209 protein-coding genes, 3 tRNA genes and 2 pseudogenes (2 of these 214 cut by a window edge) are annotated in these 227,361 nt (G+C 65.9%); 107 read left to right on the top strand and 107 right to left on the bottom strand.

Features of this window, described 5'->3' with window-relative positions; genetic code table 11:
* Positions 1-1,410: the 5' portion of a peptidylprolyl isomerase gene (locus tag AC6RIC_RS14930; protein ID WP_499732917.1), read on the bottom strand. Its footprint begins 504 nt before the window's first position; only the first 1,410 of its 1,914 coding nucleotides appear in the window; the start codon lies at positions 1,408-1,410; its stop codon lies beyond the left edge, outside the window.
* A 188-nt stretch (positions 1,411-1,598) separates the two neighbouring features.
* On the opposite strand from AC6RIC_RS14930, the gene tpiA reads away from it, so the two are divergent.
* The 7 genes from tpiA (at position 1,599) to AC6RIC_RS14895 (ending at position 8,182) form a co-directional block, all read left to right on the top strand.
* Entirely contained in the window at positions 1,599-2,363 is a 765-nt protein-coding gene (gene tpiA, locus AC6RIC_RS14925) for a triose-phosphate isomerase (RefSeq protein WP_499732916.1), read from the top strand.
* Between the two features lie 144 nt (positions 2,364-2,507).
* Complete coding sequence (secG, locus tag AC6RIC_RS14920; RefSeq protein WP_499736609.1) at positions 2,508-2,921, top strand: preprotein translocase subunit SecG; 414 nt, start codon at positions 2,508-2,510, stop codon at positions 2,919-2,921.
* A 154-nt stretch (positions 2,922-3,075) separates the two neighbouring features.
* Positions 3,076-4,704 (top strand): CTP synthase, encoded by a 1,629-nt coding sequence (pyrG, locus tag AC6RIC_RS14915; protein WP_454656990.1) that lies wholly within the window; start codon positions 3,076-3,078, stop codon positions 4,702-4,704.
* A 331-nt stretch (positions 4,705-5,035) separates the two neighbouring features.
* A complete protein-coding gene (locus tag AC6RIC_RS14910; RefSeq protein ID WP_454656989.1) occupies positions 5,036-5,437 on the top strand; it encodes a DUF350 domain-containing protein in 402 nt (133 codons plus the stop codon).
* 7 nt (positions 5,438-5,444) lie between these two features.
* A complete protein-coding gene (locus tag AC6RIC_RS14905) occupies positions 5,445-6,059 on the top strand; it encodes a DUF1190 domain-containing protein (protein WP_499732915.1) in 615 nt (204 codons plus the stop codon).
* Between the two features lies 1 nt (position 6,060).
* Positions 6,061-7,230, top strand: a complete 1,170-nt coding sequence (locus AC6RIC_RS14900) for a glutathionylspermidine synthase family protein (protein WP_499732914.1) — start codon at positions 6,061-6,063, stop codon at positions 7,228-7,230.
* A gap of 70 nt (positions 7,231-7,300) precedes the next feature.
* Positions 7,301-8,182, top strand: a complete 882-nt coding sequence (locus tag AC6RIC_RS14895) for a VOC family protein (RefSeq protein ID WP_499732913.1) — start codon at positions 7,301-7,303, stop codon at positions 8,180-8,182.
* A 190-nt stretch (positions 8,183-8,372) separates the two neighbouring features.
* On the opposite strand, the gene mdoH is transcribed toward AC6RIC_RS14895, so the two are convergent.
* Entirely contained in the window at positions 8,373-10,523 is a 2,151-nt protein-coding gene (gene mdoH / locus AC6RIC_RS14890; RefSeq protein ID WP_499736608.1) for a glucans biosynthesis glucosyltransferase MdoH, read from the bottom strand.
* 20 nt (positions 10,524-10,543) lie between these two features.
* Positions 10,544-12,103, bottom strand: a complete 1,560-nt coding sequence (locus AC6RIC_RS14885) for an OpgD/OpgG family glucan biosynthesis protein (protein ID WP_499732912.1) — start codon at positions 12,101-12,103, stop codon at positions 10,544-10,546.
* A gap of 308 nt (positions 12,104-12,411) precedes the next feature.
* On the opposite strand from AC6RIC_RS14885, the gene glmU reads away from it, so the two are divergent.
* Together glmU and glmS are read left to right on the top strand one after the other, a co-directional pair.
* Positions 12,412-13,779 (top strand): bifunctional UDP-N-acetylglucosamine diphosphorylase/glucosamine-1-phosphate N-acetyltransferase GlmU, encoded by a 1,368-nt coding sequence (gene glmU / locus AC6RIC_RS14880; RefSeq protein WP_499736607.1) that lies wholly within the window; start codon positions 12,412-12,414, stop codon positions 13,777-13,779.
* A gap of 120 nt (positions 13,780-13,899) precedes the next feature.
* Positions 13,900-15,726, top strand: coding sequence for a glutamine--fructose-6-phosphate transaminase (isomerizing) (glmS, locus tag AC6RIC_RS14875; RefSeq protein WP_499732911.1), 1,827 nt, complete (start codon positions 13,900-13,902; stop codon positions 15,724-15,726).
* Between the two features lie 185 nt (positions 15,727-15,911).
* Here glmS and AC6RIC_RS14870 read toward each other — a convergent pair whose 3' ends face one another.
* On the bottom strand, positions 15,912-16,298 hold the full coding sequence (locus AC6RIC_RS14870) for a YbaN family protein (RefSeq protein WP_454656983.1): 387 nt from the start codon (positions 16,296-16,298) through the stop codon (positions 15,912-15,914).
* A 128-nt stretch (positions 16,299-16,426) separates the two neighbouring features.
* Here AC6RIC_RS14870 and AC6RIC_RS14865 point away from each other — a divergent pair, with 128 nt between their 5' ends.
* The gene (locus AC6RIC_RS14865; RefSeq protein WP_499732910.1) at positions 16,427-17,143 is read left to right on the top strand and encodes a DUF502 domain-containing protein; all 717 of its coding nucleotides are present in this window, start codon (positions 16,427-16,429) and stop codon (positions 17,141-17,143) included.
* Here AC6RIC_RS14865 and AC6RIC_RS14860 read toward each other — a convergent pair.
* On the bottom strand, positions 17,133-17,966 hold the full coding sequence (locus AC6RIC_RS14860; RefSeq protein ID WP_499732909.1) for an AraC family transcriptional regulator: 834 nt from the start codon (positions 17,964-17,966) through the stop codon (positions 17,133-17,135). The two genes, AC6RIC_RS14865 and AC6RIC_RS14860, sit on opposite strands and share 11 nt — an antisense overlap.
* A gap of 120 nt (positions 17,967-18,086) precedes the next feature.
* Between AC6RIC_RS14860 and AC6RIC_RS14855 the strand changes: the two genes are divergently transcribed.
* Positions 18,087-18,635, top strand: a complete 549-nt coding sequence (locus tag AC6RIC_RS14855) for a hypothetical protein (RefSeq protein ID WP_499732908.1) — start codon at positions 18,087-18,089, stop codon at positions 18,633-18,635.
* Between the two features lie 6 nt (positions 18,636-18,641).
* Here AC6RIC_RS14855 and recG read toward each other — a convergent pair whose 3' ends face one another.
* On the bottom strand, positions 18,642-20,741 hold the full coding sequence (recG, locus tag AC6RIC_RS14850) for an ATP-dependent DNA helicase RecG (protein WP_499732907.1): 2,100 nt from the start codon (positions 20,739-20,741) through the stop codon (positions 18,642-18,644).
* A 156-nt stretch (positions 20,742-20,897) separates the two neighbouring features.
* Here recG and AC6RIC_RS14845 point away from each other — a divergent pair, with 156 nt between their 5' ends.
* Together AC6RIC_RS14845 and mfd are read left to right on the top strand one after the other, a co-directional pair.
* On the top strand, positions 20,898-21,194 hold the full coding sequence (locus AC6RIC_RS14845; protein ID WP_499732906.1) for an FAD assembly factor SdhE: 297 nt from the start codon (positions 20,898-20,900) through the stop codon (positions 21,192-21,194).
* Between the two features lie 180 nt (positions 21,195-21,374).
* Positions 21,375-24,923: a transcription-repair coupling factor gene (mfd, locus tag AC6RIC_RS14840; RefSeq protein ID WP_499732905.1), complete on the top strand. Its 3,549-nt coding sequence runs from the start codon at positions 21,375-21,377 to the stop codon at positions 24,921-24,923.
* Positions 24,924-25,091: 168 nt separating this feature from the next.
* Here mfd and pcaG read toward each other — a convergent pair whose 3' ends face one another.
* The 10 genes from pcaG to AC6RIC_RS14790 all read right to left on the bottom strand — a co-directional run bounded on the left by pcaG (position 25,092) and on the right by AC6RIC_RS14790 (position 33,844).
* Positions 25,092-25,808 (bottom strand): protocatechuate 3,4-dioxygenase subunit alpha, encoded by a 717-nt coding sequence (pcaG, locus tag AC6RIC_RS14835; RefSeq protein ID WP_499732904.1) that lies wholly within the window; start codon positions 25,806-25,808, stop codon positions 25,092-25,094.
* The gene (gene pcaH, locus AC6RIC_RS14830; protein WP_499732903.1) at positions 25,792-26,511 is read right to left on the bottom strand and encodes a protocatechuate 3,4-dioxygenase subunit beta; all 720 of its coding nucleotides are present in this window, start codon (positions 26,509-26,511) and stop codon (positions 25,792-25,794) included. The genes pcaG and pcaH overlap by 17 nt, the downstream gene beginning before the upstream one ends.
* Positions 26,512-26,524: 13 nt before the next feature.
* Complete coding sequence (locus AC6RIC_RS14825) at positions 26,525-28,432, bottom strand: bifunctional sugar phosphate isomerase/epimerase/4-hydroxyphenylpyruvate dioxygenase family protein (protein ID WP_499732902.1); 1,908 nt, start codon at positions 28,430-28,432, stop codon at positions 26,525-26,527.
* Positions 28,433-28,446: 14 nt separating this feature from the next.
* Positions 28,447-29,277, bottom strand: coding sequence for a shikimate dehydrogenase family protein (locus tag AC6RIC_RS14820; RefSeq protein ID WP_499732901.1), 831 nt, complete (start codon positions 29,275-29,277; stop codon positions 28,447-28,449).
* Positions 29,274-30,338: a Gfo/Idh/MocA family protein gene (locus AC6RIC_RS14815; protein ID WP_499732900.1), complete on the bottom strand. Its 1,065-nt coding sequence runs from the start codon at positions 30,336-30,338 to the stop codon at positions 29,274-29,276. Before AC6RIC_RS14815 ends, AC6RIC_RS14820 begins: the two co-directional genes overlap by 4 nt.
* Before the next feature lie 11 nt (positions 30,339-30,349).
* Entirely contained in the window at positions 30,350-30,799 is a 450-nt protein-coding gene (gene aroQ / locus AC6RIC_RS14810) for a type II 3-dehydroquinate dehydratase (RefSeq protein WP_499732899.1), read from the bottom strand.
* A gap of 44 nt (positions 30,800-30,843) precedes the next feature.
* Entirely contained in the window at positions 30,844-31,575 is a 732-nt protein-coding gene (locus AC6RIC_RS14805; protein WP_499736606.1) for an amino acid ABC transporter ATP-binding protein, read from the bottom strand.
* A 68-nt stretch (positions 31,576-31,643) separates the two neighbouring features.
* Positions 31,644-32,477 (bottom strand): transporter substrate-binding domain-containing protein, encoded by an 834-nt coding sequence (locus tag AC6RIC_RS14800; protein WP_454656971.1) that lies wholly within the window; start codon positions 32,475-32,477, stop codon positions 31,644-31,646.
* A gap of 49 nt (positions 32,478-32,526) precedes the next feature.
* The gene (locus AC6RIC_RS14795) at positions 32,527-33,168 is read right to left on the bottom strand and encodes an amino acid ABC transporter permease (RefSeq protein ID WP_454656970.1); all 642 of its coding nucleotides are present in this window, start codon (positions 33,166-33,168) and stop codon (positions 32,527-32,529) included.
* A gap of 7 nt (positions 33,169-33,175) precedes the next feature.
* Entirely contained in the window at positions 33,176-33,844 is a 669-nt protein-coding gene (locus AC6RIC_RS14790; RefSeq protein WP_499732898.1) for an amino acid ABC transporter permease, read from the bottom strand.
* Positions 33,845-34,170: 326 nt separating this feature from the next.
* Here AC6RIC_RS14790 and AC6RIC_RS14785 point away from each other — a divergent pair, with 326 nt between their 5' ends.
* Positions 34,171-34,836, top strand: a complete 666-nt coding sequence (locus AC6RIC_RS14785; protein ID WP_454656968.1) for a TetR/AcrR family transcriptional regulator — start codon at positions 34,171-34,173, stop codon at positions 34,834-34,836.
* A 35-nt stretch (positions 34,837-34,871) separates the two neighbouring features.
* On the opposite strand, the gene aroQ (AC6RIC_RS14780) is transcribed toward AC6RIC_RS14785, so the two are convergent.
* Positions 34,872-35,339, bottom strand: a complete 468-nt coding sequence (aroQ, locus tag AC6RIC_RS14780) for a type II 3-dehydroquinate dehydratase (protein WP_499732897.1) — start codon at positions 35,337-35,339, stop codon at positions 34,872-34,874.
* Between the two features lie 180 nt (positions 35,340-35,519).
* Between aroQ (AC6RIC_RS14780) and AC6RIC_RS14775 the strand changes: the two genes are divergently transcribed.
* Together AC6RIC_RS14775 and AC6RIC_RS14770 are read left to right on the top strand one after the other, a co-directional pair.
* Entirely contained in the window at positions 35,520-36,212 is a 693-nt protein-coding gene (locus AC6RIC_RS14775) for a GntR family transcriptional regulator (RefSeq protein ID WP_499732896.1), read from the top strand.
* 283 nt (positions 36,213-36,495) lie between these two features.
* A complete protein-coding gene (locus AC6RIC_RS14770; protein WP_499732895.1) occupies positions 36,496-37,278 on the top strand; it encodes a helix-turn-helix transcriptional regulator in 783 nt (260 codons plus the stop codon).
* Between the two features lie 126 nt (positions 37,279-37,404).
* Here the strand turns inward: AC6RIC_RS14770 and maiA are convergent, their stop codons facing one another.
* The 14 genes from maiA to AC6RIC_RS14700 form a co-directional block, all read right to left on the bottom strand.
* Entirely contained in the window at positions 37,405-38,037 is a 633-nt protein-coding gene (gene maiA / locus AC6RIC_RS14765) for a maleylacetoacetate isomerase (RefSeq protein ID WP_499732894.1), read from the bottom strand.
* A 14-nt stretch (positions 38,038-38,051) separates the two neighbouring features.
* The gene (locus AC6RIC_RS14760; RefSeq protein WP_499732893.1) at positions 38,052-38,822 is read right to left on the bottom strand and encodes an SDR family NAD(P)-dependent oxidoreductase; all 771 of its coding nucleotides are present in this window, start codon (positions 38,820-38,822) and stop codon (positions 38,052-38,054) included.
* A gap of 13 nt (positions 38,823-38,835) precedes the next feature.
* Positions 38,836-39,666, bottom strand: coding sequence for an SDR family NAD(P)-dependent oxidoreductase (locus AC6RIC_RS14755; RefSeq protein ID WP_499732892.1), 831 nt, complete (start codon positions 39,664-39,666; stop codon positions 38,836-38,838).
* Positions 39,667-39,690: 24 nt separating this feature from the next.
* Complete coding sequence (locus AC6RIC_RS14750) at positions 39,691-40,311, bottom strand: glutathione S-transferase family protein (protein WP_499732891.1); 621 nt, start codon at positions 40,309-40,311, stop codon at positions 39,691-39,693.
* A 13-nt stretch (positions 40,312-40,324) separates the two neighbouring features.
* Positions 40,325-42,022, bottom strand: coding sequence for an FAD-dependent oxidoreductase (locus AC6RIC_RS14745; RefSeq protein WP_499732890.1), 1,698 nt, complete (start codon positions 42,020-42,022; stop codon positions 40,325-40,327).
* 10 nt (positions 42,023-42,032) lie between these two features.
* Positions 42,033-42,776 carry an SDR family NAD(P)-dependent oxidoreductase gene (locus AC6RIC_RS14740; protein ID WP_499732889.1) on the bottom strand — a complete coding sequence of 248 codons (744 nt, stop codon included), beginning with the start codon at positions 42,774-42,776 and terminating at the stop codon, positions 42,033-42,035.
* Positions 42,777-42,807: 31 nt separating this feature from the next.
* Positions 42,808-43,521 (bottom strand): ABC transporter ATP-binding protein, encoded by a 714-nt coding sequence (locus AC6RIC_RS14735; protein WP_499732888.1) that lies wholly within the window; start codon positions 43,519-43,521, stop codon positions 42,808-42,810.
* On the bottom strand, positions 43,514-44,299 hold the full coding sequence (locus AC6RIC_RS14730) for an ABC transporter ATP-binding protein (protein ID WP_499732887.1): 786 nt from the start codon (positions 44,297-44,299) through the stop codon (positions 43,514-43,516). Before AC6RIC_RS14730 ends, AC6RIC_RS14735 begins: the two co-directional genes overlap by 8 nt.
* Entirely contained in the window at positions 44,289-45,272 is a 984-nt protein-coding gene (locus AC6RIC_RS14725; protein WP_499732886.1) for a branched-chain amino acid ABC transporter permease, read from the bottom strand. Before AC6RIC_RS14725 ends, AC6RIC_RS14730 begins: the two co-directional genes overlap by 11 nt.
* A 5-nt stretch (positions 45,273-45,277) precedes the next feature.
* Positions 45,278-46,180 (bottom strand): branched-chain amino acid ABC transporter permease, encoded by a 903-nt coding sequence (locus tag AC6RIC_RS14720; protein ID WP_257732842.1) that lies wholly within the window; start codon positions 46,178-46,180, stop codon positions 45,278-45,280.
* A 93-nt stretch (positions 46,181-46,273) separates the two neighbouring features.
* The gene (locus AC6RIC_RS14715) at positions 46,274-47,482 is read right to left on the bottom strand and encodes an ABC transporter substrate-binding protein (RefSeq protein ID WP_310089868.1); all 1,209 of its coding nucleotides are present in this window, start codon (positions 47,480-47,482) and stop codon (positions 46,274-46,276) included.
* Between the two features lie 127 nt (positions 47,483-47,609).
* Complete coding sequence (locus AC6RIC_RS14710; protein WP_499732885.1) at positions 47,610-48,350, bottom strand: GntR family transcriptional regulator; 741 nt, start codon at positions 48,348-48,350, stop codon at positions 47,610-47,612.
* An 86-nt stretch (positions 48,351-48,436) separates the two neighbouring features.
* Positions 48,437-49,801, bottom strand: a complete 1,365-nt coding sequence (gene fahA, locus AC6RIC_RS14705) for a fumarylacetoacetase (protein WP_454656953.1) — start codon at positions 49,799-49,801, stop codon at positions 48,437-48,439.
* Positions 49,802-49,900: 99 nt separating this feature from the next.
* Complete coding sequence (locus tag AC6RIC_RS14700) at positions 49,901-50,335, bottom strand: MarR family winged helix-turn-helix transcriptional regulator (protein WP_499732884.1); 435 nt, start codon at positions 50,333-50,335, stop codon at positions 49,901-49,903.
* Positions 50,336-50,440: 105 nt separating this feature from the next.
* Here AC6RIC_RS14700 and hmgA point away from each other — a divergent pair, with 105 nt between their 5' ends.
* Positions 50,441-51,793 carry a homogentisate 1,2-dioxygenase gene (gene hmgA / locus AC6RIC_RS14695; protein WP_499732883.1) on the top strand — a complete coding sequence of 451 codons (1,353 nt, stop codon included), beginning with the start codon at positions 50,441-50,443 and terminating at the stop codon, positions 51,791-51,793.
* Between the two features lie 263 nt (positions 51,794-52,056).
* Here the strand turns inward: hmgA and AC6RIC_RS14690 are convergent, their stop codons facing one another.
* The 7 genes from AC6RIC_RS14690 to AC6RIC_RS14660 all read right to left on the bottom strand — a co-directional run bounded on the left by AC6RIC_RS14690 (position 52,057) and on the right by AC6RIC_RS14660 (position 59,515).
* The gene (locus tag AC6RIC_RS14690) at positions 52,057-52,860 is read right to left on the bottom strand and encodes an MBL fold metallo-hydrolase (protein ID WP_454656951.1); all 804 of its coding nucleotides are present in this window, start codon (positions 52,858-52,860) and stop codon (positions 52,057-52,059) included.
* 9 nt (positions 52,861-52,869) lie between these two features.
* Positions 52,870-53,670 carry a TatD family hydrolase gene (locus tag AC6RIC_RS14685; protein ID WP_499732882.1) on the bottom strand — a complete coding sequence of 267 codons (801 nt, stop codon included), beginning with the start codon at positions 53,668-53,670 and terminating at the stop codon, positions 52,870-52,872.
* A gap of 206 nt (positions 53,671-53,876) precedes the next feature.
* The gene (gene metG / locus AC6RIC_RS14680; RefSeq protein ID WP_499732881.1) at positions 53,877-55,436 is read right to left on the bottom strand and encodes a methionine--tRNA ligase; all 1,560 of its coding nucleotides are present in this window, start codon (positions 55,434-55,436) and stop codon (positions 53,877-53,879) included.
* 21 nt (positions 55,437-55,457) lie between these two features.
* On the bottom strand, positions 55,458-56,528 hold the full coding sequence (locus AC6RIC_RS14675) for a DNA polymerase III subunit delta' (protein WP_499732880.1): 1,071 nt from the start codon (positions 56,526-56,528) through the stop codon (positions 55,458-55,460).
* The gene (gene tmk, locus AC6RIC_RS14670; RefSeq protein WP_499732879.1) at positions 56,528-57,178 is read right to left on the bottom strand and encodes a dTMP kinase; all 651 of its coding nucleotides are present in this window, start codon (positions 57,176-57,178) and stop codon (positions 56,528-56,530) included. Before tmk ends, AC6RIC_RS14675 begins: the two co-directional genes overlap by 1 nt.
* 9 nt (positions 57,179-57,187) lie before the next feature.
* A complete protein-coding gene (locus AC6RIC_RS14665; protein WP_499732878.1) occupies positions 57,188-58,408 on the bottom strand; it encodes a D-alanyl-D-alanine carboxypeptidase family protein in 1,221 nt (406 codons plus the stop codon).
* Positions 58,409-58,453: 45 nt separating this feature from the next.
* Positions 58,454-59,515, bottom strand: coding sequence for a septal ring lytic transglycosylase RlpA family protein (locus AC6RIC_RS14660; RefSeq protein WP_499732877.1), 1,062 nt, complete (start codon positions 59,513-59,515; stop codon positions 58,454-58,456).
* A gap of 472 nt (positions 59,516-59,987) precedes the next feature.
* Between AC6RIC_RS14660 and AC6RIC_RS14655 the strand changes: the two genes are divergently transcribed.
* A tRNA-Ser gene (locus tag AC6RIC_RS14655) sits at positions 59,988-60,077 on the top strand.
* A 232-nt stretch (positions 60,078-60,309) separates the two neighbouring features.
* Here AC6RIC_RS14655 and AC6RIC_RS14650 read toward each other — a convergent pair.
* Entirely contained in the window at positions 60,310-61,215 is a 906-nt protein-coding gene (locus tag AC6RIC_RS14650) for a GNAT family N-acetyltransferase (protein ID WP_499732876.1), read from the bottom strand.
* Between the two features lie 204 nt (positions 61,216-61,419).
* On the opposite strand from AC6RIC_RS14650, the gene argE reads away from it, so the two are divergent.
* From argE to AC6RIC_RS14620, 6 genes are all read left to right on the top strand, one after another.
* The gene (gene argE / locus AC6RIC_RS14645) at positions 61,420-62,553 is read left to right on the top strand and encodes an acetylornithine deacetylase (RefSeq protein WP_499732875.1); all 1,134 of its coding nucleotides are present in this window, start codon (positions 61,420-61,422) and stop codon (positions 62,551-62,553) included.
* A 24-nt stretch (positions 62,554-62,577) separates the two neighbouring features.
* Positions 62,578-63,501 carry a 2-hydroxyacid dehydrogenase gene (locus AC6RIC_RS14640; RefSeq protein ID WP_499732874.1) on the top strand — a complete coding sequence of 308 codons (924 nt, stop codon included), beginning with the start codon at positions 62,578-62,580 and terminating at the stop codon, positions 63,499-63,501.
* A gap of 30 nt (positions 63,502-63,531) precedes the next feature.
* Entirely contained in the window at positions 63,532-63,885 is a 354-nt protein-coding gene (locus tag AC6RIC_RS14635; RefSeq protein WP_499732873.1) for a cupin domain-containing protein, read from the top strand.
* Between the two features lie 133 nt (positions 63,886-64,018).
* The gene (locus AC6RIC_RS14630; RefSeq protein ID WP_499732872.1) at positions 64,019-65,482 is read left to right on the top strand and encodes an aldehyde dehydrogenase family protein; all 1,464 of its coding nucleotides are present in this window, start codon (positions 64,019-64,021) and stop codon (positions 65,480-65,482) included.
* An 11-nt stretch (positions 65,483-65,493) separates the two neighbouring features.
* Positions 65,494-66,537, top strand: a complete 1,044-nt coding sequence (locus AC6RIC_RS14625) for a tartrate dehydrogenase (RefSeq protein WP_499732871.1) — start codon at positions 65,494-65,496, stop codon at positions 66,535-66,537.
* A 14-nt stretch (positions 66,538-66,551) separates the two neighbouring features.
* The gene (locus AC6RIC_RS14620) at positions 66,552-68,015 is read left to right on the top strand and encodes an NAD-dependent succinate-semialdehyde dehydrogenase (RefSeq protein ID WP_499732870.1); all 1,464 of its coding nucleotides are present in this window, start codon (positions 66,552-66,554) and stop codon (positions 68,013-68,015) included.
* Between the two features lie 66 nt (positions 68,016-68,081).
* On the opposite strand, the gene AC6RIC_RS14615 is transcribed toward AC6RIC_RS14620, so the two are convergent.
* Together AC6RIC_RS14615 and AC6RIC_RS14610 are read right to left on the bottom strand one after the other, a co-directional pair.
* The gene (locus tag AC6RIC_RS14615; RefSeq protein WP_499732869.1) at positions 68,082-69,359 is read right to left on the bottom strand and encodes an NAD(P)/FAD-dependent oxidoreductase; all 1,278 of its coding nucleotides are present in this window, start codon (positions 69,357-69,359) and stop codon (positions 68,082-68,084) included.
* An 11-nt stretch (positions 69,360-69,370) separates the two neighbouring features.
* On the bottom strand, positions 69,371-70,039 hold the full coding sequence (locus AC6RIC_RS14610) for a haloacid dehalogenase type II (protein WP_499732868.1): 669 nt from the start codon (positions 70,037-70,039) through the stop codon (positions 69,371-69,373).
* 321 nt (positions 70,040-70,360) lie between these two features.
* Here AC6RIC_RS14610 and AC6RIC_RS14605 point away from each other — a divergent pair, with 321 nt between their 5' ends.
* The 7 genes from AC6RIC_RS14605 (at position 70,361) to AC6RIC_RS14575 (ending at position 78,858) form a co-directional block, all read left to right on the top strand.
* Positions 70,361-71,212, top strand: coding sequence for a GNAT family N-acetyltransferase (locus AC6RIC_RS14605; RefSeq protein WP_499732867.1), 852 nt, complete (start codon positions 70,361-70,363; stop codon positions 71,210-71,212).
* A 14-nt stretch (positions 71,213-71,226) separates the two neighbouring features.
* Positions 71,227-72,603, top strand: a complete 1,377-nt coding sequence (locus tag AC6RIC_RS14600; protein ID WP_499732866.1) for an aspartate aminotransferase family protein — start codon at positions 71,227-71,229, stop codon at positions 72,601-72,603.
* Between the two features lie 293 nt (positions 72,604-72,896).
* Complete coding sequence (locus AC6RIC_RS14595; protein ID WP_499732865.1) at positions 72,897-73,613, top strand: HAD-IA family hydrolase; 717 nt, start codon at positions 72,897-72,899, stop codon at positions 73,611-73,613.
* A gap of 65 nt (positions 73,614-73,678) precedes the next feature.
* Positions 73,679-75,292: an ABC transporter substrate-binding protein gene (locus AC6RIC_RS14590; protein ID WP_499732864.1), complete on the top strand. Its 1,614-nt coding sequence runs from the start codon at positions 73,679-73,681 to the stop codon at positions 75,290-75,292.
* An 88-nt stretch (positions 75,293-75,380) separates the two neighbouring features.
* Complete coding sequence (locus AC6RIC_RS14585) at positions 75,381-76,331, top strand: ABC transporter permease (RefSeq protein ID WP_499732863.1); 951 nt, start codon at positions 75,381-75,383, stop codon at positions 76,329-76,331.
* A 2-nt stretch (positions 76,332-76,333) separates the two neighbouring features.
* Positions 76,334-77,191, top strand: a complete 858-nt coding sequence (locus tag AC6RIC_RS14580) for an ABC transporter permease (RefSeq protein ID WP_454656929.1) — start codon at positions 76,334-76,336, stop codon at positions 77,189-77,191.
* Positions 77,191-78,858 carry an ABC transporter ATP-binding protein gene (locus AC6RIC_RS14575; RefSeq protein WP_499732862.1) on the top strand — a complete coding sequence of 556 codons (1,668 nt, stop codon included), beginning with the start codon at positions 77,191-77,193 and terminating at the stop codon, positions 78,856-78,858. Before AC6RIC_RS14580 ends, AC6RIC_RS14575 begins: the two co-directional genes overlap by 1 nt.
* Positions 78,859-78,865: 7 nt before the next feature.
* Here AC6RIC_RS14575 and AC6RIC_RS14570 read toward each other — a convergent pair whose 3' ends face one another.
* Positions 78,866-79,354, bottom strand: a complete 489-nt coding sequence (locus AC6RIC_RS14570; RefSeq protein WP_499732861.1) for an Lrp/AsnC family transcriptional regulator — start codon at positions 79,352-79,354, stop codon at positions 78,866-78,868.
* Between the two features lie 218 nt (positions 79,355-79,572).
* Between AC6RIC_RS14570 and AC6RIC_RS14565 the strand changes: the two genes are divergently transcribed.
* The 6 genes and pseudogenes from AC6RIC_RS14565 (at position 79,573) to AC6RIC_RS14540 (ending at position 82,838) form a co-directional block, all read left to right on the top strand.
* Positions 79,573-80,898, top strand: coding sequence for an NAD(P)/FAD-dependent oxidoreductase (locus tag AC6RIC_RS14565; protein WP_499732860.1), 1,326 nt, complete (start codon positions 79,573-79,575; stop codon positions 80,896-80,898).
* A gap of 86 nt (positions 80,899-80,984) precedes the next feature.
* Positions 80,985-81,107, top strand: a pseudogene (locus AC6RIC_RS14560) (transporter substrate-binding domain-containing protein); the annotation flags it as partial.
* Between the two features lie 61 nt (positions 81,108-81,168).
* A complete protein-coding gene (locus AC6RIC_RS14555) occupies positions 81,169-81,411 on the top strand; it encodes a type 2 periplasmic-binding domain-containing protein (protein ID WP_499736671.1) in 243 nt (80 codons plus the stop codon).
* A 27-nt stretch (positions 81,412-81,438) separates the two neighbouring features.
* Positions 81,439-81,543: pseudogene (locus AC6RIC_RS14550) on the top strand (amino acid ABC transporter substrate-binding protein); the annotation flags it as partial.
* A gap of 41 nt (positions 81,544-81,584) precedes the next feature.
* Positions 81,585-81,851: a hypothetical protein gene (locus AC6RIC_RS14545; protein WP_454656924.1), complete on the top strand. Its 267-nt coding sequence runs from the start codon at positions 81,585-81,587 to the stop codon at positions 81,849-81,851.
* 87 nt (positions 81,852-81,938) lie between these two features.
* On the top strand, positions 81,939-82,838 hold the full coding sequence (locus tag AC6RIC_RS14540; protein ID WP_499732859.1) for a LysR family transcriptional regulator: 900 nt from the start codon (positions 81,939-81,941) through the stop codon (positions 82,836-82,838).
* A gap of 10 nt (positions 82,839-82,848) precedes the next feature.
* On the opposite strand, the gene AC6RIC_RS14535 is transcribed toward AC6RIC_RS14540, so the two are convergent.
* From AC6RIC_RS14535 to AC6RIC_RS14520, 4 genes are read right to left on the bottom strand one after another with little or no spacing between them, the layout of a single operon-like run.
* A complete protein-coding gene (locus AC6RIC_RS14535) occupies positions 82,849-84,231 on the bottom strand; it encodes an FAD/NAD(P)-dependent oxidoreductase (protein WP_499732858.1) in 1,383 nt (460 codons plus the stop codon).
* Positions 84,228-84,545 (bottom strand): (2Fe-2S)-binding protein, encoded by a 318-nt coding sequence (locus AC6RIC_RS14530; protein ID WP_499732857.1) that lies wholly within the window; start codon positions 84,543-84,545, stop codon positions 84,228-84,230. The genes AC6RIC_RS14535 and AC6RIC_RS14530 overlap by 4 nt, the downstream gene beginning before the upstream one ends.
* The gene (locus AC6RIC_RS14525; RefSeq protein WP_499732856.1) at positions 84,542-86,530 is read right to left on the bottom strand and encodes a hydantoinase B/oxoprolinase family protein; all 1,989 of its coding nucleotides are present in this window, start codon (positions 86,528-86,530) and stop codon (positions 84,542-84,544) included. The genes AC6RIC_RS14530 and AC6RIC_RS14525 overlap by 4 nt, the downstream gene beginning before the upstream one ends.
* 5 nt (positions 86,531-86,535) lie before the next feature.
* Entirely contained in the window at positions 86,536-88,599 is a 2,064-nt protein-coding gene (locus AC6RIC_RS14520; protein WP_499732855.1) for a hydantoinase/oxoprolinase family protein, read from the bottom strand.
* Positions 88,600-88,783: 184 nt separating this feature from the next.
* Here AC6RIC_RS14520 and AC6RIC_RS14515 point away from each other — a divergent pair, with 184 nt between their 5' ends.
* Positions 88,784-89,926: an NAD(P)/FAD-dependent oxidoreductase gene (locus tag AC6RIC_RS14515; RefSeq protein ID WP_499736605.1), complete on the top strand. Its 1,143-nt coding sequence runs from the start codon at positions 88,784-88,786 to the stop codon at positions 89,924-89,926.
* A gap of 13 nt (positions 89,927-89,939) precedes the next feature.
* On the opposite strand, the gene AC6RIC_RS14510 is transcribed toward AC6RIC_RS14515, so the two are convergent.
* On the bottom strand, positions 89,940-91,994 hold the full coding sequence (locus tag AC6RIC_RS14510; RefSeq protein WP_499732854.1) for an oxidoreductase: 2,055 nt from the start codon (positions 91,992-91,994) through the stop codon (positions 89,940-89,942).
* Positions 91,995-92,152: 158 nt separating this feature from the next.
* On the opposite strand from AC6RIC_RS14510, the gene AC6RIC_RS14505 reads away from it, so the two are divergent.
* The 4 genes from AC6RIC_RS14505 to AC6RIC_RS14490 all read left to right on the top strand — a co-directional run bounded on the left by AC6RIC_RS14505 (position 92,153) and on the right by AC6RIC_RS14490 (position 96,092).
* Positions 92,153-93,166, top strand: a complete 1,014-nt coding sequence (locus AC6RIC_RS14505) for a LysR substrate-binding domain-containing protein (RefSeq protein WP_499732853.1) — start codon at positions 92,153-92,155, stop codon at positions 93,164-93,166.
* A gap of 108 nt (positions 93,167-93,274) precedes the next feature.
* Positions 93,275-94,297, top strand: a complete 1,023-nt coding sequence (locus AC6RIC_RS14500; protein ID WP_499732852.1) for an ABC transporter substrate-binding protein — start codon at positions 93,275-93,277, stop codon at positions 94,295-94,297.
* A 47-nt stretch (positions 94,298-94,344) separates the two neighbouring features.
* Positions 94,345-95,334 carry a FecCD family ABC transporter permease gene (locus AC6RIC_RS14495; protein ID WP_499736604.1) on the top strand — a complete coding sequence of 330 codons (990 nt, stop codon included), beginning with the start codon at positions 94,345-94,347 and terminating at the stop codon, positions 95,332-95,334.
* Entirely contained in the window at positions 95,331-96,092 is a 762-nt protein-coding gene (locus AC6RIC_RS14490; RefSeq protein WP_499732851.1) for an ABC transporter ATP-binding protein, read from the top strand. The genes AC6RIC_RS14495 and AC6RIC_RS14490 overlap by 4 nt, the downstream gene beginning before the upstream one ends.
* A 292-nt stretch (positions 96,093-96,384) precedes the next feature.
* On the opposite strand, the gene AC6RIC_RS14485 is transcribed toward AC6RIC_RS14490, so the two are convergent.
* Positions 96,385-97,857, bottom strand: coding sequence for a YeeE/YedE family protein (locus AC6RIC_RS14485; RefSeq protein WP_499736603.1), 1,473 nt, complete (start codon positions 97,855-97,857; stop codon positions 96,385-96,387).
* Positions 97,805-98,506: an ABC transporter substrate-binding protein gene (locus AC6RIC_RS14480; protein WP_499732850.1), complete on the bottom strand. Its 702-nt coding sequence runs from the start codon at positions 98,504-98,506 to the stop codon at positions 97,805-97,807. The genes AC6RIC_RS14485 and AC6RIC_RS14480 overlap by 53 nt, the downstream gene beginning before the upstream one ends.
* A 576-nt stretch (positions 98,507-99,082) precedes the next feature.
* On the opposite strand from AC6RIC_RS14480, the gene AC6RIC_RS14475 reads away from it, so the two are divergent.
* Both AC6RIC_RS14475 and AC6RIC_RS14470 read left to right on the top strand, forming a co-directional pair.
* Complete coding sequence (locus AC6RIC_RS14475; RefSeq protein ID WP_499732849.1) at positions 99,083-100,186, top strand: LLM class flavin-dependent oxidoreductase; 1,104 nt, start codon at positions 99,083-99,085, stop codon at positions 100,184-100,186.
* A gap of 69 nt (positions 100,187-100,255) precedes the next feature.
* Positions 100,256-101,569 (top strand): NtaA/DmoA family FMN-dependent monooxygenase, encoded by a 1,314-nt coding sequence (locus AC6RIC_RS14470; RefSeq protein WP_499732848.1) that lies wholly within the window; start codon positions 100,256-100,258, stop codon positions 101,567-101,569.
* Between the two features lie 168 nt (positions 101,570-101,737).
* Here the strand turns inward: AC6RIC_RS14470 and AC6RIC_RS14465 are convergent, their stop codons facing one another.
* Complete coding sequence (locus tag AC6RIC_RS14465; RefSeq protein WP_499732847.1) at positions 101,738-102,046, bottom strand: hypothetical protein; 309 nt, start codon at positions 102,044-102,046, stop codon at positions 101,738-101,740.
* A gap of 14 nt (positions 102,047-102,060) precedes the next feature.
* Here AC6RIC_RS14465 and AC6RIC_RS14460 point away from each other — a divergent pair, with 14 nt between their 5' ends.
* The 4 genes from AC6RIC_RS14460 to AC6RIC_RS14445 are packed head-to-tail and all read left to right on the top strand — an operon-like array spanning position 102,061 to position 107,210.
* Entirely contained in the window at positions 102,061-103,734 is a 1,674-nt protein-coding gene (locus AC6RIC_RS14460; protein WP_499732846.1) for an ABC transporter substrate-binding protein, read from the top strand.
* A complete protein-coding gene (locus tag AC6RIC_RS14455; protein ID WP_499732845.1) occupies positions 103,715-104,665 on the top strand; it encodes an ABC transporter permease in 951 nt (316 codons plus the stop codon). The genes AC6RIC_RS14460 and AC6RIC_RS14455 overlap by 20 nt, the downstream gene beginning before the upstream one ends.
* Positions 104,662-105,531, top strand: coding sequence for an ABC transporter permease (locus AC6RIC_RS14450; RefSeq protein WP_499732844.1), 870 nt, complete (start codon positions 104,662-104,664; stop codon positions 105,529-105,531). Before AC6RIC_RS14455 ends, AC6RIC_RS14450 begins: the two co-directional genes overlap by 4 nt.
* Positions 105,528-107,210 carry a dipeptide ABC transporter ATP-binding protein gene (locus AC6RIC_RS14445; protein ID WP_499732843.1) on the top strand — a complete coding sequence of 561 codons (1,683 nt, stop codon included), beginning with the start codon at positions 105,528-105,530 and terminating at the stop codon, positions 107,208-107,210. The genes AC6RIC_RS14450 and AC6RIC_RS14445 overlap by 4 nt, the downstream gene beginning before the upstream one ends.
* A 441-nt stretch (positions 107,211-107,651) precedes the next feature.
* On the opposite strand, the gene AC6RIC_RS14440 is transcribed toward AC6RIC_RS14445, so the two are convergent.
* Positions 107,652-108,212 carry a hypothetical protein gene (locus AC6RIC_RS14440; RefSeq protein ID WP_499732842.1) on the bottom strand — a complete coding sequence of 187 codons (561 nt, stop codon included), beginning with the start codon at positions 108,210-108,212 and terminating at the stop codon, positions 107,652-107,654.
* Between the two features lie 318 nt (positions 108,213-108,530).
* On the opposite strand from AC6RIC_RS14440, the gene AC6RIC_RS14435 reads away from it, so the two are divergent.
* The 3 genes from AC6RIC_RS14435 (at position 108,531) to AC6RIC_RS14425 (ending at position 111,740) form a co-directional block, all read left to right on the top strand.
* Entirely contained in the window at positions 108,531-110,318 is a 1,788-nt protein-coding gene (locus AC6RIC_RS14435) for a peptide ABC transporter substrate-binding protein (RefSeq protein WP_499732841.1), read from the top strand.
* Positions 110,319-110,545: 227 nt separating this feature from the next.
* A complete protein-coding gene (locus tag AC6RIC_RS14430; protein WP_499732840.1) occupies positions 110,546-111,520 on the top strand; it encodes a Bug family tripartite tricarboxylate transporter substrate binding protein in 975 nt (324 codons plus the stop codon).
* A gap of 73 nt (positions 111,521-111,593) precedes the next feature.
* Positions 111,594-111,740: a hypothetical protein gene (locus AC6RIC_RS14425; protein ID WP_499732839.1), complete on the top strand. Its 147-nt coding sequence runs from the start codon at positions 111,594-111,596 to the stop codon at positions 111,738-111,740.
* Between the two features lie 19 nt (positions 111,741-111,759).
* Here the strand turns inward: AC6RIC_RS14425 and AC6RIC_RS14420 are convergent, their stop codons facing one another.
* Positions 111,760-112,335, bottom strand: a complete 576-nt coding sequence (locus AC6RIC_RS14420) for a regulatory protein RecX (RefSeq protein WP_499732838.1) — start codon at positions 112,333-112,335, stop codon at positions 111,760-111,762.
* Between the two features lies 1 nt (position 112,336).
* A complete protein-coding gene (arfB, locus tag AC6RIC_RS14415; protein ID WP_499732837.1) occupies positions 112,337-112,756 on the bottom strand; it encodes an alternative ribosome rescue aminoacyl-tRNA hydrolase ArfB in 420 nt (139 codons plus the stop codon).
* A 37-nt stretch (positions 112,757-112,793) separates the two neighbouring features.
* On the opposite strand from arfB, the gene mazG reads away from it, so the two are divergent.
* Positions 112,794-113,630, top strand: coding sequence for a nucleoside triphosphate pyrophosphohydrolase (gene mazG, locus AC6RIC_RS14410; protein WP_499732836.1), 837 nt, complete (start codon positions 112,794-112,796; stop codon positions 113,628-113,630).
* 12 nt (positions 113,631-113,642) lie between these two features.
* Here mazG and hflX read toward each other — a convergent pair whose 3' ends face one another.
* From hflX to dusB, 7 genes are all read right to left on the bottom strand, one after another.
* A complete protein-coding gene (gene hflX / locus AC6RIC_RS14405) occupies positions 113,643-114,971 on the bottom strand; it encodes a GTPase HflX (RefSeq protein WP_499736602.1) in 1,329 nt (442 codons plus the stop codon).
* Positions 114,972-115,044: 73 nt separating this feature from the next.
* Positions 115,045-115,293, bottom strand: coding sequence for an RNA chaperone Hfq (gene hfq, locus AC6RIC_RS14400; RefSeq protein ID WP_038365847.1), 249 nt, complete (start codon positions 115,291-115,293; stop codon positions 115,045-115,047).
* 419 nt (positions 115,294-115,712) lie between these two features.
* Positions 115,713-117,080 (bottom strand): nitrogen assimilation response regulator NtrX, encoded by a 1,368-nt coding sequence (ntrX, locus tag AC6RIC_RS14395; protein WP_499732835.1) that lies wholly within the window; start codon positions 117,078-117,080, stop codon positions 115,713-115,715.
* On the bottom strand, positions 117,077-119,341 hold the full coding sequence (locus tag AC6RIC_RS14390) for a sensor histidine kinase NtrY-like (RefSeq protein WP_454656898.1): 2,265 nt from the start codon (positions 119,339-119,341) through the stop codon (positions 117,077-117,079). The genes ntrX and AC6RIC_RS14390 overlap by 4 nt, the downstream gene beginning before the upstream one ends.
* Positions 119,342-119,489: 148 nt before the next feature.
* Positions 119,490-120,941, bottom strand: coding sequence for a nitrogen regulation protein NR(I) (gene ntrC / locus AC6RIC_RS14385; RefSeq protein ID WP_499732834.1), 1,452 nt, complete (start codon positions 120,939-120,941; stop codon positions 119,490-119,492).
* 16 nt (positions 120,942-120,957) lie between these two features.
* Positions 120,958-122,010: a two-component system sensor histidine kinase NtrB gene (locus AC6RIC_RS14380; protein ID WP_499736601.1), complete on the bottom strand. Its 1,053-nt coding sequence runs from the start codon at positions 122,008-122,010 to the stop codon at positions 120,958-120,960.
* A gap of 108 nt (positions 122,011-122,118) precedes the next feature.
* On the bottom strand, positions 122,119-123,060 hold the full coding sequence (gene dusB, locus AC6RIC_RS14375) for a tRNA dihydrouridine synthase DusB (protein ID WP_499736600.1): 942 nt from the start codon (positions 123,058-123,060) through the stop codon (positions 122,119-122,121).
* Between the two features lie 226 nt (positions 123,061-123,286).
* On the opposite strand from dusB, the gene AC6RIC_RS14370 reads away from it, so the two are divergent.
* Together AC6RIC_RS14370 and AC6RIC_RS14365 are read left to right on the top strand one after the other, a co-directional pair.
* Complete coding sequence (locus AC6RIC_RS14370; RefSeq protein WP_499732833.1) at positions 123,287-124,492, top strand: bifunctional 2-C-methyl-D-erythritol 4-phosphate cytidylyltransferase/2-C-methyl-D-erythritol 2,4-cyclodiphosphate synthase; 1,206 nt, start codon at positions 123,287-123,289, stop codon at positions 124,490-124,492.
* Positions 124,493-124,494: 2 nt separating this feature from the next.
* A complete protein-coding gene (locus AC6RIC_RS14365) occupies positions 124,495-124,983 on the top strand; it encodes a CinA family protein (protein WP_454656894.1) in 489 nt (162 codons plus the stop codon).
* A gap of 6 nt (positions 124,984-124,989) precedes the next feature.
* Here AC6RIC_RS14365 and AC6RIC_RS14360 read toward each other — a convergent pair whose 3' ends face one another.
* The 11 genes from AC6RIC_RS14360 to AC6RIC_RS14310 form a co-directional block, all read right to left on the bottom strand.
* On the bottom strand, positions 124,990-127,101 hold the full coding sequence (locus AC6RIC_RS14360) for a fused MFS/spermidine synthase (protein WP_499732832.1): 2,112 nt from the start codon (positions 127,099-127,101) through the stop codon (positions 124,990-124,992).
* 42 nt (positions 127,102-127,143) lie between these two features.
* The gene (locus AC6RIC_RS14355) at positions 127,144-127,620 is read right to left on the bottom strand and encodes a type II toxin-antitoxin system RatA family toxin (RefSeq protein ID WP_499732831.1); all 477 of its coding nucleotides are present in this window, start codon (positions 127,618-127,620) and stop codon (positions 127,144-127,146) included.
* Positions 127,621-127,635: 15 nt separating this feature from the next.
* On the bottom strand, positions 127,636-128,649 hold the full coding sequence (gene lipA / locus AC6RIC_RS14350) for a lipoyl synthase (protein WP_454656891.1): 1,014 nt from the start codon (positions 128,647-128,649) through the stop codon (positions 127,636-127,638).
* Positions 128,650-128,749: 100 nt separating this feature from the next.
* Positions 128,750-129,028: a GlsB/YeaQ/YmgE family stress response membrane protein gene (locus tag AC6RIC_RS14345; protein WP_454656890.1), complete on the bottom strand. Its 279-nt coding sequence runs from the start codon at positions 129,026-129,028 to the stop codon at positions 128,750-128,752.
* An 80-nt stretch (positions 129,029-129,108) separates the two neighbouring features.
* Entirely contained in the window at positions 129,109-129,447 is a 339-nt protein-coding gene (locus AC6RIC_RS14340) for a GlsB/YeaQ/YmgE family stress response membrane protein (protein ID WP_499732830.1), read from the bottom strand.
* Positions 129,448-129,694: 247 nt separating this feature from the next.
* Complete coding sequence (gene lpdA, locus AC6RIC_RS14335) at positions 129,695-131,134, bottom strand: dihydrolipoyl dehydrogenase (RefSeq protein WP_499732829.1); 1,440 nt, start codon at positions 131,132-131,134, stop codon at positions 129,695-129,697.
* 30 nt (positions 131,135-131,164) lie between these two features.
* Positions 131,165-131,473 (bottom strand): TfoX/Sxy family protein, encoded by a 309-nt coding sequence (locus AC6RIC_RS14330; protein ID WP_499732828.1) that lies wholly within the window; start codon positions 131,471-131,473, stop codon positions 131,165-131,167.
* Positions 131,474-131,514: 41 nt separating this feature from the next.
* Positions 131,515-132,852 (bottom strand): pyruvate dehydrogenase complex dihydrolipoamide acetyltransferase, encoded by a 1,338-nt coding sequence (locus AC6RIC_RS14325; RefSeq protein ID WP_499732827.1) that lies wholly within the window; start codon positions 132,850-132,852, stop codon positions 131,515-131,517.
* A 14-nt stretch (positions 132,853-132,866) separates the two neighbouring features.
* Positions 132,867-134,267: a pyruvate dehydrogenase complex E1 component subunit beta gene (locus tag AC6RIC_RS14320; protein ID WP_499732826.1), complete on the bottom strand. Its 1,401-nt coding sequence runs from the start codon at positions 134,265-134,267 to the stop codon at positions 132,867-132,869.
* 59 nt (positions 134,268-134,326) lie between these two features.
* Entirely contained in the window at positions 134,327-135,424 is a 1,098-nt protein-coding gene (gene pdhA / locus AC6RIC_RS14315; RefSeq protein ID WP_454656884.1) for a pyruvate dehydrogenase (acetyl-transferring) E1 component subunit alpha, read from the bottom strand.
* Positions 135,425-135,708: 284 nt separating this feature from the next.
* The gene (locus tag AC6RIC_RS14310) at positions 135,709-135,987 is read right to left on the bottom strand and encodes an FtsB family cell division protein (RefSeq protein WP_454656883.1); all 279 of its coding nucleotides are present in this window, start codon (positions 135,985-135,987) and stop codon (positions 135,709-135,711) included.
* A gap of 344 nt (positions 135,988-136,331) precedes the next feature.
* Here AC6RIC_RS14310 and AC6RIC_RS14305 point away from each other — a divergent pair, with 344 nt between their 5' ends.
* From AC6RIC_RS14305 to AC6RIC_RS14275, 7 genes are all read left to right on the top strand, one after another.
* Positions 136,332-137,678 carry a tyrosine-type recombinase/integrase gene (locus AC6RIC_RS14305; RefSeq protein ID WP_499732825.1) on the top strand — a complete coding sequence of 449 codons (1,347 nt, stop codon included), beginning with the start codon at positions 136,332-136,334 and terminating at the stop codon, positions 137,676-137,678.
* Between the two features lie 250 nt (positions 137,679-137,928).
* Positions 137,929-138,135 carry a helix-turn-helix transcriptional regulator gene (locus tag AC6RIC_RS14300; protein ID WP_499732824.1) on the top strand — a complete coding sequence of 69 codons (207 nt, stop codon included), beginning with the start codon at positions 137,929-137,931 and terminating at the stop codon, positions 138,133-138,135.
* Positions 138,135-138,320 carry a hypothetical protein gene (locus tag AC6RIC_RS14295; RefSeq protein ID WP_499732823.1) on the top strand — a complete coding sequence of 62 codons (186 nt, stop codon included), beginning with the start codon at positions 138,135-138,137 and terminating at the stop codon, positions 138,318-138,320. The genes AC6RIC_RS14300 and AC6RIC_RS14295 overlap by 1 nt, the downstream gene beginning before the upstream one ends.
* Positions 138,321-138,539: 219 nt before the next feature.
* Complete coding sequence (locus AC6RIC_RS14290; protein WP_499732822.1) at positions 138,540-141,068, top strand: phage/plasmid primase, P4 family; 2,529 nt, start codon at positions 138,540-138,542, stop codon at positions 141,066-141,068.
* Between the two features lie 527 nt (positions 141,069-141,595).
* Positions 141,596-142,021, top strand: coding sequence for a hypothetical protein (locus AC6RIC_RS14285; RefSeq protein ID WP_499732821.1), 426 nt, complete (start codon positions 141,596-141,598; stop codon positions 142,019-142,021).
* Positions 142,022-142,103: 82 nt separating this feature from the next.
* A complete protein-coding gene (locus AC6RIC_RS14280; RefSeq protein WP_499732820.1) occupies positions 142,104-143,732 on the top strand; it encodes a terminase large subunit domain-containing protein in 1,629 nt (542 codons plus the stop codon).
* On the top strand, positions 143,729-144,022 hold the full coding sequence (locus AC6RIC_RS14275; RefSeq protein WP_499732819.1) for a hypothetical protein: 294 nt from the start codon (positions 143,729-143,731) through the stop codon (positions 144,020-144,022). The genes AC6RIC_RS14280 and AC6RIC_RS14275 overlap by 4 nt, the downstream gene beginning before the upstream one ends.
* Here the strand turns inward: AC6RIC_RS14275 and AC6RIC_RS14270 are convergent.
* Complete coding sequence (locus AC6RIC_RS14270) at positions 144,019-144,231, bottom strand: hypothetical protein (protein ID WP_499732818.1); 213 nt, start codon at positions 144,229-144,231, stop codon at positions 144,019-144,021. The genes AC6RIC_RS14275 and AC6RIC_RS14270 overlap by 4 nt on opposite strands.
* Before the next feature lie 232 nt (positions 144,232-144,463).
* On the opposite strand from AC6RIC_RS14270, the gene AC6RIC_RS14265 reads away from it, so the two are divergent.
* The 5 genes from AC6RIC_RS14265 (at position 144,464) to AC6RIC_RS14245 (ending at position 147,752) form a co-directional block, all read left to right on the top strand.
* Complete coding sequence (locus AC6RIC_RS14265; RefSeq protein ID WP_499732817.1) at positions 144,464-144,712, top strand: hypothetical protein; 249 nt, start codon at positions 144,464-144,466, stop codon at positions 144,710-144,712.
* A gap of 1 nt (position 144,713) precedes the next feature.
* The gene (locus tag AC6RIC_RS14260) at positions 144,714-145,214 is read left to right on the top strand and encodes a hypothetical protein (RefSeq protein ID WP_499732816.1); all 501 of its coding nucleotides are present in this window, start codon (positions 144,714-144,716) and stop codon (positions 145,212-145,214) included.
* On the top strand, positions 145,211-145,735 hold the full coding sequence (locus AC6RIC_RS14255; RefSeq protein ID WP_499732815.1) for a hypothetical protein: 525 nt from the start codon (positions 145,211-145,213) through the stop codon (positions 145,733-145,735). The genes AC6RIC_RS14260 and AC6RIC_RS14255 overlap by 4 nt, the downstream gene beginning before the upstream one ends.
* Before the next feature lie 158 nt (positions 145,736-145,893).
* Entirely contained in the window at positions 145,894-146,652 is a 759-nt protein-coding gene (locus AC6RIC_RS14250; protein WP_499732814.1) for an SDR family oxidoreductase, read from the top strand.
* A 179-nt stretch (positions 146,653-146,831) separates the two neighbouring features.
* Positions 146,832-147,752 (top strand): DUF4238 domain-containing protein, encoded by a 921-nt coding sequence (locus tag AC6RIC_RS14245; protein ID WP_499732813.1) that lies wholly within the window; start codon positions 146,832-146,834, stop codon positions 147,750-147,752.
* 76 nt (positions 147,753-147,828) lie between these two features.
* Here the strand turns inward: AC6RIC_RS14245 and AC6RIC_RS14240 are convergent, their stop codons facing one another.
* From AC6RIC_RS14240 to AC6RIC_RS14225, 4 genes are all read right to left on the bottom strand, one after another.
* On the bottom strand, positions 147,829-147,996 hold the full coding sequence (locus tag AC6RIC_RS14240) for a hypothetical protein (protein ID WP_499732812.1): 168 nt from the start codon (positions 147,994-147,996) through the stop codon (positions 147,829-147,831).
* The gene (locus AC6RIC_RS14235) at positions 147,996-148,736 is read right to left on the bottom strand and encodes an SOS response-associated peptidase (RefSeq protein WP_499732811.1); all 741 of its coding nucleotides are present in this window, start codon (positions 148,734-148,736) and stop codon (positions 147,996-147,998) included. Before AC6RIC_RS14235 ends, AC6RIC_RS14240 begins: the two co-directional genes overlap by 1 nt.
* A 10-nt stretch (positions 148,737-148,746) precedes the next feature.
* Positions 148,747-148,965 (bottom strand): hypothetical protein, encoded by a 219-nt coding sequence (locus AC6RIC_RS14230; protein ID WP_499732810.1) that lies wholly within the window; start codon positions 148,963-148,965, stop codon positions 148,747-148,749.
* 335 nt (positions 148,966-149,300) lie between these two features.
* Complete coding sequence (locus AC6RIC_RS14225) at positions 149,301-149,555, bottom strand: hypothetical protein (RefSeq protein WP_499732809.1); 255 nt, start codon at positions 149,553-149,555, stop codon at positions 149,301-149,303.
* Between the two features lie 57 nt (positions 149,556-149,612).
* On the opposite strand from AC6RIC_RS14225, the gene AC6RIC_RS14220 reads away from it, so the two are divergent.
* The gene (locus AC6RIC_RS14220) at positions 149,613-149,855 is read left to right on the top strand and encodes a hypothetical protein (protein ID WP_499732808.1); all 243 of its coding nucleotides are present in this window, start codon (positions 149,613-149,615) and stop codon (positions 149,853-149,855) included.
* 173 nt (positions 149,856-150,028) lie between these two features.
* Here AC6RIC_RS14220 and AC6RIC_RS14215 read toward each other — a convergent pair whose 3' ends face one another.
* Entirely contained in the window at positions 150,029-151,720 is a 1,692-nt protein-coding gene (locus AC6RIC_RS14215) for a P-loop NTPase fold protein (RefSeq protein WP_499732807.1), read from the bottom strand.
* A 468-nt stretch (positions 151,721-152,188) separates the two neighbouring features.
* Here AC6RIC_RS14215 and AC6RIC_RS14210 point away from each other — a divergent pair, with 468 nt between their 5' ends.
* Positions 152,189-152,515: a hypothetical protein gene (locus AC6RIC_RS14210; protein WP_499732806.1), complete on the top strand. Its 327-nt coding sequence runs from the start codon at positions 152,189-152,191 to the stop codon at positions 152,513-152,515.
* Positions 152,516-152,527: 12 nt separating this feature from the next.
* Positions 152,528-153,238 (top strand): hypothetical protein, encoded by a 711-nt coding sequence (locus AC6RIC_RS14205; protein WP_499732805.1) that lies wholly within the window; start codon positions 152,528-152,530, stop codon positions 153,236-153,238.
* Positions 153,239-153,268: 30 nt separating this feature from the next.
* On the opposite strand, the gene AC6RIC_RS14200 is transcribed toward AC6RIC_RS14205, so the two are convergent.
* The 3 genes from AC6RIC_RS14200 to AC6RIC_RS14190 form a co-directional block, all read right to left on the bottom strand.
* Positions 153,269-153,712 carry a hypothetical protein gene (locus AC6RIC_RS14200; protein WP_499732804.1) on the bottom strand — a complete coding sequence of 148 codons (444 nt, stop codon included), beginning with the start codon at positions 153,710-153,712 and terminating at the stop codon, positions 153,269-153,271.
* Positions 153,713-153,973: 261 nt separating this feature from the next.
* Positions 153,974-154,048: transfer RNA gene (locus tag AC6RIC_RS14195), tRNA-Lys, on the bottom strand.
* A gap of 88 nt (positions 154,049-154,136) precedes the next feature.
* Positions 154,137-154,412: a hypothetical protein gene (locus AC6RIC_RS14190; RefSeq protein ID WP_499732803.1), complete on the bottom strand. Its 276-nt coding sequence runs from the start codon at positions 154,410-154,412 to the stop codon at positions 154,137-154,139.
* 263 nt (positions 154,413-154,675) lie between these two features.
* Between AC6RIC_RS14190 and AC6RIC_RS14185 the strand changes: the two genes are divergently transcribed.
* The gene (locus AC6RIC_RS14185) at positions 154,676-154,843 is read left to right on the top strand and encodes a hypothetical protein (RefSeq protein WP_454656880.1); all 168 of its coding nucleotides are present in this window, start codon (positions 154,676-154,678) and stop codon (positions 154,841-154,843) included.
* Positions 154,844-154,864: 21 nt separating this feature from the next.
* On the opposite strand, the gene AC6RIC_RS14180 is transcribed toward AC6RIC_RS14185, so the two are convergent.
* A complete protein-coding gene (locus tag AC6RIC_RS14180; protein ID WP_499732802.1) occupies positions 154,865-155,068 on the bottom strand; it encodes a hypothetical protein in 204 nt (67 codons plus the stop codon).
* A 292-nt stretch (positions 155,069-155,360) separates the two neighbouring features.
* Here AC6RIC_RS14180 and AC6RIC_RS14175 point away from each other — a divergent pair, with 292 nt between their 5' ends.
* Complete coding sequence (locus AC6RIC_RS14175; protein WP_499732801.1) at positions 155,361-155,891, top strand: PRC-barrel domain-containing protein; 531 nt, start codon at positions 155,361-155,363, stop codon at positions 155,889-155,891.
* A gap of 99 nt (positions 155,892-155,990) precedes the next feature.
* On the opposite strand, the gene AC6RIC_RS14170 is transcribed toward AC6RIC_RS14175, so the two are convergent.
* Entirely contained in the window at positions 155,991-157,601 is a 1,611-nt protein-coding gene (locus AC6RIC_RS14170; RefSeq protein WP_499732800.1) for an NAD(P)H-hydrate dehydratase, read from the bottom strand.
* A 198-nt stretch (positions 157,602-157,799) separates the two neighbouring features.
* Between AC6RIC_RS14170 and AC6RIC_RS14165 the strand changes: the two genes are divergently transcribed.
* From AC6RIC_RS14165 to AC6RIC_RS14155, 3 genes are all read left to right on the top strand, one after another.
* Positions 157,800-158,138 (top strand): P-II family nitrogen regulator, encoded by a 339-nt coding sequence (locus AC6RIC_RS14165; protein WP_265059502.1) that lies wholly within the window; start codon positions 157,800-157,802, stop codon positions 158,136-158,138.
* A 98-nt stretch (positions 158,139-158,236) separates the two neighbouring features.
* Positions 158,237-159,646: a type I glutamate--ammonia ligase gene (gene glnA / locus AC6RIC_RS14160; RefSeq protein WP_499732799.1), complete on the top strand. Its 1,410-nt coding sequence runs from the start codon at positions 158,237-158,239 to the stop codon at positions 159,644-159,646.
* Between the two features lie 174 nt (positions 159,647-159,820).
* A complete protein-coding gene (locus tag AC6RIC_RS14155) occupies positions 159,821-160,939 on the top strand; it encodes a glycosyltransferase family 4 protein (RefSeq protein ID WP_499732798.1) in 1,119 nt (372 codons plus the stop codon).
* 9 nt (positions 160,940-160,948) lie between these two features.
* Here the strand turns inward: AC6RIC_RS14155 and AC6RIC_RS14150 are convergent, their stop codons facing one another.
* Together AC6RIC_RS14150 and AC6RIC_RS14145 are read right to left on the bottom strand one after the other, a co-directional pair.
* Positions 160,949-162,340 (bottom strand): hypothetical protein, encoded by a 1,392-nt coding sequence (locus AC6RIC_RS14150; protein WP_499732797.1) that lies wholly within the window; start codon positions 162,338-162,340, stop codon positions 160,949-160,951.
* A gap of 266 nt (positions 162,341-162,606) precedes the next feature.
* On the bottom strand, positions 162,607-162,873 hold the full coding sequence (locus AC6RIC_RS14145; protein WP_454656873.1) for a hypothetical protein: 267 nt from the start codon (positions 162,871-162,873) through the stop codon (positions 162,607-162,609).
* 210 nt (positions 162,874-163,083) lie between these two features.
* Here AC6RIC_RS14145 and parE point away from each other — a divergent pair, with 210 nt between their 5' ends.
* From parE to AC6RIC_RS14130, 3 genes are all read left to right on the top strand, one after another.
* Entirely contained in the window at positions 163,084-165,165 is a 2,082-nt protein-coding gene (gene parE / locus AC6RIC_RS14140) for a DNA topoisomerase IV subunit B (protein WP_499736599.1), read from the top strand.
* Between the two features lie 156 nt (positions 165,166-165,321).
* Positions 165,322-166,263, top strand: a complete 942-nt coding sequence (locus AC6RIC_RS14135) for a LysR family transcriptional regulator (RefSeq protein WP_499732796.1) — start codon at positions 165,322-165,324, stop codon at positions 166,261-166,263.
* A gap of 101 nt (positions 166,264-166,364) precedes the next feature.
* On the top strand, positions 166,365-166,625 hold the full coding sequence (locus AC6RIC_RS14130) for a hypothetical protein (RefSeq protein WP_454656871.1): 261 nt from the start codon (positions 166,365-166,367) through the stop codon (positions 166,623-166,625).
* A gap of 6 nt (positions 166,626-166,631) precedes the next feature.
* On the opposite strand, the gene AC6RIC_RS14125 is transcribed toward AC6RIC_RS14130, so the two are convergent.
* Positions 166,632-167,327: an alpha/beta fold hydrolase gene (locus AC6RIC_RS14125; RefSeq protein WP_499732795.1), complete on the bottom strand. Its 696-nt coding sequence runs from the start codon at positions 167,325-167,327 to the stop codon at positions 166,632-166,634.
* Between the two features lie 162 nt (positions 167,328-167,489).
* Between AC6RIC_RS14125 and AC6RIC_RS14120 the strand changes: the two genes are divergently transcribed.
* Both AC6RIC_RS14120 and AC6RIC_RS14115 read left to right on the top strand, forming a co-directional pair.
* Entirely contained in the window at positions 167,490-168,965 is a 1,476-nt protein-coding gene (locus tag AC6RIC_RS14120; protein ID WP_499732794.1) for a DEAD/DEAH box helicase, read from the top strand.
* Positions 168,966-169,150: 185 nt separating this feature from the next.
* The gene (locus AC6RIC_RS14115) at positions 169,151-170,209 is read left to right on the top strand and encodes a GGDEF domain-containing protein (RefSeq protein WP_488849247.1); all 1,059 of its coding nucleotides are present in this window, start codon (positions 169,151-169,153) and stop codon (positions 170,207-170,209) included.
* 18 nt (positions 170,210-170,227) lie between these two features.
* On the opposite strand, the gene AC6RIC_RS14110 is transcribed toward AC6RIC_RS14115, so the two are convergent.
* Positions 170,228-170,617, bottom strand: coding sequence for a HesB/IscA family protein (locus tag AC6RIC_RS14110; protein ID WP_499732793.1), 390 nt, complete (start codon positions 170,615-170,617; stop codon positions 170,228-170,230).
* A 232-nt stretch (positions 170,618-170,849) separates the two neighbouring features.
* On the opposite strand from AC6RIC_RS14110, the gene AC6RIC_RS14105 reads away from it, so the two are divergent.
* Together AC6RIC_RS14105 and AC6RIC_RS14100 are read left to right on the top strand one after the other, a co-directional pair.
* Positions 170,850-171,917, top strand: a complete 1,068-nt coding sequence (locus tag AC6RIC_RS14105) for a malate/lactate/ureidoglycolate dehydrogenase (protein ID WP_499732792.1) — start codon at positions 170,850-170,852, stop codon at positions 171,915-171,917.
* Positions 171,918-171,921: 4 nt separating this feature from the next.
* Positions 171,922-172,281, top strand: coding sequence for an MmcQ/YjbR family DNA-binding protein (locus AC6RIC_RS14100; RefSeq protein ID WP_454656865.1), 360 nt, complete (start codon positions 171,922-171,924; stop codon positions 172,279-172,281).
* Between the two features lie 184 nt (positions 172,282-172,465).
* Here AC6RIC_RS14100 and AC6RIC_RS14095 read toward each other — a convergent pair whose 3' ends face one another.
* From AC6RIC_RS14095 to AC6RIC_RS14055, 9 genes are all read right to left on the bottom strand, one after another.
* A complete protein-coding gene (locus tag AC6RIC_RS14095; RefSeq protein ID WP_499732791.1) occupies positions 172,466-173,353 on the bottom strand; it encodes a PhzF family phenazine biosynthesis protein in 888 nt (295 codons plus the stop codon).
* Positions 173,354-173,463: 110 nt separating this feature from the next.
* Complete coding sequence (locus tag AC6RIC_RS14090) at positions 173,464-174,366, bottom strand: protein-L-isoaspartate O-methyltransferase family protein (RefSeq protein ID WP_499732790.1); 903 nt, start codon at positions 174,364-174,366, stop codon at positions 173,464-173,466.
* Between the two features lie 15 nt (positions 174,367-174,381).
* Entirely contained in the window at positions 174,382-174,765 is a 384-nt protein-coding gene (locus tag AC6RIC_RS14085; protein ID WP_454656862.1) for an SUF system Fe-S cluster assembly protein, read from the bottom strand.
* 15 nt (positions 174,766-174,780) lie between these two features.
* On the bottom strand, positions 174,781-176,019 hold the full coding sequence (locus AC6RIC_RS14080; protein ID WP_499732789.1) for a cysteine desulfurase: 1,239 nt from the start codon (positions 176,017-176,019) through the stop codon (positions 174,781-174,783).
* A gap of 4 nt (positions 176,020-176,023) precedes the next feature.
* Positions 176,024-176,233 (bottom strand): tautomerase family protein, encoded by a 210-nt coding sequence (locus AC6RIC_RS14075; protein WP_291668402.1) that lies wholly within the window; start codon positions 176,231-176,233, stop codon positions 176,024-176,026.
* Positions 176,233-177,582 carry a Fe-S cluster assembly protein SufD gene (gene sufD, locus AC6RIC_RS14070; protein ID WP_499732788.1) on the bottom strand — a complete coding sequence of 450 codons (1,350 nt, stop codon included), beginning with the start codon at positions 177,580-177,582 and terminating at the stop codon, positions 176,233-176,235. Before sufD ends, AC6RIC_RS14075 begins: the two co-directional genes overlap by 1 nt.
* Positions 177,582-178,334, bottom strand: coding sequence for a Fe-S cluster assembly ATPase SufC (sufC, locus tag AC6RIC_RS14065; protein ID WP_499732787.1), 753 nt, complete (start codon positions 178,332-178,334; stop codon positions 177,582-177,584). The genes sufD and sufC overlap by 1 nt, the downstream gene beginning before the upstream one ends.
* Positions 178,335-178,482: 148 nt before the next feature.
* Entirely contained in the window at positions 178,483-179,955 is a 1,473-nt protein-coding gene (gene sufB, locus AC6RIC_RS14060; protein ID WP_257734811.1) for a Fe-S cluster assembly protein SufB, read from the bottom strand.
* A gap of 60 nt (positions 179,956-180,015) precedes the next feature.
* Positions 180,016-181,221: a cysteine desulfurase family protein gene (locus tag AC6RIC_RS14055; protein WP_499736598.1), complete on the bottom strand. Its 1,206-nt coding sequence runs from the start codon at positions 181,219-181,221 to the stop codon at positions 180,016-180,018.
* 290 nt (positions 181,222-181,511) lie between these two features.
* On the opposite strand from AC6RIC_RS14055, the gene AC6RIC_RS14050 reads away from it, so the two are divergent.
* Both AC6RIC_RS14050 and tyrS read left to right on the top strand, forming a co-directional pair.
* Positions 181,512-182,183, top strand: coding sequence for an alpha/beta hydrolase (locus AC6RIC_RS14050; protein ID WP_454656857.1), 672 nt, complete (start codon positions 181,512-181,514; stop codon positions 182,181-182,183).
* A 146-nt stretch (positions 182,184-182,329) separates the two neighbouring features.
* Positions 182,330-183,583, top strand: a complete 1,254-nt coding sequence (gene tyrS, locus AC6RIC_RS14045; protein WP_499732786.1) for a tyrosine--tRNA ligase — start codon at positions 182,330-182,332, stop codon at positions 183,581-183,583.
* Positions 183,584-183,733: 150 nt separating this feature from the next.
* On the opposite strand, the gene AC6RIC_RS14040 is transcribed toward tyrS, so the two are convergent.
* A complete protein-coding gene (locus AC6RIC_RS14040; protein WP_499732785.1) occupies positions 183,734-187,171 on the bottom strand; it encodes a hypothetical protein in 3,438 nt (1,145 codons plus the stop codon).
* Positions 187,172-187,402: 231 nt separating this feature from the next.
* Between AC6RIC_RS14040 and AC6RIC_RS14035 the strand changes: the two genes are divergently transcribed.
* Positions 187,403-187,867 (top strand): peroxiredoxin, encoded by a 465-nt coding sequence (locus tag AC6RIC_RS14035; protein ID WP_499732784.1) that lies wholly within the window; start codon positions 187,403-187,405, stop codon positions 187,865-187,867.
* 104 nt (positions 187,868-187,971) lie between these two features.
* Entirely contained in the window at positions 187,972-189,285 is a 1,314-nt protein-coding gene (locus tag AC6RIC_RS14030) for a M23 family metallopeptidase (RefSeq protein WP_499732783.1), read from the top strand.
* A 75-nt stretch (positions 189,286-189,360) separates the two neighbouring features.
* On the opposite strand, the gene prfB is transcribed toward AC6RIC_RS14030, so the two are convergent.
* The 3 genes from prfB to AC6RIC_RS14015 form a co-directional block, all read right to left on the bottom strand.
* Positions 189,361-190,489 (bottom strand): peptide chain release factor 2 gene (gene prfB, locus AC6RIC_RS14025; RefSeq protein WP_499732782.1). Its coding sequence is split into 2 segments (ribosomal slippage): positions 189,361-190,419 and positions 190,421-190,489, totalling 1,128 coding nucleotides; the frame shifts between segments, so codons are not numbered across the junction.
* A gap of 167 nt (positions 190,490-190,656) precedes the next feature.
* Positions 190,657-193,107 (bottom strand): penicillin-binding protein 1A, encoded by a 2,451-nt coding sequence (locus tag AC6RIC_RS14020; protein WP_499732781.1) that lies wholly within the window; start codon positions 193,105-193,107, stop codon positions 190,657-190,659.
* A 348-nt stretch (positions 193,108-193,455) separates the two neighbouring features.
* A complete protein-coding gene (locus AC6RIC_RS14015; protein ID WP_499732780.1) occupies positions 193,456-194,685 on the bottom strand; it encodes an N-acetylmuramoyl-L-alanine amidase in 1,230 nt (409 codons plus the stop codon).
* A 689-nt stretch (positions 194,686-195,374) separates the two neighbouring features.
* Between AC6RIC_RS14015 and AC6RIC_RS14010 the strand changes: the two genes are divergently transcribed.
* Positions 195,375-198,125 carry an Rne/Rng family ribonuclease gene (locus tag AC6RIC_RS14010; protein ID WP_499732779.1) on the top strand — a complete coding sequence of 917 codons (2,751 nt, stop codon included), beginning with the start codon at positions 195,375-195,377 and terminating at the stop codon, positions 198,123-198,125.
* 259 nt (positions 198,126-198,384) lie between these two features.
* Positions 198,385-198,708, top strand: coding sequence for a hypothetical protein (locus tag AC6RIC_RS14005; RefSeq protein ID WP_499732778.1), 324 nt, complete (start codon positions 198,385-198,387; stop codon positions 198,706-198,708).
* A gap of 43 nt (positions 198,709-198,751) precedes the next feature.
* Here the strand turns inward: AC6RIC_RS14005 and AC6RIC_RS14000 are convergent, their stop codons facing one another.
* Together AC6RIC_RS14000 and AC6RIC_RS13995 are read right to left on the bottom strand one after the other, a co-directional pair.
* On the bottom strand, positions 198,752-201,061 hold the full coding sequence (locus tag AC6RIC_RS14000; RefSeq protein WP_499732777.1) for a mechanosensitive ion channel family protein: 2,310 nt from the start codon (positions 201,059-201,061) through the stop codon (positions 198,752-198,754).
* An 88-nt stretch (positions 201,062-201,149) separates the two neighbouring features.
* Entirely contained in the window at positions 201,150-202,340 is a 1,191-nt protein-coding gene (locus AC6RIC_RS13995) for a pyridoxal phosphate-dependent aminotransferase (protein ID WP_499732776.1), read from the bottom strand.
* A gap of 185 nt (positions 202,341-202,525) precedes the next feature.
* On the opposite strand from AC6RIC_RS13995, the gene AC6RIC_RS13990 reads away from it, so the two are divergent.
* From AC6RIC_RS13990 to accC, 4 genes are all read left to right on the top strand, one after another.
* Entirely contained in the window at positions 202,526-203,332 is an 807-nt protein-coding gene (locus AC6RIC_RS13990) for a DsbA family protein (protein ID WP_454656845.1), read from the top strand.
* A gap of 120 nt (positions 203,333-203,452) precedes the next feature.
* Positions 203,453-203,908 carry a type II 3-dehydroquinate dehydratase gene (gene aroQ / locus AC6RIC_RS13985; protein WP_454656844.1) on the top strand — a complete coding sequence of 152 codons (456 nt, stop codon included), beginning with the start codon at positions 203,453-203,455 and terminating at the stop codon, positions 203,906-203,908.
* Between the two features lie 73 nt (positions 203,909-203,981).
* Complete coding sequence (gene accB / locus AC6RIC_RS13980; RefSeq protein ID WP_499732775.1) at positions 203,982-204,446, top strand: acetyl-CoA carboxylase biotin carboxyl carrier protein; 465 nt, start codon at positions 203,982-203,984, stop codon at positions 204,444-204,446.
* Positions 204,447-204,481: 35 nt separating this feature from the next.
* Positions 204,482-205,843, top strand: coding sequence for an acetyl-CoA carboxylase biotin carboxylase subunit (gene accC / locus AC6RIC_RS13975; RefSeq protein ID WP_499732774.1), 1,362 nt, complete (start codon positions 204,482-204,484; stop codon positions 205,841-205,843).
* Between the two features lie 231 nt (positions 205,844-206,074).
* Here accC and AC6RIC_RS13970 read toward each other — a convergent pair whose 3' ends face one another.
* On the bottom strand, positions 206,075-207,187 hold the full coding sequence (locus AC6RIC_RS13970; protein ID WP_499732773.1) for a M20 family metallopeptidase: 1,113 nt from the start codon (positions 207,185-207,187) through the stop codon (positions 206,075-206,077).
* A 242-nt stretch (positions 207,188-207,429) separates the two neighbouring features.
* On the opposite strand from AC6RIC_RS13970, the gene AC6RIC_RS13965 reads away from it, so the two are divergent.
* Positions 207,430-207,503 (top strand) — tRNA-Gln (locus AC6RIC_RS13965).
* A 359-nt stretch (positions 207,504-207,862) separates the two neighbouring features.
* Here the strand turns inward: AC6RIC_RS13965 and AC6RIC_RS13960 are convergent.
* Together AC6RIC_RS13960 and AC6RIC_RS13955 are read right to left on the bottom strand one after the other, a co-directional pair.
* Entirely contained in the window at positions 207,863-208,567 is a 705-nt protein-coding gene (locus tag AC6RIC_RS13960) for a M48 family metallopeptidase (protein ID WP_499732772.1), read from the bottom strand.
* Positions 208,568-208,569: 2 nt separating this feature from the next.
* A complete protein-coding gene (locus AC6RIC_RS13955) occupies positions 208,570-209,118 on the bottom strand; it encodes a hypothetical protein (protein WP_499732771.1) in 549 nt (182 codons plus the stop codon).
* A gap of 154 nt (positions 209,119-209,272) precedes the next feature.
* On the opposite strand from AC6RIC_RS13955, the gene AC6RIC_RS13950 reads away from it, so the two are divergent.
* From AC6RIC_RS13950 to AC6RIC_RS13920, 7 genes are all read left to right on the top strand, one after another.
* A complete protein-coding gene (locus AC6RIC_RS13950) occupies positions 209,273-210,829 on the top strand; it encodes an ISL3 family transposase (protein ID WP_499732770.1) in 1,557 nt (518 codons plus the stop codon).
* A 133-nt stretch (positions 210,830-210,962) separates the two neighbouring features.
* Positions 210,963-212,462, top strand: a complete 1,500-nt coding sequence (gene istA / locus AC6RIC_RS13945) for an IS21 family transposase (RefSeq protein WP_499732769.1) — start codon at positions 210,963-210,965, stop codon at positions 212,460-212,462.
* Positions 212,462-213,190, top strand: a complete 729-nt coding sequence (gene istB / locus AC6RIC_RS13940) for an IS21-like element helper ATPase IstB (protein ID WP_499732768.1) — start codon at positions 212,462-212,464, stop codon at positions 213,188-213,190. Before istA ends, istB begins: the two co-directional genes overlap by 1 nt.
* A 183-nt stretch (positions 213,191-213,373) precedes the next feature.
* The gene (locus AC6RIC_RS13935; RefSeq protein WP_499732767.1) at positions 213,374-213,730 is read left to right on the top strand and encodes a hypothetical protein; all 357 of its coding nucleotides are present in this window, start codon (positions 213,374-213,376) and stop codon (positions 213,728-213,730) included.
* A 36-nt stretch (positions 213,731-213,766) separates the two neighbouring features.
* Entirely contained in the window at positions 213,767-214,015 is a 249-nt protein-coding gene (locus AC6RIC_RS13930; RefSeq protein WP_499732766.1) for a hypothetical protein, read from the top strand.
* Positions 213,957-214,175 (top strand): hypothetical protein, encoded by a 219-nt coding sequence (locus AC6RIC_RS13925; protein ID WP_499732765.1) that lies wholly within the window; start codon positions 213,957-213,959, stop codon positions 214,173-214,175. Before AC6RIC_RS13930 ends, AC6RIC_RS13925 begins: the two co-directional genes overlap by 59 nt.
* A gap of 714 nt (positions 214,176-214,889) precedes the next feature.
* The gene (locus tag AC6RIC_RS13920; RefSeq protein WP_499732764.1) at positions 214,890-215,504 is read left to right on the top strand and encodes a hypothetical protein; all 615 of its coding nucleotides are present in this window, start codon (positions 214,890-214,892) and stop codon (positions 215,502-215,504) included.
* A 227-nt stretch (positions 215,505-215,731) separates the two neighbouring features.
* On the opposite strand, the gene AC6RIC_RS13915 is transcribed toward AC6RIC_RS13920, so the two are convergent.
* Positions 215,732-216,613, bottom strand: coding sequence for a TetR/AcrR family transcriptional regulator (locus AC6RIC_RS13915; RefSeq protein WP_499732763.1), 882 nt, complete (start codon positions 216,611-216,613; stop codon positions 215,732-215,734).
* Here AC6RIC_RS13915 and AC6RIC_RS13910 point away from each other — a divergent pair.
* The 5 genes from AC6RIC_RS13910 to AC6RIC_RS13890 all read left to right on the top strand — a co-directional run bounded on the left by AC6RIC_RS13910 (position 216,549) and on the right by AC6RIC_RS13890 (position 222,830).
* Positions 216,549-217,697 carry an efflux RND transporter periplasmic adaptor subunit gene (locus AC6RIC_RS13910; protein ID WP_499732762.1) on the top strand — a complete coding sequence of 383 codons (1,149 nt, stop codon included), beginning with the start codon at positions 216,549-216,551 and terminating at the stop codon, positions 217,695-217,697. The two genes, AC6RIC_RS13915 and AC6RIC_RS13910, sit on opposite strands and share 65 nt — an antisense overlap.
* A gap of 4 nt (positions 217,698-217,701) precedes the next feature.
* Positions 217,702-220,833, top strand: coding sequence for an efflux RND transporter permease subunit (locus tag AC6RIC_RS13905; RefSeq protein WP_454656821.1), 3,132 nt, complete (start codon positions 217,702-217,704; stop codon positions 220,831-220,833).
* Between the two features lie 60 nt (positions 220,834-220,893).
* Positions 220,894-221,160 (top strand): hypothetical protein, encoded by a 267-nt coding sequence (locus AC6RIC_RS13900; protein WP_454656820.1) that lies wholly within the window; start codon positions 220,894-220,896, stop codon positions 221,158-221,160.
* A 17-nt stretch (positions 221,161-221,177) separates the two neighbouring features.
* A complete protein-coding gene (locus AC6RIC_RS13895) occupies positions 221,178-221,462 on the top strand; it encodes a hypothetical protein (protein ID WP_499732761.1) in 285 nt (94 codons plus the stop codon).
* Positions 221,463-221,663: 201 nt separating this feature from the next.
* The gene (locus AC6RIC_RS13890; RefSeq protein WP_499732760.1) at positions 221,664-222,830 is read left to right on the top strand and encodes a Gfo/Idh/MocA family protein; all 1,167 of its coding nucleotides are present in this window, start codon (positions 221,664-221,666) and stop codon (positions 222,828-222,830) included.
* Between the two features lie 201 nt (positions 222,831-223,031).
* Here AC6RIC_RS13890 and glpK read toward each other — a convergent pair whose 3' ends face one another.
* Complete coding sequence (gene glpK, locus AC6RIC_RS13885; protein ID WP_499732759.1) at positions 223,032-224,534, bottom strand: glycerol kinase GlpK; 1,503 nt, start codon at positions 224,532-224,534, stop codon at positions 223,032-223,034.
* 257 nt (positions 224,535-224,791) lie between these two features.
* On the opposite strand from glpK, the gene AC6RIC_RS13880 reads away from it, so the two are divergent.
* Genes AC6RIC_RS13880 through AC6RIC_RS13870 form a run of 3 tightly spaced genes read left to right on the top strand, consistent with a single transcriptional unit; the run spans position 224,792 to position 226,888 of the window.
* Positions 224,792-225,871 carry a Ppx/GppA phosphatase family protein gene (locus AC6RIC_RS13880; RefSeq protein WP_499732758.1) on the top strand — a complete coding sequence of 360 codons (1,080 nt, stop codon included), beginning with the start codon at positions 224,792-224,794 and terminating at the stop codon, positions 225,869-225,871.
* Between the two features lie 10 nt (positions 225,872-225,881).
* Positions 225,882-226,616, top strand: coding sequence for an RlmE family RNA methyltransferase (locus AC6RIC_RS13875; RefSeq protein ID WP_499732757.1), 735 nt, complete (start codon positions 225,882-225,884; stop codon positions 226,614-226,616).
* A 17-nt stretch (positions 226,617-226,633) separates the two neighbouring features.
* Entirely contained in the window at positions 226,634-226,888 is a 255-nt protein-coding gene (locus AC6RIC_RS13870) for a hypothetical protein (RefSeq protein ID WP_499732756.1), read from the top strand.
* A gap of 7 nt (positions 226,889-226,895) precedes the next feature.
* Here the strand turns inward: AC6RIC_RS13870 and AC6RIC_RS13865 are convergent, their stop codons facing one another.
* Positions 226,896-227,361: the 3' portion of a hypothetical protein gene (locus tag AC6RIC_RS13865; RefSeq protein WP_499732755.1), read on the bottom strand. It continues 155 nt past the right edge of the window; only the last 466 of its 621 coding nucleotides appear in the window; the start codon falls outside the window, past its right edge; its stop codon occupies positions 226,896-226,898.

Genomic DNA, 227,361 nt, shown 5'->3' with positions numbered 1-227,361 from the left:
GAACCAGACATAGCCGGAATTGCGGGGTAGGCGGATCGCCTCGTTGTCGACGCCGATATCGGAGCGGAAGATCGCCTGCAGCGTCGAATCGCCGCCCGGCAGAGCCTCCTCGCGCGAGCCGTCGGGCCTACCGAGACCGGCATTCATCGGGCCGGCCGTGCGCAGCGTCAGATTGAGCTCCTTGGCGATCTCGGCGAGCGGCCTGGCCGCGGCGCGCTGATCCTCGACCTTGTCGTGCAGCTCGGTGACCTGGGCGGCGGCGCGGCTCGTCGCCAGATACTGCTTCACCTCGGCCGCGACCTCCTCGAACGGGCGCACATGCGCGCTGTCGACCTTGGTGACGCGCAGCAGCACCGTACCGAACGCGCCCGTGACCGGGGCGCTGACAGCGCCTTCCTCGAGCGCGAAGGCGGCATCGCGCACGGCAGGGTCGATCATCTGCTCGCGGGTGAAGGTGCCGAGCGTCAGGCTGTTGAAGGCGACGTTCCGCTCGGTCGCGATCTCGTCGAAGGTCTCGCCGCCGTCGATCTTGGCCTTGGCGGCTTGCGCTTCCTCGGCGTTCGGGAACGGAATCTGCTGGACGGTGCGCAGCTCGGCGGCGGTGAAGCGCTGGGCCTTGGTCGCCTCGTAGCGCGCCTTGGCCTCGTCGTCGGTGACCTTGGCGGGGTCGGCCAGCGTCTCGGCCGTAATCGAGAGAATGGCGGCCGTGCGGAATTCCGGGGCGCGGAACGCGATCTTGCGATCGTTGAAGAAGCTCTTGAGCTGGTCCTCGGTCGGGGCGGCGATCTCGCCGGCCGCGCTCGCCGGCATGCGAGCGAAGGTGATCGAGCGCTTCTCGTTGCGCAGGCGGTTGCCGACCTCCTGCAGGGCGAGCGGGGCGGCGAGGCCGCCGACGACCATCTCCGAAAGCTGCTGGCGCAGGATCGTCGAGCGCTGGAGCGCGACATAGCTCTGCTCGGTATAGCCGTTCGAGCGCAGCAATTCGTTGAACCGGGCCGAGGAGAACTGGCCGGAGGCGTCACGGAAGACCTGGTCGTCGAAGATCAGGTTGCGGATGGTCTCGTCGGAGACCGCGAGCCGCATGCCCTGCGCCGTCTGGTCGAGCGTCGCCTCGGTCAGCAGGCGCGACAGCACCTGGCGGTCGAGACCGAGCGCGCGCGCCATCTCGGGCGAGATCTGCCGGCGCTGCTGGCGGATCAGGTTCTGGATCTCGTTCTGATAGGCGGTGCGCATCTGCTCGAGGCCGATCTCGGTCTTGCCGACCTTGGCCACCTCGTTTCGGCCATAGCCGCGGAAGATGTCGCCGACGCCCCAGATGGCGAAGGAAATGATGAGGAAGCCGAACATGATGGCGATCACGATCTTCCCGAGGAGACCCTGACCCGCCTTGCGGATGCCCTGCATCATCATCGAAGCTGTCTTTCCCTGAACCTGTCCGTGGCGCGGAAACGGGTCCGCGCGCGTATTTGCCGGCGCTGCTTATAGGAACCGGCGGCGAAAGCCGCAATCGCCGTCGCAATTCCGATGCGGCTTCGCACGCGATTGCGGCGCCGGCCCGGCATTGCTAGAGCCGGGGAAAGGATTTCAGGAGGATCGACGTGACGCGCAGCATCAAGCCGCTGGTGGCGGGCAACTGGAAGATGAACGGCCTCAAGGCCGACCTCGCCATCGCGGCCGAGGTCGCCAAGGGCTATGACGCCGCGCTGAAGCCGGCTGTCGATCTCGCGATCTGCCCGCCTTCCAGCCTGCTCTTCGCTGCCACCGCTGCGCTGATCGGCTCGCGCATCGCGACCGGCGGGCAGGATTGCAGCACGCAGGCCTCCGGCGCCTTCACCGGCGAGGTCTCCGCCGCGATGCTGGCTGACGCCGGTGCGAGCTTCTGCATCGTCGGCCATTCCGAGCGCCGCACGCTCCATGGTGAGACCAACGCGACCGTCAAGGCCAAGGCCGAGGCCGCGCAGAAGGCGCTGCTGGTGCCGATCGTCTGCGTCGGCGAGACCAGGGACGAGCGCGAGGCCGGCAAGGCGCTCGCCGTCGTGAAGAAACAGCTCCGCGGCTCGGTGCCGGATGGCGCCACCGCGGCGACGCTCGTCGTCGCCTATGAGCCGGTCTGGGCGATCGGCACGGGGCTCACGCCGACCGCCGCCGATGTCGCCGAGATGCATGAGGCGATCCGCGCCGAACTCGGCCGTCTCCTCGGCAAGCAGGCCGCTTCCGGCGTCCGTCTGCTCTATGGCGGCTCGGTCAAGCCCTCGAACGCCGCCGAACTGATGAATGTCGCCCATGTCGACGGCGCGCTCGTCGGCGGCGCCAGCCTCAAGGCCGAGGAATTCCTGGCGATCGCCCGGGCCTGCGCCGGCTGAACACTCCCGCGTGAATAGGCCGGCACGCAGGGGTGGCGCTGCCGGTCCACGCATGTTATGTGCCGCGCCGAATTCGCCTCGATCTTCGAGGAGGAGCGGGTGGCCCTTGGCGGCGGCCCGCGCCATGCCCATTTTCGTGAGACCATGCAGAACGTTCTCATCGTCATCCACCTGATCATCGTCGTCGCGCTCGTCGGCGTCGTGCTGTTGCAGCGCTCCGAAGGCGGCGGCCTCGGCATGGGTTCGGGCGGCGGAGGCGGCGTCGGGGGCTTCATGACCGGCCGCGGCCAGGCCAATGCCCTGACCCGGGCGACGGCGATCCTTGCCGGCCTGTTCTTCCTGACCTCGATCGTGCTCGCGGTGATGGCCAATACCGGCCGCACGCAGCGCTCGATCATCGACGGCGCGCCTGCGACCTCGGCTCCGGCTACCCCCGGCGCGCCGGCTGGCCCGAGCGCCCCGAATGCCGGCGGCGTGCTCGATCAGCTGCGCCAGTTGCAGAACCAGAATCAGGGCGGTGCACAGCCGCCGACGCCGCCAGCGGCGCCGCAGCAGTAAGACAGGGTACGGGCCGGGAAACCGGCCCTTCTCTTTTGAGTTGGGAGAGGCCGGGCGACCGGCCTTCTCTTTTGTGGACAAGCGCGCAGGGCAAGGCGGGACTGCTCAGAACGCGCTTAGCGAATCGAACCCGTGGCGATAGAGGTGACCTCCCATGACGCGGTATGTTTTCATCACCGGCGGCGTGGTGTCTTCGCTTGGCAAAGGCCTGGCGGCGGCGGCTCTCGCAGCCCTTCTCCAGGCGCGCGGCCATACGGTCCGCCTGCGCAAGCTCGACCCCTACCTGAACGTCGATCCGGGCACGATGAGCCCGTATCAGCACGGTGAGGTCTTCGTCACCGACGACGGCGCCGAGACCGATCTCGACCTCGGCCATTACGAGCGCTTCACCGGCCGGCCCTGCAACAAGGGCGACAACATCACCACCGGCCGCATCTACATGGACATCCTGACCAAGGAGCGCCGGGGGGACTATCTCGGCGCGACGATCCAGGTCGTCCCGCATGTCACCAATGCCATCAAGGAATTCATCCTGACCGGCAACGAGGGCTATGACTTCACGCTGGTCGAGATCGGCGGCACGGTCGGCGACATCGAGAGCCTGCCCTTCCTGGAAGCTATCCGCCAGACCAACCAGCAGCTCCCGCGCGGCCAGTGCATCTTCGTGCACCTGACGCTGCTGCCCTATATCCCGACCGCCGGCGAATTGAAGACCAAGCCGACCCAGCATTCGGTCGCCGAATTGCGCTCGATCGGCATCCAGCCCGACATCCTGCTCTGCCGCACCGACCGCGAGATTCCGCGCGAGGAGCGCCGCAAGCTCGCACTGTTCTGCAATGTCCGCGAGACCGCGGTGATCGAGGCCCGCGACGTCGCCTCGATCTACGACGTGCCGCTCTCCTACCACGCCGAGGGGCTCGACACCGAGGTGCTCGCCGCCTTCGGCATGGACGCCAAGCCCGAGCCCGACGTCACCAACTGGAAGCGCATCTCCGACCGGGTGAAGAACCCCGAGGGCGAGGTCACCATCGCCGTCGTCGGCAAATATACCGGCATGAAGGACGCCTATAAGTCCCTCATCGAGGCGCTGACCCATGGCGGCATCGCCAACAATGTGAAGGTCAATCTCGACTGGATCGAGTCGGAGGTCTTCGAGAAGGAGGACCCGGCGCCCTTCCTCGAGCATGTCCACGGCATCCTCGTGCCCGGCGGCTTCGGCCATCGCGGCGCCGAGGGCAAGATCAAGGCGGCGACCTTCGCGCGCAACCGCAAGGTGCCGTATTTCGGCATCTGCTTCGGCATGCAGATGGCGGTGATCGAGGCGGCGCGTTCGCTCGCCGGCATCGAGAACGCCAACTCGACCGAGTTCGGCCCGACCTCGGAGCCGGTCGTCGGCCTGATGACCGAGTGGATGCGCGGCAACGAGCTGGAAGAGCGCGCGGCCGGCGGCAATCTCGGCGGCACCATGCGGCTCGGCGCCTATGCCTCGACGCTCGCGGCAGGCTCGAAGATCGCCGAGATCTACGGCTCGACCGAGATCTCCGAGCGCCATCGCCACCGCTACGAGGTGAACATGGGCTACCGCGAGCAGCTGGAGGCCAAGGGCCTGCGCTTTGCCGGGCTCTCGCCCGACGGCCTGCTGCCCGAGACGGTCGAATATCCCGACCATCCCTGGTTCATCGGCGTGCAGTACCATCCCGAGCTGAAGTCGCGCCCCTTCGAGCCGCACCCGCTCTTCGCCAGCTTCATCGAGGCGGCGAAGGCCCAGAGCCGCCTGGTCTGACACAAGAGGTTGTCTGGCAGTTTCGGGCGCTTTCCCGCTCGGAGCCGCCCTTGTCATTCCGGGGCTTCGCGTAAGCGAAGAACCCGAAACCCACGACCGGGCGAGCCGTTTGCAGCCGAACACATGATGTCTCACCCAGTCGTGGGTTCCGGGTTCGCGCCTGCGGCGCGCCCCGGAATGACAATCGTGTGGCGCGAAGCCGCACCGACCAAGTATCCGGCGCATCCTCTCTTTGAATGACGGCTTGTGCCGTTCTCCTGTTACCCTGAGAATAGGCTGCCTCGTCGACCTGTGGTCGGCGCGGCGGCACAGGGCAGGGGGGCAGAGCGGCATGACGATCTCGATGGCGGGCCTGCCCGCGTTCCTTCTGTACTTCATCGTTGGCGCGGCCCTGATCGCCGCCTTCGTCGCGGTCTACCTACGGATGACCGCCCATGACGAGATCGCCCTGATCCGCGGCGGCAATCTCTCGGCGGCGGTCGCGCTCGGCGGCAACACGGTCGGCTTCTCGCTGCCGCTGGAACAGGCGATCTCGCAGGCCAGCAGCATTCCCGACTGCGTGCTCTGGGCGGCTGCGGCGATGATCATCCAGTTCGCGGCCTATGGTCTGGCGCGGCTGCTGATACCGGAGCTGTCGCGCAAGATCGAGGAGGACCGCTTGCCTTCGGCCGTCATGCTCGCCGTGATCGCCGTCGTCTCCGGGACGCTGGCCGCGGCCAGCATGACGGAATGAGGCGGCCATGAAGCGCTCCTCCCAGATCGGGCTCGCGGCCGCCGGCGTCCTCCTCGTCGCCACCGTCTGGTCGATGACATCAGAGGATACGCAGGAGAATCTCGTCTATAACAGCCTGAGCGATTGCCGGGCGGCCGGGCAGCTGACTGCCCAGCAATGCGAGACGGCCTTTTCGGAAGCGACCGCCGCGCGGCTCAAGGACGCACCGAAATTCCAGAGCCAGACCGCCTGCGAGGCGCAATACGGCGCCAATGGCTGCAGCTCCGCGACGATCGGCGGTGCGCAATACTTCATCCCGGCGCTCGCGGGCTTCATGCTGGCGCGCGGCCTCTCAGGCGGGCAGGCGCAGCCTCTGATGCCGCCGACCGCCGCCGCTTGCCCGCCGGGCTCGACCCAGCCCGAATGCCAGCAGGCGCGCTCGTCCTCGTCCAGCTCGTCGGGCGGCTACTATGGCGGCAGTAGTAGCAGCCGCTCGCGCGCCTATTCGACGACGTCCGGCCGCAGCATCACCGCAGCTTTCTCGCCCGGCGCCCGCAGCGGAAGCACAGCAGCGACCAGCACGGCCTCGCGTGGCGGCTTCGGCTCGATCGCGCGCTCCTTCTCCTCGCATTCCTCGTCCTGAGATGCGTCGCGTCACGCTGCCGCCACGCCCGGACTGGGTCGAGCAGGTCGAGCGCCTGGGCTTCGCCTTCCACACCATCGACGGCGAGACCTATTGGGACGAGAGCGCGGCGATCGCCTTCACGCTGGAGGAGATCGAGCGCGATATCGAGGCACCGACCGAGGCGATCGAGCAGCTCTGCTTCGCCTTCATCGACAAGGCGCTCGACCACGAGGAGATTCTGACCAAGCTCGCGATCCCAGCCGAGCACTGGGACTATATCCGCAGTAGCTGGCAACGCGGCGAGCGCAATCTCTATGGCAGGCTCGACCTCGCCTATGACGGGCGCGGGCCCGCGAAGCTGCTCGAATACAATGCCGACACCCCGACCGCCCTGTTCGAATCGAGCGTCGTGCAGTGGGACTGGCTGGAGCAGGCGATGGCGCGCGGCGCGATCCCGCGCGGCAGCGACCAGTTCAACTCGCTGCACGAGCGCCTGATCGCGGCCTTTCAGGGCCTGCGCGAACCCTCGCCCTATCGCCTGCACCTGACCTGCGTGCAGGGCAGCCCCGAGGACAAGGGCACGGTCGACTACCTCGCCGATTGCGCCGTGCAGGCCGGGCTCGACGCCCGCTTCACCTATATCGAGGAGCTCGGCCTGCTCACCGACGGGCGCTTCTGCGATGGCGCCAACCAGCCGATCGAGACCCTGTTCAAGCTCTACCCCTGGGAATGGATGTTCCGGGAGAGCTACGGCAAGGCGCTTGCCGGTTCGGGCTGCCAGTTCATCGAGCCGCCCTGGAAGGCGATCCTGTCCAACAAGGGGCTGCTCGCCTGTCTCTGGGAGATGGAGCCCGGCCACCCCAACCTGTTGCCGGCCTTCTTCGAGGGTGATCCGCGCTGCGCCACGCTCTCGGCCCGGCAGGTCCGCAAGCCGCTTTATTCGCGCGAAGGCGCCAATGTCACGCTCATGGAGCGCGGCCGCGTGCTCGACAGCGACGACGGGCCCTATGGCGCCGAGGGCCATGTCCTGCAGGATGCCGCGACCAACCTGTTTTCCGCCGACGGCAACTATGCCGTGCTCGGCTCCTGGCTCGTCGCCTCGCAGGCCTGCGGGCTCTGTGTCCGCGAGGATGCCTCGCCGATCACCAAGAATACCTCGCGCTTCCTGCCGCACTATATCGAGCCCTGAACGCGCAACATCACCTCGCCCTGATCTGTGGTAGCCTTGGTTTCCGATACGCCTGTCGACGGAGCCTGCCATGCCTGCAAACGCCTCAACGCCCCGCGGTCTCGACCATCTCGTCATCGGCGTCCGCGATCTCGACGCCGCCTGGCACCTCTACGAGAAGCTCGGCTTCCGCGTCGGTGCCCGCAACCGTCACCCCTGGGGCACCGAGAACCGGATCGTGCAGTTTCCCGGCTCCTTCCTGGAGCTGGTGACGATCGCCGACGACACCGCGATCCCGCCGCATGGCGAGCGACGCTTCTCCTTCGGCGCCTTCGTGCGCGACGCGCTGGCGGGGCAGGGCGAGGGGCTTTCCATGCTGGTGCTGGAGAGCACCGACGCCAAGGCCGATGCCGCCGCCTTCAAGACGCAGGGCATCGGCGATTTCGAGCCCTTCTTCTTCGAACGCCGGGCGCGGCGCCCGGATGGCAGCGATGTCCGCGTTGCCTTCGAGCTGGCCTTCGCCGCCGATTCGCGCGCGCCGGAATGCGGCTTCTTCGTCTGCCAGCAATTCGAGCCGCAGAATTTCTGGAATCCGGAGTTCCAGCATCATCCCAACGGTGCGACGGCGCTCTCTGCCGTGGTGATGCTGGCCGAGGAGCCCGCCGTCCACCGCGCCTTCCTGACGGCCTTCAGCGGCGGCGCAGAGGTGCTGGAGGGCAACGAGGATTACGTGCTTGCGCTCCCGCGCGGGCGTATCGACGTGCTCGATCCCGAAGCGGCGCAGGGCGCCTATCATGTCGAGCCGGATACGACACCGGCCCGCTTCCTCGGCTTCTGCGTCTCGGTGCCCGATCTCGAAGCCGTGGCCGCGCGCCTGACCGAGAATGAAGTGTCGTTCCAGCGCGGCGAGGAGCGCCTCTTCGTGCCGGCCGAAGAGGCGTTCGGCTGCATGGTGGCGTTCGAGCAGGGGTAAGGCTGCGGCAGTTCGCCCGGCACCACCTCTGTCATTCCGGGGCGCGCCGTGGGCGCGAACCCGGAACCCACGACTGGGCAGGACATCCAGGACCCGATTGCAGCCGGCTCACCCCGTCGTGGGTTCCGGGTTCTTCGCTGCGCGAAGCCCCGGAATGACAGGCGTGATTCCAGGCCGGAACGACCCGTTCTCAGCCCTTCGCCTCGACCGGCGGCAGCGAGGCGAGCAGCCCGATCAGGGCGCGGTCATGCAGCACGACCATGCGCTCCTTCGGCTTCAGCCAGATCGCGGCGTCGTCGACCGTCTCGGCATCGACGAGCTTGGCCTGCGCCACGGCGCGGTCGGGCTCGATCTCGCCGCGCCGCCGCGACTGGCCGTAGGGCAGCATCAGCTCGTGCGCGTGACGCAGATCGGCATCGGCGTGGAGCGCCTTGATGCCGTCGGCCTCGTCGTAGCCAGCCTTCTCGAACTCGGCCTGCAACTCGTTGGCACGCGTCGCGATCGCGGGCGGGGCGCCTTCCTCCGGCGTCATCAGGAGCTTGTGGCGCTTGAGCCAGAGCCCGATCGCGAGCTGCCCCGAGGCCCAGGAGAGCGGGATCGCCAGCACGAGGCCGACGATCGTCGGGGACATCCAGGCGAAAAGCGAGGTCGCGATCATGAAGGCCGACAGGCCGGTCACGATGCCGAGCACGGTATGGGTCCGGTGCCGGCGAATGATGTCCTTCAGCGGGATCGAGCCGTCGTCGCGCCGCTGCGGGTTCCAGCCGGTGTCGCGGCCGAGCAGGATCTGGAAGACCGAGCCGGACTGGATCAGCATCATGATCGGCGCGAAGAAGGCCGAGAACAGAACCTCGATCAGCGCCGAGACGATCAGGCGGATCGAGCCGCCGCCGGCCTGCCTGAGCTTGGTGTTGAACAGCGTCAGCAGGAGGCCGAACAGCTTCGGCGCCAAGAGGATCGCCATGGTGATCGCGAACAGGCGCAAGGCGCGCTCGGGGTCGAAGCGCGGCCAGACCGGGAAGAGCGTGAACTCCTGCGTGAAGTATTCAGGCCGCGCGTAGTTGACCTGCAGCACGATCAGGATGCCGACCACGAGCTGCATCAGCCAGAGCGGCGAGGCGAGATAGCCCATGATGCCGGTGGCGAAATGCTGGCGCGTCGGCATGACGAAGCCCTTGGCGCCCATGATCCGCGAATGCTGGAGGTTGCCCTGGCACCAGCGCCGGTCACGCACGGAGATGTCGATCAGCGAGGGCGGGCTTTCCTCGTAGGAGCCCGTCAGGTCCGGCAGCATGTAGACCGACCAGCCGGCGCGGCGGATCAAGGCCGCCTCGACGAAGTCGTGGCTGAGCACATGGCCGCCGAAGGGCGGCTTGCCCTTCAGGTCCGGCAGGCCGCAATGGTCGGCGAAGGCCCGCGTCCTGATGATCGCGTTATGGCCCCAGTAGTTGCCGTCGCGACCGGACCACATGGCGAGCCCGGTCGCGATGACCGGTCCGTAGACCCGCGCCGCGAATTGCTGGAGGCGGGCGAAGAAGGTGTTGCGGTTGATGATCAGCGGCAGCGACTGGATGATGCCGGCATCGGGATCGTTCTCCATCGCGGCGGCAAGCCGCACGATGCAGGTGCCGGTCATCAGGCTGTCCGCGTCGAGCACGACCATATGCTCGTAGAGCCCGCCCCAGCGCGTCACGAAATCGGCGATATTGCCGGCCTTGCGATGATGGTTCTTCGGCCGGTGGCGATAGTAGACACGGCTGTTCGGCCCGAGCCGCTCACGCAGCGCCAGGAAGGCGCGCTCCTCAGCCACCCAGACATCCGGGTTGGTGGTGTCGGAGACGATGAAATAGTCGAAATGATCGCCGAGCCCGGTTGCCTCGACCGATTCACGGATCGCCGCCACGGCCGCGAAGATGCGCGCCGAGGATTCGTTGTAGATCGGCATCACCACGACGGTGCGGTGCTTCAGCGTCTCCGCGCGATCCGCCCGGCCGGCGCCGAACAGGACGCCGAAGAAGCCCAGCAGCGCGCTGGTGAAGGCGAGCGCGATCCAGGAGAAGTTGATCGTGAACAGCACGAGCAAGGCGTACTGCAGCGAGGTCGTGCGGCTGACCGACACGACATTGTACATTTCCCAGGCGCCATAGGCGGTGAGCGCGAGCCCGCCGCCGAAGACGAAGAGGCGCTTCAGCCAGGGTGTCTTCCAGTTGCGCGGATCGGCCGGCGCGCGGCGGTCCGAAGCGTTCCAGCTGCGGAACGACTGCACCGGCATGATCAGCGGCTCTTCCGGCGGCGTCGCCGGCTCGCGGGCCACGCTGTAGCTGCGCTGTTCCGTTTCCATGGCGTCGCGGCGGGCTGCCGTTACCAGGTCCATCGATTCAACCAAGTCTCAGAGACGGGCTGACCGCCCGATTGCAGGACGAGCCGGAGCTCGGACAGATTGTCGTTGCCGGGATCGACCTCGAAGCCGACCCGCATCAGCTTGCGCTCCGGATAAGGCCACAGGCGGACATTGTGGACCGCGCCGGGCTGGGCCGTGATCGTCGCCCGCGTCGAGGCGACGAGGGCGGCGTCGGCGAGCCGGTCGCCGGTGAACTCGACGATGAAGCGCCGACGGCGCCCCTGCGAACCCTTGCCCTGCCGCGAGCGGGTGGCGAGCGCCAATGGCGGACGCTCGGGCGGCTGCCAGCACCAGGCCTGGCGGTAGCTCAGAGAGGTCTCGCTGCCGGCCGCCAGCGGCTGCTTCGGCCGCCAATAGGTGATGATGTTCTTGTTGACCTCGGAATCGCTGGGTATCTCGATCAACTGAACCGAGCCCGCACTCCAATCCCCAAGCGGCTCGTTCCAGACGCTGGGCCTGAGCTCGAAGCGCTGGTCGTCATCCTGGAAGGCGGCGGGATCGCGCTCGCGCTGGACGAGGCCGAAACCCCTCGGGTTCTCATCGACGAAGGAGGAGACTTGCAGGGTGGCAGGATTGTTGACCGGCCGGTAGATCCATTCGCCACCGCCCGACTGCATCTGCACGCCGGACACCTCGCCGATCGAGGAGCGGATGTCGTCGAAGACGCGCCGGCTTTGCGGACCGGAGAGGAAGGTCGCGCTCGTGCAGCCGAAGCCGACATGCTCCAGCGCCTGGCGCGCGAACAGCGTCATCTCGACATCGACGAAGGTGACGTCTCCGGGGCGCAGCGTCATCCGCACGGCGCCGGCGACGCTCTCCGAATCGAGCAGGCCGTGGATGACCAGCGAACCCACGGCAGGGCTCGGCCGCTCGATCCAGAACGCCCGGAAGAAGGGCAGTTCCTCGCCGCGTGTCTCGCCGGGCCGCAAGATCAGGGCGCGCGCCATCGCGCCGAAGTTCTGGCCGCGCGCCAGGGCGCGGAAGAAGGTGCCGCCCTGGAAGACGGCGACCTCGAAGGGCCGCTCCAGCCCGGCAGCGATTCGCATGCCCGAGAATTGCAGGTCGGCATTGGTCGGCGGTGGCGCGACCCGTCCGTAGTCGAACTTGCTGCGGTCGAAGCCGATGCGGCGCACCGTGCCGTCCTCGATCGTGAACAGGCTCACCGGATTGGAGAAGACGAAGCCGCGATGCAGCGGCTCGACCGTGAAGCCGCGATTCTCGCCGGCCCAGACCGTGCCGCCCGGTTGCATCCGGATGCCCGCATACTGATCGGCGGGCAGGGCGGCGTAGCCTTCCGGAAGGTCGTTGATGGCCAGCGGGATCAGCGGGCGCTGGGCCAGCGCCCTGGCGGCATCGACCACGAGCGCCGGGTCGAAACGCTGCCCGTCGACGAGAGAGGGAATGTTGAAGGAAGCCGCGCCCGTCGGGGCCTGTGCCGCGGCCGGGCCGGCCAGCGAGAGCAGCGCTGCGCCGCCAGCGGCGCCTTCCAGAAACTGCCTACGATTCAAGGGTTTCGACATGGGATCCAAACTACGCGGGCGACGCCCTCGCCCCTCGCGCTTCTAGAGCATTTCCAGTTCGCCTGAAAAGCCTTTCCGATCGGGAAGATGCACGCCTTTCGAATGGTGCGATCTATTGAAATCGAGCCGGGGTCAACCCGGCATGAGGGCCGTCCGGAAAAGGCGTCTTTCGCTGCGATTGAACTTTGGCAAAAGGTTCACGGATCGGCTATCCACGGCACCTGCAACGCAAGCATGCGTAAATTCGACTCTGATGCGCGGGCGATGATCCAACCATGCCTGCAAGGGAAACGAGAAACATGACCGAAATGCAGCCGGCCCGATCCTGCCTCGCGATCGTCCTGGCCGCCGGGGAGGGCACCCGCATGAAGTCGCGGGGACCGAAGGTGCTCCACGCGGTCGCTGGCCGTTCGCTGCTCGGCCATGCGCTGGCGGCGGTTTCGAAGGCTGGCGCAGATGCCGTCGCCGTCGTGATTTCCTCGGAACGCCCCGAAGTCGGTGAAGCGGCGCGCAAGCAGATTCCGCATGCGCAGATCGCGATCCAGCACGAGCGCCTGGGCACCGCCCATGCCGCGCTCGCCGCGAAGGCCGCCATAGCGGCCGGCCATGACGACGTCATCATCGCCTTTGGCGACACGCCGCTCGTGCGTCCCGAGACCTTTGCGGCCCTTCGCCGCGGCTTGAGAGAGGGCGCTGCCGTCGTCGCGCTCGGCTTCGAAGCCAAGGACCCGACGGGCTATGGCCGCTTTGTCGAGAAGGACGGTCATCTCGAGGCGATCGTCGAACACAAGGATGCCACCCCGGAGCAGCGCGCCATCACGCTCTGCAATGCCGGGCTGATGGCGCTCTCCGGCGAGCACGCCCTCTCGATCCTGGAAGCGATCGGCAGCCACAACGCCCAGGGCGAATTCTATCTCACCGATGCGGTCGAGGTCGCGCGCAAGCGCGGGCTCGACGCCATCGCGCTGCGGGCGCCCGAAAGCGAGGTCCAGGGCGTCAACGACCGCGTCCAGCTCGCCGCCGTGGAAGCGGATTTCCAACGTCGCAAGCGCCTCGCCGTGATGCTCGGCGGCGCGACGCTGATCGCGCCGGAGACGGTCTTCTTCAGCTATGACACGCAGATCGGCCGCGATGTCGTGATCGAGCCGAATGTCGTGTTCGGGCCAGGCGTGCGTGTCGATGACGGCGCGGTGATCCACGCCTTCTCGCATCTCGAGGGCGCCACGGTCGGGGCGGAGGCCAGCGTCGGCCCCTATGGCCGCCTGCGGCCGGGCGCGAGGCTCGCCGAGAAGGCCAAGGTCGGCAATTTCGTCGAGGTGAAGGAGGCCGATATCGGCCCGGGCGCCAAGGTCAGCCACCTCACCTATATCGGCGATGCCTCGATCGGCGCGGCTGCGAATATCGGCGCCGGCACAGTCACCTGCAATTATGACGGCTTCAACAAGGCGAAGACGACGATCGGCGCCAATGCCTTCGTCGGCTCGAACTCCTCGCTGGTGGCCCCGGTGACGATCGGCGAGGGCGCCTATGTCGGGTCCGGCTCGGTCATCACCAGCGACGTTGCGCCCGACGCGCTCGCCATCGGCCGCGGCCGCCAGGTCGAGAAGGAAGGCTGGGCGACCGCCTTCCGCGTCGCCGCTGCTGCCAGGAAAGCAGTCAAGAAAGCGGCCGAATAGTCTGAAATTGGAGCGGATCGGGCCATCCGCTGTTCACAGTTCGTCATGTAGATTGATTGGGCAGGCGCGCCGATCGCGGCTATGCGCTTTGCCGACAGCAATGGCTTGAGGGGTTCGTCCATGTGCGGCATCGTCGGGATTCTGGGCAAGGAAGCAGTGGCGACGCAGGTCGTCGAGGCCCTGCGGCGGCTTGAATATCGCGGCTACGATTCCGCCGGTGTCGCGACACTGGAAGCTGGCCAGCTCACCCGCCGCCGTGCCGAGGGCAAGCTCAAGAATCTCGAGATCCGCCTCTCGAACGAGCCGCTCGAAGGCTTGGTCGGCATCGGCCACACCCGCTGGGCGACCCATGGCAAGCCCAACGAGACCAATGCCCATCCGCATGCGACGCCGAAGCTCGCGGTCGTCCATAACGGCATCATCGAGAATTTCCGCGAGCTGCGCACCGAGCTTCAGGCCGACGGCTACGTCTTCGAGACGGAGACAGACAGCGAGATCGTCGCCCATCTCGTCACCCGCGAGCTCGATCGCGGCAAGTCCCCGGCAGATGCGGTCGCAGCGAGCCTCCCGCTCCTGCACGGCGCCTTCGCGCTAGCCTTCCTGTTCCAGGGAGAGGAAGACCTGCTGATCGGTGCCCGCAAGGGCTCGCCGCTGGCGGTCGGCATCGGCGACGGCGAGATGTATCTCGGCTCGGACGCACTGGCGCTCGCGCCCTTCACCAACCTCATCGCCTATCTCGATGAGGGTGATTGGGTCGTGCTCCACCGCCGTGGCGCGACTTTCTACGACAAGACCAACAAGCAGGTGAAGCGCCGCTCCCAGCGCGTCGCCGCCGGCGCCTTCCTGGTCGAGAAGGGCAATCATCGCCACTTCATGGCCAAGGAGATCTACGAGCAGCCCGAGGTCGTCGGCCACACGCTGACGCAGTATCTCGACATGGCCAATGGCAAGGTACGTCTGCCCTTCGGCGACCAGATCGACTGGAAGGGCCTGTCGCGCCTGACGATCAGCGCCTGCGGCACCTCCTATTATGCCGGCCTTATCGCGAAATACTGGTTCGAGAAGCTGGCGCGCCTGCCGGTCGAGATCGATGTCGCCTCAGAGTTCCGCTATCGCGAGGCGCCGCTGCCGGACCACGGCCTGGCGCTCTTCGTCTCGCAGTCCGGCGAAACCGCCGACACTCTGGCCGGGCTGCGCTATGCCCGCCAGAACGGGCAGGTCATCCTTTCGGTCGTCAACGTGCCGACCTCGACGATCGCGCGCGAGAGCGATGCCGTCGCGCCGACCCTTGCCGGCCCGGAGATCGGCGTCGCCTCGACCAAGGCCTTCGTCTGCCAGCTCGCGGTTTTCGCCTCGCTCGCGCTTGCCGCAGCCCGCGCCCGCGGCACGCTCTCAGCCGAGGACGAGGCCCGTCATGTACAGAATCTGATCGCGCTGCCGGGGTTGATGGCCCGCGCGCTGCAGCTCGAGCCGCAGATCGAGCAGCTCGCGCAGAAGCTCTCGCGCGCCAAGGACGTGCTCTATCTCGGCCGTGGCACCAGCTTCCCGCTGGCGCTGGAAGGCGCGTTGAAGCTCAAGGAAATCAGCTACATCCACGCCGAAGGTTATCCGGCGGGCGAGCTGAAGCACGGCCCGATCGCGCTGATCGACCAGGACATGCCGGTCATCGTCGTCGCGCCTCATGACGCGCTGTTCGAGAAGACCGCCTCCAACATGCAGGAGGTCGCGGCGCGCGGCGGCCGGATCATCCTCGTCACCGACGCGAAGGGCGCCGCCGAATGCGGCATCGAGCCGGAGGCGACGATCATCATGCCGGATATGGACCCGACCTTCGCGCCGGTCGTCTACGCCCTGCCGATCCAGATGATCGCCTATCAGACGGCGGTTTTCATGGGCAAGGACGTCGACCAGCCGCGCAACCTGGCGAAATCCGTCACGGTGGAGTGAGGCGAGGCCTCAACAACACTCCTTAGTCCGAAAACACGCGGGTCATCCCGGACAAGCGGCGAAGCCGCGCTGATCCGGGATCCATGCCTGAGCCTCCATCGGAAGCGTTCCGGCATGGGTCCCGGGTCTTCGCTTCGCTACGCCCGGGATGACGCGGTGGTGGTCTTGAGAGCGACTTGCTTGGCTCAGGCCTCGGGCCGGCTCGCCACGTAGAGGCCCGCACCAACCAGACACAGCGCCGCCGTCGCGACAGCGATCGGTGGCGCACTCGTTTGCGTCAGCAGGATAAGGCTCAGCGCCATCGAGCCGCAGGCGAGATATTTCGCGCGCCGGGCGATGGCGCCGGTCTGGCGCCAGCGCAGGACATGCGGCCCGAGTTTCGGATGGCCGATCAGCCAGACCTCGAATCGCGGCGAGGATTGCGAGAAGCACCAGGCCGCGGCGATCAGGAAGATCGTGCCGGGCATCAGCGGCAGGATGAGCCCGATGACCCCGAGCGCCGTGCACACCCAGCCCACAGTAAACAGCAGCGGCCGCGACCATCGGCGTCGCGGCTGATCGGGCTCGGTCACGGCCTCATCCTTGCTTGTCCTAAATGCGGGGCTGGCCGATAACGCTCCCTCGCTTATCGTGTCATATCACGGCGCAATGTCGCGTCCGCAAGCGGGAGCGAGGTCGCACCGGTGGGGTGAGGAAACGAATGACAGCCGGCCCGCCCGACCCGCGCCTGATCCTGACGACGGAAATCCTGCGCCCGACCTGGGGTGCGCGGCTGCGCCGCTATTTCCTGACCGGGCTCGTCATCGCCGCACCGCTCGCCATCACGGCCTCGGTGACCTGGTGGTTCATCAATTTCATCGACGGGCTGGTGAAGCCCCTCATCCCGAATTCCTACCTGCCCGATGCCTATCTGCCCTATCCGATTCCGGGATTCGGGCTCGTGATCGCGCTGGTCGGGCTGACATTGCTCGGCTTCCTCACCGCCAATCTCGTCGGGCGCTCGCTCCTGAATGCCGGCGAAGCGATCCTCGACCGCATGCCGGTGGTGCGCAGCCTCTACAAGGGCGTGAAGCAGGTCTTCGAGACGATCTTCTCGCAGTCGGGCACCTCGTTCCGCAAGGTCGGCATGGTGCAGTTCCCGCAGCCGGGCATGTGGTCGATCGTCTTCATCGCGCAGGACGCGGCGCCCGAGATCGCCGGGCGCCTGCCGGATGGAGACGAGCAGATCGGCGTCTTCCTGCCCTGCACGCCGAACCCGACCACCGGCTTCTTCTTCTACCTGCCGCGGCGCGAGGTCGTCGAACTCTCGATCTCGGTCGAGGACGGCGCCAAGCTGATCATGTCGGCCGGGCTGATCCGGCCCGGCGAACAGAACGGCAAGCCGAAGCTCGAAACGAAGCCGCCGGTCAGCGCTTGAGCGGCACCCAGATCTCGACGGTGCCGTTGCCGGTCGTGCCGTCGAAGCGCTCATCCATGCGCTCCAGCGTGACGCCCATCGCGGGCTCGCGTCCGGATTTCGGGAACCAGTCCTGCCAGATCGCCTTGTAGGTCTGGGCGATGCCGGTGATGTGGCCCTTATGCTCGAACACCGCGCAGAGCTGCTCCGGCACGCTCAGCCGCGCGAACTCGTCGGTGAGATCCCCGAAGGAAGAGACCTCGGCCCCGGCGATATAGTCGAAGGCGCCGCTATCGTCGCAATTATAGCTCGCGCCATAGGCGACATGGCCGCGCTGGCCGGGGATATGGCCGAAATACTGAGCGATCTTCTGCCAGAGCAGCGGGATACCTTGCGTCTTGTCCATCGAGAAATGGCCGCTGAACCCGGCGATCAGCAGGGGCTTGCCGGTGACGATGCGCGGCTCGGCGATGGGGGCGGGGGTGATGTCATGCATGTTCAGCGACTCCACGAGGGCGAGCGATGAGAGGTCGCGCCGGGCGCGCAATTCTTCCGGCGTGAGGCCGAACTGCTCGCGAAAGGCGCGGGTGAAGGCTTCGTGGGAGCCATAGCCCCAGTCGAGCGCGACCGAGAGGATGTCGGGCGCACCATCGGCGAGCTGGCGCGCCGCCTCCGACAGTCGGCGCTCGCGCACATAGCGCATCACCGAACGACCGGTCGCCGCGCCGAAGGCCCGGCTGAGATGGAAGCGCGAGACGCCGCTGACCTCGGCGATCTCGTCGAGCGTGAGTTCAGCGGTGAAACGGCTCTCGATGCACCAGATGGCTGCCTTGACCGGGTCCATGTTCTCTCCACGAAGTGGCGGCACCATGGCGCAGGCAAGACCGCCGCGCTTGATCAGGATTGCTGCAAATCCAGCATCACGGTTCACAGATTTTTTCTACCGACGACATAGGCTTTCGGGATGACGAGGCAATCTTACGAAGCTTGGCTCAACGCCTCGAACATCACCGCCTTGCTGCTCGTCGGGCTGGTCGAGGTTGCTGCGGTGCTGACAGCCGGGCTTTGGCAGTTAGCTACCCAAATGCCATGGAGCGCTGGAAGCTGTGCGTATCTGATCGGCATGTGGCCGGACAGGGGTGCGCTTACGGACTTGCTGTCGAGAGCCGACGATGCGTCACAGGCTGCCCTTTGCACGGTGGGGCTTTTCCCAAGAATTTCCTGCGTTTTGGCTCTGCCTATCGGCCTGATCTGGATGACGACGTACTGGGTAATTAGGGTGAGTCAGACAGGTTCTCCTTTCGTGCTGGGCGACGATCTCATTCGATTGTTCTTCATCGCCGTTTGTGTCGGCAAATTTGCAACCGGGCCATATTCAGCTTTGATTTCCGGGGACATCAGCTTGGGTGTGCTGATCGCAGTTTATCTTCTTGCTTCCCTAGTGCAGGTGTTCGTTGTTTTCTTGTTCCAGAGGAGGTTGAACGAGTTGGTGTTCATCTCCCTGCGAGATTGAAGTACTTTAGCCTGCCCGCAGCAGCCGGATCGCGACGTCACGCTCGAACAGATAGAGCAGCACGCGGATCGCCTGACCGCGCGGCGTCTCCAGATGCGGATCGCGCTCGATCAGTAATCGTGCATCGTCGCGCGCCGCCGCCAGCAGGTCGCCATCGATCTCCGGCCGGGCGATGCGCCAGTCCGGCGAGCCGGACTGCTTCGTGCCGAGCACTTCGCCCTCGCCGCGCAGCCGCAGGTCTTCCTCGGCGATGCGGAAACCGTCCTCGGTCTCCCGCATGATGGTGAGCCGCGCCTCGGCGACCGGGCCGAGCGGCCCCTTGTAGAGCAGCAGGCAGGTCGAGGCGGCTTGCCCACGCCCGATGCGCCCACGCAGCTGATGAAGCTGGGCGAGGCCGAAGCGCTCGGCATGCTCGATCACCATGACGCTGGCATTGGGCACGTCGACACCGACCTCGATCACCGTGGTCGAGACGAGGATGCGGGTTTCGCCGGCGACGAAGGCGGCCATGGCGGCGTCCTTGTCACGGCCGGGCATCTGGCCGTGCAGCAAGCCGACCTTGTCGCCGAAGATTTCGCGTAGTGCCTCGTAGCGCTCCTGCGCGGCGGCGACGTCGAGCGTGTCGGATTCCTGCACGAGGGGGCAGACCCAATAGGCCTGCGCACCGCTCTCGACCGCACGGCCGATGGCCCCGACGACCTCGTCATAACGCTCGGAGGAGACGGCGCGGGTGACGATCGGCTTCCGGCCCGCCGGCTTCTCGGAGAGGATCGAGATATCCATGTCGCCGAACCAGGTCAGCGAGAGCGTCCGGGGGATCGGCGTCGCGGTCATCACCAGCACGTCCACCGCCTCGCCCTTGGAGCCGAGCAGCAGGCGCTGGTGCACGCCGAAGCGGTGCTGCTCGTCGACCACGGCGAGCGCCAGATCACGGAAGGCGACGCCCTCCTGGAACAGCGCATGGGTACCGACGGCGATATCGATCGAGCCATCCGCCAGTCCGGCGAGCACCTGCTTGCGTCCGGCGCCCTTCTCGCGCCCGGTCAGCAGCGCGAGCTTCAAGCCGGCCTTCTCGGCCAGCGGCGCCAAGCGCTCGGCATGCTGGCGGGCGAGGATTTCGGTTGGCGCCATCAGGACGGATTGCCGTCCCGCCTCGGCGGCCGCCGCCATCGCCATCAGCGCGACCACGGTCTTGCCGGAACCGACATCGCCCTGGAGCAGGCGCAGCATCTTCTCCGGCTTGGCCATGTCGGAATGGATGTCGGCGATCGCCTTGCGCTGGCCCTCGGTCAGCTCGAAGGGCAGGGCGGACTGGATGCGGAAACGCACGCCCCCGTCGCCGGTGGTGGCACGGCCTGCGATCTTCTTCTGTTGGCGGCGGACAAGCGCGAGCGCGATCTGGCTCGCCAGCAATTCGTCATAGCCGATGCGACGGCGCGCGACCGTATCGCCCTCGGCGGCCTTCCGGTCGACCGGGTGATGCAGGGCCTCGATCGCTGCGTGGAAGGTTGGAAAGTCGCTCCTGGCGAGGAAGGCCGGGTCCTGCCATTCCGGCATCTCCGGACAGCGCTCGGCCGCCGCCTGCACGGTCCGCATCATCATGCGCTGGCCGATGCCTTCGGTCAGCGGATAGACCGGTTCGAAGGCGGGCAGGGTCGCCGCGAGCTTGGGGTCGAGGATGCGTTCGGGATGCACCATCTGGCGCATGCCCTCCCAGAGTTCGAGCTTGCCCGAGATCAGGCGGTAGGCGCCGATCGGCAGGGTCTGAGCGAGATGCCGGGAATCGGCATGGAAGAAGACGAGCGTGACGTCGCCGGTCTCGTCCTCGACGATGATGCGATAAGGCGCCTTCTTGCCGGCTGGCGCCGGGCGATGCTCGCTGACGCGGGCCGTGAAGGTCGCGACATCGCCGACGGGTGTATCCGCGATCGAGGGGCTCGGCCTACGGTCGACCGCGCCGGTCGGGAGCTGGAATAGCAGGTCGACGACGCGCGCCGGCCTCGTCTCGTCGCCGAGAAACTTGTCCAGCACCTTGCCGAGCTTGGGCCCGACACCGGAGAGCGTCGTGACGGGGGCGAAGAGCGGATCGAGGATCGAGGGGCGCAAGACGTCTCGGCAATTGTCAGGAGCGCGAAGATCGCGGCCGCTTCGCCGCTGACTTCGCCGGGTTGCGTCGCTATATAGCCTGCTCAGGCAGGCTCCGCGACGGGGCCGGCCCTATGATCATTGCGCCATCCCCCAAGGTTTTTGCCCGAGGTTCTCATGTCCGGCTCGACCCGCTCCAGCGCCGATCTCGACCCGCGCCGCCGCAAGATCCTGTTCCGTGCCTGGCATCGCGGCATGCGCGAGATGGACCTGATCATGGGCCGCTTCGCCGATGAGGCCATCGCCGGCTTCAGCGATGCCGAGCTCGACGAGTTCGAGCGGCTGATCGAGGTGCTGGACCGGGACCTGCTGAGCTGGGTGACCGGGGAGGCGCCCGTGCCATCGAATTACGACACGGACCTGTTCCGCAAGCTCAAGGCCTTCCACCATCACGACAAGCCGATTCATGTGTGAGGGCTCGGCCGGCCTCCACCGTTGTCATTCCGGGGCTTCGCGCAGCGAAGAACCCGGAACCCACGACCGGGTGAGCCGCTTGCAAACGAACACCGCAGTCGCACCCAGTCGTGGGTTCCGGGTTCGCGCCTGCGGCGCGCCCCGGAATGACAAGCGATAGTCAAAAACTGAAGCGTACCGATGAGCATTCCTCCTCCCAGCCAGATCGCCAAGCCCCAGCTCGACCGCCTGCTCGATGCGCTCAACCGCGGCGACAAGCCGACGTTGGCCGGTGTGCCGGATGGCTTCGACGCCGTCGTGCTGGCCGACCTGACCCGCGCGCGCGCCAAGAAGGCGGAAGGCGCAGCGCTGCTCGTCTTCATCGCCCGCGATGGCCAGCGCCTGCAGGTGCTTGAGAATGCGCTGCAATTCGTCGCGCCGGATCTCGAGGTGATGAGCTTCCCGGCCTGGGACTGTCAACCCTATGACCGTGTCTCGCCGGCGCCTGCCATCGTCGCGCACCGGATGACGACGCTGTCGCGCCTCGCCAAGACCAAGTCGGGCGAGCGGCCGCGCCTGCTGCTGACCACCGTCAACGCCGCGCTCCAGCGCGTGCCTGCTTTCGGCAAGGTCGCCTCGGAGAGCTTCTCGGCCGCACCCGGCAACGTGGTCGATACCGAGCAACTGGCGCGCTGGCTCGACATCAACGGATATCTACGGACCTCGACCGTGCGCGAGACCGGCGAATTCGCCGTGCGCGGCGGCATCGTCGACCTGTTCCCGCCGGGCATGCCGGCGCCGATCCGGCTCGACTTCTTCGGCGACACGCTGGAATCGATCCGCACCTTCGATCCGGAGACGCAGCGCACCACCGGGCAATTGCGCGGGCTCGATCTCGTGCCGATGTCCGAAGCGCAGATGACGAGCGAGAGCATCCGCCGCTTCCGCCAGTCCTATATCGCGACTTTCGGCACGCCCGGCCGCGACGACACCCTCTATGAAGCCGTCAGCGAAGGCCGCCGCCCGGCCGGCCTGGAGCATTGGCTGCCGCTGCTGGCGGAGAAGCTCGACACGCTCTTCACCTATCTGCCCGACGTGCCGCTGGTGCTCGACCATCAGGCCGAAGATGCGGTCGGCGAGCGCATCAGCCTGATCAAGGACTATTACGACGCCCGCAAGGCGGCGCTGGAGCAGGGCGGGGGCGGCGGCATTCCCTACAAGCCGTTGCCGCCGGACGCGCTCTATCTCTCGCCGGCCGACTGGCGCGCGGTGATGGATATCTCGGGCGTCGCCAGCCTGACGCCGTTCCAGTTGCCCGATAGCGAGGGCAAGCTGATTCTCGATCTCGGCGGCAAGCAGGGCCGCAGCTTCGCGGCCGAGCGTACCGCCGATGCCGGCGGCGTCTTCGATGCTGCGGTCGCCCATGTGAAGGCGCTGGAGGCGGACGGCAAGCGCGTCATCCTCGCCGCCTGGTCGGAGGGCTCGCGTGAGCGGCTGGCGCATGTGCTGGCCGATCACGGCCTCAAGAGCACGCAACTGACCGGCTCGCTGCGGGCCGCCTTCGACCTCAAGCCCGGCACGATCGCGCTCGCGGTCTGGGGCTTCGAGACCGGCTTCGAGGCCGGGCGGCTCGCGGTGATCGGCGAGCAGGATATCCTTGGCGACCGCCTCGTCCGTCCGCGCCGCAAGACCAAGCGCCCGCAGGACTTCATCGCCGAATTGTCCTCGCTCGCGCCGGGCGACCTCGTCGTCCATGTCGATCACGGCATCGGCCGCTTCATCGGCCTGCAGACGATCACGGCGGCAGGCGCGCCGCATGACTGCCTCGAAATCCATTATGCCGGCGATTCCAAGCTCTTCCTGCCGGTCGAGAACATCGAGCTTCTGTCCCGCTACGGCTCCGAGGATACCGAAGTCCAGCTCGACCGGCTCGGCGGCGGCGGCTGGCAGGCGCGCAAGGCCAAGCTCAAGCAGCGCATCCGCGAGATGGCCGGCAAGCTCATCCAGATCGCGGCGGCCCGCGCGCTCAAGGATGCGCCGCGCCTCATCCCGCCCGCCGGCGTCTATGACGAGTTCTGCGCCCGCTTCCCCTACGAGGAAACCGAGGACCAGCAGAACACCATCGACGCCGTGCTGGACGATCTCGCGGCCGGGCGCCCGATGGACAGGCTGGTCTGCGGCGATGTCGGCTTCGGCAAGACCGAGGTCGCGCTGCGTGCCGCCTTCGCCGCGGCACTGAACGGCAAGCAGGTCGCGGTCGTGGTGCCGACGACGCTGCTCGCGCGCCAGCATTACCGCAACTTCGCCGATCGCTTTGCCGGCTTGCCGGTTCATGTCGGACAGGCCTCGCGCTTCGTCGGCTCGGCCGATCTCAAGGCGGTGAAGCAGGGCGCCCGCGACGGCACCATGGATATCGTCGTTGGCACGCATGCGCTGCTCGGCAAGGGCGTCGACTTCAAGGATCTCGGCCTCGTCATCGTCGATGAGGAGCAGCATTTCGGCGTTGCCCATAAGGAGAAGCTGAAGGAATTGCGCGCCGAGGTGCATATGCTGACGCTCTCGGCGACCCCGATCCCGCGCACGCTCCAGCTCGCCATGACCGGGGTGCGCGAGCTCTCGATCATCGCGACGCCGCCAGTCGATCGCCTGGCTGTGCGCACCTTCGTCACGCCCTTCGATCCGCTGATCGTACGCGAGGCGCTGCTGCGCGAGCGCTACCGGGGTGGGCGCTCCTTCTATGTCGTGCCGCGCATCGAGGACATCGCCGACGTCAAGGACTTCCTCGACAAGCAGGTGCCTGAGTGCAAGGTCGGCATCGCCCATGGCCAGATGGCGGCGGGCACGCTGGAAGACGTGATGACGGCCTTCTACGAGGGCCAGTACGACATCCTGCTCTCGACCACGATCGTCGAGTCGGGCCTCGATATCCCGACCGCCAACACGCTGATCGTCCACCGCGCCGACATGTTCGGCCTCGCTCAGCTCTACCAGTTGCGCGGTCGCGTTGGCCGTTCGAAGACCCGCGCCTATGCGCTCTTCACCGTGCCGGCCAACCGCAAGCTGACCGAGCAGGCCGAGAAGCGCCTCAAGGTGCTGCAATCGCTCGACACGTTGGGCGCCGGCTTCCAGCTCGCCAGCCACGACCTCGATATCCGTGGCGCCGGCAACCTGCTCGGCGACGAACAGTCCGGCCATATCAAGGAGGTCGGCTACGAACTCTACCAGCAGATGCTGGAAGAGGCCGTGGCGGCGCTCAAGGCCGGCATCGAGTTCGAGACAGAGACGCAATGGTCACCGGCGATCCAGGTTGGCGCGCCCGTCATGATTCCCGAGCACTATGTTGCCGACCTGACGCTGAGGCTGACGCTCTACAAGCGGCTCTCGACCATGGACGACGATGCCGAATTGCAGTCCTTCGGCGCCGAATTGGTCGACCGCTTCGGCCCGCTGCCGGAGGAGGTCAACCAGCTCCTGGAGATCGTCGCGATCAAGGCGCTCTGCAAGCGCGCCAATGTCGAGAAGGTCGAGGCCGGGCCGAAGGGCATCATTGTCGCCTTCCGCAACAATGAGTTCGCGAATCCGGAAGGGCTGGTTTCCTATGTCGCGAAGATCGGCACGCTGGCGAAGGTCCGCCCTGACATGCGCGTCGTCTTCATCGACGATTTCGACACTGTCGAGCAGCGTCTCAAGGCGACGCGCCGGCTGCTGACCGATCTCGCGCGGATCGCGGAACGGAAGAAGGCGGCCTGAGCGGGCGGCGAACTTCTCCCGTCATAGAAATCCCTCGCGGGTCATCCCGGACAAGCGGCGAAGCCGCGCCGATCCGGGATCCATGCCGGAGCCTGTCGAATAGAGGTTCCGGAATGGATTCCGGGTTCTCCCTTCGGTCGCCCGGGATGACCCGCGTTGGGTCATTCTCTAAAGGTCGAAGAACACCGTCTCGTTCTCGCCGGCGAGGTTGATGTCGAGCCACCATGTCCCGTCCGGCTTGTGCTGGGCGATCAGGGTGTGGCGGCGCGCCTCGGGCACGAGCGCGAGGATCGGGTCGGTCTCGTTGCCCTCGCCATCGGCGAAATAGAGCCGCGTCGGCAACCGCTTCAGCAAGCCGCGGCCGAAGACCGAGAGCGCGATATGCGGCGCCTGAAGGCTGTTGCCGGGGCCGGGCACGCGGCCGGGTCGGATCGTGCGGAAACGGTAGACGCCGTCCTTGTCGGTCGAGGCGCGACCGAACCCGACGAAATGCCGGTCGAGCGCCACATCCGCGCGGTCGTCGTCCGGGCTGGCATAGCGACCCTTGGCGTTGGCCTGCCAGATCTCGATCATCGCGTCTTCGATCGGCTTGCCGTCGGCATCGTAGACGCAGCCGGCGAGCGCGATGACCTCGCCCTCGGGTTGACCCGAGACATTCGAGCCCGAGAGCAGGAAATGCCCCGGCGGCATCAGGTCGGGGCGGGCGCCCATCTCGGAACGACCAACGAGATCGGCGCCGCCCTTCCAGGGCAGGCCGTAATGGAAATAGGGGCCGACCGTCTGCCACGGCGTCTGGCCGAAGATCGACGGGTCCTGGCTGTCCTGCCGCGGCGCGGCGTTGCGGGATTCCAGATCCCCGCCGGAAGAGTCAGTGATCGTCGTCATGGTCGTCCTCGAACGGCGTCTGGTCGCGGCCCTTGAGCACGATGTCGAAGACATAGCCCAGCGCCCAGTTCGGCTCGGTGGTGCCGATGTCGAAGCGCGAGACCATGCGCTGGCGATAGGGCATCGGCACGGCATTCGCGATCGGGTCGATCTCGATCAGCGGATCGTCGGGGAAATACATCTGCGTGACCAGCCGCGTCGCGAAAGCGGGGCCCAGCAGCGAGAGATGGATATGGGCCGGGCGCCAGGCGTTCTTGTGGTTGCCCCAGGGATAGGCGCCGGGCCGGATCGTGACATAGCGATAGCGGCCCTGCTCGTCGGTGATCACCCGGCCGACGCCGGTGAAATTCGGATCGAGCGGCGCCGGCCAGTCGTCCTTGGCGTGGATATAGCGGCCGGCGGCGTTCGCCTGCCAGATCTCGACGACGGTGTTCGGCACCGGCCTTCCGTCCTCGTCGAGCACGCGGCCGGTCACGACGATGCGCTGACCCTGCGGCTCCGCCTTGTGCTGGGTGGTGAGGTCGGCCATCGCCGGGCCCATCAGACGCGACCAGTCGGTCGGCCCGGTCACCTCGGTCAGTGTCTGCGGGATCACGATGGGCGCCTGCCGCGGGCCGCGCGCCACAGTCGAACGGTAATCCGGGGAGAGCGAGGCCGGCTGTCCGGCATCGAGCCCCGCATAGGGAAGGATCAGGCTGCTCATGCGGCTTCTCTCCTCAGCCATGGCTCGGTGCGGGGACGCTGATCGGGCGCGCGAGCCTTGATTGCGCGGTGAGCCGGATGCCGGCATTGGCGGCGCCATATCCGGCATAACCGTCGCGCTGGACGATCTCGAAGAACAGCCCGCCATCCAGCGTCTGGGTATAGGCCTGCCGGAACGCGCCGCCGGCATCGCTGTCATAGAGGATGTTCAGCGCCTTCATCGCGTCGATCTCCTCGCCCGTCAGGTCGGAGCGGGCTTCGAGGTCGTCATAGTAGTTCTCGGGGATGGGTAGCATGGCGACACCATTGGCAACCAGCCGCTTGACGGTCGCGGCGATGTCGTCGGTCGCGAAAGCGATATGCTGCACGCCGGAGCCGAAGAAATCGGTGATGAAGCGGGCCGAGAGTGTGCGGTGGCTCTGCGAGCCGTTGAGGATGAGCCTGAGGCCATGGCCGTTCCTGCCATCTAGGCCGCTCTCGATCACCTGGCTCTGGACCACGCCGCCGGGATCGAGCACGGCCTGGCTCGGCGTCTTCCGCGTCTCGAACAGCGAGGAGTAGAACAGCAGCCAGGTCAGCATCTCCTCGTATTGCATGCTCTGCGAGACATGGTCGACGCCGGTCAGCCCGGCATGATCAGAGGCTTCACCGGTCGCCTCGAAATCGACCTCCGCCCAGCGGCCGAGCGCCGAGGTGTGGTCGAGGAAATAGAGCAGGCTGCCGCCGAGCCCGCGCACGGCCGGAATGTCGAGTTCGCCCGGCCCGACAGCGCCGGCATGCGGCACATCGAGCAATGCGGTAGCGCGCGCGATCGCGGCCTGCGCATCCGGCACGCGCAAGGCCAGCGCGCAAACCGAGGTGCCGTGCGTGATCTGATAGCTATGGGCGAAGCCGTCGGCCTCGCTGTTCAGGACGATGCGGATATCGCCCTGTTTCCAGAGATCGACATCCTTGGAGCGATGCGCGCCGGCGCGTGCGAAACCGAGCGCCCGCAGCAGCCGCTCGAAACCCGGCCGCTCGGCCTCCGACACCGCGAACTCGATGAATTCGACCGCCTCGACCGGAGCCGGCGGCGGCATCGGCACGGCGCCGGGCACCGACTTGCCGACCTGTCGCGCGGTCTCATCGAGCAGCCAGATCAGCGAGCGATGACCATCGAGCGCGACGGAACGGGCCGAGCCGGCGCGGAAGCGATCGTTGAAGATTTCCAGCGAGAGCACGCCGTCATAGCCCGTCGCGGCCAGCGCGCGCATGAAGCCGGAGAGGTTCAGGTCGCCCTGTCCCGGCAGGCAGCGCCAGTGCCGGCTCCAGGAGAGCGGGTCCATCTGCAGCAGCGGCGCATCGGCCATCTGCACCATCGCGATCCTGTCGCGCGGAATCGTGCCGATCGCCGCGAGGTCGAGCCCGCGCGCCAGGATATGGAAGGAATCCAGCACGATCCCGACCTCCGGCCGGTTGGCGCGGCGCACGATCTCCCAGGCGTCGCGATAGTCGAAGACATGCCGCCCCCAGGCCAGCGCCTCGTAGCCGACACGCAGGCCGCGGCGCCCCGCACGCTCGCCCAACTCGGCGAAATCGGCGGCGAGCCGGTCGATGCCGGGCAGGGCTTCCGGCGAAACGCTGGAGCAGACGAAGAGCAGGTCCGTGCCCAATTCCTGCAAGAGATCAAACTTGCGCTCGGCCCGGTCGAAGACGCGCTGGCGGCGCCCTTCCGGCATGCCCTCGAAATCGCGGAAGGGCTGGCAGGTCACGATGGTCAGGTCGAGATCGGCACAGATGTGCCGGACTTCCGTCGGCGAGCCGGGGAAGGCGATCAGATCGTTCTCGAAAATCTCGACAGCCTTGAAGCCGGCGGCGGCGATGGCCTCGAGCTTTTCCTGGAGCGTGCCGGAGACGCAGACGGTGGCGATCGATGGAATCACGGGAGTGCCTCCTCTCAGGCCAGCTTGGCGACAGCGCGCAAATCCTCGGCCGTGGTCGAGGGCAGGCCGAAGAATTCCAGATAGGCGGGAATCTGCTCGAACAGCATGTCGGTACCGACCTGCACGGCGCAGCCGTGTGCGCGGGCCGCAGCCAGGAAGGGCGTGATCTCCTGCGCCATCACGACCTCGCCGACGAAGGCGGAAGCGGGCAGGCGGGAGATGTCGACCGGCAGCGGATCGTCCGGCTTCATGCCGAGCGGCGTGGCGTTGACAACGAGGTCGAAGCCATCGGGGTCGTTCGAGCCGGTAGCGACGCGAAGGGCAGGGTAGTGCGCCGTCAATCGCTGGCTGAGTTCTTCGGCTGCGGATGCCTGCCTGTCGAACAGGCCCAGCTCTGCCACACCGGCCTTCGCCAGCGAGGCGGCGATTGCCGAGCCGACGCCACCCGCGCCGACGACGAGCGCGCGGGCGCCATCTAACTTATGGCCCTTGCGCAGGACGCCGCGCACGAAGCCCTCGCCGTCGAACATGTCGCCACTGAGCCGGCCATCGGCTTCGAGCTTCACGGCATTGCAGGCGCCGGCGATCGCGGCGGTCGGCGAGAGCCTGTCGACGAGGCCGGTCGTGGTGACCTTGTGCGGCATCGTCACCAGCGCGCCATGGGCGTTGGACAGGCGGAAGAACAGCTTGAGGAAATCGGGATAATCCTCGCCGCGGCAGCCCATCGGCACGACGACGGCATCGATCCCCTCCCGCTGGAAATAGGGATTGTAGATCATCGGCGCCTTGAAGCTCTCGGTCGGGTAGCCGAGATGGCCGATCAATCGCGTCGTACCCTTGATCATGCGCCAGCCCTCGCAGACGCCGGCTCGGGGGCGATCTCGACCGGAGCGCCGCTGCGCGCCGCCCGCTTCACCGCCTCGATGACGGCGAGCGTCGCCAGGCCTTCGCGGCCGGAGACGAGCGGAGCTTCCTCGCCACGGATCACCGCACAGAAATGCCGGACCTGCGCCTGCAACGGGTCTTCGGGCACGAAGGGAATGCGTTCGCGCCTGAGAGGCTCCCACCAGCCACGCTTATCGCTATGGCTCCAGAGTTCGAGCGCAGGGATCGTCAGCGAACCATGCGTCCCGCCGATCTGGTAGCAGGACTGGTCCTGACGCGGATAGGCGGGGTTCTCGCCGGTGGTCAGCTCCCAGCTCCAGGGCGAAACTACGGTGTCGGAGGCGCTGACCGTGCCGAGCGCGCCATTGGCGAAGCGCAGGATCGCGACGGCCGTCTCCTCGGCCGGATTGCCGCGCACGGCGTTGGAACTCAGCGCCTGCACGCCGGTAATCTCACCGCAGAGATAGCGGAACAGGTCGATATCGTGGATCAGGTTGATCAGGATCGGGCCGGCGCCCTCCTGCCGGCGCCAGTCGACGTCGAAATAATCGTCCGGCTTCACCAGCCAGAACTGGCCGTTGAGTGTCAGGACACGGCCGAGCCGGCCGGCATCGATCGCCTCGCGCGCCTTCCGGATCATCGGGTTGTGGCGGCGGTGGTGGCCGACGAGCAGCGGCACGCCCGCCGCCTCGGCGGCATGGACCAGCTTGCGGGCGCTGTCGACGCTGTCGGCCAGCGGCTTCTCGACCAGCATGGGGACGCCGGCCGCAACCAGCTCAAGTCCGTTGGCGACATGAAGCTGGTTAGGGGTCGCGACGATGACGCCGTCCGGCTTCTCCGGGGCGGGGAGGGCGTCGAAACCCGGATACCAGGCGACGCCGATCTCCTCGGCAAAGGCCTTGCCCGTCGGAGCGGGATCGATGATCGCCGAGAGGCTGGCGCCGGGCTCGGCCCGGACATGGACGGCGTGGCGCTTGCCGATCAGGCCCGCTCCCATCACCGCGATCTTCACCGGAGCCATCGGGTTGGTCCTCACGTGGCCGCGTCGTCGATGAGCTTGGCGATGCGCCGCAAGCCGAGCTGGTACCCTTGCGTGCCGAAGCCGGCGATGACGCCGTCCGAACGCAGGGAGACATAGGAGTGATGGCGGAAGGCCTCGCGCTTATGCACCTGCGAGATATGGCACTCGATCACCGGCCCCTCGAAGGTGTTGAGCGCGTCGAGCAGCGCGACCGAGGTATGCGTGAAGGCGGCGGGGTTGATGACGATGCCGGCGCCGTCCTCGCGCGCCTCGTGAATCCAGTCGATCAGTTCGTATTCGCGGTTGGACTGGTGAAAGCGCAGTTCCAGCTTCAGCTCCTCGGCGAGCTTGCGGCAGTCGCGCTCGACATCGGCCAGCGTCTCGTGCCCGTAGATATGCGGTTGGCGCTTGCCGAGCAGGTTCAGGTTCGGGCCGTTCAGGACATAGACGAGGCGTGACATCGTTCGCATTCCGTTGAGGTGCCCGGCGGGGCCGGACGGGTGTTTCAGTGCTTGCGCAGGATTTCGCCGAGGAATTGCCGGGTCCGCTCATGGCGGGGATTCTGGAAGAACGCTTCGGGCGGGGCCTCTTCGACGATGGCGCCGGAGGCCATGAAGATGACGCGGTTCGCCACCTGCCGGGCGAAGCCCATCTCATGAGTGACGCAGATCATGGTCATGCCCTCCTCGGCGAGCGCGATCATGGTGTCGAGCACCTCCTTGACCATCTCGGGATCGAGGGCCGACGTCGGCTCGTCGAAGAGCATGACCTTCGGCTTCATGCAGAGCGCGCGGGCAATCGCGACGCGCTGCTGCTGGCCGCCCGAAAGCTGCGCTGGATACTTCTCGGCCTGTTCGAGGATTTTCACGCGGCCGAGCAGTTGGCGGGCGGTGGCCTCGGCTTCCGCCTTGCTGGCGCCGAGCGAGCGCATCGGCGCCAGCATGCAGTTCTCCAGCACGGTCATGTGTGGGAACAGGTTGAAATGCTGGAAGACCATGCCGACCTCGCGGCGCACCGCGTCGATGGTCTTCGCGTCGTCGCCGAGCCTCGTGCCGCCGACCCGGATCTCGCCCTTCTGGTAGCTCTCCAGATGGTTGATGCAGCGGATCAGCGTCGACTTGCCGGAGCCCGACGGCCCGCAAAGCACGATGCGCTCGCCTTTGCGGACCGACAGGTTGATGTCGGTCAGGGCCTGGAACTCGCCATACCATTTCTCGACATGCATCATGGCGATCATGGCGTCCGCCGAGGCGGCGTTCTGGACGGCTGGCTGGTTCATGACCCTGACCTCGTCTCGTCGCGCGCTCAGCCCGCGGTGAAGGTGATGCCTTCGAGGCTCTCCGGGAACTTGTGCACCGGCACCTTCATCCACTTGTCGTAGACCTTCTGCAGCTCGCCATTGGCCTTGATCTTGTCGATGAAGCTGTTGATCGCGGCGTTGATCTCCTTCTCGCCGAGGCGGGTGCAGGCGCCGTTGTAGAGGTTCTGGAATTCGAGCTTGTTCTCGAACTCGCCGGGGCGGCCCTGCTCGATGCGCTGCATGTAGAAGATGTTGCCGCCGAGCGCCTGAACCTGGCCGGAGACCAGCGCCTGGATCGAGGGCGCATCGCCGTCATAGCGGCGGATGGTGGTGTTGGCCGGGGCGTTCTTGGTCACCTGCGTGTCCTGCGCCGCGCCCTTGGCGACGCCGATCGTGTAGCGGCCCATATCCTCGTTGGTGGTGATCTTGTCCTTCTTCGGGCCGATCAGCACGATGGTATTGGCGACATAGGGCTTGGAGAACTGCACGGCCTTGGCGCGCTCGGGCAGCATCGCCATGGTCGCGAACAGCACGTCGACGCGGCCGGTGGTCAGGGCCGGAATGCGGTTATTGACCTCGAGCGGCACGAACTCCACCTGCACGCCGAGTTCCTTGGCGAAAAGCGTCGCGATATCGGCGTCGAGGCCCTCCTGCTTGCCGGCCGAGTTGACGAAGCCCCACGGGGGATTATCGCCCTGGATGCCGACGACGATCTTGCCCTTGGCCTTGATCTCGGCCGGGGTGACGGCGAAGGCAGGGGTGCTCAGTACGGCCGGCATAGCCAGCGCGGCAGCGCCGGCGACGAGCAGGCTGCGGCGGGTGGTTTTCATCTTCGTCATGTTTCTCTCCCTCTTCGTGTTTGGTTGGTTCAGGCGGTGAACGGGGTGGTCAGCGCGCGGCGATGGCCATGCGGCGCTCGAGATGCGAGCCGTAGAGCGAGAGCGGCCAGCACAGCAGGAAATAGAGGATGCCGACGATCCCGAAGACGAGGAGCGGCTGGAAGATCTGGTTGGAGACGATGTTCCCGGCCCGCGTCAGCTCGGTGAAGCCGACGATCGCGGCGAGCGAGGTGCCCTTGATCAGCTGGACCAGGAAGCCGATCGTCGCCGGCAGCGAGATACGGATCGCCTGCGGCAGGATCACGTCGCGCATCCGCGAGGTATAGGACAGGCTCAGCGCCTTGGCGGCCTCGGTCTGGCCCTTCGGTACGGCCTCGATCGAGCCGCGCCAGATCTCGCCGAGATAGGCGCTGGCATGGAGCGTGAAGCCGATCGCGACCGCGACCCATGCATCGAGCTTCAGCCCGACCAGCGCGAGGCCGTAATAGACCACGAAAAGTTGCATCAGGAGCGGCGTGCCCTGGAACAGCGCGATATAGCCTGCCGTGATGCGCTCCATCAGCGGCCGCTCGGAGACCCGCATCAGCGCGATCGCGAGCCCGAACACGCCGCCGCCGACGAAGCCGACCAGCGAGAGCAGCACGGTCCATTTCAGGCCGGTGAGCAGGAAGAGGAATTCGTTCGTTCCCATCGCGCCCTCACTTCACCGGATAGCTGAAGTAGCGGGTCGAGATCGCCGCAAAGAAGCGCATCATCACCCAGGAGATCACGAGGTAGAACAGCGTGATCGTGCCGTAGACCTCGAAGGAGCGGAAACTGTCGGATTCGATCCGCTGCGCCACCGAGGTCAGCTCATAGGCCGAGATCGCCGAGGCGATGGAAGTCGTCAGCGTCAGCAAGACGAACTGGCTGGTAAGCGAGGGGAAGATCGCCCTGAGCGCCGGCTTCAGCACAATCAGGCGGAAGACCTGGGCCTTGTGCAGGCCGAGCGCGAGGCCGGCCTCGATCTGGCCCTTGCCGATCGACTGGACGCCGCCGCGGATGATCTCGATGGCATAGGCGCCGCCATTGATGCCGAGCGCGATGATCGCGGTCGGCGTCGGGTCGAGCCTGAGGCCCGCCAGCGGCAAGGCGAAATAGATGAAGAAGATCTGGACCAGGAACGGCGTGTTGCGGATGATCTCGACGAAGGCCTTCACGAGCCAGCGCACCGGAGCGATCCTGGAGTCGCGCAGGATCACGCCACCGATGCCGATGACGATGGCCAGCGCCATGCCGCTGATCGCGAGCAGGAAGGTGCCGAGGCAGCCCATCAGCAGGGCTGGCATCCCGTCGATCACCGGCGTGAAATCGAGCTTGTAGTTCATGGCGCTCCCTAGATCATCGCGCGCCCCAAGGGGCGCGAGAACGATGATCTATCTCCTTGGTGTTGCATCGGATTCATCCGAAAAGTGGAAGCCACCTTTCGGTCCGATGCAGTCTCGGTCGACCTTCTCAAAGGGGTCGATCCGGTTCCCGTCCGCAGTCGCGACACCTCTTTTCGGGTGCCTTTGTCTTCTGGCTCGCCGGCTTGCGCTCTGCCGACGACATGTTAAATGTACCGGATAGTTCATTTGGTCAAGCGCAATGTACCGCCTTGTCCATTTCGATGCGTTCGCCCGGGCTTCCGGGTTGGTTCTCTTGTGGGTGAAGCATGAGCAAGGCAGCGTCGGTGCCGAAGGCAACGGGCCGCAAGCCGGCGTCCTGGACGCAGGACCCGGAAGGCGTCCGCCGCAACATCCTGACTGTCGCGAAGGAGGAATTCGTCGAGAACGGCCTGAGCGGCGCGCGCGTCGACGAGATCGCGGCGCGGACCGCGACCAGCAAGCGGATGATCTACTACTATTTCGGGGACAAGGAGGGGCTTTACCGCGCCGTCCTCGAGGAGATGTACGAGCGCATCCGCGGCTTCGAGCGCAGCCTCGACCTCGCCAGCCTGCCGCCGGTGGAAGCGATGACGCTGCTGGCCGGCTTCACCTTCGACTACCACGCCGAGAATCCGGATTTCGTGCGGCTCGTCATGGTCGAGAACATCCACCACGCACGCCATCTCGCGACTTCCGACCGGATCGCGACGCTCAACCTCTCGGCCATCGACATGATCCGCGAGGCCTATGAGCGCGGCGTGGCGGCCGGGCTGTTCCGGCCGGGCATCGAGGCGCTGGACATCCATCTGACGATCAGCGCGCTGGCCTTCTACAACGTCTCCAACCGCGCCAGCATCCGCCAGGTCTTTGGCCATGACATGGGTGCGCCCGAGGCGCTGGTGCGCCGCCGCGCCGCCGCGATCGACACGGTGCTGCGCATGCTGCGCGCCTGAAGCCTTGAGGGGCAGGGCAGGCGAAGGCATCGCCGTCAGCTCCGCGCCGCGACGAGGCCTGCCATCGCCTGGATGGCGAGTTCGTAGCCGGCTGCTCCCAGGCCGATGATGATGCCGGTCGCGGTCCGCGAGACCAGAGAGTTGTGATAAATGCTCTCGCGTGCATGCACATTCGAGATGTGCAATTCGATCTTCGGGCCATCGAACATCTTGAGCGCATCGAGCAGCGCGACGGACGTGAAGGTGTAGCCGGCCGGGTTGATGATGATCCCACAGGCCTCCTGCCGCGCCTGATGCACGCTCTCAACCAGCTCGCCCTCGAAATTGGTCTGGCGGAAGTCGACCGCGAAACCGAGCGAAACCGCCTTCGCCACGCAGCGCTCCCTGATCTCGGCGAGCGTGGTCGAGCCGTAGATATGCGGCTCGCGCTGCCCGAGCAGGTTCAGGTTGGGGCCGTTCAGGATGAAAATCCGGCGTGATGCCGCAGCTTCCGTGTCCGCCATGACATCCTCCCAGGCGAAGCTCTGATGGCCTCGTTCGCAGCTCGTGAGCGGAACGTGATGCAAGATGAAAGGCAGATCAACTGATAATTTATCGATCATCAGTTGATTTATGTGAGCATGAGAGCCAGGCTTGCGGGCAGCCTCGCTTCCTGACAGGAACGCGCGAGGGCAGGGAGCAGCATGACGGACGCGGCATTCGAGATCGGCGGCGAAGAGATCCCGGTTCTCTCGACCGGCGAGCAGGCCTATGAGCGCATCAAGCACGACATCGTCTTCGGCGTGCTCCAGCCCGGCCAGCGCCTACCGCTCGATCGGCTGAAATCCGTCTACGGCGTCGGCATCAGCACCTTGCGCGAGATCCTGAACCGGCTGGCGCCGGAGGGGCTCGTCGTCGCGGAGGGGCAGCGCGGCTTCCAGGTTGCGCCCTGTTCGGCGACGGACCTTAGGGAGCTCGCCGACCTGCGCCTGCTGATCGAGAGCCATGCGCTGGCGCAGTCCTTCGAGGTCGGCGATGTCGAGTGGGAAGGGCGCGTCGTCGCCGCCCATCACAAGCTAGCCCGAATGGAGCAGCGCCTGCTCGCGGGTGACGAGTCCGGCACGCAGGCCTGGAAGCGCTACGATTTCGAGTTCCATCAGGCGCTGGTCTCGGCCTGCGGCTCGAAGGCGCTGCTCGATCTCCATGCCGGCATCTACGACCGTTACCTGCGCTACCAGATGGTCTTCTTCATCTTCTGGGGCCCGACCTCGACCGAGGACCACAAGGCCCTGCTCGACTGTGCGATGCGCAGGGACGCGGCCGGGGCGCAAAAGCTGCTGCACGGCCATATCCATGGCTGCATCGATGTCGCGCTGGAGCGTGGTCTGGTCGGCTGAAGGCGTCTTGATTGGGAGATCATCCCATTCTGGAACCACCCTTGTCATTCCGGGGCGTGCCGCAGGCGCGAACCCGGAATGACAATCGTAGGGCACGAAGCCGCCATGAGCCTTATCGACGGAACAGGTCCATCATGCGGGTAGGGCGCCGCCCTTGGAAAGCCGGCCTCGTCTCGCCCGAAAGTTTGCATGCGAAGTTGGATACTGTTAACGCTGTGAGCCTGAAACGGCCTCCGCCGCCGGCTGCACGCCGGGCTGAAAGAGGGGCCGGCGGGAGGTTTGAATGCAGCTTGTGGCCATCCAGCAGGCCTTGGCCGCGCGCAGTATCCTGGCGACCATGCCGCGCGTGATCGAAAGCGTCGGCCGCTCCGATTTTTCCAGCGGCCTGTTCGACATCGCGCGCCGGTTCACCGGCACCGAGATTGTGACCGCCTTCGTCGCTGCGCCTGACGGCGAGGTGCATACGCTGCTGGCCGAGAACCACTACAATTCCGGTCAGCCGGCGCTCGAGATCGCCCGCCGCTACGTCTCCCGCCACTGGCGCGCCGACCCGGCCAATGCGATCGCGCTCGACGAGAGCGACGCGGCCGATTGCTGGGGCGTGCGGATGAAGGCGGGTGACATCGAAAGCTCGGCCTATCGCAGCGAATGCTATCTCTCGGTCGGGCTGTCGGAGCGCTTTTCGCTCCTGCAGCGCCGCGAGGCCGGCACATTGCGATTCAGCATCTACCGCCGCCGCAAGGAAAGCTTCAGCGAGGCGGAAATCGGCAATCTGGTCGAGAGCGCGCCGCTCCTGATGGCGGCGCTCTGGCGGCATTACGAGGTGACGAAGCCGGCTGGCGGCCGCAGCGCGGCCAAGGACTTCCACGCCCGGCTGGAGAAGGCTGCACCCGGCCTCTCGAAGCGCGAACGGGATGTCTGTGCGCTCGTCGCGGCCGGCTTGACCTCGGAAGGCATCGCGCTCGAACTCGGCGTCGGCATCAACACCGTGCTGACCTATCGCAAGCGCGCCTATGCAAGGCTCGGCATCTCCTCGCAGAACGAGTTGATGCGCATCCTGATGTGAGGTTCGGCGCCTTCCGTCATGGCGAGCGCAGCGAAGCAATCCAGAAGGACTGGGTTGAGCCGCTCAGCCCAGTCCTTCTGGATTGCCTCGTCGGCTTCGCCGCCTCGCAATGACGGAGAGGCTGCTTCAGACCGCGTCCGGCTGCTGGTCGGGCCGCGCCGCGATGAAGGCGGGCAGGGTGGCGCAATGCGCGTCGATCGCGACGAGCTTCGGATAGGGCGATAGATCGATCCCGTAGCGTCGCGCGCTGCCGATCTGCGGCACGAGGCAGATATCGGCCAAGGTCGGTGCACCGCCGAAGCAGAATGGACCGGGCTGGTCCTGGATCAGCGTTTCGCAGGCGCTCAGGCCTTCGTTCATTGCAACAGCGAGCCAGTCCTGCACGTCGGCTTCCGAAAAGCCCTTGGCGCGCAGGCGCTTCTGGATCTTCGGGTTCTGGAAGGGGTGGGTTTCGCAGGCGATGACCAGCGCGAAAGCCTCGACGCGGGCGCGTACCGCATTATCAGCCGGAAAGAGCGGCGGCTGCGGCACCTCGCGATCGAGCCAGCCGATGATCGCGAGCGATTGCGTCAGCACGGTGCCGTCGTCGAGTTCCAGTGACGGAATCAGCTGCTGCGGATTGAGCGCCGCATAGGCCGGCTCGTTCTGGGCGCCGTCGCGCAGGTTATGGATCACGCTCTGCGGCGTCACGCCCTTGAGATTGAAGGCGATGCGCGTGCGCCAGGCGGCGGAAGAACGGAAATAGCCGTGCAGGATCATGTCGGTCTCCCCAGTCAGGCCATCCGGTAGCCGCCATTGACGTCGATCGTCGCGCCGGTGATGTAAGATGCCTGCTCGGAGAGCAGGAAGGACACGGCCCCGGCAATGTCCTCCGGCGTCCCGAGCCGGCCGAGCGGCACGGCCTGCGCCAGCGCATCCATCGAGCCCGGCGCGGCCGAGCGCGGCGTCGCCGCGGTGAGCATCGGCGCGTCGATCACGCCCGGTGCGACGCAATTCACGGTGATGCCGAGCGAGGCGAGCTCGCGCGCCATCGCCTTTGTGAAGCCGAGGATCGCGGATTTCGACGAGATATAGCTGGCCGAGCCGCGATAGCCGCCAAGCTCCGCCGCGACCGAACTGGTCGTGGTGACGCGCCCGCCTTCGACCGGCCGCGCCCGGCGGCGGCGCGCATAGGCGCGGATACTCAGGAAGACGCCTCGGGTGTTGACGGCATGGGTCTTCTCCCAGTCGTCCAGCGTCATGTCGAAGATGGTCGGCCGCTCGCCATCGGCCGCCATCAGCAGCACGCCGGCATTGCAGACCAATCCGGTGACGGGGCCATGCGCCGCCTCGACAGCATCGAACAGCGCCTCGACGGAAGCTTCGTCGGAGACATCGACCGCCCAGCCGCTATGGCCGGAACCGGGCAGGGCGGCCGCGACCGCTGCCGCCGGCTCTTTCGTGAGGTCGCAGACCGCGACGCGCCAGCCATCGGCCGCGAGCTTATAGGCGATGGCCGCGCCGATGCCGCGGCCGGCGCCGGTGACGAGGGCGAGCTTGCTCATGTCGGTCTCCGGGTCATTCGCTGTAGACGCCCTGCGCGAGCAGGGCCTTGGACGAGAAATCGCGGCCATGGCCACGCGTGAAGAAGCCGGCCGAGACGCCGCCATCGGCCATGATCAGCGCGCCGTTGACGTAGCTCGCGAGGTCCGAGAGCAGGAAGAGGCAGACCGAGGCGACCTCCGAGGGCTGGGCCAATCGCCCGAGCGGCGTGCGGTCCTCCATCACGCCGACGACGAAGCTCTCCGGGATGCCGCGGCGGATCATCGGGGTGTCGGTCGCGCTCGGGCCGATGCAGTTCACGCGGACGCCATGCGAGCCCCATTCGACCGCGAGATCGCGCGTCAGCCCGACGACGCCGGCCTTCGAGGCGCAGTAATGCGCCCGGCCGGACTGGCCGCCGAGCGAGGAGACCGAGCCGATCGTGACGATGGCGCCGCGCCCGCGCGCCACCATGCGCCGGCCCGCCGCCTGGCAGGAATAGAAGGTGCCGGAGAGATTGACGCCGATCACGGCCTCCCAGCTCTCGGCGGCAAGTTCGGTCGCCGGGGCAGGGCGGGAGATGCCGGCCGCCGTGATCAATCCGTCGAGCGGACCGAGATCGCGCTCGATCGCCTCGACGGCCGTCTCGGTCGCGGTCGGGCTGCGCACGTCGAAGCTCGCCACGACGGCACGGGCACCGAGCGCCGCGATTTCGCGGACGGTGTCAGTCGCGCCCTGCTCGTTCGCATCGGCGATCGCGACGGCGGCGCCCTCTCGCGCCAGCGCCAGCGCGCATTCCCGCCCGATGCCGGAGGCGCCACCGGTGATCAGGACGGTCCGGCCGGCAAGTCCGAGATTCGCAGCCATCGCCACCTCCCGCTCGCCCTGGCCTCAGCCCAGCTTCTGGCCGCCGAAGGCGGGGCGCTTGGTGACCTCAGCAAACCAGGCTGCCGCCTGCGGCCGGCCCTCGCGCCAGTTCAGGTCTGCGAAGCGCAGGTCGAGATAGGAGAGGGCACAGTAGAAGGTGATCGTGCCGATATCGACGCGCTCGCCGAAGCCGGCGGCCTTGCCCTCGATCAGGTCGAGCGTGGCATGGACCTTGGCGAGCTGGCCGTCGGTCCAGCGCTGCCAGCGCTGCTCCTCGCTGCGCAGCAGGCCCTCGTAGCGGGCAGCCAGCGCGGCATCGAGCAGGCCGTCGCCGTAGCTCTGCTCGGTCAGGGCGTTCCAGCGCGCCTTGGACTCCACCGGGAACAGCGAGCCGCCGCCGAGCCCATCGAGATATTCGCAGATGACGCGGCTGTCGGCGATCGTCGTGCCGTCGTCGAGCAGCAGCGTCGGCACCTGCCCGAGCGGGTTGGTCTTGATGATGTTCTGCTCGCGTGCGAGCGGCCCGCCGGATTTGTATTCCTGCGAGACGTCGAGCATCTCGATCCGATCGAGCAGGCCAAGCTCGGCGGCGGCGATCCGGACCTTGAGGACGAAGGGCGAGGTGGCGGACTGGTAGAGTTTCATCGGAATGCCTCTCTTAGCGCGGCAGGCGGTCGGGCTCGGTCGCGAGCGCGCGCCCGGCGATGAAGCCGAAGGTGAGCGCGGGGCCGAGCGTGATACCGGCGCCGGGATAGGCGCCAGCCATGATCGAGTTCATGTCGTTGCCGCAGGCATAGAGCCCGGCGACCGGTCCTCCGTCGCGGCCGAGCACGCGGGCCTGCGGATCGCAGGTCAGGCCGGTCGCGGTGCCGATATCGCCGGGCCAGACCTTCACGGCATAGAAGGGCGCGGTCTCGATCGGCCCGAGGCAGGCATTGGGCTTGTGGTTGGGGTCGCCGAGATAGCGATTGTACTCACTCGAGCCCTTGCCGAAGGCGGCATCCGTGCCGGAATGCGCCGCGGCGTTCATGCCGGCCACTGCCTCGGCCAGCGTCTCGGCCGGCACGCCGATGCGTCCAGCCAGCGCGACGACGCTCTCGCCTTCGAACAGATAGCCGGCTTCGACGAAGGCCTTCGGCGTCTTCAGGCCGGGATGAACAAGGCCGAGCCCATATTTGCGCAGGAAATCGCTGTCGCAAACGAGAAAGGCGGGCACGGCTCCGCTCGCATGCATCGCCTCTACGAAGCCATGATAGGAGGTCGCCTCGTTGACGAAGCGGCGGCCCTGGCCGTCGACCGCGATCAGGCCGGGCTTGGCGCGGTCGAGGATCAGGTGCGGGAACTGCACCTCGCTGCCATCAGGCTTCTTCAACACGGAGACCGGCGTCCAGAAGGCCGGGCCGATATTGTCGTCGCGCAGAGCGCCGCCGGCTGCGAGGCCGAGATTGATGCCGTCGCCGGTATCGGTCTTCGGCGCCATCGAGCGATGCGCCCCGGCATGCGGCATGTGCTCGCCCCGCATCACGGCATTGGCCGGAAAGCCGCCGCTCGCCAGCACGACGCCGCGTCGCGCGCCGATGCGACGCTCACCCTGCGGCCCCTTGACGGTGAGGCCGATGACGGCGCCGTCCTTCACGATCAGCGAACCGGCTGGGGTCTGGGTGCGGATGTCGATGCCCGCCTGCCGCGCCGATTTCAGCAGGCGCCCGGCCAGCGCATTGCCCATCAGCAGCCGCGCCCCGCGTGGGTGGCGCAGGCGGTCGAGCCCATACTGGATGAGCAGCTTGGCGCTGTGCTTGAAATTCGCGAGGTTGCGGAAGCGACCGACCAGCGCGTCGATATCCTTGCGGTTGACCATCATGCCGCCGAGCACGGTGAATTCCCTCAGCGGCGGGCGCAGCAGGGCGAAATCGGCGCCGAGTTCGTTGCCGTCATAGGGCGCAGGATCGATAGTCCGGCCGCCCCTGGAGGCACCGGGCTGTTCGGGCTGGTAGTCCGGCGAATAAGCGCGCGCCTCGAATTTCAGGGCCGTCTCGCGCTCGAAGAAGCGGACCATTTCCGGGCCGTTATCGAGAAAGGCGCGCATCATGTCCGGCCGCAGGCGGTTCCCAAGCACGGCTTCGAGATAGGTCATTGCCGCGTCGCGGGTGTCGGCATGGCCGGCCTTGGCGGCATGCAGGTTTTCCGGCACCCACATCGCGCCGCCCGAGACGGCGGTGCTGCCGCCGATATACTCGCTCTTCTCGATCAACAGCACGTCGAGCCCGGCCTTGGCGGCGGTGATCGCCGCCGACATCCCGCCGGCGCCCGAGCCGACCACGACGACGTCGCGGATTTCGTCGAAGCTCTCGCTCATCGCCATGTCCTCAGCCGCCCATGCCACCGCCGAGCGACTTGCCGCCGTCGACGAGCAGGACCTGGCCGTAGATGAAATGGGTGCGCGGCGAGGCGAGGAAGGCGACGGCGTTGGCGATGTCCTCGGGCGCCGCGAGCGCTCCCGTCGGCTGCTGGGCGAGCAAGGCGGCGCGCGCCTCCTCCGATTGCTTCGCCACCATCTCGGTCGCGACGCCCCCAGGCGCCACCGCATTGACGGCGATGCCACGCGGCAGAAGCTCCATCGCCATCGCCCGGGTCAGGCCGACAACGGCGGCCTTCGAGGCGACGTAATGCGCGTGGTTGCGGGCGCCCAAAAAGGTGCGGGAGGCGATGTTGACGATGCGCCCGCCCTTTTCCATCCGCCGCGCCACCGCCTGCGAGAGCAGGAAGAGGGCGGTGACATTCACATCCATCATCCGGCCGAAATCGCTCGCCGCGAGGTCGAAGAACGGCTTGTTCTCGAAGATGCCGGCGTTGTTGATGAGCGCCTGCGCCACCGGCAACCGCTCCGCCAGCGCGGCAAGACCCGCATGGTCGGCGAGATCGACCGGCTCGAAGAAGACGCTGTGACCCTGCGCCTCAAGCTGCTTCACCAGCGCGGCCGCGATTTCCGCCTCGCGGTCGAGGATACCGACCGCAAAGCCGTCGGCGCAGAGCCGCTCGACGATGGCCCGGCCGATCCCGCGAGCGCCGCCCGTGACGAGGGCGATGGGTTTATCCTGCGGCGTAGCCATGAGCCGGTTCCTGTCCGTGTCGCGTCTCGGCTCAGCCGCCGAGATAGGTGCGGCGGACGCTGTCGTCCTGCCGCAGTTTTGCGGATGCCCCTTCGAGGGCCATCTCGCCGTTCTCGAGGATGTAGGCATAGGTCGAGCAGCCCAATGCGATCGCCGCATTCTGCTCGACGAGGAGGATGGTGAGCCCGTCCTTGTTCAGCCGCTCGATGATCGCGAAGATCTGCTGCACAAGCACCGGCGAGAGGCCGAGCGAGGGTTCGTCGAGCAGGAGAAGGCGCGGGCCCGCCATAAGCGCCCGGCCGATCAGGAGCATCTGCTGCTCGCCCCCCGAGAGCGTGCCAGCCTTCTGCTGGAGACGCTCCTGCAGCTTCGGAAAATATTCGAAGACGCGTTCGAGATCGCGCTTGATGCCGGCGGCGTCATTGCGGCGATAGGCGCCCATGTCGAGGTTCTCGCGCACGCTCATGTCGCGGAAGACCTCGCGCCCCTCCGGCACCTGCAGCACGCCGGCTGAGACGACCTTGTGCGAGGGCCAGGACTGGATCTCCTCGCCGGCGAAGCGGATGCGCCCCTTCGTCACCGGCACGAGCCGCGAGACGGTGTTCAGCGTCGTGCTCTTGCCGGCGCCGTTCGAGCCGAGCAGGGCGACGATCGCGCCCTCCGGCACCTTGAGTGAGACCTCCGAGAGCGCCTGAATGCGGCCATAGGCGGCCGAGATGCCGTCGATTTCGAGCAGATCAGCCATGTGCGGCCTCCTGGGCTGCATCACGGCCGAGATAGGCTTCGATCACGGCGGGATGCGCGCGCACCTCGGCAGCGGTGCCCTCGGCGATCTTGGTGCCGAAGCTCAGCACCGTGATCCTGTCGGAGATCGACATGACCAATTGCATGACGTGCTCGACGAGGAGGATCGTCAGGCCGTCGCGCTCGCGCAATTCGCAGAGCAGGCGGTCGAGCGCCGCGATCTCGCGGTTGCGCAGGCCGGCGGCCGGCTCATCGAGCAGAAGGAGCTTGGGGCGGATGGCAAGCGCGCGGGCGATCTCGACCATCTTCTGGTGACCGAAATCGAGATTGCGTGCCTTGGTCTGGGCGTAGGAGGTCAGCCCCGTGCGCTCCAGCAACTGCTCAACATGCTCGACGATGCCGCGCGGGCGGGCACTGATCGCATCGCGCCAGGAGCGGCCGGCATGGACATGGGCGCCGATCAGCACGTTCTCGAAGACCGTGAGTTCGCCGAAGAGCTCGAGGTTCTGGAAGCTGCGGGCGATGCCGAGGCCCGCCATCTCGCGGGCGGGCATGCGGGTGATGTCGCGCCCGTCATAGGTGATGCGCCCGGCGCTCGGCGTATAGAAGCGCGAGATGCAGTTGAAGGTCGTCGACTTACCGGCGCCGTTGGGACCGATCAGGGCGTGGATCGAGCCCTTGGCCACGGCCATGTCGAGCCCGCCGACCGCGGTGAGCCCGCCGAATCGGATGGTCAGCCCCTCGACGTTCAGGAAGGGAGCGGCGCTCTCAGCGACCATGGCGCGCCTCCCGGATACGGTCGCCGATGAAGGCGAAGAGGCCGCGCGGCGCATACATCATGAACAGGATCAGGATTGCGCCGTAGATGATCTCCTGATATTGCGGCGCCTGGCGCAGCACCTCCGAGATCAGCCCGAAGACGATCGCCCCGCCGATGGCGCCCGCGATCGAGCCGAGGCCGCCGACGACGACCATGGTGAGCACGAGGATCGTGGTCTGGAAGCCGAGGCTGTCCGGGTGGATGAAGGTCTGGAACAGGCCGAACATGCCGCCGGCAAAGCCTGCGATCGCGGCCGAGAGCCCGAAGGAGACGATGCGGGCGCGGCGCACGTCGATGCCCATCGCCATCGCCGCGACCTCCGACTCCCGTACCGCCCGGAAGGAACGGCCGAGCCGCGAGCGCGAGATCGCGACCGTGAGCCCGATCATCACCAAGCAGAAGAACAGCACGAACGGATAGGCCTGCTTGTCGCTGAGGATCTCGATCGGGCCGAAGCGGGCCGGGCTGATGCGCAGGCCGTTCGGGCCGTTGGTGACGCTGTCCCAGTTGGCGAAGACCCATTGCATCGCCTCGCCGAAGGCGAAGGTGGCGAGCGCGAGATAGATGTCACGCATCCTGAGCGCCAAGGCCCCGATGAACAGGCCGACCGCCCCGGCGACCAGCGCGCCGAACAGCATGGCGACGGGGTAGGGCAGGTCGACCGCGCGATTGGCGAGCGCGCTCGCATAGATGCCGATGCCGTAGAACGCGGCATGGGCCATCGAGAACTGCCCGGTCTCACCGATGACGATGTGCAGGCCGAGGCAGAGCACCACGAAGACCAGCAGCAAGTTGGCGATGTAGACGACATAGCCGGAGGTGAAGACGGGGAGCGCGACGGCGACGATCACGGCCGCCACAAGCCCGATCAGGGCGGAGCCGGAGAGCGCGCGCCTTGTTGGCACTGGTGATGCGAGAGGAGGCGACGACACGGGCTTTAGACCTTCTTGATCGTCAGCTTCCCGCCGAACAGGCCCTGCGGACGCAGGACGAGCACGATCAGGATGGCGAGGAAGGGGGCGAGCACGATGGCGCGCGACGAGATGAACAGCCCGACCATGTTCTCGACGATGCCGATGACGAATCCGCCGACCACGGCGCCGGGCAGGCTGGAGAACCCGCCGACGATCGCCGCCGCGAAGGCGAGCATGACGATCGAACCCATATCCGCGGTCATCAGGATCTTCGGCGAGATCAGCAGCGCCGCGATGGCGGAGATGACGCCCGACAGGCCCCAGATCAGCATGTGGCAGCGGCGCAGGTCGACGCCGACGAGTTGGGCGGCCTTGGGGTTCATGCCGACGGCGCGCATGGCCCGGCCGGTCTTGGTGTAGTTGAACATCCAGAAGAAGGCGGCCATCACCGTCACCGCCGTGCCGAAGATCGCGAGATCGAGCATCGTCACGGAGGCCTGGCCGATCATGATGGAATCGGTCGGCACCAGCGCCGGGAAGGAGCGCGGCGTATCGCCGAAGCCGGTGCGGCGCACGAGGCCCTTCAGCACATAGGACAGGCCAAGCGTTGCGATGACGAGGTAGACGAGGTCCTTGGCCGATTTCGCGACCTGATCGAGCACGAAGCGGCGGAACAGCGCCATGGCGAGAAAGGCCACGACCAGCGTCGCCGGCAGCACGACCCAGATCGGCATCTTCTGGAAGACGAAGAGGTAGAGCGCGACATAGCCCGCCGCCATGAAGACCTCGCCCTGGGCGAAGTTCGGCACGTCCGAGGTCTTGAAGATCACCACGATGGCGAGCGCCAACAGGGCATAGACGCTGCCGGAGACGAGGCCCGAGGCGATGCCTTGCTGCAGGAAGATCAGCGCGAGTTGCAGGTCCATGTCCGGCCCGATGCTCAGGTCAGGGAAGGGCGGCGGCGCTTAAGGCCGCCGCCCGGTCTCATGAGGGAGGGCCGAACGGCCCGCCCGTGGCGATCACTTCGCCTGGTAGGTCCAGCGGCTGGTGAAGACGCCCGGCAGCGGGGCCATCGTCGTGCCGTCATACTTGATGAAGATCGTCGAGCGGTTGGCGGCGCGCTGCTCCGGGCCGAACTGCATGCGGCCGGCCATGACGCCCGAGTCGAAATCCTGCGTCTTCAGCGCGGCGAGCACCTTCTCGCGGGTCGGGTTCGGGCCGGCATCCTGCAGCGCCTTGACCAGCGACATCGCCGGGGGGATGCCATAGGGCATGTAGGTCTGCGGATGGTCGGGCTTGGCCGCGAGCTCCGGATAGGCCGCCTTGTACATGTCGTAGATCGGCTTCAGCTTGGCGCCGCCGGGGGAGTCGATCATGACCTCCTGGGTGTAGAAGTTCTTGAGCGCGTCCTTGCCGACATTCTCGGCGAGCTGGTTGAGGCTGGCCGTGCCGGTGACCGAGAGGATGATCGGCTTGTTGAAGCCCATCTCGGCCGCCTTCTTGATCAGCAGCGCCGCCGGGCGGGCATAGGTGACCAGCAGGATCGCATCCGGATTGGCGGCGCGGACCTTCAGGAAGGGCGCGGTGACGTCGTTGATGCCGGGATTGATCGACTCGACCGAAAGCTTCACGCCGTTGACCTCGGCGTCCTTCTTCGAGCCCTCGAGGTTCCAGGCGCCATAGGCGTCGTCATGGTTGATATAGGCGACGTTCTTGGCGCCGAATTGCTTGGCCGCGAACTCGACCATCGCGCCGCCGACGGCGTATTGCGAGATCGAATAGGCGCCGAAGATATAGTCGGTCGGCGGGAACAGCGCGCCATCGCCCGATGCGTTCAGCATCAGATAGGGCACCTTGTTGCGGACGACGTAGTCCTTGGCGGCGACGACGGCGGCCGAGCACGAGCCGCCATTGAGCATGAACACGTTTTCCTGCTCGACCAGCTTCTTCACCGCTGCAACCAAGTCATTGGCATTGCAGCGATCGTCCTCGACGACATACTCGATCTTGCGGCCGTGAATGCCGCCTTCCTTGTTGATCTTGTCGTAGTACATCTTGGCGGCGTTCACGACGTCGAAGCCATAGGCCATGTTCGGGCCCGACAGCGGGCCGAAGATGCCGATCTTGATCGCCTTGTCGGTGATACCCGGTTCCTGGGCGCCGGCGGCGGCCCCGATCAGCAGGCTGGCGGCCAGCGTCAGGCCGGCTGCGGTCTTGTTCACGCTCATCGTCTCTCTCCCTGGTCGTCGGTTTATTGTGTCGTTGAGGTCGTCAGCTCATGGCGGCCCGATCCTGAGGGGATCATAGCGGGCCGGTTGCAGGTATCTGTCACAACGGCGTGGGACATCGCGGCGGCTAACCTTCCGAGCCATGCAGCGGCGCCAGCGAGGGCGCGTCATGGGCAGGGTAGGAGAGCTCGCGGAAGATGTGGAAGGTGCGCATGATGTGCTTGCGCATCGCCTGCTCGGCCCGGTCGCCGTCGCGCGCCAGCAAGGCCTGCAGGATGGTCTCGTGATCCTCGTTGCTGAGCCGGAACTCGGCCGGCGAGGTCATCCGGGCGACCGAGCCGTTGAAGTAGAACCGGCCTGAACGCAGGATCGCGTCGCGCAGCTTCTCGTTGCGAGCGGCGTTGACGATGATTCCGTGGAACTCGCGGTTGGTCTCGACGCGGGTCCTGTCGTCGGCCGGATCGCTGGCGATGCGGCGGGCATGGACGGCCGCGACCGCCGCGATCTCGTCATCGGTCGCCCGTTCGGCGGCAAGCCGCGCGGCATAGCCCTCCAGCGCCGCACGGACTTCCGAGTTTTCGCTCGCCTCGACCGCGGTGATCTCGCGCACGGCCCAGCCGCGGCGGCGCGGCACGATCAACTGCTCGACGGCCAACCGTTGCAGGGCCTCGCGCACCGGTGTGCGGCTGACGGCGAGCGCGGCCGCGATATCGGCCTCGATCAGCGGCTCGTTCGGGCGCATTTCCCCGGAGAGGATGGCGTTGCGCAAGGTCTCATAGACATCGCCGGAGCGCCGCCGGCCGAGCGCGCCCTTCTCGGCGTCTCCCGGCGGCTGGTCCGAAGCGGCGAGTGTGAAGCGCTTCTGCATGCGATCCCCGAAGGCAGCGACAACCCGATGATGCCGAAGCCATAGCGCGTCCGCTGTCACCAGAGCAGGGGACAACGGCGGCGGTTTCAGCCGCGCGCCGGCAGCACCTCGGCCCGGCATTCACCGAAGCCGATCGAGGCGAAGCCCTCGCGCCGGGCGCTGGCGCGCATCAGGATCGCGTCGCCATCGACGAGATAGGTCCGGCTTTCGCCATTGGACAGCGCGATCGGCTCGCGGCCGCCGCGCGTGATCTCCATCAGGCTGCCAAAGGAGCCGGGGTCGCGGCCGGAGATCGTGCCGGAGCCGAAGAGATCGCCCGGTTCGAGGTTGCAGCCGTTCGAACTGTGATGCGCGACGAACTGGGCCGGCGTCCAGTAGAGGTCGCGCGTACTGCCGAGCGAGAGCCGGTGCGGCGCCAGGCCGTTCGCGCGCATGGAAGCAGTCTCGATGAAGACCTCCAGCGTGATGTCGAGCGCATGGGGCGCCTCGGCATCGGCCGGGCTCAGGTAGGGCAGGGCCGCCGGATCGCTTTCCGGACGCGGCGCCTGGGCCTTCCGGAAGGGCGCCAGCGCCTCCGGCGTCACGATCCAGGGCGAGATCGTCGTCGCGAACCCCTTGGACAGGAAGGGGCCGAGCGGCTGGTATTCCCAGGCCTGGATATCCCGCGCCGACCAGTCGTTGAGCAGGCAGAACCCTGCGATCCGGTCATCGGCCTCGTCGATCGGTATGGCTGAGCCCTGCGCATTGCCGGGGCCGATCCAGATGCCCAGTTCCAGCTCGTAGTCGAGATTGCGGCAGGGGCCGAAGCCGGGCTCTGCCTCGTCCGGCCGCTTGCGCTGGCCATTGGGGCGCGGGAAGGGCTCGCCGGATGGCCGGACCGACGAAGTGCGGCCGTTATAGCCGATCGGGATATGCTTGTAGTTCGGCAGCAGCGGATTGTCCGGCCGCAACAGCGAGCCGATATTCAGGGCGTGCTGGATGCCGGCATAGAAATCCGTGTAGTCGCCGATCCGGGCCGGCAGGCTGAGCGTGCAATTCCGCGCCGGATGCAGCATGGATTTGAGCGCAGCCTGCGCGGACGAGCCTTCCGCCAGCAGGGCCGAGAGGCGCTCCCGCAGTTGCTTGCGCGCAGCCGCTCCCAGCCCGAGAAAGCCGTTCAGGCTCGGCGCAGCTGCCGCCGCGACGATCTCCGCGATGTCGGCGCAAAGACCGGATGCGGCGAGCGCAGCCAGGTCGAGAATTTCGTCACCGATCGCCACACCGCCGCGTGCCGGATCGCCATTGAGCGAGAACACGCCGAAGGGCAGGTTCTGGATCGGGAATTCTGCATGCTCCCGCGCCGACGCGACCCAGCTCCGCAAGGCCGGATCGTGGCTGGCGTCGAGCGCGGCGGCGGAGGAGGTGGGGCGGGGCGAGTTTTTGGCCCGCGCTTCGAAAGTGCTGCCCTGCATAGGCTCATCCGTTCCATTCTGACTCGGCCAGTTCGGTGGCGAGCCTAAGCGGAAGCGGTGCCCCGCCTCTGTCCCCAGCGCTTGGGACGTGGGGCGCGCTCAGTCGACGGGGAAGCGTTCTTCCATCAGCGCCAGCGCCCGGAGCAAGGGCTCGGCATGGGGGCCGAGCGCAGCGAGGATGCTCGCTTCGAAGGCTAGAGCCCGCGGCACGATCTCGCCATAGGCCTGCAAGCCCGGCGCCGTCAGCGACAGGCTCTCCTCGCGCCGGTCCTGCTCGCTTTCGCGGCGGGTCAGCCAGCGTCGCTCCTCCAGCGCCCGCACGGCCCGGCTGACCTTGGTCTTGTGCATCGAGGAATGCTTGCCGATCGCCTTGGCCGTCATCGTGCCGAACTGGGCGAGGGTGGCCAGCACCCGCCATTCCGGCACGGTGAGGTCGTGATGCGGCCCGTAGACCGCGCGGAACTGCTGCGAGACCGCCGAACTCAGGCGGTTCAGGCGATAGGGCAGGAAGTGCTCGAGCGCGAGTTTCGACATGCCTTGTTAGTTACAAAATCGACAGTTACCAAAGCAACCATCTCGAGCGAAGCCCGGACAGGGCATGCCGCCGGCCCAAGGCCGTTGCGAGGAGAGGGCGCCACCATGAACGTTCAGAACCCGACCCATGCCGGCGCCGCCAAGGCTGAGAGCGCCATCGCGACCGGCTACATGTCCGGCTTCGGCAACGGCTTCGAGACCGAGGCGCTGCCGGGCGCCCTGCCGCTCGGGCGCAACTCGCCGCAGAAATGCGCCTATGGGCTCTATGCCGAGCAGCTCTCCGGCTCGCCCTTCACGGCGCCGCGCACCACCAATGAGCGCTCCTGGCTCTATCGCATCCGGCCGACGGTCGCGCATTGGAACGAATTCCGGAAGGTCGATGCCGGGTTCTGGCGCACGGCACCGGCCCGCGAGGTCGACATGCCGATCGCGCCGCTGCGCTGGAGCCCGATCCCGATCCCGTCGGAGCCGATCTCCTTCGTCGAGGGCATCCGCAGCATGACCACCGCCGGCGACGCCGGCAGCCAGGGCGGCATGGGCGCGCATGTCTATCTGATCACGCGCTCGATGGTGGACGCGTATTTCTACAATGCCGATGGCGAGATGCTGTTCGTGCCGCAGCAGGGGGCCTTACGGCTCTGGACCGAGTTCGGCATCATCGACATCGAGCCCGGCGAGATCGCCGTGATCCCGCGCGGCGTGAAGATCCGCGTCGAACTCCGGGGCGGGCCGGCGCGCGGCTATATCTGCGAGAACTATGGCGGCGCCTTCACCTTGCCGGAACGGGGGCCAATCGGCGCCAACTGCCTGGCCAATCCGCGCGACTTCCTGACGCCGGTCGCAGCCTTCGAGGATCGTGATGCACCTTCGAAGATGTATGTGAAATGGGGCGGCAATCTCTGGGCCGCCGAGATCGAACATTCGCCGCTCGACGTCGTCGCCTGGCATGGCAACTACGCCCCGTACAAATATGATCTCAGGCGCTTTTCGCCGGTCGGTCCGATCCTCTACGACCATGCCGACCCGTCGATCTTCACGGTGCTGACCTCGCCCTCGGAGACGCCCGGCACCGCCAATATCGACTTCGTCATCTTCTCGGATCGCTGGCTGGTGGCCGAGAATACCTTCCGGCCGCCCTGGTACCATATGAACGTGATGAGCGAATTCATGGGGCTGGTCTACGGCGTCTATGACGCCAAGACCGGCGGCGGCTTCGTGCCGGGCGGCATCTCGCTGCACAACACCATGCTGCCGCATGGGCCGGACATGGATGCGTTCGAGAAGGCGAGCAATGTCGAGCTGAAGCCGCACAAGCTCGAGGGCACGCTGGCCTTCATGTTCGAGACGCGTTTTCCCCAACAGGTCACGGCCTTCGCCGCCGGTTCGGATGCGCTCCAGCGCGACTATGGCGGCTACGGCCACAAGCTGACCAAGCATTTCGATCCGAACAGGCCATGAGACGTCGCCGACGCCTGCGGCAATGGGCGTCATCCCGGACAAGCTGCGCAGCAGCGCCGATCCGGCATCCATCATAGAACTCTGCGCTCTACGATGGATCCCGGGGCAAGCCCGGGATGACGGCGCAGTTTCGGGAGAGCCCGGCCAGATTTCCGGCGCCGGTCCTTGAATCAGGAGAGGGCACAAATCCGCCCAAGCGCGATTCGCATAAGGTATATTATGGAACTAATTCTGATGCGAATGCCGCCTGAGATGCTGGATATTCAGGCCGGAACCGAGATCGTCATCCCGTCGTATGCCACCTCTGCAATCCCGGCCAAGCGCATGCTCAGGCTGGCATAATCCAGATCGACATGGAGGTTGGTCAGGATCGCGCGGCGCGGCTTCAGGTGCGCGATCGCTTCCAGCGACTGGGCCAGATGGAAATGGCTGACATGCGGCGTCTCACGCAGGCAGTCGAGGATCAGTACGTCGAGATCGGCCATGGCCTCCATCGCGGCCGGCGGGATCAGGCTGACATCCGGCAGATAGCCGAGATCGCCGAAGCGGAAGCCCAGCGCCTCATAGTTCGGTCCGTGCTCGACCCGGAACGGCAAGGCCGTGATCGGCCCGCCTGCGCCGTCGATGGTCTGCGGCCGGCCGGCGCTGATCTCGTCGAGATCGATGATCGGCGGATAATAGCTGCCCGGCGGCGTCTCGAAGAGATAGCCGAAGCGCGAACGCAGCGAGGCTTGCGTCGTCTTGTCGGCATGGACGCGGATGCGCTGCCGCATATGCAGGACGAGCGCGCGCAGGTCGTCGATGCCATGGGTATGGTCGGCATGGTCATGCGTCATCAGCACGCCGTCCAGCGCCGGGACCTCGGCCGCGAGAAGCTGCTCGCGCAGGTCCGGCGAGGTATCGACCAGCACGCGCGTCGTTCCATCCGGGCCGATGCGCTCGACCAGGATCGAACAGCGCCGGCGCCGATTCTTCGGCTCGGCGGGATCGCAGGCGCCCCAGCCGGCGCCCGGCCGTGGCACGCCGCCGGAGGATCCGCTGCCGAGAATGGTGACGGTGAGCGTCATGGCGCCGGGTCAGGCTACCTGCGCGACCGGCGCGGCGTGATCCATCTTCCAGTAGCAGCGCCGCGCGTTTTCCGTGGTGATCTTGGCGATCTCGTCGAAAGACACGCCAATCGTCTCGCCGAGAACCTTCGCCGTTTCAACGACATAGGCCGGCTGGTTGCGCTTGCCCCTGAACGGCACAGGCGCGAGATAGGGCGCATCCGTCTCGACCAGCAGGCGCTCGCGCGGCACCATCCGGGCGATCCGGCGCAGGTTCTCCGAGGTCTTGAAGGTCAAGATGCCCGAGAAGGACACGTAGAGCCCGAGCTCGACACCCGCCATCGCCAGCGCTTCGCCAGCGGTAAAGCAGTGCAGGATGGCGGGGAAGGCGCCCTTCCCCATCTCCTCGCGCAGGATTGCGATCATGTCGTCATCGGCCTCGCGGGAGTGGATGACGAGCGGGAGCTGCGTGATCCGCGCCGCAGCGATATGCGTGCGCAATCCCTGGGCTTGCGCCGCGCGCGGGCTCGAATCGTAGTGATAATCGAGCCCGGCCTCGCCGATGGCGACGCAGCGCGGATGGCGCGACAACTCCACGAGGCGCTCGGCCGTGACGTCGAGCTCCTCATGGGCCTGATGCGGATGCGTGCCGACCGAAAACCACACTGACGGAAAACGTTCCGCCAGCGCGGCATAGTCTGCGTAGCGTGCGACCCGCGTCGAGATGGTCACCATCCGGCCGACGCCGGCTTCCTCTGCCCGCGCGACATAGGCCGGCAAGTCCTCGGCGAAATCCGGGAAGTCGAGATGGCAATGCGTATCGATCAGCATCACAAAACCTTAGGTGCTGTTGACATGTGATCACAGCGGTTTCGAGCACCGCCCTTGTCATTCCGGGGCGCGCCGAAGGCGCGAACCCGGAACCCACGACTGGGTGAAACAGCTTGGGCCTCTCTTGGAACCAGCTCGCTCGGTCGTGGGTTCCGGGTTCTTCGCTTCGCGAAGCCCCGGAATGACAAGGGTGGTTCGCACCCGCCTTAGGCGGCCTGGCCGTCCTCGGGCTCGACATAGCGCGGAAAGATCGCGCTCGGCGCAGGCAAAGCAGTGCCGCTGACGAGACGATGCCCTGCGCCGAGCGCCGCGAAGCTGCGGGTCTCGGGCGCGACGCCCAGCAGGTCGAGCAGCTTGCCCGCGGCCACCGGCATGACCGGCTGCACCAGGATCGCGACCTCGCGCAGCACCTCGATCGTGACATAGAGGATGGTGTCACGGCGGGCCGGGTCGGTCTTGGTCAGGCGCCAGGGCTCATTGTTGGCGAAATAGCGGTTCGCCTCGGCAATGAGAGCCCAGAGATCGGCCAGCACGGTGTGAAGGGCGAAATCCTTCATCGCCTCGCGCGCCTTGGTGAGCGCCGTGTCGGCCATGGCGAGCATGGCTTCGTCGGCCTCGTTCAGCGTGCCGCGCGGCGGCACCCTGCCCTCGCAGTTCTTGGCGATCATCGACAGCGAGCGCTGCGCCAGATTGCCGAGATCATTGGCGAGGTCGGCATTGATGCGCCCGACGATGGCGTCGTGGCTGTAATTGCCGTCCTGGCCGAAGGAGACCTCGCGCAGGAAGAAATAGCGCAATTGATCGACGCCATAGGTCTCGGCGAGGCCGAAGGGATCGACGACGTTGCCGAGCGACTTCGACATCTTCGTGCCCTTGTTCAGCAGAAAGCCGTGGCCGAAGACGCGCTTCGGCAGCGGCAGCCCCGCCGACATCAGGAAGGCCGGCCAGTAGACCGCGTGGAAGCGCACGATGTCCTTGCCGATGATGTGGACATCGGCCGGCCAGTAATGCGCGCGCGGGCTTTCCGGATCGGGGAAGCCCGTCCCGGTGACGTAGTTGTTGAGCGCGTCGACCCAGACATACATGACGTGCTTCGGGTCGCCCGGCACGGGCAGGCCCCAGTCGAAGGTCGTGCGGCTGATCGAGAGATCCTCGAGCCCACCCTTCACGAAGGAGGCGACCTCGTTCTTGCGCGTCTCCGGCGAGATGAAGTCCGGCACGTCCTCGTAGAGCTTCAGGAGCCGGTCCTGATAGGATTTGAGGCGGAAGAAATAGCTCTCCTCCTCGACCCATTCGACCGGGGTGCCCTGCCCGCCCAGGCGCGTGCCGTCGGGCTGGAGGGTGGTCTCCTCCTCGCCGTAGAAGGCCTCGTCGCGCACCGAATACCAGCCGGCATATTTGGCGAGATAGATGTCGCCATTGGCTTCCATCCGCCGCCAGAGTTCCTGGGTCGAGGGCAGATGGTCGGCATCGGTGGTGCGGATGAACCGGTCGAAGGAACAGCCGAGGCGCTGCTCCATCTCCTCGAAGCGCGCCGCGATCTTGTCGACGAACTCCTTCGGCGAGAGGCCGTTCTGCGCCGCCGTGCGCTGGACCTTCTGGCCGTGCTCGTCGGTGCCGGTCATGGCGAAGACGTCGTAGCCGTCGAGCCGCTTGAAGCGCGCGATCGCGTCCGACGCCACCATCTCATAGGCGTGGCCGATATGCGGCGGCCCGTTGGTGTAGTGGATCGCGGTCGTCAGGTAGAATTTCGGGGCCGTGGCCATCGTCTGTCCGAAAGCTTCGCTTCACGCTGCGCGCGAGCGGGACACCGCAGACGACAGATCATGAAACAGGGTCATCACGAGCGGGCGGCGGTCGAGATTATAGGTCTCGACCTCGCGCGCCTGCTGTCCAAGCTTTTCCCATACCTCCGCCAGCGGTGCAAGGCGCGCCGGTTGCGCCGCAGCATGCGCGTGGAGATGGTCGCTGATCCAGCCCTGGATCGTCTCGATCATCACCGCGAAGTCGCGCTCGCCCGCCTTGCCGGCGACATCCTCGGCCAGCGCCATCAGGGCCGTGAGGTCGATCTGCGGGAGAGCGTCGAGCCGCGCCCTCACCGCCTCGACCAGCGCCAGCGTCTCGGGATCGACATAGGTCAGCGCGCGCCGCACCGAGCCTTCGGACAGGCCGGAGGCCCGGCGCAGGGCCGAGCCGTCGAAGGGCATCTCCATGCGCTCCAACGCGAGCTTGCCGGCTTCGCCTACATCGGCCTCGGCCAGCGGGTCGAAGGTCAGCAGCCGGCAGCGCGAGCGGATCGTCGGCAGCATCCGGCCGGGGGCATGAGCGACGATCAGGAACAGCGCCCGCGGCGGCGGCTCCTCCAGGAGCTTGAGCAAGGCATTGGCGGCCGAGCGTTCCATGTCCTCGGCCGAGTCGACGATGCAGACGCGCCAGCCGCCCTCGGCCGCGCTCGACCCGAAGCGATCGATCACGCGCCGGATGGAATCGACCGGGATGTTGCTCGTGTAGCTCTTGCCGTCCGGCTTCTGAATCCGGCGCAGCACATGCAGGTCGGGATGCGACTGCGCCATTACCCGCCGCGTCGCCGGGTCGTGCTCCGGCATCGAAAGATCGGCGCTGCGGGCCGCCCTCGCCTGCGGATCGCCCACCGCCAGCAGGAAGCGCGCGGCGCGATAGGCGAAGCTCGCCTTGCCGATGCCTTCGGGCCCACCGAGCAGCCAGGCATGATGCATGCGGCCGGACGCCAGCGCGTCGAGGAAGGTCCGTTCGCGCGCGGCATGGCCGACGAGCGCCAGCGTCTCGCGCGGATGCGGCGCGTTTGGCAGCCGGTCGGGTTCGTCGCTGGTCGGTAGCATCAGACTTCCGGATCGATGGGCAGGCGCTCGCGCAGGATATGCCACGCCGCCTCGGCGAGCGCCTCGGGAGGCAATGTCGCATCGAGCACGGCGCAGCGCTGCGGCTCGGCGCTCGCGATATCCAGATAAGCTTGGCGCAGATTGCGATGGAAGGCCAGCGTCTCGCCCTCGAAACGGTCGATCGCCTCGCCCGGCCGGCGGCGCTTGGCGGCGCGGGCCAAGCCGATCTCGGGATCGAGATCGAGGATCAGCGTCAATTCCGGCATCAGGCCGGAGATCGTCACGGCCTCGAGCTCGGCCAGCACGGCGCGGTCGAGCTTGCCGAGCACGCCCTGATAGACCCGCGTCGAATCGATGAAGCGGTCGCAGATCACCCATTCGCCGCGTTCCAGCGCCGGGCGGATCAGGCTGTCGATATGGTCGATCCGCGCGGCCGAGAACATCAACGCTTCGGCGAAGGGGCCATAGTCCCGCGCCTGCCCCGCCAGGATCATCTCGCGGATGGCTTCCGCCTTGGGCGAGCCGCCGGGCTCGCGCGTCGTCCGGGCTGTAAAGCCGGCCGCGTCGAGCCGCTCGCTGAGCGCGCGCGCCAGCGTCGACTTGCCGGCGCCCTCCCCGCCTTCGAGCGTGATGAAACGTCCCCTGCTCACGCGACCTGCTCAGCTCCGGCTCAAGGCCTTGCGGACCCAGCCGGTCGTCGCCTCGAGCAGCGCGTCGAGCGCGCGTGACTGCAAGGTGCCGGCCTGCACGCTCTCGGCCGCGTAGAGGGGTAAGTCCAGCGTCTTGATGTCGCCGCGCGTCACCACGAGCCGCGCCACCTCCGCACCTTCCTGGACGGGCACGGTCAGCGGGCCACGATAGATGATCCGGGCCGCCAGCCGCTCCGTGCTGCCGCGCGGCAGCAGCAGGCTGACGGCGCTCTTGCTCCTGAGCCCGACGCGCCCCTTCTCGCCGCCATAGACGCTGGCCTCGCCCACGGTCTCGCCGGCGGCGAAGAGCTGGCGCTTTTCGAAGGCGCGAAAGCCCCACTCCAGCAGCTTGCGCGCTTCCGTCGCCCGGTCGCGCGCCGTCTTGATACCGTTGACCACGACGATCAATCGCTGGCCGTTCTGCACGGCTGAGCCGACGAGGCCGAAGCCCGACTCGTCGATATTGCCGGTCTTGAGTCCGTCAGCGCCGATATCCATCGTCAGCAGCGGATTGCGGTTCTGCTGGCGGATCTTGTTCCAGGTGAATTCGCGCTGGCCGAAGATCTTGTAGAGTTCGGGATAGGTCTTGATGATGTGGTCGGCGAGGAGGGCAAGCTCGCGCGCCGTCACCCGCTGCTGTGGATCGGGCATACCGGTGGCGTTGCGGAAGACGGATTTCGTCAGGCCGAGCCCCCTCACCCGCTCGGTCATGATCCGCCCGAAGGTCGGCTCGTCGCCGGCGATGGCCTCGGCCAGCGCGATCGAGGCATCGTTTCCGGACTGGACGATGATGCCCTGCAGGATGTCGGAGAGCTTGATCCGGCTGTTGATGATGGCGAACATCGCCGAGCCGCCGGACGGAGCACCGCCCTTGCGCCAGGCATTCTCGGAAATGCTGATCTCACTATCGAGCGAGAGCCGGCCGGCAGTGATGTCCTGGAAAGCGACGAGCACCGTTGCGAGCTTGGCCATGCTGGCCGGGACCATCAATTCGTCGGCAGCCTTCTCGTAGAGCACCGCCCCGGTCTCGGAATCGAGCAGAACGGCGAAGGGCGCCTGCGACTGGAAACTCTGGGCGAAGGCTATCGGGCCGAAGCAGACGAGCCCGAGCAGGAAGACAAGGCCCGCAGCCAGCCGGCGGACCGCCTGCGGCGGCGCGACAAACCCTGGCTGACGGCGAAAGGCGCTCATGCCTCGATGTGAAGCAGAGCGCCCGCCATCAGGTCAAGCCGGAGATCAGTTCCGCGCGAGCGGCTGCAGGGTCTGCGGCGCGAGCTTGTTGAGCGGATGGGCCTTGGCGAAGCGCTCGCCCGCGCCCTTTTCCGGGGCGGCGAACAGGCTGGCGCGCATCGGCGGCAGGGTCGTGCGCAGCGTCGCGGGAACCGCGACGGGCTTGGCCGCGTTGGCAATGGTATCGAGATCGAACGGCCGGTTCGGCGGCAGCGGAGCGGCGCGCATGGACGGCGCTTCGACCGGCGTCGAGACGGTCGAGGCCAGAGTCGCGGCAATCGGGGTGGAGGGCGTGATCATGCGCGGCTGCTGCGGCGCATAGGCCTGCACGACCGGCGTGACGACAGGAGCAGGCTCGGGCTCGACGGCCGGCTGCGCGTCGACATCGACGCTGCGGGTGCGCGTGGTCGGGACGGGCTCGGTGCTCGCGACCATGGTCCGGGCGCTCGTGCCCGGGATCGGCGCCGCAGAGCCATCGGTGCGAAGCGTGGCGAGAAGGAGCTTGTCGTCGGAACCGCCGAGCGAGGCCTGGCCGAGATACTCCATCTTGATCCGCGCCGTGCCGAGATGGCGGAAGGCAAGCGCATCGGCCGTCGTCTGCGAGAGATCCATCATGCGGCCGCCATGGAAGGGGCCGCGGTCGTTGACGCGCACGATGATCGAGCGGCTGTTCATCAGGTTGGTGACGCGGGCATAGGCCGGCAGCGGCATGGTCGGGTGCGCGGCGGAGACGCTGTAGCGATCATAGACCTCGCCATTGGCGGTACGCCGGCCATGGAAGGCCTCGCCATACCAGGAGGCCGTGCCGACCTGGGTGAAGCCGACCGGCTTCTCGAACGGGGTATAGCGCTTGCCGGCCACGGAATAGGCCTTGCCGACGAGCTGGCGTCCGCCACCCTTCGGCACCTCTTCGCCCTCGGCCACGACGCGCTGGCTGGCGGCGCCGTATTTCGATTGCGGGAAGGCGCCGATTTCCTTGGAGCGGCGGCCGGCGGTCTGGTTGCCGGCGCAGTTGGCCGCGAACAGCCCGACGAGAACGACGCACCCCATCCGGACGACGGCAGGCATGGAAGAAGACGCAGGCATCGGTCCGGACGTGGTGGAAGCGGGCTCCCGGGCCGAAAAGCGAGCGTCTCGTGTCATTCCGCCAATTCCGCTTTCTGCGCCAAAAACCATTCTGTCGGCTCGCCGCAATAGGCAGCAGAGCCGAGTTTTCGGCCAATTCCATTAAGGGATCGTTAAGCTGCTAAAATCCGCCGGAAAGCGGACCATTGAACAGGCCATCCCTGCGCCGTTAGGCCGCGACAGGAGCGTTTGAAAAAGGGCACATGTCAACGCCGAGGCGATCGCGGTCGCCATTTTTCTGTGCAGCGTGACCATCAGGACACGGTCCATGCAGGGCTCGAAGAGGCCTCGAAACCGGCTCATCCGCGACGCGCCGTCACAGTTCGCGCATCAAGGCAGCGCCCTCGCCTTTGCTCGCGCTAGCCTGCATCTTCCGCTTGCAAATCGCCTCATCGACCGGCATTGAACGCTCGCCGGAAGGGTGGCCGAGTGGTTTAAGGCAGCGGTCTTGAAAACCGCCGTGGGTGCAAGCCCACCGTGGGTTCGAATCCCACCCCTTCCGCCATTGCTTTTGCGGCATCTTATTGATTTTTAAATAGAATTTGAGCTCTGGAGCGCTTAAGGCGCCGGCTTCCACCCCAACATTTGTTGCCGCTCACAACCCCCTTGTTGTGTCAGCCTCTGGTTCCTCCGGAGGTAAGCGATTCGGATTTGCGCCCCACGCGGACATTGGCGATCACTCGGAAGCGAAATTTCGTGGCCACGCACCGGGGGCGGTCCTCTCCGCTTCGACGGCTTTAGCCGATTGCTTGGCTGGCAAGCGCTATTCGGCGCGGGCCGGTCGCCGATCTCGGCGTAAACGGTGGTCGCCCCAGCCCCATCGACGTGGCGCTGTCGTGGATTTGCATGCCGCTCCCGACCAGGAAGTTCGTGAAGACGGTATTGCTGGCCGGAGTGTCGGCACGCAGAAAGCTTCCCGCATGAGCCTCGACATGGGGACGCGAGACGGCGATTGCATCATCCTCGCTCGCGGCGATGATCGGGCCGATGACGTGCCCCCGGCCGAAAGGCCGGCACAAGGCGAAGGCCACGATCTCGTCATTGCGGACGAGGACCTGCCCTCGCGACGCAGGCAATAGGGCCTGGAAGACGGCAGAGCGGTCATGGCCGGTCGCGGCCTGATCGAGCCTCAGAAGGCTGCCGTGATCCTCGGCGGCGAGAGGGCGAATCGCGCCGTCCACCTTCGCCGAAGATACCGTCATTCCGGGAACCAGCGCCTCCGGCGTTGCTTCTCCCTGGCATCGCAGAATCTTCTGCTCGTAACCGTATCCGAGCGAGCGATAGAGTCGCTTTGCCTCTCGCGTCGCGTTGAGGCCGAAGACGGCGCCCTTGTTCAGCTCATGCGCCTTTTCCATGAGCCAGCTCCCCGCCCCCTGCTCCTGCAGGCGAGGCAGGGTGATGAGCATGCAGATCATGACGAAATCCGCGTCATAACGCAGCCACATCACGGTTCCGACCACCCGCCCGATCTCGTCGACGGCGGCGAGCCCCTGCCCGAGCTCGAGCAGCATCTGCCAATCGCTGTCCCGATGCGGCCATCCCACCGAGACGGAAAGCGCGTGCAGCAGCTTGGGATCGACCTGCTTGATGTCGCACAAGGTGAGCTCGAACGTGTCGATATGCAGTCGAGCGATCGTCTCCAAAGCGCGGCCTCCGCCGTGTCCACGGCTCTGCCCGGCCATGGGCTCCGGCCGGGTTACCGATAGGTTGTAAACCAATCCTGCAACAGGAAGCACCGTTCTTCCTGGGCATTTCAGCAGGGAACTGCGTCAGAGGGCGACGAAACGATCCGATCACTGGCGCGCCGCCCTTATCCTGTCGCGACGCAGCTGGAATCGGAGCCGTCCGTGACGCCGGAAGAGATCCTGAAGACCCTAATAGGGTTCCCCTCCGTGGTGGGGCAGCCAAACGCCGCCATCGCAGGCTGGATCGCGCAGTATCTCGGCGATTTCGGCATCGAAGCGCATCTCCTCATCGGCCCCGAAGGCGACCGGGTGAACCTTTTCGCGACGATCGGCCCGCGCGACGTTCCCGGCCTGGTCCTGTCCGGCCATATGGATGTCGTCCCGGCACAGGAGCCGCAATGGAGCGCTGATCCGTTCCAGTTGCGCGCGGACGGCGACAAGCTGCTCGGCCGCGGCACGAGCGACATGAAGGGCTTTCTCGCGACGGCGCTCGCGATCGTCCCATCGCTCATTGCCCTGAAGCCCGCCCGGCCGATCCATCTCGCCTTCTCCTATGACGAGGAGGCCGGTTGCCGCGGCGTTCCCCATCTCCTCGAAGCGCTGCCTTCGCTCTGCGCCCTCCCCGCTGCAGCCGTGATCGGCGAGCCGAGCGGGCTCAGACCGATCCTCGCCCATAAGGGCAAGGCGGCCGCGCGCGTCGAGGTTCAAGGCCGCTCGGGCCATTCCTCCCGCCCCGATCTCGGCCTCAACGCCATTCATGCGATGGGGCGGATAATCGCCGCCGCAGAAGGCGCAGCGGCGAAATTGAGCGAAGGACCGCTCGATCCCGTCTTCGAACCACCCTGCTCCACCGTCCAGATCGGCACGATCCGCGGCGGCGACGCCGTGAATATCATCCCGGAGAGCTGCATCGTCGAGATCGAGGCCCGCGCCATCGCCGGCGTTTCGCCGGCAGCCTTGCTCGAACCGGTTCGCGAGGCGCTCGAAGGCCTGAGGGCGGAGGGCTTCGGGACGAGCTGGCAGCCGATTGCCGGCTATCCCCCGCTGTCGCTTCCCTCAACAGCGCCGATTGCCACGTTGATCAGCCGGATCACAGGCGAAACGCCCCTGGCGGCGGTCAGCTACGGCACCGAGGCCGGTCTCTATCAGGCTGCTGGGATCGACGCGATCATCTGCGGACCGGGCGACATCGCCCGTGCCCACAAGCCGAACGAATACATCACGCGTGGCGAGCTCGCGGACTGCGTCGGCATGCTCGAACGGCTCTGCGTGCAGTTCGCGCGCGAAACACCCTGATCTCCCGGTCTTACGGAGCTCGCCTTGACCTTCCTTTTCAATTCGACTGACGAGCGGGCGCGGGTGTTCGCAGCGCGTTTTGCCGAGGAACTGCCCGATATCCGCTTCATCAGAAGCAGCGATCCCTACGATCCCGCCGATATCCGCTACCTGATCACCTGGACGGCCCCGGAGAATCTCGAGCGCTTCTCCAATCTGGATATCCTGTTCTCGATCGGGGCAGGCATCGACCAGATGAACACGGATGGCTTGCCGGCCGAGGTTCTCGTCGTCCGCATGGTCGAGGACGGCATCACCCGGATGATGCAGGAATACGTTACGCTCGGCGTGCTCGCGCTGCACCGGCAATGGCCGCTCTACCTCGCCCAGCAGAGAGCAGCGCATTGGGAGCCCTACGATCTCGTATCCGCTACCGACAGGCGGATCGGCGTGCTGGGGCTCGGCATGATGGGATCGGCGGTGATCGAGCGCCTGAAGCCTTTCGGCTTCCCGATCTCCGGCTGGAGCCGCTCGCCGCGCACGATCGATGGGATTCGCTGCCTGCATGGAGAGGCCGGCCTCTCCGCCCTGCTCGCCGAAACCGACATCCTGATCTGCCTGTTGCCGCTGACCCCGGAAACATCAGGCATTCTGAATGCCGGGCTCTTCGCGCAGCTGCCTGCCGGCGCCGGCCTCGTGCATGTCGGTCGCGGCCAGCATCTCGACCATACCGCGCTTCTCGATGCCCTCGATAGCGGTCACCTCTCGGGCGCCGTCCTCGATGTCACCGAGCCCGAGCCGCTGCCGGCCGATCACCGCCTGTGGAGCCATCCCGGCGTGATCCTGACGCCGCATATCGCCAGCAAGGTCGAAGCCGCGCCGGCGGCCAAGGCGGTCATCGAGAATCTCCGCCGTCATCGCTCCGGCCTGCCGCCGATCGGCCTCGTCGATCGCAGCCGTGGCTACTGAATTTCTCCAGCCCCGAACGAAAGGCTTTCCATGTCCCTTCTCATCAAGCTCGACCTTGCGCCCACCGGCGAGCCCAAGCACGCCAAGGCTGCCGCTGACCGCCTGATCTCCGGCGATCCCTCGTTCAAGACCTGGACCCAGGACCAGTCCCGCAACGAGCCCGTGCGCACCGGCGTCTGGGAAGCGACGCCCGGCGAAACCCGCTCGATCAAGGGCGAGACGGTGGAGTTCTGCTACATCCTCTCGGGTGTCATCGAACTGACCGAGGAAGGCCAACCGCCGCGCATCTTCCGGGCTGGCGACAGCTTCGTGATGAAGCCGGGCTTCGTCGGCGTCTGGAAGACCATCGAAACCGTCCGGAAGATCTACGTAATCGTCGGCTGATCCGAGCCCGCCGAAGAATCGGCCGCCCGGAGCCCCGCAAACAGGATTTCCGGTCGGCCGAGGCGCCGTCACAGGCGTAAACTTCGGGCCGGGCGGAATTAGGCTTGGGCGGCCACCATCCGGAGATGCGCCCTTGTCGCTGAGTTTCGATCCCGCTTCGGTCACGCTCCCGTGCGGCCATTTCATCGGCGGCGAATGGGTCGACGCCAGGGACGGCATCGATCTGCATCGTCCATCCGATGCGATCGCCTTTGCCGCCTGCCCCGTCGCCGATGCGGACCTCGTCGATCACGCCGTGTCGGCCGCCAAGCAGGCGCTTGCGAGCAGCGGTTGGGGGCGCCTGGCACCGCGCGAGCGTGCCCGCGCGCTCCACCGCTGGGCCGATCTCATCGAGGCGGAAGCGGAAACGCTCGCGCGGCTGGAGGCCATCGCCTCGACCCGCCCGATCTCCGAGCTGATGGCTGGCGACGTCCCCGTCACGGCTGAGCAGATCCGCTTCTTCGCCGAATTCGCCGACAAGGAAGGCGGTGATCTCGTTCCGACCGGCGCCGACAGTTTCGGCATGATCGCGACCGAGCCTTATGGCGTCGTCGGCGCCATCACGCCCTGGAATTTCCCGATCAACATGGCCGGCTGGAAGCTCGGCCCCGCACTCGCGGCCGGCAATGCCGTCGTGCTCAAGCCCTCCGAGATGACGCCATTCGCGACGCTCTACCTGGCACAGCTGTCGGTAAGGGCCGGATTGCCGCCGGGCCTGATCAACATCGTGCTCGGCGATGGCCGCACGACCGGCACCGCGATCACAGGCCATCCCGATATCGCCAAGGTCAGCTTCACCGGCTCGACCGCAGCCGGCGCCGCCATCATGGAGAACATCGCCCGCACCGGCATCAAGCCGATGACGCTGGAGCTCGGAGGAAAAAGCCCGCAGCTCGTCTTCGCCGATGCCGACCTGCCGCAGGCCGCGGCCGCCATCGCCCGCAGCATCCTCAGCAATGCCGGCCAGGCTTGCGTCGCCGGCTCGCGCCTGATCGTGGCGGATAGCGTCGCGGAGGAGCTGGTTGGGCTCATCGTCGAACGGATGCGTGCGGTCCACCCAGGCCCGACCTGGGATGCGGCGAGCGCTTATTCGCCGATCATCTCGGAGCGGCAGATCGGCCGCATGGAAAGCATCGTCGATGCGGCAGTGGCGCGCGGCGCCACCTGCCGGCTGGGTGGTGAACGCCTCGACCATGCGGGCTATTTCTACGCCCCCACCGTACTGGAAAGGGTCGACGCCACCTCGCCTGCCGTGACCGAGGAAATCTTCGGGCCAGTCCTGACCGTCCAGACCTTCCGCGAGGAAGAGGAAGGGCTAGGGCTCGCCGATCACCCGACCTACGGGCTCTGTGCGGGTCTCTACACGCGCGACCTGTCGCGAGCGCTGCGCGCCGTCAACCGCCTGCAGGCCGGTACGGTCTGGGTCAATCGCTACGGCCGCTCGCGCGACCACATCCTGCCGACCGGAGGCTACAAGCAATCCGGCCTCGGCAAGGACTTGGGGCGCGAGGCCTATCTCGCGAACCGCAAATCGAAAAGCGTCCTGATCGCGCTGTGAGGAGCCTCCCCGTGAAATCCTACAAGATCGCCCTGATCCCGGGTGACGGCATCGGAACCGCCGTCACCGAGGCCGCCTGGGAGGTGCTCGGCCGCGCAGCGCATGGCGGCGGCTTCAGGCTCGAAGGGACGACCTTCCCCTGGTCCTGCGACTTCTACGAGAAGACTGGCGCGATGATGCCGGCCGACGGCATCGAGACCTTGCGCGGCTTCGACGCGATCCTGCTCGGCGCGGTCGGCTGGCCCAAGCGCGTGCCGGATTCGGTCTCGCTGCATGGGCTCCTGCTGCCGATCCGCAAGGCCTTCGTGCAATACGCCAATATTCGCCCGCACCGCCTGCTGCCGGGCGTCGAGGGGCCATTGCGTGCCAGCGCCTTCGACATCCTCTGCATCCGCGAGAACACCGAGGGCGAATATGCCGGGGCCGGCGGGCGCGTCCATAACGGCACGGCCGACGAAGTCGCCGTCGAGACCTCGATCTTCACGCGCAAGGGCGTCGAGCGCATCCTCCGCTTCGGCTTCGAGCAGGCGCGCAAGCGTCGCGGCAAGCTCGCCTCGGTGACCAAGTCGAACGCGCAGAAATACTCGATGGTGTTCTGGGACGAGATCACCGCAAGGCTCGCCGTCGAATATCCGGATGTCGAAGTGGCGAACTACCATATCGACGCCATGGCGGCACGGATGGTGATGGCGCCCGAGAGCCTCGACGTAGTGGTCGCCTCCAACCTCTTCGGCGACATCCTGACCGATCTTGGCGCGGCCATACAGGGCGGCCTCGGCTTCGCCGCTTCCGCCAACATCAACCCTGAGCGCAGCGCGCCCTCGATGTTCGAGCCCGTGCATGGCTCGGCACCCGACATCGCCCATCTCGGCATCGCCAATCCGATCGCCGCGATCTGGTCGGGCGCGATGATGCTGGACCATCTCGGCGAAGCCGGCGCGGCAAAGGCCGTGATGACGGCGATCGAAGCCGCCACGGCCCGCCGGATCGGCACCGAACCGGGCAGGCACAAGACCCAGGACATTACCGCCGCCGTGCTTTCGGCACTCGGCTGACGGAGACCGCAATCATGGCCATCGAAGCCCTTCGCGACCCCACCCTGCTGCGCCAGGCCTGCCTCGTCGGCGGCAACTGGCAGGCCGCCGCCTCAGGCCGCACGCTCGACGTCATCGATCCGGCGACGCAAGCTGCCATCGGCTCCGTGCCGGATGCCGATGGCACCGATACGCGCGCCGCAATCGAGGCCGCAGCAGCGGCCTTCGGCGCCTGGCGCGCCAGGCCGAATGCCGAGCGCGCCGCTCTGTTGGAGGCCTGGCATGCACTGATGCTGGAGCATGTCGAGGATCTCGCGCTGATCCTGACGCACGAGCAAGGCAAGCCGCTGGCGGAGGCGCGCGGCGAAATCCGCTACGGCGCTTCCTTCGTCAAATGGTTCGCAGAGGAAGCCCGGCGCATCGACGGGGCGACGATCCCCGCCCCGACCGCCGACAGGCGCATCATCGTGATGAAGGAGCCGGTCGGCGTCTGCGGCATCGTCACGCCCTGGAACTTTCCCAACGCCATGATCACCCGCAAGGTGGCACCGGCCTTGGCGGCGGGCTGCACCGTCGTGATCAAGCCGTCGGAGCTGACCCCGTTCTCGGCGCTGGCCCTCGGCGTTCTGGCCGAACGGGCCGGCATCCCGGCCGGCGTGATCAACATCGTCACCGGCATGCCCACCGCGATCGGCGCCGAGCTCACCGGCAATCCGACCGTCCGCAAGATCTCCTTCACCGGCTCGACGCGGGTGGGGGCACTGCTGATGCGACAGGCTGCCGACGGCATCAAGCGGCTCAGCCTGGAGCTCGGCGGCAACGCCCCCTTCATCGTCTTCGACGATGCCGATCTCGACCTCGCGATCGAGGGCGTGCTTGTCTCCAAGTTCCGCAATGGCGGCCAGACCTGCGTCTGCGCCAACCGTATCCTGGTGCAGGACGGCATCTATGATCGCTTCGCCGACAGGCTTGCGGCCCGCGTCGCGGCGATGAAGGTCGGCCCCGGCACCGATGCCGGCGTCGATATCGGGCCGATGATCAACAGAGCCTCGATCGAGAAGATCGAGCGCCATGTCGACGACGCTCTGTCCAAGGGCGCCCGGCGCCTAGCCGCCGCGGCCGACATGCCGAGGGGCGCCCAGTATGCGACGCCTCTCGTGCTGGGCGATGCCACCATCGAGATGCAGCTTGCCGGTGAGGAAACCTTCGGCCCGGTCGCGCCGCTGTTCCGTTTCGGCAGCGAGGACGAGGCGATCCGCATCGCCAACGGCACGCCCTTCGGGCTCGCCGCCTATTTCTTCACGCAGGACATGCGGCGCTCCTGGCGCGTCGGCGAGGCGCTCGAATTCGGGATGGTGGGCTTGAACACCGGCGCGATCTCGATGGAGGTCGCGCCCTTCGGCGGCGTCAAGCAATCGGGTCTCGGCCGCGAAGGCTCGCGGCTCGGCATCGAGGAGTATCTCGAGGTCAAGGCCTTCCATATCGGCGGGCTCGGCTGACCCGCACAGAAAAAGGCGCCGGAGCATACCCGGCGCCTTCTGACCTTTCACGGCAAAGCCGACGACCTACTGAATGCGGTCGAGCGCCTTGTAGTAGAGCCCGACCAGCGGCAGGAACCAGGGCTTGCCGAAATGGCCGGGCACGGCCGGCCAGGCGAGGCCCTCGAGCGGGTTGCGGTTGGGACGGCCAAGGATCGCATCGGCCATGATCATGCCGAGATGCGTCGACATCTGTGCGCCATGGCCGGAATAGCCCATCGCATACCAGACGCCGTCCTCGTAGCCGGCGCGGGGATAGCGGTCCTTGGTCATGTCGACCAGCCCGCCCCAGCAATAGTCGATCTCGACATCCCTGAGCTGCGGGAAGATGCCGGCAAGGCTCGCGCGCAGGATGGCGCCGCTCTTGGCGTCCGAGGTCTGGTCCGATGTGGCGGAGAAGCGCGCCCGCCCGCCGAAGATCAGCCGGTTGTCCGGCGCCAGGCGGAAATAGTTGCCGATATTGAGCGAGGTCACGGCCGTACGGTTGCCTGGCATGGTCGCTGCGACCTCGGCCTCGCTCAACGGCCGCGTCGCGATCAGGAATGAGCCGACCGCGATGATCCGGCGCCGGAACCAGGAGAAGGGCCCGGAGGTATAAGCCCCGGTCGCCACCAGCACGTCCTTGGCCGAGACGCTTCCGCGCGGTGTCTGGAGGACGTGCCGTCCCCCCTCCTCCCGCCGCTCGGTCACGGGTGCGTGCTCATGGATCAGCGCGCCGTGCCGGGCGGCCGCCGTGGCCAGGCCTGTCACGAAGCGGCCCATATGCATCATGGCGCTCTTCTTCGAGAGCATCGCGCCATGGAACGCGTCGGAGCCGACCTCGCCCACGAGCTCGGCCCGGCTCAGCATGGCCGTGTCGGGATCGGCCTCGCGATGCAGCACCTCGAAGTTGCGGGTGAGCGAGGCGACGTGCTCCGGCTTGGAGGCGAGCTTGAGCTTGCCCGCCCGCCGGAAGGAGCAGTCGATGCTCTCCTCGGCGACGATCCGCTCGATCGTATCGACGGAATCGTCGAAAGCCTTGTAGAGGGCCACCGCGCGCTCGGTGCCCAGCGCCGACTTGGCGGCGATGAAGCTATGGGCGAGGCCGTTGTTGAGATGGCCGCCATTGCGGCCCGAGGCTCCGTAGCCGACGCTTTCCGCCTCCAGCACCACGACCTTCGCGCCGGCCATGGCGAGCTGGCGCGCGGCGGCGAGACCGGTGAAGCCACCGCCGACGATGGCCACGTCGTACGAGCCTTCGACCGCCCCCCTGACGGCGCCGGTGAAACTGCTGGCCGTGTCATGCCAATAGGATTTGAACTGCATCGGCCGGGGCCTCAGAGTCCGAACACGCCGGGCAGGCCCGAGATGTCCTTGATTTCGGTGTAGCCGTAATAGGGGTTCGCCGGTTCGTGCCCGCGATTGACCCAGACCTTGTTCCTGATCCCGAGGTCATGCGCCGTCATCAGGTCATAGCGGAACGAGGACGAGACGTGGCAGACGTCTTCCGGGCCGCAGTCCAGCATGTCGAACATGTACTCGAAGCCCTTCATCCGCGGCTTGTAGGATCGGGCCTGCTCGGCGGTGTACACCGCATGGAAGGGCGCGCCGAGCCGGGCGACGTTATGCGGAATCTGGTCGTTATCCGCATTGGATAGAATGACGAGCGGAATTTCCTTCGCCACCTTGGCAAGGCCTTCCGGCACGTCCGCATGCGGACCCCAGGTCGGCACCTGCTCGTAGACCCAGCGCGCATCCTCGGGGCGGAAGGCGACGCCGTTCCGGCGGCAGGTCCGCTCAAGCGAATTGTAGACGACCTCCTCATAGGGCTTCCAGTCGCCCAGGATTTCGTCGAGCCGATAGGCCGAGAAATTCGTGATGAAGGTCCGCATCGCCGGCTCGTCGAGCTTGTCGCCGTACAAGGCGCGCGCGGCCTTATCCATCGCGAAATAGATCAGCGTGCCATGGCAGTCGAAGGTCACGAATTTGGGCTTGATGACGGTCATCCGCGGAAATCCCCTGTGGCAAAACGGTTGTATCCGTTGCCGGAGATCATAGCGGCGGCCAGAACGGTGCGAGCACCGCATTGCCTGCGGCGGGAAGCACAAACTGCCGTCCGCCCGTGAGGCTATGGCAGAGAGTTCCGCCTGCATCGCAGCGGAGGCCCGCCTCGCCTCCCAATCACCGGCTTCTTCCCGCCCGTCGTGGCATTCCATGCGGTCGCCGCGCATTCCTACGGCCAAAGATATCGCCCGACAGCCTTCCTCAGGAGCAACTGCGCCGGCACGCACCCTATCCATGATGCAACGGATACGAAGCGAAGCATCATGGACCAGGAAACGATCGATCTCGTCGCCTTCGACGAACGCCATCTCGATGGAGCCGTTCTGCTCTCGCGCGAGGCGGGCTGGCCGCACCGGCGCGAAGACTGGGCGATGCTGCTCGCGCTCAGTCACGGCTTCGTCGCGCTCCAGGGCGATGCCGTGGTCGGCACGGCGTTTCTGACGCCGTTCGGAGACGACCGCGCAACCATCAACATGGTGATCGTCGCGGCCAGCATGCGCGGACGCGGCCTCGGCCGGAAGCTCATGGATGCCGCCCTGCAAGCCTGCGGCGCGCGTGAATGCCGCCTCACCGCAACCGCGGACGGCCTGCCTCTCTATGAGAAGCTCGGGTTCGAGACGACCCACGAGATCCGCCAGCATCAGGGCATTCCCACTCCGTCGCCGGCGGATGCGGTGAACGACGCCGTCAAGCTGGATTGGGTCGGTCCGGAGAGCTTCCCTTTGATCGCGGCGCTCGACCTCGAGGCGCAAGGGATGGATCGCCAGCCTCTGCTGAGTCTCCTGACCGAAGCCGGGCGAATGGTCGTCCTGCGCGAAGCCGACCGGGTCGTCGGCTATGCCGCGCTGCGCCCGTTCGGCCGCGGCGAGGTGATCGGCCCGGTCGTCGCGAACACCTTGGAACAGGCGCAGAGCCTCATGAGCTTCCTGATCGCCAGCCGTCCCGGCGCCTTCCTGCGCGTCGACACGGCCGAATGGCCCGCGCTTTCGCCATGGCTTTCCGCTCGCGGCCTCGCGGGCGTCGGCGGCGGCATCGTCATGCGCCGCAACGGGGCAAGCCGGCAGCCGCTCGGCCCCGCCAAACCCTTCGCTCTCGCCAGTCAGGCGCTCGGATAAGCTGGAGAACCGCCATGTTGAGCAATTCCCTGATCGAACTCGATCGCGAACACTGGATTCACCCGGTCGCCTCCTATCGCGGCCATGAAAAGGCCGGCGTGCGCGTGCTGCGCTCCGCGAAGGGCGCGACCATCACCGACGCGTCCGGCAAGCAGCTCATCGACGGCTTCGCCGGGCTCTGGTGCGTGAATGCCGGCTACGGCCATGACAGCATCGTCGAGGCCGCGGCGAACCAGATGCGCGAGCTGGCCTATGCGACGGGCTATTTCGGGCTCGGCTCCGAGCCCGCGATCCGGCTCGCGGCCGAGCTCGCCGAGCGTTCGCCGGGCGATCTCAACCGCGTCTATTTCACGCTGGGCGGTTCCGACGCGATCGACAGCACGGTCCGCTTCATCCGCTACTACCAGCAGGCTCGCGGCAAGCCGCAGAAGGACCAGTTCATCTCGATGGAGCAGGGCTATCACGGCTCCTCGACCGTCGGTGCCGGCCTCACCGCCCTGCCCGTCTTCCATGCCGGCTTCGGCGTTCCCTATGACTGGCAGCACAAAATTCCGTCGCACTATACTTATCGCAATCCCGTCGGCTCCGATCCGGCCGCCGTCATCGCCGCCTCGCTGGCGGCGCTCAGGAGCAAGGTCGAAGCTGTCGGCGGTGCGGATCGCGTCGCAGCCTTCTATTGCGAGCCGATCCAGGGCTCCGGCGGCGTGCTCGTCCCGCCGCCCGGCTGGGTCAAGGCGATGCGCGAGCTCTGCCGCGAGCTCGACATCCTCTTCGTCGCCGACGAGGTGATCACCGGCTTCGGGCGCACCGGCCCGCTCTTCGCCTGCGAGGGCGAGGACATCGTCCCCGACCTGATGACCGTCGCGAAGGGGCTGACCTCGGGCTATGTGCCGATGGGCGCCGTGCTGATGTCGCAGAAGGTCTACGACGTCATCGCGGACGGCTCGGGCGCGGCGGCGGTCGGCCACGGCTACACCTATTCCGCCCATCCGGTCAGCGCCGCTGTCGGCCTCGAGGTGCTCCGTCTCTATGAGAACGGTCTGCTCGACAATGGGCGCAAGGCCGGCACGCGCCTGATGGCCGGCCTCGAAAGCCTCCGGGACCATCCCCTCGTAGGCGAGGTGCGTGGCCGTGGCCTGCTGGCCGCCGTCGAACTCGTGACCGACAAGGTCAGGAAGACGCCTCTGCCGGCCGCTGCCGCACCGGCCCAGCGCGTTTTCGACCGCGCCTGGGACAAGGGTCTCGTCATCCGCGCCTTCGGCAACGGCGTGCTGGGCTATGCCCCGCCGCTGTGCTGCACCGATGCCGAGATCGACGCGATCGTCGAACGGACCCGCGCGACGCTCGACGAGACACTGGCCGACCCGGACGTGCGCGCCGCGATGGCGTGACGCCGAGAGGCTCGGTGAAGGAGGGGCGGACGTTGGGTCAATCCCGCGCCCGCTCCCCGAAGCCGAGATTCCGCGAAGGCTGCGAATTCGGAATTTTGTGCCGCGCGGTTTTCGACATTCAGCGTATCCGGCGAGCCAACAGTGGGAAACTCCCTCATGGCCGACGGAGACCGGCCGAAGGGAACAGAGCGCAACCGTCACGACCAGTGGCCGAGCAGCCCGGTGACGAGGAAACGGCGCTCGCTGAAGACCATGGATTCCTGCCTGTGTCCGGCGGGGGAAGCGGAGAGGCTATGGCTAAGAGTTTCAGCGACTTCCGCTATCTGACGTTCGACGTCGTGGGCACGCTGATCGATTTCGAGGGCGGCCTCGTCGGCAGTCTCGCGGACATCGCTCGCGAAGCCGGTGTTGCGTTCGATGGGGAAGAGGCGCTGAACCTCTACCGCGCCGCACGCTACATGCCTGACGTCCAGCACTTTCCAGACGATCTCGTCCGGGTCTACGGCGTCATCGCCCCCAAACTCGGCCTTCCGACGGGCGACAGCCACGGCCAGCGCCTGCGGGACGCGGTCAAGGACTGGCGCCCCTTCCCGGACAGCGCCGAGGCGCTTGCGCGCTTGTCGAAGCGCTACAAGCTGATCGCGATGACCAACGCCCAGCGCTGGGCCTTCGAGCATTTCTCCCGCGCGCTCGGCAACCCGTTCTATGCCGGTTTCACCGTCGACGACACCGGCACGGAAAAGCCTGATCCCGCGTTCTTCGAGCAGGTCTTCGCCTTCGTCGAGAAGAATGGCGGCTCGCGTGGCCAGATCCTGCATGTCGCCCAGAGCCAGTATCACGACATCGGAATCTCGCGGAAGCTCGGCCTGACCAATTGCTGGATCCAGCGGCGCCACGCCCAGCCCGGCTATGGCGGCACGATCGAGCCGGAACGCTTCACCGAACCCGACTTCCACTTCACCTCGATGGGCGCGCTCGCCGACGCCGTGGAGGCCAGTCTGGTGGCCTGAAGGAACCCGTAGCGAAGAAGACCAACGCCGGAACAACGGCGCAAATCATAAAGAGGGGAATACACATGACGGACAAGATTTCTTCCAGCTGGACGAATGCCGACGACGCCATCGTCGAGAATGCGATCCGCCGCGGCGCCAGCCGCCGCGACCTCCTGCAGATGCTGATGGCCGGTGGCCTTGCCGCCTCCGCCAGCAGCCTCGTGCTGGCGCGCGCCACCTCCGCGCTCGCGCAGACTCCCGTGAAGGGCGGCAACCTGAAGGCAGCCGGCTGGTCCTCATCGACCGCCGACACGCTCGATCCGGCCAAGGCCTCGCTCTCCACGGACTATGTCCGCTGCTGCGCCTTCTACAATCGCCTGACCTTCCTGGACGCGGACGGCAAGCTGCAGATGGAGCTCGCCGACAAGTTCGAGACCAAGGACGCCAAGGTCTGGACCGTCACGCTCAAGAAGGGCGTCACCTTCCATGACGGCAAGCCGCTGACCTCGGCCGACGTCATCTTCTCGCTGAAGCGCCATCTCGACCCGGCCGTCGGCTCGAAGTCGAACTCGCTCGCCAAGCAGATGACCGAGTTCAAGGCGGTCGATCCGCTGACCGTCGAGATCACGCTCGCGGCGCCGAACGGCGACCTGCCGACCATCCTGTCGACGCATCATTTCATGATCATCGCCGACGGCACCACCAACTTCGCCAAGGCGAACGGCACCGGCGCCTTCGTCTGCGAGAACTTCGAGCCCGGCGTGCGCTCGATCGCGGTCAAGAACAAGAACTACTTCAAGTCCGGCGGCGCGAACCTCGACTCCTTCGAATTCTTCGCGATCACCGACGACACCGCGCGCGTCAATGCGCTGCTTTCTGGTGATATCCAACTCGCTGCGGCGATCAATCCGCGCTCGATGCGCCTGGTCGAGAGCCAGCCGGGTGTCGTGCTGTCGAAGACGACCACCGGCAACTACACGAACCTCAACATGCGCATGGACATGGCGCCCGGCAACAAGGCGGATTTCGTGGAGGGCATGAAGTACCTGCTCAACCGCGAGCAGATCCAGAAATCGGCGCTGCGCGGCCTCGCCGAGGTCGCCAACGACCAGCCGATCCCGCCGATGAACCGCTATCACAACAAGGATCTGAAGCCGAAGGCGTTCGATCCCGAGCGGGCCAAGTCGCTCTTCCAGAAGGCCGGCGTCCTCGGTCAGTCGATCCCGATCGTCGCCTCCGATGCCGCCGGCTCCTCGGTCGACATGGCGGTGCTCGTCCAGCAGGCCGGCAATGCCATCGGCATGAAGTTCGACATCCAGCGCGTTCCCTCGGACGGATACTGGTCGAACTACTGGCTGAAGGCTCCGGTCCATTTCGGCAACATCAACCCGCGGCCGACCCCGGACATCCTGTTCTCGCTGCTCTACGCATCCACGGCGCCGTGGAACGAGAGCCAGTACAAGTCCGAGAAATTCGACAAGATGCTGCTGGAGGCGCGCGGCTCGCTCGACGAGGCCCAGCGCAAGCGCATCTATGACGAGATGCAGGTGATGGTCGCCAATGAGGCCGGCACCGCGATCCCGGTCTATATCTCGAATGTCGATGCCATCTCGAACAAGCTCAAGGGCCTGCTGCCGAACCCGCTCGGCGGGATGATGGGCTACGCCTTCGCCGAGTACGTCTGGCTCGACCGCTGAGCCCTGCTTCTCCTGCGGGCCGGGCGCGTGCGCCCGGCCCCCAATTCGTGTCACACTCCAATCGGAGGTGTCTGCTGCGGGAGCGTCGATGAACCTTCACCTGTTGTCCCTGCTGGGCGGACGGCTGCTCGTCGCGCTGCTGACGCTGCTGATCGTCTCCTTCGTGGTGTTCTGCGCCACCCAGATCCTGCCGGGCGATGTCGCCGAGGTGCTGCTCGGGCAGGCCGCGACGCCGGAGGCGGTGGCCGGGCTTCGCGCAGCGATGCACCTCAACGACCCGGCGATCCTGCGCTTCTTCCGCTGGCTCGGCGGAATGCTGACCGGCGATCTCGGCATCTCCTATGCCAATAACCGGCCGATCGCGGAGCTGATTGCCGGGCGCCTGGGCAACTCGTTGCAGCTCGCCGCGGCGACCGCGCTCTTCTCGGTTCCGATCGCGCTCGCGCTTGGCATCACTTCCGCCATGCTGCGCGGCTCGCTCTATGACCGCTCGGTCACGATGGCGACGATTACGGTGATCTCGGTGCCGGAGTTCATGATCGCGACCGTCGGCGTGCTGATTTTCGCCGTGTGGCTGAAATGGCTGCCCGCCCTCTCCTTCGCACGCAACATCACCTCCTTCAGCGAGATGCTGCGCATCTATGCGATGCCGGTCTTCACCCTGAGCTTCGTGATCTCGGCCCAGATGATCCGCATGTCACGTGCGGCCGTCGTCGAGGCGCTCAACACGCCCTATGTCGAGATGGCGCAGCTGAAGGGCGCCTCCCGCCCGCGGGTCGTACTCCGCCATGCGCTACCCAACGCGCTCGGCCCCATCGTCAACGCCGTCGCGCTGTCGCTCTCCTATTTGCTGGGCGGCGTCATCATCGTCGAGACGATCTTCAATTATCCCGGCATCGCCAAGCTGATGGTCGACGCCGTGGCGACGCGAGACCTGCCGCTCATCCAGAGCTGCGCGATGATCTTCTGCGTCGTCTACCTGCTCCTGATCACGACGGCGGACATCATCGCCATCCTGTCGAACCCGAAATTGCGCTGACCATGGCCATCGACGCAACCAACGCGACAACCGTCAGCCCGCGCCGGGCCGGGTATCGGTTCAATCTCACGGGCTGGATCAGCCTCGTCATCATTCTCGCCTGGGCGCTGATCGCGATCCTCGCGCCCTATGTTACGCCCCACGGCATCAGCGACATCGTCGACACCGACTATTTCGGCCCGATGAGCCTGCAGTTTCCGCTCGGGACGGATTATCTCGGGCGCGACATGCTCTCGCGCATCCTCTTCGGCGCGCGCTACACCGTCGGCATCTCGCTGGCCGCCACGCTGATCGCCTGCACGATCGGCGTCACGCTCGGCATGGCGGCGGCCGTGACGGGCGGCTGGTTCGATGCGGCGCTGAGCCGGTTCGTCGATGCGTTGAGCTCCATTCCCAGCAAGCTGTTCGCCCTCGTTGCCGTTGCCGGCGTCGGCTCCTCGATTCCCGTGCTGATGCTGATCCTCGGCATCATCTATACGCCCGGCTCCTACCGCTTCGCCCGGGCGCTCGCGGTCAACGTCAACACCACGGATTTCGTCACCGTGGCGCGGATCCGCGGCGAGAAGCTGAGCTATCTGATCCGCGCCGAGATCCTGCCCAACATCATCGGGCCGGTCCTGGCCGATGTCGGCCTGCGCTTCGTCTTCATCGTGCTGCTCTTGTCCGGCCTGTCCTTTCTCGGCCTCGGCGTGCAGCCCCCGGAAGCCGATTGGGGCTCGCTGGTGCGTGAGAACATCGGCGGCCTGCCCTTCGGCGCGCCGGCCGTGATGGCACCCTCCTTCGCCATCGCCAGCCTGACGATCGCGGTGAACATGCTGATCGACAACCTGCCACAAAAGATCCGCGACCGGAGCGAATGATGAGCCCTCTCGTCGAAATCCGGGACCTCAAGGTCGAGGCGACCACCGATGCCGGCCGCCGCGTCGAGATCATCAAGGGCGTGAGCTTCGAGATCGCGCCCGGCGAGATCGTCGCGCTGATCGGCGAGAGCGGCTCGGGCAAGACCACGATCGCGCTGACCCTGCTCGGCTACACCCGCACGGGTTGCCGCATCACCGGCGGCAGCGTGAGCGTCGATGGCCGTGACATGGCTGCCCTGTCGGAGAAGGAACGGGCCAAGGTCCGAGGCGTCGCGGTCTCCTACGTGCCGCAGAGCGCGGCGGCTGCCTTCAATCCGGCGCAGCGCATCATGGACCAGGTGATCGAGATCACGCGCATCCACGAACTGATGCCGCGCGCGCAGGCCGAAGCCAAGGCGGTGGATCTGTTCCGTGCGCTGTCCCTGCCTTCGCCCGAGACGATCGGCGGGCGCTACCCGCACCAGGTGTCCGGCGGCCAGCTTCAGCGCCTCTCGGCGGCAATGGCTCTGATCGGCGACCCGAAGGTGGTGATCTTCGACGAGCCGACGACCGCACTCGACGTCACCACGCAGATCGAGGTTCTGCGCGCCTTCAAATCCGTGATGCGCCAGAGCCGGATGGCCGGCGTCTATGTCTCGCACGATCTGGCCGTCGTCGCGCAGATCGCCGACCGCATCGTCGTCCTGAAGGGCGGGGTCATCCAGGAGATCGGCGCCACCGCACAGATCCTATCGGCGCCGAAACACCCCTACACGCAGGAACTGCTCGCGGCCTTCGCGCCACCGGGGCGCATCCCCGCACAGGCGGCGAGCCCGGAAGGCTCGGCTTCCCGCCCTGTGCTGGAGCTCTCATCCATCAGCGCGGGCTACGGCAAGCTGCAGGCCGACGGAACGCCGCTGATCCTGGCGGTCGACAAGGTCAGCTTCAAGCTGGAGCGCGGGCGCAATCTGGGCATCATCGGCGAATCCGGCTGCGGAAAATCGACGCTCGCCCGCTCCATAGCCGGCATCATCCCGCCTTCTTCCGGCACGATCGCCTTCAACGGCAAGCCGATGGCGCCACGCGCGCAGGACCGCAGCGCCGATGAGTTGCGCAAGCTGCAGATCGTGTTCCAATCGGCCGATACCGCGCTCAACCCGGCCAAGTCGATCGAGGACATCCTCGGCCGTCCTCTCAGCTTCTACCACGGCCTGCGCGGGGCCGCCCGCGACGCGCGCATCGACCGGCTGCTCGAGCTGGTGCACCTGCCTCGCGCCTTGAAGCACCGGCTGCCCAGCGAACTGTCGGGCGGGCAGAAGCAGCGCGTGAACCTGGCACGCGCGCTCGCCGCCGATCCCGAACTCATCCTCTGCGACGAGATCACCTCTGCGCTCGACACCGTGGTGGCTGCTGCCATCATCGAGCTGCTCAAGGACCTGCAGCGCGAGCTCGGACTGTCCTACCTCTTCATCAGTCACGACCTGACGACGGTGCAGGCGATCTGCGACGAGGTCGCGGTCATGTATCGCGGCGTGAAGGTCGAGCAGTTGCCGGCCGATCAGGTCGGCAAAGCCGGCGGCCACCCCTATGCACGACTGCTGATGTCGTCGGTGCCCAAGCTCGATCCGAGCTGGCTCGACAAGCTCGAACGCGATCCGGAACTCGTCGCCGCCTTCTCGAAGCGCTGAGCCTGCTTCAGGTCGTTGTCGTGACCGGGAACAGGCTGGTCAGCGGCATATGCGGCTTCACGATCGGCGATTTCAGCACGACGAAGCTGAAATACTTGTCGATGCCGATATCGAGGTCGATCAGCCGCTCCATCAGCGTCTGGTACTCGATGATGCCGCTGGTCACGAACTTGACCAGATAGTCGTAGCCACCCGAGACCAGATGGCACTCGATCACCTGGTCGAGCTTTTCGATGGCCGCCAGGAAGCGCGCGAAATCGATCTGCCGGTGGTTCTTGAGCGTCACCTCGGTGAAGACCGTCAGCGTCTGGCCGAGCTTGCCGACATTGATGCGGGCGGAATAGCCGGTGATGTAGCCGTCCTGCTGCAGCTTCTTGACGCGCATCAGGCAGGGGCTCGGCGAGAGATTCACCAGCTCGGCCAGCTCGACATTGGTGATCCGGCCGTTCTTCTGCAGCTCGTAGAGGATCTTGATGTCGATCTGGTCAAGCTTCATGGGTGTTCCCCTCGATCGACTGATGGCCATGCCGCGCCTTCCGGCCCGACGCTCCGCAGCAGATCATGCCGCGAACGATGCGCAGTGTCTAACAGGTGTCGGGCGCAGGCGATGGCAGAATTGACCTGCCTAAACCGAAGAAAATGCCGCGGCGATCCGATCTGCGGCGCACATGCCCGCTGACCGGCAGATAGTCTGGCCTCCGCAAGGAGACCGTGATGCCGGCGCCACTGTTCGAGATCGAAACCAGCCCCGCCCTGCCTGATCGTGCCGATGTCGTCGTCATCGGCGGCGGCATCGTCGGCGTCTGCGCCGGCTACTATCTCGCGCGCCGCGGCTTGAAGGTCGCGCTCGTCGAGAAGGGTCGCATCGGCGCCGAGCAGTCGAGCCGCAACTGGGGCTGGTGCCGGCAGCAGAATCGTGACGCACGCGAGCTGCCGATGGCGACCGAAAGCCTCGCGTTGTGGGATCGCTTTGCCGAAGAGATTGGCGAGGATCTCGGCTTCCGGCGCTGTGGCCTGCTCTATCTGAGCGATGACGATGTGCAGCTTTCCGCCTGGGCGAAATGGCGCGACTTCGCCGCCGGCGCAGGCATGGTCACCCATATGCTCTCCGCTGAGGAAGCCTCGGCTCGTGGCAGCGCCACCGGCAAGCGCTGGAGGGGCGGCGTATTCTCGCCGACGGACGGCACAGCCGACCCCGCCCGCGCCGCACCGGTGATCGCGCGCGGCATCCTCAAGGCCGGCGGCAGCGTGCATCAATTCTGTGCCGCTCGAGGCCTCGAGACGACAGGCGGACGTGTCTCGGCCGTCGTGACCGAGAAGGGCACGATCCGCACAGGAACGGTCATTCATGCCGGCGGCGCCTGGGCCTCCTCTTTCCTCAACCAATACGGCATCCGTTTTCCACAATCCTCTGTACGGTCGTCGATTTTGTCCGTTGAGCCCGGCGCGGTCGGCCTGCCGGATGCGCTGCATACGGCTGCAGTTTCGGTGACGCGTCGGAGTGACGGCGGCTACACGCTGGCGATCAGCGGCGGAGCCCGCGTCGACCCCACGCCGCAGCAACTGCGCTTCGCATCCCAGTTCGTGCCGATGTTCCTGCGGCGCTGGCGCAGCCTCGCCATCGGCGGGCTCGAAGGCTGGAAATCCGGCCACGAGACGCTTGCGCGCTGGAAGCTCGACGCGCCGACGCCGATGGAGGCGAGGCGCATCCTCGACCCGACGCCCGACCCGCGCCAGATCGCCGAGACCCATGAACGTGCGCAGGCGCTGCTGCCGGGTCTCAAAGCCGTGCCGGTTGCGGCGCGCTGGGCCGGCTACATCGACTCGACGCCAGACGGCGTGCCCGCCATCGGCGAGCTTGCCGGGCTACCCGGCTTCATCCTGGCGGCGGGTTTCAGCGGCCACGGCTTCGGCATCGGCCCCGGCGCCGGCCACATGATCGCGGATATCGTCACGGGCGCGAAACCGATCGTCGATCCCAAGCCTTATCGGCCCGAGCGACTGGAAGGTTCCGCCTTCGGCAAGGTGGCGGAATTCTAGGAGGGTCTCTGCCCGCATCGGACCGCATAAGTCCGTCTTATGGGACCGACACGAACTCGTCTTGTCGTTCTCTCGAGCAGGTACGGATGCTGCATGGGATGATGGTGGATGTCATCGAGGAGATCGGCAAGGATGCCGGCTTCAAGGTCGAGATTCGGCCGATGCGGTTCTCGACGCTGATCGCCTCCCTGACCTCCGGCAAGATCGATATCATCTCGGCCGCCATGTACAGCTCGCCGGAGCGTGCCAAGGTCGTCGACTTCAGCCAGGATGCCCTACGCCTATGGCGAGGGCCTGGTGCTCCCGTCAGGCGACGCCAAGGACCATGTCGGCTTCGAGGATCTCAAGGGCAAGAAGGTCGGCGCCCAGATCGGCACCCGCTATATCGACGCCCTCAAGGCATCGGGCGCGCCGGTCGAGGTGAGCGCCTATGACAGCCTGCCCGATATCCTGCGCGACGTCTCCAACGGCCGCCTCGACGCCGGCATCGGCGACTATCCGATCCTGGCCTAGAACCTCGCGCAGGGCCGCTTCCCGCAATTGCGACTGGTCAAGTCCTACAAGCCGTCCGTTCCGGGCCCGATCAACTTCGCCGTCAAGCAGGGCAATCCCGAGCTTCTGGCGAAGATCAATGCCAGCCTCGCGAGCATGAAGAAGGACGGCCGCTTCGGCACGATCCTGAAGAAGTGGGGTCTCGAGCGCGCGTCCCCGCACTGCCCCATCTCGGCGGGCAGGAGGGCGTCTTCTTCGCCTGCGGCTACAGCGGCACCGGCATCGCGCGAGCGAGCTGGTTCGGCCACAAGATCGCGCAGCGCATGCTCGGCAGCACGGATGCGCCGAGCGCCTATGCCGACCTGCCCTTCCGCAGCTGTCCGCTTTACAATGGCAAGCCGTGGTTCCTGCCGCTCGCCGTGCTCTTCTACGAAATGCGGGATCGCTGGGACCAGCGATAGAGCGGGAGAAAGCCCGGCGGCGCTTGCGTCTGGACATCCGCGCCGGCGGCGGCGATGTCTGCGCTATCGCCGTTGATGGGACGACAGATGCGGGCGCGCCAACTCGAAGTCTTCTGCACGCTGATGCGCTGCGGCACCGTCACCGGCGCGGCTGCGATGCTCAATATCTCGCAGCCGGCCCTGAGCCAGATCCTCCTTCACGCCGAGGATCAGCTCGGCTTCAAGCTGTTCAACCGCGTGCGCGGGCGGCTGGTGCCGACGCAGGAGGCCGAGGAGCTCTACTCCCAGGCCGAGCACATCTTCGGCGAGCTCGATGCATTACGCCGCCGCACGGTCGACATGCGCCATGGCCGCACCGGGCTCGTTCGGCTCGCGGCCTCGGCCCCGCCCTCCATGTCGATCGTACCGCGCGCCCTGACAGCGTTCCGCGAAGCCCACCCCGAGATCGTGGTGCGCTCGCTGATCGCCTCGCAGACCTCCATCGTCGAGATGCTGCGCAATGGCGAAGTGTCCCTCGGCATCGCCATGAACAATCTGCCCCATGCCGGCATCCATGCCGAGACGGTCGGGCGCGCCACACTGGTCTGCGTCGTCTCGGCCGGGCATCGGCTGGCCGCGCTCGACCGCGTCCGCTTCGCCGATATCAGCGACGAAACCCTGATCTCCTACCGCGCCGATACCTTGCCGGGGCGCCTGCTGGCCGCCTCGGCCGAGGCAGAGGACTTCGCCTATGCGCCGGCGATCGAGATCGACCTGTCGATCACGGCGCTGCCCTATGTAAGGGATGGTCTCGGCATCGCCATCGTCGACAGCCTGCTGCCCTGGGAACAGTTCAACGGCGTCGTCACCCGACCGTTCGAGCCCCGGATCGAAGTGCCGGTCGCCATCCTCACCAGCAACGACCGGCCGCTCTCGGCCAGCCATGAATTGATGCGCGATTGCCTTCGCGCGGCTTGCCGGGACCTCAATCGCTCAAGCGGAACCTGAACAGGCAGCGCTATCCGCCTGTAGCAGCATCCTGAATCAGAGCGGAGATCGGGGCAGGCCTCACCGGAGCCTGTCCGCGTAGCCGGCCCGCCGCAACCGCGCAGGCATAACCCGCGCTGCCGGCAACGATCTCCGCTGCGGCCAGTTCGCAATAGCGCCCCTGGCAGCGCCCCATCCCGGTACGTCCGAGCGATTTGGCGCGATTGACCTCACCGCCACCGAAATCGACGGTTTTGCGTAACTCACCGGCCGTCACGCCCTCGCAGCGGCAGACCACCGTCTCGTCAGGCAGTCCAGCCGCCGTCTCGGCCGGCCAGGGAAAGGCTGCGGCAACGCCGCGCGCGAAGCGGCCGAACCGGGCCAGCCTGCGCCGATCCGCGGCCATGTCCGGCGCCTGCAGGCCAAGATCCTGCAGGCAGGCCGCGGCGGCGAGCCGCCCCGCGATCTCGGCTCCGTCGGCGCCAAGAATCCTGAGCCCGTCGCCGGCGAGATAGACGCCAGATGCCGCCCGCCCCATGGCATCGGCCTTCGGCAGCCATTGCCTCCAGGTCTCGTCATAGGCGAAGTCGCAGCCGGCCAGGTCCGCGAGACGGGTCTCCGCCCGCAGATGCCAGCCGAGCCCGACCGCATCGCAGGGCGTGCGCTGGCTCCGCCCCGCTTCGTCGCGCCAAAGCACGGCCGTCGGGCCACGCTCATCCGCCTCGATGCGATCCAGCCGGACGCCGGCATGATAGATCCCGGCCAGGCGCCGGCGCATCATCAGCCCGCGCAGGGCAAAGAGCGGCCGCGCCGAGAGACCGGAGAAGCCGCGCAATTGCTGGCGCATGGATGCGGTATCGAGTACCGCCGCGACCTGCCCGCCGGCTTTCAGCAATTGCACCGCGAGCAGGGTGAGCAGTGGCCCCGATCCTGCCAGTACGATGCACCGCCCCAAGGCGGCCCCTTGCGCCTTCAACGCGATCTGCATCGCGCCGAGCCCGTAGACGCCGGCATTCTCCCAACCCGGCACAGGCATGACGCGATCCATCGCACCGGTCGCGAGGATCAGGCGGTCATAGGGAACCCAGCGCGAACCCGCCCCGTCGAGGACCTGCAGCCGGCCGTCTGCAATGGCGACGACAGAACTGCGGGCATGATGAACGATGCGACCTGCCGCGGCCAAGGTATCGAACGTCTGGTGCAGCGCGACCGCCTTTGCGGCCTCTGAACCGTAAAGGGCCTCAGGCGGGCGCGTGAAGCCCTGCGGCGGCCGGCGATAGATCTGGCCGCCGGCGCGCTCGCCCTCGTCGATGACGACGGGTGTCAGCCCCCCGGCGACCAGCGTCTCGGCGGCCCGGATGCCGGCCGGCCCGGCCCCGACGACGACCACGCGGGGCTTTTCTCCCGCACTCATGGCCAATCGCCCGGAGCGCCGGAGAGGAGTCGCATGCCCTCGGCGAGAGGCGTCGAGCATGCCCGCAGCCGCGGGCCATTCTCCTGCCAGATCCAGCAATCCTGGCAGGCTCCCATCAGGCAGAAGCCGGCACGGGCTTCAGGCCCGAATTCGGAGCGGCGCAAAGCCGACGCAACCGAGAGGACAGCGCTGAGCACGGTGTCGCCGGTCAGTGCCTGCCGCTCGGCTCCGTCGAGGAAGAAGCGCAGCGGGACGCGATCGACTTCGGCCAATCGGACCAGACGGCCAGCCCCTGCGCTCGCGGCCATATTCATTCGGCGGCCTCGGCATGGACCAGCCGCGGCTCCGGCATCTCGGGAAACCGCAGCTTGGCCGCGGCAAATGCCTCATCCACGCCACGCGCGCCGGCCCTGCCCTTCATGCGGCGGAATATCTCCGTCTTGGCGAAGAAGCGCCAATGGATCGGGAGGCCGGCAAGCAAGGCCGTCAGCCTGTCATAGGCGTCCCGCGTCCATTGGGCTTCGTAGCCCTCGCGCTCCGGGCCGAAATGGAAATGACCGGGTACCGGCGAGCGGTCGGCGCGCCGCGCCTTCGTCGCGGCCTCGTCCAACGCTTCGCCCTGCATGACGACGCCGTACTCTCGCTCCGCCGCTTCCCGAGAGACATAGCCGCGCACGACATCCTCCGCGACGCGCCAGGCTTCCCTGTCGAAGGGATGCCCTCGCCCCCCGCCGCCGGCCGAGCGGATCTCGAGCACGTCGCCGGGCTGCAGGACGGCGGTGTCGATATTGCCGAGCCGCCGCTCCTCCGGCTGGCCGGGATTGACCACCATGTCGGAAAGGCCCGCTGCCCTCCCGCCCAGCACGCCCCAGGGCCGGAAGAAGCTGCGGTCGCGGTTGCGGGCGGTGATGCGACTGTCCGGCGCGAAGACACGGAACGCCATTTCGGTGGCAAGCCCACCGCGCCAGCGCCCGGCGCCACCGCTGTCCTTGGCCAGCCCATATTTGACGAACTCCACCGGCGTCTCGGTCTCGGTAATCTCGATCGGCGTGTTCTTGAGATAGGCGGCATCGGCCCCGGAGCCGTTGGTGCCGTCGCGATGCGGCATGCCGCCACCGCCGCCCACCACCGGGTTGACCGCGGCGATAACGGTCCGGCTCGTGCGCTCGTCTGTGGTCATGACGTTGACGATGCAGTTGTTGCCGGCGGGCGCGGCGGGCAACCGCTCCGGCACGGCCTGCGAGAACGCGCCGAAGATCACCGAGCGCAACCGCGCGCAGGTCAGCGAGCGCATCCCGACCGCCGCGGGGAAGACCGGGTTCAGCACTGTTCCTTCCGGCGCGATGCAGGTGAAGGCGCGCGTCAGCCCGGTATTGAGCAGAATCTTCGGGTTCAGCGTGTAAAGGACGTAATAGACCCCGACGAGCAGGATCGTGTGGCGCGGATTGCCACCGCTCGGCACATTGAGCGAGGAGGCGAGCTGCGGGTCGGAGCCGGTGAAATCCAGCACCGCCTCGTCACCGCGGATGGTGAGCTTGAGCTTCAGGCGGCAGGGATTGGCCTCGACCGAATCCTCGTCGGCATAATCGGCGAACTCCCAGGTGCCGTCCGGCATGCCGCGCAGCACCTCGCGCGCCTGCGCCTCGGCCTGGTCGAGCAGTGCCTCGACGCCGCCGAGGAACCCCTCGCGCCCGAACTTCTCGATCATGGCCAGCACCTTGCGCTCGCCGGTGTTGAGCGCGCCGACCAGCGCCTTGATGTCGCCGATGTTCAGGTCCGGCTTGCGGACATTGGTCGTCATGATCCTGAGGATCTGCTCGTCGAAGACGCCTTCGTTGACGAGCTTCATCGGCGGGAAGCGGATGCCCTCCTGATGGATCTCGGTCAGCGCCCGCGACAGCGAGGCCGGCACCGCGCCGCCCATGTCGGTGTTGTGGATATGGCCGCCCGTCCAGGCGACGATCTCGCCCTCGTGGAAGACCGGCTTCCAGAGATGTGTGTCGGGCGCATGGGTGGCGACGAAGCAGGAATAGGGATCGTTGGTGAAGGCGACGTCACCCGGCTTGTAGTCATCGACCATCGCCAGCGCCGGCGCCCATGACAGGCCGGGATACCAGGTCGCGCCCAGCTCCATCGGCACGGCGAAGGTGTCGCCGCTGCGGCTGATCAGCATGACCGTGAAGTCCTCCGTCTCCTTGACGAAGGCGGAATGGGCCGTGCGGTGCAGCGTATGCGCCATGTTCTCGGCAGCGGCGCGGGCATGGTTGGCGAGCACCTGAAGCTTCATCCGGTCGAACATCGGCATTACTCCGCGAAAGTCAGATGAAGGTTGAGATGGCCATCGATCCGCGCGGTGGCGCCGGCAGGAATGGCAACCGTGGTATCCTCCTGGGCGACGACGGCAGGGCCGGCGAAACGACTGCCGGGCGGCAGGTCGGCGCGGCGGTAGAGGCCGACGGGCTTTCGGTTTCCGCCCGTATGGATCGTCAGCTCGCATTCCGGGCTCGCGGGCGCATCGGTCTCCGCTGTTTCCGGAAACGAGAGCGCAGGACCAGCGCCGATGGCGGAGAGGCGCAGGTTGACGATCTCGATGCGGCCATCAGGGTCGTCGAAGTCGTAGATGCGCTGATGTGTCTGGTGAAACTCGCGGGCAATGGCCGCCGGGTCACCGGCTTCAAGCCAGGCCGGCTGCAGGGGAACCTCGATCTCGTAGCTCTGGCCGACATAGCGCATATCCGCCGAGAACCTGAGATCGGCCGGGCCGGCATGGCCCTGGGCCGCCAGCCAGTTGCGCCCTTCCTGGACCATCGCCGCCGCCGCCGCCTTCAACTGCGACAGCACGGAAGCCGTGAGCTCCGCGAAGAGCGTGCGAACGAAATCACCGCGCAGATCGGCGACGAGCCCGCCGAGCGCCGAGACGACACCCGGCCGACGCGGCGCCAGCAGCCTGGTCATGCCGAGTTCTCGCGCAAGGAAGGCGCCGAGCATCGGGCCGCCGCCGCCGAAGGGCATCAGCGTGAAATCCTTGAGGTCGACACCGGCTCGGGACGACAGCTTCTCGACCTCGACGAACATCTCGGAGACGGCGATGTCGAGGATCGCCTGCGCGGTGTCGTCGAGGGACCGGCCCAGCTTCGCGGCCAGGCGCCCGACGGAGGCGCGGGCAAGGCCAGCATCCATCTTCAGCTGGCCGTAGGCCATCTCGCTATGGCCAAGCCAACCGCAGACCACCATGGCATCGGTGACGGTCGCCTGCTCGCCACCGCGCCCGTAGCAGGCCGGTCCAGGCGTCGAGCCGGCCGATTCCGGCCCGACCCGCAGCACGCCCTGCCCGTCGACGGTCGCGATCGAGCCGCCGCCGATGCCGATCGAGCTGACCGAGACGGAGGGGATGTAGAGCGGGAACTCGCCGATCATCTCGCCGGTGCCGTATTGGGGCTCGCCGTCGATGATCAGGGCGAAATCGGCGGAGGTGCCGCCGATATCGAGCGTCAGCACGCGCTTTTCGCCGGCCTGCCGGGCGAACCAGGTCGCGCCGATGACGCCCGAAGCCGTGCCGGAGAGCAGCATGGAGACGCAGGCGCGCTTGCCCTCCGCAGCGTTCATCACGCCGCCGTTCGACTTGGTCAGGAGCGCGCGTGCCGGCACGCCACGATCCGCCAGCCGCTGCTCCAGCGCGGTCAGGTAGCCGGCGATGCGCGGATGCACATAGGCGTTGAGGATCGCCGTCGTCGTCCGCTCGTATTCGCGGATCACCGGCCAGACCTCGGCCGAGGTGAACACGAAGAGTTCCGGAGCCAGCCGCGCGATCTCCGCCTTCACGGCTTCCTCCTGCGCGCCGTCGCGCCAGGCGTGCAGGAAGGCGATGACGATGCCGACGGCTCCGCGCGCTTTTGCCGAAGCAACAGCCGCTGCAACGACAGCGAGATCGGGCTTTACCGTCTCGCGCCCGTCCGAGCGCATCCGGGCCGGGATGCCGAACACCCGGTCGCGGGTGATGAGCTGCTCGGGGCGGCTGCAGAACAACGAATAGGTCTCGGGCATGCGCAGTCGCGCCAGCTCGATCACGTCCTCGAAGCCGGCATTGGTGAAGAGCGCCAGCGGCGCGCCCTTGCGCTGGATGATGGTGTTCACGCCGACCGTCGTGCCATGGACGAAGCGGGTGACCGCCGTCGGATCGAGGCCTTCGCGCTCGGCCAGCAGCGAGAGACCTGTCATCAGCTCGGCGCCCGGATCGTCCGGCGTCGTCAAGACCTTCAACGACGCGACCTGGCCCGAACGCGTCTCGAGCGCGCAGAAATCGATGAAGGTGCCGCCGATATCGACGCCGACCTTCCAGTCCGCACTCGGCACAGTTCCGCCGTCCATGTCCGCTCCTCTTGCTGGTGGCTGGAAGCTGGCATGGAAGCCGCGACGCGGTCCAAGAGACATGCGGGGCAGGACCATAGGCTGGACTTATGGCCTGCCGGCCATCGCGTCTTTGACGGCTCTGCATGCCCACGTCAGGTTCGATCGCATGGAGATCTGCCGCCTCTGCGGCAAGAGGCTGGACATGGATGTGATCGTGCTCGGCGGCGGCCTGATGGGGACCGCGGCAACCTTCTTCCTGAGACGGCGCGGCCTCAAGGTCACGCTGATCGAACGCAACCGCGTCGGAACGGGTGCCACCGTCGCCTCCTTCGGCAATATCCGCCGGACCGGGCGCCACCTCACGCAATTGCCGCTGGCGCATCGCTCGCGCGCACTCTGGGGCGATGCGGAGCGCCTGCTCGGCAGCGACGTCGAGTTCCGCGCCACCGGCCATCTCCGGCTGATCTTCGAAGAGGACGCGCTGGCGGATATGCGCGCCTATGCCGATGCCGCGCGGCCCTGGGGGCTCGAACTCGAGGAACTCGGCGCCAACGAGATCCGGGCGCGTTTTCCCGGCCTCGGTCCCGGAGCGATCGCGGCCTCCTTTTCCCCGCAGGATGGCTCCGGCAATCCGCGCCTGATCGCGCCGGCCTTCACAGAGGCCGCAAGGCGGCTCGGCGCGGAAATCGTCGAGGAATGCGAAGTCGGCAGCATCGAGAAGACAGAATCCGGCTTCCGCGTTTCTACGTCGAAGGGGGTGTTCGAGGCAGCGAAGCTGCTCAACACTGCCGGCGCCTGGGGGATGCGGATCGCCGCGCAATTCGGCGAGCCGGTTCCCCTCACCCCGCGCGGCCCGCAAATGGGTGTCACCGAGCCCCTGCCCCATCGCATCCTGCCGGTTGTCGGCATCTGGACCCGCCGCCACGGGACGGACGCCTATTTCCGTCAGGTCGAGCGCGGCAACATCGTCTTCGGCGGCGCGGCCGAACGTGTCGACGTGCCCCTCGATCCCGGCCACGCCAAGGCCGATCCCGCACGGCTGCCGGCGCAGCTCCGCGCTCTCAGGCAGCTCCTGCCGGCCCTGGAGAAGGTCTCGGTGATCCGCACCTGGTCGGGCTGCGAGGGCTATCTGGCCGACATGCTGCCGGTCATGGGGCCGTCCGGCACCACGCCGGGGCTGTTCCATGCCTTCGGCTTCAGCGGGCACGGCTTCCAGATCGGCCCGGGCGTCGGCGACACGATGGCCGAACTGATCGCGACGGGCACGACGGATATCCCGCTCCACGACTTCCGGATCGAGCGCTTCGCCAACGCAGAGAGCGGCCGCAGCCCCGCCGCGGCTTGAAATCGCCGGCAGCTCAGAGCTTGGAGCAGAGCCGGTAGGCCTCGTAGATCGCCGAATAGAGATCGCGGCTCGATACGGCGTCGCCGATGCGGTGCAAGAGGAAGCTCCCCGGCGCGGGGGTTGCCGCCTCCTCGCTCCCCAGCATGAACGCGATATCGGTCACACCGTCATTGTCCGAGAACTGCCGCAATTCGTGATAGATCCCGACGGCCGGCAATGTGCCGTGTTCCACGACGATCTGGCTGGCCTCGACCAGGCTTTCCGCCCCCGTCAGCTCATTGCGGAACGTGGCCTGCAAGGCGTTGCCCCGGCGCTCGACCTTCTCCAGCCTGACATCGACAAGCGCGCGGATGCCGAGTTCGGCGAAGCGCTTCCGGAAGCTCGACTTGTCGATATAGGACATCTCGATGGCCAGCGCGTCGTCGGGCGTAGCCAGACTGACCGACCGGCCTTGCCGGGCGATCTGCAAGGCGCAGGACGCCGCTGCCTGACGCCCGGTTCCGTCATAGACGAGCACATCGCTCTTGCCCGGCACCGTGCCGGTCAGCACGTCCCAGACGCTGTCGCACAGCTCCGAGCCTTCGAACCAGTCGGTATCCGGAATGCCGCCGGTGGCGACGATCACGAGATCCGGTGCCTCGACACGAACGGTGTCGGCCTCCGCATAACAGTTCACCCGGACATCGACGCCGAGCCGCTCCAGCTCCGCGACGCGCCAGTCGACGATGCCGATCAGATCGCGACGCTCCTCGGCAGCGGTGGCAACGAGCAACTGCCCGCCGAGCTTCGCGGCAGCCTCAAAGAGCACGACCGAATGCCCCCGCTCGGCGCAGACACGGGCGGCTTCGAGGCCTGCCGGCCCGCCGCCGACCACCACGGCCTTCAGCCGCCGCGAGGCCGGCGCGACCTCATGGCCGAGCACGGTTTCGCGCCCGCTGGCGGCGTTATGGATGCAGTTGACCTTCTTGTAGAGGCAGTAGGAGGCGCCGACGCAAGGCCTGATCCGCTCCTCCTCCCCGCGCCTGATCTTCTGGACCAGATGCGGGTCGGCGATATGGGCGCGGGTCATGCCGACGAGGTCGACGACGCCCTCGCGGATGGTGTGGCGCGCCGTCGCGACATCGCGAATGCCGCCGGCATGGATCAAGGGCAGCTTCGTCTCCCGACGGAACTGCGCCACCGAAGCGAGATAGGGCGCGTTGCGCTGGAATAGGCCGGGCATGTTGTCCTCGGCCAGCGCCAGATCCGTGTCCATGCGGCCGTAGATGCAGTTGAAATAGTCGATATGGCCTTCGCGCTCGAAAATCCTCGCGAGTTGCAGGCAATCCTCGAAATCCGAACCATCGGCCACGCCCTCGTCGATGACGAAGCGGATGCCGACGATCGCCTCGTCGCCGACGCGTCGGCGGATCGCCTCGTGAACCATGAGCCCGAAGCGTGCCCGGTTCTCCGGCGAGCCGCCGAAACCGTCGGTGCGCTTGTTGGTGCGCGGTGACAGGAACTGGCCGATCAGATGCCCACCGGTCACCGTCTCGATGCCGTCGAGCCCGCCCTCCACGCAGCGCAGCGCCGCATCGGCATAATCCCGGATGATGCGCGCGATATCCGCATCGTCCATCTCCTTCGGGAAATTGCGGTTGCGCGTTTCCCTCACACGTGACGGCGCCAGCACCGGGAGCCAGTTCCAGCCGTAGGAGGTCGCGCGGCGGCCGAGATGCGATACTTGGCACATCACGGCTGCACCATGCCGGTGAATGCGGTCGGACAGTGCCGCGAGATGCGGAATGATCCGGTCACTGGAAAGGTCGAGCTGGCCGCCGCCCCAGCTCGAATCCGGCGATGTCATCGCCGAGCCGCCGATCATCGTCATGGCAAGGCCGCCACGGGCCTTTTCCTCGTGATAGCGCTGGTATCGCTCGAGCGGCAGGCCGCCATCGTCCAACATCGAGGCGTGGCTGGTGCTGACGATGCGGTTGCGAAGCCGCAGTTTCTTGATGACGAACGGTTCGAGCAGCGGGTCGCGCGGCGTGCCGAGGGGCCGATCCGGAATGGCAACCGTTGCGCTCATCGAATGGCTTCCCTGTGGTCGAACCGGAGCGGGGCGACTGGTGTCTTCTGCTTTGCGAGCACGAGAGCGCATCAGGATCGAGCAGGCCTAGCGATCGTGGCGGCAAATCTGGAACCGGACCAGATTGAAAAACCTTGGGAGAAGCATACGCTGAGCGTATGGCTCAGCTCTCCCGCCTTATTCCCTCCGCACGCGGACTTCTGGTTTTCGAGGCCGCGGCCCGCACCGGCAGCTTCACGGCCGCGGCCGTGGAGTTCAACGTCAGCCAGCCTTCGATCAGCCGCAGCGTCGCCGAGCTGGAAGCTGCGGTGGGCGCCCGGCTCTTCGAGCGGCGGGCGCGCGGGCTCGAACTGACCGCGGACGGCCGCGATCTCTTCGGCGTCGTCGGAGAGGCCGCCGGGCGCATCGCCGATGCGATCCAGGCGATCCGGCAGCGGCAGAATGCGACGAAGCCGATCGTCACCCTCTCCATGTCCAGCTCGTTCGTTGCCCATTGGCTGTTGCCACGGCTGGGCGAATTCCATGCCGCCTTTCCGGAGATCGATATCCGCTTCGACCTCATTCCAGGGGTCCTACGCGGCATTCCCGACAATGTGGATCTGGCGACGCGCATCGTCGAAGACGACGACCCGCGCTATCATCGCTGGCTCTTCGCGCCGGAGATCATCTTCCCCGTCTGCAGCCCGGCCTATCTGAAAGCGCGCGGCACGCTCGATCACACGGGGGACGGATCAGGGCATGTCTTCTTGTGGCTCACGGACCATGCGATGCCCAAATGGGCGCGGGAATGGGGCAATGTCGCCCGTCGCAGCAGCTCGAAAGGCGTCTGGCACGAATTCACGGACTACTCCGTCATCCTGCAGGCCGCGCTGAACGGGGAAGGCATCGCTCTTGGTTGGCTCAGCGTGGTCTCGAGCGCCTTGCTGAAGGGAACCCTGGTTCCCGCGTCTGACCTGATCATCCGCACGGGGCAGCACCACAGTCTGATCGCGCCGCGATCAAGACCGCTCAATCCTCTGGTCGAACGGGTGGCGCTATGGCTTCGGGCCCAAATGGCCGAGGAGCTGGCTGCGCTCGATGAAGCGCTCCAGCCACGACCGCGATCGTCGCCTGACATTGGGGCGGCCGGGGCTGAAATGATAACTGTCGATAGCCAGTGTGCACCGAAGTAAAGCAGCTCAATAATTTAGAATACTTATAATGTTCACTCCTCGACTGGCCCTTTCCGCGCGAGGTCATTAAGAACACGTCGCACAGACAACATTTCCCGGATATTGCGCGTGAGCCACTTCAAATCGCTCCTTGTCGCGCTTGCGGTTTGCGCCGCAGGTGCACTGACGAATCCGCTTGCGGCAGCTCCGACGAACTTCCCCCTGACGCTCGATAATTGCGGGGCGAAGGTCACCTTCCAGAAAGCGCCGCAGCGCGCCATCGGGCTCGGCCAGAACAGCGCCGAGATCATGCTGTTGCTCGGACTGCAGGACAGGATGGTGGGCACGGCCTTCTGGCCGAGCAAGGTCCTGCCGCAGCTCGCCGAAGCCAATGCCAAGGTGAAGCTCCTGACCGTGGAGTTCCCCACCTTCGAGAGCATGCTCGCCGAGCGGCCCGATTTCGTCGCAGCGGCCCTGCCCACGCTGCTGGGCCCGAGCAGCAAGGTCGCCAAGCGCGAGGATTTCGACCGCGTCGGCGTGCCGAGCTATCTTTCCCCGAGCACCTGCCTCGATACGAAGGGCAGCAAGGACGCCTATGGCAGCCGCGCCCAGCTCTGGAGCACGGATGCGCTTTATCAGGAGATCGACGAGCTCTCGCGGATCTTCGACGTCGCGGATCGCGGCCAGGCCCTGATCGCCGACTTCAAGGCGCGCGAGGCGGCGCTCCGTGCCAGCGTGACACCGGGCGACAAGAAGCTCTCCTATGTCTTCTGGTTCTCCAGCCCCTCCCCCTCCGCCGATGCCTATCTCGGCGGCAAGAACGGTGCCTCCGGCTTCATCGCGGACCTGCTCGGCGGGCGCAATGCCATCGGCGCCGAGGCCGAGTGGCCGACGCTGGGCTGGGAAGGCATCATCGCCGCGAAGCCGGACGTGATTGTCGTCGCCAGCCTCGATCGTAACCGCTGGGAACTCGACAAGCCGGAGGCCAAGATCAAGTTCCTGACCACGGACCCGGCAGTCAGCCAGCTAGCGGCCGTCAGGAACAAGGCGATCGTGATCATGGACGGCCAGGCGATGAACCCGACCGTCCGCACGATCTATGGCGCCGAGCAGGTGGCGCAGCAATTGAAAGCGCTCGGCCAGCTCAAGTGATCTCCGGGAACGGCGCCCTCGAAGGCAAGGCGGTCTTTGCCGGCCTGATGCTGGCATCGCTCGCTGCAATCGGCCTTGCCATCGGACTGAGCGTCGGCATCGGCGACCTGCCGATCCCGCTCGGCACGACCTTCACCGCAATCACCAACCGGCTCGGCTGGACCTCGACGGAGATCGAACGCGTCTACGAGACGGTGATCTGGGATTACCGGTTGAGCCGCGCGCTGGTCGCGGCCTTCTGCGGCGCAGGCCTCGCATTGTCCGGCGCGATCATGCAATCGCTGCTGCGTAACCCGCTGGCGGAGCCCTATGTGCTCGGCATCTCGGCGGGCGCATCGACCGGCGCGGTTGCCATCATCATCCTGGGCCTGGGCGGCGGCGTCCTGTCGTTGTCCGGCGGCGCCTTCCTCGGCGCCTTCGCGGCCTTCTGCTTCGTCGCACTGCTCTCGAGCGGCACGCGCGGCGGCGCCGATCGTACGATCCTGGCGGGCGTCGCGGCCTCGCAACTCTTCAACGCCACGACCTCCTACATCGTCACGACATCCGGCAACGCCCAGCAGGCACGCGACGTCATGTTCTGGCTGCTCGGCAGTTTCGGCGGTGTGCGCTGGCCGGAATTCATGCTGGTTTCCGTCGTCGTCAGCATCGGGCTTATCGCCTGCCTCTGCTATGCTAGGACGCTCGACACCTTCGCCTTCGGCGACGAGACGGCCGCCTCCCTCGGCGTCAATGTCGACCGGGCCCGGATCGTGCTCTTCGCCCTCACCGCGATGATGACAGCGACCATCGTCAGCATGGTCGGCTCAATCGGCTTCGTCGGCCTGATCGTGCCGCATACGGCGCGTGCCCTGGTCGGCCCCCTTCATGTGCGGTTGCTACCGGCCTGCATGCTGATCGGCGCGGTCTTCATGGTGCTGGCGGATGTCGCTTCGCGCGCTCTGATCCCGCAGCAGGTGCTCCCGATCGGCGTCGTCACGGCGCTCGTCGGCGTGCCGTTCTTCTCGATCATCCTCTACCGCTTGCAGCGCGCCTCATGAGCATTACGGCAGAGAACCTGGTGTGGCGGATCGGAAGCAAGACGATCGTCGACGGCGTCTCCTTCTCCGCGGAGCCCGGCCGGATGCTCGGCCTGCTCGGTCCCAACGGTTCCGGCAAAACCTCGCTGCTGCGCCTGCTGACCGGCCTGAAGCGCCCGCAATCGGGCCGCGTGCTGCTGGACGGCAGCGACCTCGCGTCGCTCGGCGCCAGGGCCGTGGCGCGCCGCGTCGCCTTCGTCGAGCAGCACGCCGCGACCAGCGCCAATCTCCGCATCACCGACATCGTCCGGCTCGGCCGGTTCCCGCACCGCTCCTGGCTATCGCGCTGGACCCATGCCGACGACCGCGCCGTGGATGAGGCGCTCCTGCGCGCCGGCTTGCAGGACCGGCGCGGCGATCGCTGGCAGAGCCTGTCGGGCGGCGAGAAACAGCGCACGCATATCGCCAGGGCACTTGCGCAGACGCCGACCGAGCTGATCCTGGACGAGCCGACCAACCATCTCGACATCCAGCACCAGATCGGCGTGCTGAAGCTTGTCGCGAGCCTGCCGATCACCAGCGTCGTCGCCCTGCATGATCTCAATCACGCCGCCATGTTCTGCGACGCGGTCATCGTCATGCAGCAGGGCAAGATCGTGGCGTCCGGTGCTCCGGATGCCGTGATCACCGAGGCTCTCCTGCGCGATGTCTTTTCGGTCGAGGCCCGCATCGAGACATCTCCGCATCATCTAAGGCCGCATATCCACTACCTGCGCTGATTGGCCTGCTCATCATCGCTGACGACGCACTTGGACAGGCGGCTCGTCCTTTCATCGCCGTCCTACGGTAAGAACTCATCCCGGCCGCGATCCGCTCCATCGGCGGTGCGACGGGCGTTCGAGGGCAGCCTAAACCTTGACGTGGTGTGATGGCTCCGTAGGCCCGCTGCTGCGCATCAGGATCGGTTGAGACAAGCTTGGATCTAACTGGGCCGGCTGTTGCCGACCCTCGGCCAGGTCACAGCGACCAAGGCCGCTGACGAGCATCAACGCCATGGCTGATTTTTTGGATTCAAAGCGGTAATCCGGCCCGGCGCCCGAGCCTGAGTGTGGCCGTAGCGCCGACGCCGAGAGCCAGCGCGAAGACCCAACCCGAGAGCGCGCTGGCCGAGATGCCTGAGAGCAGCGTGCCGACGGTGCAGCCGAGGCCAATGACGGTGCCCCAGCCCAGCAGGACGCCCCCGGTCAATCCGCGTAGCGCCTGACCGATCGTCGGCCAACGCGGCTTGAACTCGCCCGCGGCGAGTGCCGCGATCAGCGCGGCTGCGACGATGCCGGCGATGAACAAGCCGTTCGGCGTCAGCAGGGCGTCACGGATAACCGTGGCGCAGCCACGGAAGCTGTCGAGCCGTTCGAGCCGCGAAGGCAGTAGCTCGAAGGCGCCGGCAAGCTGGCGCGAGCGCGAGCCGATCTCGGCGGTCACGCCGAGCGGGGACAGGCGCAGATAGGCGGCAACACCGATCAGGCCGACGGACAGCCCGCCCAGCCAGGCCGGCCAGCGCTGCCGGAAGATGGCGACGAGAGGATCGCGCGAGGGCTCCGGCTGTTGGGGGAATCTGCCCTTGCGCAGGACAATCCAGGCCAGCGCGGCCAGAACGGCGAGCGACGCGATCAGCGCACCGCCATAGCCGAGATGGCGCGGCATCCACGGCACTGGAGCTCCCGCGATCGTCCAGAGATAGAGCCCATTCCAGCTTTGAAAGCCCAGGATGAACCCGCCGACGGCGCCGATCAGGGCGAAGGGCGCGGTCGGCGAGCCTTCGCCGAGACGGTAGAGATGGGCGCTGAGGCAGGAGCCCGAGAGCGCCATCCCTGCCCCGAAGGCCAGACCCGCAAGCACGAGCGCGAGGCTGACCGGCCCGATATGGGCCGTCGGCGGCAGGCGCGTGCCCGACGGGTCCGGCAGCCAGGCGCCGAAGATCAGCGTGTAGCCGGTGATGCCCACGGCCAGCGCCGTGACGATGCCGAGCAGGCCGCGCGGGTCGCGCCGGTCCAGCCAGTCGCGCCAGATGCAGAGGAAGCAGAAGCGCGAGCGCTGGATCACGAAGCCGAAGGCGGCGCCGAGGATCAGCGACAACTGCAGCTGCGGCGCCGGGTCCCCGACCAGCTTGTTGTAGACGGTCCAGTCGAGCACCTCGACCTGCGCGCGAAAGCCGACATCCTCGAGATAGCCGGCCACAGCCTCGACGATCTCGCGGTCCTTCACATAGCGGCCGCTCGGCGTGCTGATCTTGAGCGCCGGGCGCTTGCTGCCGCTGAAGCCGGCCTCGCGCAGCAGGGCTTTCGCCCGCTCGGGGTCGAAGCGGATCGCGCGGCTCAAGTCCGGCGCGAAGCCGGGGATGGCAGGCGGGAAGAATCCGCGCGTCGGCGCGCCATGCCCCTCCAGAACCTGCTTCACGATCGCATCACGGTCTATGGCGAGGTCGATCGCCTTACGGACCCGCGGATCGCCGGTGACACGGTCCTTGCCGGTGCGGACATGCAGGGCGAGGTTGCGCGATGTCGAAGGTGATGGCGCGCGTGCCCTTGTTGTCGTTCAGGCGCGCGATGTCCTCCGGCGGGATGTTGACGGCGATATCGACGCCGCCGGTCAGGAGCTCGGCCACGCGCGTGCTCGTCTCGGGAATGGCGCGGATGACGACGCCGTCCCATTTCGGCGTGCCGCCCCACCAGCGCGGGTTCTTCGCCAGAACGAGGCGGTCAGACTTGACCCAGCGCTTGAAGAGATAGGGGCCGGTACCGACCGGCTGCTTGAAGAACTCCTCCCGCCCGCCGGCCTTTTCGAAGGCGGCCTTGGGCAGGATGCCGGCGCCGTTGCCGACGAAAGCATGCAGCAGCAGCGTGTCCGGCCCGTCGGTCTCGATCTTGAGAGTGGTGTCGTCCGGCGCCTCGACCGCCTTGATGCGGCGGAACTTGGCAGAGCTGATCAGCTTCTTGTCCTGCTGGGAGCGCTCGATCGTGAACTTGACGTCCTGCGCCGTGAACTTGTCGCCGTTATGCCAGTAGACGTCGTCGCGCAGCCTGATCGTCCAGTGGATGTTGTCGTCGCTGCTCCAGGACACCGCAAGGCGCGGCGTGAAACGCAATTGTCCCTGGCTGAAATCCTTGTCGACCAGATAGTCGTAGAGATTCACCAGTGCCGACTCGGTGCTGTTATTACCGTGATTGGCCGGGTCGAGCGACAGGATGTCGTTGCCCTGTGCGATGGTCAGCGTTTGTGCCGCGGAGGAATGACTGAGGACCGGAGAAGCTCAGTGCAACCGCAATAGCCAGGACAGGCCAACGAACCGGGCCAGGAATACCAATGAAACGAACGCCCTATCTCTCGAATATCAGGATTTGCGCTAAGTTATCGCGGACTACTCGAAAAAAGCCTTCAAATACTCCGTCTTTTGAATACGAACGACCTTTCCCGAGGCGGCTCCAGAGCAATTTCTGCCCCGGTACCTGACAGATCGTGCCAGCTGGATAAACGTCGGCCCCTGCCTGTCCCACGATTCCGGCCCGGAGCCTTTCTGAATGCACTCGCGCGTTTCCGGCAGGGCGCCCTACAAGAGAATCATCTGCATAAAAACTGCAATCTCCAAGCAACAATGCAAACAGATTAAACAACCACCCTTGCAATTAAATAAAGAAGCCCCTCCTCTTTCAGCATAAATCACTATTCTCGTAAGCTGCGGCATTGATCAATTCAATCAAACCGCAGCCCCATGACAGATGCTTGCGAATTCCTCTGGTACATACCGAATGACGTGAAGCCCGGTCATCGCGGCGATTCCGCCACGGGTGATCACAACAGCCTCGATGCCTTGGCCAGCCATGCACTCGCGCTGGAGCGCTTCGGCTGGAAGGGCGCCCTGATCGGCACGGGCTGGGGGCGGCCTGACGCGTTCACAGTCGCAGCCTCGCTCGCCGCCCGCACCAGGACGTTCGAGCCGCTGATCGCGATCCGCCCCGGCTATTGGCGGCCTGCCAATCTGGCCTCGGCCGCAGCGACGCTCGACCACCTGAGCGGCGGGCGCGTCCGCATCAACATCGTATCGGGGCAGGACGACCTTGCCGCCTATGGCGATGCGGAAGGCGACCAGGCCCAGCGCTACGCGCGAACCCGCGAGTTCATGCAGCTCGTCCGCAAGCTCTGGACCCAGGAGAAGGTCAGCTTCCGCGGCACGTATTTTTCGGTCTCGAACGCGACCGTTCAACCGCGCCTGCAGCCGCGAGACGGCAGGGCTCATCCCAAGCTCTATTTCGGGGGAGCATCGGAAGCGGCGGAGCGCGTCGCCGCGACCGAGGCCGATGTTCAGCTTTTCTGGGGCGAGCCGCTCGCCGAGATCGCGCAGCGGATCGCCCGCCTCCGATCCCTGAGCGATGAACTCGGCCGGGAGCTCGCGCCGCTCGAGTTCGGGCTGCGCATCACGACGCTGGTCCGCGACACGACGGAGCAGGCCTGGGCCGACGCCAAGGCCAAGGTCGCGGCGATGGCGGGAAACAACGGTGCAGGCTGGCACGACCACCAGAATTTCGTCGCGATCGGCCAGCGGCGCCTGCTCGCCCTGGCGGATCGCGGCGAAGTGCTGGACGACAATCTCTATACCGCACCGGGCAAGGTCGGCGGCGGCGGCGCGGGCACGACCTGGCTCGTCGGTTCGGCCGCCGATGTCGCGAGCTCGCTGAAGAAATATCGCGATCTCGGCATCACCCAATTCATCCTGTCCGACACGCCCTATCTCACGGAGATCGAGCGCCAGGGCCTGAACCTGCTGCCTCTGCTGCGCGACGAGCGGGCGGCGGCACCGGCGCTCCCCGCGCCTTGAGCGGCACCGAAAACCCCTGAACCAAAGCTGCCTGCGCAGCCGATCGCATTCCAGAAGAAGGACATTGCCATGTCGTCATCCCCTCGCCGCCTCAAGACCCTGATGGGCGCCTCCAATGTCATCGCCGCTGCAAACGATGCCGACCCGGCCACGGGGGCGAAGCGCGCGGCCGAGCTCGCCCGCAGGGCCGAGGCCGAGAAGATCACCGGACTCTTTACCGCCGACCTGCTCCAGATCGATCCGGCCGGGCTCGCCGGCACGGCCGGAGTACAGGACCCGCTCATCGCGCTCGCTGCGCTGAGCCAGGTCACGTCGCATATCGGCCTCGTCGCGACGATCTCGACGACCTTCCATCATCCCTACAATCTGGCGCGCCTGATCGGCACGCTCGATCATGCCAGCGGCGGCCGCGCCGGATGGAACGCGGTCACCTCCTCGGTCGGCGAGGAGAATTTCGGGGCACTCCTGCTCAGCCCCGAGGAGCGCTATGCCCGCGCCGCAGAATTCATCGAGGTCGTGAATGCCTTATACGATGCGAATGAAAGGGACGCCGTCACCCGCAAGGCCTCCGGCGCGCTCGCGCTCGATCCCGCAAAATTCCATCGCATCGACTATCGCGGCCGGCACTTCGCCGTTCAGGGACCGCTCAACGTACCGCCTTTGCCGCAGGGCCGCCCCGTGCAGTTCCAGGCGGGCCAATCCGAAGCGGGGATCAATGTCGGGGCGCGCTATGCCGAGGTGGTCTACACCTCGCAGCCGAAGCTGGACGGCGCGATCGCCTTCGTGACCGAGCTGCGGCGCCGGGCCAAGAGCTTCGGGCGCGGGGACAACCTGCCCTTCGTGATGAACTCGTTCCATTCGGTCATCGGGGAATCCGACGCGGATGTCGCCCGACGCCTGAAGGAGAAGCACGAGCGCATCGATTACGACCTCGGCCGCCTCAAGCTCGCCGACATGCTCGGCGGCAATATCGACCTCTCGGACCTGCCGCTCGACAAGCCCCTGCCCGACAGCCTGTTGCCGGAGATCACCAGCACCAACCGGCGCCGCGGGCGCGTCGAAATCTTCAGCCGCTACGCGAAGCAGGGCCTGACGCTTCGCGAGTTGATCATCGAGGCGCAGGAAACCGGCCACTGGTCGGTCGCGGGCACGCCCGAACACTTGGCCGATGCGATCGAGGAGCGCTTCCGGGCCGGCGTGCTGGATATCCTCACCCTCCACGGGCTCGGCAATCCCGATCAGGAAGACCTGCTCCTGAACGGCCTGCTGCCGGAGCTGCGCCGGCGCGCGCTGATCGATACCGACTATGTCGGAGGCGATTTCCGCTCGAACCTGGAGCTGCCTCCCTTGCCGCCGGCTGTCTCGCTGGCCCGCAGCGCCTGAGGCGAGCCAGCTTTCGCGCGACGCAGTCCTCTCAACCGCCGCGGAGATCGAACCACCCCTTCACGGCTTCGGCGAAAGCGAAATTTTACCCGTTCCCGAATGTATTTGAAAAGACATTCGATTGACGGGGAGCTGGCGCCAAACGATGATTACTACCATCGACATGGGTCAAATCATGCCGATCGCGGGATTTGTTGGAGCAGCTTGCACCACGTCATCAATGCTAAAAGCACCACGCGCATTGCCGTGGGCTCCTTTTGCTTGAGGAAGGCCCATGCTCATCCCGTTCAATATCATCGTAAACGCCCTGTTGCGCCTGTCGGCGTTCCTGCACTGGACGCGCACCGGCGAGCCCCGCCGCCGCAGCAGCGAATAGCGCAGCGGCGCCGCCGCGCACCCCGACCGACCATCGATTTCCGACATGCCAAGGGCTTCAGGCCGCGGCCATCGCTGGCCCGCGCCGATGCCCCAACTCATCCCGAGGTACTTCCATGAACCAGGCCGAACTCTGCCCGTCCCGCCGCGCGCTGCAGCCACAGCATCAAGAAGCAGCCACGGTGCGGCGCCTTCATCTGCGTGCGGCGATTGCAGCCATCGCCCTTCTCGCGGCCGGAGCCCCGGCCCTCGCCACCGACAACCAGGCGGGCGGAAAGCCCGTCGCCGGAGGCACGCTGACCTTCGGCCTAGCGAGCGACACCGCGATCATCGATCCCTCGATCACCGGCAGTTCGATCACGGCGCTGATCACCCGCAACCTCGTCGATTCCCTCGTCGGCCAGGCCGAGGATAACAGCTTCACGCCCTGGCTGGCCGAACGCTGGGAGGTGAATGCCGACAATACGATCTACACCTTCCATCTTCGCCGCGGCGTGACCTTCAGCGACGGCACGCCTCTCGACGCGGCGGCGGTCAAGTTCAATTTCGAGCGGATCCTCGATCCCAAGACGACATCGAGCTATGCGAAGTCCCTGCTCGGTCCGGTGGCCGGCATCGCCGCGCCCGACGCCGCGACGGTGGTGATCTCCTACAAGCAGGCCTTCGCGCCATTGCTGCAGGGCTTGAGCCTGCCCTATCTGGGCATCCAGTCGCCGACATATCTGCGCGAGGCCAAGAGCACGACCAACACCGTCGTCGGCTCCGGTCCCTTCCTGCTCGAGAGCTTCACCAAGGGGAGCGGCAGCCGGCTCACCCGGCGGGCCGACTACAACTGGGGACCGGGCTATGCCGCGCATCAGGGCCCGGCCCATCTCGATGCCATCGTGTTCCGCTACCTGCCGGAATCCTCGGTTCGCCTCGGCGCGCTCAGCAGCGGACAGGTGCAGGCGATCGACGAGGTGCCGCCGGCGAATTTCCGCTCCGTTCAGGGCGACAGCCGCCTTCAGGTGGTGACGCGCGAAAACCCCGGCGTGAACCGCTCGCTGTTCCTGAACACGAGCAAGGGCCCCTTCGCCGACAGCCGGGTTCGTCAGGCCTTCCAGAGCGCGATCGATGCGCCGAATGCGGTCAAGGCCGCCTATTTCGGCAGCCTCAAGGCGGCCGATAACATCTTCGGCCCTTCGACGCTCTATTACGATCCGAAGATCGCGAGCACATGGGGCTTTGACCAGCAGAAGGCCGCGAAGCTGCTCGACGAGGCCGGCTGGACCGCGAAGGACGGCGACGGCATCCGCTCGAAGGGCGGCGAACGCCTGAGCCTCCGCTTCGTCTACGACGCCGCCGCGTGGAGCGCCTCGGACCTGACCGTGGCCCAGGCGGTCCAGTTCTCCGTCAAGAAAGCAGGCTTCGACCTCAAGCTCGATCCCGTCGATGCCGGCGGATACACCGCCCGCACGGCTGCGAACGACTATGATCTCACCGCGCTCTACTATGTCCGCGCCGAACCGGACATCCTGCGGACCGTCTTCCATTCGGCCTATATCCCGCCGAACGGCGCCAATAATGCGCGAGTGAAGAGCCTCGACGAGATCCTGACCAAGGCGATCGGCGCCTCCGGCGAGGAGAGACAGCGCCTCTACGGCCAGGCACAGGCCGAGATCATCGGCCAGGCCTATGCCGTGCCGCTTTACGTCGTCGCCTATCAGCTCGGCGCCTCGAAGAAGCTGCAAGGCGTCAGCTGGGCAACGAATGCGAAGCCGAATCTCTACGATGCCTGGCTGGCTCGCTAACGCCCTGCCCGCGGGGCTCAGGCGCCTCGGCGTGATCGTCGCCGTGCTCTGGGGCGCGGCCACGATCACCTTCGTCGCGGTCAAGGCGATCCCCGGCGACCCCGTCGCAGTCCTGACCGGCGGCGAGAACGTCGTCGACGCGGCCGAGCGGGAGGCGCTCATCCGGCAGTTCGGCCTCGACCAGCCGCTGCCCGTGCAATACCTGCGCTATATCGGCCAGGCCCTGCTCGGCGATTTCGGCGACAGCTATCAATACCGGCAGCCGGTCATCGAGGTCATCGGCGAGGCGGCCGGGCCAACGCTCCAGCTCGCCGGGACCGCGATGGCGCTGGCGCTCGGGCTCGCCTTCGTCAACGCGCTAGCCACGGCAGGACGACGCAAGGGACTGCGAACCGTCCTCGCCGGCCTGGAGCTCGCCGTGCTGAGCACGCCGGTCTACTGGGTCGGCCTCCTGCTGCTGACGGTCTTCAGCTTCTATCTCGGCTGGTTCCCGATCATCGGCGGCGAAGGCTTCCGCGCCCTCGTACTTCCTGCCATCGCGCTCAGCCTGCCGCTCGCGGCCCTGCTGGGGCAGGTCCTGCGCGACGGGCTGGAAGAAGCGCTGCTCCAGCCTTTCGCCCTGACCGTGCGGACACGCGGCGTCAGCGAGACGCAGTTGCGCCTGCGCCACGCGCTGCGCCATGCCGCACTGGCGGTCTCGACGCTGACCGGCACGCTCTTCGCCGGCGTCCTCGCCGGCTCGATCCTCACCGAGACCGTGTTCGGGAGGGCCGGCATCGGCCAGATCACCCTGCAGGCGATCAAGACGCGCGACATGCCCCTGCTGCTCGGGCTGGTGATGCTGTCGGCTCTCGTCTCGGTGCTGATCAACCTGGCGGTCGACGCCCTCTACCTGCTGATCGACCCACGGCTGCGGAGGACCGCGCGATGAGCCTCGCCCTCGACATCGTCGCGCGTGTTCGCAACGGCGGCGGGCGTGCCGGGCATGCCTGGCGCGCACCGGGTCTCGTCGCCCCCCTCGCCTTCGTGCTGCTTCTCGTGGCTGCTGCCGCAGTGCCGCACTGGTTCACGGCACTGGCGCCTGACGCCGTCGATACCGATGCGATCCTGCTGCCGCCCGGCCTCGCCCACTGGTTCGGTACCGACCAGCTCGGCCGCGACGTCTTCACCCGCGTCATCCACGGCACCTCGCAATCGCTGGGCATCGGCCTCGGCGCGACGCTGATCGGCTGCGCCGGCGGCGTGCTCCTGGGCACGGCGGCGGGCCTTGCCCCGCCCATCCTGCAGCGCCTGCTCGTGCGGCTGATCGATATCCTGCTGGCCTTCCCGGAAATCCTGCTCGCCCTGCTGATCATCGCCGTGCTCGGCCGGGGGCCGACCAACACCCTCCTCGCCGTCGGGCTTTCCAGCATCGCGGGCTATGCCCGGCTGGTGCGCTCGCAAGTGCTGCGCGTCTGGCAGTCCGGCTATGTCGAGCATGCCGTCTCGCTCGGCGAGGCCACGCCGGCGATCATCGCCCGCCATGTCGTGCCGAATGCCATACGGCCGCTCGTCGTCCTGGCCACCATCGGCGTCGGCAATGCCGTGCTTTCGGCGTCGGCCCTGAGCTTCATCGGGCTCGGCGTGGTGCCGCCCGCCGCCGAATGGGGCGCGCTTCTGGCCGATGGGCGCAACTTCCTCGATACCGCACCGTGGATCAGCTTCCTGCCGGCAACGGTCGTCGCAGCCTCGGTCATCGCGATCACGATCCTGGGGCGCCGCCTGCAGCTCCTGCTTTCACAGGGAGGCCAGCCATGAACGTCCAGCTCGTCGGGCTGCATGACCTCGTCCGGGCCACGCCGGCTGCCCGCTCGACCATCCTCGACGTCGAGGACCTGCATGTCAGCTTCCCGGGCCGACTGGGGCGGCGGGAGGTCGTGCGCGGCATCTCCTTCACTATCGGTGCCGGAGAGATCCTCGCGATCGTCGGCGAGTCTGGCTCGGGCAAATCGGTCACCGCCCGCGCGCTGGTCGGGCTCGCAGGCCCAGGCGCAGAGCAGCGCGCCCGGGCGCTGCTCCTCTCGGGTCATGACGGCGAGACCCATTCCCTGAATGGTCTCACGGAGCGGCAATGGTCGAAGATCCGGGGCCGGGAGATCGGCTTCGTGCTGCAGGACGCCCTGGTCTCGCTCAATCCGCTGCGGACGATCGGACGGGAGGTCGGCGAGCCGCTCCTGACCCACGGACTGGTCCCGCGCACAGAAATCGGCACGGAGGTCGAAACCCTGCTCGCGCGTGTCGGCATTCCCGACCCGGCTGTCCGGGCTGCGCAATACCCCCACGAGCTTTCGGGCGGGCTGCGGCAACGGGCGCTCATCGCCTCGGCGCTGGCCGCAAGGCCGCGGCTGCTGATCGCCGACGAGCCGACCACGGCGCTCGACGTCACGATCCAGCAGCAGATCCTCGACGTCTTCCAGGCGCTCGCCAGGGCCGGGCATGGCATTCTGCTCATCACGCATGATCTGGCGGTGGCCGCGCAGCTCGCAGACCGTATCGCGGTCATGCAGAACGGCGAGCTGGTCGAGACCGGCCCGGCGCGGGAGGTCCTGCGGAAGCCGCGCCATGCCTATACGCAGTGCCTTCTGTCGGCCGTGCCGAGCGCCGCGACACGCGGACGCTGGCTGTCGACGCAAGGGACCCGGCCAGGGAAGCCGCAACAGCCCGAGGGAGGAGAGCCGATCCTGGCGCTGCGCGATATCGCGGTGCGGTTCACCCGCCCGGATCGGGGCGTGACCAGCGCGGCCGACGGCGTCTCACTGACGGTGTTTCCCGGCGAGACCCTCGGCATCGTCGGAGAATCGGGTTCAGGCAAGACCACGATCGGCAAGGTCGCGCTCGCATTGCGAAAGCCCGACCAGGGCGAGGCCCTGTTCCGTGGCTCGGCCTGGAGCAGCCTGTCCGAGCGCCAGCGCCGGCCGCTGCGCCGGCATATCCAGACGATCGTGCAGGACCCGCTGAATTCCTTCGATCCGCGCTATACCGTCCGGCGGATCGTCGAGCAGCCGCTTCGGCTTCACACCGCCCTTGGCAAGGGTGACCGGCAAGCGCGTGTCGAAGAGCTGCTCCGGCTCGTCAACCTGCCGACGGAGGTCCTCGACCGGCGGCCGGCGACATTGTCGGGCGGCCAACGGCAGCGTGTCTCGATCGCGCAGGCGCTGGCGAGCGAGCCCGATCTCCTGATCTGCGACGAGCCGGTGTCCGCGCTCGACGTGACCACGCAGGCGCAGGTGCTCGATCTGCTGATCGACCTTCAGCATCGGCTCGGGCTGGCGATGCTCTTCATCTCCCATGACCTCGGCGTGATCCGGCACATGAGCGACCGGATCGCGGTGATGAAGGACGGCGTCATCGTCGAGACAGGGCCGGCAGACGCGGTATTCGACGCTCCACAGCACGCCTATACGCGCCGCCTGCTCGCTGCGGTTCCGCGGCTCTAGCCATCGGCCGGCGATCGGCGCATGGAAATGGTGCTATCCGCCGCCCTCGATGGCACCAATGCGCCGCAATGAAACGGCGGCCAGAACGGCGAGAATGGCGACACTCGCGGCGCTGAACATCGCCGCGCTGCTGAACCCCGCGGTGAATGCCGTCCGCGCGGTTTCCAGAAGCCCGGGAGGCAGTTGCGAAGCGACCGAGGTTGCCCCCCACAAGCTGTCGCTGACGGCCCCAGGCCCTAACGAGGGCGCTCGATTGAATGAGCCGAGAAGATAGCAATCTGATTTGAAAACGCAGCTAAATCTCTGATTTTACGTCATGTATCGACAAGTATCAGCAAGAGCAGACAATCAGCGAAAACACACTAATGCGGACACCGCTTCCGCCATCTCCTCAGATTCCGGCCACAGCGGAAGCATGATGGTCGCGCGCCCGCCTCAGCGTCACGGGCTCATCATGCTGGTGAACTTCAACACCGCGTGCGGGCTTCTCTCCGAATAGCCCACGACCTCGCAGCCCTGCCTGACCGGCCCCGCGCCGCGCAACGTGATCGTGGCGTTGTCACGCGAATAGCCGCCGCGCACCGCATAAGGCGCCGGCGCGCAGCCCTTCTTGAAGGCGTAGGCGGTGCCTTCGAGGCGCCCGCCTTGCAGGAACGGGCTGCCGCGGAAGAGCACGCTGCCCGGCTTCACCACATCCCGAATTGAAGCCTTCGGCTCGGCATAGACGATCAGCCCGTCGGCCAGCGCGGTCCACATCACGCTGCCATTGTGATCGTAGCCGCCGAACGACGCGCCATCGATGCTGTCGAGATCGACGGCCTCGGCCCCTGCTCGACCCGGCACCGCGCCGGCAGGATGGGGAGCCGCCCCCCGCTCTGCCGCGGTGACGCTGTAGAGCGGATCACTCCGGCTCTCGCCGCCTATCGGTGCCGAGCGTCCACTGGTGAAGAAAAGGGCGCTCAACCCCACCAGGAAGATGAACGTAACGTATCGCGTGAACATCAAACCCCGCAGCCAACTGTTCGCGGGAAGACCATCGGGCCGGAACCCTCAAATTGCATTCAATCCGGAGCGTAAAATTGCGCACATCCGCGCATTCCCAGCATCGGGTCGACCGTTTTCACCGGCAACACACCGCTCCGGGATATCTCCGGACGTTCCGATCCCTGCCGGGTGACGATACGCATTGCCGGCATTGCCGGCATGCTCCGGCCATTCGCCGACTGGACGCCCGCGTCCGGCCATGCATTGCTGACGCGCCAACGAAACGCGGCAGCGAATGCCGGGGCACCAATTTGCTGAAAAGGTGGAGGGAATCCCATGAAGGAACAGGAAATCCGCGGCCTCGTCGCGGGTGTGAAGGACGGCTCGTTGTCGCGACGATCCTTCATCCAGAAGATGGCGGCCGTGGGCATCACGGCGCCGATGGCGACCCAGATCCTCGCCTGGAACGACGTTGCGATGGCCCAGCCGGCCGACGGCTACAAGCCGACCAAGGCCGGCGGCGGCGGGCCGCTCAAGATCCTGCTCTGGCAGGCTCCGACGCTGCTGAACCCACACTTCGCCTCGGGCACCAAGGACCAGATCGCCTCGCGCATCTTCTTCGAGCCGCTGGCCGGCTGGGACAAGGAAGGCAACCTCATTCCGCAGCTCGCCGCGGAAATTCCGAGCAAGGCCAATGGCGGTCTTTCCGCCGACGGCAAGGAAGTGATCTGGAAGCTGAAGAAGGACGTGCAATGGCATGACGGCAAGCCGTTCACAGCCGATGACGCCGTCTTCACCTGGGAATATGCCGCCGACCCGGCGACGGCCGCCTACACCACCGGCTCCTACGCCAATATCAAGGTCGAGAAGATCGACAGCCACACCATCAAGGTGATCTTCAAGGAAGCGACCCCGTTCTGGGCTGACCCCTTCGTCGGCGTCGCCGGGATGATCATCCCGAAGCACCATTTCGGCGAGTACAAGGGCGCGAAGTCCCGTGAGGCTCCGGCCAACCTGAAGCCCGTCGGCACCGGCGCCTACAAGTTCGTCGACTTCAAGCCGGGCGACATCGTGCTCGCCGCGCGCAACGAGAACTACCACGTCAAGAACAAGCCGCAGTTCGACACGCTCGAGGTCAAGGGCGGCGGTGACGCGGTTTCTGCTGCGCGCGCCGTGCTCCAGACCGGCGAATACGACTATGCCTGGAACCTGCAGGTCGAGGACGAGGTCCTTAAGCGCATGGAAGCCGGCGGCCGCGGCAAGGTCGTGGCGGTCAAGGGCGGCGACGTCGAGTTCATCATCCTGAACACGACCGATCCGTGGACCGAGGTCGACGGCGAGCGTTCGAGCGTCAAGACCAAGCACCCCTCGCTCAGCGACCCGGCCGTGCGCCAGGCGATGAACCTCCTGATCGACCGCGATTCGATCGAGAAGTTCATCTATGGCCGCGGCGGCGTCGCGACCGCAAGCTTCGTCAACGAACCCAAGCAGTTCAAGTCGACCAAGCTCAAATACGAGTTCAACATCGAGAAGGCCAACAAGATCCTCGACGATGCCGGCTGGAAGAAGGGCGCCGACGGTATCCGCGAGAAGGACGGCAAGAAGCTCAAATACGTCTTCCAGACCTCGATCAACGCCCCACGCCAGAAGACCCAGGCCATCATCAAGCAGGCCTGCCAGCGCGCGGGCATCGAGCTCGAGCTGAAGTCGGTCACGGCATCGGTGTATTTCTCGTCTGATGTCGCCAACCCCGACACCTACACCAAGCTGTACTGCGACATGGAAATGTACACCACGACGCAGCCGCAGCCCGATCCGGAGCGCTTCCTCAACCAGCTCGTCTCCTGGGAGATCGCCAGCAAGGAGAACAAGTGGCTGGGCCGCAACGTCTCGCGCTACTCGGACCCGGAAGCCGACAAGGCCTACAAGGCCGCCCAGAAGGAGCTCGACCCGGTCAAGCGCGCCGCGCTGCTGATCAAGGTCAACGAGATCTTCTGCGAGGCCAACGTCATCCTGCCGGTCCTGTCGCGCACGGTCGTCGGCGCGGCCATCAACAACCTGACGCCCGACATCTCCGGCTGGGAGGTGACGACCTGGAACCTGGCGAGCTGGTATCGCAGCTGATCGCCGTCCATGATTCGGAGGCTGGCGCAACATCCGGCCTCCGAACCGAACCTGCCTTCGGCCCCGACACGGGCCGGAGGATGCTTTCACGCATTCGGGTTGCATCGGCCGCGCCCGGCATATCCCCGCGTAGCGGCGCGACCGGATTCCCCTTCCTGTTCTCCTGAACCCTGCACGCCACGAAGGCAGGGGCCGACAAGCGCCGCATCAAGGGAGACGCATCAACAATGACGACGAAACGAGACTTGATCCTCGCGACCGCCGCCTTCGCGCTGCTGGCGGCGGCGCCGGCACTGGCCGACACCTGGCCGCAGCGGCCGATCACCTTCATCGTGCCCTTCCCGGCCGGCGGCGGCACCGATGCCTTCGCCCGGCCCCTCGCCGCCCAGCTCGACCAGCAGCTCGGCCAGCGCATCATCATCGAGAATCGCGGCGGTGCCGGCGGCACGGTCGGCGCCTCGGCCGCGGCGAAGGCCAAGCCCGACGGCTACACCTTCTTCGTCGGAGCGGCGCATCATGCCATCGCGCCGGCGCTCTATCCGAAGCTCGACTACAGCATCCAGACCGACTTTATCCCGATCGCGGTCATCGCCCAGCCGCCGCAGGTCATCGTCGTCCATCCCGGCAAGGTCCAGGCCAAGACGGTGGCGGAGCTTGTCGAATTCGCGAAGAAGAACCCGGAGAAGCTGAACTATGCCTCTGCCGGCAACGGCACGACGCATCATCTCGCCGGCGAACTCTTCCAGATTTCGACCAAGACGAAGCTGACCCATGTGCCTTATCGCGGCGCAGGCCCCGCCTTGCAGGACACGGTCGCCGGTCAGGTCGACCTGCTGTTCGACGGCCTCGGCTCATCGGCACCCCAGATCCAGAGCGGCGCATTGCGGGCGCTCGCGGTCGCCGCGCCGACCCGTTCCGAAGCCGTACCCGATGTGCCGACAGCCAAGGAGGCCGGCCTGGAGGGCTTCGAGGTCTCGACCTGGTATGCCCTCTGGGCGCCCAAGGGCACCCCCCCGGAGATCGTGACAAAGATGCGCGAGGAGGTGCAGAAGACACTCAAGATGCCCGCCATCGAGGCCGTCTGGAAGAAGAGCGGCTCGCCGATGCCGACCCTGAGTGGCGAGGATTTCGGCAGGTTCGTCACGGCCGAGGTCGAGCGCTGGGGCAAGGTCGTCAAGGAGGCACAGGTCAAGCTGGAGTGAGACCGGCGGCCGTGACCGTTCTTCCCGTGCCGCATCGGCTTGAACTCGTGCGCCGATGCGAGAGGGATGGAGCATGATGAGGCTCGCCGTCATCGGCCTGGCGGTCGCGCTGGCCGCCTTTGCCGCGCTGCTGGCGGTGGGCCTCCTCACCGACTTCGCAACGGTGCCCTGTCAGGACGGGGTGTGGGATGCGGCGAGGCAACGCTGCATCCCGACCTGAAACGCCGCGCGCCACAGCGTCAGGTCCATGCGCCGCCGTTCGCATCGTCATCTCCATCACTATCGATCACGGCACGGGCTACGGTGATCGAGAAGCCGGCTCGCGCCATGGCTGCGAGGTCCTTCTGGCGGCTGGCTGCCCGGTCACCGCGCGACCATGGGCCCAGCCGCTTGCGCCGCGCGGCTTTCCGGGCAGCCGTCAACTCCTCCTCGTCGCCGACGCTGCTGGCCCGTGCCGCAAGTTCACGGCCCACGCCCTTCGCGGTGAGCGTGGCCGCGACGGCCCGCGCTGAACGCCCCCGGCGCCTGAGCGTTGCAGCCCTCGCCTCGGCAAAACGCTGGTCGTCAACCAGCCCGGAACCGATGCAACGCGAGACGACATCATCGAGCGCAGCCGCATGCGTCGCCGGGTCTTCGCCATGATGGCGGCAGCTCAGAGCGATCTTGCGCACCAGCACCCGGCGCAATTGCGCGGCCGGCGCCGAATAGCGTTCGAGGTAATGCATCGCCGCGCGCTGGAGATAGTCTGGCGTGATCCGCCGCGGTGCCCGGGCGGGGCGTGCACCCTGCCCCCGCCTGTCGCCCTGATCTGCCATGCTAATCGGATACCGGTCTCTGCCGGCCGGCCTTGACGCCGGAGCGCTTCTCCTTGGACGCGAGTCGGCGTTCCTTCGAGGCCTTGGTCGGCTTCGTCGCGCGCCGGACCTGCGGGCGCACAGCCGCTGCGCGGATCAGTTCCAGCAGACGCTCGACAGCCTCCTCGCGGTTGCGCTTCTGGCTGCGATGCGTCTGCGCGACGATGACGACGATGCCGTCCTGCGTCAGCTTGCTGCCGGCGAGCTTCATCAGGCGGATCGCGACATCATTGGGCAGGGATGGCGAGCGGCGCACGTCGAAGCGGATCTGTACCGCGCTCGAGACCTTGTTGACGTGCTGACCGCCCGGACCGGAGGCGCGCACGAAACTCTCCTCGATCTCGCTCTCGTCGATCGCGATGGACGGGGTGGCTTGAATCATGGGAGGACCGTACTGCAATTCACGGAGACATGCAGCGTTGAAGCCCTCTCGCGAGATCGCCGGCCTGATCGAAATCATGGCTGCGCTGCGCACGCCGGAGACCGGCTGCCCCTGGGATCTGGAGCAGGATTTCGCCTCGGTCTCCCCCTATACCGTCGAGGAGGCCTATGAGGTCGCCGATGCGATCGCCCGCGGCGACAAGCTCGACCTCAAGGACGAACTCGGCGATCTTCTCTTGCAGGTGGTGTTCCATGCCCGCATGGCGCAGGAGGAAGGCTCCTTCGCCTTTCCCGATGTGGTCGAGGCCATCACCACCAAGCTGATCCGCCGGCATCCGCATGTCTTCGGCGATGCGCGCGATCTCTCGCCCGCCGAGGTGAAGGTACTCTGGCATCGGATCAAGGCCGAGGAGAAGGCGGCCAAGGCAGCGGCACGCGAGGCAGCCGGCCTGCCGCCGCAGGCCGAGGAGCGCGGCGTCCTGGCCGGCGTGCCGCACACCCTGCCCTCCCTTACCCGCGCCTGGAAATTGCAGGCCCGCGCCTCCACCGTCGGCTTCGACTGGAACGATGCCCGCCTCGTGCTCGACAAGATCCGTGAGGAAACGGCCGAGATCGACGAAGCGCTCGCCGGCGGCGACAAGGCGGCGATCCACGAGGAGATCGGCGACCTGCTCTTCGTCGTCGCCAATCTCGCCCGCCACGTCGATGCCGACCCGGAAGGCTGCCTCGCCGCCGCCAACGCCAAGTTCGAACGCCGTTTCAAGGGCATCGAGGAGGCCCTGGAGGCAGAGGGCCGGACCGCGAAAGAGGCCAGCCTCGACGAGATGGAGGCACTCTGGCAGGCAGTGAAGAAGCGCGAGAAGGCCGCCGGCTAGCCGCGGCAGGGCTTATCCCTGCCGCAGAGCCTCGGGAAAGCGCGCCGTGAACGCCCCTTCCCGCTCGGGCGGCAGACGCACGGCGAGCTTCAGCGCGCCATCCTCGCCGTCCTCGCGCTGGAGAATTTCGCCATTGGCATGCAGCCAGGCCAGCGACTTGCCGTCTCCGGGAACGAGTTCCAGCGTGTAGACCGGGCGGCTATGCGCGATGCGGGTCTCGATCGCGCGGGTCAGCCGCTCGATGCCTTCCCCGGTCAGCGCTGAGACCAGAACCGGGCGCGACCCGTCGGGCCGGAGCGTCGCGATACCGAGCTGGCGCTCGCGCTCGGCCGGGTCGAGCAGGTCGGCCTTGTTCCAGACCTCGATGACGCGCTGGCCGTCGTCCGGATTGATGCCGAGATCGCGCAGGATCGCCTGCACGTCGGCGGCCTGCGCCTGCGTGTCCCCATGCGCGACGTCGCGGACATGCAGCAGCACATCGGCCTCGATCGCGTCTTCCAGCGTGGCGCGGAAGGCGGCGACGAGCTGGGTCGGCAGGTCCGAGATGAAGCCGACCGTGTCGGAAAGCATAATCCGCGCGCCATGCGGCAGCTTGATCGCGCGTGCCGTCGGGTCGAGCGTCGCGAAGAGCATGTCTTGCGCCAAGACTTCGGCCGAGGTCAGCCGGTTGAATAGCGTCGACTTGCCGGCATTGGTGTAGCCGACCAGCGCAACGATCGGATAAGGCACGCGTTTCCGGCTGGCGCGATGCAGCGAGCGCGTGCGCTTCACGCTCTCCAGATCGCGCTCGATCTTGGTCATCCGCTCCTGGATGATGCGCCGGTCGGCCTCGATCTGGGTCTCGCCGGGGCCGCCGAGGAAGCCGAAGCCGCCGCGCTGGCGTTCGAGATGGGTCCAGGACCGCACCAGCCGGCTCTTCTGGTAATTGAGATGCGCAAGCTCGACCTGGAGCGCGCCTTCCTTGGTGCGGGCGCGCCGGCCGAAGATTTCGAGGATCAGGCCGGTGCGGTCGATGACCTTGCAGCCGAAGGCCTTTTCGAGATTGCGCTGCTGGACCGGCGACAGGGCGCAGTCCATCACGACGAGGCCGATCTCCTCGATCTTGATGCGCTCGGCCAGTTCCTCGACCTTGCCCTTGCCGAGATAGGTCGCAGGGCGCAGCGCGGTCAGCAGCACCTGCACCGGCTCGACGACCGTCAGGTCGATCGCGGCCGCGAGGCCGACGGCCTCGTCCAGCCGCGCCGCGAAGGAACGCTGGTTGGCATCGACCGCGATGCCGCGCTTCTGCAGATAGGGTCCCACGACATAGGCGCGCGTATTCGCCGCGATCTCGCGTTCGATCTCGTCGAGCGGCTTCGCGCCTGTGACACGCGTGGCCGCCCGATCCTTGTCGTCCTTATGGCTTGCAGCCAAATCAGTTCTTGTCCGTTTCCTCGGGCTCGAACAGCTGCACCGGATGTCCAGGCATGATGGTCGAGATCGCGTGCTTGTAGACGAGCTGCGAGTGACCGTCACGGCGCAACAGCACGCAGAAATTGTCGAACCAGGTGACGACGCCCTGCAGCTTGACGCCGTTGACGAGGAAGATCGTCAGCGGAATCTTCTGCTTGCGCACATGGTTGAGGAAAGTGTCCTGGAGGTTCTGTGCCCGCTCGGCGGCCATGGGTAGTCCCTGTTGTTGGGATCGCCGATCGGATTAAAATCCAGCGATCCAATTCGTTCCGTTTCAGGCCGGCGGCGCATTCCACCAGCGTCGGAACACCGATGCTCCATTAGATCGTCGTCTTCGCCCACAACGCAAGTGCAGCATTGCCGACTTTAGACGCATGCCGCCTGCGTAGCGCGCAAATGGGCATGCGTGGTGCGCCTAACACCGTTTCCTGGCTTGGCCTTGGCTCCGGCACCACCCTTGTCATTCCGGGGCGCGCCACGGGCGCGAACCCGGAACCCACGACCGGGTGAGACCTTTTGTCTCCCGTTGCCGGTGGCTCGCCCGGTCGTGGGTTCCGGGTTCTTCGCTCCGCGAAGCCCCGGAATGACAAAGGTGGCTGCTAACAGCTGCTGTCGTATATCGACGCGCCTTCAGCCGACGCCGAGCGACTTCAGTTTCCGGTGCAGCGCCGAGCGCTCCATACCGATGAACTCGGCCGTGCGCGAGATGTTGCCGGAGAAGCGGGCGATCTGCGCGATCAGATACTCGCGCTCGAATATCTCTCGCGCGTCGCGCAGCGGCAGGCTCATCAACCGCTCGCCACCGGAGCCCGACGGCGTCGTCGGCACCATCGCGCCGACTTCGGCCGGCAGCATCTCGATCGTCACCTCGGCCGTCGGATCGCCCTTGGTCAGAATCATCAGGCGTTCGACATTGTTGCGCAGCTCGCGGATGTTGCCCGGCCATTCATGCGATTGCAGCACGGCCATGGCGTCGCTGCCGATCTGGCGCTTCGGCAGGCCGCTCGCGATCGAAATCTGCTCCATGAAGAACTCGATCAGCTCGGGAACGTCCTCGCGCCGCTCCGACAGCGGCGGCACCTTGATCGGCACGACGCTGAGGCGGTGATAGAGATCCTCGCGGAAATGTCCGTCGGCGATGAGCTGCGCCAGGTCGCGGCTCGACGAGGAGATGACGCGGACATCGACATGCACCCGCGTCGCACCGCCGACACGCTGGAAGTTCTGGTCGACGAGCACGCGCAGGATGCGGTTCTGCGTCTCGCGCGGCATGTCGCCGATCTCGTCGATATAGAGCGAGCCGCCATGGGCCTCCTCGAGCGCGCCGATCCGGCGCCCGCGCCCGTCGCCGCCCTCGACGCCGAACAGCTCCTCCTCCATCGTCTCAGGCGTGATCGTTGCCGCGTTGATGACGACGAACGGCCCGGTAGAACGGGTGGAGGCGCCGTGCAGCGTGCGTGCCGCCAACTCCTTGCCGCAGCCGGGCTCGCCGGTGATCAGCACGCGCGCATTGGTCGGCGCGACACGCTCGATCGTCTGGCGGAGCTGGTTCACGACCGTCGTGCGGCCGACGATGCGGTCGGCCTGGACCGAGCGGGTCTTGAGCTCGCGGACCTCGCGGCGCAGGCGCGAGGCTTCGAGCGCCCGCTCTGCGACCAGCACCAGCCGATCGGCCTTGAACGGCTTCTCGATGAAGTCATAGGCGCCGCTCTTGATCGCCGAGACCGCCGTCTCGATGTTGCCATGGCCGGAGATCATCACCACCGCGAGATCGGGGTGGTTTTCCTTGATCAGCTCCAGGACCTGCAGGCCGTCGAGCCGGCTGCCCTGCAGCCAGATGTCGAGGAAAACGAGATTCGGCCGGCGCGACGCGATCGCGGCCAGCGCCTCGTCGGCGGAGCCCGCCTTGCGGGTCCGGTAGCCCTCGTCCTCCAGCAGGCCGGCGACCAGATCGCGGATATCGACTTCGTCGTCCACTACCAGGATGTCAGCGCTCATAGGCGTATCCCATTCTTCCCATCATCTGTGTTGCGAGAGCTATTTTCGGGCTGGCCGGCCGCATCGCTGCCCTCAGCGTCCTGCGCCGGACCCGTTTCGGGGAACCAGAGACGGATGCGCGCACCTCGCGCACCGCTGGCAGCGTCCGGACGGTCGAGCAATTCGATACCGCCGCCATGGTCTTCCAGGATCTTGCCGACGATGGCGAGGCCCAGGCCCGTCCCGCCCTCGCGCGTCGTCATATAGGGTTCGAGCAGCTTCTGGCGCTGATCCGCCGGCAGGCCCTTGCCGTTGTCGATGACGTCGATGACGATCCGGCCGTCGTCGAGCCGTGCCATCTGGACATCGATCCGGCCCTGTCCGCGCTCTTCGGCCGGTACGGCCTCGATCGCCTCGGTGGCGTTCTTGATGACGTTGGTCAAAGCCTGCGAGATCAGGCGACGGTCGAAGCGCGCCGGCACCGCCTCGTCCGGGAGCACCTCCGCGATCGTCGTCTCGGGATTGCCGACCCGCCAGAGGAAGACGATCTGTCTGACGGTCTCGACGATGTCCTCGCGGGCGAGCGACGGCTTCGGCATGCGGGCGAAGGACGAGAATTCGTCGACCATGCGCCTGATGTCCTCGACCTGCCGAACGATCGTATCGGTGCACTGGTCGAAGACGTCCTTGCCCTCGGTAATGACACGCCCGAACCGGCGCTTGATGCGCTCGGCCGAGAGCTGGATCGGTGTCAGCGGGTTCTTGATCTCATGCGCGATGCGGCGGGCGACATCGGCCCAGGCGGCCGTGCGCTGGGCCGAGACGAGATCGGTGATGTCGTCGAGCGTTACGACGAGCCCGGCGCCGATCCCCTCGCCTTCCCTGACGGCGCGGATATTGACCATCCGGTCCTGCCCGGCGCGCGTGAAGGCGACCTGACCTGAGCTCAGGCGCTGCCGGTTCTGCAGGGCCTCCGTGACGAAGCCCGCCACCTCGGGCGCGACCTCGCCGATCGGCTTGCCCAGCAGGCGCCCGCCGGTGCCCAGCAGATTCTCGGCCGAGCGATTGATCGTCGTGACATGCCCGTCGCTGTCGAGGCTGAGGACGCCGGACGAGACACCGGACAGGACCGTCTCGGTGAAGCGCCGCCGCCGGTCGATGACCTCGCTCGCCGTGACCAGGCTGTCGCGCTGGCGGCGCAGCTCCGCCGTCATCTTGTTGAAGGTCTCTCCGAGATGGGCGAGATCGCCCTCGGATCGTCGGATCGGCACCTGAACGTAGAAATTCCCGCTCGAGACCTGATCCGTCGCATCGATCATCCGCCGGATCGGCGCGACCAGGCCATTGGCGAAGCTCAAGCCCAGCCAGATCGCCGAAAGCAGCAGGATCAGCGCGATCAGCCCGTACATCGAGGCGAAGGCGATCTGCACGCCCTTTCGGCGCGCATCGATCGAGAGATATTCGACAGCCGCCCCGCGCGCGACCGAAGGGAACTCGACGGCGAGCGGATCGACCTCGCGCGCAACATGCAGGAAGCTGTTGTCATAGGCCGGAAGCTTCACCACGGCACCGAAGACGGTACCCGTCCGCGGGATGACGCAGATCGGCTCCGGCGCGGACTTGGCATCGTCGAAGGCCGCCTGATCCGGCATGGGCGGATCGCGCAGCACGTTGATATTGGCACGCACGACCACCTTGTCCGGCGGCTGCATGATCGTGGCGACGGGTAGCCCCAGCGCTGTCGCGCGCGTCGTGAGGAAGTTCTCGAACCATTTGCGGTCGACGTCGAAGGCGGGCTTGGCCCGGCTCAGATCGTCGGCGAGCACACGGATTTCGCGGCCGAGCGAACGGCATTGACTGGCGGCATAGGCATCCGCGACCTCGACCGACTTGAAGACGGCATCGCGCATCCGGTCGGAGAACCATGGTTCCAGCCCGCGCTCGATCGTAATGGTGGCGATGATCGCGACGAGCACCGCCGGCAGGGCGGCGATGATGCTGAACAGGCCGACGATGCGGACATGAAGGCCCGCCGCAGCCGCTCCCGCCTTGCGGGCGCGGATCAGCACGGCAGCCTCGATGGCGACGATGACGATCAGCACCAGGATCAGCAGCGCGTTCAGCACGAACACGCCGACGACGACCTCGTGCACGGGCACGATCGGCGTCGCGCCCGACAGCACGAGGAAGGTGAGCAGCGCCGAGATCAAAGCCAGCGCGACAACGATCCCGCCGACCCAGCCCGATACGCGACGGGATTTCTCCTCGCCGCGCGGCATCATTCTGGCTTCGTTGACCGACGCAGACACGTTTTCCGACAACTCCGAAATGGCAGGGATCGCGAACCGATCACGCCTGCGGGGCGCCACTGATGCGCCGCCGCAACGGTGTTGTCAAAATATGACATTCACAAGGCGGTGATGCCGCGTTTCAGCGCGGCGAGCGGACCACCTGCATGTCGAGTTCGCGAATCTTCTTGCGCAGCGTGTTGCGATTGAGCCCGAGCAGCTCCGCGGCGCGGATCTGGTTGCCGCGCGTGGCGGCGAGCGCCGCGGCGATCAGGGGCGGCTCAATCTCGCGCAGGATGCGGTGATACAGGCCCGGTGGCGGGATATTGTCGCCGAAACCGCCGAAATACTGGCCGAGATGGCGCTCGACGGAGCCGGACAGGGTCTCGGCGCGCTCGGAAACGGCAGGGCTGCCGGTGTATCCCGCCCCCACCGCCGCCGGCTGCAATTCGGCCTCGATGATCGGCGCGGTGATCGTCTCCTGCGGGTAGAGCGCGGCCAGGCGCCGCACGAGATTTTCCAGTTCGCGGACGTTACCCGGCCAGCGATACTGCCGCATCACGTCCATCGCTTCCGAATCGACCTGCTTGCGCGGCAGCCCCTCCTTCTCGACCAGCGTGAAGAAGTGGCGAACGAGATCGGGGATGTCCTCGATGCGCTCGCGCAGGGGCGGCAGGCGGATCGGCACCACGTTGAGCCGGAAGAACAGGTCCTCGCGGAACAGCCCCTGCGCGATCGAGATGCGCAGGTCCTTGTTGGTCGCGGCGACGATGCGGACATTGGTCTTGATCGGGGTGCGGCCGCCGACCGTGGTGTACTCGCCCTGCTGGAGCACGCGCAGGAGGCGGGTCTGCGCCTCCATCGGCATATCGCCGATCTCGTCGAGGAAGAGCGTGCCGCCCTCGGCCTGCTCAAAGCGGCCGGACGAGCGCGTCAGCGCGCCGGTGAAGGCGCCCTTCTCATGGCCGAACAGCTCGGACTCGATCAGGTCCTTCGGGATCGCGGCCATGTTGATCGCGACGAAGGGCCCGTTCTTGCGCTTGCCGTAATCGTGCAGCGCGCGGGCGACCAGTTCCTTGCCGGTACCGGATTCGCCGTTGATCATCACGGTCAGGTCGATCGGCATCAGGCGGGCCAGCGCACGATAGACATCCTGCATCGCCGGCGAGCGGCCGATCAGCGGGATGTCCTCGGGTTCGGCTGCATGGCCACGCGCCGCTTCGCCGCGCGGTCGCGACATCGCGCGGCCGACGATGGCGACGAGCTCCTTCAGGTCGAAGGGCTTGGGCAGATATTCGTAGGCACCGCGTTCCGACGCCTTGATCGCCGTCATGAAGGTGTTCTGCGCGCTCATCACGATGATCGGCAGCTCTGGCCGCACCCGCTTGATGCGCGGCAGCAGGTCGAAGGCGTTCCCGTCCGGCATGACCACATCGGTGATGATCAGGTCGCCCAGCCCCTGGGCAGCCCAGGTCCAGAGCGTGGCAGCCTGGCCCGTGGTCCTGACTTCGTAGCCCGCCCGGGCCAGCGCCTGGTTCAGGACGGTGCGGATCGCGGCGTCGTCGTCGGCGACGAGGATGTGACCGGTCGGCATGTGTTGCTTTAGGCCTTTACGTTGCCTGCCCCGACCTGAGCTGGTGCAGGGGCAGGAGGATCCTGAAATGCGTCCGGCGCGGAACGGACTCGCACTCGACGATTCCGCCGTGATCGCCGATCACCTTGGCGACAAGTGCAAGTCCAAGGCCACTTCCCTGAGCCTTGGTCGTGACGAAGGGATCGAACAGGTGCTGCACCAGATCGGTGGGCACGCCCGGCCCGTTGTCGCGCACCCCGATCTCGAGCGGCAACGCGATGCGCTCCGACGAGCCGGGCACCTGCAGGCGGATACCCGGGCGGTAGGCGGTCGTCAGCGTGATCTCGCCGTCGATCGCGCCCTCGCCGATGGCTTCGGCGGCGTTCTTGATGAGGTTGAGCAGCACCTGGACGAGCTGGTCGCGATTGCCGGCCACCGGCGGCAGCGACGGGTCGTAGGCCTCCGTGAAGCGGATATGCCGGGCAAAGCCGGACTGGGCGAGGCGCTTCACATGGTCGAGCACGTCATGGACATTGACCGCGTCGCGCTCGCTCGGCCGCTCGTCGCCGAACAATTCGACGCGCTCGACCAGCTTTACGATCCGGTCGGTCTCGTCGCAGATCAGCTGCGTCAGCATCCGATCGTCGTCGGAGATCGAGCCTTCGAGCAATTGCGCCGCGCCCCGGATGCCGGAGAGCGGATTCTTGATCTCGTGAGCCAGCATGGCACCGAGCGCCGTGATCGAGCGCGCTGCCCCGCGATGCGTCAATTGCCTGTCCATTTTTTCGGCAATTGTCCGTTCTTGCAGCATCAGCACGACGGCATCGCCCTGGCTGGGCAAGGGAGAGGCAAAGACATCGACGATGTGATCGGTTCCGAGGCGCGGCGTGCCGAGTTCAAGGCGATACTCGCTGACGCTCGCGCCGCGGCGCTGCACCTCCTCGATCAGGCCCAGCACGGGCGAGCCGAAGGCAATGAGATCGTCGATGCGCTGGCGCTTGAGCAAGGCAGCGCTGGACTGGAAAAAATCCTCGGCCGCCGTGTTGGCGTAGAGCACGGCATGGCTCTCGCCGATCACCAGCACCGGCATGGGCAGCACGTTCAGCGCCTGGACCTCGATCGGATCGAGCAGGTAGGTGCTGCGGCTTCCAAGCCCCTTGTCGGCAAACATCGCCGTCATCGGCTGCTCCTTGTTGCGTCAGGCCGCTTCGCGATTGCGATCGGTCGAAAACAGGCCGGTCAGCGCGACCAGGACCTGTTTGGGCTCGTCAGACGTCAGAAGACTGCGGCGCAGCTCCGCATCGGGCTCGCAGCCATCGGCAACGGCGTCATCCGCATAGGCCGCCAGATGCTTGCGGGCATGGCGCACGCCATGCGCCACGCCCATCAGGGACAACAGGCCCTCATAGTGCTCGCAGGCCAGCGCGAGCTTCTCGGCCAGAGTGAGTGGCGGGAACGCGCGCCCGTCGAGCGCCGCGCCGATCGCGCCGACCAGCCAGGGCCGGCCGAGCGCAGCACGCCCCACCATCACGAAATCGGCGCCCGACTGTTCCAGGCAAGCCCGCGCATCCGCGACATCGTGGATGTCGCCATTGGCCACCAGTGGGAAGGCGCCGGCAGCACGCACCGCGGCGATCGCCCGCCAATCAGCCGTACCCTTGTAGAATTGCTGGCGCGTCCGGCCATGGACCGTGATCATCCGCGCCCCAGCATCGACCGCCCGACGGGCAAGCTCGGGAGCATTGCGGGAAGCATCGTCCCAGCCGAGGCGCATCTTGACCGTCACCGGCACGCTGGTGGCGGCAACGGTGGCCTCGACCAGCGCGATCGCATGGTCGAGATCGCGCATCAGGGCGGAGCCGGCCCAGCCGCCCGTTACTTTCTTGGCCGGGCAGCCCATGTTGATGTCGACGATATCGGCGCCGTTGGCCTCGGCCAGCCGCGCCGCCTCACCCATCCAGTACGGGTCGCAGCCGGCGAGCTGGACGACATGCGGCGAGACGCCCTCGCCCTCGGCCCGGATGCGCGCTTCCTCGCTGCCACGCACGAATTCGTCGGATGCAACCATCTCCGACACGACGATCCCGGCGCGGCTGCGCGCCGCCAGGCGACGCATGACGATGTCGGTCACGCCGGACATCGGCGCCAGGAAGGCACGGGAGGCGATCGGGATATCTGCAATGTCCAAAAGGGCAGCCTGCTTTTAAGGCAATTCTCTATATGCATATTTATTGGACAATGCTGCATGAGCGCAAGCGCTTAGGCGGAATGCTGCAATGCAACAGCGTCACACCCCCCCTGCCCCATCGCAGCGGAATTGGTTATGGCATGCGCTCTTGACCCGCTTGCAGACAGGATCCAGCGCCGTGCTCCGTCAATCCGATGCGCTTCCGCCGGTTGCAGCCCTGCTCGTCGCGGCCGGCCGCGGCCTGCGGGCCGGCGATGGCGAGCCGAAGCAGTACCGGCTGGTCGACGGCCGCCCCGTCCTCGCTCATGCGCTCACGCCCTTCCTGGCGGAGCCGGCGATCGAGCGTATCGCCATCGTCATCGGCGAAGGCGACGAGGCACGCTACGCCAATGCCATGGCCGGCATCGACGGCTCCCGTCTCGTGACGCCGACGCTCGGCGGTGCAACGCGCCAGGCCTCGGTGCGGCGCGGTTTGCTCGCGCTGTCGCGCGAGGGCTTCGACGGTATCGTGCTTGTCCATGACGCGGCCCGCCCCTTCGTTTCGCGCGCCCAGATCAGCGCCGCGATCCACCGGCTCGGTGCCGGCGGCATCGCCGCGATCCCCGCTTTGCCCGTCACCGATACAGTGAAGCGCACCAGCGCCGACGGCCATGTCGCCGAGACCCCGCCGCGCGACCAACTCGTCACCGTCCAGACGCCGCAGGCCTTCCGCTTCAGGCCCCTGCTGGAGGCCCATGAGGCCGCGGAGGCGGCCCTGCTCGATGGCTTCACCGACGATGCCGCCCTGATGGAATGGGCCGGCCATCCGGTCGCGACCTTCCAGGGCGACCCGGCCAACGTGAAGCTGACCCATGCCGCAGATTTCCTGCGGGCCTCCGCACAACCGGGCAAGGCGCTCGTGACGCGGGTCGGCACGGGCTACGATGTCCATGCCTTCGGGCCGGGCGACCATGTCTGGCTCGGCGGCGTCCGGATCGGCCACGACCAGGGCGTCATCGCCCATTCCGACGGTGACGTCGCGCTCCACGCGCTGACCGACGCCCTGCTCGGCGCGCTCGCAGACGGCGATATCGGCACGCATTTCCCGCCGAGCGATCCGCAATGGCGCGGCGCAGCCTCGGCCCAGTTCCTTGCCTTCGCCGCGCAGCGGGTGCGCGAACGCGGCGGGCGGATCGACTTTCTCGACCTGACCGTCGTGTGCGAGGCCCCGAAGATCGGCCCGCACCGCGAGGTCATCCGCGCCGAGATCGCAGCGATCGCCGGCCTGCCGCTCGGCAAGGTCGCGATCAAGGCGACGACCTCGGAGCGCATGGGCTTCACCGGCCGGCGCGAGGGCCTCGTCGCATTTGGGACGGCAACGATCCGCCTGCCCGAGGAGGACTAGCCATGTTCGATGCGGAGATCACCGTGCTGGCCGAAACGGTCCTGGCAGCTTGCCGCGACCGTGGCCTCAGCGTGGCCACGGTCGAATCCTGCACGGGAGGGCTGGTCTCGGGCGCCCTGACCGCGATCGCCGGCTCCTCGGATGTCGTCAATGGCGGGCTGGTGACCTATTCCAACGGCGCCAAGACGGCGCTGGCCGGCGTGCCTGCCGCCCTGATCGAGGCTCACGGCGCCGTCAGCGAAGAGGTCGCTCGCGCGATGGCCGCGGGAGGTCGCACACGGCTTTCCGCAGACCTAGCCGTCGCCGTTACCGGCGTAGCCGGCCCCGGTGGCGGCACGGACCGCAAGCCTGTCGGCCTGGTCCATTTTGCCTGCGCCGGGCCAACCGGCACGGCCCATCGCGAAATGCGCTTCGGCCCCCTGTCGCGCGACCAGATCCGGCGGCTTTCCGTCATCATCGCGCTTGGACTGCTGCGTGACGCCGCCGGTTGACCTCGTTCAGCGCGAGAGCTTGCGCCAGATCGCGCCGATGACGTCTGCATAATCGTCGCGCCAGGGCCGCGTCCCGCCCCCCTGCTCCACCCGCCAACGCTCGCCTGCCGCGAAGCGGAGATCGGCCTGATCGCGCACGACCATCGCGACCAGAGACAGGAACTTGTGCTGATCCGCCAGCTCCTGTGTCTGACGATACTGGCTGATCCAGGTGATAAGCCCATGCTCGCGTGCCGTCGCCGCGACCACGGGAGCCAGGTCCATGTTTCGGTTGGAGATGTGGAATAGCAGCGCACCATTGGGGGTCAGCTTGGACAGGTAGAGCCCGATCGCCTCGCGCGTCAGCAGGTGAATCGGGATCGCGTCCGAGGAGAACGCATCGACGACGATCAGGTCGAGCGAGCCGGGGGCTGCATCGGTGAGCGTCAGCCTCGCATCGCCGATCACGAATGGCGCATGCGGAGCGCACTGGCTGATGAAGGAGAAGCGCGCCGGATCGGTCGCGAGCGAAACCACGCGGGCATCGATCTCGTAGAAGCTCCAGTCTTCGCCGGGGCGGATCTGGCAGGCGAGCGAGCCCGTGCCGACGCCGACCGAGGCGACCTTGCCCAACCTTCCGCCGCGCGCACGCCGTACCGCATCGATACCGTCCGCGATGGCTCCGCCGGTGAAGTAGTAGCTCAACGGCTCGGGGCGGCTGGTGACCATGCTGCCGTCGTCATTGCGGAGGCGCTGCACCCCGTGGACGGTAGTCCCGTGCGTGAGCTTGCGGAAGCGTCCATCCTCGGTTTCGGAAACGCGGTTGATGCCGAAGAAGGAGCGGATCGAATCGGTGCGCTGCCAGTCGCTGATCACAAGGAAAATCATCACGCTTGCGGTCGCAGAGACGAGGTAGAGCTTCACGGCGCCCTTCGCGCGGCCCGCGATGACTTCAGGACGGCAAAGCAATCCCGCCATCACCAGAATCGGGTACTCGATGACCGCATTGAACAGCATCGGCGCCAGCAGGCCGCAGAACAGCCCGCCAAGCACGCCACCGAACGACATCCACAGATAGAATTCGGTGAGGCGCGAAGCATCCGGGCGCCGCTTCACCAGCTCGCCATGCGCCACCATGGCCGTTACGAAGAACAGCCCAAGATGCAGCGCCAGCGAGAGGCCCCAGCCGACCCACGACTTGAACGGAAAGGCAATAAGCACGCCGAGCATCAGGACAATCTGCAGGCGCAGCATCCAGCGATGCGGCAGGATCGGCCGGCGCTGGAAGACAATGACGAAAGTCAGGAGGAACAGCGCCAGAGGCACCACCCAGAGCAGCGGCACGGCGGCGACGTCGGTGGAAACATGCGCGGTAACCGCGACCAGCAACCCCGACGGCACGAAGGCGAGTGCGACCCAGCCGAAGCGCTGCGCATGGGTGACGGGCACGGCCGGCGCGGCAGCGGCCGGCGTGGAAGCATCCATCCGGCCCGTACCGATGGCGAGCCCGGCACAACCGGCAATCCCGGCGAGCAGCAGCGCAAAGCTCCAGGTCCAGGCGCTAGCCTGCATGGCGAGCGGCAACAACGGCTCGACGACGAAGGGATAGGCGATCAGAGCCAGGAAACTGCCGATGTTCGATGCAGCGTAAAGGAAATAGGGGTCGGCGGCGTGGCTATGACCCGACCGGGCGAACCAGGCCTGAAGCAGGGGGCCATTGGCGGAGACGGCGAAGAAGGGCAAGCCGACCGAGGCCGCGAACAGGCCGATCAGCCAAGTGACCTCCCCCTCCTGCGGCGGCCTTTCGAAGCCGGCAGCGATATGGATCGGCAGGCTGATCGCCAGGACTGTCATCATCAGCGCCAGATGGATCAGCGCCGCGCGGCGCAGGGAAAGGCGGCTGACGAGCAGATGCGCGTAGCCGTAGCCCGCGAGCAGCACGGCCTGGAAGAACACCATGGCGACCGACCAGACGCCCGGCGAGCCGCCGAGCTTCGGCAGCACCATCTTGGCGAACATCGGCTGGATGCCGAACAGCAGGAAGGCCGAGACGAAGATCGTCGCGATATAGACGGGAAGCGTCGCGGCCACGCGGCGTGCGTGAAGGCGATCGACCGTCTGCGCTGCGGATGCATCCATGGGCATGTCCTCGGCTGATGGCCGAACCATGCCACGCGGGGCTTAAGACCCCGTCACTGCCGTAGGGGCATTCCGCCCGTAGACCAGTTCGGCGCGCTTCTCGAAGGCTTCCGCGAATTTGCGGAAGGCCTTGTCGAACATCGCGCCCATCAGCAGGCCGAGCATCCGGCTGGCGAATTCGTAGGAGATGAAGAACCCGATCTCGCAGCCCGCCTCGTGCGGCTTGAAGGTCCAGCGGTTCTCCAGATAGCGGAACGGCCCGTCGACATATTCGACGAGGATCTTGAGATTGTCCGGATCGAGCGTGACGCGGCTGGTGAAGGTCTCGCGAATCGCCTTGTAGCCCACGGTCATGTCGGCCAGCAGCACCTCGCCGCCGCCCTCGCGCGGCGTGCGCCGGCGCACGATGAGCCCTTCGCAGAGCGGCAGGAACTGCGGATATGTCTCGACATCCGCCACGAGCGCGAACATCTGCTCGGGCGAGTGCTTCACCCGGCGGCTGCTGTTGAACATCGGCATCGAGAACGTGCCTTCTCAGCCGCGGCTGTTATGGCCGATACCGATCTGGGCATCGCGCGCGGCACGCAACTTGGCGAAATCCTCGCCGGCATGATGCGAGGACCGGGTCAGCGGCGTCGAGGACACCATCAGGAAGCCCTTGGCATAGGCGATGGTCTCGAAGCTCTTGAACTCGTCGGGGGTGACGAAGCGGATCACGGCGTGGTGCTTGCGCGAAGGCGCGAGATACTGGCCGATCGTCATGAAATCGACCTCGGCCGAGCGCAGGTCGTCCATCAACTGGAGCACCTCGTTCCGCTCCTCTCCCAGACCGACCATGATGCCGGACTTGGTGAAGATGGTCGGATCGAGCTCCTTCACCCGCTGCAGCAGGCGCAGCGAATGGAAATAGCGCGCGCCCGGCCGCACCTTCAGGTACTTGCCCGGCACGGTCTCGAGATTGTGGTTGAAGACGTCGGGCTTGGCCGCCACGACCACTTCGAGCGCGCCCGGCTTGCGCAGGAAGTCCGGCGTCAGAATCTCGATGGTCGTGCTGGGCGAAGCCTTGCGGATCGCGCGAATGACCTGGGCGAAATGCTCGGCGCCGCCGTCCTTGAGATCGTCGCGGTCGACTGAGGTGATCACGACATGTTCGAGGCCGAGCTTGGTGACGGCCTCGGCGATCTTGCGCGGCTCTTCGAGATCGAGCGGCTGCGGCACACCGGTCTTCACGTTGCAGAAGGCGCAGGCCCGTGTGCAGGTGTCGCCCATGATCATGAAGGTGGCGTGCTTCTTTTCCCAGCACTCGCCGATGTTGGGGCAGCCGGCCTCCTCGCAGACCGTGACCAGCTTCTCGGCCTTCACGATCGCCTTGGTCTCGGCCCATTTCGGCGAGCCCGGCGCCTTGACCCGAATCCAGTCCGGCTTGCGCAGGACCGGGTTCTCCGGCCGCTTCTGCTTCTCGGGATGGCGGACTTCCGTGGCTTGCGCCTTCGGATTGCCGGCATTGGGCCGCGGATCGCGGTTCAGCAGGTCGAGAACAAGCGCCATAACAGGGTCCGGGCTTCAACAGCAGGAGCCGGCCAAGCCGGCTCCCTCTAGCTAATCCCCAAAGCGCTCTGCCGCAACCACCGGCCCGGGCAACAGTGCTTCACCTGCGACCGCGGGCCGCGTTCCAGATCACGATAACGATGATCGCGCCGGCCACCGCAGCAGTGAGTGTCCGCCAGAATCCGAAGACCGGAATGTCCATGAGTTCCGCGACCTTGGCGCCGACAAAGGAGCCAGCGACGCCGACCAGCATATTGGTGAAGAGGCCGTGATCGGACGAGGTCAGGCGCTCGGCGATCCAGCCGGCGAGGACGCCGATCAGCAGCGTCATGAAGAAGCCATAGCCCGGCTGGGCCATGGTGGCGGCAAAGCTTTCCATCGCGGATATCCCCCTAGCCATGCGTGGATGCGCGCCTACCAACGACTTGGGGCGCCGCCGGTTCCGCTCGCGATGCTATCTCAGGCGATGAAGCGCGCCAGCAGGATGACGAGGATGGCGCCGATGACCGCCATGCCGGCATCGTCGAGGAAACTGTAGCCCGTGTTCAGGCGCCAGCCGGTCAGGCGCACGATGCCCTGCCCGACCAGCATGCCGAGCACGCCGACGACGGCATGGCGGATCAAGCCGCCGCCTCCGACGACCAAGCTGGCCGCAAAGCCCGTAAACGTGCCGAAGGCCACGGTCGGCACGATGACGCTCCAGTCGAGCGGCAGCGTCCGGCGCGGCGGCAGGATCTCGATCTCCTCGTCGCGGACGACGCGATCGGGCTTGGCGGATTTGCAGGTGCGTGGCGGCATCGGCGCAATATGGAGCGCGGGTGGGCGGTCGCCAAGCGTCAGCGCTAGAGACAGGGCGTCATTTTCGGGCGGCGTAGTTTGTCATTCCGGGGCTTCGCGGAGCGAAGAACCCGGAACCCACGACGGGGTGAGCCGGCTGTAGCAAGGCACAAGATGTCCGACCCAATCGTGGGTTCCGGGTTCGCGCCTGCGGCGCGCCCCGGAATGACAGTCGTGAGGCTTCGAGCCGGCACCTGCAGGCGAAGCCTCAGGCGTTCAGGACCTTGCCGTAGGCGTCGAGCACGCTTTCCTTCATCACCTCCGACAGGGTCGGATGCGGGAAGATCGTGTGCATCAGCTCTTCCTCGGTCGTCTCCAGGTTCATGGCGACGACGAAGCCCTGGATCAGCTCGGTCACTTCCGGGCCGACGAGATGGGCGCCGAGCAGCTTGCCGGTTTTGGCGTCGAAGATCGTCTTGGCCATGCCGCTATCCTCGCCGAGCGCCACGGCCTTGCCGTTGGCGACGAAGTTGAAGCGGCCGACCTTGATCTCGTGGCCGGCGGCCTTGGCCTTCGCCTCGGTCAGGCCGACGCTGGCGATCTGCGGGTGGCAATAGGTGCAGCCCGGGATCATCAGCTTGTCCATCGGATGCGGATGCAGGCCCTTGATCGCCTCGACGCAGATCACCGCCTCATGCTCGGCCTTGTGGGCCAGCATCGGCGGACCGGCGACGTCGCCGATCGCATAGACGCCCTTGACGTTGGTCCGGCAGAGATCGTCGATGACGATGCAGCCGCGATCGGTCTTCACACCGAGGGCCTCGAGCCCGAGATTCTCGATATTGCCGACGACGCCGACGGCCGAGATCATCCGATCCGCGGTGATCGTCTGCTTGCCGCCCTTCTCGTCCTCGATATGAGCGGTGACGGAATCTGCGCCCTTTTCGACCTTCGTCACCTTGGCGCTGGTGATGATCTTCATGCCCTGCTTCTCGAAGGCCTTGCGGGCGAAGGCGCCGATCTCGGCATCCTCGACCGGCACGACCTGCGGCAGCACCTCGACGACGGTCACCTCGACGCCCATCGTCCGGTAGAACGAGGCGAATTCGATGCCGATGGCGCCGGAGCCCATCACGAGCAGCGATTTCGGCATCTTCGCCGGCACCATCGACTCGAAATAGGTCCAGATCAGCTTGCCGTCCGGCTCGATGCCAGGCAGCGCACGCGGCCGGGCGCCGGTCGCGACGATGATGTGATCGGCGGTATAAGTGCCCTCGCCCTTGGCATTCTTCGGCGGCGGCGTCTGCGGCTGCATGGCCGGCTTCTTGGTCGGCGCGACCGTGATCGTGCCGGGCTTGGTGAGCTTCGCCTCGCCCCAGATCACGTCGACTTTGTTCTTCTTCATCAGGAACTGGACGCCGTTGTTCATCCGCGTGGCGATGCCGCGCGAACGCTTCACGATCGCCTCCAGATCGGCCTTGAACGAGCCTTCCAGGACCAGCCCGTAATCCTTGGCGTGCTGGCCGTAATGCAGGATCTCGGCCGAGCGCAGCAGCGCCTTGGTCGGGATGCAGCCCCAGTTCGAGCAGATGCCGGCAAGATGCTCGCGCTCGACGATCGCGGTCTTGAAGCCGAGCTGCGCCGCCCGAATGGCAGCGATATAGCCGCCGGGGCCGGATCCGATGACGATGATGTCGTAGTCAGCCATGAAGACCACCTCGTGAACAAACTATGCGGCCTAGCGGCCTGCCGGCTTGATTGATCTTGCGACGAATTCCAGAGCAGCCTCGGCCAGTGCCGCCTGGTCGACGGGCCGCTGCGTTGGGACCGCGACCCACTCCTTCATGATCCGTCCCGGCGTTCCAAAGGAGCGCCCCGCTCCGGAAGCAACGAGGCCTTCGACATGATCACGCGGCAGTTTGAGAACCAGCGCGCCATCATGCTCGAAAGCGAACACCTTGCCTGAAACAGCAAGGCCAGCGGCGTTCAGCATGGATTTCGGCTCGATGCCCCGTCCGGGACCGAGCATGGAAGCCAAGGCCTCCATGCCGGCTGTCAGAGAACGTGGCGCCCGCCGGGCAGCCATCGTCAAACCAGCATCGCCATGGGCTTTTCGATATAGCCCTTGAACGCAGCGAGAAGCTCGGCGCCGAGCGCGCCGTCGACGGCGCGGTGGTCTGTCGAGAGCGTCACCGACATCACCGTCGCGACAGCCGGCTGGCCGCCCTTGACGATGACGCGCTGCTCGCCGGCACCGACCGCCAGGATCGTCGCATGCGGCGGATTGACGATCGCGGCGAAGTCCTTGACCCCGAACATGCCGAGATTGGAGACCGCCGTGGTGCCGCCCTGGTACTCCTCGGGCTTCAGCTTGCGGGCCTTGGCGCGCGCCGCCATGTCCTTCATCTCGTTGGAGATTTGCGACAGGCTCTTGTGGCAGGCATCGCGGATGATCGGCGTGATCAGGCCGCCCGGAATCGAGACGGCAACGCCGACATCGGCATGCTTGTGCTTGAGCATGGTGTTGTCGGTCCAGGACACGTTGGCGTCCGGCACGGCCCTGAGCGCCAGCGCCAGGGCCTTGATCACCATGTCGTTGACCGAGAGCTTGTAGGCCGGCTTGCCGTCCTTCTCCGGCGCGGCGGCATTGAGCTCCCCGCGCAGCTTGAGCAGTGCGTCGAGCTCGCAATCCACGGTGACGTAGAAATGCGGAACCGTCTGCTTGGCCTCGGTCAGGCGGCGCGCGATCGTCTTGCGCATGCCGTCATGCGGGACCTCCTCGTAAGAGCCCGGCTCGAACAGCTTCTTGACCTGCTCGTCGGAGGGACCGCTCGCGAGCGGCGCAGCCGCAGGTTTGGCGGCCGGCGTCGCGGCGGCAGCCGCAGCCGGAGCAGCCTTGGCGCCACCGCCGGCCTTGGCAGCCTCGACATCCTTCTCGACGATGCGGCCATGCGGGCCGGAGCCCTTGATCGCATTGAGGTCGAGCCCGGCGTCCTTGGCGATGCGGCGGGCGAGCGGCGAGGCGAAGGAACGGCTGCCGCCAGCAGGGGCCGAAGCTACCGCGGGAGCGGCTGCAGTCGGCGCGGGCGCCGCGGCAGCGGCCGGAGCCTCAGCCTTCGGAGCCTCGGCCTTGGCAGGCGCAGCGCCACCCGCGGCCGGGGCGGAGATGCTCTTGGCATCCTCGCCCTCGCCGGCGATCACGCCGATCACCTCGTTGACCGCGACATCGGCCGTGCCTTCCGGCACCACGATCTTGGCGAGCACGCCCTCGTCGACCGCCTCGACCTCCATCGTGGCCTTGTCGGTCTCGATCTCGGCGATGATGTCGCCGGACTTGATGGTGTCGCCTTCCTTCTTCAGCCACTTGGCGAGATTGCCCTTCTCCATCGTCGGAGAGAGCGCGGGCATCAGGATGTTCGTCGGCATCGGTCAGCCCCCACTCAGCGATAGCAGACGGCCTTGGCCGCCGCGATGACCTCGCCGACATTCGGCAAAGCGAGCTTCTCGAGATTGGCCGCGTAGGGCATCGGCACGTCCTTGCCGGTGACGCGGGCGACGGGAGCGTCGAGATAATCGAAGGCCGCCTCCATGATCTTCATGCCGATCTCGGCGGTAACGCCGGACTGCGGGAAGCCCTCCTCGACCGCGACGCAGCGATTGGTCTTCTGCACCGAGGCGATGACGGTCTCGATATCCATCGGGCGGATCGTCCTGAGGTCGATAACCTCGGCCTCGATGCCCTCCTTCGCCAGCGCCTCGGCGGCGCCGAGCGCATAGGTCATGCCGATGCCGAAGGAGACGATCGTCACGTCCGTGCCCGGACGCACCACCTTCGCCTTGCCGATCGGGATCAGGAAGTCGTCGCCCTTCGGCACGTCGAAGGACTTGCCGTACATGATCTCGTTTTCGAGGAAGATCACCGGGTTGGGATCGCGGATCGCGCTCTTCAGCAGGCCCTTCGCGTCGGAGGCACTGTAGGGCATCACCACCTTGAGGCCCGGCACGTTCGAGTACCACGCCGCGTAGTCATGGCTGTGCTGGGCGCCGACGCGGGCGGCCGCGCCGTTGGGGCCGCGGAACACGATCGGGGCGCCCATCTGGCCGCCGGACATATAGAGCGTCTTGGCAGCGGAGTTGATGATGTGGTCGATCGCCTGCATGGCGAAGTTGAAGGTCATGAACTCGACGATCGGCTTCAGGCCGGAGAGCGCCGCGCCGACGCCGATGCCGGCGAAGCCGTGCTCCGTGATCGGCGTGTCGATCACGCGCTTGGGTCCGAATTCCTGCAGCAACCCTTGGGTGACCTTGTAGGCGCCCTGGTACTCGGCGACCTCCTCGCCCATGACGAAGACGTCCTTGTCGCGGCGCATCTCCTCGGCCATCGCGTCGCGCAGCGCTTCGCGGACCGTGGTGCTGACGAGCTCGGCGCCGGCCGGGAATTCCGAGGAGGAATCATAGGACTTCGCCTGGGCGGGAACGCTGGCGGCCGGGGCCGCGGCAGCCGGAGCCGCTTCGGCAACGGGGGCCGGCGCAGGCGCGGCCTTGGCTTCCGGAGCAGCAGCCTTGCCGCCGCCGCTGGCCGCGGCCGCAACATCCTCGCCCTCGGCGGCGATCACGCCGATCGGCGTGTTCACGGCGACGTTCTCGGTGCCGTCGGCGACGAGGATCTTGGCGAGCACGCCCTCATCGACAGCCTCGACCTCCATGGTCGCCTTGTCGGTCTCGATCTCGGCGATGATGTCGCCGGCCTTGACCTGATCGCCCTCTTTCTTCAGCCACTTGGCCAGTTTTCCTTCCTCCATGGTGGGAGAAAGCGCAGGCATGAGAATGTCGATCGGCATGAACGCACCCGGATTCTAAGACGCGGGGAAAAGGATGAAGGCCGGCAGGCGGGGAGCCATCAGCTCCGCGGGGCTTCCAGCAGGATGTCGGTGTAGAGCTCCGACGGATCCGGCTCGGGATCGTGGGTCGCGAACTCGGCGGCATCGTTGACGATCTCGCGCACCTTGGCGTCGATCGCCTTGAGCTCGTCCTCGCCGACCTTGAAGTCGCGAACGAGGCGGGCGCGGACCTGCTCGATCGGGTCGTGCTCCTCGCGCATACGCTGGACTTCGTCCTTGGAGCGGTACTTCGCCGGGTCGGACATCGAATGCCCGCGATAGCGATAGGTCTGCATCTCCAGGATATACGGGCCCTTGCCGGAACGGGCGTGCTCGATCGCGCGAAGGCCGGCCTCGCGGACAGCGCGGACATCCATGCCGTCGACCTGCTCGCCCGGGATGCCGAAGGAGACGCCGCGGCGGGAGAAATCGGTCTGCGCCGAAGCGCGGTTCACCGAGGTGCCCATCGCATAGCGGTTGTTCTCGATGACGAACACGACCGGCAGCTTCCAGAGCTCGGCCATGTTGAAGCTCTCGTAGACCTGGCCCTGATTGGCCGCGCCGTCGCCGAAATAGGTCATCGAGACCGTGTTGTCGCCGCGATACCAGTCGGCGAAGGCGAGCCCGGTGCCGAGCGATACCTGCCCGCCGACGATGCCGTGACCGCCATAGAAATTCTTCTCGCGGCTGAACATGTGCATCGAGCCGCCCTTGCCGCGCGAATAGCCGCCGCGCCGGCCGGTCAGCTCCGCCATCACGCCGCGCGATTCCATGCCGCAGGCCAGCATATGGCCGTGGTCGCGATAGCCGGTGATGACCTGATCGCCATCCTTGGATGCCATCTGCATGCCGATGACGACGGCTTCCTGGCCGATATAGAGATGGCAGAAGCCGCCGATCAGGCCCATGCCGTACATCTGGCCGGCCTTCTCCTCGAAGCGCCGGATCAGCAGCATCTCGCGATAGGCATGGAGGTCCTCGTCCTTGGTGAAGGTCGCGGTGTTGCTGAGAGCTCCTTCGACCTTGCCGGCGCCTTCCTTGCCCGCGCGGGCCTTTGCCGGCTTTGCAGCGGCTTTGGGTTGAGCGGGAGCTTTCGACTTACGCGCAGCAACAGCCATAGGCGGTCCTCCAAGGTCATCCGACTATTGTTGTAGAGGATCGGAAAAACCTTGGCGAGCACGCTATCTCGCAATGCAGCATAACATAACCCATTGAAAAACAAGGGTCAAGACACTTTAACTGGAATTAAGTTAATCGATACGTCCGAGACTAAAGCGTAGCGCTTTTTGGAACGTGCGGGCCGAAAGACGGAACCCGCCTTTCGGGCAGGATCGAGACCGGAGCGACGCACTGAACCGTCACGCGAGCCTTAATCCCCGCGCGGGCGTCCGGCTATCGCCGCTCAGCGCCCCATGATGACAACGTCGTTTTTATGGGTCCGGCCGAGGATCGCGCGGGCGTTCTCTTCGAGGAGGTCGCGGTCGACGGCCTCGCTGCGGACCAGGGCGAGCTTCTGCTCCCAGGATTTGCGCTCGGCCGTCAGGGTGGCGAGTTCACCCTCCATGTCGCGCAGCGACTCCCGGATCGCGCCGCGCGCCTCGAGGCCGCGCGCACCGTGCTGGGCATGGAACATGAAATAGGCCACGGCCGCCCCCGACACGAGATAGAGGGCCAGTGTCACGAAGATGGACCGGAGACCGCGGCGAATAACCATGCCGAAAACGCTAGGGCGGTTTGGTTTCCGGCAGGTTAACGCACCCGATCGAACCGATCGGTCGTCGCCACAAGATCACGCATGCCGGTTGATTTCGCTGGTGAGCGGGGTGGGGATCGAACCCACGACCACATGATTAAAAGTTATGTCCGGCATGGTATCTGGCCATATCAAATCAGATGGAGAGAGCCGAGATAAGCCCTTGCAAAGACCGGATTCTTTGGGCAGAGATATGCTTAGATAACATCTCAGGGGATCAGGGCATTTCAGCCTGCTTTGTTCCCCCGACGATCCCCCGGAGGCGGAAGGCGATGGCGAAGGCATTGACGGCGGCGGCGATCAGCAAGGTCAAAGGTGTCGCCAAGCGTCAGGAAATCCCGGACGCCGCCTGCCCCGGCCTGTATTTCCTCGTGCAGCCATCGGGCGCGAAATCCTGGGCCTGCCGCGCGCGGGTCGACGGCCGCCTGCTCAAGTTCACCCTTGGGAAATATCTGGCCGGCGACGACATGGCGCGGGCCGGCGAGGAGCTTATCAGGGCGCGTGCCGAGGCTGCCGACATCATCCGTCAGGCGAAAGGCGGCGCGGACCCGCGACGAGTCAAAGCTGACGCCGAGGCGGCGAAGAAGCAGGCGGCCGATGAGAAAGCGAAAGAGTCGTTCGAGGCGATAGTCCGGGCCTTTGTCAAACACCAGTGCACGACGAAAAAGAGCAACGGCACGCTGCGGCGCCAATGGCGGGAGACTGCCCGCACGCTTGGGCTTGTGACTGGTGAAGGCGACCGCGATGACATCGACGCCTTCGTCGCGAAACCTGATGGACTCGTTGAGCGGTGGGGCAACCGCCACATCGGGGCGATCACGAAGAAAGAGATCAGCGCCGCCTTAAAGGAGACCGTCGCTGCCGGTCATCCGGTTGCGGCCAATCGCCGGCTCGCAGCCTTGCGGACAATGTTCAACTGGTGCGTCGGAGAGGACTTGCTGACAGCCTCTCCTTGTGCGGGGATCAACCCGCCGTCCGGTGGGGAAAAGTCCCGCGACCGCGTGCTTGATGACAACGAGCTGCGCCTGCTCCTGAAGGCATGCGCCAAGCTTGGCGGCATCAGTGGTGATCTTCCCAAGCTCCTGCTCTATACCGGCCAGCGTCGCAATGAGTGCGCCCAGATGCGGTGGCGCGAGGTCAAGGACGATATTTGGACGATACCGGCCGCCCGAGCGAAGAACGACAATCCCCACTTGGTGCCCCTGAACGCAGGTGCGCAGGCGATCCTTGCCGGGCGGCTCCGGATCGCCGGGCCGGGCTATGCCTTCACCATCGGCGGCGGCTCAGCGTTCGACGGCTTCGACAAGCTCAAAAAGAAGATCGACGCGACCATGGCAGAGCTGGCCGGCGAGGATGCCGAGCCGATCCCGCATTGGACGCTGCATGATCTACGCAGGACCGTAGCCACCGGCATGCAACGCCTAGGGGTCAGGATCGAGGTGACTGAAAAGCTCCTGAACCACAAGAGCGGCACGTTGAAAGGGATCGTTGCTGTCTATCAGCATCACGATTATGCGGCCGAAAAGCGCCACGCCGCCGATGCCTGGGGCGCCTTTCTTGACGGACTCCTCAAGGACGCGCCGGCTGACAATGTCGTGCCGATGCAGCGGGCCGGATAGCGTTACGCAAGATTATTCGAAGAAATTGGCTTTATTGGGCGAATCATTGCTCAAAGACTGGCTTGCCGATCTTAATTGAGCATATCTATGCTTCCTCAGCTTATCGCGATGGGGTGGTTTCCCGGATCGATAGGCGCTTCCTGCGGCGCGCTGCACCACGGCGCGCGGGGTCACCACACTGCCTATAGGCCATCCGCCGCATAGATCGGCGCCCGGCCTAGCCTGCGATCGAGCAGGCAGGAGATGTGCTGTGACCACCAATCTCTCTGAGAAAATCGAGCTTGTCAGCCAGCCCGAAGTTTGCCGACGCCTCGGCATCGGGCCACTCACCATCCATCGTTGGCGCAAGCGCCCCGAGCTTGGCCTCCCGAAGGTGATCAAGATCGGCGACCGCTGCTTCTTTCGCCGTGACGAGTTCGAGTCTTGGCTCGAAGACCGCGTGAAGGGGGCTGCGTGATGAGCGGAACCATCATCAAGCAGGCGGACGGCGCTGTATCTGCACCAACGCGCCGGCTCAGCGGTCGCGAGATCGCGTCATCTCGCCCCTATTTTCCGGAGCCCGATCTGGCACACGCCGCCAAGGTCGCTGCGAAACAGGCCCGCGCCGCCGCCTTTAAGGCGCGCATCGCGAAGCTGCGCTGAAGGATTTCCCGGCGATTACCGCCGCTTAGGTAGAAAAAGGCCCCGGCAATGATGCCGAGGCCAAGTCATAAGCCGCATAAGGACCTGCAATACAATCCGCAACGCAGAGGATGCGCGGAGAATGGCGGGCCGTGGGCTGATAGAATCTATCCCTGAAGGGCTACTGCTATGTCTGCCGTGGTGAATACAGAAGTTCCTGTCCCACCTGAACTTGCTCAGATGAATAAGGATTATCGGGCCGCTCAGCAGGCTGCTAAGGCCGGTCGAGAGTCGCGGAATGCTCATAACCTCAGCGTCGCCCTTGAACATGCCGCCGTGGGGTGCCGCATCTTCCCGTGCCGTGCTGAGCCGAGCGGCCGAGCAACTCGCCACAGCCCACATATCGAAGGGTGGCAAGATCAGGCAACGTGCGACGCCGCTATCATCCGCCGCTGGTGGATGCAGTGGCCGGATGCACTTCCGGGTAGGCCGAACTCGTCCAATGATGAATTCCAGATCGACGCAGACAAAAAGCCCAGCAAGCCCGACGGTTTCGCCGCCTTTATCGCACTAGCGAGGGCCAACGCCGAACCGAGCATGAACAGCTGGGCTGTAACTCGAACGCCAACGAACGGCGGGGCCCACTTCAGCTTCAGGCAGCCCGAGGGGATCAAGCTCGGAAACTCAACCGGCGGCCTCCCACCCGGCATCGACGTTCGCGGCAAGGGCGGTTACGTTATCTGCGAAGGCGCAATTCGCGCGGACGGCCTACAATATACCCCGATGGGGCCGGGCTACCTCGCTGCTAAGCGCACCGGCAGCCTTCCCATGCCGCCGCAGTGGCTCGTCAGCCTGCTCACTGAGCAAGCAGCAGATGGGCAGCCCAGCCGGCGCTGCGCGAACGATTTCCCGTTGATCGATCGTGCCGCGCTTGGTGCTGCAACGGAGGAGCAGCGCGAGTATTGCCGAACGCGGGTAGCTATCATGTGCGCCAACCTGCGAAAGCTCGCTGGCCGTGATGACATTTCGTGGAACGCGGAGTTTAACAGTAAGGCCTTTATGCTCGGTCGCCTCGCTGCCCTTGGTTGGGGTGACCCGCGCGACATCGGCAGCGCATTGCTCGCTGTCGGGTTAGAAATCGACATGTACATCGAGCTCGGCGGCCACCAAGAGGCGCATATTTGGAAGCACATCGCGTCTGGCCTGAAAGCCGGCCTCGCGCAGCCTGGCGGCGTCCTCTTCCAGGGCTTCTCGGAGTGGGCGGCTCGCGCCAGCGTCGATCTCGGCGGAGTCGCGCCCGAAGATGCCCAGCAGTCGGAGCTTGAGATCGCCGCGCGCGATGCTGCGGCCAACCCTACTGTGCGCCCTGCCTCAACCCGGACCATCATCAAAGAAAAGGACCCGATGGCGCAGGCTGAGACGTTCAAGGCCATCAACGAGAAGAGTGGCGCGATCTTCGTGTTCTGGCGCGGCGCATTCTATAGCTGGCGCGGCGCGTTCTACATCGAAATGTCGAACAAGGACATGGAGAACCTCGTTTGGCGCTTTCTCGCCGGCTGCTACGTCGAGAAAAGGGACGGAAATGGCCTTGTCTATGAGGCGCTCTTTTCACCGGTGAAAGAGAACGTTTCGAACTTTGTCGCCGCGCTGGCCGCGACAGTCGAAATTCCAAAGGCCATTGACAACCATTCTTGGATCAACCCGCCGCACGCAGGTTGGAAAGCCAAGGACATCGTCGCCTGCCGGAACGGCCTGTATCATGTGCCGTCAGGCGCGATTGCGCAGCACACCCGACACTTTTTCTGCTTGGGCGTGAACGATGTAGATTTCGACGGCGCCGCCCCCATGCCGGCGCAGTGGCTGAAGTTTCTCGGCGACGTTTTTCCCGGCGACCCGACCGCCGTCGAATGCTTGCAGGAGATCATGGGGTATCTGCTGACGCTCGACACCTCGATGCAGAAGATTTTCTACCTCTGCGGCAAGAAGCGAACGGGCAAAGGCACTATCTTGCGCGTGCTGGCCGCCCTCCTTGGCCGGACCAATATCGTCGCCGCCTCGGTTGATGCTGCCTCGGGACGCTTCGGCCTTTGGCCCTGGATCGGCAAGATGCTCGCCATGTTTTCGGACGCGACGGTGACGCGCGGCAGGGATGCGAATGTCCTTGTTGAGCTGCTGAAGTCGATTTCCGGCGAGGACGCAATGACCATCGATAGGAAGATGCTGTCGTGCTGGGAGGGGACGCTGTCGACCCGGATCATTTTCGCGGCAAACGGCCTGCTTCGCCTTCCTGACAACTCGGGGGCATTAGCATCGCGCCTGCTCATTCTGAATTTCAACGTCTCGTTCTATGGGCGAGAAGATCACGGCCTAACCGAGAAACTGAAGGCCGAGCTGCCGGGCATCTTCAATTGGGCAATGATTGGTCGGAAGCGGCTGTCAGCGCGCGGCAGGTTCTTGCCACCTGATAGCAGCAAGCAGGCGGCGGATCAGGCCGCGCGGCTCGGCTCTGACATTCTGGAGTTCATCGCTGATCGATGTGTGATCGATGATGATGCGCATGTTGAGAAAGGCGCGCTCTATTCGGCCTATGTTGGCTGGTGCCAGGCCAATAACATTCGGACCCAGTCCGCCAACTGGTTCGGGCAATCGCTGCGCGAAGCATCGTCCGTTACCGATTTCAGGCCGCGTAACAGCGAAGGAAAGCCCATTCGCTCGTATAAGGGAATCTGCCTGATCGGCCAGGGTGGAAGTAGTGACGACGATGGATGAGAGGTAGATAGGTGAGCTGATATTTTCACGGGTAAGCTGGGTGGAAAGACCCAGTTGACTTGTGAATTTTGGGCTTCTGATCCGGCTTGATCCATGCTGATCCATGGATCACCAACTGTGTCCAGAATATTTGATTTTTCCAGTTTATGATGCCGGAGAATGCCTGGATCAGCCTGGATCAAATCGAAAAATCAAAGGCTTATGCCCGGATCAGAGGGCGGATCAGTGCGGATCAAGACGGATCAGCAAAAATCGGCGTGCTCGACGGCGCTTCGAAACTACGGCCTGGCGCTCCGCGCACTCGTGATCCCGTGCCAGCGCGCACGTGAGTGCTGACCGCCGCCGCAGGGGCGGCATGAAGCGTCCGCTGCACTGCCAAGATTCCGGCATGTGATTTCTAATCATATGGCCTAATCGCAATAAACAAAGTTATTTCAAATTGTTGCCGGATGCCTATTGCCTCAAATTCTAATCTGGGGGAACCTCCGGGGATCAAATTCGATCCTATAGCCCGGAGGGCGCAGAAAATGAGCCATGCTGTCCCCCTTGTTGAGCCGAAGTGCTCACCGGACGAGTGGAACCAGCTCTGCCGAACTTCGGCTGAGCACTATGGCCTGCCGCTCTGGCAGGAGATCAGGCGCCATAACCTCACGATCTTCTACCGCCAAGACCTCGGCGACGATCTTAGCGAGGCGAAGAAGGCTATTCTTTCCCTCGCCGTGAGCATGCAGGTGCAGGTCGAGCTAGCGGACAACCGCATGCTAAAGGGCCAGCCGCTTCCCGAGGACTACACCAAGCTCGGCACCACATTCTTACGGTTGTTGAAGGAGCTAGGACTCGAGCGCAAGGCCAAGGGTGCGGCGAACAATCTCGCGATGTACCTCGCCGGGAAAGCCGGCAACGATGTCGCCGCCTCGCTTGTGCCCGCCTGGATGGCTGAGGCTGCGGGCTGATCGCCATGGTCCGGCATCCCAGCCTCGCCGATCCGGCCAGCACCCGCCAGCGCGCGCCTCTGCCAATCCTCGGGGCCTTCCGGTGATCGATCCCGCCCATAGCTATGCCGCCGCCTGCCGCGACCCGAACCTCTTTGGACCTTGGTTCGCGAAGGATTCGTGGTCGACATGGTCGGTCTTCGACAAGGCGATCTTCGGCGATCCGCTCAACGCTGCCGAGCTTGCGATCTTCCAGGAGCTGACGGGCCGGGCCGAGGCGCCCACCCATCCGGTGGCAGAGGCATGGATCATCGCCGGCCGCCGATCCGGGAAGGACGTGAAAGCCGCCTCGATCATCGCGTACCTCGCGACCATCGGCGCGCACTATCTCAACTTTGCGCAATACCTGACGCCCGGCGAGCGCGGCGTCGTGCAGCTATTCGCCGTCGACCGCAACCAATCGAAGGTCTGCCTGAGCTACCTGAAGGCGATGTTCCAGCAGCCGATGCTGGCCGCCATGATCGAAAGCGAGACGGCCGATGGCTTGGAGCTGAACAACCGACTGACCATCGAGATCACGACAAACAGCAAGCGCCGAGCGCGCGGCAGCACGGTGGTGGCGGCCGTCTTCGACGAGGTCGCCCATTGGCTGAACGACGAAGGCGGATCGCAGAACGCCGACACGGAAGTCTACGACGCCGTCAAACCCGCCATGGCTACGATCCCCGGCGCCATGCTGATCGGCATCAGCAGCCCGTATGCCCGGCGCGGCCTGCTCTGGAAGAAGTTCCGCAAGCACTACGGCGCGGCCGACCCGCAATGCCTCATCATCAAAGCGCCGACATGGCAGATGAACCCGACGCTTAGCCGTGACGCGGGTATCATCGCGCAGGCCTATGAGGACGATCCGCAAGCAGCTTCAGCCGAGTACGGCGCCGAATTCCGATCCGATGTCGCAGGTTTCCTCGACTTCGACGCCATCCAGGCATGCATCGACCGCAGCGTCCGCGAGCGCCCGCCGATCCCGGCAGCCCCAACCCATGGTGGCAAGATCGAGTACTTCGCCTTCGCCGATCCATCAGGCGGCTCGAACGACGCCATGACTCTCGGTATCGCCCATCACGACCCGCGATCCGGTGCCACCATTCTAGACCTCGCCCGCGAGATCAGGCCGCCATTCGATCCGGCCCAGGCCACGGCCGAGTTCTGCAACACGATCAAGGCATACGGCCTGACCCAAGTCACCGGGGACCGCTATGCCGCTCAATGGGTCGTCAGCGCCTTCGCGGCGAACGGCATCGAGTACGTCCACACCACCCGATCCCGCAGCGAGATCTACCTAGAGCTGCTTCCACAGATAAACAGCCAATCCATCCGACTTCTCGACATCCCGAAGCTGCACACCCAGCTTGGCGCCTTGGAGCGCCGCACGTCGCGATCAGCCCGCGACAGCGTCGATCATCCACCCGGTGGCCATGACGACCTCGCGAACGCCGCAGCCGGCGCGTTGGTCCTTGCCGCCGCAGCCCATGCCCCGCAGCAGCAAGGCGAGGCGTTCGTCATCGACTTCGGCGGACAGCGCGGATCGGGCCACATGCGGTCAGTGTATCGCAAGGCTTCCTATGACCATCCGCCCGCCTCAGACGAGAAGAAGGCAGAGATCATGAAGGCGGCCGGCTTCACCGACGCGCAGATCGCCGCATTTCAGAAACGACAGGCAGCATCGAGATGAGCCTTTTCCATTTCCTCCGACGCAAGCCGAAGCCGCCCCCGGTCGATCCGCGCGTCGCTTTCGAGCTTGAGTTCATCGCCCATTGCGACGTTACCCTGGCAGACGAGCAGCCCGGCTCGACCAAGCACTTCTGGCATTCGTTGAGGAGGCGCGAGGCGGAGGGGCGGCTTTTGGAGCTTCAGCGGGCCGCAGCGGCGCGGGATGCGTCTGCCGCGACGCGGCAGGCCTTCAACCAGCGCGGCAAGCCGCCTGCCGGAAGTGATGCCGATCCGACTTCCCGCTGGCGCTAACCGAACCTGCGCTTCAGGGCCTCGATGCCGACCGCGACCAATGCCTCAGGATCACGGCCGAGCTGTCGTTGAAACGCCGGACGCGCCTGCGCTTCCCAGCCCTGCCTGACTTCCTTTTCAGCGTCCGGCCATGATGCCGCGAGGCGCAACGCGCTGTGCCAATGGCCCGCGTTCATCGCCTCTCGAAGTATTTCGATTTTCTTTTTCATCCTGAAGCAACGTACTGCATACGTAATTCTGCGCAGCAACTCCCTAAATTTACTGCTATTTGCGGCATTAGGCTGCAAAATAATCTTGCAAACTCGCTTAGTCTCGATAATTTAACTTGATTTTGGCGCGCGCCCGCGCTCCAATTGGCCAACAAGCGCCCCTGAAGGCGCCATGATCCCGCACCCATGTTGGTGATGATCGCTTCCGACATCATGACATTGAGGCCCGATCATGCCCCTCGACATCGAGAAACTGCGTCGCCTTTCCGTTCAGGTTGCTGAGCTGAAGCGCCTTACCAACGTGACCTCCAGGCCCGCCGCCATTGACGCTCGCGGCCTCGGCATCTGCCTCACCATGGATGCTTCAGGCCCGCGCGCCTCGATCAAGGAGATCGGACAAAGCGCTGCGGTGCGTGCGCAGGCCGAAGCGCTCTGCGCCTTCATCGAGAAGACCCGCAACCCCTCGATGCTTTCGCACTGAAATGATCGTTCGCGGCATCGCATCCCGAGCGTCAATCGACAGCGAGCACGACTTCATCGTTGAAGGCGCCTTGCAGTGGACTGACCTGACCGCGATCCCCTTACTCATCCGCCATCAGCCGGGCGCCGTCGCAGGGAGCGTTCTCAAACTTGAGCAGGCGGGCAAGGACCTCCTCTGCGTCGCGAAAATCGACGAGTCGCTGCCGGCCGCCCGCGCCTTTCTCCGGGGGTGCAAGGAATTCGGCTTCAGCGTCGGCGCCTTTGCCCCGGATACCGCCCGCTTCCGCGTCGGCCATATCACGGTCGTCATGCGCGCCCTGATCCAAGAGATCAGCCTGACTGGCTATCCGGTGAACGCCGCCTGCCGAGTCGAAGAAGTCTACGGCGGCGGGTTGATGTCCGGCATGGACGAGCATTGGGCCGCCGTGGCGATGGCGCCGAAGCGGAAGCCATTCAACGTCCAGCACCTCATTCGATACCCCGAGCAGGAGAAAGCCCTATGACCCGCCCGTTCGACCGACTCCGTGATGCCGTCATCAATCTCGACCGCGCTGCGGCCCGAGGCCTGGCTGGCAAGGTCGGCATCAGCCGCGAGGCGCTCCACGACTTCGCCGAAATCGGCTTGGAACCCGGCGACGACATCCTGACCAAACTCGAAGTGTGGCACGATATCGTCAGCCTGCGCACCCTGTGCATCGATCCGCGCATGGCCGCCCTCTGCGATCCACTCCAGCCGGACATCGTCGGCGGCATCATGCAGGCGTGCGGCATCAGCCGGCAGGACTATGGCGACTTCCTTGCCGAGAAGATCGACCTCGACGCAGCAACCCGCAGCAAACTCCGCACCTTCCTTGCGCATGGTGGCAAGCCCCTCCCGCGCGCCGCTTGTGCGTCTGTGGGCAGCCTCCCGCCGCTCGCCGAGTTGCTCGCCCTGCGCGGCCAGGCGAAGGCAATCGTCAACGCCATGTCGGTCGACGATCTCCACGCGTTCCTCGCGGCCCGCACCCCGGCCGCAGCCGCCTAGTCCGTCGCCGGTTGGGTGAGCCAGCGACGAGGCCGGTCGGGATGGGGCTTCTCCTTCCCCCCGACCGGCTGTCTAGTCTGCTCCGGGCAAGTCAGGAAACGGGTGTCAGCAACTTCGCGCGTCAACTCTAAGGGCTGCCTGCGCCGAGGAGAAACGCCATGGAACTGGAAAAAAAGACGATCATCATCACAGGTGCGAGCAGCGGTATCGGTGCTGCGAGCGCGGAACTGTTCGCGAAGGAAGGGGCCAATGTCGTACTGGGCGCCCGCCGATCCCTTGAACTGGAGGCGGTGGCGAACAGGATCAAGGCCGGCAACGGCAGCGTCGTTTTCCTTGTGGGTGACGTCCGGGACCCAAGCTACGCCGAGGGGCTGGTCGAGCTAGCGCTCCGAGAGTTCGGAGGCCTCGACGGCGCGTTCAATAACGCGGGCATCGTCGGGGAGATGGGGACTGTTCCCGATATGACGAAGGTAGTCTGGGATGATGTGATATCCGTCAACCTGACCTCCGCCTTCCTGGCAGCAAAGGCCCAGATCCCCGCCATGAGGAAGCGCGGCGGCGGCTCGATTGTATTCACATCATCGTTTGTAGGCTTCAGTAACGGTGGGATGCCGGGCATGGGAGCCTATGCGGCATCCAAGGCCGGCATAAACGGGCTGGCGCAATCATTGGCATCGGACCACGCCTCTGAAGGCATCCGAGTGAACGCGCTTATGCCAGGAGGCACGGTCACGCCCGCGGGAGGCGAAGGAAATCCCGACGTACTGAGCTTCATCGCGAACTTGCATCCAATGAAGCGCATGGCGAGCACTCACGAGATCGCTCAAGCGGCACTCTTCCTCCTTTCGGACCGATCCAGCTTCATGACGGGAAGCCCGATGATCGTTGACGGTGGTATGTCGGTCCGATTGATCTAACGTATTGGCGTTCGACCCCTTGCAGACAAGGAGCCTCGGCGACCGGGGTGCATGTAGCGGGAGAGCGACTCACACTCCCCCCCCGAACAGAGCAAATCGGGTTCAGCTATCGCACCGTCGCTCATAGAGCACGGTGAGATACCCTTTTAGAACAAGCGGAGCCATTGTAGGGCAATGGCATGCCTAAGCAGATGACGAAACGGCATCACTACTTGCCAGAGTTCTACCTCAAAAGGTGGATGCCAGGCGGAACCAAGCCGCTCACCCGGTTCTCCCGGCCCTACAAGGATAAGATCGCTGCTGATCCGGTTTATCCGAAAGCGACTGGCTGGGTTAATCGCAGCGAAGTCCTTCACGGCCTCGATCCTAAGATTGCCGATTTAGCAGAACGGGAGTTCTACGCACCGGTCGACGACCAGGCTGCTGTGTTTCTCGACAAAATGGAGCGCGATGAGCGCCAATTCTCTAACGGAGAACGCGCGGCGTGGGCTCGATTTGTCCTGTCGCTGATCTTCAGAAACCCGCGGGAATTCGAAACAGCCGTCGACCTTTTGGCCTCAGACCTCCTTTCGATAACCGCAGCTCAAGAACAGCAGTTCCGCAGAGAGCGAAAAAGCGACTGGCCGGAGACGCTCCGCGAGGTGATGCAACAGAAAGTTGATGCCGGCGATCACGCTGCGTCTGTCCTGCGGGAATTCGTCGAGATGAACAACAGCGGGGAGATAGGCCAGCGCTTAATGCGGATGCACTGGATGTCGTTTACCTTGCCATGGAACGTGAAAGCCCTCCTCACGTCAGATCGTCCGGTGGCGATGCATGGCGCAATGAACAAAAAAGACTTTCAGTTGCTAATGCCGATAGGGCCGAAAAGAGTGTTCTTGGCTGTCAACGACCGTCGCGTAGGTGAGGCGATAATCGATCGGCCAGCCAACGAGGTCCGCGACAACCTCTGCAGGAATGTTACCCGACGAGCGCAGGCGTATGTCTACGGCTATAGCAAATCGGAGCTCGCATTCGTCCAGTTGCATTTTTCAAAAGACCGGGAGGAGACGATCGCCGATCGCATCTTGCGACGGAGAAGAGAAAACCGGCGCCGTTAAGGCGCGCGGCCTCTTCAGAAAACGTTAGCTTGGGAAGCGGTGACAACCTGCTCTCGCGCCTGACCCGCGTTCCCCATTACCGGCCGGGAATCACCATCCATACGATGGCGCCGGCGGCGATCCACGCTGCCGCAACAAGCGCCGCCTCGGCATGCCGGCGCATAGCCTTGCGCGAGGCAGGCAACGCCGCCCGCCGCGCCCGCTCCTCGGCATTGTCGCGGCCGACCTGTTCCCAATGGCCCATCAGAAGAGATCGCCTTGCTCCGGTAGCTTCGGAGGGGGCTTCGACGCGGCCGGAGTCTCCGTCTCCGGCTCGACCGGATCGGCGAGCGTCGGATCGTCGTCCGGTGTGCGGCTGCTATTGACGCGCGTCGAGACAATCCATTCGCGCAGCTCCGGAGGCGACTCCATCAGCAGTTCCTTGCCACCGCTGCCATCAAGCCAAGCTTGAAAATCCTTCGGCCGGAGCATCGCCGGCATACGGTCGTGGATTGCCTCCATCCACTTGTTCGCCGCCCGCGTGATCATCGTGCAGGAGATGATTTCCTCGCCGGTCTGCGTATCCGTCCAGCGGTCCCAGAGGCCGGCGAAGCCCATCAGGCCGCCATCGGCCGCGCTGATCCTATGCGGGATGCGCTCGCCTTTCGGGCCGGTCCACTCATAGAACGCACTGGCCGGGATGATGCAGCGGCGCTTACCCCATGCTGAGCGAAAGAATGCGCTCGTGGCCGCACCTTCGATGCGGGCGTTGAAGGTTGAACCAGTCTCGCGCGCCGTCTTTTTCCACCAGCCGGGGATTAGGCCCCAGCGTGCTTTTCGAAGCTCGCGTTCGCCAGCCTCGTTGAGCGCAATCATGTCGATCTCGGTCGTGGGACTGATGTTGTAGCGCGCCCGCAGGTTAGGGCGGTCGGCCGGCACCGTTAGCGGCTGGCTGAAGGCTACGATCTCGTCCCAGCTATACGCCTGTGAAAAGCGACCGCACATGTCCGAAGCCCTATTGGATTGGCGAAACCTGTGCCTGTGCCTCGTTTGCCTTAGCCAACATGGATTCCAGCTTCGCGAGCGTCGCCGGGGAAAACACGAGGTTCATCATTTGGCCGCTAGCCATTTCGAAGCTGATTAGAGTTTCGCCTTGCGGGTCCGTGGTCAAGGCAATCCGCTTGATGTCAGCGACATCAAGATCGATCTCCGGCAGATCAGCAGGGTCGGCCATCGCTCACCACAATCCTCGTGCCTTTCGGCGCGCATCTCTCGCTGCTCCCCGGCCCTTGTACCACGTATTCCAGTTGTGCCCGCGCCCCCGGTCACGCGGGTCGAACACCTCGCCGCCCATGATTTCCCTGAAGCGGGCGGCCTGATCAGGGTCAGAAAAGCAGAACACACGGTAGCGCTTGCCGTTATAGGTCAGCTCGTGCCCGCGTGGGCATAGCGAAGATAGCGGACCTACAGACGGGATGTGCCCGTAGCCGTGGCCGCTGGGAAGCTCAACGGCGACTTGGTGAGGCCATCCACGATCGACACCGGCCGGGCTCAGTTCGCCCTTTCGCCTCACGTTTCCTGATCGCGGATGGGGCGGGCGCCTTCCGAGAACAGACCGCGCAGGAAGCCACGAGAGCATGACCGATCGGCGTCGAGCGCCAACCGCCCGCTCTCGGCCAGCAACAGCAGATAGCTCCGCGCCAGCGCCCGGAACGCCGCCCGCTCGAATCCCTCATGCTCTTCGATCAGGTCCGCGACGAGAGACGTGATTTCGGCGTCAATCGACGCATCCTCGACCTGCTGGTCGGCTGGCTGTGCTGACATTCTGTCGCCCTCTGATTATGAGAACAAAAAGAGAACAGACAGGCCGGAGAGTCAACGGTGAAATTCCCGCTGCGGGTCAGGCGACGCGCGCAATGTTATCGGATCGAAGATGCGTGGGGGCGCTGTTTAGTCCCGCATTACGAGGGCAACGAAGCTCGCTGCGAGGCAATGAATTGCTGGACGCGGCAGGAAGCCGAGGAGCTGGCCGTCTATATCGCGCGCATGTTGACCAAGGCGCGGGCCGAGCAGCTCTATCTGGCGGACATCGTGAATCCGGCGTCGAGAGGATATCGGCGCTAGCTGGTTGCCAACCTTACGCGAGTTCGCGCCGCCGTTCTCGAAGCCTGGGGCGGAATTTTTTAAGACATTAGAATGCCAAGAGCATTTCTGCCAGAAATCAGCCGCTTCGAGCGCCGCCGCGCAGTTGGCGCGGCGACACCTTTGTGTTGCTCGCTACGGCGATGTGAGTTGAGCTAAGCGACCACGATGCCAAATTTTTCAACGCGGCATCGATTAATAGCGCTCTCGTTTCCTATCCGTTGAAGTGTTGCCAAAGCTTTTGCCGTAATACTCCGCATCTTTTCATCGGCATTTCCTATATTTCGAAAATAGGTTATGCCATAAATGGTCTTTCTTAGCTCCTCTCCTCTGAGAGACTTCAATAAATTATAATAATCATCCTCAGAATGCCTATCGATAAAATCGATATCCTCCGCGTTCCAGCCGCTATTCCGGATTATGCTTTCTAGGACGGAAACCAATGACCTGTCATCGTCAAATTCGTCAGCTTTTTTCTTAAACGCCGCTTTAACGTCTGGGTCACTAATTTGAGACCTTAGACTAAAATGGTCTCCTGCCCAAAATTCTCTACTTTCGCTCCTACTGTCGATGTAGTGCCCGATTACCTCATCAATATTATCAGCCTGACCGATTTTCTTCAAAACCTCGATCGATGCCGACAAATTAGAAGGGCTTATCGCGGCCGAATTATCAAAAATCGACTGGCGAAGCTTGCTGGCAAACTCAGCGCCATTGTCTTCAAACGAGTCGTGATACATATCCCAAGCATTGGTATATGATTGGTCCTTGTCCTTAAGCTCAAGCTCCGCTGCCATCTTCGATGAAACAGAGATCATGCCATCGACATTAAAGTAACCTTTTACTATTCCATCGAGAACTAGAAGATCAAATTCGTCAGAGTTACCGTATTCATAAAGATGCAATAGCTTTGACCAGCGCATCTCATCAGCGCTTTTTTCCCTTTTTTCTCCAAATAGATGTTGGTACGGCTTAGAGTTTACGATTGCTTCAATTGGTGGAGCGTCTTTCGGTTGGTATGTAGCCATACCAAACAAGCATGCACTATGTATCCCTTGCTTCAAAATTCTTTTATCGTACTTAGTAAGAATCTCAGTCAACCGCGTAGCAATTCGAACCAATTTGAAAATAGTTCTAATGTTTGTGATTCCGAGTTTGATAGAATTATTGGCCACCCATTCCAATTCCTCTCGTCCACGATCCGGAATAGCTATTTCCGCAGCTTCTTCGGGGCTGGGATTAAACTCAAGTTGAATATCGATTACTTTTTCAAGTTGCGTGCGAAAATCGTCTGCATTGTCACCACTAAGCATTTCGCTGTTAAGTAGTAGTATTACCTTACAATTTTTCTTTTCTTTTAGATCAGAAACTAGGCCCAATACATCTTTAATTTTAAGTTTATCGCTAATTCTCTCAAGATCATCAACGCACACTATCTGATTCTTTACATCCAAAAATCCCATCTTCTCGGCGAGGCCACCGTAGTCTGCTATAATCGGGAGCCCACGAGCAATGGCGGCACCTGCTCGCCACTTTGAAGCTAGTTGTGAAAGTCGATTTGAGGCGCTTTCAAAAGTAGCCTCAAGGTCGTTTTTTGGTTGAAATGCAGCAGACTCAACAGTATTTTCAAACAATGTACGGCGAACATCACCAAGATTCTCTAACCCAAAGAGGGAGACATAAGCATATTTTTTGGGCTGAACAGTGGAATTGTTGAACGCTTGTCTAAGTAACTCGTTCCAGGTATAAGTTTTACCAACTCCCCACTTTCCGCTCAGGCAAATAGCAAGGCAGTCATCCGACGTTAAGAAACGCCGCAATTCGGATCGTACTGCCTCGACGCTCATGGCGCTTCCTCTCGAATCGCGATTATTTCTGCCTTGCCGGTGGCTGCTTAGCACAATCAGTGGCTCGAAACGCTCGGCTGTGTAGGAGCAGCGGCCGACCGGGCCGTTGAAAACCTAACGAGCGGAGTAGTAATCGACATTCCCTTAGCCGAACAGGAGATGCCGGGTTGAGCTGGCGCTCACTTCTCGTCGAATAGCGGCCCGAGGATGGGCGCTGGGCTTGCAAGCCATGCGGTTTGTCACTAACTTTTTCGGCAGCAAGGTAGAGGCATCGCTTCACTCCTGCTTACAGACTCTTCCCGTGGCAGTTTGGCGCAATGAAGCGTGGTACGCTTCGTAATGCCTCCGATGACCCCACTCGATTAGAGGCGACGGGCTCTGTCGAGGAACCAACCCAGGCTTTGCCGGGACGGTTCCTCGTGCGCACCACGCGGAACTCCCGAAAAGCTGAAACGCTAGGGATTTCCGATGGGCGATACTGCGCTCGTTATTCTGGCTGTGTTGTTCCTCGTCGCGCTCATCATCATGAGCACGGGCGGAATGGCGGTCGTTTTGTCATTGAAGATGGGAAGTAGGCCGACTGACCATCAGCGGCAGGTGTTTGACACCATGCTCACCATTTTCAGGACAGGCGCCGGCTCAGTCATCGCCATGCTCTCTAGGCTGGCCGGCCCGAGGATCGGCGCCGGCCGCCAGGAAGGCCAGCCTCCCGGCAGGATCGGCGAAGGGCGCCAGCGCCCGCCGGCGCCCCGCCTCGATGGCCCCAAGGCTGATGACCGGCAGGGCGATCCCTGATAGCCATCAGGAATGCATGACGTAGAGATCAATCTCGCCGCCTGGCAGTCGTCGCTCATGGCGAACATTCCGCTCGGCGGCCTATTTTCGCGTAACGAGACGGCATACAAATGGAAGGCGACATTCCGCTGCTGGATGCTGCACGAGTCGGTGCTTTGGCGGCTGCATGATCTTCTGACACAATCGGTCGCCCTTCATCGGCAAGGCCATGGCCTAGGCGCGCGCATCCTCCTGAGGAGCGGCTTCGAGACGCTCGCGACGCTGATATATCTCAACCAGTTGATGCATCAGGTTCTAGACGGGACGCTCAATTTTCATGATTTCGATGAGAAAACGCGACGCCTGACGGTAGGGTCGAAAAATAAATCGACCAAAATCGAGTCCATAAATATCATGACGATCCTCGGGAAGTGTGAACAGCGATATCCCGGCATCGAGAAAATCTACGCCAACCTTTCAGAGAGCGCCCACCCTAGCTATCAGGGTCTATGCGTGGGCTACTCAAAGATAGATCACGACGAATACGACACGGTTTTTTCTAACAGGTGGATGGAGCTGTACGGCGACAACCACTTGGGCATGGTCGAGCTGTGCATGGAAACCTTCGAGGCGGAATACAACGACATCTGGGGTGACCTGATGAAAAAGCTCGAAGACTGGATTGAGGCGAACGACGATGAGCTAGAGGCCACTAAGCCGGCGGATGGCGAGGCGAGGCCCTGACAGCAGCCACGGCTACCTAGCGTGGTGCCTCTAGTCCGCTTCGGCGACAGGCCCAATGCTGCCAAAGCCGATCCGATGCCATGAGTCGCGGAATTCTGGTTGATCGTAAGCCTTCGGCTGAAGCCAAAACGAGACCCGCCCGTCCTTCTCGCCGCGATGGGCGAGCGACCGCACCTCGTCCGGAAGCATAACGCTGACAACCGGCGTGTCGCGGGCAGCGTTGAAGACAATGATCCAAATATCACCCATCACCTTGTCCAATGACAGGCCGAGTGGGACCGGGTTGCGTTTAGATAGTGCCTTGATCTGCACTGCTAGAAAGCGGGTGGCATCGGCGCTGTAAGCGATAAGGTCCACGCCGCGCGCGTTTCGAGCGGTAGGCATGACATTCCAACCGAGCATCGAAAGCTTGTAGCTCGCGTAGTACATCCCGACATTGCCGATGACCTGATTGTTCAATATGATTTTCGTCATAGCCCCCTCGCGCAGCGATCAGCTCCGAAGCGATCAACGAGCGCAACGCGACCAGCGTCTACCAGGCCTTCGGATCACGGCCAAACTGTCTCGCGCGATCCCGCCGCGCCAGATCGCAGGCAAGGCCAACTCGTAAAGCCGGAGCCCGATTCCGGCGCGATCCCCCGCCAAAATGTTCCCCCAAGCGTTCCCCTGGCTCCAATACAAAGCTCCGCGCCGCAGCGCCTATCTCTGTAAGCTATTGATTTTTCGGGATTTTTTTGGTGAGCGGGGTGGGGATCGAACCCACGACCACATGATTAAAAGTCACGTGCTCTACCACTGAGCTACCCGCCCTCACCGGGCCGCTGAATACGGAGCGGAGCGGCGGCGGTCAACACGTTCCGTGTAGATTGGTCGTGACCGGCTCTCTTCCTCACATCTTTCACCCGAGCCGTCGGGTGACGCCACCGCCCTTGTGCCCGTGGCCCGGGCGGATCGCCGATGCGGGCATCAGGTAAGCGCCGCCGGCGCCGCCAAGCGCGGGCCAGCCGGGATCGGCATAGGCGTTCAGCTCCCAGCAGCGCAGACGCTGGCGCTCCGCATCGGTCGTGGCATCCGAACAGGCCGAGACCTGCGAGCGCTGCCAGAAGGCGGATGCCGGCCCGCCGGCCGCAGCCATCGCCGCCGCCAGGCAGGCCGGAAACAGAAAACCTCGCATCGCCTGCCCTCTCGGCACCTTGCATCCTGATGGGGAGCGCTCATCATGCCCGCCCCGCCCTTGCCGAAGGCTTAAGTCGACATTTCCTCTCCGCTCCCCAGAGACACACGACATGACGGCACGCGGTCGTGCAACGACCTGCAGCGTGAGGAACCGATTCGCGAGGCCCGGCGTTCGGCTCGACGCCGGATTGGCTCTAACGTCTCGAGAGGGCGGCGTGCCGGCCGGTCCATGCCCCCTCTCCACAGAGGAGATTGTTCCCCGTGAAGCTGCCCATCGTGATCCACACCGAGGAAGACTACGATCGCGCACAGCAGCGCGCGAAAGAGCTGAACGCAATGCCGGACGGCACGGACAAGGAGCGTGAATTGCAGGCGCTGGCCGAAGCCATGCTCGCCTTCGAGCTACGGCGCGACGACGCCGACGACTGATGCGAAGGCTCGGCCCCGGCTTCAGGAATCATTGCTCGCATTGAGCTCTTCGGGGCGCATGCCCTCATCCGGCTCCGCGACGCGTTCCGGGCTGGCCGCCCATATGGCCAGAATCTCCGCGATGACATCGGCGCGCGAACGCCCTTGTCGATGGAGCTCGATATGACGGTCGAGCACGGCCAGCGTGCGCTCGTCGACCGAAAGCGTGACAGGGACTGCCGACATCAGAGCACCTCGTAAAACCGAGGGCGGAACAGCGCCCGCGGCGGCGGCGTTTCCATGGATGCGGCATTGGAGCACAGCTCCACTCGGCTAGCAAATATCCGACAAGGCAAAGATCAATCTGCCGGAACGATGGGTCACGCCATTCTCTTGAGCGGACACCCCAAAGAAATCGGCCGATAGTCGGAATTAACGGATCTCCAATCTGAACAAATTCGCCTCTGAACTGTTGTCGATGCGAGCCGCTTTAAGCGGAAACACTCTGGAGGAAGATATGATCAGGCATCATCACTTCATGTTGTCCACCGTTGGCGTCGCAATGCTCGCCACGGCTGCCATGGCCCAGACCAGCGCACCGCCGCCGCCCTCCGCGGCGCCCGCCGCGCCGACCGCGACGCAGGCGACCGCCAGCCCAGCGGCCGAGACCAATCTGGCCGGCAAGGGCAAGTGGCGCACCAGCAAGCTGATCGGCGTCGACATTTACGGCCCCGACGACAAGAAGGTCGGCGACGTCACCGAGGTGATCGTCGACAAGACCGGCAAGGTCGAGATGGTCACGATCGGTGTCGGCGGCTTCCTCGGCATCGGCTCGAAGGATGTCGCGGTTCCGTTCGATCAGGTGAACTGGAGCGACCAGCCGATCGCGCCACGGGCTCCGGCGCCCGCTCCGTCCGGCAGCGCCGGCAGCACGGGTGGCGGCATGGCCTCCCCGCCGCCGGCCGCGGCGGCCCCGAAGGCGCCGGCCATGTATCCGGATCACGGCAAGATCACGATGACCAAGGAGCAGCTCAAGTCCGCGCCGAGCGCGACTTACGCGGGCACCTGACGGCCCATCGCCGTGGCGTGACTGCCCCGTCGAGCAGGCCCGCTCCGCGAAAGCGGGGCGGGCTCTTCTGTCTACCTGGGGCTCTCCCGCTGGCAGACATCAGGCCGCGAGGATGGTCCGCAGCAGCGACGGGATCGCCTCCGGCAGATCGTCGGCGATCAGCCCCATTCCCAGCCGCTCACCGGCGAGGCCATGCAGCCAGACAGCCGCGCAGCTCGCCTCGAACGCGGGCATGCCCTGAGCCAGGAGGCCGGCGATCAGCCCGGCCAGCACGTCGCCGGACCCCGCCGTCGCCAGCGCAGCCGATCCGGTCTCGTTGATCGCGGCGCGCCCGTCCGGGGCGGCGATGACCGTATCGGCCCCCTTGTAGACGATGACGCCCCCCGACAGCGCCGCGGCCTTTCGGGCCCGCTCGAGCTTCGAGGGCTCCGAGGCAATGGCCGGCGCCTTGCCGAACAGGCGCTGGAATTCGCCTTCATGCGGCGTCAGCACAGTCTCGCCGCCGCGATCGCGGAGAAGGACCGCGCCGCCATCGCAAAAGCCGGCAAGCGCCGTCAGGGCATCGGCATCGAACACGGCAGGCCTGTCGCTCCCGATCACGGCGCGCACCAGATCCTCCGCCCGTCGGTCGAGACCGAGAGCCGGCCCGGCCAGGATGGCCGACACCCGTCGATCCCGGAGGAACGCCTCCAGCGCCCCGTGATCGGCCACCGCTCGCTGCATCAGCGCATCCGGTCCGCGCGCCGCATGGACCGGCAGGGCCTCCGGCTCGCACAGAATGGTTGCCAGCCCGGCCCCGATCCGGAGCGCCGCGCGCGCGCTCAGCCGCGGCGCTCCAACGCCCGCGACGCCGCCCGCCAGTACCGCGACGGCACCGCGCCGAAATTTATGCGTCTCGGCCGCATGCTCCGGCCAGGCACGACGCCAGAGCGCGAGGTCGTTGCGGAAAGCCGTCGAACCGACGGCTTCGAGCGTCGCCCGGGCGGGGATGCCGATATCGGCGACCGTCACCGGGCCGCAGAGCGACCGCCCCGGCTGGAGCAGATGCCCCGGCTTCAACCGGAAGAAGGTGACGGTCTCGCTCGCCTTGACGGCGATGCCGTCCGCCCTGCCGGTATCGCCGGACACGCCGCTCGGTATGTCGACGGCGATGACCGGACGCCCAGCATTGTTGAGAAACGCCGCCGCGTCGGCGAAGGCCCCGGATAACGGACGCGTCAGGCCGGCCCCGAACATGGCATCGACCAGGACATCGCACTGCGCATCGCCGAGCGCGCCCGGCGGCTCGACCGGAGCGTCCCAGCGCGCCAGCGCGGTCGCGGCATCGCCTTTGAAGCCATCCGCAGCACCTGGCAGGACGACGCGAACCGTCAGCCCCCGCTCGCGCAGGAGGCGCGCCGCGACAAGGCCGTCGCCGCCATTATTGCCGGGCCCGCAGAACAGCGCGACAGCCGCTCCTCCCCCTGCTCGCCCGAGCACGGCATCCGCCACCGCGCGGCCCGCGCGCTCCATGAGCACGATGCCGGGCGTGCCGGCCGCGATCGCGACGCGATCGGCCGCCGCCATCTGCTGCGTGGTCAGCAGGGCGAGTTCCGCCTTGCCCGTCATACCGGCGCTCTTGTCGTCCATGCCGCATCTTCGGGCGGCGCCCGGCAGGCCGCAAGTTGCGACGGAATGCCGCTTATGATCAACAGATGCGCAGATGCTCATTTTTTGTGCTGTTTATTGCCTTTTCGTCGGGCGCCTTCGCGGGCGCTGCCGCATGGCGGGGCGTCGGCGCCAATGCTATGAGCAGAAGCAGGGTTGCAGGCGTCCGAGGCAGCGGGGCTCTTTCCCGCGCCCAAGGGTGCCATCAGTTACAGTCCGGCCCCGGCCGGAGCTCGAGACGCAAGGGAGGCCGGTCGGCGCATGAAGAAGATCGAAGCGATCATCAAGCCCTTCAAGCTGGACGAGGTGAAGGAGGCTCTCCAGGAGGTCGGGCTGCAGGGCATCACGGTGCTGGAAGCCAAGGGCTTCGGCCGCCAGAAAGGCCATACCGAGCTCTATCGCGGCGCCGAATACGTCGTCGACTTCCTGCCGAAGGTGAAGATCGAGATCGTGCTCGCCGACGACATGCTGGATCGCGCCATCGAGGCCATCATGAAGGCCGCCCAGACCGGCCGGATCGGAGATGGCAAGATTTTTGTATCGACCATCGAGGGGGTGATCCGCATCCGCACCGGCGAGACCGGCGCGGACGCGATCTGAGGACTTCTCCCTCCTCATCGAATAACGAGCCGCAGGCCGGATTGGAGCCGGGTGCGGCAGCGTGAATGTGAACATGGCTGGCAAGAGGAATTGCTGAAATGAAAAGCGCCAAGGATGTCCTCAAGGCGATCAAGGACAACGACGTCAAATACGTCGACTTCCGCTTCACCGACCCGCGCGGCAAGTGGCAGCACTGGACCTTCGACGTCAGCATCATCGACGAGGACATCTTCGCCGAGGGCACGATGTTCGACGGCTCGTCGATCGCCGGCTGGAAGGCGATCAACGAGTCCGACATGCTGCTGATGCCGGATCCGACGACCGCCGTGATGGACCCGTTCTTCTCGGCCGCGACCATGGTCATCAACTGCGACGTGCTCGAGCCCGCCACCGGCGAGCCCTATAGCCGCGACCCGCGCGGCATCGCCAAGAAGGCCGAGGCCTATCTCAAGTCGACCGGCATCGGCGACACCGTCTATGTCGGCCCCGAGGCCGAGTTCTTCATCTTCGACGACGTCAAGATCGCGGCCGACCCGTACAACACGGGCTTCAAGCTCGACGCAGCCGAGCTGCCGACCAACGGCATGACCGACTACGAGGGCGGCAATCTCGGCCACCGCATCGCGACCAAGGGCGGCTACTTCCCGGTTCCGCCGCAGGATATGGCGCAGGACATGCGCGGCGAGATGCTCGCGGCCATGGCCTCGATGGGAGTCGCCGTCGAGAAGCACCACCACGAGGTCGCCTCGGCCCAGCACGAGCTCGGCATGAAGTTCGACACGCTGGTGAAGACCGCCGACCTGCTGCAGACCTACAAGTACTGCATCCACAACGTCGCCCAGAGCTACGGCAAGACCGCGACCTTCATGCCGAAGCCGGTCTATGGCGACAACGGCTCGGGCATGCACGTCCACCAGTCGATCTGGAAGAACGGCAAGCCGCTCTTCGCCGGCAACAAGTATGCCGACCTGTCGCAGGAGTGCCTCTGGTACATCGGCGGCATCATCAAGCATGCCAAGTCGCTGAACGCCTTCACCAATCCCTCGACCAACTCCTACAAGCGCCTCGTCCCGGGCTATGAGGCCCCGGTGCTGCTCGCCTATTCGGCGCGCAACCGCTCGGCCTCCTGCCGTATTCCGTGGACGACCTCGCCGAAGGCCAAGCGCGTCGAGGTCCGCTTCCCCGATCCGATGGCGAACCCCTATCTCGCCTTCTCGGCCCTGATGATGGCCGGCCTCGACGGCATCGTGAACAAGATTGATCCCGGCCCGGCGATGGACAAGGACCTCTACGACCTGCCGCCGCGCGAGCTGAAGAAGATCCCGACCGTCTGCGGCTCGCTGCGCGAGGCGCTGGAAGCGCTCAAGAAGGACAACACCTACCTCAAGGCCGGCGGCGTCTTCTCCGACGACTTCATCGAGAGCTATATCGAACTCAAGATGCAGGATGTGGCGCGCTTCGAGATGACGCCGCACCCGGTCGAGTTCGCGATGTACTATTCGTACTGAGGGATTTCCGGCCGGTTGCGCAGGCGCCGGCCGACACCCCCAAGACGATCAAGGCCGGGGCGGCGACGCCCCGGCCTTTTCATTGGGCGCGGGCCCCGTGGCGCTGGGTAACCTCGCCTTCATGCGTGATCGGGCAGGTTCGGCGGAGAACGGCTGGATGACGGTGCCCCGAACTTGCAGACCCAGGATGTGCAGACGATCTCGATCAACGGGCGGTTTCTCGGCCAGCCGCTGACCGGCGTGCAGCGCTTTGCGCTGGAACTGACCAGGGCACTCGACCAGCGGATCGGCGCAGGCGCGCTTCCCGATCGGCTGAAGAATGCGCGCTGGCGCCTGCTCGCGCCCATGGACGTCCCCCAGACCCATGAGTTCCGGCATATCGCGCTGAAGCGCTTCGGGCCGTTCTCCGGCCATCTCTGGGAACAGACCGCGCTCGCGCGCCGGGCGGCGGGAGACATCCTCGTCGGCTTCGGCGGCAGCGGCCCCCTGCTCCACCGCCGCCAGCTCGTCGTCATCCATGACGTCACCATCTTCCGGCATCCGGAAGCCTTCAGCCGGGCCTATCGCGCTACCCATAAGGCGCTCGGCTTCGGGCTGACGCGCACCGCGCGCATCGCCACCGTCTCACGGTTCTCGCGCGGCGAGCTGGGCACGATCTTCCGGTTCCGGCCGGACAAGATCGCGGTGATCTACAACGCTACCGACCATTTCTCCGGGCTCATCCCGGACGAAACCGTCCTGCAGCGCCTCGGACTCGACGGCACGAACTTCTTCTTCATGCTGGGCACCCTGAAGCCCAACAAGAATGTCGATTTCGCCATCCGCGCCTTCGATGCCCTCGGCGACCGCGGCTGGAAGCTCGTCATCGCGGGCGCACTCGACAGGAGCGGCGTGTTCAAGGCCGACGCGCCGGCAAGCGCCGAGAACCTGATATTCACCGGACGCCTGAGCGATGCCGAGATCATCGCGCTCGAACGCCGCGCCCGCGCCTTCGTCTTTCCGAGCCTCTACGAGGGCTTCGGCATCCCGCCGCTCGAAGCGATGACGCAGGGCTGCCCGGTCCTGGCTGCGGATATCCCGGCGGTCCGCGAGGCCTGCGGCGAGGCGGCGCTCTATTTCGATCCGCGCAATCGGGCGAGCCTCGAAGATGCCATGCGCGGGATCATGGACGCTGGCAGCGATGCGCCCGGACTGGCCGAGAAGGCGCGGGCCAATCTCGCCCGCTTTTCATGGGACAAGAGCGCCGGGGCGCTGCTGTCGACCCTGTCGGAGATGGCGGCACCGCAGCCCTGACCGCGCCCGTCAGGACATCTTCGGCGACGCGTCCTGGCGCTGGAGCAATGCGGTGACGGTCGCGACCGTCGGCGGGATGCACAGCAGGAAGACCACCAGAGACACCGGCAATGATGTCTGCGGGGTGCCGCCATTGGCGATCCCCGCGACGGCGAGCGCGGCCAGCGCGCTGCCCAGCGTGAATCGCGGCCAGCGGAACGGCATCGACAGGAAGAGCGGCGTCCCCAGCATGACGGCGACGGCCGCCCCGGCGGCACCGCTATAGAGCAGCCCGGCCAGCGAGCCGCCGGACAGGGTCCAGCCGGCGAGCGCGCTCAGGTTGAGCAGGATGGCGTCAGCAACGGCGAGCCCGATGATCGGCCGCAGGCGCTGCGCCAGATGCGCCGGCGTCGGCAGCAGGTTCTGGACCCAGGCCCGCAGCAGCGCGAGGATCGTCACGGCCGGCGCGGCCAGCAGGAAGGCCTCGCGCAGCTCGGCCTTGACCAGCCAGGCGGCAACCGGCGCCAGCAGGCACAGGATCACGGCCGCCGCCACGAGCGAGCAATTCGCCAATTGCCCGTAATAGCCGCCGAGGCGCTCACGGAATGCCGGCGAGCCCGGCTCCCGGTCATAGCTCGCGACCAGTTCGGGATAGCGGATCGCATGCAGCGCCGAGACGACCAGGATGAAGGGCCGCTGCAGCAGGTCGAGCGCCAGCAACGCGCCGGCCGCGCCCTGGCTGCCGATCATGGCCGTGATCAGCGTCTTGAGCCCGAGCGGCGCCAGCAGGCTAGCGACTGATGCTCCGGCCGAGACGCCGCCATAGGCCAGGTATTTCGTCACGAGATGGCGCTGCGGGCGCCGGAGCCCCTGCGCCAGGGAGCCGCCGGCAAGCCGCGCCAGCACGACATAGGCGAGGCCTCCGGCCAGCATGCCGGCCACCGCGCCGGACAGCGTCGGAACGAGCAGAACTCCGCCGACCGTCCCGATCGCCAGCAGCGACGCGCGGGCGGCTTGCAGGGTCGAGAACAGCCGGAAGTCCTGCCGAAAGCGCAGCATCGTCAGATGCAGCTCGGTGCCGCCCTGGAATACCGCCACCAAGGCGCCGCCGACGGCGATGCCCGCGGAGATGATGCCCGACGCGAGAACGCCTCCGCCCGCCAGCAGGCAAAGCCCGGCACAGGCAGCGAAGGCATAGAGGATCACCGAGCGCTGCGCCGCCTCGTCGGCGCCGGGGTAGAACCGGCTGCAGGAGAACCGTATCCATTCGAAGACGGCGATGCTGGCGAACTGGCTGATCGTGACGAAGAGCGAGTAATGCGTGAATTCCTGCGGCGGCAGGATGCGCGAGACCAGCAGCAGCAGCACGAGCGCCAGCACGGCCTGATAGGCATAGGCTCCGAGAGCGACGAGCTGACCCACCGGCGCGACGCCCTGCTCAGCCCAGGCCAGCCACGGCGCACAGCCGCGCGCCGCTATTGGCCGCCTTGAAATCCCTCGCGATGGCGCAGCACATCGGATTGCCCTCCGACCGCAGACCTAGGGCAAAAAGGTTGATATTTCCGCGCTGGAGGAGCGGTGCCGTCTTTATCTCGCCGGCTATTCCCTCAGCCCTCATCCTGAGGAGCCGCCATTTCGTCAGAAATGGCGGCTCCTCAGGATGAGGGCTCGAATTTTCGATCAGACACTCAGGAGAAATGCAGAACCGCCAGCCCGGCCGAAGCGGCGATCGCGGCCAGCCACCAGAGCCAGCGCGCGGCGTGCGGATCGTGCGTCGCCAGGGGCGTGCCGATCACATCCTCATGACCGAAGGATTCGCCGGCGAGGCGTGCAGCACGCTGCAGACCCGCGATACCCGCAACCGGCACTGACTGACGCGACGCCACGGCCTTCCCCCCTTCCGACCGATCATAGCGCATTGCGGAAATCCGCATAGGCCAGATCGTGCTGATCATCCTCGGCTCCGATGGTTAACGTGGCCTGAACGGACCCGTTCCACCTCGCTCTTCCCGATCTCGACGACAGGGATGTGACGGGCGGGTGCTCTGCGGCGACGAAGCGGTTTCGATCCTCGGATGAGGTGTCTATAAGCTGCCCCTGACAGGGCATGGCGGCGCACGATGCGTTAGAGTTCACAGTCGCGAATCAGGAAGCAATTGGTGGCAATGGCGGATAACGGCGATCTTTTCGGCGGAGAACCGGAGCGGCCCGACACGGCGAGCCCGCGACCGGAAGCGCGCCCGCCTGCCGCGAGCCCCAAGGCGGCGGCGACCGCTGCCGCGCCCGCCCGCAACGGCACGCTGTCCGAGGCCGGCTACGACGCTTCGGCGATCGAGGTCCTCGAAGGACTGGAGCCGGTCCGCCGCCGGCCGGGCATGTATATCGGCGGCACCGACGAGCGCGCCCTGCACCACCTCTTCGCCGAAGTGATCGACAACGCCATGGACGAGGCGGTGGCGGGCCACGCCACCTTCATCGATGTCGAGTTGTTCGAGGACGGCTCGATCGCGGTGACCGATAACGGCCGCGGCATTCCGGTCGATCCGCACCCGAAATTCCCCGGCAAATCGGCGCTCGAAGTCATCATGACGACGCTGCATGCCGGCGGAAAGTTCGATTCCAAGGCCTATGAGACCTCGGGCGGCCTGCACGGCGTCGGCGTTTCCGTGGTCAACGCCCTGTCGGACCGGCTCGAGGTCGAGGTCGCGCGCGGCAAGACACTCTACCGCCAGATTTTCTCGCGCGGCCTGCCGCAGGGGCCACTGGAGACCGTCGGCGCCGTCGCCAACCGGCGCGGCACTCGGGTGCGCTTCCACCCGGATGCGCAGATCTTCGGCGAAGGCGCGCATTTCTCCCCCGCCCGCCTGTTCCGCATGGCGCGCTCCAAGGCCTATCTCTTCGGCGGCGTCGAGATCCGCTGGACCTGCGCGCCGTCGCTGCTGAAGCCGGAAGGCGATGTCGCCGCCGAGGCCGTGTTCCGCTTCCCCGGCGGCTTGCGCGACTATCTCGGCCGCGAGATCGAGGGCAAGGACCTCGTCGCCGAACCGATCTTCTCCGGCAAGATCACCAAGGAAGGCAGCCACGGCTCGCTGGAATGGGCGGTGGCCTGGCTCGCGACCGGCGAGGACGGTTTCTCCTCCTCCTATTGCAACACGATCCCGACGCCCGAGGGCGGCACCCACGAGCAGGGCCTGCGCATCGCCCTGCTGCGCGGCCTGCGCGACCATGCCGAGCGTATCGGCCAGTCCAAGCGCATGGCGCAGGTCACCTCCGACGACGTCATGGCGACCTGTGCCGCCATGCTCTCGGTCTTCATCCGCGAGCCCGAATTCCAGGGTCAGACCAAGGACAAGCTTGCGACGCAGGAAGCACATCGCATCGTCGAAAACGCGATGCGCGACGCCTTCGACCATTGGCTCGCCGCCGCGCCGCAACAGGCCCTGCGCCTGCTCGACTGGTCGGTCGACCGCGCCGAGGAGCGCCTGCGCCGGCGCCTCGAAAAGGAAGTTTCGCGCAAGACCGCGACGCGTAAGCTGCGCCTGCCCGGCAAGCTCGCCGATTGCTCGAATGCAGGCGCGGCCGGCTCCGAGCTCTTCATCGTCGAGGGCGACTCGGCCGGCGGCTCGGCCAAGCAGGCGCGCAACCGCTCGAACCAGGCAATCCTCCCCTTGCGCGGCAAGATCCTCAACGTCGCCAATGCGACGCGCGAGAAGCTCAATGCCAACCAGCAGCTCGCCGACCTGATCCTCGCGCTCGGCTGCGGCATCGGCACCCAGTTCCGCGAGGACGACCTGCGCTACGAGAAGGTCATCGTGATGACCGACGCGGATGTCGACGGCGCGCACATCGCTTCGCTGCTCGTCACGTTCTTCTGGCGCCAGATGCCGCGGCTGATCGAGAAGGGCCATCTCTACCTCGCCGTGCCGCCGCTCTACCGGCTCCAGCATGGCGGAAAGAGCGTCTATGCCCGCGACGACGCCCATAAGGACGAGCTGATCGAGACCGTGTTCAAGGGCAAGAAGCCGGAAATCTCCCGCTTCAAAGGCCTCGGCGAGATGATGCCGGCGCAACTCAAAGAAACCACCATGGACCCGAGCAAGCGCATCCTGCTCAAGGTCATGGTCGATCACGAGGCCAAGGAGGAGACCGCCGACACGGTCGAGCGCCTGATGGGCAACAAGCCGGAAGCGCGCTTCATCTTCATCCAGGAACGCGCCGCCTTTGCCGGCGAACTGATCGACCTGTGAGCGCCGAGCCCTGCATGTTTGCAGGGCTGGGGCTCAGGCCCGGCGGGCTGCCCGGCACACAGTTTCCCGGCAGGGTTCGCGCATGCCGAACCCTCATCACACCCCGGACCGTCATGACCGCCGACACCACACCACCTGGGACTGGCCGCTGACGGCATGGGCGAGCCTGCTTCCCCTCCATCTCGACGCGACGGTGAACTGGCATCGCCAGCCGGACAGGCGTCCTGGGACGACATCCGGATCTTCAACGCCATCGCCGTCGGTGGGTCGATGGCCGTGGCGGCGGCACAGCTCGGCCTGAGCGAAGCGACCGTCGCGCGCCGGCTCAAGGGCTTCGAAACCGCTCTCGGCCTGCAGCTTTTCACCCGCGAGGCCAACCGGCTTGTGCCGACCGCCGTCGGCTTGGAGCTCGCGGCCGAGGCCGCCCTCGTCGAGACTGCCGCAAGACGCTTCGCAATTCGCGCCGATGCAGCCCGCCCGCAGGCCGATGCGCCGGTCCGCATCACCGCGACAACCTCGATCAGCCTGCTCCTGACGATGAACGCGACGGCGATCTCGCAAGCGGCTGGCGGCGTCGAGATCGTCATCATCAGCACGCGCAACCGGCTCGATCTGGCGCGCGGCGAAGCCGATATCGCGCTCCGCATGACGAGGGTCCCGGGTGAGCCCGGCCATTACGCCCAGAAGGTCGGGCGCCTGATGCAGGCGCTCTATGTCCGTCGCGACATCGATCCCGCGACCGCGCCGATCATCTCCGTCAACCGCGAAACCTCCTCGCGGATCGACGATCACATCATGGCCTATGCCGCCGGCCGGCCGATCGCTGCCCGCGTCGGCGATTCCGCCGCCCGCTACGAAAGCATCCGCTCGTCCGGGGCATTGTCGATGGCGCCCTGCTTCATGGGCGATGCCGATCCGACCTTGCGCCGTCTAGCGCCGCCGCCCGAGCAGACCGGTGACGACATCTTCCTGGTCTCGCACGAGGTCTCGCGCCGCAGGCCGGGCGTCGCCGCCGTGTTGAGCGCCCTGCGCAAGCTCTTCAAGGAGCGCCAGGCCCTCCTGGCAGGCCGAACCGTCGAGAAGACCGACGATCCCTAAAGTCGCCACGAACCCGGCAAGACTTGGCTAACCATCCCTTTACTGCTGGGCGCGCATGTTGACGCAAAGCTCGTGACCTCACGGGCCGCGGAGAGTGCGCCATGCGCCTGATCGAGATGTTCTGGAAGAACAATCGCGGCACCATCGCCGCCGACATCGCCAAGGCGGGAGCGGCCATCGCCTTCCTGTCGGTCATTGCCGCGAATTTCCTGTCGAGCCAGACCGCCTCGCTCGACAAGGAGCGCATGGCACAGGTCAGCCTCGCCGCCTCGAAGCGCCAAGCGATCGACCCGATGATCACGGGCTCGATCACCCAGGCGGCGAACGCAGCGAAGCTCGACCCCTGCGCCCTGCCCCGCTGAGCGCGATCAGCCGAGCCAGCGCAGCAATTCCGCCGTCACAGCCTCCGGCGCTTCCAGCGTCGACAGATGGCCGCAGCCGGGAACGATCGCGAGCCGCGCGCGTGCGCCGGCGAGACCGGCCATGTCCCGCGCCTCGGCGACGGGCGTGATCTCATCCTCCGCTCCGACCAGCACCAGCACCGGGATCGATAGCCCCGCCAGCACCGGCCTTGAATCCGGCCGTTGCATGATCGCCTTCTGCTGGCGCACGAAGCCGTCGACCCCGACCTCGTCGGCCATCCGGCGCACCAGCAGGCGCAATGGCTCGTCCGCCAGGCGCGCCGGCGCCACCAGCTTCTGCCAGAGCAGCGTGGTGACGTTGTCGAAGGCGCCCTTCTCGGCCAGCGCGATCATCTGCTCGCGCGGCAGGTTTGTCTCGGGCGTCGCCGGCCTGGCGCTGGTGTCGAGCAAGGCGAGCCGCGTCACGCGCTCCGGCGCCTGCCGCAGGAGCTCGAACGCGATATAACCGCCCATCGACAGGCCGCAGAGCGCAAAACGCGGCGGAGCGGCCGCAAGCAGGCGCTGAACGATGGCCGAAAGCGTTTCGTCACGGGCGTGATCGGCGACGAGGATCGGGCGTCCATCGGCAAGCGCGGGCCATTGCGAAGCATAGAGCGCGGCGTTGCAACTCAGGCCGGGAACGAGAACGAGCGGCTCCTTCATGAGGTTAAAGCAGTCCTTTCAAGGCTAGATGATTGACTTTGCCGCGTTTTCTTTGCATTCCACACGAGTCCGAAGGCGCGCAGGAACTGTCGTCGCGCCAACGTGGTGGTTGAGCAGGTCATCCCGCCGCGTTTCACCGACCCAGAAGAAGCAGCATACGCGATGTCATTTGCCGAACTCGGCTTGAGTGAAAAGGTTCTGACGGCCGTCACGGCCGCAGGCTATAACACGCCGACCCCCATCCAGGCCCAGGCCATTCCGCATGTCCTTGCTCGCAAGGACGTTCTGGGCATCGCCCAGACCGGCACGGGCAAGACCGCGGCCTTCACGCTGCCGATGCTGACCATCCTGGAAACCGGCCGCGCCCGGGCCCGGATGCCGCGCACCCTGATCCTGGAGCCGACGCGCGAGCTCGCCGCCCAGGTCGAGGAAAACTTCGTTCGCTACGGCGTCAATCAGAAGCTTTCGGTCGCATTGCTGATCGGCGGCGTCTCCTTCGGCGACCAGGATGCCAAGATCACCCGCGGCGTCGACGTGCTGATCGCGACGCCCGGCCGCCTGCTCGATCATGTCGAGCGTGGCAAGCTGCTGCTCACCGGCGTCGAGCTCCTCGTCATCGACGAAGCCGACCGCATGCTCGACATGGGCTTCATCCCGGACATCGAGCGGGTTTGCAAACTTGTTCCCTTCACCCGGCAGACGCTGTTCTTCACCGCGACGATGCCGCCCGAGATCACCCGCATTTCCGAGCAGTTCCTGCACAATCCGGTCCGCGTCGAGGTCTCCCGCCCGGCCACTGCCGCCGCGACGATCACCCAGCGCCTGATCGCCTCCAATCCCCAGGATTTCGAGAAGCGCGAGACGCTGCGCAAGCTGATCAAGGGCGCCACCGACCTGCAGAACGCGATCGTCTTCTGCAACCGCAAGCGCGATGTCGCGACGCTGCACAAGTCGCTGCAACGCCACGGCTTTCCCGCCGTCGCGCTCCATGGCGACATGGACCAGTATGCCCGCATGGCGGCGCTGGAATCGTTCCGGACCGGCGAGAACCCGATCCTCGTCGCCTCCGATGTCGCGGCGCGCGGCCTTGATATCCCCGCCGTCAGCCATGTCTTCAATTTCGACGTGCCGACCCATGCCGAGGACTATGTCCACCGCATCGGCCGCACCGGCCGCGCCGGCCGCCTCGGTTCAGCCTTCACCATCGTCACGCGTCATGACGACAAGCTCGTCTCCGCCGTGGAGAAACTGACCGGCCAGACCATCGCCTTCGAAGGCCCCGGCCTCGATGGACTGCCTCCGGGCGAGCCGCGCGACGAGCGTCGCGGTGGCCGCCGGGACGACAAGCGTTCCTCGTCGCGTGGTGGTCGCGGCCGTCCCGAGCGCGGCGCACGCGCGGAATCCGGTGCCTCGCGCTCGGATACAGATGAGAACGTGGCCGACACACAGCGCAAGCCGCGCCGCGTGCCGATCCGGCCCGATTCCGAGACGGCAGCGCCACCGCCCGTAGCGCGGAATCAGGACGAACCCCGGCGCTCCCGTGCCCCCCGTACGCGCGACGACGATGACGGCCCGCAGGTGAAGGGCCTGGGCGATCACGTCCCGGCCTTCCTGCTGCGTCCGGCACGCGTCGGCTAACGTAACAGCATCAACTCGTTTTTAACGACATCGACCTAGATTGCCCTTCGCAGCGATGGAATGACCATCGCGGCGAACGGGCGCATGCCGCCGTATATACGGACAGGATGTCCCGCTTCGATTGTGTCAATCGAAGCTGACGTGGCCGAAGGCCGCGAACCGGCTTCATACCGGATGGCGAAGGCATGGACGACCTGGTTTCGGTTCCCGCCCGCACTGACGATCTCGCCGAGCGCGTCGTCGCGGCGATGCGACAGCATGGCTCGCCGAGCTATCCGCGCGCCTTCGAGGTCTGGTACGCCCATCTGAGCGGCGAGATGCCGGCCGTCAGCGTCGCGATGAGCGCGATCCTCACCGGCAGTGACGGTCAGGTCAGTGCCGCCGATATCGACAGCCTCTACGAACGCTTCATCTCGACCGAGCGCTTCTCGCGCCAGGCCGAGCGCACGAGCCTGCAGGTGCTCGGCGAGATCGACGCGATGATGGGTCTGGTCGACAAGGCGCTTGGCTCCAGCGAACTCTATCACGGCCGGCTCTGCGCGATGTCCGAGGATGTGCCGCCGCCGACGGACCGTCACAAGCTGCGCGAATGGGTCGAGGCTCTGGTGATGTCGACCCGCGAGGAAGTCACGCGCAAGGCGCAGCTCGAAGCGGAATTGCGCAACAGCTCCAACGAGATCCGTAACCTGCGCGAAGCCCTGGAATCGACCCGCGCCGAGGCCCTGACCGATCCGCTGACCGGGCTCGCCAACCGCCGCCATTTCGAGGAGATGCTGCAGAAGTCGATCGATCAGGCGACGCTGCGCCGCGAGCCCTTCGCGCTGGTCATGGCCGATATCGACTTCTTCAAGCGCTTCAACGATGCCCATGGCCATTTGACTGGCGACCAGGTGCTGCGTCTCGTCGCGCGCACGATGAAGGACAAATTCAAGGACAAGGCGGTCATCACCCGCTTCGGCGGCGAGGAATTCGCCATCATCCTGCCCGAGGCAGACCTGATCGCCGGCAAGTTCGGTGCCGAGACGGTGCGTCAGGCACTGCTCACCCGCGAACTGATCAAGCGCTCGACGAATGAAAATCTCGGTCGCATCACCATCTCGCTCGGCGTCGCCAGTTATCGTCGCGGCGACACCGCGGGCTCCTTGGTCGACCGGGCAGACCAGGCCCTGATGCAGGCCAAGCGCGACGGCCGCAACCGCACCGTCACCGAAGATGTCGTGGAGACGGCGAGCCGCGTCGCCTGAGCCGAGGCGTCGCCTGCCTCAGGGCGCCGTCAGCACGCTCTCGCTGCGCGGCTTGATCTCGACGGATTCGCCGCAGCCGCAGGCCGAGACCTGATTGGGATTGTTGAAGACGAAGGTCGATGAGAACCGGTCGGTCTTGAAGTCGAGCTCGGTGCCGAGCAGGAACAGCACGGCCTTGGCATCCACGACCACCGTCGCATCCTTATCGGTCACGACCTCGTCGCCCTTGTTGACCGCGCGCGCGATCTCGAAGGTGTATTCCATGCCGGCGCAGCCGCCCTTCTTGACGCCGACCCTGAGGCCGAGTGCCGGGGCGTCCCCACCAAGGGATTGCGCCATGATCTCGCGGATGCGGGCCGCCGCGGCGTCGGTCAGCGAAATGACCTTGAGGCCCGGTATCGAAAACATCTGTTTCCCTCCTCGACCGGGTTCAAGGCCCGGTGAAGCAAGATTGTTCCCGACAACATAGGGATCGGCAGGGCTTTCGTCGAGATGCCGACCGCGCGCCATGCGCCCACGATCCGGCCCCTGCCCGCCCCACGCATTGCGGAACGATCCGGCTCATGCACTCTGGCGCTTAAGAATCCCCGAGGCTCCAAGACCTCTTCCGACAAGACCTCTTCCAAACGGCAGGAAACCCATGGCGCATCGTCTGCATCGCCCCGAATCGTTGCATGCCCTCGTCCGCGACATGGTCGTGAAGGCCGGCTGGACCGATGCCGAAGCGCAGGAGACCGCCGATCATCTCGTCCTCGCCAATCTCAGCGGCCATGACAGCCACGGCGTCGGCATGCTGCCGCTCTATTTCCAGTCGCTGGCGGACGGCAATCTCAGCCCGGCCTCGCAACCGCAGACACGCGTCGACGCCGCGCCCTTCCTGATCATCGACGGCAAGATCGCGCTCGGCCAGCCGAACGCCCGCAATGCTGTCGACCGTGCCATCGCCATGGCGCAGACCGGCGGCGTCGCCATCGTCAACCTGCTCGATTCCCATCATATCGGCCGCATCGGCCATTATGCCGAGGTCGCGGCCGACGCTGGGCTGATCTCCTTCTTCTGGGTCAATGTCGCCGGCCGTCCGCCGATCGTCGCGCCCTATGCGGCGAAGGAAGCCCGTTTCGGCACCAATCCCCATGCGATCGGCATCCCCGTGCCCGGCGGCGACCCGCTGGTCCTCGACTTCGCCACCAGCCGCATGGCCCATGGCAAGGCACGCGTCGCCCTCAACAAGGGGGAGCAGGTGCCGCCCGGCTATATCATCGACGGCGAGGGCCGCCCGACCACCGACCCGGCCCATGTCTTCGCCAGCCCGGATCATCCGCTCGGCGCGCTCCTGCCCTTCGGCGACCATAAGGGCGCCGGCCTCTCGCTGATCGCCGAACTGCTCTCGGCCGGCCTGATGGGCGCCGCCCGCATCGACCAGAAGCCGCAGAAGACCTGGGTCATCAATTCGCTCTTCGGCGTCATCATCGACCCCGCCCGGCTCGAGCCGGACGCGGAGCTGCGCCGCAGCCGCACCGAGAGCTATCTTGCCTTCGTCCGTGCCGCGAAGCCGATGGACCCGGCCAATCCGGTGCTGGCGCCCGGTGACAAAGAGCGCAAGGTCAGGATCGAGCGGCAGGCGGCAGGCATTCCGCTCGACGACGAAACCTGGTCGCAGATCGTGGCCGCCGCCAGGCAGCATGGCCTCGACGCCGAGAGCTACTGAGAGCATGTCGCCCGAAGTCTACAACGCCTTCTGCGCGAGCCTCCCCGCCACGAGCCATGTCGTGCAATGGGGCGGCGCCGATGTCTGGAAGGTCGGCGGCAAGGTCTTCGCCATCGGCCGGCAGCAGGAGGATGGCGAGATGGCCGTGTCCTTCAAATGCTCCCCGATGGGTTTCGACATCCTGCGCGAGCAGCCGGGCCTCAGGCCCGCGCCTTATCTCGCCTCGCGCGGCATGAAATGGATTCAGTGGCTCACCGGCGAGAGCATGCCGGACGATGCCCTGCGCGATTATCTCGCCGAGAGCCATCGCCTCGCCGCTGCCGGGCTGACGAAGCGGGTGCGGGCGGAGCTGGGGCTGGGTTAGGCGACAGAGGTGGTTGCAGGTTCGCTTCCACGTCTGTCATTCCGGGGCTTCGCGAAGCGAAGAACCCAGAACCCACGACCGGGCGAGCGATCCACCACCCGGCATCGAATGTCTCACCCCGTCGTGGGTTCCGGGTTCGCGCCTGTGGCGCGCCCCGGAATGACAAAGGTAATGCCTATAGTGCCTATAGCAGCGCCTCGCCGCGGAACATCGGCACGCAGCCGCCGCCGACCCGCGAACGGATCCCGTCGGCGGCGCGGCGCGATGTGACGTTCAACAGGCTCGGGCGCCCCATTTCGACGCCCTGCGTGATGCTGTAGGCGGCTTCGTCGCCGCCATCGAGCGACAGGAGCAATGCGCCGAGCGTTGCGCTGGCGCTGCCGGTGGCCGGGTCTTCCCAGGTGCCGGCCAGCGGAGCGAACATCCGCGCCCGGATGGCATTGCCGTCGCGGGCATAGAGGAACAGCGAGAGCCGCCCCTGCAATTCGGGATTCTGCCCCTCCAGCTTGCGGAAGGCGGTGATGTCGGGAGTCGCGCCGGTCAGCGCGGCCGGTGTGACCTGCGCCAGCACGAACCTCACGCCGAGCGATGCCTGGACCGGCTTGTGGCGACTGGTGACGATATCGGACGCCGCTACGCCGGCACAGGCGGCGATGCCGTCGACCGGCAATTCTATCCCGAGCGAAAGCGCCTGCGGCGCGGCGATGACAGCGCCGGTCACGGCACCAGCGGCATCCCGCTCCACCGCGATCTCGACCAGCCCGGCCATCTGCTCGAAGCGCAGCAAACCGTTGCGATCACGGCCCTGGCGGGCCAGCACGCAGGCCGTGCCGACATTCGGGTGGCCGGCGAAGGGCATCTCGGCCGTGCGATGGAAGATGCGCACGCGCGCATCATTGGCCGGATCGTCCGGCGGCAGGACGAAGGTCGTCTCGCTATAGTTCATCTCCGCCGCGAGCGACTGCATCTGGGCATCGGACAACCCGCGCGCATCGGTGAACACGGCGAGCTGGTTGCCGCCGAAGGGACGATCGGTGAAGACGTCGACGGTCTCGTAGGGAAAGCTGGTCATGGCGGGCTCCAAGAGCGGATAGCGCCCCCTTCGTGCCAGCGAAACAACCTCAACGCCAATGAAGCGATGGAATGCGTTTCATCACGCCGGCGTCACGGCCAGCTCGGCGCTCACCGTTCGGAAGCCGCCGGCTCGTCATAGCAGAGGCTCCAGCCTGCGCCCGCGAACCAGGATCGTCCCGGAACCGCCGCATCCTTCCACCGAAGACTCCGGACGAATTCGACGCCACCCGCCTTGAAGGCCTCGCGCAGCGCCTCACCGTCTTCGGCCGATGGCGCCAGCGCTCCCTCGGCATAGACGAAGAACGCCGGCCCGAGGCAGGTTGCGGCGAAGCCGCCAGCCGTCCGCTCGATCCGGAAACCGCCGCCGCCTGCATGCTGCCCGCCGGTGGTTCCGCGCTTGCGGCCGGGCACGCCCAGCGGGAAGACGAGCCGCCCACCAAGCGCGAGCGCCTCGATCCAGTGATCGGCTGGCCGACCGGCGGCAAAATTGACATAGATCGCGTCGCTCGGCTCCAGCACGGTTGCCGTGCCATCGCCGGTGATCAGCGACACATTCTCGAAACCGGCCAGATTGCGCCGGGCGCGATCAGCGAGTTCAGGGTCGTATTCGATCGCGAGAACGCGGCCGTCCTTGCCGGCCAGACGCGACAGCAAGGCAGTGTAGTACCCTGTCCCGGCCCCGACATGCACGACCCGCGCGCCGGCCAGCGGACCAAGTTCGTCGAGCCAGCTCGCATGCAGGGTCGGGCTGCCATTGTTGACGCCCCGCCCCGGCGACAGGGCGAAGTTGACGTCTTGGTAGAGCACGACCGGATCGTCGGAGACCACAGAGCCATAAGCGCGCTGCCGAACCGCCTGCCAGGGCGCCGGCCCGACGAAGTCCTCGCGCGGCACGCTGGCGAAGGCCTCGAATAGCGCCGCATTGCCCTCGACGCCGGCAGCAGCCAAGACCTGCGCCGCAAAGGCGCGCCTGACGATCGTCAGCTCAGCCGGGGTGAAGCGCGCACTCAAGAGCCGGCTTTGCGCTCACCACATGTCGAGCGCGACGCGGGCCTCGTCGGACATGCGCGACTGGTCCCAAGGCGGATCGAAGGTCATGTTGACGGTCACACCGGCGACGCCCGGCACCGTGCTGACGGCGTTCTCGACCCAACCCGGCATCTCGCCGGCCACCGGGCAGCCCGGCGCGGTCAGCGTCATGTCGATCGTGATCTGCCGGTCGTCGGCGATATCGACGCGGTAGATCAGGCCGAGTTCGTAGATATCCGAGGGAATCTCGGGGTCGTAGACCGTCTTCAGGGCGGCGATGATGTCGTCCGTCAGCCGGTCGATCTCTTCCGGCGGCAGCGCGGCGCCCTTGCCCATGGCAGGAGCGTTCGGCTTGATGTCTTCGGCGACGCTGTCGGTCATTTCTTCAAATCCCGGTCAGGCGAACAGGCTCTCGGCCTTCCGCAGGGCATCGACCAGCTTGTCCACCTCTTCGAGCGTGTTGTAGAGCCCGAAGGAGGCACGGCAGGTCGATGTCACTCCATATCGTGCCAAAAGCGGCATGGCGCAATGGGTGCCGGCCCTGACTGCGACACCGGCGCGGTCGATCACCGTCGCGACGTCATGGGCATGGGCGCCCTTCATCTCGAAGGCGACGATCGCGCCCTTCTCCCGCGCCTTGCCGAAGATGCGGATCGAGTTCATCTCGCCGAGACGCTCCATCGCATAGGCGCCGAGCCTGGCCTCGTGCGCGGCAATGTTCTCGCGGCCGAGCGCCATCATGTAGTCGAGCGCAGCGCCTAAGCCCACCGCCTCGACGATCGCCGGCGTGCCGGATTCGAAGCGATGCGGCGGGTCGTTATAGGTCACGCTGTCTTCGCTGACGGTGACGATCATCTCGCCGCCGCCCTCGTAAGGCGGAAGCTTGTCGAGCCATTCCTTCTTGCCCCAGAGGATGCCCGAGCCGGTCGGCCCATAGGTCTTGTGGCCGGTGAAAGCGTAGAAATCGCAGCCCAGCGCCTGCACGTCGACCGGCATGTGCACGGCGCCCTGGCTGCCGTCGACCACCAGCGGAATGCCATAGGAATGGCAGATCGCGGCGACCTCGGCGATCGGGATAATCGTGCCGATCGCGTTCGACATCTGGGTCAACGACACCACCTTGGTGCGCGGCGAGATCAGCTTCTCGAATTCCTCGATGAGGAAATTGCCGTCCTCGTCGATCGGCGCCCATTTGATCACGGCGCCATGGCGCTCGCGCCAATAGTGCCAGGGCACGATGTTGGAATGGTGCTCCAGGATCGAGAGGATGATCTCGTCGCCTTCCTGGATCTTGAGGTAGCGCCCGAGCGAGGATGCGACGGTGTTGAGCGCACCGGTGGAGGAGCGCGTGAACACGATCTCCTCCAGATGCGCCGCGTTCAGGAAGCGGCGCGCGCTTTCGCGAGCCGCCTCATAGGCTTCCGTCGAAGCGTTGGCGAGATAGTGCAGGCCGCGATGGACATTGGCGTAGTCCTCCCGCATCAGCCGCGTCATCGCCTCGATCACCGCTTCCGGCTTCTGGGCCGAGGCGGCGTTGTCGAGATAGACCAGCGGCTTGCCATAGACCTCCCGGCTCAGGATCGGGAAATCCTTCCGGACGCCCAAGACATCGTAGGGCTTCGCCAGCGCGTTCATCGGTTCAGGCCTTTCCGGGCGAAGCAGGAGCCTTGTCGGCGACAAGTTCGCCGCCATGGCCCCAATCCTCGCGCTCGATCTCCTGGATCACGATATGGGTGTTCTGCGGGTTCTTGCCGAGCACCTTGACCAGCGTTTCCGTGAATTCCTTCACGATCTGCGCCTTCTGCTGGCGCGACGCGCCCTTGGTGATCTGGAGATTGATGTACGGCATCAGACGGTGCTCACCTCGGAAGCGGCCTCGCGGGCCTTCAGCCACGACTCGACCTCGCCGATCACGAGATCGCGCACATCCTCATCAGTGATGAACTCGACCGCCTCGCCGGCGAAGGCCTGCAGCACCAGCGCCTCGGCCTGCGGGCGCGGCAGGCCGCGCGCCATCAGGTAGAAGAGCTGCTCGCCATCGATCTGCGCGACCGTCGCGCCATGGCCGCAGACCACGTCGTCGGCGAAGATCTCAAGCTCGGGCTTGTTGTACATCGAGGCGCCGTCGTTGAGCAGCAGCGCGTTGCTCTTCATGCCGCCATCGGTCTTCTGCGCGTATTTGCGCACGATGACCTTACCCTGGAACACGCCGGTCGCCTCGCCGCCTGCGATCGTCTTGAACAATTCGCGGCTGGTGCCATGCGGCACCTCGTGGTCGACGATCAGCGTGACGTCGGAATGCTGCGCCTTGTTGATCAGGTTGACGCCGCGCAGGCCGATTTCGGTGTGCTCGCCGGCATAGCGGACGAAATGCTGCTGGCGCACCGTGCCGGCATTGCAGATCAGGGCGAAGGAATCGAACTTCGCGTGAGCCCCGACCGTGGCGAGCAGGCTCTGCACCTCGACCGTCGCCGCCTGCTGGCGGGTGACGATGCGGATATGCTGGACCTCGCTCTCGTCGCCGGTCTCGAAGACGATGGCACCGTTGATCTGCTGCGCGGCATCGCCCGCGGCTTCGCTGACCTCGACGATCGTGCCCTTGACGCCCTTGCCGGCCAGCACGACCGAGCGGTGGAACACCGCCCGCTCTTCCTCGCCCGAAGCGAGCGCGACGATCACGATCCGCTGCTCCAGCTCGACGCCCTCAGTGATCTCGACGAAGACGCCGTCGCGCATCAGCGCGGTGTTGAGCGCAAGACCCATGTCGTCATGGCCGACCGAGGGGCCGGCCAGGATGCGGGTCAGGTCCTCACGCTGCGACACCAGCGCATCGGCGAGCGACTGCACCGAGACGCCCTCGGGGATCGCGTCGAGCGTGGAGAGTTCCGGCGCGAAGATGCCGTCGACCAGCACGAGGCGCAGGCCGTCGAGCTTCAGCGCGGCGAGGCGAGCCTTAACCGCCGCCGTAACAGCAGCACCGCCGGCGAGCGGACGCGCCTCGCGCAGCAGCGTGCGCAGGTCGGTATAGCGCCAGGATTCGAGCCGGCGATGCGGCAGGCCCTTGGCCTCGAAGCCGGCGAAGGCGTCCTCGCGCAGCTTGCGCACGGCCGGGCCGCCCGGCAGCTCGGCCTTGCTGTCAGCGTATTGCTGGACGAGCTGCTGTTCGGCCGCCGTCTTCAGCGGGGTGACGATGGCCATCAGGCGGCCTCCCCATAGGCCGCATAGCCCGACTTCTCAAGCTCCAACGCCAGCTCCTTGCCGCCGGTCCTCACGATCCTGCCCTGCGACATGACGTGGACGGTATCCGGCACGATATGGTCGAGCAGACGCTGATAGTGGGTGATGACGAGGAAGCCACGGTTCTTGTCGCGGAGAGCGTTGACGCCCTCGGCGACGATGCGCAGCGCGTCGATATCGAGGCCGGAATCGGTCTCGTCGAGGATGCACATGGACGGCGAAAGCAGAGCCATCTGAAGGATTTCCATGCGCTTCTTCTCACCGCCGGAGAAGCCGACATTGAGCGGACGGCGCAGCATGTCCTTGGCGATGCCGAGCTTGTCGGCGGCGGCGTTGACCTGCTTGATGAAGTCCGGCGTCAACAATTCGTCCTGCCCGCGCGCCTTGCGCTGCGCGTTCATGGCCGCCTTCAGGAAGGTCATGGTGGCGACGCCGGGGATTTCCAGCGGGTACTGGAAGGCGAGGAAGATGCCGGCGGCGGCGCGGGCATCGGCCTCCATCTCCAGCACGTTCTCGCCGTTGAGCAGAATCTCGCCGTCGAGAACCTCATAGTCCTCCTTGCCGGCAATGACATAGCTCAGCGTCGACTTGCCGGAGCCGTTCGGCCCCATGATGGCGGCGACCTCGCCGTCGTTCACGGTGAGGTTCAGGCCGTTGAGGATCTGCTTGTCCTCGTCGGCGATCTTGACGACCAGATTGCGAATTTCGAGCATCGTTTCGTTCCTGTGTCATCCCGAGCGCGGTGCTGCACGAAGCGGTGCGCCGCAGACCCGGGATCGTAATGTCCAGAGATGGTCCTGATGACGGTCCCGTGCCTGCGGAGCAGCACTATGTGCTGCGCCGCGCACGGGAAGACCGCCCTTATCCAACCGAGCCTTCGAGCGAGATCGTGATCAGCTTCTGCGCCTCGACGGCGAATTCCATCGGGAGCTGCTGCAGCACCTCCTTGACGAAGCCGTTGACGATCAGCGCCACCGCCTCCTCCTCGGAGAGGCCACGCTGCTGGCAGTAGAACATCTGGTCCTCGCCGATCTTCGACGTGGTCGCCTCGTGCTCGAAGATCGCCGTCGCGGTCTTGGCCTCGATATAGGGGATGGTGTGCGCGCCGCACTGGTCGCCGATCAGCAGCGAGTCGCAATTGGTGAAATTGCGCGCGCCCGTTGCCTTGCGATGGGCCGAGACGATGCCGCGATAGGTCGAGTCCGACTTGCCGGCGGCAATGCCCTTGGCGATGATCTTCGAGGTCGTATTCTTGCCGAGATGCAGCATCTTGGTGCCGCTATCGACCTGCTGCATGCCGTTCGACACCGCGATCGAGTAGAACTCGCCGCGCGAGCCGTCGCCGCGCAGGATGCAGGACGGGTATTTCCAGGTGATCGCCGAGCCGGTCTCGACCTGCGTCCACGAGATCTTCGAGTTCTTGCCGCGGCAATCGCCGCGCTTGGTCACGAAGTTGTAGATGCCGCCCTTGCCCTCGGCGTCGCCGGGGAACCAGTTCTGGACGGTCGAGTACTTGATCTCGGCATCGTCGAGCGCGATCAGCTCGACCACAGCGGCGTGAAGCTGGTTCTCGTCGCGCTTCGGCGCCGTGCAGCCTTCGAGATAGCTGACATAGGCGCCCTCGTCGGCGATGATCAGCGTGCGCTCGAACTGGCCGGTGTTCTGCTCGTTGATGCGGAAATAGGTCGACAGCTCCATCGGGCAGCGGACGCCCTTGGGGATGTAGACGAAGGAGCCGTCGGTGAAGACCGCGCTGTTCAGCGTCGCGAAATAATTGTCCGTCACCGGAACGACCGTCGCGAGATACTTCTTCACCAGCTCGGGATGCTCCTGGATCGCCTCGGAGATCGAGCAGAAGATCACGCCGGCCTGCGCCAGCTCCTTCTTGAAGGTGGTGACGACCGAGACGGAGTCGAACACCGCATCGACCGCGACGCGGTTCTCCGGCGCGACGCCGGCCAGGATTTCCTGCTCACGCAGCGGGATGCCGAGCTTCTTGTAGGTATCGAGAATGGCCGGATCGACCTCGTCGAGCGACTTCGGCGAAGCGCCCTTCTTCGGCGCCGCGTAATAGTAGAGGTCCTGGTAGTCGATCGGCGGATAATTCACGCGCGACCAGGTCGGCTCGGTCATGGTCTTCCAGCGACGGAAGGCGTCGAGCCGCCATTCCAGCATCCATTCCGGCTCGTTCTTGCGCGCCGAGATATAGCGGACCGTGTCCTCGGTGAGGCCCTTGGCCGGCTTCTCGACCTCCAGCTCCGTGACGAAGCCGTATTTGTACTCGGTCACGTCGATCGACTTGACCTGATCGATGGTCTCCTGGACCGCTGCCATTTCTCAGTCTCCAGTGCGGGTTCAAGGCCCGCCGGTTTGGTCTTCGTGTTGCGGGGCGCTTCAGGCGGCAGCCTTGGCGCTCCGATCGGCTTGCGCGGTCACGAGCTTTTCGTAGGCCGCGAGAAAGAGATCGATATCCGCCTCGCAGGTGGTCCATCCGAGCGACGCCCGCAAGGCCCCAGCGCTCATGGCGGGGTCGATTTTCATCGCATCGAGCACATGCGAACGCTTGACCTTGCCCGAGGAACAGGCCGAGCCGGAGGACAAAGCCGCACCGGCGAGATCGAGCTTGATCAGCACGGTCTCGGCCTTGAGGCCCGGCGTCGCGAAGGCGCTGGTATTGGGTAGACGCGGAGCGGCCTGAGCGAAGATCGCCGTCTCCGGCGACAGCGCTGCAATCCCTGCCTCCAGACGGTCACGCAGTCCGGAAAGCCGTACAGCTTCGTCAGCCAGAACCTTGCCGGCGATCTCAGCCGCCGCGCCAAAGCCGATGATTCCCGGCAGGTTTTCGGTCCCGGCCCGCCAGCCGCGCTCCTGCCCACCGCCGCGCATCGGCTTGTCGGCGAGTTCGAGCGCGCCGGTACGGAAGACAATGGCCCCGATACCCTTCGGCCCGCCGATCTTGTGCGCCGAGAGCGTCAGCACATCAACGCCGAGCGCCGCTATATCGATGGCGATCTTGCCGGCGGCCTGCACGGCGTCGCTATGCATGAGCCCGCCATGGCGATGCACGATTTCGGCCGCCTCGGCGATCGGCTGGATCACGCCGGTCTCGTTATTGGCGAGATGGATCGAGACGAGCGCGCGGGCGCCGGGGTTCTCGGCGACGAAACGCGCCAGCCGCTCATCGAGCCAGGCGAGATCGACGAGGCCATTGCCATCGACTGGGATTTCTTCCGCCACGCCGCGCGGGAAACGATGTCCATCGCGCACGCAGGCATGCTCGGTCACGCTGTGAAGGAGAAGCGTCGCGGGTGTCCGCACGCAGTCGCGCCCGCCATCGCAATCCATCAGGCCGGGCGAGAGGACGGCGGCATTCGCCTCCGTCCCGCCGCTGGTGAAGACGACGTTCGCGGCCTTGGCCCCGACGAGCCTGGCGACCTGCTCGCGCGCGCGCTCCATGGCGGCCCGCGCGGCGCGTCCCTCGCCATGGACCGAGGACGGATTTCCCGGCAGCGTCAGCGCATGCGCGACCGCTTCCACCACCTCCGGGCGCACGGGGGTTGTGGCGTTGTGGTCGAGATAGGCGCGTCCCGCCGTCACGATCCTGCTTGCTCCATCCTCGTCATCGGCGCCCACTGATACGAAATGCTTGAAATCGCACCTGTGCGCCGTGCTATAGCCGCCCATCCGAACCGGCCGGAACGGTCGAAACGCGGTTCGCTCTTGCGATCCAACGTTTTGTTCTCGACTTGTTCACGGCTGTTAGAACTATTCTAAGCGCTCTTCATCTAGGGCGCGCATGGTGGCGCCGTCAAGGGTGGCCGGGTTTCGAGCAGGCATGCGCCCGCTTTCTGCCCGCCCGCGCCGGCGCTGCCGCAAGAAGCGGTGAGACGATGCCAGAGGTTATCTTCAACGGGCCCGCAGGCCGGATCGAGGGTCGCTACCAGCCCGCGAAGAAGCGGGGTGCACCGCTCGCGATCATCCTGCATCCGCACCCGCAATTCGGCGGGACGATGAACAACCAGATCGTCTACAACCTGTTCTACACCTTCGTGAACCGCGGCTTCTCGGCGCTGCGCTTCAATTTCCGCGGCGTCGGCCGCAGCCAGGGCCATTTCGACCATGGCGCGGGCGAGCTCTCGGACGCCGCCGCAGCGCTCGACTGGATGCAGGCGCTCAACCCCGAGGCCAAGAGCTGCTGGATCTCCGGCGTCTCCTTCGGCGCCTGGATCGGCATGCAGCTGCTGATGCGCCGCCCGGAGATCGAGGGCTTCCTCTCGATCGCGGCGATGGCCAACCGCTACGACTTCTCGTTCCTCGCGCCCTGCCCGTCCTCCGGCCTGTTCGTCCATGGCTCCGAGGACCGCGTCGCGCCGGTCAAGGAAGTCATGGCGGTGATCGAGAAGGTGAAGACCCAGAAGGGCATCCAGATCGAGCATACGGTCGTGGACGGCGCCAACCACTTCTTCGACGGCAAGGTCGATGTGCTGATGAGCCAGGTCGGCGCCTATCTCGACGCCAAGGTCGGCCCGGAGATCCTCAAGACCGAGCAGGAACAGGTCTGAGCGCCGCCTTGCGAATAACAACCGCGTCATGCTCGCCCTTGTGGCGAGCATCCACATCTTGAACCCCACCCCTCCAAGGGGAAGACGTGGATGGTCGGGACAAGCCCGACCATGACGGCAAAACTGAAAAGTCATCGAGCCCCGCCATGACCACCTACAAGTCCGATTTCCTGCGCGTCCTCGACGAGCGCGGCCTCATCCATCAGGTCTCCGACGCGGAAGGCCTCGATGCTCTGTGCCGGCAGGGAACCCAGACGGCCTATGTCGGCTATGACGCGACGGCGACGTCGATCCATATCGGCAACCTGATCTCGCTGACGATGCTCTACTGGTTCCAGGAGACCGGTCACCGCCCGATCACGCTGATGGGCGGCGGCACCTCCATGGTCGGCGACCCCTCCTTCCGCGACGACCAGCGCAAGCTGCTCACGGTCGAGGAGATCGCCACCAATATCGAGAGCATCAAGCGAGTCTTCGGCCGCATCCTGCGCTATGGCGACGGGCCGACCGATGCGATGATGGCCAATAATGCAGATTGGCTCTTGAAGCTGAACTATGTCGAGTTCCTGCGTGATGTCGGCCGGCATTTCTCGGTCAACCGCATGCTCTCGTTCGATTCGGTGAAGCTGAGGCTCGACCGCGAGCAGTCGCTGTCCTTCCTCGAATTCAACTACATGATCATGCAGGGCTACGACTTCACGGAGCTCAACCGGCGCTATGGCTGCCGCCTGCAGATGGGCGGCTCCGACCAGTGGGGCAACATCATCAACGGCGTCGATCTCTCGCACCGGATGGGCGGCCCGCAGCTCTACTGCCTGACGACGCCGCTGCTGACGACTTCGTCGGGCGCCAAGATGGGCAAGACCGCCAATGGCGCGGTCTGGCTCAATGCCGACGTCTTCAGCCCCTATGATTTCTGGCAGTATTTCCGCAACACCGAGGATGCCGATGTCGGCCGCTTCCTCAAGGTGTTCACGCGCCTGCCGCTGGACGAGATCGCCAGGCTCGCCGCGCTCGGCGGCGCCGAATTGAACGAGGCGAAGAAGATCCTCGCCACCGAGATCACGGCGATCGTCCATGGCCGCGAGGCAGCCGAGGCCGCCGCCGAAACCGCACGCAAGACCTTCGAGGAAGGCGCGCTTGCCGCCGACCTGCCGAGCGTCGCGATCGCGCGGGCTGAGATCGAGCCGGGCGTCGGTGTGCTCACCGCCTTCGTCAAGGCCGGGCTCGTGCCCTCGACCGGCGAGGCCCGCCGTCAGGTCAAGGCCGGGGGCCTGCGTGTCAACGACGTGGTGGTTACGGACGAGCGTGCCTCGCTCGGCCTCGGCGATCTCACCTCGGAAGGCGTGATCAAGCTCTCTTTCGGCAAGAAGAAGCACATCCTGCTGCGGCCGGAATAAGCTCTCCACCTGTCCTCCCGTGCGCGGTGCAGCGCGCAGCGATGCGCCGCAGACACGGGACCGCGCGACGAGAAGGCGCCTTTCCTGCGGACGGTCCCGCATCTGCGCAGCAGCACTTCGTGCCGCAGCGCGTGCGGGAAGACACGCGCCTCAGCGCGGCTGCGTCTGCCGGGGCTGGACCGGCTTCTGCGCCGGGGCGCCGCCGAGCGGATCGACGAAACGGCGCAGGATGCCCGGCGCCAGGGCCGAGAGCGGATTGATCGACATGGTCGGCGCACTCGCCGCGCCCGAGATCCGGAAGTTCACGGCGAAGAGCCCGCCATACTGGCTGCCGCCGCCGAGCAGCGCACCGACCACCGGCACCTGCGCGAAGGCGTTGTTGAAGGCGTAGCCCGGCACGAAGGTCCCGCCGATATCGACGCGGTCGCGGCCGTAATCGACATGGCCCTGCAGCGTGAAGCCGACCTGCTGCCCCCAGATCACCATCTCGGAGACATCGAGCCGGCTGGCAGAGCGGGTGAACTCGGCCTTGAGCTTGGTGAAGGCGACTTCGCTGACATCGATGCGCGGCTCAGCCGCACTGTCGCCGGTAAAGGTGCTCGCCGGCTGCGAGCTGACAACGCGGCGCAGCGCCGGTTCGTCCCGAACCAGGAAATTGCGGAACAGCAGGTCGCCGCTCTGGCTCTCCCCCGGCCCCAATGTCAGCACGAGATCGCCGCCATGGGCCTTGTTGTAGAGGTCGAGGAAGCGCAGCAGCGAGCCCCCGTTTTCCGACTGTACGATCAGCTTCCCGCCCTCGCCCTGCCGGCCTTGCCGGGCCGAGACATCGGCCCGGCCGATCCGCCCCTGGAAGTTGGCCGAGCGGATTTCGCCGCCACGCTTGGCGAATTTCAGGGTTCCGTTGGTGATAGCCTCGTTGTTGAAGCCGGTCAGGATCGGTACGTCGAGATCGATATCGTAGTCGCCGCCCTTGGCTCCGGACTTGTCGCCCTTGCCAGATGAGCCCGGGCCTTGCAGGTCCTTGATGAAGGGGCGCAGGTCCGCGACAGCGCCGCGCACCGTCAGCTTGACGACATTGCCGTCGCGCTTGGCATCGATCTTGAGGTTGTCGCCGGGCGAGAGGCGGAACTGCGAGAAGCTCGCGCTGTCCAGCCCGTTCTGCTTGTTCAGCTCCATGCGTCCCTTGATCAGGGCCGAGCCGGCCTCGAATGAAAAATCCTCGAGATCGGGCCCGTCCGGGTCGGCGACATAGGCGAACGAGACCTTGCCGGGCCGCCCCGCCGGCTTGCTCAGGCCCGGCACGACGCCGTCGAGGGCGACCTTGGCCAGGTCGATCTCGACGCGCGGCGGCTGCTCCGTGCCCTTGCCGAGCGGCTTGACCACCCTCACCGGCAATGTCCCGGAAATGCCGGTGTCGCTCCCGAAGCCGCGCCGCTGCCGCGCGGCCGCATCGAGCGCGAGCTGGAGCGTCGCCTCGCCCTGGCCCTTGCCGTTCTGCTTGAGCTCGACCTGCGCCTTGTCACCACCGACGCGCGCATCGCCGCGCAGCAGCAGCCCGTTGCGGTCGACATTGACGGCGAAGGTACCAGAATCGAGCTTCTCCGTGCCCAGCAGCGTATCAGACGCGACATTCGCAAGCGTGCCCGTGGCGGTGACAATGACCTCGTCCGGCTTCAGGTCGTCTGCGAGCGGCAGAGCGATGCCGACCTTCAGGTCGCTCGTGCCCTTGATCGCCGCCGGGTCGATCTTGCCGGGGGTGAAATCTTTCAGGGATGGGAAGGCGAACAGCGCCGCCAGCGCATCCATCGAGCCGAGCGAGCGGAAGCCGATCCGGGCCTGCGCGCGAAGCTGATGATAATCGGGCATGGCAAAGCTGCCCTCGCTCAACTGAAGCTGGCGGCCACCGCCGAGCTCAGCCGTGGCCTTGCCGATGGCGAGCTGGACGGTGCGCCCGCCGACGCGTCCGGTCACGGTCGCGTCCGTCAGAGGCGGAAGTCCCGGATCGGGAAGGTATCGGACCCGGTCGGCATCGATCATCACCGAGAGCGAGGTATCGGGCATGCCCTCGCCCTTGACCAGGCGGGCATGATCCTCCGGCGCCAGGTCGAGATCGACCGACAGCGACTTGAGCCGCCCCGCGGCGAGCTGGCGCCGCAGCGTGTCGTGCACCTGGGGCGAGGTGAAGCTCGGCCAGATCGCGAGGAGCGCGCGGGAATCGGAATTCGTCGCCTTGATCGCGAAGCGCTGCAGCGGAGAACCGTTCACCCGTTGGACCAGGGCCGACATGTCGACGGACGCGACCGGCCCGCGCAGGGACAACGAATCGATGGTCACGGCATTGTTGGCCTGGTCCAGCTTCAGCGTCGTTTTCAGGCTGTCGATCTGGACCGGCGGATCGGCGTCGATCCCGGCGAGCTGGCCCTTGCCGTCGAGCGCTATACGCCAACCGCCATCATCCTCCCGCAACGAGCCCGTTGCCGAAAACTGCGTGGCCCCGGCCTTGATCTCGCTGCGCACGATATTGAGCTCGGACAGGTCGGCGCCGCTCGCCAGCTCGAGATCGGCCGAATCCACCGCGAAGGGCGAGACCGGGCCTTCCGGGAAGCGCAGCGTGCCGGCACGAACCGCGATCCGCGCCGTGATGGACTTCTTGCCGTCCGAGGATTGCCGAAGCGTCGCACGGCCCTGCATCGGCAGGCCCTCGACCAGGACGCCGCCGGTCCCGAAGGCGAGCGCGACCACCTCGGCGGGCTCAAAGCGCAGGATATCGATATCGGCGCGCTGCGTGCCGTCGGGCTCGGTCGACATATCGACCGCCAATTCCTTCCAGCGCTGGCCGGTCCGCCCCTTCATCGTCATCCGCGTGCCACGCTCGGCGATGCGGGTCAGCCTGATCTCGACATCTTCCAGCCCGGCCTTCTGGCGCCCGTCCGGGTCGACGAGGGACAACCGCGCGCCGTTGATGCCGGCTTCCTCGAGCGCACCGAGGAGGCCGTCGCCGCGCGCCAGCGTCGAGATCGCGCTCATGATGCCGGTGAAGGCGTTCCATTGCGCGGCATCCGGCACGGTCGGCTGGGGTGGTGCCTCGGCCGGCGCCGAATCGGCATTGACCACCAGCGCGCCGTCCTTGGTGACGCCGAGCCGGACATTGACGCCGCGCAGATCGACGGAGACGAGCCGGATATCGCCCGTAAGCAGCGCCATCGGCGCATAGCCGAGGACGGCTTCGGGCGCCCGGATCACGGCGCCGCTGACATGCTGGAACGAAACCTGCCGCACCCGAAGCTGGGAACGTCCGTCGATACGGCCGAGCTCGGCGGCGGCGGCCGTGACTTTCCAGTCAGGACCGAGCCTCTCCTCGATGGCGGCGGTGATGCGTCCCTCGAAACCCGAGAGCGGAACGATGCCGGTGGCCAGCAGCGTCGCCGCCGCACCGGCCAGCACCACAAGGGCGACCGTGACGGCGACGCAGACCAGGGCGAGCCCGGCCTTGGCCCGCCGCTTCACGGCCGCGACATCACAGGCTTCGCCCGCGGGCGAAACATCGTCTTGCCCGGCAGCCGCAGCCTTTGCTTCGTGGTCGGCCAAAATCCGCGTGGTCCTCTTCGGCGCCTGTGCCGGCTCGTGTCAGGGTGCGGCCGATCGCCCCTTGCCGCAATCCCTGAAGGCGGCATGCATGTCGATGCGGTCAGACGAAGCGATTCGGCAATCCGGAAACGGAGGCATCCGACGTTTCGCTGGCTGCTGCCACGAGCCGCCCCGCCTTGCCGGGTCGAGCGCTCCATGCAGCGAGAAGGCGACGAAAGGAAGGCAATGGCCATGACTTTGCAGGAAGGCGATCCGGCGCCGGACTTCACGCTGCCCCGCGATGGCGGGGGCGAGATCAGCCTGAGCGCGCTGCGCGGTCGCAAGGTCGTGCTCTATGCCTATCCCAAGGACAACACCCCGGCCTGCACCGAGGAGGCGATCGCCTTCAACCGCCTGCGCCGGGAATTCACGGCCTGCGGCACGGAAATCATCGGCGTTTCGCCCGATTCGGCGAAGAAGCACGGCAATTTCAAGCGCAAGTACGAACTCGACTTCCCCCTGCTCGCAGACGAGGCGCAAGCGCTGGCGAACGCCTATGGCATATGGGTCGAGAAGAGCCTCTATGGCCGCAAGTATATGGGGGTCGAACGGTCGACCTTCCTGATCGATGCCGAGGGCCGCCTCGCCCGGATCTGGCGCAAGGTCAAGGTCGCCGGCCACGCCGAGGAGGTCCTCGCGGCAGCGCAGGCGCTTTGACGTTTTGAAGCATTGCAGAGGCGTTGCATCGGCCGGGATTTGCGAAAGATTAACCCTAACAATGTCTGATGACGGTATCGGCAGCGTGATTACCGGTTCCGCGTATGAATCATCAGTCCCAGACAGCCCCCGCCCTCTCGACCGTCGGCCTCGTCGTCCACAAGACCTATACGGTGCGCCGCTCCACCATGCTCGCGGGACTGGCCTGGCTGGCCCTGAGCACGGCCTGCAGCGGCGGCGCCGGCTGGTACATCCTCAGCCGCGACGATCTCGCCGCCAGGCTGATCGCCCGCGAGACCTCGCGCCAGTATGCCTATGAGGATCGGATTTCCGCGTTGCGGGCCGATATCGACCGCTACGCCAGCCGCGCCCTGCTCGATCAGGATGGGGTCGAGTCGCGCGTCGATGAACTCGCCAGCCGGCAGGCCGAGCTCGAATCGCGCCAGTCGCTGGTCGCCGCTCTGACCGACACCCTCCAATCCAGCGGCTTGATCCCGGCCGCGAAGCTGCCCCTGCGCTCGCAGATCATCAAGCCCGGCGAACCGATCCGCGCCTCCGGCGTGACCAGCTTCGCCCCGATCCTGCCGAACAAGCCGACGCCGGCGCCCGAGACGCCTTCGCTGCGTGGCGCCGATGGCGGCGCGGCGGGCGGCTGGCAATCCGGCGAAACCCCGCCGGCCGAACCGCCGGCCAAGCGCGTCGATGCCGCGCTGACCAGGCTCGACGGCGCCATGGCGAGAACCTCGGACGCCCAGCTTTCGGCCTTGAAAGACATGGACGAGCGTGTCGCGGCCGCTCAGAAGCGCCTGCGCAGCGCACTCGCCGAAACCGGGCTGGATCTCGAGCGCCTAGCCGCTCCGGCCTCCGCGACCGGCGGCATGGGCGGACCGTTCGTGCCGGTGAAGCTCGATCCGTCGGAAGGTCCCTTCGCGGCCACCCTCAACGCCCTCCAGCCGCGCCTGGCGGCGATCATGCGCCTGCGCGGGGTGATCGACCAGTTGCCGCTCGCCCGGCCGATGGCGGGCGACCACGACTTTTCCTCGAATTACGGCTACCGCACCGACCCGTTCACCCGCGGCCTCGCGATGCATACCGGCGTCGATTTCCGGGCCGAGACCGGCTCCTCGATCATGGCGACCGCGCCGGGCAAGGTCGTGGTCGCCGAGTACAATGGCGGCTACGGCAACATGGTCGAGGTCGAGCATGCCAATGGCCTGACCACCCGCTACGCCCATATGTCGGCGATCTCGGTCACGACCGGCCAGATGGTCAAGGCCGGCACGGTGGTCGGCCGGGTCGGGTCCACCGGCCGCTCGACCGGCCCGCACCTGCACTACGAAACCCGGATCAACGACGAGCCGGTCGACCCGACCCGCTTCCTGCGTGCCGGCGGCAAGCTGCTCGCGAACGCGCTCTGAGAGAACGCCCCTAAACGAAAAAGGCCGCGCTCGAAGCGCGGCCTTTTTGTTTGCAGTCCGGCTTGGAGCCCGAAGTCAGTCGATGTCCTCGACGTCGACCTGCGTTCCGTAGACGCGCTGTGCCAGCGACGCTTCCATGAAGGCGTCGAGATCGCCGTCGAGCACCTCGGACGGCGCCGTCGAGCTGACGCCCGTGCGCAGGTCCTTCACAAGCTGGTAGGGCTGCAGCACATAGGAGCGGATCTGGTGGCCCCAGCCGATATCGGTCTTGGAGGCCTGCTCGGCATTCGCCTTGTCCTCGCGCTTCTTCAGCTCAACTTCGTAGAGGCGGGCGCGCAGCATGTCCCAGGCCTTGGCCCGGTTCTTGTGCTGCGAGCGCTCCTGCTGGCAGGACACCGCGATGCCGGTCGGGATATGCGTGATGCGCACGGCCGAATCCGTCGTGTTGATGTGCTGGCCGCCGGCCCCCTGCGCCCGATAGGTGTCGATGCGGCAGTCCGATTCGTTGATGTCGATGACGATGCGGTCGTCGACGACGGGATAGACCCAGATCGACGCAAACGAGGTCTGGCGTCTCGCATTGGAGTCGAAGGGCGAGATGCGCACCAGCCGGTGCACGCCCGATTCGGTCTTCAGCCAGCCATAGGCGTTATGGCCCTTGAACTGGAGCGTCGCCGACTTGATGCCGGCCGTGTCGCCGTCCTGGTATTCGAGCGTCTCGACCTTGAACTTCCGCCGCTCGCCCCAGCGCCGATACATGCGCAGCAGCATCTCGGCCCAGTCCTGGCTCTCGGTGCCGCCCGCGCCGGGATGGATCTCGACATAGGTATCGAGCATGTCGGCCTCGCCGGAGAGCAAGGTCTCGACCTGGAGGCGCGCCGCCTCGTCCTGCACGGCCTTGATCGCCTGCTCGCCCTCGGTGACGGTGGCGTCGTCGCCTTCCATCTCGCCGAGCTCGATCAGCGTCAGCGCGTCATCGAGCTCGCGTTCGAGCTTGATGATGCCCTCGATCTGGGTTTCCAGCGAGGTGCGCTCGCGCATCAGCTTCTGCGCGGTTTCGGCATCGTTCCAGAAATCGGGCCCCTCGGAGAGGGCGTTGAGTTCCGCTAGGCGGCGCTGGGCTTGATCCCAGTCAAAGATGCCTCCTCAGCAGTCCGATCGACTGCTTGGCGTTATCGAGCTGCGTTTGGATTTCGGGGCGCATGATTCCGTCTGAACGTCCTTGTGAACTGAGCTTGGGGGCTGAGATAGGGGCGAACGCGCCGGCTGTAAACGCCCGCGGCATCATCCGGCCGCCACAGTGGGAACATAGCCCCCAAAAGACAGCGCCCGGAGATGAACTCCGGGCGCCTGAAATCATGTGTGCGGCGTTCAGTACAGCCCGCCGGTACCGGAACCGACGGCGCGGCCGCCACCACCCGGACCGACATTGAGCGGCGCGCTGCCGTCACCGGCGGCGCCGATCACCGAATAGCTGTCCGGCGGCGCCGTGCCCGGCTTGAAGGCTTCGAGGATGCCGCCTTCGCCGCCGGCACGCATGCCGCTGCGAGGGTCGACGCGGATCAGCTTGATGCCGGCCGGAACACGGAACGGCGTCGCCGGCTTCTCCTTCAGCGCCACACTCATGAAGTCGCGGAAGATCGGCGCCGCGTACTGGCCGGCCGTCGCCGATGTGCCGAGCGATTTCGGCTTGTCGAAGCCCATATAGACGCCGACGGCGAGGTCCGGCGAGAAGCCGACGAACCAGACGTCCTTGGCATCGTTGGTCGTGCCGGTCTTGCCGGCGAGCGGCTTGCCGACGGACTTGACCACCGTCGCCGTGCCGGCATTGACCACGCCTTCGAGGATCGAGACCATCTGGTAGGCGGTCAGCGGGTCGAGAACCTGCTCGCGGTTGTCGACCAGGCGCGGTTCGGGCTGGTTCGCCCATTTCTCGGCGTTGCAGCCCTCGCAGACCCGCTGGTCGTGCCGGAAGATCGTCGAGCCCGAGCGGTCCTGGATACGGTCGATCAAGGTCGGCCGGATGCGCTTGCCACCGTTGACCAGCATCGAATAGGCCGCGGTCATACGCATCACGGTCGTCTCGCCGGCACCGAGCGACATCGACAGCACCGGCTGGAGGTCGTCATAGATGCCGAAGCGGCGGGAATACTCCGCGATCAGCGGCATGCCGACATCCTTGGCGAGCCGCACCGTCATCAGGTTCTTCGAGAACTGGATGCCGTAGCGCAGCGTGCGCGGGCCGGTCGACTTGCCGTCGTAGTTCTCCGGCCGCCACATCCCGAGGCCTGGGCCCTGATCGACCTCGATCGGTGCGTCCAGGATGATGCTGGACGGGGTGTAGCCGTTGTCGAGCGCGGTCGCGTAGACGAAGGGCTTGAACGAGGAGCCGGGTTGACGCAGCGCCTGCGTCGCGCGGTTGAACTCCGACTGGTCGTGGCTGAAGCCGCCGACCATGGCGAGCACGCGGCCCGAAAACGGATCCATCGCGACGATGGCACCGTTGACCTCCGGCAATTGCCGCAGCCGCGCGAAGCCCGGCCGACTGTCCATCGGCTCGACATAGACGATGTCGCCGACCGAGACGGCCTGCGAGACGCGGGCGCGGCGGGTCCATTTGATGCCGTCGGCGGCGAGCGTCAGGATCTGGCGCTCCTTGTTGAGATGACCGGCATTGTCGCGCAGCGGATGCAGGCCGAGCCTGGCGCTGTCGCCGTTGACCTCGAGCACCACGGCCAACCGCCACGGCGCGACGTCGCCGAGCACCGGCAGTTCGCCGACAACCGTGCCCCACTCCTTGCCGCCGAGATCGATCTTCTGGATGGCGCCGCGCCAGCCGCGCGCCTCGTCGAAGCGCACGAGACCGTCGACCAGCGCCTTGCGCGCCATCAGCTGCGTCTTGGGATCGACCGTGGCACGGACCGAGAGGCCGCCTTCCAGCAGCTTCTTCTCGCCATAGCGGTCCTGCAACTCGCGCCGAATCTCCTCGGCGAAATAGCCGGCGGCGATCTGGTTCGGCGAGACCGTGCGCGGATTGACGCCGAGCGGCTGCTTCTTGGCGTTCTCGCCCGCCTCGCGCTTGACGTAGCCATTCTCGACCATGCGGTCGATGACGTAGTTGCGGCGCTCGATCGCGCGGTCGCGGTTGCGGAAGGGGTGGAGGTCGGTCGGCGCCTTCGGCAGGGCCGCGAGATAGGCCGCTTCCTGCAGATTGATCTCATGCACCGACTTTCCGAAATAGTTCAGCGCCGCCGCGGCGATGCCGTAGCTGCCCTGCCCCGGCGCCGGCGCGCCGAGATAGATCTCGTTCAGGTAGAGTTCGAGGATCTTGTCCTTCGAGTAGGTCGATTCGAGCTTCAGCGCGACGAGCGCCTCGCGGATCTTGCGCTCGATCGACTGTTCCGGGCTCAGGAAGAAGTTCTTCGCGACCTGCTGGGTGATGGTCGAGGCGCCCTGCGGGCGGCGATTCGCGCCGCGGTTGCGGAAATTGGAGATCGCGGCACGAACCAGGCCTTCCGGATCGACGCCGACATGCTTGTAGAAATTCTTGTCCTCTGCCGAGAGATAGGCGTCGACGACGAGCTTCGGCACGGCCTGGATCGGCAGGTAGAGGCGCCGCTCGCGCGCATATTCGGCGATCAGGCTGCCGTCGCCCGCATGGACGCGGGTCATCACCGGCGGCTCGTAATTCCGGAGCTGGGCGTAGTCCGGAAGGTCGCGCGAGTAATGCCAGATCAATCCGCCCGCGATGGCGGCGCCGATCACGAAAGCGATCGCGCCGGCGGCGAACAACCATCCGAAGATTCGCAGAATGAACCGCATCTCAGGCCCTGGACCCCGTAACTGCCATCGGCTGGCGCCAAATCAGGGCGCTTCGCAAATCATAGCTATAACATGACGGAGATGGCGGAACCGTGGCCTCACGACCACATTCCGTATCATCTAGCACCGTCCTTGCGAGGCCGCGCTGTCATCCCGTGCGCGCTGCGGCATGAAATGCCGCTGCGCAGACACGGGACCGCGTGCCGCTTCGTACTCCGATCCTCCTCGCCGCCCGACAAGGCGCCCCTTCCGGGTGGCGGTCCCGTGTCTGCGCAGCGGCACTGCGCGCCGCAGCGCGCACGGGATGAAAGCCTGGCTTTGCCGGACATCACAGCCCGACCTAGGTGTTTAGTTCCGGCTTTCCGCCGCCTTGCCGACCGAGGCCCGCTCGCGGGCGACATAATCGTCGATCGCGGCCGAGACCGCCGCCACGGCCTTGCCGCGCCATTCCGGCGAATTCAGCAGTTCGGCGTCCTTCGGGCTCGACATGTAGCCGAGCTCGATCAGAACCGACGGCACATCCGGCGCGCTCAGAACCCAGAACCGCGCCGAGCGCAGCGGAATCTTGTGCATCTTGATCGAACCGCCGAGCTTCTCGACCAGATTGCGCGCGAAAACCCCGGTGAAGGTCCGTGTCTCGCGCCGGGCGAGATCCATCAGGATGCCGGCGACGTCCTGCAACTCCTCGCTGGTCTCCAGGCCGGCGACGGCATCGGCCTCGTTCTCCTTGGCCGCGAGCCGGGCGGCCTCCGCGTCGGTCGCGCGCTCGGAACGCGTATAGACCGTGGCGCCGCGCACCTCCTGGGCCTGGGACAGCGAATCGGCATGAATCGAGATGAACAGATCGGCCTGCTCTCCGCGTCCGATCTGCACGCGATCGCCGAGCGAGACGAAACGGTCGTCGTCACGGGTCATGACGACCCGGTAGCGGCCGCTGGATTCAAGCTGATCCTTGAGCGCCTTGCCGAAGGCCAGCACCACCGTTTTCTCGGCGATGGCGGCGACGGTCGCGCCGGGGTCGATGCCGCCATGGCCGGGATCGATCACGATGGTGCGGCGGGTCTCGCCTGCCGCCTTGGCGGGCACGGGAGCGGGAGCGGCGGGCGCCGGCTTGAGCACCTTGCCGGCCTCGGCGAGGAAATCCGCCCGTGCCGCCTTCTTCAATTCGATCGTCAGCTCGCCGAAGCCGCCGCGCACCGTCTTCACCTCCGCCCTGGCGATGGTCGCGGGATGGGACAGATCGATGATGATTCGGGCCTTGTCGGCGGTGAACAGGCCGAAGCGATAGCCGCTCACGAAACCGGCACTACGCCTGGCGGCGGGCTGGATCTGGAAATTGGTCGAAGGCAGTTCGACGATGATGCGGTCTGGCCCGGCCTGCACCCAGGCATCGACCGCAACCGACGAAGACAACGTCATCGTGAGGCGAACGGTCTCGCCGGCCTGCTCGATGCGGGCGTCGGTCGCAACCGGGTATTCGCTCTGCGGCCGCGGCTCGGCCTTCGTCTGCGCCGATACCGGCATGGCGACGACCACCAGCAGGCAAGCAACCGCCAGCGCGCTCCGCAGCGCCCGCAATCGCCACGGCGCATCGTAACGGCTCGAATCGGCGCGGTGGAGGCACGAGAACAGCTGAAAAATCCCGTCTCTTATTACGAGGGTTTAACCATAACGGAGCTGAAATCCTAACAGCCCGTTACCACCTCTTCCCGAGACCGTGAACTGCCCTGCCGAGGGCCGGGTGCGATGCAGCCGTCATGTGACTTGCAAATCACCATCACCTGTCTGTAATGGAACAGGTTGCTTGTCAGCCTGCCCGAGAGACACATCCGGATCGTGCGATCCGTCGGCGTCCGAAGCAGGTTGGGCTGCCGCTCCTCCTCGGAGCGACGGCAACAAGACGACCGCAACGGATCGTCCGCAGACGGTTGGCATCGGGATTGCGTGTTTTCTGCGCCCTGCCCTGTCTTGCGAGCGTGCAAACGCGATGCGCCTGGCTGCCTGGCCGGAGCATCGCAGGTCAGGACAGATGACGGGGCATAAGACGCCGCTAGCACCATCGGTGAACCGTCCGAACCTGCGGAACCGCGCCGGGCTTGCCGCCCGAGTGGCTGTTCCGAGCCGCCTTCCTGTCTCGACCGCTTCCTCCTCCCTCCTGCAACATGCCGGCTTTCTCCGGCCTTCTCGCGGCGCCCTTGCACGCGGCAGCGGATTCGCATCCGTAGCCGCGCAGCCTTGGTTGGCGGCCGCGCCAATGGAAATTTCTTATGGCCAACAAGATGCTTATCGATGCCACCCACCCGGAGGAGACCCGGGTCGTGGTGGTCCGCGGATCCCGCGTCGAAGAGTTTGATTTCGAGTCTGCAAGCCGAAAGCCGCTCCGCGGCAATATCTATCTCGCCAAAGTGACCCGCGTGGAGCCCTCGCTCCAGGCGGCCTTCGTCGAGTATGGCGGCAACCGCCACGGCTTCCTCGCCTTCTCCGAGATCCATCCCGACTACTACCAGATTCCGGTCGCCGACCGGCAGGCGCTGCTCGAGGACGAGGCCCGCGCCGAGCGTGACGAGGAGCGCGACGAGGAGCGCCGCGAGAAGCGCGGCCGCCGTGACCGCGGCCGTCGCGGCGATCGCGACAACCGCGCCAAGAAGGCTGCCGCCGACGAGACCGTCTCGGCCGAGGTCGAGGCGACCAGCGAGGATGTACAGGTCGAGACCGACGGCAAGGAAGCCGCGATGGTCAACGAGGGCGGCCCGGCCTTCGGCGAGTTCTTCGCCCCGGACGTCGCCGAATCGACCACCGAGGATGCCGCCCCGAACGCGGCTCCGCTGACCTTCGAGACCGTCGAGGCGAGCGTCTCGGTCGAGGAGACCGTCGTTTCGGCCGAAGCGCCGGAGAGCGCTGCGGCTGAGGCCCGCAAGCGCTCCGAGGACGATGGCGACGACGAGAACGGCGACGAGGACGCCGAGGAGGCTCCCGAGCAGCTCGGCGGCGGCGACGCGCTCGACGACATGCCGGAGCGCCCGCAGCGCCAGTCGCGCCGCCAGTACAAGATCCAGGAGGTGATCAAGCGTCGCCAGATCATCCTGGTGCAGGTCGTCAAGGAAGAGCGCGGCAACAAGGGTGCGGCGCTCACCACCTATCTCTCGCTCGCCGGCCGCTATTCGGTGCTGATGCCGAACACCGGCAAGGGCGGCGGCATCTCGCGCAAGATCACCAATGCCGAGGACCGCAAGCGCCTGAAGGAGATCGCCCAGGAGCTGGAGGTCCCGGAGGGGATGGGCCTGATCCTGCGCACGGCCGGCGCCTCGCGCACCAAGGTCGAGATCCGGCGCGACTACGAATATCTGATGCGCATGTGGGAAAGCGTGCGCGAGCTGACGCTGGCCTCGGTTGCCCCGGCGCTGGTCTATGAGGAGGGCAACCTCGTCAAGCGCTCGATCCGCGACCTCTACAACAAGGATATCGACGAAGTTCACGTTGCCGGCGAGAACGCCTATCGCGAGGCCAAGGACTTCATGCGCATGCTCATGCCGAGCCATGCCAAGAGCGTGAAGCCCTATCGCGAGCAGACCCCGCTCTTCGCCGCGTTCGGCGTCGAGAGCCAGCTCGACGCGATGTTCTCGAACACGGTCACGCTGAAGTCGGGCGGCTACCTCGTCATCAACCAGACGGAAGCGCTGGTCGCGATCGACATCAATTCGGGCCGCTCGACCCGCGAGCACAATATCGAGGACACCGCCCTCAAGACCAATCTCGAAGCGGCGGAGGAAATCTCCCGCCAGCTGCGCCTGCGCGACCTCGCCGGCCTCATCGTGATCGATTTCATCGACATGGAGGAGAACCGGAACAACCGCGCCGTCGAGAAGAAGCTGAAGGAGTGCCTGAAGGACGACCGCGCCCGCATCCAGGTCGGCCGCATCTCGGCCTTCGGCCTGCTGGAGATGTCGCGCCAGCGCATCCGCACCGGCGTGCTCGAATCATCCTCGGTGCCCTGCCCGCATTGCGCCGGCGCCGGCATGATCCGCTCGACCCCGTCGGTCGCGCTGCAGATACTGCGCGCGCTGGAGGAGACGCTGATCAAGAGCGCCTCGCATAACCTCACCGTCCGCACGCGGCCGGAGGTCGCGCTCTACGTCCTCAACCAGAAGCGCGCCCATCTCACCGATCTCGAGACCCGCTTCGCCATCGCGATCACGATCTCGACCGACGCCAACCTGCTCGGCACCCGCTATTTCGAGGTCGAGCGCGGCGAGTTCGTCGGCAATGAAGGCCGGATCATCCCGACCAGCTTCAAGGCCGAGGCGATCGCGTCGGATGTCGACGACGAGGCGCTTGACGCCGCCGCGGAAGCGGCCGCTCTCGACGCCGAGACCGGCGGCACCGAGACTGCCGCCGACGAGGCCCAGGCCGAACGTGGCGAGGGCGAGAACGGTCGTCGCCGCCGCCGTCGTCGGCGCCGTCGGCGTGGTGGCGAGCGTGACGATCAGGGCCAGCAGCTCGAAGGCGCGCAAGGCGATGACGAAGGCGACGAGGGCGAGGAAGACGGCGATGAAGCCGTAACCCCGGCCGCGGCCGAGCCCGTCGCCGAAGCGGCTCCGGAGCCGGTCGTCGAGGCGCCTGCCGCCGAGACCGCCAAGCCGAAGCGCAGCCGCGCCCGCAAGCCGAAGGCCGAGGCCGCCAAGGAGACCGAAGCCAAGGCCGAGACGGTCGCGGCAGAGGCTGCTCCCGCCGAGGCCGAGAAGCCCAAGCGCAGCCGCTCGCGCAAGAAGGTCGTGCCGATCACCGAAGGTGGTGAGGCCGCCGCGGAAGCCGCTCCGGCGCCCGTCGAGGCGAAGGCCGAGGCTTCGGTCGCCGCTGCTCCCGAGGCTGTCGCAGCCCCGGCCGAGCCTGCCCCGGTGCCCGAGCCCGCCCCGGTCAAGACCCCGGCGGAGGAGCCCGTCGCGGTCGTGCTGACCGAGCCGGACCCGAACCGGCCCAAGCGCGGCGGCTGGTGGAACCGGCTCGCCGGCCGTTCCTGATCGCAGCGCCCAAATCCGATGAATGACGAAGCCCGCTGCGATCCGCAGCGGGCTTTCTGTTTTCACGGGCGGATAAACCAGCCAGAATTGCCGCCCGGAGACCGATCCACTTCAGGCAGGAGCCGATACCGCCGCCACGCAATCGCGAGCGTCTCGTCATGATTGCGCTGATCGCCATCGGCCTGCTCGGCCTCGCCTATCCGGCCTGCTCGGCCTCGCCTATCTCGCACGGAGTGCGATCGGCTGGTTCGGCGTGGGCATGCTCGGGCTGCTGGTGCTTTTCATCGCGCTCAGGGTCGAGCTTGAGGGCGACCGTCCCGTCGGCACGCAAACGACGCCTACGCTTTACGCCGATCATTTCCACGCCGAGCGCGCGCAAAACCCTGCCGAGCGGGCGGGCCGGCGCGCGGAGGTTGCAGCCTTCACCTCCTCGGCGCGCCTGTTCGCCTATGCCGGCGCCCTCCTCGCCGTCATAGGCTTCGGGCTGGTCTTCCTCGGATGGGGGCGCTCCGGCTTCTCGGAGCTGTTCGATCTGTTCGGCGGCACGCTCTGGAACTCTGTCCAGAGGGGCAGGCCCTGGTAGGGACGAGCCCAGCCGATCCGCCGATGGCGACGATCAGCCCATCTCAACCCGGGACTGGCGCAAGCGGGACCGGCGGCGGCACGGCCTTGATCGCGGCGGCCGCCTGGCTCTGCGAACCGCCCTCGCCGCCGCGCACCGTGACGGCGTTCGAGGCGAAGGGCACATGCGCGTCGTTGAGGGCGCGATAGACCCGCTTCAGCGACTCCCGCTGCAGCATCGAGGACTGGTTCGGCTTGCTGGTGAATTTCAACCGGATCACGATGGCGCTGTCGGTGATGTCGGCGACGCCCTGCATCTTGAGCGGGGCGATGAAATGCGGCCCGTATTCGGGGTCCTCCATCAGCGCGATGCCGGTCTTCTTGATCGCCTTGCGGGCCTGCTCGATATCGGCGGAATGGTCGAGACGGACATTGAATTTGATCGTCGCCCAGTCGCGGCTGGCATTGGTCAGCGACTGAACCTGGCCGAAAGGCACGGTGTGTATCTGGCCGCTCTGGTGGCGCAACTGCATCGAGCGCAGCGAAATCTTCTCGACCGTGCCCTTGAGCCGGCCGGTATCGACATATTCGCCGACGCGGAAGGCGTCCTCCAGCATGAAGAACACGCCGGAGACGATATCGCGCACCAATGCTTGCGAGCCGAAGGAAAGGGCAAGGCCGAGGATGCCGAAGCCGGCGAGCAGCGGGCCGATATCGACGCCCAGCCGCGACAGCACGATGAGGATGGTGAGGCCGAGCACCGCGCCCAGAACGACGCCGCGCAGGACCGGCAGCACCGTCGCCAGCCGGCTCGGCACGCTCTCCTCATGCGCAACATCCTCGTCGCCAGGTCCGACGACGCGCCGCCGCGGCGTATAGGCATCGAAGAACGCATGCAGGAAGACGAGCGCCACCCAGCCGATGAAGGCGAAGATCGCGACACCGGCCGTCTGGCGCATCACGGCGGCGAACTGCGCCGAACTGACGCCGAGCAGCAAGCCGGCCCAGAGGCGCGACAGCACGAAGAAGCCGGCGGCCCATAGCACGCCGACAGCCGCCGCACGCAGGGCCGCGCCACTTGCGCGCATCATCGGGGTGACACCTTGCTCCGCCTCGCGCCGCATCGCATGGCAGCGCAGCAGGCTGGCAACGCCGACGGCGAGGATCGGGATCAGGACGATCGCCACCTGGGTCATCGCCGAGGCTTCGGCCCAGCGCCCGCCATTCGACATCATCGCGGCGGCGCTGCTGACCATCCACAACAGGGCCGTCGTGGCGATGTAGAACCAAGCCGTACCGGTCGCGATCAGCCGCCGGATCGGGCCGGGCTCGGAGGAGCCCGACAGGATCAGCGCAGCGAGATCGTGCCGCCCGTCATGGAACCACCAGATCTTGAACAGCGTGATGAGAAGACCTGTCAGCGCGATCAGCCCCGTCACGGGCCGCGGCCCCGCGCTGACATGGTGGGAAAGCAGGATGCTGGTCACGATCAGCGGCGTCAGGATCGCGTAGGCGACGAACCGCCGGAAATGCACCTCGGCGCGCGGCAGCGGCATGATCCGCCGTTCCGGCGCGCCGGGTGCGAGCAGGAAACGGCCGACAGCTATGTAGAGCGCGCCGATCGCCGCGCCGTTGGCGCTGGTTGTGAGAGCGATATTGGCGAAATCGCTCTCAGGCAGCCAGGCATTGCGGGTGACACGCGCCACGGCCAGGGCGAGCAGGAGTGTCGCGACATCCTGGAGCAGACCCCAGGACGAGGCGATGAGGCGAGGCGTGAATTCCGGCCCCGCAGGCTGCATCTTGCGCGCGAACCAGCGGGCGGTCGCGAGCCGGAAGGCGAAAGCGGCAGTGAGCGCAAGGCAGATGATGCCGAAGACGCGCCAGCCGGCGGTTGCTCCTTCGCGGCCATTGAGATTGCGCAGCCAGGCGCGCGCCCAGCTGTCCGGCAGTTCGCCGATAGCGGGAATCGAAGCGCCGCCATATTCGACACCGTCGATAAAGCGGTCGACGAGGGCGCTAACCTCGGCCTGGAAGCCTTCCTCATCCGCCATCGACAGAGCGGGCGCGGGCTGAGTGGCGGCGGGCTTCGCCTTCCCGGCGGGCTCAGCCGGTGTCGCCGCAACGGGGACTGCGGTCGCGCCGCCGACCCTGATCTCGACCTGTCGCCCGGGAGCCGACAGGGCATCGACCATCTTGCGGATCGCCTCGGGCGTCTCGTCGCCGCGCAGGTTGAGAACCACGGAGGGCGGGCCCTCGGCCATCGCTGGCGCGCCCGGCGAGAGACATGCGAAGGCGAGCGCCAGCCAGCCGAACAGCACAGCTGGCCGGACAATGCTACGCCGCGGGACGGTTCCGCCCGGTGCAGCGACGTTCATGGCAGGTCTCCGTGCTATCCCCAGGACGCAGAATGCTGAGGTTTCGCTAAATCTTGCAAGCCATTCGCGTGGCCGGGCGAAGCTTTCGTCAGCGCTTCTTCATCCAGCCGCCGATCCGCATCACCGCGTCCTCGCATTCACTGAGCGAACCAGCGAAGGAAAGCCTGATCGTGCGCGCGCCGCGCGCCTCGTCGAAATCGAGCCCGGGCGTGATCGCGACGCCGGCCTCCTCGAGAACGCTGCGGCAGAAGGCCATGGAATCGTTCGAGTATCGGCCGATGTCGAGATAAATGTAGAAGGCGCCGTCCACCGGCAGGAAGTCGCCGAGACCGATCTCCGGCAGCGCTTTCAGCAGGAAGGCCCGGTTTTGCGCATAGCCCGCCTTGATCGCCTCGCATTCCTCCGTCGCGTCGAAGGCCGCCTCGCCCGCCACCTGGCTGAGATAGGGCACCGAGATCGAGAAATTCTGCTGCAACCGCTCGATCGTGCGCACAAGGCGCTGCGGCACCACGAGCCAGCCGACACGCCAGCCGGTCATGCAGTAGTACTTGGAGAAGGAGTTGACGATGATCGCGTCGGGATCGGCGGCGAGCGCCGTCGTCGCCGGGGTCTCGTAGGTCAGGCCGTGATAAATCTCGTCAGAGATGTACCAGAGCCCGAGCTTGCGGCAGCAGGCGGCAACATCCGCGATGGCCTCCGGCGTCATCACCACGCCGGTCGGGTTGGCCGGGCTCATGGTCAGCACGCCGGCCAGCGGCTTCTCGCGGTGGGCGCGCTCGATCAGGTCCGGCGTCAGCGCGAAGCGCGTCTCGGGGCCGACCTCGATCGCCACCGGCTCCAGCCCGAGCGCAATCAGGATGTTGCGATAGGCGGGGTAGCCCGGCGCGGTGATCGCGATCCGCGAACCCGGCTGGAAGCAGGCGAGGAAGGCGAGGATGAAGCCGCCGGACGAACCCGTCGTCACCACGACGCGCTCGGCCGCCACCTGGACGCCATAAGCATCCTGATAATGCCGCGCGATGCGTTCTCTCAGCGAATCCATGCCGAGCGCCTGCGTGTACCCGATCCGGCCATGCTCCAGCGCCTTGGCTGCTGCGGCGCGGGTCGAGGCCGGCGTAGGCGCCGAGGGTTGCCCGACCTCCATATGCACGACCGAGCCACCGCGACGCTCGATGGCCGCCGCCTGGTTCATCACGTCCATGACGATGAAGGGGGCGACGCGCTCGGCACGCTCGGCCAGAGCGGGCAAGGCGGCGGGCACGATCAGGGGCTTCGACATCGGCTTGTCCGGTTTCGCAAGGAGGCCCGCTCGCGTAGCCGAGCCTGTCGCGCCCTGCAACCATCGGCCGCATCCGGTGGCAGAGCTGTGATTTGACCTTCGCCCCCCGAACAACCACAACCTCGCGGCTGGAAACGCTGCTTCAGTCGCGGTTTTCCGCCTGGCGGCTTTGAAAGGATGACGAGATGGCTTTCCCGACCCTCATCAGCATGGCGCGTGCCTGCCTGCGGCCAGCTGCCGTCGCGCTGAGCCTCTGGCTCGCGGCTTCCGCCGCACCGGCCATGGCGCAGGGCCAGCCTCTCTCGCCCGAGCAGCGCAAGGCGGTGACAGATCTGATCCGCGAGACGATCCTGAAGAATCCCGAGATCATCCAGGACGCCCTGATCGAGCTGGAGCGCCGCAACACGGTCGCCCAGGCCGATGCCCAGCGCAGCGCGGTCGCGGCCGAGAAGGCCCGCATCACCGATCCGGCGACGTCCGTCATCATCGGCAATCCCGAGGGCGACATCACCCTCGTCGAGTTCATGGATTACAATTGCGGCTACTGCAAAAGGGCGATGGAGGACGTCACCGCGCTCTCCAAGGCCGATCCCAAGCTGCGCGTCGTGCTCAAGGATTTCCCGATCCTCGGACCTGATTCGGTCGAGGCCAGCCGCGTCGCCATCGCCGCCAAGAACCAGCTTCAGGGCCCGAAATATTTCGAGTTCCACAACAAGCTGATGGCCGTGAAGGGCAAGATCAATGCCGCCAAGGCGCTCGAGGTCGCCAAGGAAGCCGGCGCCGATGTCGCCCAGTTGAAGAAGGACATGGAGGCGCCGGCCACCAAGGCCGCGATCGCCGACACCGTCGCGCTTGGCGACCGCCTCGGCCTCACCGGCACGCCGGCCTTCATCATCGGCGACGAGATCGTCTTCGGCGCGGTCGGCCAGGCCGCTCTCAAGGCGAAGATCGATTCCGTGCGCCGCTGCGGCAAGACCGACTGCGCCGGCTGAACGACCGCCACCAACGAACCCGATAGGCCGGCAGGGTGCTTCAGGCTTCCCCTGCCGGCCTGCAACGTTTATGAGGGCGGCTCCTGCCGCCCGCGCGCGGTGCCGGAATCAACGCCACCTATGGTCGCCGTCCACGTCCTGAACGGACCCAATCTCAACCTGCTCGGAACCCGCGAGCCCGGAACCTATGGCGCGGTCACGCTGGCCGGCGTCGAGGAGCGCCTGCGCCGCAAGGCAGAGGCGGCGGGCGTCGATCTCACCTTCCGCCAGACCAATTTCGAGGGCGAGCTCGTCACCTTCATCCAGCAGGCGGGTTTGGCCGGCGCCGGCGTCATCATCAACGCGGGCGCCTATACCCACACCTCGGTGGCCCTGCGCGACGCGATCAAGGGCGTCGATGCGCTGGCGATCGAGGTCCATATCTCCAACGTGCATGCGCGCGAGGAATTCCGGCACCATTCCTATATGGCGCCGGTCTGCGTCGGCGTGATCTGCGGCTTCGGCGTCGCGAGCTATGATCTCGCTCTCGACGCGATCGTGCCGCTGCTGGAAAAGCGGGCGGCGAAGACCGCCTGAACCTTTTTGAACGGGAGCACGGCCAGGGCCGTCGCCTCCATCCGAATATCCGAAGAAGACGGTGATACCCGCCATGGCGACCAAGAGCCCGATCGACCCCGAACTTGTCCGCGAGCTTGCAGAGCTCCTGAACCAGACCGATCTCACCGAGATCGAGGTCGAAAAGGGCGATCTGCGCGTCCGCGTCGCCCGCAACATCTCCACGACCGTGCAGGTTCCCGCCGCTGCCCCGATGGTCGCGATGCCGGCCCCGGTCGCCGCCGCGGTTGCCGCTCCGGTCGAGGCCAAGCCGACCGCGGCCCATCCCGGCGCCGTGCCCTCCCCGATGGTCGGCACCGCCTATCGCCGCCCCTCGCCCGATGCCAAGCCCTTCGTCGAAGTGGGCAGCGTCGTGAAGCAGGGCGAGCGCATCCTGCTCGTCGAGGCGATGAAGACCTTCAACGACATCGTCGCGCCCCGCGCCGGCAAGGTCACGGCCATCATGGTCGAGGACGGCCAGCCGGTGGAATACGGCGAGCCGCTGCTGGTGATCGAGTGAGCGTGGCGCCGCGCGCCGCCGATTTGGATTTCAAGATGTTCGACAAGATCCTGATCGCCAATCGTGGAGAGATCGCGCTGCGCGTGCTGCGCGCCGCCAAGGAGCTCGGCATCGCGACCGTCGCGGTGCATTCCACGGCCGACGCCAACGCCATGCATGTGCGCCTCGCCGATGAGAGCGTCTGCATCGGGCCGCCGCCGGCCCGCGAGAGCTATCTCAACATCCCCGCCCTGATCGCGGCTTGCGAGATCACCGGCGCCGATGCGGTCCATCCCGGCTACGGCTTCCTCTCCGAGAACGCCCGCTTCGCCGACATCCTGGACCGGCACAACATCACCTTCATCGGCCCCAAGGCCGAGCATATCCGCTCGATGGGCGACAAGATCGAGGCCAAGCGCACCGCCAAGCGCCTCGGCATTCCCTGTGTGCCGGGCTCGGAAGGCGGCGTGGCCGACGAGGCCGAGGCGCTGCGCATCATCCGCGAGATCGGCCTGCCCGTCATCATCAAGGCTGCCTCCGGCGGCGGCGGCAAGGGCATGAAGGTGGTCCGCACCGAGGACGAGATCGCCGTCCTGCTCGCCACCGCTCGCAGCGAGGCCAAGGCCAATTTCGGCGATGACGCGGTCTATATCGAGAAATACCTCGAGAAGCCGCGCCATATCGAGATCCAGGTGCTCGGCGACGGCCGCGGCAACGCCATCCATCTCGGCGAGCGCGACTGCTCGCTGCAGCGCCGCCACCAGAAAGTCTGGGAAGAAGGCCCCTCGCCCGCGCTGAACGCCGGCGAGCGCGACCGGATCGGCGAGATCTGCGCCAAGGCGATGCGTGAACTGCAATATCGCGGCGCCGGCACGATCGAGTTCCTCTACGAGGACGGCGAGTTCTACTTCATCGAGATGAACACCCGCATCCAGGTCGAGCATCCCGTGACCGAGATGATCACCGGGATCGACCTCGTCAACGAGCAGATCCGCATCGCCGCGGGCGCCCCGCTCTCGCTCAGGCAGTCCGACATCGTCATCGAGGGCCATGCCATCGAGTGCCGGGTCAATGCCGAGCATCACGCCACCTTCCGCCCCTCGCCCGGTAAGATCGCCTCGTTCCACACGCCGGGCGGCCTCGGCGTGCGCGTCGATTCGGCGGCCTATCAGGGCTATTCGATCCCGCCGCATTACGACTCGCTCGTCGGCAAGCTGATCGTGCATGGCCGCAACCGCGACGAATGCCTGATGCGCCTGCGCCGTTCGCTCGACGAGTTCGTCGTCGATGGCGTCGACACGACGCTGCCGCTGTTCCGCACGCTGGTGCGCAACCCGGACATCCTCAACGGCGACTACAACATCCACTGGCTCGAGAAATTCCTCGCCGCCGGCGGCATGGGCGAGCCGGAAGCCTGAGGCTTCGGCAGCTCCCGAAATGAAAAAGCCCCTCGCGATGCGAGGGGCTTTTTTCTTGTCCACTGCTCTCGAATTCAAATCCACGTGTCATCCCGGGCGGAGCGAAGCCCAGACCCGGGATCCATGCCGGAGCGCTTCCATGAAAGGTTCAGGCATGGATCCCGGGTCTCCCTGCGGTCGCCCGGGATGACCCGCGTCGTCCTTGAAAACCGATACAGAAGCAGATCGCGCTCAGATCGTTTCCAGCAGGCCCTTCATCAGCGCCTGCCGCGGCGCGATGGACGAGATCAACCCGTATTCCTGCAACGTATGGGCGCCGTCACCGTCGATGCCGAGCCCGTCGAGGGTGGGCACGCCGAGTGCCGCCGTGAAATTGCCGTCCGAGCCGCCGCCGGTCATCGGGCAATCCTGCAGGTCGAAGCCGACATCGGCCGCGACCTTGCGCGCCAGCTCGAACAGCTCGGCCACGGCGTCCGACTTCTCGTAGGGCGGCCGGTTCATGCCACCGGTGATGCGGAGCTGAACATCCGGATCATGCGGTTTCAGGCTGAGGATGCGGTTCTCCATCATCGTGCCATCGGCGAGCGTAGTGACGCGGCAATCGACGCTGAACCAGGCATGCTGCGGAATGACATTCGCCGCTGTACCGCCGCCGATCAGCGCGACGCTGGTGGTGATGCCGCGCGCATAATCGGTCATGCCCTCGATCGCGAGGATCTGGTGCGCCGCCTCGCGGATGGCGCTGCGCCCGTCGGCATGTTTCGAGCCGGCATGGGCCGGACGCCCTTCCAGCCTGACGTCAAAGCGGCCGACGCCCTTGCGCGCAGTCACGATCTTGCCGCCCGAGCGCGCTGGCTCGGTGACCAGAACCGCCTTCGATCCCCGCCCGATCTCCTCGATCAGGGCCCGGCTCGTCGGCGAGCCGATCTCCTCGTCCGGCGTGAACAGGAAGGTCATCGGCCGCTTGGCCGAGCCTGCGACCGCGACCTGCTTGAAGGCCTGCAGGGCGAGCCAGGCACCGCCCTTCATGTCGTAGACACCGGGGCCGTAGAGCCGGTCTCCCTCGATCCTGACGGGTAATTCCTTGGCGCTGGTACCGACCGGATGCACCGTATCGAGATGCGACATCACGGCGACAGCGGGCTGGCCGTTGTCGAGACCGGCGCGCAGCACAACCATGTCGCCGAGCCCGTCGCGGCCGGGAATGCGCTCGACCGCGATCGGCAGCCCGGCGACCTCCTTCTGGACGAGGTCCATCATGCCGTTCAGGCCGGCAGGGTGGCTGGTGGGGCTTTCAAGCGCAACCCAGACGGAGAGCGCGGCGGCGGCGTCATGTTGATTCATGCCGAGATGTTCTCCGATGAGGGCGGTGACGCGCAAGGCGAGTTGCATGCGCCCTGCGCAGATCGGTAGCGCAACCGCCAGTGCAGGCCGGAACGACCGAGCCCGAGCGGTCTCGCGAAAGGTGCATGACGACGTTTCTGTGAAGCGTTTCGCATCGACGATGAATTCTGCTCTTGCCAAGCCGGATCGCATTGATTAGACCCCGGCTCACCAACGCGGCGCGGCACCAAGCGCCCTGTCGTTGGGGGATCGTCTAACGGTAGGACCCCAGACTCTGACTCTGGTTGTCTAGGTTCGAATCCTAGTCCCCCAGCCATTCCTTTGTGGCTATATAAAAACCAATGAAATCAAGAGCTTGCCCGAGTCGAAAAACGCTCTGGTAGCCCAGTGGTAGCCCATTCTGGCACCCCAAGAATGCGCCACAGATGTATGTGGTTACGTAGCGCGGATGCTCTCGGCGACCCTTTCGCTTTTCGTGCTTCGAATCGGGCGCTTTTCGTGCGACGTGCCGGAGCGGCGGAAGCTACCCATGTGACATCGGGCTTTAAGCAAGCGCGCGGGGGATAAGTGCATCGGATGTCTGCGGAGGCTTCTTTCGTCCTCTCCGACCTCAACTGAACCACCGCTCCGTCGTGCGGCACTGTATTGTTGCCCGGGCCGCAGCGGGTTAAGCGGTCACCCCTCGGCGCCTATAGGTAGGCTGTTGAGGAGCTGCCGAACTTCGCGCCAATGCGGTAGGTTGTGATCGAGCACCGAGAAGAACGCTTCCGAATGGGTTCGCTCCAAGAGATGCGTCAGCTCGTGCAGGACCAGATAGTCTAGGCATTCGGGAGGCTTCTTGGCGAGGTCGGTATTCAGCCGGATGTTGCCGCTCTCGGGGTGACAGCTTCCCCATTTAGTTTTCATCCGCTGGATAAAAATGCCCTTCGCTTTCACACCGAGCCGATCCTCCCACCGAGTAACTGTCGGTTCGGCTACGCGTCGCAGTTCTTCCCGGTACCACTTCTCCATGATGTCGTGGCGATCATCGCGTGTAGCGCTTGTGCGCGTTGTCAGCACCAGCGTGCGATGAACTAGTTCAACAGACGGAGGGGCATCGCGGTGGACGACCTTGAGCAGAACGCGTTCACCCCAAACGAAATGGCTCTCTCGATCGATGTAGTCACGGACAGGCTCTCTTGGCTGCGTCAAAAGCTTCCGCTGATTCTTTCTAATCCACGCCATGCGCGAGACTGCGAACGCACGAATCGCGTCAATCTCCAGCGAAAGAGGCGCGGCGATCCGAACACGACCGGTAGGCGGGTGGACGCTCAGATGGAGGTTCTTGATATCCTTGTGAACGACCTCCACCGTGAGGTCGCCGAGGGTAATGACCTGCACGCTCAGTACTCTCGTTGATGAAATATGATCGCAAAGATCGCCTCGGTTTGCTCCTCGTCGCGCACAATATCGTAGATTGCGGCCTTGATCTCCTGCTCCCGAGCCTGAACGCCGCGCCAGTCTGCGGGGCGGACCTGCTTGATCCTCTCATCGATCCGCACAGCGAGGTCCGCGTCTTTGCCGAGGTTGTTGTAGAGCGCTCGTTGGCCTTCGGTCTTGATCTTCGCCGGCCGGTCTCCCTCTTGTCCGGCGGTCACGGCGCCAATGAGCTTGGCTATCGCCTGAAGATATTTCTCATAATCGATGGCCTTCGCCTTCCGCGCCACGATGATCTCGTCGAGCAGCTTAGACATCTTGTCGTAGAAGGCGGGGTCGGTCAGGCGCTCCTTGATGATCTTTGCCCGAACGTTGTTCTCGATGGTTTCGGCCACCGCATCCCTGTTCCCCCGCAGTCCGCCATGCAGCGAGCTAATGGCCGTGTCGATGCCTAGGGTCGTGGGTTCGCTCAAGGCGAGCGTATGGGACGCCTGATCGGCGGGTGAAGTGGTCATCGTGAGTTCCTACGGATGGAGCGAAAAGAGACGGGTCTAGGCCGGATCAGGTTCTCCCGGCGCAGGTGTGTTTCGGCGTGCAAGTTTGGGTCTGACTCAAATCTGCTGCAGGTCGGGGCTGTTTTGATGCTGGTTTCCAGAAGGAATCAGCGCGATGAAGCAGCGATTTCGACCAGCCAGCTTGGTTCCCGCAGGTTTGATTGTCGACGGTATCACGATCGAAGGCGATCGCGTTGTTGTCCGAACCCGGTCCGCCGTCAGCGCCTGTCCATGTCCTGACTGCGGGGCGTTCTCGCAACGGATCCAAAGCCGGTATTTCCGGCGTGCAAAGGACCTGCCGCTCAGCGGCCGACGCGTCGAGCTCCAGGTCCTCGTTCGGCGCTTTCGCTGCGATGCCGTCCTGTGCGGCCGCCAGATCTTCGCGGAGCGCTTTGGTGACCGCGTCCTCGCGCCGCGAGCGCGTCGGACCGATCGTCTCGATCATATCGTCCAGCATCTCGGCCTCGCCTTGGGTGGCAGGCCCGGAGCAAGTTTTGCCGCGAGGATGATGCTACCGGTCAGCAACGACACGTTGCTGCGCGTGGTCCGGCAGCGTGCCAGGGTGCCGAGCGAGCCGCTGCGCGTGATCGGCATCGATGACTTCGCCTGGCGGCGCAATCACCGCTACGGCACGATCGTCTGCGACTTGGAGAGGCGTCGGCCGGTCGCGCTTCTTTCCGACCGGGAGCCAGCAACATCGGAAGCTTGGCTCCGCCATCAGCGGCTGGTCCATACAGTCGCTCGTGACCGTGGCGGTGGCTATGGAGAGGCGGTGGCACGGGCCCTGCCGCAGGCCGTCCAGGTTGCCGACCGCTGGCACCTGATGGAGAATGCCAGCCGCGCTTTCCTCGATGCCGTGCGCAAGTCGATGCGCCAGATCCGTAGCGCCATTGGTGCCACCATCGTCAATCCTGCGCTCCTGACGGCGGCGGAGAAGCTGCAATACGATGGATATCTGCGGCGGGAAGAGATCAACGCGGCGGTCCTCGCCCTCTGGCGGGAGGGCGTGCCGATCAAGCAGATCGTCAAGCGCACCGGCCATCACCGCCAGACTGTCAGGCGGATCGTCCGCGGCGAGCGCAGCGACGTCTTCCGACCTCGCCAGAGTTCGTTGGATGCGCATCTGCCCTGGCTCGATGCGCAATGGGACGCGGGAACTCGGAACGCAGCTGCTCTCTGGCGCTCGATGAGGACGAAAGGCTTCCGGGGAAGCCTCAGGGTGATCTCGGAATGGGCGACACGCCGCCGCCGCGCGGAGAAAGCGGACGCAAGCAGCCTCGCGCGTGTCCCGTCGGCCCGGACCATCGCGCGGTTGATGACCACCGGTCGCGACAATCTCACAAAGGCTGAAACCGTCACGATCGCGGCGATCGAGGACGGCGTGCCGGCATTGGTCGAGGCTCGCGAGATCATCGCCGACTTCCATGCCATGATTAGGATGAAGCGGGCCGAGCCCTTGTCATCTTGGATCGATCGAGCCTCCCAAAGCCTGGTCGCCTCCTTGGCCAATGGCGTCCGACGAGACGAGGCCGCTGTGCGAGCAGCAATCCTCTCGACTTGGTCGAACGGTCAGACAGAAGGCCAGATCACCCGCCTCAAGCTCGTCAAACGCCAGATGTACGGCCGCGGAAAGATCGATCTTCTCCAGGCGCGTCTGATCGGCGCGCAATGATCTCAAATGTCAGCGGGATTGCGTCAGACCCCAAGTTTGACCCCATGAGGCGGGGGATCGGCGTCCAACTTTGACCCCCTTGAGCCGGTTTCGGTGAGACTGTCCGTCCTGGTTTCGGATGGGCGGGCGGGGGATGAAGGGCGTGGATACGATTGCGCGGATCCGGCGCGAGTTTTCGATCCGCGGGAAGACGATCAAGGAGATCGCCCGCGAGCTGCACGTCTCTCGGAACACGGTGCGCAAGGTGCTGCGCTCTGGCGCGACGTCGTTCGAGTATGAGCGGAAGGTTCAGCCGCAGCCGAAGATAGGGCCCTGGCGCCCTGAGCTGGATCGGCTTCTGATGGCGAACGACGGCAAGCCGGCCCGCGAGCGCCTGACGCTGATCCGTCTTTTCGAAGAGCTGCGGGATCTCGGCTACGAGGGCGGATACGATGCCGTTCGTCGCTATGCGCGAGGCTGGCGCCGCGAGCAATCCGCCGTCACAGCCGACGCCTATGTGCCTTTGAGCTTCGCGCCCGGCGAGGCCTACCAGTTCGACTGGAGCCACGAGATCGTCGTCATCAATGGCGCCACGACCCAGGTGAAGGTGGCGCATGTCCGGCTTTGTCACTCGCGCATGCTGTTCGTACGGGCCTATCCGCGCGAGAGCCAGGAGATGGTCTTCGACGCCCATGACCGCGCCTTCGCCTTCTTCAAGGGCGCCTGCACGCGCGGCATCTACGACAACATGAAGACCGCTGTGGAGACGATCTTCGTCGGCAAGGAGCGGGCCTATAACCGCCGCTTCCAGCAGATGTGCAGCCACTATCTGGTCGACCCTGTCGCCTGCACGCCAGCCTCGGGCTGGGAGAAGGGGCAGGTCGAGAACCAGGTCGGGCTCGTGCGCGAGCGCTTCTTCGCCCCGCGCCTGCGGGTCAAGAACTACGACGAGTTGAACGCCTGGCTGCTGGATCAGGTGCTTCGCTACGCCAAGGCCCACCGCCATCCGGAGCAACGTGACCGCACAATCTGGGAGATGTTCGAAGCCGAGCGCCCGAGCCTGGTGCCTTACGCGGGGCGGTTCGACGGCTTCCACTCACTGCCAGCCTCGGTGTCGAAGACCTGTCTCGTGCGCTTCGACAACAACAAGTACTCGGTCATCGCGAGTGCGGTCGGGCGCCCCGTCGAGATCCGCGCCTATGCCGATCGGATCGAGCTGCGCCAGGACGGGCGTATCGTCGGCGAGCATCCCCGCTGCTATGGCCGCGACCAGACCATCTACGATCCCTGGCACTATGTCCCGGTACTGGCTCGCAAGCCGGGCGCCCTGCGGAACGGAGCGCCCTTCAAGGACTGGGTCTTGCCCGGTGCGATCGACCGGGTCCGGCGCAAGCTCGCGGCCGTTCAAGACGGCGACCGGCAGATGGTTGAGATCCTCACCGCGGTGCTGAGCGACGGATTGTCCGCCGTCGAAGCCGCCTGCGCGGATGCTCTGCGGCAAGGCGTCCACTCCGCCGACGTGATCATCAACATCCTGGCCCGGCGCCGCGAGCCGGCGGCAGCGATCACGATCATGACGCCCGATGCCTTGCGCCTGCACCATGAGCCTGCCGCCGATTGTGCCCGCTACGACAGCCTCAGGAGAGCCGTGTGATGGAACGCTCGGAGATTCTTGCCACCATGGGCGAGCTCAAGCTCTATGGCATGAAGGCCGCCTACGACGAGATCATCGCCTCGGCGGTGAAGCGCCAGCACGAGCCGCAGCGCGTCGTCGGCGACCTCCTCGCCGCCGAAATCGCCGAGAAGCAGGCTCGTTCGATCAAGTATCAGATCACCATCGCCAAGCTACCGCTCGCCAAGGATGTCGCCGACTTCGCCTTCGACGGAACCCCGATCAACGAGACCCTCGTTCATGATCTCGCCGGCGGCAACTTCCTGGCGCACCAGCGCAATGTTGTCCTCGTCGGCGGGACTGGGACCGGCAAGACCCATCTCGCCATCGCGATCGCCCGGGCATGCATCCGTGCCGGTGCTCGAGGCCGCTTCTTCAACGTCGTCGATCTCGTCAACAAGCTCGAGGCCGAAGCCCGCACCGGCCGCCAGGGCCGCATGGCCGATTATCTCGCACGCATGGACTTCATCGTCCTCGACGAACTCGGCTATCTGCCCTTTGCCCAGTCCGGCGGACAACTGCTCTTCCACCTGGTCAGCAAGCTCTACGAGCAGAGCTCCGTCATCGTCACCACGAACCTCGCCTTCGGCGAATGGCCGTCCGTCTTCGGCGACGCCAAGATGACCACCGCGCTCCTCGACCGGCTCACCCATCACTGCGACATCGTCGAGACCGGCAACGAGAGCTGGCGCTTCAAGAACAGGCTCTGAGTTCCCCGCACACCACCGATCCGGAGTCGGCGCGGCTGCGCAATCCAGACCAGCTCCGCCGCGCCGCCTCCTCGCCGCGAAGCATACTCAAGGGGTCAACATTGGACGCCGATCGGGGGGCAACTTTGCGGGCCGTTTGACAGCAAGGAGAACAAGGTCGATTTAGCCATCATCCGGCCCACGATGCGCACGCTCGTCACGGCGAAATGGAGCGTTCGCGCAGACCGGGAGAAACAATTCCCGACTGAGTATGATGAATATATCAATGCCGAGTCAGAGAACCGGAAATTTCAATATGTGTTCGTGACGAACGAGTTTGATCCGGCGCGGCTCATGCGTGCTTGCGAAAATCTGCACCGCAACAGCTTGATGTTTGATCACGTTGTTCACATTAATACCGATGCGGTACGTGCGACATACGGTAAGCTCCGATCTGCGCGTGGAGATACCATTATCTCCTGGCGTCGGGTGCTCGATCACATCGACAGTGGGCGCCTCGTAAGCTTAGAGCATTGGCTGACCAGCTTGGCCGATCAATAAGCGATCTCGGAACCTGTCCGATGCGTTTATTGTTTCATGGATAAGATCTCTCCCAGCCGGCGCAGCGCGAACATGCGCGCTATCCGTTCGAAGGATACGAAGCCGGAACTGATTGTGCGCTCGGCGCTACAGCGCAGAGGCCGAGACCCCATACTGGGGGGCGATCGTCACCGAGAGCCAAGAGGTGGTCTTTACCCACAACTTTGGGTTCCGGCCGACGGGGATCATGCGCGAGGCCTATGTCGCGTACCTGAACGATCTCTACGCCCGCGAGGCGGAGGGTAATGGATACGGCGAGGATGTCTCGCTGCTCAAGATCAACGAGATCAATAGCTGGATGGGCGCCTGGACGTTCATGGAACGCTGCGGATTCCGGGCGGGCGAGGCGTCAGGTGACGATGAGGCAGACAATGACCGGGACAATTGCGAATTCGCTTCGGATTAGCCGTTCGCCGTCCGATTGATGGTTTCGCTCTGTAAAATTGGGCAACGCCAGTTGACGAAGAGGGCCATTGTTCACCGTCCGGCGAACAATGCGCGAAAGTCAGCGGACGTACGGGGAGGATGTATTGCATACCCACACGTGAGACGTGTAACACACTAGCGAGCCTGCCGTAAAAGGCGCTTGCCGGCCCTAGGAGATCCACGCTGCAACCCTTTGACATCATTGAAGGTGCGCGGTCTCCGCTCCATCCCAAGGTGTTCGTGATCGGCGCTTTTGACAGCCGCATCACATTTTACTCGCAGCAAGTGCGTGCCCTTGCTCTAGCGCATGCGCTCAAGGACCAAGGAATTCTTCGGGACGGATTGCGCATCGGTGTGGTCGGGGGCGGCGCGGCCGGTCTCACGGTGGCCGCCGCCATTGCGCTGATTTCAGATGCCACTGTCGACTTGTACGAGCGCGCGGACGAAGTCCTTCCCCTACAGCGCGCGAGCCAACGGCGGCGCCTCGATCCCCATATCTATGGTTGGCCCAATGTGGGTAGCGACGATCCGACCGCAGACTTGCCGCTGCTCGACTGGACCGCAGGTTCAGCGCAGGAGGTCCGGCGTGATGTGAAGCAGGAGTTCGAGGCCGTTGTAGATGCCGTGGCGCCGCGGCTGACCGAACGGTCACGCGCTCCGCCAAACCCTGCCTATTCCCGCCACCAGGTGTCCAATGACCAGAACCGCTATCCTTCTCGCCGCTGCCTTGACTTGCTCCATCGTCGGCAGCAGCGCGATCGCCCAAGCGCAGCCAGCCCCCCAAACCGGCGAGGTCGCGGCTACGGTCACCACGTTCTGGATCACCACCAAAGCGCACACCAAACCGGATGAGAAATCCTACGTCCGCTACTCGGTGAACAAGGACGCGACGAGGCTGATCCAGCAGATGAGTTTCGTATGCCCCAAGAGCCGGCGCACATTCACCCATCTCGACTTCTTCCTGAAGGACATGATTGCGCAGGGCGCGCCCTATCCGTCGTTGCACGATAAGATCGACGGCCAGTTCAGCCTCGACGGTCAAGGCCCGCTCACGCTGTCGGGCGTTTCCCTCGGCATCGAGCTCTATTTCGATCGCTCGCCCGTGACCTACAAACAACTCGACCAGGTGCTGAACGCCAAGCTCATCCAACTGCGCCTCGGCCAAGCCAAGCTCGCCTACAACACCGATGGTGAATTCGACGAGCTCATGCGCGAGATCCTGCCGGAGAACACGAGCTTGACCGGCTTCTTCACCACAGAGGCCATGCTCGCCGACTGCCGCAAATACCGGGGGGAGAGCGCTCGCTAGCTCCTGCCACGTTTGCTACAATCGCTTGCTACAAAACCGACCTGTTTCGTTCACCCCGGCAGCCGTAACCGCTTGATAAAATTGGTGCCGTGAAACTGGCTGAGGGTCCTAGTCCCCCAGCCACTCCTGCGTGGCTCGGCCAAGCTGAAATTCATCATTTACGAACATAATGGGCGGGCGCGCATTTCAGCGAGCTTCAGCTCCTTCATGCATCGCCGTCCAGCCGATCACCCGGCCTGCGCCGCCACTCCCTCCAGGAACACCGTGAGGCAGAGCCGCGCGTGCCGCATCCGCTCCTCGACTGTCAGCAGCCGGTCGCCGGGAAAGCGCTTGATCAGCACCGAGAAGATCATGTCCATCAACATGCGAGCCAGCGCATCTGCAGGAAAGGTGCGAAGCATGCCGCGTTCCTGCTGGCCAACGAGCCAATCCTCAAGGAGGCGCCGCGCGGGCTCCGCGCCCTCCTGCTCGATCATTTCGCCGATCTCGCTGAACCGATCCGAATCGGCAAGGACGAGCCTGATGAAGGCCAATCGATCGCGATTGTCGATATCGTCGATGTCGAGACGGAAGATCGCGGCAAGCGTCTCCAGCAGCGGCAGAGCCTCGCCGCCAGGGCGCGGCAGCGCCAGCATCGAGCGCCGGTGATCGGCCACCATCACCCGGAACAGATCGGTCTTGGCCGGGAACAACTGGTAGAGCGTGCGCTTCGAAACGCCGCAGCGCGCTGCCACCGCATCCATCGTCGTGCCGCCATAGCCGACATCGAGGAACAGATCGCGGGCGGAGTGCACGATCCGCTGACGCTCGGCATCGTCGGAACGCGTCTTGGGGCGCCCACGCCCCCGGATCGATGCGGATTTTTCGCTCGCTTTTCCGCTTGTCATCACTGCGCCCACCATCGCGCCGCATTCTTGCGTTTGACAGTCGCAGAAATCAAGAGATAAGAAACTCATCAGTTTCCAAAAGAGAGTCTGCATGCCGGCCGAGCGCGCCCCCTCCTCTTCCCGCCATGCCCTGCCGAGCGCTCTGCTGCTCGCAGCGATGCTGGCTGCCTGCAATTCCGAGAAGGCGGCGGCGCAGCCGCAGTTCCAGGTCAGCGTCGTCACGCTGCATCCGCAGCCCGTGGCCATCACGGCGGAGCTGCCGGGCCGCGTCTCGGCGAGCTTGATCGCCGAGATCCGGCCGCAGGTGAATGGCATCATCAAGTCGCGGCTGTTCCGCGAGGGCAGCGAAGTCAAGGCCGGGGACGTGCTCTACGAGATCGACCCAGCCCCCTATCAGGCCGCCCTCGACAGCGCTGTCGCCGCCCAGCACAAGGCCGAGGCCGCCGTCGCCAACGCGCAGGTGCGGGCCGATCGCTATCGCGAGCTGCTCCAGCGCAATGCCGGCAGCAAGCAGGATTCGGACGACGCCAATGCCACCCTGGGCCAGGCTCAGGCCGATGTCGCAGCCGCCAAGGCCAATGTCGAGGCGGCCAGGATCAACCTCGCCTACACCAAGGTCACCGCGCCGATCGACGGCCGCGTCGACAAGTCGGCGCTGACCCAGGGCGCGCTAGTCACCGCCAACCAGGCGGCCGTCCTGACCACGATCCGCAAGCTCGACCCGATCAATGTCGACGTCACCCAGTCGAGCACCAATCTGTTGAAGTTCCGCAACGACATCGCCTCGGGCCGGTTGAAGTTCACCGGCCCCAATGTCGCGGTGAAGCTGAAGCTCGACACCGGCGACGCCTACGCGCAATCGGGCAAACTCGAGTTCGCCGAGGCGAACATCAACGAGACCACCGGCACCTTCAGCGTGCGCGCCGAGTTCCCGAATCCGGAGCGGCTGCTGCTGCCCGGCATGTTCGTCCGCGCCGAGATCCAGGAAGGCATCGCCGAGAACAATTTCCTGCTGCCGCAGCGCGCCGTCGGGCGCAACACCAAGGGCGAGGCAACCGCCAAGTTCGTCTCGGCCGAAGGCAAGGTCGAGGAGCGCGTGCTGAATACGCGCCGCCATATCGGCAACAACTGGCTGGTCGACAGCGGCGTGAAGGATGGCGAGCGCATCATCGTCGAGGGTGGCCAGCTCGTGCGCCCGGGCCAGAGCGTGACCGTGAACGAAGTCAGCGTCGACGAGGCCACCGGCGAGCTCAAATCCGCCAATCGCCGGGCCGAATTGCCGGCCGGCAACACGGCGAAGAACTGACACCATGTCGCGCTTCTTCATCGAAAGGCCGATCTTCGCCTGGGTCGTCGCCATCGTCATCATGCTGGCGGGGCTGCTCGCCCTGCGCAGCCTGCCGATCTCGCAATATCCGCAGATCGCGCCGACGACCGTCCAGATCAGCGCCAATTATCCCGGCGCCGACGCGCAGACCGTCGAGAACTCGGTGACCAAGGTCATCGAGCAAGGCATGACCGGCGTCGACAACCTGCAATACATGACGGCGACCTCGACCTCGACCGGTAACGCCCAGATCACCCTGACCTTCAACAGCCAGGCCGATCCCGACGTCGCGCAGATGCAGGTGCAGAACAAGCTGCAGCTCGTCACGCGCCAGCTGCCGGCCGTGGTGCAGAGCACCGGCATCTCGGTCGCCAAGGCCTCCACCGGCTTTCTGATGGTCGTCGCCTTCGTCTCGCAGGACGGGCGGATGTCGACGACCGACCTCGCCGACTATGTCGACTCGACGCTCAACGACACGCTGAAGCGTGTCGAGGGCGTCGGCTCGACCCAGCTCTTCGGCGCCGGCTATGCCATGCGCATCTGGCTCGACCCCGACAAGCTGCGCAAATACGCGCTGATGCCGAGCGACATCGCCGTCGCCATTGAGGCACAGAACACGCAGGTCTCGGCCGGCCAGCTCGGCGGCCTGCCCCAGGTCGGCGGCCAGCAGCTCAACGCCACCGTGACCGCGCTCTCGCGATTGCAGACGGTCTCGCAGTTCGAGAACATCATCCTCAAGAGCGGTGCCTCCGGCTCGATCGTCCGGCTGAATGACGTCGCCCGCGTCGAGCTCGGCGCCAAGAGCTACGACACCGTCTCGTTCTACAACGGCAAGCCGACAACCGGCCTCGCCATCAGCCTCGCTACCGGCGCCAACGCGATCGACACCGCCAAGGCCGTGACCGCGACGATCGAGCGCCTGAAGCAGACGCTACCGGAAGGCGTCGAGGTCACCTACCCCTACGACACCACGCCCTTCGTGACGCTCTCGATCGAGAAGGTCGTCCACACGCTGTTCGAGGCGATCATCCTCGTCTTCATCGTGATGTACGTCTTCCTGCAGAACCTGCGCGCGACCTTCATCCCGATGCTGGCCGTGCCCGTCGTGCTGCTCGGCACCTTCGGCGTGCTGGCGCTCGCCGGCTACTCGATCAACACGCTGACGATGTTCGCGATGGTGCTCGCCATCGGCCTGCTCGTCGACGACGCCATCGTCGTCGTCGAAAATGTCGAGCGCGTGATGCAGGAGGAGAAGCTTTCGCCCAAGGAAGCGACGATCAAGTCGATGGGCGAGATCACCGGCGCGCTGGTCGGCATCGCCACCGTGCTCTCGGCCGTGTTCGTGCCGATGGCCTTCTTCGGCGGCTCGGTCGGCATCATCTATCGTCAGTTCTCGATCACGATCGTCACCGCGATGGCACTGTCGGTCGTGGTGGCGCTGGTGCTCACCCCTGCGCTTTGCGCCACGCTGCTCAAGCCGCACGGCGATCATGGCCCGCGCAAGGGCTTCTTCGGCTGGTTCAACCGCAATTTCGAACGCACCACCAATGGTTACCGCTCCGGCGTCGCCGGGATGATCGCGCGGCCCATGCGCTTCCTGATGGTCTTCCTGCTGATCGGCGGCGGCATGGCCTGGCTCTTCGTCCGCATGCCCTCCTCCTTCCTGCCCGACGAGGACCAGGGCATCCTGCTGACCGTCGTACAGCTTCCCGTCGGCGCCACGCAGGACCGGACGCTGCGCGTGCTCGACCAGGTTCAGAAGCACTATCTCGAAAAGGAGAAGGACCTGGTCGAGGGCGTGCTGACCGTCGCCGGCTTCAGCTTCGCCGGCCAGGGCCAGAATGTCGGCCTCGCCTTCGTCCGCCTGAAGCCCTTCGCGGAACGCACCGGCAAACAGGCAGCGGCCCAGGCCATCGCCGGCCGCGCCATGGGCGCCTTCCGGTCGATCAAGGATGGCACGGTCTACGCGCTGGCCCCCCCGGCGATCCAGGGCTTCGGCAATACCGCCGGCTTCGACTTCTATCTGCAGGACATCGCCGGTGCCGGCCATGCCCGGCTGATGGAAGCCCGCAACCAGCTGCTGGGCCTTGCCGCTCAAAGCAAGCTGCTCACCGGCACGCGCCCGAACGGGCAGGAGGACACCCCCCAATACTCAGTCGAGATCGACCAGGAGAAGGCGAGCGCGCTGACCCTGCCCCTCGCCGCGATCAACAACACCCTGTCGACCGCCTGGGGCTCGGCCTATGTCAACGACTTCATCGACCGCGGCCGCGTGAAATCCGTCTATGTCCAGTCGGATGCGCCCTTCCGCATGCAGCCCGGCGATATCGGGCGCTGGTATGTCCGCAACCAGGGCGGCGAGATGGTACCGTTCACCGCCTTCGCCTCAGGACGCTGGACCTACGGTTCGCCACGGCTTGAGCGCTACAACGGGTCGGCGGCGATCCAGATGCAGGGTGCGGCCTCTGCCGGCGTCAGCTCCGGCGCGGCGATGGAGGAGATCGACCGGCTGATCACGCAACTGCCGACTGGTTTCGGCCATGAATGGACCGGCCTGTCCTTCCAGGAACGGCTCTCCGGCAGCCAGGCGGTCGCGCTCTACGCCCTCTCGATGCTGGTCGTCTTCCTCTGCCTTGCGGCGCTCTACGAGAGCTGGTCGATTCCCTTCGCGGTCATGCTGTCGGTGCCGATCGGCATCTTCGGCGCCCTGCTCGCGGCGACGCTCTTCGGCCAGACCAACGACGTCTACTTCAAGGTCGGCCTGCTGACGACGATCGGCCTTGCCGCCAAGAACGCGATCCTCATCGTCGAGTTCGCCATCGAGCAGGAAGCCAAGGGCAAGGGCCTCGTCGAGGCGACGCTGGAAGCGGCGCGCCAGCGCCTGCGGCCGATCCTGATGACCTCGCTCGCCTTCGTGCTGGGCGTGACGCCTTTGGCCGTTGCCACGGGCGCTGGATCGGGGAGCCAGAACTCGATCGGCATCGGCGTGATGGGCGGCATGATCGCCGCGACCGTGATCGGCGTGTTCTTCGTTCCGCTTCTCTATGTCGGCGTCGTGCGCCTCGTCCGGCGCTTGCGCCGCGCCGAGCCGACAGGCGCGACCGCCGCCGAGTGAATGACGGGGGCGCAGCTAGCAACGGCTGCGCCCCCGCGACGAAGCTGCTAGACTGCCGCCATGACCGAATTTCCCGACATCATCCGCTCGCCCCTGTCGCAGTCCTTCACCCATGACGGCCTGACCGTGCGGGTCGAGATCTACAAGATCCAGGGCACCGACGGCTGGACCCTCGAGCTCATCGACGAGCAAGGCGGCTCGACCGTCTGGCAGGACGCTTTCGCCACCGATGCCGACGCCTTCGCCGAGTTCACCGACGGCGTCGAGCAGCTCGGGCTCGACCGCCTGATCGACCCGGACGACGACGACCTCGCCACCGTGCACTGAGCGGCCGGCAGCGTTCCATGCGCCATACCGACGAGCTTGATGCGCTTCGCGCCGCCCGAGACACGCTCCGCCAGCGAATTGCGGAGCGCCTTGCCCTTGAAGCCGGCACGCCCATCGAAGGCGCGTTGCCGGAATCCTGGCTGACGGCAGCCGACGAAGCGATCGAGACGTGGGAGAGCGAGGGCGAGGAAGCGCAGGATTCGCGCGCCTTCCGCCCGATCGGCCCGCTGCAGGACATGCTGGCGGATCATGCCGCGCTCGTCGAGCGGATCGCCGATACGCTCGACCGGCGCCTGTCCTAGTCTGTTGTCATTCCGGGGCGCACCGCAGGCGCAAACCCGGAAACCACGACTGGGCGAGACGTTCCATGCCACATAGTCAGAGACTCGCCCGGTCGTGGGTTCCGGGTTCTTCGCTGACGCGAAACCCCGGAATGACAAAGGTGGTTCCGACATGGAGCCAACTTGCAATTGACCGTACCGCCTAGAATGTCAGGTCACGCGATGAACGACGAAACCCCGCGCAAGCTGCGCTATGCCATGATCGGCGGCGGCCGCGATGCCTTCATCGGCGCCGTGCACCGCCATGCCATCGCGCTCGACGGACAGGCGGAACTGGTCGCAGGCGCCCTATCCTCGACGCCGGAGCGCGCCCGCGAATCCGGCCGCGCGCTGGGGCTCACCGATGCGCATAATCACGCAAGCTGGCAGGCCCTGCTCGAAGCCGAGCTCGCTCGCCCGATGGCGGAGCGCGTCGACCTCGTCGTCATCGTCACGCCGACCGACACGCATTTCCCGATCGCGCAGGCTTTCGCCGAAGCCGGCTTCCATGTCGTCTGCGACAAGCCGCTGACCCATACCGGCCAACAGGCCACGACGCTGGTCGAGACGGTCGCCCGCCAAGGCACGGTCTTCGGCGTCACCTACAACTACACCGGCTATCCGATGGTCCGGCAGGCGCGCGAGATGGTGCGCTCCGGCGCGCTCGGCCGCATCCGCAAGGTCGTGGTCGAGTATAACCAGGGCTGGCTCGCGACCGCATTGGAAGCGACCGGCAACAAGCAGGCGAGCTGGCGCACCGACCCGGCCCGCAGCGGCATTGCCGGCACGCTCGGCGATATCGGCTCCCATGCCGAGAACCTCGTCTCGACCGTGGCGGGGCTTCAGATCGAGGAGCTGGTCGCCGATCTCGGCGCGCTCGTGCCCGGCCGTGCACTTGACGACGATGTCAGCATGCTCTTGCGCTTCAAGGGCGGTGCGCGCGGCGTCCTCGTCGCCTCGCAGATCAATGCCGGGCTGGAGAACGACCTGCGCCTGCGCGTCTCCGGCGAGAACGGCACGCTGGAATGGCGGCAGGAGGAACCGAACCGGCTCGTCCATCACCGCCGCGAGGGGCCGACCGAGATATTCACGCGCGCCTCGCCCTGGCTCTGCGAATCGGCCCGCCGCGCCGGCCGCATCCCGGCGGGACATCCGGAGGGCTTTATCGAGGCCTTCGCCAATATCTATCGCGGCGTCTTTGCCGATATCCGCGCCCGCAAGGCCGGCACGACGGCCGATCCGCTGGATGCGGACTATCCGACGGTCGGTGACGGCGCCCGCGGCGTGCGCTTCATCGAATGCGCGGTGGTGTCCTCCGCCGAGCGGCGCTGGCTGCCCTTCTCAGGTTAGTCGCTCCGGCCTTATCGCAGCAGCGCCCAACTCTACCTTTGTCATTCCGGGGCGCGCCGCAGGCGCGAACCCGGAACCCACGACTGGGCGAGACCTTCAATACCCAAATGTCAGCCGCTCACCCAGTCGTGGATTCCGGGTTCTTCGCTACGCGAAGCCCCGGAATGACAAAGGTAATTGCGCAGACCGAGGAGCCCTGCCTCAATTCCCGCTCAGCGTCCTCCGCACGCTGTCGCGCCAGCCGGTGACCTTGCGCTTGCGTTCGCTGGCGGCCATGGCCGGTGAGAAGCGCCGCTCCAGCCGCCACATGTCTGCGAAACGACCCGGCTCCGGCAGCAGGCCGGCATCGAGCCCGGCGAGATAGGCGGCGCCGAGCGCCGTCGTCTCCAGCACGTTCGGCCGGTCGACCGGCAGGTCGAGGATGTCGGCGAGGCGCTGCATCGTCCAGTCGGAGGCGACCATGCCGCCATCGACCCGCAGCACGGATTGCTTGCCGGCGCCGGCATCCGGCCAGTCGGCCCGCATCGCCTCGACGAGGTCGAGCGTCTGGTAGCAGACGCTTTCCAGCGCCGCCTGTGCGAATTCGCGCGGGCCGGAGTTGCGGGTCAGGCCGAACATGGCGCCGCGTGCATGCGCGTCCCAATGCGGTGCGCCCAAGCCCACGAATGCCGGCACCAGATAGACGTGCTGTTCGGGATCGGCGGCTTCGGCCAGCGGCCCGGTCTCGCTCGCCTTTTCGATGATGCCGAGCCCGTCGCGCAGCCATTGCACCGCCGCGCCTGCGATGAAGATCGAGCCTTCCAGCGCATAGGTGCGCTTGCCGCCGAGCTGATAGGCGACGGTGCTGAGCAGGCGGTGCTTCGAGCGTACCGGCGTGTCGCCCGTGTTCAGCAGCGCGAAGCAGCCGGTGCCATAGGTCGATTTCACCATGCCCGGCGAGAAGCAGGCTTGCCCGATCGTCGCCGCCTGCTGGTCGCCGGCCATGCCGCGCACCGCGATGGGAGCCCCGAACAATTCCGGCGCCGTATCGCCGAAATGGGCGGAGCAGTCGCGTACCTGCGGCAACAGCGCTACCGGAATCCCGAACAGCTCGAGCAGGTCCGAATCCCAGACGCCGCGGCCGATATCGAACAACATGGTACGGGCAGCGTTGGTGGCATCGGTCGCATGCACGGCCCCGCCGGTCAGGCGCCAGAGCAGGAAGCAGTCGATCGTGCCGAAGGCGAGCTCGCCCGCTTCCGCCCGGCGCCGGGCTCCCGGGACGTTGTCGAGCAGCCAGGCGATCTTGGTCGCGGAGAAATAGGGATCGATGCGCAGGCCGGTGCGCTCGGCGACAAGCTCCTCATGGCCGGCGGCAACGAGATTCGCACAGGCCTTTGCCGTGCGCCGGTCCTGCCAGACGATGGCGCGGTGGATCGCCCGCCCCGTCCGGCGATCCCAGATCAGCGTCGTCTCGCGCTGGTTGGTGATGCCGATGCCGGCGATGTCGGCTGCGCTCAGGCCGCCCTTGGCGATGGCCTCGCGCGCCGTCGCGAGCACGCTGTCCCAGATATCCTCGGGCTCATGCTCGACCCAGCCCGAGGCCGGAAAATGCTGCGGAAACTCGCGCTGGGCGCTGGCCACCACGCCGAGCGACGCATCGAACAGGATCGCCCGCGAGGAGGTCGTGCCCTGATCGATGGCGAGGATATGTCTGGCGGCCATGTCGGTTCCCTGCCCGTCTCATTGGTCGGCGGAGACTGGCCGATGAGCCGGTCCCCGCGCAAGCGCGTCCCAAGCGAATGTCCGACAAGTCTCCCGCCGGGCAAGGTTCTGCTTGGCATGTCGCTTGCCCTGTAGTTAGCTCATCATGAAGCAGGGCCGCGCCGGGTCGCGGCCCCTGTCCGTGCCCCAGGTGTCGGACAGGTTGAGAGGTTGAATCGGTGGCGGTCGAGGACCGGCAACAACGGGATGTCGCGCCTATGGCGCGGCCACAGAGACATGACGCCGATCCGCAACGGAACGGCGCAATCCCGGTTGGTGCGTCGTTCAGAAGCTTCGAACAGCCTGCGGCTTCCCGCCCGCCGGGCGCGACCTATGCCGCGCTCGATCTCGGCACCAATAATTGCCGCCTGCTGATCGCCCGGCCGGCGCAGCACGGCTTTCGCGTCGTCGACGCCTTCTCCCGCATCGTGCGCCTCGGCGAAGGCCTGGCCGCGAGCAGCCGGCTTGCGGATGCTGCGATGGACCGCGCCGTCGAGGCGCTGAAGATCTGCCGCGGCAAGATGGCGAATCGCGGCGTCACCCGCGCCCGCCTCGTCACGACAGAAGCCTGCCGCGCCGCCACCAACGGGCTCGACTTCATCCGCCGCGTCGCGGCGGAGGCGGAACTCGCGCTGGAGGTCATCGACCAGAGGACGGAAGCCGCGCTCGCCGTATCCGGCTGCGCCGCCTTGGCCGATCCGGCGGCGGAAAGCGTCATCGTCTTCGATATCGGCGGCGGCTCGACCGAGATCGTCTGGCTCGGCGGCCGCAGCGAGGCGCGCGATCCGGCCGCCCGCATCCGCGAATGGGCCTCGCTGCCGATCGGCGTCGTCACGGTCGCCGAGCGCTATGGCGGCATCGAGGTCAGCCGCGAATTGTTCGAGCGGATGGTCGAGGATTGCGCGCAGGCGCTTGCGCCCTTCGCCAAGAAGGCGGCAGGTGCCAAGGACGCCCGCAGCTTCCACCTGCTCGGCACCTCCGGCACGGTCACGACGGTCGCCGGCATCCATCTCGACCTGCCGCGCTATGACCGGCGCGAGGTCGACGGGCTGTGGATGCATCAGCGCGATATCCTCACGGTGATCGACCGCCTGATCGAGATGGACTATGCCGCCCGGGCGGCGAATGCCTGCATCGGCCGCGAACGCGCCGATCTGGTGCTGGCCGGCTGCGCGATCTTCGAGGCGATCCGCCGCGCGTTCCCGAGCGAGCGCGTCCGTATCGCCGATCGCGGCCTTCGCGAGGGCATCCTGCTGCGCATGATGCATGAGGACCGCGCCTGGTGGCGGCGGAAATAGGTTCGATACAATGAGCACCGGAAAATCGGGCGGCAAAACCGGCGGCAAGCCTGCCGGCGCGCGCGACATGCGCGTCAAGGTCAAGAAGGCCGGCAAGCTCAAGCATTCCTCGCAGCTCTGGCTCGAGCGCCAGCTCAACGACCCCTATGTGAAGCGGGCCCGGGAGATGGGCTATCGCTCGCGCGCGGCGTTCAAGCTCGAGGAGATGGACGACCGCTACAAGTTCCTGAAACCCGGACAGCGGCTGGTCGATCTCGGCTGCGCGCCGGGCGGTTGGTGCCAGATTGCGGCCAAGCGCATCGGACTGGAGCAGGGCAAGGGCCATATCGTCGGCATCGACCTGCTGGCTGTCGATCCGATCCCCGGCGTCGACCTGATCCAGCTCGATTTCATGGCCGATGAAGCGCCTGCCCTGCTGACCGAGCGTCTCGGCGGCCGCGCCGATGGCGTGATGTCCGACATGGCCGCCAACACCACCGGTCACAAGAAGACCGACCACCTCAAGATCATCGCGCTCGCCGAGGCCGCGATCGAATTCGCCCATGACGTGCTGGCGCCGGGCGGCTTCTTCCTCGCCAAGCTGTTCCAGGGTGGTGACAGCGCCGAGCTTCTCGCCACGCTGAAGCGCGACTTCACCACGGTACGCAACGTCAAGCCGGCGGCGAGCCGCGCCGACTCCTCCGAGCTTTACGTCCTCGCGACCGGCTATCGCCGTCAGCAGCGGACGGAAGGCGACGGCTCCTGACCGGCAACGGAGAGGCCGTGGCGCAACCTGTTCCACGCATGGTCCCGGCACTTCAGGCAATTCTCGACGCAGAACTCGCGCGGGGAAATTCCGTCCTGAGCGTTGGCGACTGGCCGCCTGATTGCCGGCTCTTCGTCCAGCTGGCCCGCCCGTTCCGGAAGCGTTATTCCGCGCCGCCCGGCATCGTCCATGCGGTTCCGAACGACCCGCATTACTGGAAGGCCGAGTACCGAACGGCCGATGGCGCCGAATGCCTCGCCTGCGGATTCTAGGCCGCCCTCACTCCGGAAAGACATCGCGCGGCAGGTGGCGCGGATCGTAGGTCCCCGGAGCGCTCCGGACGACCGAGTTCCAGATCCAGAAGCCGAAGCCGCCGAGGCCGAAAAGCGGCCCAGCCACCTCTAAGAAGCCGGCCCGGCCGCTCAGGCCGATATAGAGCACCATCAGCCCGGCGCCGCCGAAGATCACGGCGGCGATGAACGCGACGACGATCAGACCACGGTGGCGCCCCTCGGGGATGCCGCGCCGGAAGGCGACATGGCTCGGCCCGCCGGCAACGAGGCGGCGATGCAGGTCCTCGATGAAGGCGACGAAGGCGGTGTCCCGCTGCGGATCGTCCACGCCCCAGGGGCTGCTGGAATGCACGAAGAGCGGCCGTCCGGCCGAGAAGGTCAGCTCTGCCAGCGCCTCCCAGGGTGATCGCGGGCCGCCATTGACCGCCTGCAGGCGCACACTGGTGAGCTTG

This window comes from Allobosea sp. TBD101 (assembly GCF_059817965.1).
Note: the sequence above shows the minus strand (reverse complement) of the source record. Positions and strands in the feature narration are given on the sequence as shown.

Coding starts and splice junctions, on each gene's coding strand:
- AC6RIC_RS14240 (WP_499732812.1), bottom strand. CDS start 147,996: ATGGGCCATTGGGAACAGGTCGGCCGCGACAATGCCGAGGAGCGGGCG.
- tyrS (WP_499732786.1), top strand. CDS start 182,330: ATGACCACCTACAAGTCCGATTTCCTGCGCGTCCTCGACGAGCGCGGC.
- AC6RIC_RS14235 (WP_499732811.1), bottom strand. CDS start 148,736: ATGTGCGGTCGCTTTTCACAGGCGTATAGCTGGGACGAGATCGTAGCC.
- AC6RIC_RS14690 (WP_454656951.1), bottom strand. CDS start 52,860: ATGACGCTCACCGTCACCATTCTCGGCAGCGGATCCTCCGGCGGCGTG.
- parE (WP_499736599.1), top strand. CDS start 163,084: ATGGCGGATAACGGCGATCTTTTCGGCGGAGAACCGGAGCGGCCCGAC.
- AC6RIC_RS14115 (WP_488849247.1), top strand. CDS start 169,151: ATGGACGACCTGGTTTCGGTTCCCGCCCGCACTGACGATCTCGCCGAG.
- AC6RIC_RS13930 (WP_499732766.1), top strand. CDS start 213,767: ATGGATAAGATCTCTCCCAGCCGGCGCAGCGCGAACATGCGCGCTATC.
- AC6RIC_RS14885 (WP_499732912.1), bottom strand. CDS start 12,103: ATGTCGAAACCCTTGAATCGTAGGCAGTTTCTGGAAGGCGCCGCTGGC.
- AC6RIC_RS14245 (WP_499732813.1), top strand. CDS start 146,832: ATGCCTAAGCAGATGACGAAACGGCATCACTACTTGCCAGAGTTCTAC.
- AC6RIC_RS14130 (WP_454656871.1), top strand. CDS start 166,365: ATGCGCCTGATCGAGATGTTCTGGAAGAACAATCGCGGCACCATCGCC.
- AC6RIC_RS14845 (WP_499732906.1), top strand. CDS start 20,898: ATGTCCGGCTCGACCCGCTCCAGCGCCGATCTCGACCCGCGCCGCCGC.
- istB (WP_499732768.1), top strand. CDS start 212,462: ATGGAACGCTCGGAGATTCTTGCCACCATGGGCGAGCTCAAGCTCTAT.
- AC6RIC_RS14575 (WP_499732862.1), top strand. CDS start 77,191: ATGAGCCCTCTCGTCGAAATCCGGGACCTCAAGGTCGAGGCGACCACC.
- accC (WP_499732774.1), top strand. CDS start 204,482: ATGTTCGACAAGATCCTGATCGCCAATCGTGGAGAGATCGCGCTGCGC.
- AC6RIC_RS14580 (WP_454656929.1), top strand. CDS start 76,334: ATGGCCATCGACGCAACCAACGCGACAACCGTCAGCCCGCGCCGGGCC.
- AC6RIC_RS14505 (WP_499732853.1), top strand. CDS start 92,153: ATGGCTCAGCTCTCCCGCCTTATTCCCTCCGCACGCGGACTTCTGGTT.
- AC6RIC_RS14815 (WP_499732900.1), bottom strand. CDS start 30,338: ATGGCTCCGGTGAAGATCGCGGTGATGGGAGCGGGCCTGATCGGCAAG.
- dusB (WP_499736600.1), bottom strand. CDS start 123,060: ATGTCCGGCGTGACCGACATCGTCATGCGTCGCCTGGCGGCGCGCAGC.
- AC6RIC_RS14145 (WP_454656873.1), bottom strand. CDS start 162,873: ATGATCAGCACGATCTGGCCTATGCGGATTTCCGCAATGCGCTATGAT.
- AC6RIC_RS13925 (WP_499732765.1), top strand. CDS start 213,957: ATGCGCGAGGCCTATGTCGCGTACCTGAACGATCTCTACGCCCGCGAG.
- AC6RIC_RS14675 (WP_499732880.1), bottom strand. CDS start 56,528: ATGCTACCGACCAGCGACGAACCCGACCGGCTGCCAAACGCGCCGCAT.
- lipA (WP_454656891.1), bottom strand. CDS start 128,649: ATGGCGCTTGTTCTCGACCTGCTGAACCGCGATCCGCGGCCCAATGCC.
- AC6RIC_RS14490 (WP_499732851.1), top strand. CDS start 95,331: ATGAGCATTACGGCAGAGAACCTGGTGTGGCGGATCGGAAGCAAGACG.
- AC6RIC_RS14165 (WP_265059502.1), top strand. CDS start 157,800: ATGAAGAAGATCGAAGCGATCATCAAGCCCTTCAAGCTGGACGAGGTG.
- AC6RIC_RS14325 (WP_499732827.1), bottom strand. CDS start 132,852: ATGCCGACGAACATCCTGATGCCCGCGCTCTCTCCGACGATGGAGAAG.
- AC6RIC_RS14435 (WP_499732841.1), top strand. CDS start 108,531: ATGAAGGAACAGGAAATCCGCGGCCTCGTCGCGGGTGTGAAGGACGGC.
- AC6RIC_RS14190 (WP_499732803.1), bottom strand. CDS start 154,412: ATGCGAGGTTTTCTGTTTCCGGCCTGCCTGGCGGCGGCGATGGCTGCG.
- AC6RIC_RS14795 (WP_454656970.1), bottom strand. CDS start 33,168: ATGGGAACGAACGAATTCCTCTTCCTGCTCACCGGCCTGAAATGGACC.
- AC6RIC_RS14290 (WP_499732822.1), top strand. CDS start 138,540: ATGAATAAGGATTATCGGGCCGCTCAGCAGGCTGCTAAGGCCGGTCGA.
- sufD (WP_499732788.1), bottom strand. CDS start 177,582: ATGGCCATCGTCACCCCGCTGAAGACGGCGGCCGAACAGCAGCTCGTC.
- glpK (WP_499732759.1), bottom strand. CDS start 224,534: ATGGCCGCCAGACATATCCTCGCCATCGATCAGGGCACGACCTCCTCG.
- AC6RIC_RS14760 (WP_499732893.1), bottom strand. CDS start 38,822: ATGAGCAAGCTCGCCCTCGTCACCGGCGCCGGCCGCGGCATCGGCGCG.
- AC6RIC_RS14230 (WP_499732810.1), bottom strand. CDS start 148,965: ATGGCCGACCCTGCTGATCTGCCGGAGATCGATCTTGATGTCGCTGAC.
- istA (WP_499732769.1), top strand. CDS start 210,963: ATGAAGGGCGTGGATACGATTGCGCGGATCCGGCGCGAGTTTTCGATC.
- AC6RIC_RS14250 (WP_499732814.1), top strand. CDS start 145,894: ATGGAACTGGAAAAAAAGACGATCATCATCACAGGTGCGAGCAGCGGT.
- AC6RIC_RS14460 (WP_499732846.1), top strand. CDS start 102,061: ATGAACCAGGCCGAACTCTGCCCGTCCCGCCGCGCGCTGCAGCCACAG.
- AC6RIC_RS13900 (WP_454656820.1), top strand. CDS start 220,894: ATGACCGAATTTCCCGACATCATCCGCTCGCCCCTGTCGCAGTCCTTC.
- AC6RIC_RS14775 (WP_499732896.1), top strand. CDS start 35,520: ATGACGGACGCGGCATTCGAGATCGGCGGCGAAGAGATCCCGGTTCTC.
- AC6RIC_RS14035 (WP_499732784.1), top strand. CDS start 187,403: ATGACTTTGCAGGAAGGCGATCCGGCGCCGGACTTCACGCTGCCCCGC.
- AC6RIC_RS14285 (WP_499732821.1), top strand. CDS start 141,596: ATGAGCCATGCTGTCCCCCTTGTTGAGCCGAAGTGCTCACCGGACGAG.
- AC6RIC_RS14205 (WP_499732805.1), top strand. CDS start 152,528: ATGCATGACGTAGAGATCAATCTCGCCGCCTGGCAGTCGTCGCTCATG.
- AC6RIC_RS14210 (WP_499732806.1), top strand. CDS start 152,189: ATGGGCGATACTGCGCTCGTTATTCTGGCTGTGTTGTTCCTCGTCGCG.
- pdhA (WP_454656884.1), bottom strand. CDS start 135,424: ATGGCTGTTGCTGCGCGTAAGTCGAAAGCTCCCGCTCAACCCAAAGCC.
- AC6RIC_RS13875 (WP_499732757.1), top strand. CDS start 225,882: ATGAGCACCGGAAAATCGGGCGGCAAAACCGGCGGCAAGCCTGCCGGC.
- pcaG (WP_499732904.1), bottom strand. CDS start 25,808: ATGACGACGATCACTGACTCTTCCGGCGGGGATCTGGAATCCCGCAAC.
- AC6RIC_RS14555 (WP_499736671.1), top strand. CDS start 81,169: ATGCCCTACGCCTATGGCGAGGGCCTGGTGCTCCCGTCAGGCGACGCC.
- AC6RIC_RS14785 (WP_454656968.1), top strand. CDS start 34,171: ATGAGCAAGGCAGCGTCGGTGCCGAAGGCAACGGGCCGCAAGCCGGCG.
- AC6RIC_RS14175 (WP_499732801.1), top strand. CDS start 155,361: ATGTTGTCCACCGTTGGCGTCGCAATGCTCGCCACGGCTGCCATGGCC.
- AC6RIC_RS14515 (WP_499736605.1), top strand. CDS start 88,784: ATGGATGTGATCGTGCTCGGCGGCGGCCTGATGGGGACCGCGGCAACC.
- AC6RIC_RS14510 (WP_499732854.1), bottom strand. CDS start 91,994: ATGAGCGCAACGGTTGCCATTCCGGATCGGCCCCTCGGCACGCCGCGC.
- AC6RIC_RS14475 (WP_499732849.1), top strand. CDS start 99,083: ATGACAGATGCTTGCGAATTCCTCTGGTACATACCGAATGACGTGAAG.
- AC6RIC_RS14360 (WP_499732832.1), bottom strand. CDS start 127,101: ATGGATGCATCCGCAGCGCAGACGGTCGATCGCCTTCACGCACGCCGC.
- aroQ (WP_499732897.1), bottom strand. CDS start 35,339: ATGGCGGACACGGAAGCTGCGGCATCACGCCGGATTTTCATCCTGAAC.
- AC6RIC_RS14635 (WP_499732873.1), top strand. CDS start 63,532: ATGTCCCTTCTCATCAAGCTCGACCTTGCGCCCACCGGCGAGCCCAAG.
- AC6RIC_RS14030 (WP_499732783.1), top strand. CDS start 187,972: ATGAATCATCAGTCCCAGACAGCCCCCGCCCTCTCGACCGTCGGCCTC.
- AC6RIC_RS14750 (WP_499732891.1), bottom strand. CDS start 40,311: ATGAAACTCTACCAGTCCGCCACCTCGCCCTTCGTCCTCAAGGTCCGG.
- AC6RIC_RS14495 (WP_499736604.1), top strand. CDS start 94,345: ATGCTGGCATCGCTCGCTGCAATCGGCCTTGCCATCGGACTGAGCGTC.
- AC6RIC_RS14020 (WP_499732781.1), bottom strand. CDS start 193,107: ATGCGGTTCATTCTGCGAATCTTCGGATGGTTGTTCGCCGCCGGCGCG.
- AC6RIC_RS14710 (WP_499732885.1), bottom strand. CDS start 48,350: ATGCAGAAGCGCTTCACACTCGCCGCTTCGGACCAGCCGCCGGGAGAC.
- AC6RIC_RS13880 (WP_499732758.1), top strand. CDS start 224,792: ATGGCGCGGCCACAGAGACATGACGCCGATCCGCAACGGAACGGCGCA.
- AC6RIC_RS14665 (WP_499732878.1), bottom strand. CDS start 58,408: ATGAGCGCCTTTCGCCGTCAGCCAGGGTTTGTCGCGCCGCCGCAGGCG.
- AC6RIC_RS14355 (WP_499732831.1), bottom strand. CDS start 127,620: ATGCCGATGTTCAACAGCAGCCGCCGGGTGAAGCACTCGCCCGAGCAG.
- AC6RIC_RS13935 (WP_499732767.1), top strand. CDS start 213,374: ATGCGCACGCTCGTCACGGCGAAATGGAGCGTTCGCGCAGACCGGGAG.
- AC6RIC_RS14465 (WP_499732847.1), bottom strand. CDS start 102,046: ATGAGTTGGGGCATCGGCGCGGGCCAGCGATGGCCGCGGCCTGAAGCC.
- AC6RIC_RS14330 (WP_499732828.1), bottom strand. CDS start 131,473: ATGGAGGCCTTGGCTTCCATGCTCGGTCCCGGACGGGGCATCGAGCCG.
- AC6RIC_RS14855 (WP_499732908.1), top strand. CDS start 18,087: ATGACGAGGCAATCTTACGAAGCTTGGCTCAACGCCTCGAACATCACC.
- AC6RIC_RS14520 (WP_499732855.1), bottom strand. CDS start 88,599: ATGGACGGCGGAACTGTGCCGAGTGCGGACTGGAAGGTCGGCGTCGAT.
- maiA (WP_499732894.1), bottom strand. CDS start 38,037: ATGATCCTGCACGGCTATTTCCGTTCTTCCGCCGCCTGGCGCACGCGC.
- AC6RIC_RS14180 (WP_499732802.1), bottom strand. CDS start 155,068: ATGTCGGCAGTCCCTGTCACGCTTTCGGTCGACGAGCGCACGCTGGCC.
- sufC (WP_499732787.1), bottom strand. CDS start 178,334: ATGCTCGAAATTCGCAATCTGGTCGTCAAGATCGCCGACGAGGACAAG.
- aroQ (WP_499732899.1), bottom strand. CDS start 30,799: ATGTCACGCCTCGTCTATGTCCTGAACGGCCCGAACCTGAACCTGCTC.
- AC6RIC_RS14345 (WP_454656890.1), bottom strand. CDS start 129,028: ATGGAAAGCTTTGCCGCCACCATGGCCCAGCCGGGCTATGGCTTCTTC.
- AC6RIC_RS13970 (WP_499732773.1), bottom strand. CDS start 207,187: ATGAATCAACATGACGCCGCCGCCGCGCTCTCCGTCTGGGTTGCGCTT.
- AC6RIC_RS14755 (WP_499732892.1), bottom strand. CDS start 39,666: ATGGCTGCGAATCTCGGACTTGCCGGCCGGACCGTCCTGATCACCGGT.
- AC6RIC_RS14255 (WP_499732815.1), top strand. CDS start 145,211: ATGACCCGCCCGTTCGACCGACTCCGTGATGCCGTCATCAATCTCGAC.
- glnA (WP_499732799.1), top strand. CDS start 158,237: ATGAAAAGCGCCAAGGATGTCCTCAAGGCGATCAAGGACAACGACGTC.
- AC6RIC_RS14565 (WP_499732860.1), top strand. CDS start 79,573: ATGCCGGCGCCACTGTTCGAGATCGAAACCAGCCCCGCCCTGCCTGAT.
- AC6RIC_RS14895 (WP_499732913.1), top strand. CDS start 7,301: ATGCCTGCAAACGCCTCAACGCCCCGCGGTCTCGACCATCTCGTCATC.
- AC6RIC_RS14865 (WP_499732910.1), top strand. CDS start 16,427: ATGACAGCCGGCCCGCCCGACCCGCGCCTGATCCTGACGACGGAAATC.
- AC6RIC_RS14085 (WP_454656862.1), bottom strand. CDS start 174,765: ATGACCGACAGCGTCGCCGAAGACATCAAGCCGAACGCTCCTGCCATG.
- AC6RIC_RS14125 (WP_499732795.1), bottom strand. CDS start 167,327: ATGAAGGAGCCGCTCGTTCTCGTTCCCGGCCTGAGTTGCAACGCCGCG.
- AC6RIC_RS14380 (WP_499736601.1), bottom strand. CDS start 122,010: ATGCCGGTGCTGGTGATCGGCGAGAGCCATGCCGTGCTCTACGCCAAC.
- AC6RIC_RS14260 (WP_499732816.1), top strand. CDS start 144,714: ATGATCGTTCGCGGCATCGCATCCCGAGCGTCAATCGACAGCGAGCAC.
- hfq (WP_038365847.1), bottom strand. CDS start 115,293: ATGGCCGCCGAGCGGGCACAGAACCTCCAGGACACTTTCCTCAACCAT.
- AC6RIC_RS14120 (WP_499732794.1), top strand. CDS start 167,490: ATGTCATTTGCCGAACTCGGCTTGAGTGAAAAGGTTCTGACGGCCGTC.
- AC6RIC_RS14105 (WP_499732792.1), top strand. CDS start 170,850: ATGGCGCATCGTCTGCATCGCCCCGAATCGTTGCATGCCCTCGTCCGC.
- AC6RIC_RS14525 (WP_499732856.1), bottom strand. CDS start 86,530: ATGTTCGACCGGATGAAGCTTCAGGTGCTCGCCAACCATGCCCGCGCC.
- AC6RIC_RS14910 (WP_454656989.1), top strand. CDS start 5,036: ATGACGATCTCGATGGCGGGCCTGCCCGCGTTCCTTCTGTACTTCATC.
- AC6RIC_RS14420 (WP_499732838.1), bottom strand. CDS start 112,335: ATGGCAGATCAGGGCGACAGGCGGGGGCAGGGTGCACGCCCCGCCCGG.
- AC6RIC_RS14365 (WP_454656894.1), top strand. CDS start 124,495: ATGTTCGATGCGGAGATCACCGTGCTGGCCGAAACGGTCCTGGCAGCT.
- metG (WP_499732881.1), bottom strand. CDS start 55,436: ATGGCCACGGCCCCGAAATTCTACCTGACGACCGCGATCCACTACACC.
- AC6RIC_RS14820 (WP_499732901.1), bottom strand. CDS start 29,277: ATGATCAAGGGTACGACGCGATTGATCGGCCATCTCGGCTACCCGACC.
- AC6RIC_RS14200 (WP_499732804.1), bottom strand. CDS start 153,712: ATGACGAAAATCATATTGAACAATCAGGTCATCGGCAATGTCGGGATG.
- AC6RIC_RS14600 (WP_499732866.1), top strand. CDS start 71,227: ATGTTGAGCAATTCCCTGATCGAACTCGATCGCGAACACTGGATTCAC.
- mdoH (WP_499736608.1), bottom strand. CDS start 10,523: ATGGAAACGGAACAGCGCAGCTACAGCGTGGCCCGCGAGCCGGCGACG.
- AC6RIC_RS14470 (WP_499732848.1), top strand. CDS start 100,256: ATGTCGTCATCCCCTCGCCGCCTCAAGACCCTGATGGGCGCCTCCAAT.
- AC6RIC_RS14735 (WP_499732888.1), bottom strand. CDS start 43,521: ATGGCTGATCTGCTCGAAATCGACGGCATCTCGGCCGCCTATGGCCGC.
- AC6RIC_RS14530 (WP_499732857.1), bottom strand. CDS start 84,545: ATGAATATGGCCGCGAGCGCAGGGGCTGGCCGTCTGGTCCGATTGGCC.
- AC6RIC_RS14715 (WP_310089868.1), bottom strand. CDS start 47,482: ATGAGCGTGAACAAGACCGCAGCCGGCCTGACGCTGGCCGCCAGCCTG.
- glmS (WP_499732911.1), top strand. CDS start 13,900: ATGTGCGGCATCGTCGGGATTCTGGGCAAGGAAGCAGTGGCGACGCAG.
- AC6RIC_RS14170 (WP_499732800.1), bottom strand. CDS start 157,601: ATGAGCATCTGCGCATCTGTTGATCATAAGCGGCATTCCGTCGCAACT.
- AC6RIC_RS14135 (WP_499732796.1), top strand. CDS start 165,322: ATGGGCGAGCCTGCTTCCCCTCCATCTCGACGCGACGGTGAACTGGCA.
- AC6RIC_RS14005 (WP_499732778.1), top strand. CDS start 198,385: ATGCTCGGGCTGCTGGTGCTTTTCATCGCGCTCAGGGTCGAGCTTGAG.
- AC6RIC_RS14900 (WP_499732914.1), top strand. CDS start 6,061: ATGCGTCGCGTCACGCTGCCGCCACGCCCGGACTGGGTCGAGCAGGTC.
- AC6RIC_RS14905 (WP_499732915.1), top strand. CDS start 5,445: ATGAAGCGCTCCTCCCAGATCGGGCTCGCGGCCGCCGGCGTCCTCCTC.
- AC6RIC_RS14295 (WP_499732823.1), top strand. CDS start 138,135: ATGAGCGGAACCATCATCAAGCAGGCGGACGGCGCTGTATCTGCACCA.
- AC6RIC_RS14320 (WP_499732826.1), bottom strand. CDS start 134,267: ATGCCGATCGACATTCTCATGCCTGCGCTTTCTCCCACCATGGAGGAA.
- AC6RIC_RS14445 (WP_499732843.1), top strand. CDS start 105,528: ATGAACGTCCAGCTCGTCGGGCTGCATGACCTCGTCCGGGCCACGCCG.
- sufB (WP_257734811.1), bottom strand. CDS start 179,955: ATGGCAGCGGTCCAGGAGACCATCGATCAGGTCAAGTCGATCGACGTG.
- AC6RIC_RS14305 (WP_499732825.1), top strand. CDS start 136,332: ATGGCGAAGGCATTGACGGCGGCGGCGATCAGCAAGGTCAAAGGTGTC.
- fahA (WP_454656953.1), bottom strand. CDS start 49,801: ATGCAGGGCAGCACTTTCGAAGCGCGGGCCAAAAACTCGCCCCGCCCC.
- pyrG (WP_454656990.1), top strand. CDS start 3,076: ATGACGCGGTATGTTTTCATCACCGGCGGCGTGGTGTCTTCGCTTGGC.
- AC6RIC_RS14805 (WP_499736606.1), bottom strand. CDS start 31,575: ATGATCGCCATGATGCATGTCGAGAAATGGTATGGCGAGTTCCAGGCC.
- ntrX (WP_499732835.1), bottom strand. CDS start 117,080: ATGAGCGCTGACATCCTGGTAGTGGACGACGAAGTCGATATCCGCGAT.
- AC6RIC_RS14050 (WP_454656857.1), top strand. CDS start 181,512: ATGCCAGAGGTTATCTTCAACGGGCCCGCAGGCCGGATCGAGGGTCGC.
- mfd (WP_499732905.1), top strand. CDS start 21,375: ATGAGCATTCCTCCTCCCAGCCAGATCGCCAAGCCCCAGCTCGACCGC.
- AC6RIC_RS14265 (WP_499732817.1), top strand. CDS start 144,464: ATGCCCCTCGACATCGAGAAACTGCGTCGCCTTTCCGTTCAGGTTGCT.
- AC6RIC_RS14000 (WP_499732777.1), bottom strand. CDS start 201,061: ATGAACGTCGCTGCACCGGGCGGAACCGTCCCGCGGCGTAGCATTGTC.
- AC6RIC_RS14570 (WP_499732861.1), bottom strand. CDS start 79,354: ATGAAGCTTGACCAGATCGACATCAAGATCCTCTACGAGCTGCAGAAG.
- AC6RIC_RS14740 (WP_499732889.1), bottom strand. CDS start 42,776: ATGGCTACGCCGCAGGATAAACCCATCGCCCTCGTCACGGGCGGCGCT.
- AC6RIC_RS14610 (WP_499732868.1), bottom strand. CDS start 70,039: ATGACCGTCATCAAGCCCAAATTCGTGACCTTCGACTGCCATGGCACG.
- pcaH (WP_499732903.1), bottom strand. CDS start 26,511: ATGAGCAGCCTGATCCTTCCCTATGCGGGGCTCGATGCCGGACAGCCG.
- AC6RIC_RS14340 (WP_499732830.1), bottom strand. CDS start 129,447: ATGCCGCCACGCACCTGCAAATCCGCCAAGCCCGATCGCGTCGTCCGC.
- AC6RIC_RS14615 (WP_499732869.1), bottom strand. CDS start 69,359: ATGCAGTTCAAATCCTATTGGCATGACACGGCCAGCAGTTTCACCGGC.
- AC6RIC_RS14275 (WP_499732819.1), top strand. CDS start 143,729: ATGAGCCTTTTCCATTTCCTCCGACGCAAGCCGAAGCCGCCCCCGGTC.
- AC6RIC_RS14790 (WP_499732898.1), bottom strand. CDS start 33,844: ATGAACTACAAGCTCGATTTCACGCCGGTGATCGACGGGATGCCAGCC.
- AC6RIC_RS14455 (WP_499732845.1), top strand. CDS start 103,715: ATGCCTGGCTGGCTCGCTAACGCCCTGCCCGCGGGGCTCAGGCGCCTC.
- AC6RIC_RS14745 (WP_499732890.1), bottom strand. CDS start 42,022: ATGAGCGAGAGCTTCGACGAAATCCGCGACGTCGTCGTGGTCGGCTCG.
- AC6RIC_RS13895 (WP_499732761.1), top strand. CDS start 221,178: ATGCGCCATACCGACGAGCTTGATGCGCTTCGCGCCGCCCGAGACACG.
- AC6RIC_RS14100 (WP_454656865.1), top strand. CDS start 171,922: ATGTCGCCCGAAGTCTACAACGCCTTCTGCGCGAGCCTCCCCGCCACG.
- AC6RIC_RS14860 (WP_499732909.1), bottom strand. CDS start 17,966: ATGGACCCGGTCAAGGCAGCCATCTGGTGCATCGAGAGCCGTTTCACC.
- AC6RIC_RS14730 (WP_499732887.1), bottom strand. CDS start 44,299: ATGGTCGCTGAGAGCGCCGCTCCCTTCCTGAACGTCGAGGGGCTGACC.
- ntrC (WP_499732834.1), bottom strand. CDS start 120,941: ATGCCGACCGGTCACATCCTCGTCGCCGACGACGACGCCGCGATCCGC.
- AC6RIC_RS14270 (WP_499732818.1), bottom strand. CDS start 144,231: ATGAAAAAGAAAATCGAAATACTTCGAGAGGCGATGAACGCGGGCCAT.
- AC6RIC_RS14110 (WP_499732793.1), bottom strand. CDS start 170,617: ATGTTTTCGATACCGGGCCTCAAGGTCATTTCGCTGACCGACGCCGCG.
- AC6RIC_RS14010 (WP_499732779.1), top strand. CDS start 195,375: ATGGCCAACAAGATGCTTATCGATGCCACCCACCCGGAGGAGACCCGG.
- AC6RIC_RS14770 (WP_499732895.1), top strand. CDS start 36,496: ATGCAGCTTGTGGCCATCCAGCAGGCCTTGGCCGCGCGCAGTATCCTG.
- AC6RIC_RS14660 (WP_499732877.1), bottom strand. CDS start 59,515: ATGCCTGCCGTCGTCCGGATGGGGTGCGTCGTTCTCGTCGGGCTGTTC.
- AC6RIC_RS13990 (WP_454656845.1), top strand. CDS start 202,526: ATGGCTTTCCCGACCCTCATCAGCATGGCGCGTGCCTGCCTGCGGCCA.
- arfB (WP_499732837.1), bottom strand. CDS start 112,756: ATGATTCAAGCCACCCCGTCCATCGCGATCGACGAGAGCGAGATCGAG.
- AC6RIC_RS14080 (WP_499732789.1), bottom strand. CDS start 176,019: ATGAACGCGCTGGCGAAGCCCTACGATGTCTTGGGCGTCCGGAAGGAT.
- AC6RIC_RS13890 (WP_499732760.1), top strand. CDS start 221,664: ATGAACGACGAAACCCCGCGCAAGCTGCGCTATGCCATGATCGGCGGC.
- AC6RIC_RS14605 (WP_499732867.1), top strand. CDS start 70,361: ATGGACCAGGAAACGATCGATCTCGTCGCCTTCGACGAACGCCATCTC.
- AC6RIC_RS14425 (WP_499732839.1), top strand. CDS start 111,594: ATGATGAGGCTCGCCGTCATCGGCCTGGCGGTCGCGCTGGCCGCCTTT.
- AC6RIC_RS14540 (WP_499732859.1), top strand. CDS start 81,939: ATGCGGGCGCGCCAACTCGAAGTCTTCTGCACGCTGATGCGCTGCGGC.
- AC6RIC_RS13995 (WP_499732776.1), bottom strand. CDS start 202,340: ATGTCGAAGCCCCTGATCGTGCCCGCCGCCTTGCCCGCTCTGGCCGAG.
- AC6RIC_RS13910 (WP_499732762.1), top strand. CDS start 216,549: ATGCTGGCTGCCTGCAATTCCGAGAAGGCGGCGGCGCAGCCGCAGTTC.
- AC6RIC_RS13950 (WP_499732770.1), top strand. CDS start 209,273: ATGAAGCAGCGATTTCGACCAGCCAGCTTGGTTCCCGCAGGTTTGATT.
- AC6RIC_RS14535 (WP_499732858.1), bottom strand. CDS start 84,231: ATGAGTGCGGGAGAAAAGCCCCGCGTGGTCGTCGTCGGGGCCGGGCCG.
- AC6RIC_RS14700 (WP_499732884.1), bottom strand. CDS start 50,335: ATGTCGAAACTCGCGCTCGAGCACTTCCTGCCCTATCGCCTGAACCGC.
- AC6RIC_RS14585 (WP_499732863.1), top strand. CDS start 75,381: ATGAACCTTCACCTGTTGTCCCTGCTGGGCGGACGGCTGCTCGTCGCG.
- aroQ (WP_454656844.1), top strand. CDS start 203,453: ATGGTCGCCGTCCACGTCCTGAACGGACCCAATCTCAACCTGCTCGGA.
- AC6RIC_RS14720 (WP_257732842.1), bottom strand. CDS start 46,180: ATGGACCTGCAACTCGCGCTGATCTTCCTGCAGCAAGGCATCGCCTCG.
- AC6RIC_RS14075 (WP_291668402.1), bottom strand. CDS start 176,233: ATGCCGTACATCAATCTCCAGATCACCAAGGGCGCGTCGCGCCAGCAG.
- AC6RIC_RS14620 (WP_499732870.1), top strand. CDS start 66,552: ATGGCCATCGAAGCCCTTCGCGACCCCACCCTGCTGCGCCAGGCCTGC.
- AC6RIC_RS14590 (WP_499732864.1), top strand. CDS start 73,679: ATGACGGACAAGATTTCTTCCAGCTGGACGAATGCCGACGACGCCATC.
- AC6RIC_RS14215 (WP_499732807.1), bottom strand. CDS start 151,720: ATGAGCGTCGAGGCAGTACGATCCGAATTGCGGCGTTTCTTAACGTCG.
- AC6RIC_RS14685 (WP_499732882.1), bottom strand. CDS start 53,670: ATGCTGATCGATACGCATTGCCATCTCGACTTCCCGGATTTCGCCGAG.
- AC6RIC_RS14800 (WP_454656971.1), bottom strand. CDS start 32,477: ATGACGAAGATGAAAACCACCCGCCGCAGCCTGCTCGTCGCCGGCGCT.
- AC6RIC_RS14440 (WP_499732842.1), bottom strand. CDS start 108,212: ATGTTCACGCGATACGTTACGTTCATCTTCCTGGTGGGGTTGAGCGCC.
- glmU (WP_499736607.1), top strand. CDS start 12,412: ATGCAGCCGGCCCGATCCTGCCTCGCGATCGTCCTGGCCGCCGGGGAG.
- AC6RIC_RS14595 (WP_499732865.1), top strand. CDS start 72,897: ATGGCTAAGAGTTTCAGCGACTTCCGCTATCTGACGTTCGACGTCGTG.
- AC6RIC_RS14430 (WP_499732840.1), top strand. CDS start 110,546: ATGACGACGAAACGAGACTTGATCCTCGCGACCGCCGCCTTCGCGCTG.
- AC6RIC_RS13920 (WP_499732764.1), top strand. CDS start 214,890: ATGACCAGAACCGCTATCCTTCTCGCCGCTGCCTTGACTTGCTCCATC.
- hmgA (WP_499732883.1), top strand. CDS start 50,441: ATGAACGTTCAGAACCCGACCCATGCCGGCGCCGCCAAGGCTGAGAGC.
- AC6RIC_RS14450 (WP_499732844.1), top strand. CDS start 104,662: ATGAGCCTCGCCCTCGACATCGTCGCGCGTGTTCGCAACGGCGGCGGG.
- AC6RIC_RS14225 (WP_499732809.1), bottom strand. CDS start 149,555: ATGTCAGCACAGCCAGCCGACCAGCAGGTCGAGGATGCGTCGATTGAC.
- AC6RIC_RS14095 (WP_499732791.1), bottom strand. CDS start 173,353: ATGACCAGCTTTCCCTACGAGACCGTCGACGTCTTCACCGATCGTCCC.
- AC6RIC_RS14390 (WP_454656898.1), bottom strand. CDS start 119,341: ATGATGCCGCGCGGCGAGGAGAAATCCCGTCGCGTATCGGGCTGGGTC.
- AC6RIC_RS13905 (WP_454656821.1), top strand. CDS start 217,702: ATGTCGCGCTTCTTCATCGAAAGGCCGATCTTCGCCTGGGTCGTCGCC.
- accB (WP_499732775.1), top strand. CDS start 203,982: ATGGCGACCAAGAGCCCGATCGACCCCGAACTTGTCCGCGAGCTTGCA.
- AC6RIC_RS13955 (WP_499732771.1), bottom strand. CDS start 209,118: ATGACCACTTCACCCGCCGATCAGGCGTCCCATACGCTCGCCTTGAGC.
- lpdA (WP_499732829.1), bottom strand. CDS start 131,134: ATGGCTGACTACGACATCATCGTCATCGGATCCGGCCCCGGCGGCTAT.
- secG (WP_499736609.1), top strand. CDS start 2,508: ATGCAGAACGTTCTCATCGTCATCCACCTGATCATCGTCGTCGCGCTC.